Annotated in this window: 199 protein-coding genes, 1 tRNA gene and 3 pseudogenes (2 of these 203 cut by a window edge); 127 read left to right on the forward strand and 76 right to left on the reverse strand. The window is 71.0% G+C overall.

Features of this window, described 5'->3' with window-relative positions:
- The 6 genes from AB0E24_RS12935 to paaA all read right to left on the reverse strand — a co-directional run.
- A protein-coding gene (locus AB0E24_RS12935; RefSeq protein WP_359376613.1) for an acyl-CoA dehydrogenase family protein crosses the window boundary here: on the reverse strand, positions 1–347 show its start. Its footprint begins 802 nt before the window's first position; 347 of the gene's 1,149 nt are visible here — the first part of the coding sequence; the start codon lies at positions 345–347; its stop codon lies off the left edge, out of view.
- Positions 348–442: 95 nt separating this feature from the next.
- Positions 443–1,552, reverse strand: coding sequence for a 2Fe-2S iron-sulfur cluster-binding protein (locus AB0E24_RS12940; protein ID WP_359376616.1), 1,110 nt, complete (start codon positions 1,550–1,552; stop codon positions 443–445).
- Positions 1,552–2,094, reverse strand: coding sequence for a 1,2-phenylacetyl-CoA epoxidase subunit PaaD (gene paaD / locus AB0E24_RS12945; RefSeq protein ID WP_069861285.1), 543 nt, complete (start codon positions 2,092–2,094; stop codon positions 1,552–1,554). The genes AB0E24_RS12940 and paaD overlap by 1 nt, the downstream gene beginning before the upstream one ends.
- The gene (gene paaC, locus AB0E24_RS12950) at positions 2,088–2,789 is read right to left on the reverse strand and encodes a 1,2-phenylacetyl-CoA epoxidase subunit PaaC (protein WP_206332869.1); all 702 of its coding nucleotides are present in this window, start codon (positions 2,787–2,789) and stop codon (positions 2,088–2,090) included. Before paaC ends, paaD begins: the two co-directional genes overlap by 7 nt.
- Positions 2,786–3,082 (reverse strand): 1,2-phenylacetyl-CoA epoxidase subunit PaaB, encoded by a 297-nt coding sequence (paaB, locus tag AB0E24_RS12955; RefSeq protein WP_046088802.1) that lies wholly within the window; start codon positions 3,080–3,082, stop codon positions 2,786–2,788. The genes paaC and paaB overlap by 4 nt, the downstream gene beginning before the upstream one ends.
- A complete protein-coding gene (gene paaA / locus AB0E24_RS12960; RefSeq protein ID WP_359376619.1) occupies positions 3,079–4,029 on the reverse strand; it encodes a 1,2-phenylacetyl-CoA epoxidase subunit PaaA in 951 nt (316 codons plus the stop codon). The genes paaB and paaA overlap by 4 nt, the downstream gene beginning before the upstream one ends.
- 265 nt (positions 4,030–4,294) lie before the next feature.
- Here paaA and AB0E24_RS12965 point away from each other — a divergent pair, with 265 nt between their 5' ends.
- From AB0E24_RS12965 to AB0E24_RS12975, 3 genes are read left to right on the forward strand one after another with little or no spacing between them, the layout of a single operon-like run.
- Complete coding sequence (locus AB0E24_RS12965) at positions 4,295–4,978, forward strand: DUF5819 family protein (protein ID WP_250849632.1); 684 nt, start codon at positions 4,295–4,297, stop codon at positions 4,976–4,978.
- Positions 4,975–6,207, forward strand: a complete 1,233-nt coding sequence (locus AB0E24_RS12970) for an HTTM domain-containing protein (RefSeq protein WP_359376621.1) — start codon at positions 4,975–4,977, stop codon at positions 6,205–6,207. Before AB0E24_RS12965 ends, AB0E24_RS12970 begins: the two co-directional genes overlap by 4 nt.
- 4 nt (positions 6,208–6,211) lie before the next feature.
- Positions 6,212–6,973, forward strand: a complete 762-nt coding sequence (locus tag AB0E24_RS12975) for a TrmH family RNA methyltransferase (RefSeq protein ID WP_359376623.1) — start codon at positions 6,212–6,214, stop codon at positions 6,971–6,973.
- 80 nt (positions 6,974–7,053) lie between these two features.
- Here the strand turns inward: AB0E24_RS12975 and paaN are convergent, their stop codons facing one another.
- Positions 7,054–8,778 carry a phenylacetic acid degradation protein PaaN gene (gene paaN, locus AB0E24_RS12980; RefSeq protein WP_359376625.1) on the reverse strand — a complete coding sequence of 575 codons (1,725 nt, stop codon included), beginning with the start codon at positions 8,776–8,778 and terminating at the stop codon, positions 7,054–7,056.
- Between the two features lie 129 nt (positions 8,779–8,907).
- Between paaN and AB0E24_RS12985 the strand changes: the two genes are divergently transcribed.
- Both AB0E24_RS12985 and AB0E24_RS12990 read left to right on the forward strand, forming a co-directional pair.
- Positions 8,908–10,425 carry a 3-hydroxyacyl-CoA dehydrogenase gene (locus tag AB0E24_RS12985; RefSeq protein ID WP_100806744.1) on the forward strand — a complete coding sequence of 506 codons (1,518 nt, stop codon included), beginning with the start codon at positions 8,908–8,910 and terminating at the stop codon, positions 10,423–10,425.
- A gap of 2 nt (positions 10,426–10,427) precedes the next feature.
- On the forward strand, positions 10,428–11,021 hold the full coding sequence (locus AB0E24_RS12990; RefSeq protein ID WP_069861299.1) for a TetR/AcrR family transcriptional regulator: 594 nt from the start codon (positions 10,428–10,430) through the stop codon (positions 11,019–11,021).
- A 328-nt stretch (positions 11,022–11,349) separates the two neighbouring features.
- Here the strand turns inward: AB0E24_RS12990 and AB0E24_RS12995 are convergent, their stop codons facing one another.
- Positions 11,350–11,838 (reverse strand): Lrp/AsnC family transcriptional regulator, encoded by a 489-nt coding sequence (locus AB0E24_RS12995; protein ID WP_351373995.1) that lies wholly within the window; start codon positions 11,836–11,838, stop codon positions 11,350–11,352.
- Between the two features lie 182 nt (positions 11,839–12,020).
- Between AB0E24_RS12995 and pdhA (AB0E24_RS13000) the strand changes: the two genes are divergently transcribed.
- The 9 genes from pdhA (AB0E24_RS13000) to AB0E24_RS13040 all read left to right on the forward strand — a co-directional run bounded on the left by pdhA (AB0E24_RS13000) (position 12,021) and on the right by AB0E24_RS13040 (position 22,287).
- Entirely contained in the window at positions 12,021–13,184 is a 1,164-nt protein-coding gene (gene pdhA, locus AB0E24_RS13000; RefSeq protein ID WP_069861301.1) for a pyruvate dehydrogenase (acetyl-transferring) E1 component subunit alpha, read from the forward strand.
- Positions 13,181–14,230, forward strand: a complete 1,050-nt coding sequence (locus AB0E24_RS13005) for an alpha-ketoacid dehydrogenase subunit beta (protein ID WP_069861303.1) — start codon at positions 13,181–13,183, stop codon at positions 14,228–14,230. The genes pdhA (AB0E24_RS13000) and AB0E24_RS13005 overlap by 4 nt, the downstream gene beginning before the upstream one ends.
- Positions 14,230–15,657: a dihydrolipoamide acetyltransferase family protein gene (locus AB0E24_RS13010; RefSeq protein WP_359376628.1), complete on the forward strand. Its 1,428-nt coding sequence runs from the start codon at positions 14,230–14,232 to the stop codon at positions 15,655–15,657. The genes AB0E24_RS13005 and AB0E24_RS13010 overlap by 1 nt, the downstream gene beginning before the upstream one ends.
- A 29-nt stretch (positions 15,658–15,686) precedes the next feature.
- Positions 15,687–16,622 (forward strand): NTP transferase domain-containing protein, encoded by a 936-nt coding sequence (locus AB0E24_RS13015; protein WP_232564606.1) that lies wholly within the window; start codon positions 15,687–15,689, stop codon positions 16,620–16,622.
- A complete protein-coding gene (locus tag AB0E24_RS13020; RefSeq protein WP_359376631.1) occupies positions 16,619–18,793 on the forward strand; it encodes a molybdopterin molybdotransferase MoeA in 2,175 nt (724 codons plus the stop codon). The genes AB0E24_RS13015 and AB0E24_RS13020 overlap by 4 nt, the downstream gene beginning before the upstream one ends.
- Positions 18,790–19,845, forward strand: coding sequence for a potassium channel family protein (locus AB0E24_RS13025; protein ID WP_069861307.1), 1,056 nt, complete (start codon positions 18,790–18,792; stop codon positions 19,843–19,845). The genes AB0E24_RS13020 and AB0E24_RS13025 overlap by 4 nt, the downstream gene beginning before the upstream one ends.
- A 10-nt stretch (positions 19,846–19,855) precedes the next feature.
- Positions 19,856–20,833, forward strand: coding sequence for an NAD(P)H-quinone oxidoreductase (locus AB0E24_RS13030; RefSeq protein WP_069861309.1), 978 nt, complete (start codon positions 19,856–19,858; stop codon positions 20,831–20,833).
- A 229-nt stretch (positions 20,834–21,062) separates the two neighbouring features.
- Entirely contained in the window at positions 21,063–21,566 is a 504-nt protein-coding gene (locus tag AB0E24_RS13035; RefSeq protein ID WP_174883866.1) for a hypothetical protein, read from the forward strand.
- 151 nt (positions 21,567–21,717) lie between these two features.
- Positions 21,718–22,287 carry a bacterial proteasome activator family protein gene (locus tag AB0E24_RS13040; protein WP_069861313.1) on the forward strand — a complete coding sequence of 190 codons (570 nt, stop codon included), beginning with the start codon at positions 21,718–21,720 and terminating at the stop codon, positions 22,285–22,287.
- 134 nt (positions 22,288–22,421) lie between these two features.
- Here AB0E24_RS13040 and AB0E24_RS13045 read toward each other — a convergent pair whose 3' ends face one another.
- A complete protein-coding gene (locus tag AB0E24_RS13045) occupies positions 22,422–24,101 on the reverse strand; it encodes a protein kinase domain-containing protein (protein ID WP_206332877.1) in 1,680 nt (559 codons plus the stop codon).
- 311 nt (positions 24,102–24,412) lie between these two features.
- On the opposite strand from AB0E24_RS13045, the gene AB0E24_RS13050 reads away from it, so the two are divergent.
- A complete protein-coding gene (locus tag AB0E24_RS13050; protein ID WP_069861318.1) occupies positions 24,413–26,002 on the forward strand; it encodes a protein kinase domain-containing protein in 1,590 nt (529 codons plus the stop codon).
- Positions 26,003–26,164: 162 nt separating this feature from the next.
- Here the strand turns inward: AB0E24_RS13050 and AB0E24_RS13055 are convergent, their stop codons facing one another.
- A complete protein-coding gene (locus AB0E24_RS13055) occupies positions 26,165–27,202 on the reverse strand; it encodes a phosphotransferase (RefSeq protein ID WP_069861320.1) in 1,038 nt (345 codons plus the stop codon).
- 786 nt (positions 27,203–27,988) lie between these two features.
- On the reverse strand, positions 27,989–28,657 hold the full coding sequence (locus AB0E24_RS13060; protein WP_069861322.1) for a response regulator: 669 nt from the start codon (positions 28,655–28,657) through the stop codon (positions 27,989–27,991).
- 322 nt (positions 28,658–28,979) lie between these two features.
- Here AB0E24_RS13060 and pdhA (AB0E24_RS13065) point away from each other — a divergent pair, with 322 nt between their 5' ends.
- The 5 genes from pdhA (AB0E24_RS13065) to AB0E24_RS13085 all read left to right on the forward strand — a co-directional run bounded on the left by pdhA (AB0E24_RS13065) (position 28,980) and on the right by AB0E24_RS13085 (position 34,668).
- A complete protein-coding gene (pdhA, locus tag AB0E24_RS13065) occupies positions 28,980–30,146 on the forward strand; it encodes a pyruvate dehydrogenase (acetyl-transferring) E1 component subunit alpha (RefSeq protein WP_347237127.1) in 1,167 nt (388 codons plus the stop codon).
- A gap of 1 nt (position 30,147) precedes the next feature.
- Positions 30,148–31,128, forward strand: a complete 981-nt coding sequence (locus AB0E24_RS13070; protein ID WP_069861326.1) for an alpha-ketoacid dehydrogenase subunit beta — start codon at positions 30,148–30,150, stop codon at positions 31,126–31,128.
- A gap of 22 nt (positions 31,129–31,150) precedes the next feature.
- The gene (locus AB0E24_RS13075) at positions 31,151–32,578 is read left to right on the forward strand and encodes a dihydrolipoamide acetyltransferase family protein (RefSeq protein WP_099014350.1); all 1,428 of its coding nucleotides are present in this window, start codon (positions 31,151–31,153) and stop codon (positions 32,576–32,578) included.
- Positions 32,579–32,716: 138 nt separating this feature from the next.
- Positions 32,717–33,376 (forward strand): GntR family transcriptional regulator, encoded by a 660-nt coding sequence (locus AB0E24_RS13080; RefSeq protein ID WP_069861455.1) that lies wholly within the window; start codon positions 32,717–32,719, stop codon positions 33,374–33,376.
- On the forward strand, positions 33,373–34,668 hold the full coding sequence (locus AB0E24_RS13085) for an MFS transporter (protein WP_069861330.1): 1,296 nt from the start codon (positions 33,373–33,375) through the stop codon (positions 34,666–34,668). The genes AB0E24_RS13080 and AB0E24_RS13085 overlap by 4 nt, the downstream gene beginning before the upstream one ends.
- A gap of 59 nt (positions 34,669–34,727) precedes the next feature.
- On the opposite strand, the gene AB0E24_RS13090 is transcribed toward AB0E24_RS13085, so the two are convergent.
- Complete coding sequence (locus tag AB0E24_RS13090; RefSeq protein ID WP_069861332.1) at positions 34,728–35,552, reverse strand: maleylpyruvate isomerase family mycothiol-dependent enzyme; 825 nt, start codon at positions 35,550–35,552, stop codon at positions 34,728–34,730.
- 244 nt (positions 35,553–35,796) lie between these two features.
- Between AB0E24_RS13090 and AB0E24_RS13095 the strand changes: the two genes are divergently transcribed.
- Positions 35,797–37,623: an NHL domain-containing thioredoxin family protein gene (locus tag AB0E24_RS13095; protein ID WP_359376637.1), complete on the forward strand. Its 1,827-nt coding sequence runs from the start codon at positions 35,797–35,799 to the stop codon at positions 37,621–37,623.
- A 12-nt stretch (positions 37,624–37,635) separates the two neighbouring features.
- Here AB0E24_RS13095 and AB0E24_RS13100 read toward each other — a convergent pair whose 3' ends face one another.
- The 5 genes from AB0E24_RS13100 to AB0E24_RS13120 form a co-directional block, all read right to left on the reverse strand.
- Positions 37,636–38,376: a helix-turn-helix domain-containing protein gene (locus tag AB0E24_RS13100; protein WP_359376639.1), complete on the reverse strand. Its 741-nt coding sequence runs from the start codon at positions 38,374–38,376 to the stop codon at positions 37,636–37,638.
- A gap of 232 nt (positions 38,377–38,608) precedes the next feature.
- Positions 38,609–39,595: an NlpC/P60 family protein gene (locus AB0E24_RS13105; protein WP_359376642.1), complete on the reverse strand. Its 987-nt coding sequence runs from the start codon at positions 39,593–39,595 to the stop codon at positions 38,609–38,611.
- Positions 39,596–39,935: 340 nt separating this feature from the next.
- The gene (locus tag AB0E24_RS13110; protein ID WP_359376644.1) at positions 39,936–40,634 is read right to left on the reverse strand and encodes a DUF4232 domain-containing protein; all 699 of its coding nucleotides are present in this window, start codon (positions 40,632–40,634) and stop codon (positions 39,936–39,938) included.
- Positions 40,635–40,766: 132 nt separating this feature from the next.
- Positions 40,767–42,734 carry an AfsR/SARP family transcriptional regulator gene (locus tag AB0E24_RS13115; protein WP_100806733.1) on the reverse strand — a complete coding sequence of 656 codons (1,968 nt, stop codon included), beginning with the start codon at positions 42,732–42,734 and terminating at the stop codon, positions 40,767–40,769.
- Position 42,735: 1 nt separating this feature from the next.
- The gene (locus AB0E24_RS13120) at positions 42,736–44,028 is read right to left on the reverse strand and encodes a M18 family aminopeptidase (protein ID WP_359376648.1); all 1,293 of its coding nucleotides are present in this window, start codon (positions 44,026–44,028) and stop codon (positions 42,736–42,738) included.
- Between the two features lie 183 nt (positions 44,029–44,211).
- On the opposite strand from AB0E24_RS13120, the gene AB0E24_RS13125 reads away from it, so the two are divergent.
- Both AB0E24_RS13125 and AB0E24_RS13130 read left to right on the forward strand, forming a co-directional pair.
- A complete protein-coding gene (locus AB0E24_RS13125) occupies positions 44,212–44,970 on the forward strand; it encodes a TNT domain-containing protein (protein WP_232564610.1) in 759 nt (252 codons plus the stop codon).
- 12 nt (positions 44,971–44,982) lie between these two features.
- The gene (locus tag AB0E24_RS13130; RefSeq protein WP_079258315.1) at positions 44,983–45,351 is read left to right on the forward strand and encodes a hypothetical protein; all 369 of its coding nucleotides are present in this window, start codon (positions 44,983–44,985) and stop codon (positions 45,349–45,351) included.
- Positions 45,352–45,437: 86 nt separating this feature from the next.
- Here AB0E24_RS13130 and AB0E24_RS13135 read toward each other — a convergent pair whose 3' ends face one another.
- Positions 45,438–47,264, reverse strand: coding sequence for an acyl-CoA dehydrogenase (locus tag AB0E24_RS13135; protein WP_359376651.1), 1,827 nt, complete (start codon positions 47,262–47,264; stop codon positions 45,438–45,440).
- Between the two features lie 137 nt (positions 47,265–47,401).
- Between AB0E24_RS13135 and AB0E24_RS13140 the strand changes: the two genes are divergently transcribed.
- Positions 47,402–47,896: an SseB family protein gene (locus AB0E24_RS13140; protein WP_069860325.1), complete on the forward strand. Its 495-nt coding sequence runs from the start codon at positions 47,402–47,404 to the stop codon at positions 47,894–47,896.
- Positions 47,897–48,016: 120 nt separating this feature from the next.
- Positions 48,017–49,003: a pirin family protein gene (locus AB0E24_RS13145; protein WP_079258316.1), complete on the forward strand. Its 987-nt coding sequence runs from the start codon at positions 48,017–48,019 to the stop codon at positions 49,001–49,003.
- Positions 49,004–49,121: 118 nt separating this feature from the next.
- On the opposite strand, the gene AB0E24_RS13150 is transcribed toward AB0E24_RS13145, so the two are convergent.
- Positions 49,122–51,569, reverse strand: coding sequence for an SdrD B-like domain-containing protein (locus tag AB0E24_RS13150; protein ID WP_359377031.1), 2,448 nt, complete (start codon positions 51,567–51,569; stop codon positions 49,122–49,124).
- Between the two features lie 507 nt (positions 51,570–52,076).
- Between AB0E24_RS13150 and AB0E24_RS13155 the strand changes: the two genes are divergently transcribed.
- Positions 52,077–52,757 carry a hypothetical protein gene (locus tag AB0E24_RS13155; RefSeq protein WP_069860776.1) on the forward strand — a complete coding sequence of 227 codons (681 nt, stop codon included), beginning with the start codon at positions 52,077–52,079 and terminating at the stop codon, positions 52,755–52,757.
- Between the two features lie 7 nt (positions 52,758–52,764).
- On the opposite strand, the gene AB0E24_RS13160 is transcribed toward AB0E24_RS13155, so the two are convergent.
- Positions 52,765–54,108 carry a right-handed parallel beta-helix repeat-containing protein gene (locus AB0E24_RS13160; protein ID WP_102935214.1) on the reverse strand — a complete coding sequence of 448 codons (1,344 nt, stop codon included), beginning with the start codon at positions 54,106–54,108 and terminating at the stop codon, positions 52,765–52,767.
- 66 nt (positions 54,109–54,174) lie between these two features.
- On the opposite strand from AB0E24_RS13160, the gene AB0E24_RS13165 reads away from it, so the two are divergent.
- Entirely contained in the window at positions 54,175–55,326 is a 1,152-nt protein-coding gene (locus AB0E24_RS13165; protein WP_359376653.1) for a Dyp-type peroxidase, read from the forward strand.
- Between the two features lie 100 nt (positions 55,327–55,426).
- Here AB0E24_RS13165 and AB0E24_RS13170 read toward each other — a convergent pair whose 3' ends face one another.
- Positions 55,427–57,565: an ATP-binding SpoIIE family protein phosphatase gene (locus tag AB0E24_RS13170; RefSeq protein ID WP_232640103.1), complete on the reverse strand. Its 2,139-nt coding sequence runs from the start codon at positions 57,563–57,565 to the stop codon at positions 55,427–55,429.
- A 119-nt stretch (positions 57,566–57,684) separates the two neighbouring features.
- On the opposite strand from AB0E24_RS13170, the gene aspS reads away from it, so the two are divergent.
- A complete protein-coding gene (aspS, locus tag AB0E24_RS13175) occupies positions 57,685–59,505 on the forward strand; it encodes an aspartate--tRNA ligase (RefSeq protein ID WP_069860319.1) in 1,821 nt (606 codons plus the stop codon).
- 197 nt (positions 59,506–59,702) lie between these two features.
- Here aspS and AB0E24_RS13180 read toward each other — a convergent pair whose 3' ends face one another.
- From AB0E24_RS13180 to AB0E24_RS13190, 3 genes are all read right to left on the reverse strand, one after another.
- On the reverse strand, positions 59,703–60,098 hold the full coding sequence (locus AB0E24_RS13180; protein WP_069860318.1) for a response regulator: 396 nt from the start codon (positions 60,096–60,098) through the stop codon (positions 59,703–59,705).
- A 119-nt stretch (positions 60,099–60,217) separates the two neighbouring features.
- Entirely contained in the window at positions 60,218–61,975 is a 1,758-nt protein-coding gene (gene metG, locus AB0E24_RS13185) for a methionine--tRNA ligase (protein WP_232640102.1), read from the reverse strand.
- Positions 61,976–62,133: 158 nt separating this feature from the next.
- Positions 62,134–64,248, reverse strand: coding sequence for a VWA domain-containing protein (locus AB0E24_RS13190; protein ID WP_359376658.1), 2,115 nt, complete (start codon positions 64,246–64,248; stop codon positions 62,134–62,136).
- A gap of 269 nt (positions 64,249–64,517) precedes the next feature.
- Here AB0E24_RS13190 and AB0E24_RS13195 point away from each other — a divergent pair, with 269 nt between their 5' ends.
- Positions 64,518–66,593, forward strand: coding sequence for a PhoX family protein (locus AB0E24_RS13195; RefSeq protein WP_079258325.1), 2,076 nt, complete (start codon positions 64,518–64,520; stop codon positions 66,591–66,593).
- Positions 66,594–66,639: 46 nt separating this feature from the next.
- On the opposite strand, the gene ligD is transcribed toward AB0E24_RS13195, so the two are convergent.
- Entirely contained in the window at positions 66,640–67,584 is a 945-nt protein-coding gene (gene ligD / locus AB0E24_RS13200) for a non-homologous end-joining DNA ligase (RefSeq protein ID WP_359376661.1), read from the reverse strand.
- A 157-nt stretch (positions 67,585–67,741) separates the two neighbouring features.
- Between ligD and AB0E24_RS13205 the strand changes: the two genes are divergently transcribed.
- Positions 67,742–68,791, forward strand: coding sequence for a LysR family transcriptional regulator (locus AB0E24_RS13205; protein WP_231981373.1), 1,050 nt, complete (start codon positions 67,742–67,744; stop codon positions 68,789–68,791).
- A 42-nt stretch (positions 68,792–68,833) separates the two neighbouring features.
- Here the strand turns inward: AB0E24_RS13205 and AB0E24_RS13210 are convergent, their stop codons facing one another.
- The gene (locus AB0E24_RS13210; protein WP_237287775.1) at positions 68,834–69,901 is read right to left on the reverse strand and encodes an endonuclease/exonuclease/phosphatase family protein; all 1,068 of its coding nucleotides are present in this window, start codon (positions 69,899–69,901) and stop codon (positions 68,834–68,836) included.
- A 164-nt stretch (positions 69,902–70,065) separates the two neighbouring features.
- Here AB0E24_RS13210 and AB0E24_RS13215 point away from each other — a divergent pair, with 164 nt between their 5' ends.
- The gene (locus tag AB0E24_RS13215; RefSeq protein ID WP_099014366.1) at positions 70,066–71,280 is read left to right on the forward strand and encodes an alginate lyase family protein; all 1,215 of its coding nucleotides are present in this window, start codon (positions 70,066–70,068) and stop codon (positions 71,278–71,280) included.
- Positions 71,281–71,382: 102 nt separating this feature from the next.
- Here the strand turns inward: AB0E24_RS13215 and AB0E24_RS13220 are convergent, their stop codons facing one another.
- Positions 71,383–72,921 carry an ATP-dependent DNA ligase gene (locus AB0E24_RS13220; protein ID WP_359376665.1) on the reverse strand — a complete coding sequence of 513 codons (1,539 nt, stop codon included), beginning with the start codon at positions 72,919–72,921 and terminating at the stop codon, positions 71,383–71,385.
- Positions 72,922–72,969: 48 nt separating this feature from the next.
- Entirely contained in the window at positions 72,970–73,590 is a 621-nt protein-coding gene (locus AB0E24_RS13225) for a DUF7144 family membrane protein (RefSeq protein ID WP_435865274.1), read from the reverse strand.
- 275 nt (positions 73,591–73,865) lie between these two features.
- Between AB0E24_RS13225 and AB0E24_RS13230 the strand changes: the two genes are divergently transcribed.
- The 6 genes from AB0E24_RS13230 to AB0E24_RS13255 all read left to right on the forward strand — a co-directional run bounded on the left by AB0E24_RS13230 (position 73,866) and on the right by AB0E24_RS13255 (position 81,173).
- Positions 73,866–76,616: a SpoIIE family protein phosphatase gene (locus AB0E24_RS13230; protein ID WP_079152741.1), complete on the forward strand. Its 2,751-nt coding sequence runs from the start codon at positions 73,866–73,868 to the stop codon at positions 76,614–76,616.
- Between the two features lie 287 nt (positions 76,617–76,903).
- Positions 76,904–78,478: a sensor histidine kinase gene (locus AB0E24_RS13235; protein ID WP_359376668.1), complete on the forward strand. Its 1,575-nt coding sequence runs from the start codon at positions 76,904–76,906 to the stop codon at positions 78,476–78,478.
- Positions 78,479–78,492: 14 nt separating this feature from the next.
- A complete protein-coding gene (locus AB0E24_RS13240; RefSeq protein WP_069860310.1) occupies positions 78,493–78,921 on the forward strand; it encodes a roadblock/LC7 domain-containing protein in 429 nt (142 codons plus the stop codon).
- On the forward strand, positions 78,918–79,277 hold the full coding sequence (locus AB0E24_RS13245; protein ID WP_069860309.1) for a DUF742 domain-containing protein: 360 nt from the start codon (positions 78,918–78,920) through the stop codon (positions 79,275–79,277). Before AB0E24_RS13240 ends, AB0E24_RS13245 begins: the two co-directional genes overlap by 4 nt.
- Positions 79,258–79,902, forward strand: coding sequence for a GTP-binding protein (locus AB0E24_RS13250; RefSeq protein WP_370684983.1), 645 nt, complete (start codon positions 79,258–79,260; stop codon positions 79,900–79,902). Before AB0E24_RS13245 ends, AB0E24_RS13250 begins: the two co-directional genes overlap by 20 nt.
- Positions 79,899–81,173 (forward strand): cytochrome P450, encoded by a 1,275-nt coding sequence (locus tag AB0E24_RS13255; RefSeq protein ID WP_087684252.1) that lies wholly within the window; start codon positions 79,899–79,901, stop codon positions 81,171–81,173. Before AB0E24_RS13250 ends, AB0E24_RS13255 begins: the two co-directional genes overlap by 4 nt.
- A gap of 88 nt (positions 81,174–81,261) precedes the next feature.
- Here the strand turns inward: AB0E24_RS13255 and AB0E24_RS13260 are convergent, their stop codons facing one another.
- Positions 81,262–81,939 carry a response regulator transcription factor gene (locus AB0E24_RS13260; protein ID WP_099014372.1) on the reverse strand — a complete coding sequence of 226 codons (678 nt, stop codon included), beginning with the start codon at positions 81,937–81,939 and terminating at the stop codon, positions 81,262–81,264.
- Positions 81,940–83,121, reverse strand: coding sequence for a sensor histidine kinase (locus tag AB0E24_RS13265; RefSeq protein WP_100806719.1), 1,182 nt, complete (start codon positions 83,119–83,121; stop codon positions 81,940–81,942).
- A gap of 189 nt (positions 83,122–83,310) precedes the next feature.
- On the opposite strand from AB0E24_RS13265, the gene AB0E24_RS13270 reads away from it, so the two are divergent.
- The 3 genes from AB0E24_RS13270 (at position 83,311) to AB0E24_RS13280 (ending at position 86,125) form a co-directional block, all read left to right on the forward strand.
- The gene (locus tag AB0E24_RS13270) at positions 83,311–83,556 is read left to right on the forward strand and encodes a hypothetical protein (protein WP_359376672.1); all 246 of its coding nucleotides are present in this window, start codon (positions 83,311–83,313) and stop codon (positions 83,554–83,556) included.
- A gap of 262 nt (positions 83,557–83,818) precedes the next feature.
- Positions 83,819–85,294: an alpha/beta hydrolase gene (locus tag AB0E24_RS13275; RefSeq protein ID WP_359376674.1), complete on the forward strand. Its 1,476-nt coding sequence runs from the start codon at positions 83,819–83,821 to the stop codon at positions 85,292–85,294.
- A 219-nt stretch (positions 85,295–85,513) separates the two neighbouring features.
- On the forward strand, positions 85,514–86,125 hold the full coding sequence (locus tag AB0E24_RS13280) for a TetR-like C-terminal domain-containing protein (RefSeq protein ID WP_069860298.1): 612 nt from the start codon (positions 85,514–85,516) through the stop codon (positions 86,123–86,125).
- 97 nt (positions 86,126–86,222) lie between these two features.
- Here the strand turns inward: AB0E24_RS13280 and AB0E24_RS13285 are convergent, their stop codons facing one another.
- From AB0E24_RS13285 to AB0E24_RS13300, 4 genes are all read right to left on the reverse strand, one after another.
- Positions 86,223–86,951: a DUF305 domain-containing protein gene (locus AB0E24_RS13285; protein WP_351374097.1), complete on the reverse strand. Its 729-nt coding sequence runs from the start codon at positions 86,949–86,951 to the stop codon at positions 86,223–86,225.
- The gene (locus tag AB0E24_RS13290) at positions 86,948–87,616 is read right to left on the reverse strand and encodes a thioredoxin-like domain-containing protein (protein WP_359376678.1); all 669 of its coding nucleotides are present in this window, start codon (positions 87,614–87,616) and stop codon (positions 86,948–86,950) included. Before AB0E24_RS13290 ends, AB0E24_RS13285 begins: the two co-directional genes overlap by 4 nt.
- An 87-nt stretch (positions 87,617–87,703) precedes the next feature.
- Positions 87,704–88,180, reverse strand: a complete 477-nt coding sequence (locus AB0E24_RS13295; protein ID WP_359376680.1) for a hypothetical protein — start codon at positions 88,178–88,180, stop codon at positions 87,704–87,706.
- A gap of 250 nt (positions 88,181–88,430) precedes the next feature.
- Entirely contained in the window at positions 88,431–88,565 is a 135-nt protein-coding gene (locus AB0E24_RS13300) for a hypothetical protein (RefSeq protein ID WP_359376683.1), read from the reverse strand.
- Between the two features lie 240 nt (positions 88,566–88,805).
- On the opposite strand from AB0E24_RS13300, the pseudogene AB0E24_RS13305 reads away from it, so the two are divergent.
- The 4 genes and pseudogenes from AB0E24_RS13305 to AB0E24_RS13320 all read left to right on the forward strand — a co-directional run.
- Positions 88,806–89,495, forward strand: a pseudogene (locus tag AB0E24_RS13305) (response regulator transcription factor); the annotation flags it as partial.
- Between the two features lie 332 nt (positions 89,496–89,827).
- The gene (locus tag AB0E24_RS13310) at positions 89,828–91,522 is read left to right on the forward strand and encodes a sensor histidine kinase (protein WP_359376685.1); all 1,695 of its coding nucleotides are present in this window, start codon (positions 89,828–89,830) and stop codon (positions 91,520–91,522) included.
- A gap of 67 nt (positions 91,523–91,589) precedes the next feature.
- Positions 91,590–92,015: a hypothetical protein gene (locus AB0E24_RS13315; protein WP_359149910.1), complete on the forward strand. Its 426-nt coding sequence runs from the start codon at positions 91,590–91,592 to the stop codon at positions 92,013–92,015.
- Entirely contained in the window at positions 92,012–92,251 is a 240-nt protein-coding gene (locus AB0E24_RS13320) for a hypothetical protein (protein ID WP_359149907.1), read from the forward strand. Before AB0E24_RS13315 ends, AB0E24_RS13320 begins: the two co-directional genes overlap by 4 nt.
- A gap of 45 nt (positions 92,252–92,296) precedes the next feature.
- Here the strand turns inward: AB0E24_RS13320 and AB0E24_RS13325 are convergent, their stop codons facing one another.
- Both AB0E24_RS13325 and AB0E24_RS13330 read right to left on the reverse strand, forming a co-directional pair.
- Complete coding sequence (locus tag AB0E24_RS13325) at positions 92,297–92,641, reverse strand: hypothetical protein (RefSeq protein ID WP_069860291.1); 345 nt, start codon at positions 92,639–92,641, stop codon at positions 92,297–92,299.
- Between the two features lie 101 nt (positions 92,642–92,742).
- On the reverse strand, positions 92,743–94,605 hold the full coding sequence (locus tag AB0E24_RS13330; protein ID WP_359376688.1) for a cellulose binding domain-containing protein: 1,863 nt from the start codon (positions 94,603–94,605) through the stop codon (positions 92,743–92,745).
- A gap of 615 nt (positions 94,606–95,220) precedes the next feature.
- Between AB0E24_RS13330 and AB0E24_RS13335 the strand changes: the two genes are divergently transcribed.
- From AB0E24_RS13335 to AB0E24_RS13355, 5 genes are all read left to right on the forward strand, one after another.
- Positions 95,221–95,610, forward strand: a complete 390-nt coding sequence (locus AB0E24_RS13335) for a TOBE domain-containing protein (protein ID WP_173963255.1) — start codon at positions 95,221–95,223, stop codon at positions 95,608–95,610.
- A gap of 95 nt (positions 95,611–95,705) precedes the next feature.
- Positions 95,706–96,557, forward strand: a complete 852-nt coding sequence (gene modA / locus AB0E24_RS13340; protein ID WP_069860288.1) for a molybdate ABC transporter substrate-binding protein — start codon at positions 95,706–95,708, stop codon at positions 96,555–96,557.
- Between the two features lie 101 nt (positions 96,558–96,658).
- Complete coding sequence (locus tag AB0E24_RS13345; RefSeq protein ID WP_069860770.1) at positions 96,659–97,483, forward strand: ABC transporter permease; 825 nt, start codon at positions 96,659–96,661, stop codon at positions 97,481–97,483.
- Positions 97,480–98,577: an ABC transporter ATP-binding protein gene (locus AB0E24_RS13350; RefSeq protein WP_147968468.1), complete on the forward strand. Its 1,098-nt coding sequence runs from the start codon at positions 97,480–97,482 to the stop codon at positions 98,575–98,577. Before AB0E24_RS13345 ends, AB0E24_RS13350 begins: the two co-directional genes overlap by 4 nt.
- A gap of 32 nt (positions 98,578–98,609) precedes the next feature.
- On the forward strand, positions 98,610–99,281 hold the full coding sequence (locus AB0E24_RS13355) for an HAD family hydrolase (RefSeq protein WP_359376692.1): 672 nt from the start codon (positions 98,610–98,612) through the stop codon (positions 99,279–99,281).
- Positions 99,282–99,306: 25 nt separating this feature from the next.
- On the opposite strand, the gene AB0E24_RS13360 is transcribed toward AB0E24_RS13355, so the two are convergent.
- Positions 99,307–99,945, reverse strand: coding sequence for an HAD family hydrolase (locus AB0E24_RS13360; protein ID WP_359376695.1), 639 nt, complete (start codon positions 99,943–99,945; stop codon positions 99,307–99,309).
- A gap of 104 nt (positions 99,946–100,049) precedes the next feature.
- Between AB0E24_RS13360 and AB0E24_RS13365 the strand changes: the two genes are divergently transcribed.
- Positions 100,050–100,538, forward strand: a complete 489-nt coding sequence (locus tag AB0E24_RS13365; protein WP_069860768.1) for a hypothetical protein — start codon at positions 100,050–100,052, stop codon at positions 100,536–100,538.
- Positions 100,539–100,652: 114 nt separating this feature from the next.
- Complete coding sequence (locus tag AB0E24_RS13370) at positions 100,653–101,423, forward strand: hypothetical protein (protein ID WP_079258347.1); 771 nt, start codon at positions 100,653–100,655, stop codon at positions 101,421–101,423.
- Positions 101,424–101,809: 386 nt separating this feature from the next.
- On the opposite strand, the gene AB0E24_RS13375 is transcribed toward AB0E24_RS13370, so the two are convergent.
- Entirely contained in the window at positions 101,810–102,793 is a 984-nt protein-coding gene (locus AB0E24_RS13375) for a GlxA family transcriptional regulator (RefSeq protein WP_359376700.1), read from the reverse strand.
- Positions 102,794–102,982: 189 nt separating this feature from the next.
- On the opposite strand from AB0E24_RS13375, the gene AB0E24_RS13380 reads away from it, so the two are divergent.
- Positions 102,983–104,389 (forward strand): APC family permease, encoded by a 1,407-nt coding sequence (locus tag AB0E24_RS13380; RefSeq protein WP_420544217.1) that lies wholly within the window; start codon positions 102,983–102,985, stop codon positions 104,387–104,389.
- Between the two features lie 76 nt (positions 104,390–104,465).
- Here AB0E24_RS13380 and AB0E24_RS13385 read toward each other — a convergent pair whose 3' ends face one another.
- Both AB0E24_RS13385 and AB0E24_RS13390 read right to left on the reverse strand, forming a co-directional pair.
- Positions 104,466–105,479 carry a zinc-dependent alcohol dehydrogenase family protein gene (locus AB0E24_RS13385; protein WP_359376703.1) on the reverse strand — a complete coding sequence of 338 codons (1,014 nt, stop codon included), beginning with the start codon at positions 105,477–105,479 and terminating at the stop codon, positions 104,466–104,468.
- A gap of 11 nt (positions 105,480–105,490) precedes the next feature.
- Entirely contained in the window at positions 105,491–106,564 is a 1,074-nt protein-coding gene (locus tag AB0E24_RS13390) for a PhzF family phenazine biosynthesis isomerase (protein ID WP_359376706.1), read from the reverse strand.
- A gap of 112 nt (positions 106,565–106,676) precedes the next feature.
- Between AB0E24_RS13390 and AB0E24_RS13395 the strand changes: the two genes are divergently transcribed.
- Entirely contained in the window at positions 106,677–107,579 is a 903-nt protein-coding gene (locus AB0E24_RS13395; RefSeq protein ID WP_359376709.1) for a LysR family transcriptional regulator, read from the forward strand.
- A gap of 107 nt (positions 107,580–107,686) precedes the next feature.
- Here the strand turns inward: AB0E24_RS13395 and AB0E24_RS13400 are convergent, their stop codons facing one another.
- The gene (locus tag AB0E24_RS13400) at positions 107,687–108,118 is read right to left on the reverse strand and encodes an NUDIX hydrolase (protein ID WP_359376712.1); all 432 of its coding nucleotides are present in this window, start codon (positions 108,116–108,118) and stop codon (positions 107,687–107,689) included.
- Positions 108,108–108,995: a hypothetical protein gene (locus tag AB0E24_RS13405; protein WP_359376715.1), complete on the reverse strand. Its 888-nt coding sequence runs from the start codon at positions 108,993–108,995 to the stop codon at positions 108,108–108,110. Before AB0E24_RS13405 ends, AB0E24_RS13400 begins: the two co-directional genes overlap by 11 nt.
- A 349-nt stretch (positions 108,996–109,344) precedes the next feature.
- On the opposite strand from AB0E24_RS13405, the gene AB0E24_RS13410 reads away from it, so the two are divergent.
- A complete protein-coding gene (locus tag AB0E24_RS13410) occupies positions 109,345–110,709 on the forward strand; it encodes a hemolysin family protein (RefSeq protein ID WP_359376718.1) in 1,365 nt (454 codons plus the stop codon).
- A complete protein-coding gene (locus tag AB0E24_RS13415; RefSeq protein WP_359376720.1) occupies positions 110,706–111,722 on the forward strand; it encodes a hemolysin family protein in 1,017 nt (338 codons plus the stop codon). The genes AB0E24_RS13410 and AB0E24_RS13415 overlap by 4 nt, the downstream gene beginning before the upstream one ends.
- A gap of 118 nt (positions 111,723–111,840) precedes the next feature.
- On the opposite strand, the gene AB0E24_RS13420 is transcribed toward AB0E24_RS13415, so the two are convergent.
- Positions 111,841–114,246 (reverse strand): serine/threonine-protein kinase, encoded by a 2,406-nt coding sequence (locus tag AB0E24_RS13420; protein WP_359376723.1) that lies wholly within the window; start codon positions 114,244–114,246, stop codon positions 111,841–111,843.
- 342 nt (positions 114,247–114,588) lie between these two features.
- On the opposite strand from AB0E24_RS13420, the gene AB0E24_RS13425 reads away from it, so the two are divergent.
- Positions 114,589–115,323, forward strand: a complete 735-nt coding sequence (locus AB0E24_RS13425; protein WP_069860274.1) for a DUF4232 domain-containing protein — start codon at positions 114,589–114,591, stop codon at positions 115,321–115,323.
- A 178-nt stretch (positions 115,324–115,501) separates the two neighbouring features.
- On the forward strand, positions 115,502–116,263 hold the full coding sequence (locus AB0E24_RS13430) for a sulfite exporter TauE/SafE family protein (RefSeq protein WP_251773363.1): 762 nt from the start codon (positions 115,502–115,504) through the stop codon (positions 116,261–116,263).
- On the opposite strand, the gene AB0E24_RS13435 is transcribed toward AB0E24_RS13430, so the two are convergent.
- Positions 116,260–116,622, reverse strand: coding sequence for a DUF5335 family protein (locus AB0E24_RS13435; RefSeq protein WP_069860272.1), 363 nt, complete (start codon positions 116,620–116,622; stop codon positions 116,260–116,262). The two genes, AB0E24_RS13430 and AB0E24_RS13435, sit on opposite strands and share 4 nt — an antisense overlap.
- Before the next feature lie 278 nt (positions 116,623–116,900).
- On the opposite strand from AB0E24_RS13435, the gene AB0E24_RS13440 reads away from it, so the two are divergent.
- Positions 116,901–117,338 carry a nuclear transport factor 2 family protein gene (locus AB0E24_RS13440; protein ID WP_093702507.1) on the forward strand — a complete coding sequence of 146 codons (438 nt, stop codon included), beginning with the start codon at positions 116,901–116,903 and terminating at the stop codon, positions 117,336–117,338.
- Here AB0E24_RS13440 and AB0E24_RS13445 read toward each other — a convergent pair whose 3' ends face one another.
- Together AB0E24_RS13445 and AB0E24_RS13450 are read right to left on the reverse strand one after the other, a co-directional pair.
- Positions 117,339–117,893 (reverse strand): NUDIX hydrolase, encoded by a 555-nt coding sequence (locus AB0E24_RS13445; protein WP_174884874.1) that lies wholly within the window; start codon positions 117,891–117,893, stop codon positions 117,339–117,341. It abuts the gene before it with no gap.
- A gap of 453 nt (positions 117,894–118,346) precedes the next feature.
- Positions 118,347–121,550 (reverse strand): AfsR/SARP family transcriptional regulator, encoded by a 3,204-nt coding sequence (locus AB0E24_RS13450; protein ID WP_359376728.1) that lies wholly within the window; start codon positions 121,548–121,550, stop codon positions 118,347–118,349.
- A 192-nt stretch (positions 121,551–121,742) separates the two neighbouring features.
- Here AB0E24_RS13450 and AB0E24_RS13455 point away from each other — a divergent pair, with 192 nt between their 5' ends.
- Positions 121,743–123,866, forward strand: a complete 2,124-nt coding sequence (locus tag AB0E24_RS13455) for a tetratricopeptide repeat protein (protein ID WP_359376731.1) — start codon at positions 121,743–121,745, stop codon at positions 123,864–123,866.
- On the opposite strand, the gene AB0E24_RS13460 is transcribed toward AB0E24_RS13455, so the two are convergent.
- The 3 genes from AB0E24_RS13460 to xynA all read right to left on the reverse strand — a co-directional run bounded on the left by AB0E24_RS13460 (position 123,841) and on the right by xynA (position 126,518).
- A complete protein-coding gene (locus AB0E24_RS13460) occupies positions 123,841–124,356 on the reverse strand; it encodes a hypothetical protein (protein ID WP_359376733.1) in 516 nt (171 codons plus the stop codon). The genes AB0E24_RS13455 and AB0E24_RS13460 overlap by 26 nt on opposite strands.
- Complete coding sequence (locus tag AB0E24_RS13465) at positions 124,353–125,579, reverse strand: hypothetical protein (RefSeq protein WP_237288299.1); 1,227 nt, start codon at positions 125,577–125,579, stop codon at positions 124,353–124,355. Before AB0E24_RS13465 ends, AB0E24_RS13460 begins: the two co-directional genes overlap by 4 nt.
- Positions 125,580–125,822: 243 nt before the next feature.
- Entirely contained in the window at positions 125,823–126,518 is a 696-nt protein-coding gene (gene xynA / locus AB0E24_RS13470) for an endo-1,4-beta-xylanase XynA (protein WP_069860269.1), read from the reverse strand.
- Between the two features lie 399 nt (positions 126,519–126,917).
- Here xynA and AB0E24_RS13475 point away from each other — a divergent pair, with 399 nt between their 5' ends.
- From AB0E24_RS13475 to AB0E24_RS13485, 3 genes are all read left to right on the forward strand, one after another.
- Positions 126,918–127,643, forward strand: coding sequence for a DUF899 domain-containing protein (locus AB0E24_RS13475; protein WP_161370638.1), 726 nt, complete (start codon positions 126,918–126,920; stop codon positions 127,641–127,643).
- 116 nt (positions 127,644–127,759) lie between these two features.
- On the forward strand, positions 127,760–128,227 hold the full coding sequence (locus AB0E24_RS13480) for a GNAT family N-acetyltransferase (protein ID WP_147967789.1): 468 nt from the start codon (positions 127,760–127,762) through the stop codon (positions 128,225–128,227).
- Between the two features lie 105 nt (positions 128,228–128,332).
- Positions 128,333–129,334, forward strand: coding sequence for a MerR family transcriptional regulator (locus tag AB0E24_RS13485; RefSeq protein ID WP_359376736.1), 1,002 nt, complete (start codon positions 128,333–128,335; stop codon positions 129,332–129,334).
- 237 nt (positions 129,335–129,571) lie between these two features.
- Here AB0E24_RS13485 and AB0E24_RS13490 read toward each other — a convergent pair whose 3' ends face one another.
- Positions 129,572–130,384 (reverse strand): SDR family NAD(P)-dependent oxidoreductase, encoded by an 813-nt coding sequence (locus AB0E24_RS13490; protein ID WP_359376739.1) that lies wholly within the window; start codon positions 130,382–130,384, stop codon positions 129,572–129,574.
- A gap of 125 nt (positions 130,385–130,509) precedes the next feature.
- On the opposite strand from AB0E24_RS13490, the gene AB0E24_RS13495 reads away from it, so the two are divergent.
- From AB0E24_RS13495 to AB0E24_RS13550, 12 genes and pseudogenes are all read left to right on the forward strand, one after another.
- A complete protein-coding gene (locus tag AB0E24_RS13495; protein WP_359376742.1) occupies positions 130,510–130,929 on the forward strand; it encodes a winged helix-turn-helix transcriptional regulator in 420 nt (139 codons plus the stop codon).
- Positions 130,930–131,347: 418 nt separating this feature from the next.
- Entirely contained in the window at positions 131,348–131,509 is a 162-nt protein-coding gene (locus AB0E24_RS13500) for a hypothetical protein (protein WP_180990680.1), read from the forward strand.
- A 173-nt stretch (positions 131,510–131,682) separates the two neighbouring features.
- Positions 131,683–132,807 (forward strand): annotated as a pseudogene (locus tag AB0E24_RS13505) (PLP-dependent cysteine synthase family protein); the annotation flags it as partial.
- Positions 132,808–133,094: 287 nt separating this feature from the next.
- On the forward strand, positions 133,095–134,408 hold the full coding sequence (locus AB0E24_RS13510) for an MFS transporter (protein ID WP_359376746.1): 1,314 nt from the start codon (positions 133,095–133,097) through the stop codon (positions 134,406–134,408).
- A 111-nt stretch (positions 134,409–134,519) separates the two neighbouring features.
- Positions 134,520–134,855 (forward strand): ArsR/SmtB family transcription factor, encoded by a 336-nt coding sequence (locus tag AB0E24_RS13515; RefSeq protein ID WP_206332917.1) that lies wholly within the window; start codon positions 134,520–134,522, stop codon positions 134,853–134,855.
- The gene (locus AB0E24_RS13520; protein ID WP_359376749.1) at positions 134,855–135,745 is read left to right on the forward strand and encodes a cation diffusion facilitator family transporter; all 891 of its coding nucleotides are present in this window, start codon (positions 134,855–134,857) and stop codon (positions 135,743–135,745) included. The genes AB0E24_RS13515 and AB0E24_RS13520 overlap by 1 nt, the downstream gene beginning before the upstream one ends.
- 144 nt (positions 135,746–135,889) lie before the next feature.
- Positions 135,890–136,717 (forward strand): alpha/beta fold hydrolase, encoded by an 828-nt coding sequence (locus AB0E24_RS13525; protein ID WP_069860260.1) that lies wholly within the window; start codon positions 135,890–135,892, stop codon positions 136,715–136,717.
- Positions 136,718–137,221: 504 nt separating this feature from the next.
- Positions 137,222–137,917: a DUF4232 domain-containing protein gene (locus AB0E24_RS13530; RefSeq protein ID WP_359376752.1), complete on the forward strand. Its 696-nt coding sequence runs from the start codon at positions 137,222–137,224 to the stop codon at positions 137,915–137,917.
- A gap of 327 nt (positions 137,918–138,244) precedes the next feature.
- Positions 138,245–138,436, forward strand: a complete 192-nt coding sequence (locus AB0E24_RS13535) for a ferredoxin (RefSeq protein WP_079258369.1) — start codon at positions 138,245–138,247, stop codon at positions 138,434–138,436.
- A gap of 3 nt (positions 138,437–138,439) precedes the next feature.
- Positions 138,440–139,645: an NAD(P)/FAD-dependent oxidoreductase gene (locus tag AB0E24_RS13540; protein WP_359376755.1), complete on the forward strand. Its 1,206-nt coding sequence runs from the start codon at positions 138,440–138,442 to the stop codon at positions 139,643–139,645.
- 65 nt (positions 139,646–139,710) lie between these two features.
- A complete protein-coding gene (locus tag AB0E24_RS13545) occupies positions 139,711–140,241 on the forward strand; it encodes a VOC family protein (RefSeq protein WP_093702036.1) in 531 nt (176 codons plus the stop codon).
- Positions 140,242–140,277: 36 nt separating this feature from the next.
- Positions 140,278–141,210: a fumarylacetoacetate hydrolase family protein gene (locus AB0E24_RS13550; protein ID WP_359376758.1), complete on the forward strand. Its 933-nt coding sequence runs from the start codon at positions 140,278–140,280 to the stop codon at positions 141,208–141,210.
- Here AB0E24_RS13550 and AB0E24_RS13555 read toward each other — a convergent pair.
- Both AB0E24_RS13555 and AB0E24_RS13560 read right to left on the reverse strand, forming a co-directional pair.
- The gene (locus tag AB0E24_RS13555; RefSeq protein WP_232638590.1) at positions 141,197–142,204 is read right to left on the reverse strand and encodes a LysR family transcriptional regulator; all 1,008 of its coding nucleotides are present in this window, start codon (positions 142,202–142,204) and stop codon (positions 141,197–141,199) included. The two genes, AB0E24_RS13550 and AB0E24_RS13555, sit on opposite strands and share 14 nt — an antisense overlap.
- 60 nt (positions 142,205–142,264) lie before the next feature.
- On the reverse strand, positions 142,265–142,459 hold the full coding sequence (locus AB0E24_RS13560; RefSeq protein WP_187287066.1) for a hypothetical protein: 195 nt from the start codon (positions 142,457–142,459) through the stop codon (positions 142,265–142,267).
- Positions 142,460–142,652: 193 nt separating this feature from the next.
- Between AB0E24_RS13560 and AB0E24_RS13565 the strand changes: the two genes are divergently transcribed.
- From AB0E24_RS13565 to AB0E24_RS13590, 6 genes are all read left to right on the forward strand, one after another.
- Positions 142,653–143,588, forward strand: a complete 936-nt coding sequence (locus AB0E24_RS13565) for a helix-turn-helix transcriptional regulator (protein ID WP_359376762.1) — start codon at positions 142,653–142,655, stop codon at positions 143,586–143,588.
- Positions 143,589–143,603: 15 nt separating this feature from the next.
- A complete protein-coding gene (locus AB0E24_RS13570; RefSeq protein ID WP_359377036.1) occupies positions 143,604–144,176 on the forward strand; it encodes a TIGR03086 family metal-binding protein in 573 nt (190 codons plus the stop codon).
- 61 nt (positions 144,177–144,237) lie between these two features.
- Complete coding sequence (locus tag AB0E24_RS13575; protein ID WP_359376765.1) at positions 144,238–145,317, forward strand: hypothetical protein; 1,080 nt, start codon at positions 144,238–144,240, stop codon at positions 145,315–145,317.
- Positions 145,318–146,254: 937 nt separating this feature from the next.
- Positions 146,255–148,114 carry an alpha/beta hydrolase gene (locus AB0E24_RS13580; RefSeq protein ID WP_359376768.1) on the forward strand — a complete coding sequence of 620 codons (1,860 nt, stop codon included), beginning with the start codon at positions 146,255–146,257 and terminating at the stop codon, positions 148,112–148,114.
- A complete protein-coding gene (locus tag AB0E24_RS13585) occupies positions 148,107–148,661 on the forward strand; it encodes a hypothetical protein (protein WP_146055594.1) in 555 nt (184 codons plus the stop codon). Before AB0E24_RS13580 ends, AB0E24_RS13585 begins: the two co-directional genes overlap by 8 nt.
- A 35-nt stretch (positions 148,662–148,696) precedes the next feature.
- Positions 148,697–149,011: a replication initiator gene (locus tag AB0E24_RS13590; RefSeq protein WP_359376772.1), complete on the forward strand. Its 315-nt coding sequence runs from the start codon at positions 148,697–148,699 to the stop codon at positions 149,009–149,011.
- A gap of 47 nt (positions 149,012–149,058) precedes the next feature.
- Here AB0E24_RS13590 and AB0E24_RS13595 read toward each other — a convergent pair whose 3' ends face one another.
- The 4 genes from AB0E24_RS13595 to AB0E24_RS13610 all read right to left on the reverse strand — a co-directional run bounded on the left by AB0E24_RS13595 (position 149,059) and on the right by AB0E24_RS13610 (position 150,512).
- Positions 149,059–149,232: a hypothetical protein gene (locus AB0E24_RS13595; protein ID WP_331717395.1), complete on the reverse strand. Its 174-nt coding sequence runs from the start codon at positions 149,230–149,232 to the stop codon at positions 149,059–149,061.
- A gap of 86 nt (positions 149,233–149,318) precedes the next feature.
- Complete coding sequence (locus tag AB0E24_RS13600; protein WP_359376776.1) at positions 149,319–149,585, reverse strand: hypothetical protein; 267 nt, start codon at positions 149,583–149,585, stop codon at positions 149,319–149,321.
- A 308-nt stretch (positions 149,586–149,893) separates the two neighbouring features.
- Entirely contained in the window at positions 149,894–150,304 is a 411-nt protein-coding gene (locus tag AB0E24_RS13605; protein WP_359376779.1) for a type II toxin-antitoxin system VapC family toxin, read from the reverse strand.
- The gene (locus AB0E24_RS13610) at positions 150,291–150,512 is read right to left on the reverse strand and encodes a hypothetical protein (protein ID WP_359376782.1); all 222 of its coding nucleotides are present in this window, start codon (positions 150,510–150,512) and stop codon (positions 150,291–150,293) included. The genes AB0E24_RS13605 and AB0E24_RS13610 overlap by 14 nt, the downstream gene beginning before the upstream one ends.
- A 2,297-nt stretch (positions 150,513–152,809) precedes the next feature.
- Here AB0E24_RS13610 and AB0E24_RS13615 point away from each other — a divergent pair.
- Together AB0E24_RS13615 and AB0E24_RS13620 are read left to right on the forward strand one after the other, a co-directional pair.
- On the forward strand, positions 152,810–153,256 hold the full coding sequence (locus AB0E24_RS13615; protein WP_359376785.1) for a HEPN domain-containing protein: 447 nt from the start codon (positions 152,810–152,812) through the stop codon (positions 153,254–153,256).
- Entirely contained in the window at positions 153,253–154,914 is a 1,662-nt protein-coding gene (locus AB0E24_RS13620; protein WP_359376788.1) for a hypothetical protein, read from the forward strand. Before AB0E24_RS13615 ends, AB0E24_RS13620 begins: the two co-directional genes overlap by 4 nt.
- Positions 154,915–155,088: 174 nt before the next feature.
- Here AB0E24_RS13620 and AB0E24_RS13625 read toward each other — a convergent pair whose 3' ends face one another.
- The 4 genes from AB0E24_RS13625 to AB0E24_RS13640 form a co-directional block, all read right to left on the reverse strand.
- Positions 155,089–156,549, reverse strand: coding sequence for an IS4 family transposase (locus AB0E24_RS13625; protein WP_359376791.1), 1,461 nt, complete (start codon positions 156,547–156,549; stop codon positions 155,089–155,091).
- Between the two features lie 302 nt (positions 156,550–156,851).
- A complete protein-coding gene (locus AB0E24_RS13630; protein ID WP_359376794.1) occupies positions 156,852–157,127 on the reverse strand; it encodes a hypothetical protein in 276 nt (91 codons plus the stop codon).
- Positions 157,128–157,258: 131 nt separating this feature from the next.
- Complete coding sequence (locus AB0E24_RS13635) at positions 157,259–157,672, reverse strand: ATP-binding protein (protein WP_359376797.1); 414 nt, start codon at positions 157,670–157,672, stop codon at positions 157,259–157,261.
- Between the two features lie 57 nt (positions 157,673–157,729).
- Positions 157,730–158,137 carry an NUDIX hydrolase gene (locus AB0E24_RS13640; RefSeq protein ID WP_359377039.1) on the reverse strand — a complete coding sequence of 136 codons (408 nt, stop codon included), beginning with the start codon at positions 158,135–158,137 and terminating at the stop codon, positions 157,730–157,732.
- Between the two features lie 111 nt (positions 158,138–158,248).
- Here AB0E24_RS13640 and AB0E24_RS13645 point away from each other — a divergent pair, with 111 nt between their 5' ends.
- The 11 genes from AB0E24_RS13645 (at position 158,249) to AB0E24_RS13695 (ending at position 165,455) form a co-directional block, all read left to right on the forward strand.
- Positions 158,249–159,034, forward strand: a complete 786-nt coding sequence (locus AB0E24_RS13645) for a GntR family transcriptional regulator (protein WP_359376800.1) — start codon at positions 158,249–158,251, stop codon at positions 159,032–159,034.
- A gap of 184 nt (positions 159,035–159,218) precedes the next feature.
- Positions 159,219–159,569, forward strand: a complete 351-nt coding sequence (locus AB0E24_RS13650; protein ID WP_359376803.1) for an SCO3933 family regulatory protein — start codon at positions 159,219–159,221, stop codon at positions 159,567–159,569.
- 5 nt (positions 159,570–159,574) lie between these two features.
- On the forward strand, positions 159,575–160,951 hold the full coding sequence (locus tag AB0E24_RS13655; RefSeq protein ID WP_359376806.1) for an FtsK/SpoIIIE domain-containing protein: 1,377 nt from the start codon (positions 159,575–159,577) through the stop codon (positions 160,949–160,951).
- Positions 160,952–161,032: 81 nt separating this feature from the next.
- A complete protein-coding gene (locus AB0E24_RS13660) occupies positions 161,033–161,242 on the forward strand; it encodes a hypothetical protein (RefSeq protein WP_359376809.1) in 210 nt (69 codons plus the stop codon).
- Positions 161,243–161,266: 24 nt separating this feature from the next.
- Positions 161,267–161,893, forward strand: a complete 627-nt coding sequence (locus AB0E24_RS13665; protein WP_359376812.1) for a DUF2637 domain-containing protein — start codon at positions 161,267–161,269, stop codon at positions 161,891–161,893.
- An 11-nt stretch (positions 161,894–161,904) separates the two neighbouring features.
- Complete coding sequence (locus AB0E24_RS13670; RefSeq protein WP_359376815.1) at positions 161,905–162,090, forward strand: mobile element transfer protein; 186 nt, start codon at positions 161,905–161,907, stop codon at positions 162,088–162,090.
- 15 nt (positions 162,091–162,105) lie between these two features.
- Positions 162,106–162,300, forward strand: a complete 195-nt coding sequence (locus tag AB0E24_RS13675) for a hypothetical protein (protein WP_359376818.1) — start codon at positions 162,106–162,108, stop codon at positions 162,298–162,300.
- 24 nt (positions 162,301–162,324) lie between these two features.
- Positions 162,325–162,621 carry a hypothetical protein gene (locus AB0E24_RS13680; protein ID WP_359376821.1) on the forward strand — a complete coding sequence of 99 codons (297 nt, stop codon included), beginning with the start codon at positions 162,325–162,327 and terminating at the stop codon, positions 162,619–162,621.
- 164 nt (positions 162,622–162,785) lie between these two features.
- The gene (locus tag AB0E24_RS13685) at positions 162,786–164,081 is read left to right on the forward strand and encodes a replication initiator (protein WP_359376824.1); all 1,296 of its coding nucleotides are present in this window, start codon (positions 162,786–162,788) and stop codon (positions 164,079–164,081) included.
- Positions 164,074–164,286: an excisionase family DNA-binding protein gene (locus AB0E24_RS13690; RefSeq protein WP_359376827.1), complete on the forward strand. Its 213-nt coding sequence runs from the start codon at positions 164,074–164,076 to the stop codon at positions 164,284–164,286. Before AB0E24_RS13685 ends, AB0E24_RS13690 begins: the two co-directional genes overlap by 8 nt.
- Positions 164,286–165,455, forward strand: a complete 1,170-nt coding sequence (locus AB0E24_RS13695; RefSeq protein WP_359376830.1) for a tyrosine-type recombinase/integrase — start codon at positions 164,286–164,288, stop codon at positions 165,453–165,455. Before AB0E24_RS13690 ends, AB0E24_RS13695 begins: the two co-directional genes overlap by 1 nt.
- Before the next feature lie 61 nt (positions 165,456–165,516).
- On the opposite strand, the gene AB0E24_RS13700 is transcribed toward AB0E24_RS13695, so the two are convergent.
- Positions 165,517–165,590, reverse strand: a tRNA-Gly gene (locus tag AB0E24_RS13700).
- Positions 165,591–166,191: 601 nt separating this feature from the next.
- Here AB0E24_RS13700 and dcd point away from each other — a divergent pair.
- Together dcd and AB0E24_RS13710 are read left to right on the forward strand one after the other, a co-directional pair.
- Entirely contained in the window at positions 166,192–166,767 is a 576-nt protein-coding gene (gene dcd, locus AB0E24_RS13705; protein ID WP_020869751.1) for a dCTP deaminase, read from the forward strand.
- A 5-nt stretch (positions 166,768–166,772) separates the two neighbouring features.
- A complete protein-coding gene (locus tag AB0E24_RS13710; protein WP_069872678.1) occupies positions 166,773–167,270 on the forward strand; it encodes a phosphoribosyltransferase in 498 nt (165 codons plus the stop codon).
- 159 nt (positions 167,271–167,429) lie between these two features.
- Here the strand turns inward: AB0E24_RS13710 and AB0E24_RS13715 are convergent, their stop codons facing one another.
- Together AB0E24_RS13715 and AB0E24_RS13720 are read right to left on the reverse strand one after the other, a co-directional pair.
- Positions 167,430–168,383 carry a Yip1 family protein gene (locus AB0E24_RS13715; protein ID WP_069872680.1) on the reverse strand — a complete coding sequence of 318 codons (954 nt, stop codon included), beginning with the start codon at positions 168,381–168,383 and terminating at the stop codon, positions 167,430–167,432.
- A gap of 175 nt (positions 168,384–168,558) precedes the next feature.
- Positions 168,559–170,100 carry an FG-GAP repeat domain-containing protein gene (locus AB0E24_RS13720; RefSeq protein WP_359376837.1) on the reverse strand — a complete coding sequence of 514 codons (1,542 nt, stop codon included), beginning with the start codon at positions 170,098–170,100 and terminating at the stop codon, positions 168,559–168,561.
- A gap of 1,276 nt (positions 170,101–171,376) precedes the next feature.
- Between AB0E24_RS13720 and AB0E24_RS13725 the strand changes: the two genes are divergently transcribed.
- Positions 171,377–174,112 (forward strand): SpoIIE family protein phosphatase, encoded by a 2,736-nt coding sequence (locus AB0E24_RS13725; protein WP_435865275.1) that lies wholly within the window; start codon positions 171,377–171,379, stop codon positions 174,110–174,112.
- 162 nt (positions 174,113–174,274) lie between these two features.
- Here AB0E24_RS13725 and AB0E24_RS13730 read toward each other — a convergent pair whose 3' ends face one another.
- A complete protein-coding gene (locus tag AB0E24_RS13730; protein WP_147968528.1) occupies positions 174,275–176,590 on the reverse strand; it encodes a (Fe-S)-binding protein in 2,316 nt (771 codons plus the stop codon).
- A gap of 271 nt (positions 176,591–176,861) precedes the next feature.
- On the opposite strand from AB0E24_RS13730, the gene dnaK reads away from it, so the two are divergent.
- From dnaK to proP, 6 genes are all read left to right on the forward strand, one after another.
- Entirely contained in the window at positions 176,862–178,730 is a 1,869-nt protein-coding gene (gene dnaK / locus AB0E24_RS13735) for a molecular chaperone DnaK (RefSeq protein ID WP_069872690.1), read from the forward strand.
- Complete coding sequence (grpE, locus tag AB0E24_RS13740; protein ID WP_283885485.1) at positions 178,727–179,386, forward strand: nucleotide exchange factor GrpE; 660 nt, start codon at positions 178,727–178,729, stop codon at positions 179,384–179,386. Before dnaK ends, grpE begins: the two co-directional genes overlap by 4 nt.
- Positions 179,387–179,431: 45 nt before the next feature.
- The gene (gene dnaJ, locus AB0E24_RS13745) at positions 179,432–180,628 is read left to right on the forward strand and encodes a molecular chaperone DnaJ (protein ID WP_079258396.1); all 1,197 of its coding nucleotides are present in this window, start codon (positions 179,432–179,434) and stop codon (positions 180,626–180,628) included.
- Position 180,629: 1 nt separating this feature from the next.
- A complete protein-coding gene (locus AB0E24_RS13750) occupies positions 180,630–181,103 on the forward strand; it encodes a heat shock protein transcriptional repressor HspR (protein WP_069872697.1) in 474 nt (157 codons plus the stop codon).
- A gap of 237 nt (positions 181,104–181,340) precedes the next feature.
- On the forward strand, positions 181,341–181,712 hold the full coding sequence (locus tag AB0E24_RS13755; protein WP_079258397.1) for a cupin domain-containing protein: 372 nt from the start codon (positions 181,341–181,343) through the stop codon (positions 181,710–181,712).
- Between the two features lie 129 nt (positions 181,713–181,841).
- Positions 181,842–183,380 carry a glycine betaine/L-proline transporter ProP gene (proP, locus tag AB0E24_RS13760; RefSeq protein WP_206335000.1) on the forward strand — a complete coding sequence of 513 codons (1,539 nt, stop codon included), beginning with the start codon at positions 181,842–181,844 and terminating at the stop codon, positions 183,378–183,380.
- 121 nt (positions 183,381–183,501) lie between these two features.
- Here proP and AB0E24_RS13765 read toward each other — a convergent pair whose 3' ends face one another.
- On the reverse strand, positions 183,502–183,906 hold the full coding sequence (locus tag AB0E24_RS13765; protein WP_069872704.1) for a pyridoxamine 5'-phosphate oxidase family protein: 405 nt from the start codon (positions 183,904–183,906) through the stop codon (positions 183,502–183,504).
- Between the two features lie 117 nt (positions 183,907–184,023).
- Between AB0E24_RS13765 and clpB the strand changes: the two genes are divergently transcribed.
- Positions 184,024–186,615, forward strand: coding sequence for an ATP-dependent chaperone ClpB (gene clpB / locus AB0E24_RS13770; RefSeq protein WP_069872707.1), 2,592 nt, complete (start codon positions 184,024–184,026; stop codon positions 186,613–186,615).
- A 141-nt stretch (positions 186,616–186,756) separates the two neighbouring features.
- On the forward strand, positions 186,757–187,293 hold the full coding sequence (locus tag AB0E24_RS13775) for a YbjN domain-containing protein (protein ID WP_069872709.1): 537 nt from the start codon (positions 186,757–186,759) through the stop codon (positions 187,291–187,293).
- A 105-nt stretch (positions 187,294–187,398) separates the two neighbouring features.
- Here AB0E24_RS13775 and AB0E24_RS13780 read toward each other — a convergent pair whose 3' ends face one another.
- The 4 genes from AB0E24_RS13780 to AB0E24_RS13795 form a co-directional block, all read right to left on the reverse strand.
- Positions 187,399–188,598, reverse strand: coding sequence for a putative hexosyltransferase (locus AB0E24_RS13780; protein ID WP_359376847.1), 1,200 nt, complete (start codon positions 188,596–188,598; stop codon positions 187,399–187,401).
- Positions 188,599–188,758: 160 nt separating this feature from the next.
- Entirely contained in the window at positions 188,759–189,931 is a 1,173-nt protein-coding gene (locus AB0E24_RS13785; protein ID WP_162502111.1) for a pyridoxal phosphate-dependent aminotransferase, read from the reverse strand.
- A gap of 121 nt (positions 189,932–190,052) precedes the next feature.
- Entirely contained in the window at positions 190,053–190,454 is a 402-nt protein-coding gene (locus AB0E24_RS13790; protein ID WP_283885484.1) for a PIN domain-containing protein, read from the reverse strand.
- Positions 190,451–190,696 carry a type II toxin-antitoxin system CcdA family antitoxin gene (locus tag AB0E24_RS13795; RefSeq protein ID WP_069872716.1) on the reverse strand — a complete coding sequence of 82 codons (246 nt, stop codon included), beginning with the start codon at positions 190,694–190,696 and terminating at the stop codon, positions 190,451–190,453. Before AB0E24_RS13795 ends, AB0E24_RS13790 begins: the two co-directional genes overlap by 4 nt.
- Positions 190,697–190,881: 185 nt before the next feature.
- Here AB0E24_RS13795 and AB0E24_RS13800 point away from each other — a divergent pair, with 185 nt between their 5' ends.
- Positions 190,882–191,826: a DUF5996 family protein gene (locus AB0E24_RS13800; RefSeq protein ID WP_359376853.1), complete on the forward strand. Its 945-nt coding sequence runs from the start codon at positions 190,882–190,884 to the stop codon at positions 191,824–191,826.
- Between the two features lie 15 nt (positions 191,827–191,841).
- Here AB0E24_RS13800 and AB0E24_RS13805 read toward each other — a convergent pair whose 3' ends face one another.
- A complete protein-coding gene (locus tag AB0E24_RS13805) occupies positions 191,842–192,207 on the reverse strand; it encodes a VOC family protein (RefSeq protein ID WP_231981361.1) in 366 nt (121 codons plus the stop codon).
- Between the two features lie 160 nt (positions 192,208–192,367).
- Between AB0E24_RS13805 and AB0E24_RS13810 the strand changes: the two genes are divergently transcribed.
- The 15 genes and pseudogenes from AB0E24_RS13810 to AB0E24_RS13880 all read left to right on the forward strand — a co-directional run bounded on the left by AB0E24_RS13810 (position 192,368) and on the right by AB0E24_RS13880 (position 209,145).
- Positions 192,368–192,658 (forward strand): hypothetical protein, encoded by a 291-nt coding sequence (locus tag AB0E24_RS13810; protein ID WP_359376857.1) that lies wholly within the window; start codon positions 192,368–192,370, stop codon positions 192,656–192,658.
- A 322-nt stretch (positions 192,659–192,980) separates the two neighbouring features.
- Positions 192,981–193,496, forward strand: a pseudogene (locus AB0E24_RS13815) (DUF2617 family protein); the annotation flags it as partial.
- Between the two features lie 278 nt (positions 193,497–193,774).
- The gene (locus AB0E24_RS13820; RefSeq protein ID WP_359377045.1) at positions 193,775–195,349 is read left to right on the forward strand and encodes a polyamine aminopropyltransferase; all 1,575 of its coding nucleotides are present in this window, start codon (positions 193,775–193,777) and stop codon (positions 195,347–195,349) included.
- Between the two features lie 455 nt (positions 195,350–195,804).
- Positions 195,805–196,695, forward strand: coding sequence for an SRPBCC domain-containing protein (locus AB0E24_RS13825; RefSeq protein WP_359376860.1), 891 nt, complete (start codon positions 195,805–195,807; stop codon positions 196,693–196,695).
- A 25-nt stretch (positions 196,696–196,720) separates the two neighbouring features.
- Positions 196,721–197,536: an aldose epimerase family protein gene (locus AB0E24_RS13830; RefSeq protein WP_069872727.1), complete on the forward strand. Its 816-nt coding sequence runs from the start codon at positions 196,721–196,723 to the stop codon at positions 197,534–197,536.
- A gap of 66 nt (positions 197,537–197,602) precedes the next feature.
- Entirely contained in the window at positions 197,603–198,148 is a 546-nt protein-coding gene (gene pyrE, locus AB0E24_RS13835) for an orotate phosphoribosyltransferase (RefSeq protein ID WP_173963250.1), read from the forward strand.
- A 251-nt stretch (positions 198,149–198,399) separates the two neighbouring features.
- Entirely contained in the window at positions 198,400–199,422 is a 1,023-nt protein-coding gene (fbaA, locus tag AB0E24_RS13840) for a class II fructose-bisphosphate aldolase (protein ID WP_359376864.1), read from the forward strand.
- Between the two features lie 289 nt (positions 199,423–199,711).
- Positions 199,712–201,373 carry a DHA2 family efflux MFS transporter permease subunit gene (locus tag AB0E24_RS13845; protein ID WP_359376867.1) on the forward strand — a complete coding sequence of 554 codons (1,662 nt, stop codon included), beginning with the start codon at positions 199,712–199,714 and terminating at the stop codon, positions 201,371–201,373.
- A gap of 187 nt (positions 201,374–201,560) precedes the next feature.
- Positions 201,561–201,974 carry a DUF3151 domain-containing protein gene (locus tag AB0E24_RS13850; protein WP_069872736.1) on the forward strand — a complete coding sequence of 138 codons (414 nt, stop codon included), beginning with the start codon at positions 201,561–201,563 and terminating at the stop codon, positions 201,972–201,974.
- A gap of 298 nt (positions 201,975–202,272) precedes the next feature.
- Complete coding sequence (locus AB0E24_RS13855; RefSeq protein WP_069872738.1) at positions 202,273–203,130, forward strand: tryptophan 2,3-dioxygenase family protein; 858 nt, start codon at positions 202,273–202,275, stop codon at positions 203,128–203,130.
- Positions 203,123–204,571, forward strand: coding sequence for a kynureninase (gene kynU, locus AB0E24_RS13860; RefSeq protein ID WP_359376872.1), 1,449 nt, complete (start codon positions 203,123–203,125; stop codon positions 204,569–204,571). Before AB0E24_RS13855 ends, kynU begins: the two co-directional genes overlap by 8 nt.
- Positions 204,572–204,574: 3 nt before the next feature.
- The gene (locus AB0E24_RS13865) at positions 204,575–205,516 is read left to right on the forward strand and encodes an alpha/beta hydrolase (protein ID WP_359376875.1); all 942 of its coding nucleotides are present in this window, start codon (positions 204,575–204,577) and stop codon (positions 205,514–205,516) included.
- Positions 205,517–205,684: 168 nt separating this feature from the next.
- Positions 205,685–207,172: a sensor histidine kinase gene (locus tag AB0E24_RS13870; protein ID WP_435865276.1), complete on the forward strand. Its 1,488-nt coding sequence runs from the start codon at positions 205,685–205,687 to the stop codon at positions 207,170–207,172.
- Entirely contained in the window at positions 207,169–207,894 is a 726-nt protein-coding gene (locus tag AB0E24_RS13875) for a response regulator (RefSeq protein ID WP_102935293.1), read from the forward strand. Before AB0E24_RS13870 ends, AB0E24_RS13875 begins: the two co-directional genes overlap by 4 nt.
- 27 nt (positions 207,895–207,921) lie before the next feature.
- Positions 207,922–209,145: a cytochrome P450 gene (locus tag AB0E24_RS13880; RefSeq protein ID WP_359376881.1), complete on the forward strand. Its 1,224-nt coding sequence runs from the start codon at positions 207,922–207,924 to the stop codon at positions 209,143–209,145.
- 155 nt (positions 209,146–209,300) lie between these two features.
- Here AB0E24_RS13880 and AB0E24_RS13885 read toward each other — a convergent pair whose 3' ends face one another.
- Complete coding sequence (locus AB0E24_RS13885) at positions 209,301–210,953, reverse strand: ABC transporter permease (protein ID WP_359376884.1); 1,653 nt, start codon at positions 210,951–210,953, stop codon at positions 209,301–209,303.
- A complete protein-coding gene (locus AB0E24_RS13890) occupies positions 210,950–211,867 on the reverse strand; it encodes an ABC transporter ATP-binding protein (protein ID WP_079258411.1) in 918 nt (305 codons plus the stop codon). The genes AB0E24_RS13885 and AB0E24_RS13890 overlap by 4 nt, the downstream gene beginning before the upstream one ends.
- 92 nt (positions 211,868–211,959) lie before the next feature.
- On the opposite strand from AB0E24_RS13890, the gene AB0E24_RS13895 reads away from it, so the two are divergent.
- Positions 211,960–212,499, forward strand: a complete 540-nt coding sequence (locus AB0E24_RS13895) for a GbsR/MarR family transcriptional regulator (protein ID WP_371352219.1) — start codon at positions 211,960–211,962, stop codon at positions 212,497–212,499.
- 69 nt (positions 212,500–212,568) lie between these two features.
- Here the strand turns inward: AB0E24_RS13895 and AB0E24_RS13900 are convergent, their stop codons facing one another.
- A complete protein-coding gene (locus AB0E24_RS13900) occupies positions 212,569–213,579 on the reverse strand; it encodes a hypothetical protein (protein ID WP_359377048.1) in 1,011 nt (336 codons plus the stop codon).
- Between the two features lie 214 nt (positions 213,580–213,793).
- Between AB0E24_RS13900 and AB0E24_RS13905 the strand changes: the two genes are divergently transcribed.
- The gene (locus AB0E24_RS13905; protein ID WP_069872760.1) at positions 213,794–215,077 is read left to right on the forward strand and encodes an adenylosuccinate synthase; all 1,284 of its coding nucleotides are present in this window, start codon (positions 213,794–213,796) and stop codon (positions 215,075–215,077) included.
- Between the two features lie 77 nt (positions 215,078–215,154).
- Here the strand turns inward: AB0E24_RS13905 and AB0E24_RS13910 are convergent, their stop codons facing one another.
- Both AB0E24_RS13910 and AB0E24_RS13915 read right to left on the reverse strand, forming a co-directional pair.
- Positions 215,155–216,960: a protein kinase domain-containing protein gene (locus AB0E24_RS13910; RefSeq protein ID WP_069872762.1), complete on the reverse strand. Its 1,806-nt coding sequence runs from the start codon at positions 216,958–216,960 to the stop codon at positions 215,155–215,157.
- 51 nt (positions 216,961–217,011) lie between these two features.
- Entirely contained in the window at positions 217,012–220,314 is a 3,303-nt protein-coding gene (locus tag AB0E24_RS13915) for a serine/threonine-protein kinase (protein WP_359376889.1), read from the reverse strand.
- A gap of 306 nt (positions 220,315–220,620) precedes the next feature.
- On the opposite strand from AB0E24_RS13915, the gene AB0E24_RS13920 reads away from it, so the two are divergent.
- The 3 genes from AB0E24_RS13920 (at position 220,621) to AB0E24_RS13930 (ending at position 223,765) form a co-directional block, all read left to right on the forward strand.
- Positions 220,621–221,982 (forward strand): aspartate aminotransferase family protein, encoded by a 1,362-nt coding sequence (locus AB0E24_RS13920; protein WP_232640307.1) that lies wholly within the window; start codon positions 220,621–220,623, stop codon positions 221,980–221,982.
- Between the two features lie 195 nt (positions 221,983–222,177).
- Complete coding sequence (locus tag AB0E24_RS13925) at positions 222,178–222,903, forward strand: GntR family transcriptional regulator (protein WP_173963249.1); 726 nt, start codon at positions 222,178–222,180, stop codon at positions 222,901–222,903.
- 211 nt (positions 222,904–223,114) lie between these two features.
- Positions 223,115–223,765 (forward strand): putative DNA-mimic protein, encoded by a 651-nt coding sequence (locus AB0E24_RS13930; protein WP_069872768.1) that lies wholly within the window; start codon positions 223,115–223,117, stop codon positions 223,763–223,765.
- A gap of 194 nt (positions 223,766–223,959) precedes the next feature.
- Here AB0E24_RS13930 and AB0E24_RS13935 read toward each other — a convergent pair whose 3' ends face one another.
- Entirely contained in the window at positions 223,960–224,694 is a 735-nt protein-coding gene (locus AB0E24_RS13935; protein ID WP_069872770.1) for an SLATT domain-containing protein, read from the reverse strand.
- A gap of 965 nt (positions 224,695–225,659) precedes the next feature.
- Here AB0E24_RS13935 and purD point away from each other — a divergent pair.
- Entirely contained in the window at positions 225,660–226,925 is a 1,266-nt protein-coding gene (gene purD, locus AB0E24_RS13940; protein WP_359376895.1) for a phosphoribosylamine--glycine ligase, read from the forward strand.
- A gap of 376 nt (positions 226,926–227,301) precedes the next feature.
- Positions 227,302–229,070, forward strand: partial view of a hypothetical protein gene (locus AB0E24_RS13945; protein WP_359376898.1) — the 5' portion only. It continues 151 nt past the right edge of the window; only the first 1,769 of its 1,920 coding nucleotides appear in the window; the start codon lies at positions 227,302–227,304; its stop codon lies off the right edge, out of view.

A 229,070-nucleotide genomic window follows, 5' to 3' on the forward strand; every position in this document is an offset into this window, starting at 1 on the left:
GCCGGGGGCAGCACGGCGGCGCACAGCTCGGCCTCGCCGTAGCGCTGTACGGTCAACGCGGCGGCGCTTGACTCCAGCAGTGGCACCCGGGCCAGCACCCGGCCGCATTCCCGCAGCACCAGGCAGAGGGCGAGCGGGTCGAGGCCCGAGCCGCCGTACCGGGGGTCGAGGGTCAGGCCCAGCAGATCGCTCTCGGCCAGCTTCCGCCACAGCGCGCGGTCGAAGTCCTCGGCGACGGCGCCCGCGGTCAGCGCGGGGCTGGGCACGCTGTCCGGCGTGACGGAGGAGAAGACGGCCTTCGCCGCCTCGACGGCCGCCTGCTGCTCCTCGGTGAAGGTGAAGTCCACTGTCCGTACCTCCCGCGCCGCGGCTTTGTCTGACGGCCCGTCAAGATAGAACAGGTTCTACAAGAAGGGAACGCCGATGCCGCGCTCGGGGGCGGTCAGCGGTCGAAGTCCAGCTCCACCCGCTCGCTCACCGGACGGGACTGACAGGCCAGCACATAGCCCGCCTCGACCTCGTCCGGCTCCAGCGCGAAGTTTCGGTCCATCCGCACCTCGCCGGAGACCAGGAAGGCCCGGCAGGTGCCGCAGACCCCGCCCTTGCAGGCGTACGGCGCGTCGGCCCGATTGCGCAGCACGGTCTCCAGCAGGGGCTCCCCGTCCTGGACCGGCCAGGTGCCCGAGCGGCCGTCCAGGGTCGCCGTGACCGAGCTGTCCGAGGCGGTCCGGACCGGGCCCGGAGCGGGGGAGACGCCCTCGGCGGGGGCCGACTCCACATGGAAGATCTCCTGATGGACCCGGCCGCGGGAGACCCCGAGGCCGCGCAGCGCCCGCTCGGCCGCGCGCACCAGACCGTAGGGCCCGCACAGGAACCAGCCGTCCACCGAGCCCACCGGGAGCAGCGCGGGCAGCAGCGCGGACAGCCGCTCCTCGTCCAGCCGCCCGGACACCAGCCCGGCCTGCTGCTCCTCCCGGGAGAGCGCGCACACCAGCTGGAACCGGTCGGGCCAGCGGTCCTTGAGGTCGGCGACCTCCTCCAGGAACATCGTCGAGGCCGCAGTGCGGTCGCTGCGGATCAGGCAGAAGCGCGCCTCGGGCCGGCGGCTGAGCAGTGTGGCGGCGATGGACAGCACGGGGGTGACACCGCTGCCGCCGACGACCGCCGCGAAATGGCCGGGGCGGGGTTCCAGGACGAAGCGGCCGGCCGGGGCCATCACCTCCATGACCTCCCCGACCGCCAGCTCCTTGAGGGCATAGGTGGAGAACTCGCCGCCCTCGACCAGCCGCACCCCGATCCGCAGCAACTCCGGGCCCTCCGCGCCCGGGGCCGGGGCGCACAGCGAGTACGTCCGCCGGATCTCCGCGCCGTCCGCGAACCGGCGCACCGCGATGTGCTGACCCGCCGTGAAGCGGAACGTCTCCCGCAGCGCGGGCGGCACCAGGAGGGTGACCGCCACCGCGTCATCGGTGAGCCGGTCTACCGCGGCCACCCGCAGCGGGTGGAAGGCGCCATGGTGGGGCGTGGCCCGCTTCACCGCCTCCGCGGCCATCACAACTCCTTGAAGTGGTCGAATGGTTCACGGCATGCCGCGCAGCGGCGCAGCGCCTTGCAGGCGGTGGAGGAGAAGCGGCTGAGCAGCTCGGTCTCGGTCGAGCCGCAGTGCGGGCAGCGCACCGCCAGGGCCACCGGGACCGGGCCGTCCGCCGCGGTGGCACCGCGCGGCGCGGGTGGCGCTATCCCGGACTCCGCCAGCTTGCGGCGGCCCTCGGCGCTGATCGCGTCCGTCGTCCAGGGCGGGGAGAGGACCGTGTGCACGGCGACCTCGGGTATGCCGTGGTCATGGAGCACCCGCTCGATATCGGTGGCCATCGACTCCAGCGCCGGGCAGCCGGTGTAGGTGGGGGTGAGCTCGACCTCGACCCGGCCCGGCCCCAGCAGGCGCAGCCCGCGCATCACGCCCAGCTCGGCCAGGGACACCATCGGCAGCTCGGGGTCCGGTACGGATCCGGCCAGCCGGAGCAGCTCCTCCTCGAGCGGGGTGGTGCCGGACGCGGAGGGTGTGGGCGCCGCGGAGGGCGTGGGCGTCACCATGCCGCCCCCGGGTGGCTGCGGTGCAGATGCTGCATCTCGGCGAGCATCCGGCCGAACGGCTCGGTGTGGATGCCCTGGCGCCCCGCGCCGGCCGCCCAGCCGGTGCGCCGCGGCCCCTCGGGCACCGCCAGGGTGGCGCGCTCCAGGACCGAGGTGATCCGGGTCAGCCAGGCGTCGTGCAGGGTGTGCCACTCCACCTCGCACCCCTCGACCGGCTCGAAGAGCTCGCCGGTGAACCGCCAGAGCGCCTCCAGCCCCCGCCGCATCCGCTCATGGCTCTCGGCCGTGCCGTCGCCGAGCCGCAGGGTCCAGTGCTCGGCGTGGTCGCGGTGGTAGGCCACCTCCTTGACCGCCTTGGCGGCGAGCGGGGCGAAGGGGCCGGTGCCGCGCGCCAGCCGCTCGTACAACAGCTCCTGGTAGGTGGAGAAGTAGAGCTGGCGGGCGATGGTGTGGGCGAAGTCCCCGTTGGACTGCTCGACCAGCTGGACGTTGCGGAACGCCCGCTCCTCGCGCAGATACGCCAGCTCGTCCTCGTCGCCCAGCAGGGAGAGCAGCACCCTGGCCTGGCCGAGCAGGTCGAGGGCGATATTGGCGAGCGCGACCTCCTCCTCCAGCACGGGGGCGTGCCCGGCCCACTCCCCCAGCCGGTGGGAGAGCACCAGCGCGTCGTCGCCCAGGGCGAGGGCCGCGGTCATAGGTGCCGCACCCCTTCCGGGATCGCGTAGAAGGTGGGGTGGCGGTAGGGCTTGTCCGCGGACGGCTCGAAGAACGGATCCCGCTCGTCCGGAGAGGAGGCGGTGATCTCCGCGGACGGCACCACCCAGATCGAGACGCCCTCGGAGCGCCGGGTGTACAGATCCCGTGCGTTCCGCAGAGCCATCTCCGCGTCCGGGGCGTGGAGGGAGCCGGCGTGGGTGTGCGAGAGCCCGCGCCTGCTGCGGACGAACACCTCCCACAGCGGCCACTCGGCGCTCGGGCTGCCGCTCATGCCTGTGCCTTCCCGTGCTTGGCCGCGTAGGCGGCGGCTGCCTCGCGCACCCAGGCGCCTTCCTCATGGGCCCGGCGCCGCTGAGTGATCCGCTGGGTGTTGCACGGGCCGTTTCCCCGCAGGACCTCGCGGAACTCGTCCCAGTCGATCGGCCCGAAGTCGTAGTGCCCCCGCTCTTCGCTCCACCGCAGCTCGGCGTCGGGAAGGGTGAGGCCGAGGGATTCGGCCTGGGGGACACAGATGTCGACGAAGCGCTGGCGCAGCTCGTCGTTGGAGTGGCGCTTGATCTTCCAGGCCATCGACTGCGCGGAGTGGGCCGAGGAGTCGTCCGGCGGGCCGAACATCATCAGCGACGGCCACCACCAGCGGTCCACCGCGTCCTGCGCCATGGCGTGCTGGGCCTCGGTGCCCCGGCTCAGGGCCAGCAGCAGCTCATACCCCTGGCGCTGGTGGAAGGACTCCTCCTTGCAGATGCGGACCATCGCCCGTGCGTAGGGCCCGTAGGAGCAGCGGCACAGCGGGACCTGGTTGGTGATCGCGGCGCCGTCCACCAGCCAGCCGATGGCGCCGACGTCGGCCCAGGTCAGCGTGGGGTAGTTGAAGATCGAGGAGTACTTCTGGCGGCCGCTGTGGAGCTTGTCGAGCAGCTCGCCCCGGCTGGTGCCCAGGGTCTCCGCCGCGCTGTAGAGATACAGGCCGTGGCCCGCTTCGTCCTGGACCTTGGCCATCAGGATCGCCTTGCGCCGCAGCGAGGGGGCGCGGGTGATCCAGTTTGCCTCCGGCTGCATGCCGATGATCTCGGAGTGGGCGTGCTGGGCCATCTGCCGCACCAGCGTGGCCCGGTACTCATCGGGCATCCAGTCGCGCGGCTCGATGCGCTCGTCCGCGGCCAGGGCGGCGTCGAACACCGCCTCGTACGCCCCCGCGTCCGCCGCCATCGTCGTCATGCGAAGCCCCTCCGCCGTCTGTCTCCGCCGACCGGCCAACCGACCGACCGATCGTTCGGTTCAATGGTGTGCTGAGGAACGTAGGGTGTCAACCCTGTGGATAACGCTGAGGACGCTGTGCCGAGTGGTTCCGCATGGGTACGGTGCCGAGGGGCGTGGGGGCCACGGGGGCGCGCGGTCGACCGGCGTGCGCGAAGACCTGGACCATCGGGAGCGGGGGCGGGGTATGGCGGACGCGGGGCCGGAACCGACGGATCCGGGGCCGATGGAACCGGAACCGATGGAACCGGGGCCGGACGACGACGCGGCGGAGCCGATCACCGCGCTCTCCCTGCCCGGACAGCTGATCATCGCGGTGGCCGTCGCGGCCGTCGCCGTGGCCGCCGCGATCCATCTCTCGACGGCCTTTCTGAACGTCTCACCGCCCAACACCGTCACCAAGCGGCACGGCGCGGCGATAGACGACTACATCTATCCCGAGTTCGAACGGGTCTGGAAGCTCTTCGCCCCCAACCCGCTCCAGCAGAACATCGCCGTCCAGGCCCGCGCCGAGATCCGCACCCCCGACGGGGGCACCGCGACCACCGGCTGGCGCGACCTCTCGGCCCAGGACGGGGCGGCCATCCGCCACAACCCGCTGCCCAGCCACACCCAGCAGAACGAACTGCGCCGGGCCTGGGAGCTGTACGTCGGCTCGCACGATGCGCGGGAGCGACCGCAGGGGATGCGCGGCAGCCTCTCCGAGCAGTACATCCGCCGGATCGTGATGCTCCGCCTCGGCCGTGAGGAGGACGGTGGGACCGTGGAGCGAATACAGGTGCGCTCCGCGACCACCGCGGTGGCCCCGCCGGACTGGAGCGACGAGAAGACCGACGTCAGGACCGTCTACCGGACGCTGCCCTGGTGGACGGTGACCACCGATGACCTCCCGGAGGCGAAGCGCCGGTGACCCTCTCCGCCCGCCTCCAGACCGCCGTGGCGCGCGGCCAGGCCCGTGTCACCGGATCCGCGCTCGGCGCCCGGCAGAGCGCCGTCGTGCGCATCGGCTTCTCCTTCACCTGGCTGCTCTTCCTGGTGCGGGAATGGCCCCACCGCCGGGAGCTGTACGGGCCGGACGGCCCGTGGAACTGGGATATGGCCGCGCGGCTGATCGACGGCAACCGCGCCTTCAGCGCGCTCATGTGGACCGACAGCACGGTGTGGTTCGAGGTCGTCTACGCCCTCGCCATCGTCTCCAGCGCCCTGCTGCTGCTGGGCTGGCGCACCCGCACCATGTCCGTGCTGTTCATGATCGGTGTGCTGTCGCTCCAGAACCGCAGCATCTTCGTCGGGGACGGCGGCGACAATCTCATCCATCTGATGTCGATGTACCTGGTGCTGACCCGATGCGGTCAGGTGTGGTCCCTGGACGCGCGCCGGGCGGCCCGGCGGGTGGACCGCGAGTGGCCGCCGCGCGACACCATCGGAATCGTGCTGTGGGCCCTCAGCGGGACCGCCCTGCTCTGGGCGCGGCTGTTCACCGACGCCCGGCTCTCCCTGACCGCCGACGGCCCGCTGCCCGGGCTGGGCTGGGGCACCGTCCTGTGGGGGCTGTGGACCGTCCAGGCCGGCTGGTGGCTCGTCAAGCGCTACGCACCGGGGGAGCCGCGCACCGTCATGGACGCGCTGGCCAATGTGGCGCACAACGGCGCCCTGCTGGTGATCATGGCCGAGGTGTGTCTGCTGTACGCCACGGCCGGCTGGTACAAGATCCAGGGCTCGCGCTGGCAGGACGGCACCGCCCTCTACTACCCGCTGCATCTGGACTACTTCTCGCCCTGGCCGGGTCTGGCCGATGTCATGGCGGCCAGCGGCACCCTGGTCATGGTGCTGACCTACGGCACGGTCATCGTCCAGGTGGCCTTCCCGTTCACCCTGCTCAACCGGCGGGCCAAGAACGTGATGCTCGTCCTGCTGATGCTGGAGCACCTCGGCATCGCCGTGATGCTGGGGCTGCCCTTCTTCTCGCTCGCCGTGATCTCGGCGGACGCGATCTTCCTGCCGACGAACTTCCTGCGCTGGGCCGAGGCACGGCTGGGCCGGACCCGGGACCGGCTGGTGGAGCGCGCCGGGTGGCTGCCGGGGCAGCGGGCGCCGGAGAGCGCGGAGAAATCCCCGGCGGGCACCCTCGTACGCTGAGGGAATGATCGATGACGAGGTCGCCCGGACCGTACGGCACTGGCGCGCGACGGCCCCCGAGACCGTGCTGCTCGACGGCTTCCACGCGCTGAAGCACGCGCTGCGGTTCGGCGCGGACGTACGCGCCGCGGTCACCAGCGACAAGGCGGCGGCCGTGGAACTCGCCGGGGATCTGGCCGACGACCTCACCGAGGCGATCGCCGACCTGCTGGTGGAGGTGGAGCCCGGAACCCTGCGCGATCTGGTGCCCAGGGTGCACCCCACACGGGTCGCCGCCCTGGCGGTCCGGCGTGACCGCCAGGGGAATCTCGACGAGCTGTCCACGCTGCCCAGGACGGCCCCGATGGTCGTCCTGGACAACCCCCGCAACCTGGGGAACGTCGGGGCCGTGGTCCGGCTCGCCGCCGGGTTCGGGGCCACGGGCGTGGTCACCACCGGCGATATCGACCCCTGGCATCCGAACGCCGTGCGCTCGGGCGCGGGGCTGCACTTCGCCACCGCGGTGGAGCGGCTGCCGGGCGACGCCCTTCCGGAGGGGCCGCTCTATGCCCTGGACCCGGAGGGGGAGGACATCCGGTCCGTGACCATCCCCGATGACGCGCTGCTCGCCTTCGGCTCCGAGCGGCACGGGATCTCGCCCGAGCTGCGGAAGCGGGCCACCAGGCTGGTGGCCCTCCCCATGCGCCCGCAGGTGTCCAGCTACAACCTGGCCACCAGCGTGGCCATGGCTCTCTTCCACTGGGGCGGCCCCGACCGCCCCGCATAGGGTCCGACGGCGCGGAAGAAGCAGGCGGGGCGGAGTGCGGTGAGCACCCCGCACTTCACCCCGTCCGAACACCGGCCCCGTTACTCCGCCGGGCGGCGGACCTCGATCATCCGGAAACGGCCGGCCACGAACGCCCCGTCGCACAGGGTGGCGTTGGCCGACGGATTGCCGCCCGAGCCGTGGAAGTCGGAGAAGGCCGCGGTCTGGTTCACATACACCCCGCCGGTCAGATTGAGCGACAGCTGGGCGCACTCCTCCAGACACGCCTCCTCGATCAGCCGCTCCGCCCCCGGTGAGGTGGTGTACGCGCCGACCGTCATCGCGCCCTTGTCCCGGGTGGTCCGGCGCAGCAACGCGACCGCGTCCTCCGTGGAGTCGACGGCGACGGCGAAGGAGACCGGGCCGAAGCACTCGGACAGATACGGCGCGTCCGCGTCCGCCCCCTCCCAGAACTTCCGCGCGCCGTCCGCCTTGACCATCAGCGGCGTGCGGACCGTGGCATCCGGGAATTCGGGGTGGGCCACCGAACGGGAGGCCAGGGCGACCGCGCCCAGGCCGGGGGCGGCCTCCAGCCGCTCCTGGACCCGCGGGCCCACGATCGCTCCCAGGAGCGCGGCGGCCCGTGCGTCGTCGCCCAGCAGCCCGTCGACCGCCGCGGCCAGGTCGGCCACCACCTCGTCGTAGGTCTTGGGGCCCGCGTCGGTGGTGATGCCGTCGCGGGGGATGAGCAGATTCTGCGGGGTGGTGCACATCTGGCCGCTGTAGAGGGACAGGGAGAACGCCAGATTGGCCAGCATTCCCCGGTAGTCGTCGGTGGAGTCGATCACCACCGTGTTGACCCCCGCCTTCTCCGTGAAGACCTGGGCCTGTCGGGCATGGGTCTCCAGCCAGTCGCCGAAGGCGGTCGAGCCCGTGTAGTCGATGACACGGATCTCGGGGCGGACGGCGAGGACCTTGGCGATCCCCTCGTCCGGCCGCTCGGCGGCCAGCGCCACCAGATCGGGGCTGAACCCCGCCTCCTTCAGCACCTCGCGCGCCACCTGGACGGTCAGCGCCAGCGGCAGCACGGCCTGGGGATGCGGCTTGACCAGCACCGGATTGCCGGTGGCGAGCGAGGCGAAGAGCCCCGGATAGCCATTCCACGTCGGGAAGGTGTTGCAGCCGATCAGCAGGGCGATACCGCGCGGGACGGCCGTGAACGTCTTGCGCAGGCGCAGCGGGTCGCGCTTGCCCTGCGGCTTGGACCAGTCCGCGGCGCCCGGGGTGCGGGTCTGCTCGGCGAACGCGTACGCCACCGCCTCCAGGCCGCGGTCCTGGGCGTGGGGGCCGCCGGCCTGGAACGCCATCATGTACGCCTGTCCGCTGGTGTGCATGACGGCCTGGGCGAACTCATGGGACCGGGCGCCGATCCGGGCCAGGATCTCCAGGCACACCAGGGCCCGTGTCTCGGGGCCGGCGTCCCGCCAGGCGGGCATACCCGCCCGCATCGCCGGGAGGAGCACCTCGACGTCCGGATGCGGATACTCCATGCCCATCTCCGCTCCGAACGGCGAGACCTCGGAGCCCGCCCAGCCGTCGGTGCCCGGCTGGTCCAGCTCGAAGCGCTTGCCGCGCAGCGCCTCGAACGCCGCCTGGCCCTCGGCGACGCTCAGGCTCCGGCGCCCGCCTTCACTCTCGCCGCCATAAGCCTTGGGGTGCTCGGGGTGCGGCGACCAATAGGCGCGGGTACGGATCGCCTCCAGGGCCTGGTCGAGGGTGGGACGGTGCTCTTGCGTCAACTGCGCGGTGGTGAGTGCGGCGGTCACGACTGACCAACTCCTCGTCGAGCTGGGGCTGGGCTGGGATGGGCGACAGAGTTAGAGTAACCGAACGATCGGTCGGGACAAGAGGGCCTGGTGAACCTGTGGACAACTTCGTCGAAAAGGATCTGCGGCATGACTGCGATCGACCGTGGGATCGACCGCGCCGGCCTCGTCGCCGTCGTCGGCACCGGCACGATGGGCCAGGGGATCGCCCAGGTGGCGCTGGCCGCGGGCCATCCCGTACGGCTCTACGACGCCGCGCCCGGCCGAGCCGCCCAGGCCGTCGACGCCATCGCGGACCGGCTCGGCCGGCTGGTCGCCAAGGAGCGCCTCCCGGCCGCCGACCGTGACGCGGCCCTCGGCCGGCTCGCCCCCGTCGCCGACCTCGCGGACCTGGCCGAGGCGGATCTGGTGGTCGAGGCGATCCTCGAGGAACTCGGCGCCAAACAGCAGCTGTTCACCGCCCTGGAGTCGGTGGTCTCCGACGGCTGTCTGCTCGCCACCAACACCTCCTCCCTCTCCGTCACCGCCGTCGCGGGTGTCCTGCGCCGCCCCGGCCGCCTCGTCGGCCTGCACTTCTTCAATCCGGCCCCGCTGATGCCGCTGGTGGAGGTGGTGCGCGGCGCCGCCACGGACGAGGCCGCCGCCGACCGTGCCCACGCCACCGTCGCGGCCTGGGGAAAGACCCCGGTGCGCTGCGCCGACACCCCCGGATTCATCGTCAACCGGATCGCCCGCCCCTTCTACGCCGAGGCGTTCCGGGCGTACGAGGAGCGCGCCGCCGACCCCGCCACCCTCGACGCCGTGCTGCGCGAGTCCGGCGGCTTCCGGATGGGCCCCTTCGCGCTCACCGACCTGATCGGCCAGGACGTGAACGAGGCCGTCACCCGATCCGTGTGGGAAGCGCTGTTCCACGATCCGAAATTCACCCCGTCCCTCGCCCAGCGGCAGCTCGTGGCCTCCGGGCGGCTCGGACGCAAGACGGGCCATGGCTGGTTCGACCACTCCGAGGGCGCCGGGCGGCCCGCCCCGCACACCGCCGAGCCGTGTGAGCCGCCCGGCAAGGTCGTCGTCCATGGCGACCTCGGGCCCGCTCAAGGGCTGGTCGGCCTCATGGAGGAGGCGGGCATCGCGGTGACCCGCGAGCCCGTCGGGGCGCATCTCGCCCTGCCCGACGGCACCCGTCTGTCCCTGGCCGATGGCACGACGGCCACAGAGGACCCCTTCGCCGCGTCGGTCCGCTTCGACCTGGCGCTGGACTACCGCACCGCCACCCGCGTCGCCCTCGCGGCGTCCCCGGCCGCCCCCGAGGAGTCCCTGCGGTCCGCGATCGGCCTGTTCCAGGCGCTCGGTAAGGCGGTCAGCGTCGTCCAGGACGTCCCCGGCATGGTCGTGGCCCGTACCGTCGCGATGCTCGTGGACTTCGCCGAGGACGCCGCCGCACGCGGGGTGGCGAGCCCCGAGGACATCGACACCGCCATGCTGACCGGCGTCAACTACCCGCGCGGACCGCTGGCATGGGGGCGCGCGCTCGGTGCCCACTGGGTGCGCGACACCCTGCGCAACCTCCACCACGCCTGTCCGACCGGCCGCTACGCCCCCTCCCAGGCGCTGATCCGGCGTGCGGCCGCCGATGAGGGACTGCTCTAATCATGACCATGGCCAAGCGCGACACCTACACGCCCGAATCGCTGCTCGCGGTCGCCGTGGAGGTGTTCAACGAGCGTGGCTACGACGGCACCTCCATGGAGCACCTCTCCCGGGCCGCCGGGATCTCCAAGTCCTCCATCTACCACCATGTGAAGGGCAAGGAGGAGCTGCTCCGGCTCGCCATAAGCCGTGCCCTGGACGGGCTGTTCGGCATCCTCCAGGAGCCCGCCTCACTCGACGGACGGGCGATCGAACGGCTGGAGCATGTGGCCCGGCGCACCGCCGAGGTGCTGATGGAGGAGCTGCCCTACGTCACCCTGCTGCTGCGCGTCCGGGGCAACACGGATACCGAGCGGTGGGCCATGGAGCGGCGCCGGGAGTTCGACCACCAGGTCGCCGAGTTGCTCAAGCGGGCGGCGGCCGACGGCGATCTGCGGTCCGATGTGGACGCCCGGCTGGCGACCCGGCTGCTCTTCGGCATGATCAACTCCATTGTGGAGTGGTACCGGCCGGGGCGCGGTGGGGCCGCGACCTCGCAGGAGGTGGCCGAAGCCGTGGTCCGTACGGCCTTCGCGGGTCTGCGTACCCAGCGCTGAGCGCTCCGCTGGACGGGCGCGGCGATGCCCTCGATCGTCTGCGGCGCCGTCCTGCCGCCGCGCCCCGCTGCGGGCCGCCGATCGACGCGGCCCCGCGCCCCTTCAGGGCCCCTGCCGAACCGCGGCCGGCTTCCGCGGATCCGCTCGGCCCCGCCGCGGCGGCCCAGCACCAGGTCCTGCTGCCGCTGCCCGGCACCAGGGCCCCGTCGCGGCAACCCGGCGCCAGACCCGGCTGCGGCAGCCTGGCACTGAACCCTGCCGCGGCAACCCGGTACCAGGCCCCGCCGCGTCCGCACCCTGCCGCGGGCCCCGGCCCCGGCGGCCACCGCTACGGCTCCGAGTCCAGGTCCGTCTCCTCGAAGACCAGCAGCGTCCGGCTGCTCAGCACCTCGGGTATGGCCTGTATCCGGGTGAGGACCAGCTCGCGCAGCGAGCGGTTGTCCTCGGTGTGTACCAGCAGCAGCACATCGAAGTCCCCGCTGACCAGGGCCATGTGAGCGGCCCCGGGGAGCTGGCGGAGCTCCTCGCGCACGGTGCGCCAGGAGTTCTGGACGATCTTCAGCGTGATGTACGCGGACGCGCCCTGCCCGGCCCGCTCCTGGTCCACCCGGGCGCTGAAGCCGCGGATCACTCCGTCGTCGATCAGACGGTTGATCCGGGCGTAGGCGTTGGCGCGCGAGACGTGCACCTGCTCGGCCACGGAGCGTATGGAGGCGCGGCCGTCCATTTGGAGCAGACGCAGGATGTCGCGGTCGATGGCGTCCAGCGGGCGCACCGGGGGTCTGCCCTCCGAATTGGCCATCTGTTCGTCCCGCATATCGTCCTGCCTCACCTTCATGGACGTCCTGTCCTCATCACAGGTGGCGCAGAACCGTTTGTCCACAGGCTTGGGTCGCCTGTAGCCAAATTGCGTCAACGACCGAACAATCGGTAGGGGAGGGCGATGCCGCACGGCACGCCCCGCCCTCCCGCCGTACGCCACGCCCAGGAGGTCGCGTCATGACGGTCCTTGAGCAGCCCGGTGCCTACCGGCCCACTCCCCCGCCCGGCTGGCAGCCCCGCGTCGACGCCGCGCCGCTGCTGCCCGACGCGGAGCCGTACCGCCTGCTGGGCACCGCCGCTGCCGCCGACATCTCCCCCGATCTGCTGACCCGGCTCCACCGCGAGCTGGTGCGCGGCCGCCGCTACAACGCCCAGGCCACCGCCCTCACCCGGCAGGGCCGGCTGGCCGTCTATCCCTCCTCCACCGGGCAGGAAGCCTGCCAGGTCGCGGCCGGGCTGGTGCTGGAGGACCGCGACTGGCTCTTCCCCAGCTACCGCGACACCCTGGCCGCCGTGGCCCGCGGGCTCGACCCGGTCGACGCCCTGACCCTGCTGCGCGGCGACTGGCACTCCGGCTACGACCCGCACGCACACCGCGTCGCCCCGCTGTGCACCCCGCTGGCCACCCAGCTGCCGCACGCCGTCGGCCTCGCCCACGCCGCCCGCCTCAAGGGGGACGATGTCGTGGCCCTCGCCCTGGTCGGCGACGGCGGCACCAGCGAGGGCGACTTCCACGAGGCCCTCAACTTCGCGGCGGTCTGGCACGCCCCGGTCGTCTTCCTGGTCCAGAACAACGGCTTCGCCATCTCCGTCCCGCTGGCCAAGCAGACCGCCGCGCCCTCCCTGGCCCACAAGGCGGTCGGATACGGGATGCCCGGCCGTCTCGTGGACGGCAATGACGTGGCCGCCGTCCACCAGGTCCTGACGGAGGCGGTGCGCCGGGCCCGCGGCGGAGGCGGTCCCACCCTGGTCGAGGCGGTCACCTACCGCATCGACGCCCACACCAACGCCGACGACGCCACCCGCTACCGCCCCGACTCCGAGGTCGAGGCATGGCGCGCACATGACCCGATAGCGCTCCTGGAGGACGCCATGCGGGACCGCCATCTGCTGGACGACGAAGGGGTCAGGGCCGCGCGGGAGTCCGCGGAGCGGCTCGCCGCCGATCTGCGCGAGCGCATGCACCAGGACCCGGTCCTCGACCCCATGGCGCTCTTCGAGCATGTCTACGCCGACCGGACCGGCCAGCTGCGCGAGCAGGCCGCCCAGCTGCGCGCGGAGCTCGATGCCGAGGCCGCGGACTCCGGGACGGCCACGGACTCCGGGAAGGGGGAGCGATGACCACCGCCGTGGGGCCCGACACCGCCCGTAAGCCCGCCACCATGGCCCAGGCCCTCGGCCGCGCGCTGCGCGACGCCATGGCCGCCGATCCGTCCGTCCATGTCCTCGGTGAGGACGTCGGCGCGCTGGGCGGCGTCTTCCGGATCACCGACGGGCTCGTCAAGGAGTTCGGCGAGGACCGCTGCACCGATACGCCGCTGGCCGAGGCGGGCATCCTCGGCACCGCCGTGGGCATGGCCATGTACGGGCTGCGGCCGGTGGTCGAGATGCAGTTCGACGCCTTCGCCTACCCGTCCTTCGAGCAGCTCATCAGCCATGTCTCGCGGATGCGCAACCGCACCCGGGGCGCGATGCCGATGCCGATCACCGTGCGGGTGCCCTACGGCGGCGGCATCGGCGGCGTCGAGCACCACAGCGACTCCTCCGAGATCTACTACATGGCCACCCCCGGCCTCCATGTCGTCGCCCCCGCGACCGTCGCCGACGCCTATGGGCTGCTGCGCGCCGCCATCGCCTCCGACGACCCCGTGATCTTCCTCGAGCCCAAGCGGCTGTACTGGTCCAAGGCCGACTGGTCGGCCGACGCCCCCGAGCAGGTGCCGCCCATCGGGCGCGCGGTGGTGCGCAGGCCCGCCACCGGCGGTCGGCGCGGCGCCACCCTGATCTCCTACGGCCCCTCCGTGCCGGTGTGCCTCGAAGCCGCCGAGGCGGCCCGGGCCGAGGGCTGGGACCTCGAAGTCGTCGATCTGCGCTCGCTCGTCCCCTTCGACGACGACACGGTCTGCGCCTCCGTGCGCCGCACCGGCCGTGCGGTCGTCGTCCACGAGTCCACCGGCTTCGGCGGGCCCGGCGGGGAGATCGCCGCCCGGGTCACCGAGCGCTGCTTCCACCATCTGGAGGCGCCCGTGCTGCGCGTCGCCGGATTCGACATCCCCTATCCTCCGCCCATGCTGGAGCGGCACCATCTGCCCGGTGTGGACCGGGTGCTGGACGCCGTCGCCCGGCTCCAGTGGGAGTCGGAGTGGACCGAGGGGAGCGCCGTCTGATGGCTGTCGTACGGGAGTTCACCCTGCCGGATCTGGGCGAGGGGCTGACCGGCGCCGAGATCGTGCGCTGGCTGGTCCAGGTCGGCGATGTGGTCGCGGTCGACCAGCCGGTGGTCGAGGTCGAGACGGCCAAGGCGATGGTGGACGTGCCGTGCCCCTACGGCGGTGTGGTGACGGCCCGTTACGGCGAAGAGGGCGCGGAGGTGCCGGTCGGGGCGCCGCTGATCACGGTCGCGGTGCCGGGCGGCTCCGATGACGGATCCGGTCCGCCGGTCACCGGCAGCGCGGTCGACGGCGGATCGGGCAATGTGCTGGTCGGCTATGGCACGGCCGCTCCCACCGCCCGGCGCCGTCGCGTTCAGCCCTCCCCCGGGCCGTTGCGCGAGACCACGGCGGCGGCTCCGGGCGGGCCGTTGCGCGGAGCCCCGGCGGTGGCGCCCGGCGAGCCGTCGCATAAGACGGCGGCGGCCCCCGGCGGTCCGGTGCCCGAGACGGTGGTGTGTCCCACCGGCCCCCTTCCGGTGATCTCGCCCCTGGTACGGCGGCTGGCCCGGGAGCACGACGTCGATCTGCGGCGGCTCAAGGGCTCGGGCCCCGAGGGGCTGATCCTGCGGGCGGACGTCGAACGAGCGGTCGCGGCCACGGCTCCCGCCTCCGTCGCGCCCGCCCCTGGTACCCCCACCCCCGTCGCTCCCGCTCCCGCGGCGACGGCTACCGCCCCCACGGCCCCCGCCCCGGAGGGGGAGCGGGTTCCGCTGCGCGGGGTGCGGGGCGCCGTGGCCGACAAACTCGCGCGCAGCCGGCGCGAGATCCCCGACGCGAGCTGCTGGGTGGACGCCGACGCGACCGAACTGCTCGCGGCCCGTAAGGCGATGAACGCCGCGGGCGGGCCCAAGGTCTCCGTGCTCGCCCTCCTGGCCCGGATCTGCACGGCCGCCCTCGCACGCTTCCCCGAGCTCAACGCCACGGTGGACATGGGCAGCCGGGAGATCATCCGGCTCCCCGGCGTCCACCTCGGCTTCGCGGCGCAGACGGACCGGGGCCTGGTGGTCCCGGTGGTGCGCGACGCCCAGAAGCGCACCCTGGAGGGTCTCTCCGAGGAGATCGCCCGGCTGACCGAGGCCGCGCGGACCGGGACACTCGCCCCCGCGCAGCTGACCGGCGGCACCTTCACGCTCAACAACTACGGGGTCTTCGGGGTCGACGGCTCCACGCCGATCATCAACCACCCCGAGGCGGCGATGCTCGGGGTCGGGCGGATCTCCCCGAAGCCCTGGGTGCACCAGGGCGAGCTGGCGGTGCGCCAGGTGGTGCAGCTGTCGTTCACCTTCGACCACCGGGTGTGCGACGGGGGCACCGCCGGCGGATTCCTGCGGTATGTGGCCGACTGCGTGGAGCAGCCCATGGTGTTGTTGCGACGGCTGTAGCGGGTGCTTGACGGCGCCATACTCATGGGGTGACTCCAGGTGCGTATGACGCAGTGATCCTGGCCGGGGGCGCCGCTCGGCGGCTCGGTGGGGTGGACAAGCCCGCGCTGCGGGTGGGCGGTCGAGCCCTGCTCGACCGGGTGCTGGACGCCTGCCGCGGCGCCGGGCGGACCGTCGTCGTCGGCCCGCGCAGGCCCACGGTGCGGCCCGTGCGGTGGGCCCGGGAGGAGCCGCCCGGCGGCGGTCCGGTCGCGGCCGTCGACGCGGGCGTCCGGCAGACCACCGCGCCGCTGGTCCTCGTGCTCTCCGCCGATCTGCCGTTCCTCACACCCGAGACCGTGCGGGCCCTCCTCGACGGCATCGAGGGGGCCGGAGGCGGCCAGGGGACCGAGGGCGTCCGGGCGACCGGAGGCAGCCAGGCGACCGAAGGCACCGACGCGACCGTGGGCATCCAGGCGACCGGAGGCGTCCAGGGCATCGAAGGCACCGTGCTCATCGACTCCGACGGCCGTGAGCAGCCCCTTGTCGCCGCCTACCGCGCCGAGCCGCTGCGCCGCGAGATCGCCCTCCTCGCCACCGAACACGGCGGCCTCGGCGGGCTGCCCCTCCGCCTCCTCGTCTCCGAGCTGGCGCTGGCCCGCCTTCAGCACCCCACCGCGTCGTTCGACTGCGACACCTGGGAAGACATCACCACGGCTCGAGCACGCATCAGGGAGCATGGACACGTGTTGGACGAATGGATTGCCGCAGTCAAGGCCGAGCTCGGGATCGATCTGGATGTCGACACCGCGGCCCTACTCGATCTGGCCCGTGATGCCGCACATGGCGTCGCCCGGCCGGCCGCCCCACTGACCACCTTTCTCGTTGGCTATGCCGCGGCCCAGAAGGGCGGCGGCCCCGAGGAGCTGGCCGCCGCGACCGAGAAGGCCGCCGCCCTGGCGGCGCGTTGGGCCGAGGAGCAGTGACAGCTCGCCACCCCCGGGACGGGGACCCGCTCGACCGCGAGATGGACGAGGCGCTGGCGCTGGCCAATGAATCCCCGGGACAGGGCCCGGAGCCGCCCGGCACGGAAACGGAAGAGGACTGGGCCGACGCCGCCCTCAACCTGGCCAACGGCCGCCCGGCCCCATCCGCCCGCGAGTCAGGCCCCGACGGCCCCGACGGCCCCGACAGCCTCGACGGCCCCGGCGACACCGGCGACGCGGCCGGGGCCGGGGCCGGGGTGGACTGGGTCGAAACCGCGCTCGACCTGGCCCATGGATGGTCCGCCGATCAGCGACCGACCCGCGATGGGACGGGCGGGGACGGAGCCGGAAGGGCGGAGGCACCGGACGCTTGGAGTTCCCCAAGCCGAAGGCCGGGGGAGTATTCGCGGCGCCGATCTCCGGGCAAGCCAATGTCCGAGGGCACTGGCGCCACAGGCATGCGGTCCAGGGCCCCCGCGCCGCAGACCCCGCCCCCGCATCCGAAACGCGCCCCCGGACCCACCTCCCGCCCGCACCCGCCCCCGTCACACCAGCCCATGAATGAACCGCACCACAGCCCCACCTCCTGGCCCGACGCCCGCGCCATCGCCGCCCGCGCCGCCGTCAAGGAGGCCGCCCACGCCGCCCCGGTGATGCGGCCGCTGTCCGAGGCGCTCGGGCAGGTCCTGGCCGCGCCGCTCGAGGCCCTCACCGACCTGCCGCCCTTCGACACCTCCGCCATGGACGGCTGGGCGCTCGCGGGCCCCGGCCCCTGGCGGCTGCCGACCGATGAAGAGGACCAGGACCACCGCGGCATCCTCGCCGGACACGGCGAGACGGCCCCCCTGCCCGACGGCCACGCGGTCCGCATCGCCACCGGCGCCCGCGTACCGCCCGGCGCCACCGCCGTGCTGCGCAGCGAATACGGCACCGACGCGGGCGACGGCTGGCTCCACGCGTCCGCCGCCCACCCCGTCGTCCTCGGCCAGGACATCCGCAACCGCGGTCAGGAGTGCCGCAGCGGCGATCAGTTGCTGCCCGCCGGGACCCTGGTCACCCCCGCCGTGCTGGGCCTGGCCGCCGCGGCCGGGTACGACGAGCTGCCGACGGTGCGCAGACCGCGCGTCGAGGTGCTGATCCTCGGCGACGAACTGCTCACCGAGGGGCTGCCGCACGGCGGCCGGATCCGGGACGCGCTGGGGCCGATGGTCGGGCCGTGGCTGCGGGCGCTCGGTGCCGAGGTCATGGGCACCCGGCGGCTGACCGACGAGGCGGACGCGGTGTACGCGGCGGTGGCCGAGTCGTCCGCCGACGTCGTCGTGACGACCGGGGGCACGGCCGCGGGCCCCGTGGACCATGTCCACCCCACCCTGCGCCGCCTGGGCGCCGAACTGCTGGTGGACGGCGTGGCGGTACGCCCCGGCCACCCCATGCTGCTGGCGCGCCTCGCCGCCGGGAACCCCGAGCCCCCGACTCGCCCCGCCCGGCATCTGGTGGGGCTCCCGGGCAATCCGCTCGCGGCGGTGTCCGGTCTGCTGACCCTCGCGGAGCCGCTGTTGCGGACGCTGACGGGCCGCCCGGCCCCCGCCCCCGGCCCGGCCCCGCTGGCCGAGGCCGTACAGGGGCATCCGCGGGACACCCGGCTGGTCCCCGTGACCTTCCGGCAGGACGCGGCCGTGCCGCTGCGCTTCAACGGCCCGGCGATGCTGCGCGGAATCGCGGTGGCCGACGGCCTCGCGGTGATCCCGCCCGGCGGCGCGAAGCGGGGCACGGAGGTCGAGGTGCTGGACCTCCCGTGGTCGGCGACCGTGACGGAGCAACTGAGCCCTGCGGACCAGACGAGCCGAGGCACGGACCGAGCCCGCCACGGCACCGACCGAGCCCGCCACGGCGCGGACGGAACGGGCCACGGCGCGGACCGAACGGGCCGAGGCACAAACCGAACCAGCCGAGGCACCGGCCGAGCGAGCCAATGCACGGACCAAGTGAGCAAGGGCACGGACCGAGCCGGCAAGGGCACGGACCAAGCGAGCAAGGGCACGGACCGAGCGGCCAAGGGCACGGACCCAGCCGCTCAACGCACACCCCGGGCGAACCGAAACCAGCGCACCGACCGACCGGTGGCCCGTGGAGACGCCGAGGACATATCCCCCCAGGAGGGCCCGGCGTGAAGCTGCCCAGCCATGACGCGGCCGCCCGCAACCCCGGGGACGGCGGCCACCGCGTCCATCTGCCCCAGTTCTCCGCGGGCCCGCTGCGCCAGGTCGTCCGCCGGCTGCTGCTGGCGCTGCTGGTGCTGGTGCTGACGGTGCTCATCGTGTACGTCGACCGCACCGGCTACCACGACAACGCCGATGACAACGTCGACTTCCTCGACGCCGTCTACTACTCGACCGTCACGCTGTCGACGACCGGATACGGCGACATCGTGCCGTACAGCGACAGCGCGCGGCTCAGTAACATCCTGCTGGTCACGCCGTTGCGCGTGCTCTTTCTGATCATCCTGGTCGGCACCACCCTGGAAGTCCTGGCCGAACGCACCCGCGAGCAGTACCGCCTGAACCGCTGGAGGTCAGCGTTGCGTGATCACACCGTCGTCGTCGGCTTCGGCACCAAGGGGCGGTCCGCGGTGCAGACCCTCTGCGCGACCGGGCTGCCCAAGAACCGGGTGGTCGTGGTCGATCCCAACCAGAAGGTGATCGAGGCGGCGAACGCGGACGGGCTCGCCGGGGTGGTGGGCGACGCGACCCGCAGCGATGTGCTGTTGCGGGCGGAGGCGCAGCGCGCCCGCCAGTTCGTGATCGCCACCCAGCGCGATGACACCGCCGTCCTGGTCACGCTGACGGCCCGGCAGCTCAACCGGGGCGCCAACATCGTGGCGGCGGTGCGCGAGGAGGAGAACGCGCCGCTGCTGCGCCAGTCCGGGGCCGACGCGGTGATCACCAGCGCCAGCGCGGCCGGCCGGCTGCTGGGCATGAGCGTGCAGAGCCCGACCGCCGGGGCGGTGATCGAGGATCTGATCCAGCAGGGCACGGGCCTGGACCTGGTGGAGCGCACGGTGGTGAAGGCGGAGGTGGGCAAGTCGGTGCGGGACACGGACGATCTCGTGGTGTCCGTGCTGCGCGGCCATCGCCTCCTCGCCTATGACGACCCCGACGCCAGCCCGCTCCAGGCCGCCGACCGGCTGATCACGATCGTTCGCGCGCCGATGGTCCAGGAGTAGCCTCGCGGCCATGCATGCGATCACGATTCCCGAACCCGGTGGCCCCGAAGCGCTGGTATGGGCCGAGGTCTCCGATCCCGTGCCCGGTGAGGGCGAGGTCCTGGTCGACGTGGCGGCCGCCGGCGTCAACCGCGCCGATGTGCTCCAGCGCCAGGGCCACTATCCGTCGCCGCCCGGAATCCCGCCCTACCCCGGTCTCGAGTGCTCGGGCCGGATCTCGGCGCTGGGCCCCGGCGTCACCGGCTGGGCGGTGGGCGATGAGGTGTGCGCCCTGCTCGCGGGCGGTGGATACGCCGAGAAGGTGGTGGTCCCGTCCGGGCAGCTGCTGCCCGTTCCCGAGGGCGTGGACCTGGTCACGTCCGCCGCGCTGCCCGAAGTGACGGCGACCGTATGGTCCAACGTCTTCATGATCTCCCATCTCCGGCCGGGCGAGACGCTGTTGGCGCACGGCGGATCGAGCGGCATCGGCACCATGGCGATCCAGCTCGCGAAGGCCGTCGGGGCGCGGGTCGCGGTGACCGCGGGCGGCCCGGAGAAGCTGGCGGCCTGCCGGGAGCTGGGGGCCGACATCCTGATCGACTACCGCGAGCAGGACTTCGTCGAGGAGGTCCGCCGGGCCACCGACGGCGCGGGGGCGGACGTCATCCTGGACATCCTCGGCGCGAAGTACCTCGCCCGGAACGTGGAGACGCTCGCCCTCAACGGCCGTCTGGCGATCATCGGCCTTCAGGGCGGGGTGAAGGCCGAGCTGAACCTGGGCACCCTGCTGTCCAAGAGCGCCGCCGTGACGGCCACCGGGCTGCGGGGCCGCTCGCTGGCGCAGAAGTCGGCGATCATCGCGGCGGTACGGGAGCACGTCTGGCCGCTGATCGGCGGCGGCCGGGTCCGCCCGATCGTCTACCGCACCGTTCCGATGCGGGAGGCCCCGGCGGCCCATCGGCTGATGGAGTCCAGCGAACATGTGGGGAAGATCCTGCTGACGGTCTGAGCGACGCGGGTCGGGATCGCTCCGGACGGACTCCGTCCCGATCGATCCCGACCGCTCCGGGCGTGGACCGGCCCGCCCCCGGCCCGGCGCGCTCCTTACGGCCTTTGCGGTGACGTCGCGTCCTTACGGTGGCTCCGCGCCCGTACGGCGGCGTTCAGGATGCCCGGTCCGTACCCTCATGTGACGCTGATTCCGTTACGCAATGGTTCGGCACGGGAGGGTGACCACCGTGAACCCCGCGACGCTTCGCACGCTCCCCGCGGCGGCCCTGCTGGCGGGCACCGCCCTGACCGCCACCCCCACCGCGTCCGCCGCCTCCGCGACCCCCGCCGACGACGGCGGCGGGCTGGCGGGCACCCGCGCGGGCGAGGGCCGTACGCACCCCGGCCGCACCGAGACACCCACCCCCGTGCCGTCCGACGAGGACCCGTCGGACGAGGACCCCTCGGCCGGGACCGGAGACGGCGACCAGGGACACCGGAACGACGAGGAGGGGACCGGGCGCTTCTCGCTGGTGCCCGAGTGGACGGCGTCCTCCCTTCCCGTACCGCAGCGGACCGACCGGGACCAGGCGCGCGAGCCCTTCCCGTCCGGGCAGCCTTACGGTGCTCAGCGGACCGCCGCCGAGCCCAGTGGGCGGGCGATGCGGGTGCTGCCGCTGGGCACCGGTCTGGCGCTCACCGGCCTCGGCCTCGGCCTGGCGTTCTTCGGTCTCCGGCTGCGCCGCCGCTGACGGCCGCCACGGACATTCGCCGCCGATACCCGTCGTAGACCTCCGCCGCAGACCCCCGTCACCGACGGCCTCGCCGATACCCCACCGGTATCGGTGCCCATTCCTGGACCCTCGCCCGCCGTACCGGGTGCCGGTGCGGAACAATGGGGGTATGAACCAGCCGATGAACGAACGAGCGCAGGAGAGCCCGCACGTCCTGGTCGTCGGTCCGGACGGCATGGCACTCGGTGGCGTCGCTCCTGCTTCCGGAGAGGGAAGTGGTGACGACGAGTCGCGCGAGATTCCCGTGACCGACATGGTCGAACAGCCGGCGAAGGTCATGCGGATCGGCAGCATGATCAAGCAGCTTCTGGAGGAGGTCCGCGCCGCACCTCTCGACGAGGCCAGCCGGGTGAGGCTCAAGGAGATCCACTCCAGCTCGGTGAAGGAGCTGGAGGACGGGCTGGCCCCCGAGCTGATCGGGGAGCTGGAGCGGCTGTCGCTGCCCTTCACGGACGAGGCGGTGCCGACCGAGGCGGAACTGCGCATCGCCCAGGCCCAGTTGGTCGGCTGGCTGGAGGGGCTGTTCCACGGCATCCAGACCACCCTGTTCGCCCAGCAGATGGCGGCGCGCGCCCAGCTGGAGCAGATGCGCCGGGCGCTGCCGCCGGGGATCGGCGGGGGCGAGGAGGACGAGGGCGCGCCCAAGCAGAGCGGCGCCCGCTCGGGTCCTTATCTCTGAGCCTCGCGACATCTCGGAGCCTCGCGACCGGATCTCTGAGCCTCGCGACCGAATACGACGAAACGACGCGGCGGGCCCCATCGAAAGGTGGGGCCCGCCGCGTCGTCGCGCCGAAGGCGTGGTGCGAGCCGCGGTTACTCCGGGTTGCCGGTGGAGACGGTCAGCTCGATGGTGTCCGTCTTGGGGTTGTACGGCTCGTAGTTCCGGTACGTGTAATTGAGGACGGTGCCCTTGCCCCACAGATTCTCGTCCTGGGGCACCACGCGGTACTTCCAGCCCGCCGCCCGGATGCACTTCTTGACCGAGTCGATGTAGAGGTTCTGGAAGTCGGGCACCGAGTACGTGCCCTTCTCATCGGTGTTCTCGTACGCGTCGGTGCACTTCGACGCCTCGATGGTCTTGGTCTTGTCGCCCATGCGGAAGCCCGAGGCGGTGTCGGAGGCCGTCGGCGAGGCCGACTTGCCGCCGCCGTCGCCCCCCTTGCTCTCGTCCTTGGAACCGCCGTCGCTGCCGCTCAGCGCGATGACCAGGATCACGGCGATGACCGCGACCGCCGCGACGACGGCCGAGCCGATGATCACGCGCTTGTTGCCGCTGCCGCCGCCGCTTCCGGACGGCGTCGAGGGCGAGATGTTGTACGGCGGCGGGGTGCTGGGGCCGCCGGGCCCGCCCTGGTACGACGGCGTCGGGGTCTGGTAGCCCTGCTGCCCCAGCTGCGCGCCGGACGGCGGCGGCGTGGACGGGCCGAAGGCGCCGTACTGCCCGGGGACGGAGGGCTGCCCGGCGGAGTGCTGCGGCTGGTACGGCGTCTGGACGCCGCCGGGGCCGGGCATGGGCGTCTGCTGGTCGATCGGCGGGAAGACCGCCGAGCCGACACCGGAGCCGCTGCGGGCCGGCGGACCGCCGCTGATGATGATCGGGGAGGCGCCGGTCTGTCCGGTGCGGGTGACCCGGGCGCATTCGTCGCGCATGGCCTCGGCGGTCGGGAAGCGCTCGTTCGGGTTCTTCTTCAGGGCTCGGGCGACCAGCGCGTCCACCGCCGGGGGTATGGACTGGTTGATCGTGGAGGGCGCGACCGGCTCCTCCTGGACGTGTGCGTACGCGATGGCCAGTGGCGAGTCCGCGTCGAAGGGCAGCCGGCCGGTCAGCAGCTCGAAGAGCATGATGCCGACCGAGTACAGATCGCTGCGGGCGTCGACGCCGCGGCCCAGTGCCTGCTCGGGGGAGAGGTACTGCGGAGTGCCGACGACCATGCCGGTCTGGGTCATGGAGGTGACCCCGGACTGCATGGCGCGGGCGATGCCGAAGTCCATGACTTTGACCACATTACGCTTGGTCATCATCACGTTACCGGGCTTGATGTCGCGGTGGACCAGCCCCATCTCGTGGCTGATCTCCAGCGCCGCCAGCACATCGCTTGTGATCTTCAGCGCCTTTTCGGTCGGCATCGCGCCGTACTGCCGGACATCGGTGTCCAGAACCGAGCGCAGCGGCTGCCCCTCGACGTACTCCATGACGATGTACGGCATCAGCGAGCCGTCGATGGAGTCCTCGCCGGTGTCGAAGACCGAGACGATATTGGTGTGCGTGAGTTTCGCCACCGCCTGGGCCTCGCGGCGGAAGCGCTCGCGGAAGGACTGCTCGCGTCCCAGCTCGGTGTGGAGCGTCTTGATCGCGACCTGGCGGTCCAGTACGGAGTCATAGGCCAGGTGAACGGAGGCCATTCCGCCCTCGCCCAGCAGGTCACGGAGCTGATAGCGGCCGTTCGCCAGAGAGTGGCCTTGATACCTGCCCGATGCGCCGTACTGGCTCATTTCGTGCTTCCCCCCTGGCGCACTCACTACTCTGACGCGCACGTTTCGACGCATTGATCTTGATGTTCTGGATATCGTGGCCAAGTCTGCCCCAGGCCACGGACACGTCAAGCCGCGTGCCCGTTCCGTGACCGGATGCGCAAGAACCCGTCACGCGATTTGCATCGCTTCACCGTCAACAGGTTTGATGGCCGGTCCATCACCAACCGATGCGCGACGCGAAGGCTGTAGCGTGCCTAGCAGGAACCGTACCGCCCGTGGGCGGGGCGATCTCGACCAGACCCCCACCGAGAACGAGACGGCGAGGACCGATGGCACAGACCCAGGGCGCCCAGGGGCCCTCCGAACCTGACGCCAGCGGACCCGGAATGCCGGACACGCCCGAGACGTGGGGTAATGGAGGACTTGTCGGCGATGGCCGATATCGGCTGACGAGTCGGCTCGGCCGCGGCGGCATGGCGGAGGTCTTCGCCGCCGAGGACCTCCGGCTCGGCCGGACGGTCGCGGTGAAGCTGCTCCGCGCCGACCTGGCCGAGGACCCGGTCTCCAAGGCCCGCTTCACCCGTGAGGCACAGTCCGTCGCCGGGCTGAACCACCACGCCGTGGTGGCGGTCTACGACTCCGGTGAGGACGTCGTCGGTCCGAACACCGTGCCGTACATCGTCATGGAGCTGGTCGAGGGCCGGACCATCCGCGATCTGCTGCTGAACGCCGAGGCGCCGCCGCCGGACCAGGCGCTGATCATCGTCTCCGGGGTGCTGGAGGCGCTGGCCTACAGCCATCAGCACGGCATCGTGCACCGTGACATCAAGCCCGCCAACGTGATCATCACCCACAGCGGTGCGGTCAAGGTGATGGACTTCGGCATCGCCCGCGCCCTGCACGGCGCGCAGTCCACCATGACCCAGACCGGCATGGTCATGGGCACGCCGCAGTACCTCTCGCCGGAGCAGGCCCTCGGCAAGGCCGTGGACCACCGCTCCGACCTGTACGCCACCGGATGTCTGCTCTACGAGCTGCTTGCGCTGCGCCCGCCGTTCACCGGGGAGACCCCGCTGTCGGTGGTCTACCAGCACGTCCAGGACACCCCGGTGCCCCCGTCTGAGACCTCAGGCACCGTGCCGCCGGAGCTGGACGGCCTGGTCATGCGCTCCCTCGCCAAGGACCCGGACGACCGGTTCCAGAGCGCCGAGGAAATGCGCGGAATGGTCCAGTACGCGCTCCAGATGCTCCATGAGGCGGGCGGCCACACCGGTGTCTGGAACACCGGCCCGGTCACCCAGCACCTGGGCGCCGCCACCCCCGCCATGGGCATGCCGGGCCTGTCCGGGGCCACCACCGCGCTGCCGCACCCGGGCCACGGCGAGACCTCCCAGCAGCCGATCGTCACCGGCCCCGGCGGCGGTGACGGCGGCTACCACGGCCGCGGCGGCGGCCGCCGTAAGGGCCGCGGCAGGATGTGGCTGATCGCGGTGCTCGCGGTGATCGCGGTCGCGGCGGGGGTCGCCTTCGCCCTCCAGGCCGGCAAGAAGGACGACGGGAAGCAGCCGGGCAAGCACCAGACGTCGGTCACCCAGGACGAGAAGACCAAGGAGCCGACCGACCGGCCGACCGATGAGTCGACCGACGATTCGGCCCCGACCGACGAGACCACCTCCGGGGGCACGGGCAGCGACTACACCCCGACCGAGGAGCCGACGCCGACGTACTCCGACAGGCCCACGGACCTGCCGACGGACTCGGAGACGGACCCGGGCACGAACGAGCCGACCGACGAGCAGACCACCCCGGGCGGCGACGAGCAGACCACCCCGCCGACGGACCCGGAGACCGACCCGGGTACCAGCGAGCCCACCGGTGGCACGGCGGGCGCCACGGACGGCGGCGGCCAGGCCCCCTGACGGCCCCGGGGGCGCCCCACGGCGCCCCCTCGGCCTCAGGCGTGACCGCTCGGCCTCAGGTGTAGGAGAAGGGCCCCTTCCCCCGGGAAGGCGGCCCTTCGGTCGTAGGAACGCCCGCTCCGGCCGCCGCGGGAACGCCCTCCCACGGTCACGGAAGCACCCTCACCCGCAGAAGGCGTCGCAGACCGCGTCGTACTCCCGGGTCCACCACACCACCAGCGCGGCGGCCGCCGGGAACTGCGGGTCGGCGCGCCGGTCCCCGAGCTGGTAGCGCCAGCGCAGCATCCAGAAGTCGTTGAGCCGCTCCCACCACACCCGGTGCACGGCCGCGGCCATCTCGGAGGTCCCGGCCCCCGCCGCGCAGCGGTACGCCCGTGCGTAGGACCGCACCTTGGCGAGCTCCAGGGTGCCGCCGGGCCGTACGAAGAAGATCGCGGCGGCCCGGACCGCCTCCTCGGCGCGCGGCTGCACCCCGAGTCGGTCCCAGTCGACGATGGCGGCCGGTTCCGTGTCGCGGTAGAGCAGGTTCAGTGGGTGGAAGTCGCCGTGCACCCAGCCGGCCACCGGGACGGCGTGGGCCTCCGGGCGGCGGTGGGCGTGCCGCTCCAGCAGCGTCCGCCGCTCGACCAGGCGGTGCTCGGCGAGTTCGTCGAAGGTGTCGCGGTCGCGGCGCCCCCGGATCAGCGCGAGCAGCTCGTCGATGACAGCGAAGGTGTCCTCGGGGACGGCCGCGTCCCCGGGCGGTCTGCGGTCGCCCGTACGGGCCCGCATGACGCGCTCCAGACAGGTGTGGACGAGCCCGAGCAGCCCGCCCAGCCGCCAGCACTGCGGGGCGGTCAGCTCACCGCCGTCGCGGTGCCGCCCGTCGATCCAGGGGTGTAACGCGTAGCAGCGGCCGCCGATCACGGCGACCGTACGGCCGTCGGCGTCCGGGACCGGCGGGGCGACGGGCACTCCGAGCGCCTCCAGCCGCTGGGTGACCCGGTGCTGGCGGGTAATGGCGGTGCGGTCGCCGTCGAGGTGGTGTTTGAGGAAGAACCGGCCGCGGGTGGTGGCGAGGCGGTAGCCCCGGTTGAGCAGTCCCTGGGTGAGCGGTTCGCAGGAGACGGCCTCACCGGCGGTGTCGTAGCGGCGGAGCAGGGCGCTCAGGGTTTCCCCGTCGGGAGCGGCTTCGGCGCAGTGTACAAGTGAGCGCGGCACCTGCCAGATGTTAGATCACCGGGCGGCGTCGTCAGTGCGCGCCGGGATGGGGGACGGTGCCCTGGGGCGCGGCCTGTTGACCGGGGTGGGGTCGGCGCGTGGTGGCGCCTGCGGCGGGCTGTTCCCCTCCCCGCCCCTTCCCGAAACCGGGGCTCCGCCCCAGCCCCCGGCTCCGGGGCTCCGCCCCGAGCCCCGATCTCGGGGCTGCGCCCCACGCCTCAGGCGCCGGTGCCGGGGTTGTGCCTCAGGCTCCAGGCCCGGATCTCGGGGCTGCGCCCCAGCTGCGGGCTCCGGGGCTCCGCCCTGAGCCCCGTTTTCGGGGCTGTGCCCCACGCCTCGGGCGCTGGTCCCCGGGGCTGTGCCTCAGGCCCCAGCCCTGGATCCGGGGTTCTGCCCCAGCTGCTGGCTCTGGGGTTCCGCCCCGAGTCCCGTTTTCGGGGCTGCACCCCGCACCCCAGGCGCCGGTGCCCGGGGCTGCGCCTCAGGCCCCAGGCCCGGTCTCGGGGTTCCGCCCCAGCCCCCGGCTCCGGGGTTCCGCCCCAGCCCCCGGCTCCGGGGCTCCGCCCCAGCCCCCGGGGGCCGAGGCGCAGCCGCTGTCGTGAGGCGGGGCCGGATGTTGGTGGCGTGGGGTGGGGATGGCGTCGGTGTGTGGTTTCGCCGCGTGGTTCGGCGGATCCCCTTAGCGCTCCCGGGGTGCGCCGGGCCTCTGCCCGTGGGGCTGGCGCTTCCGGTCCCGTTCCGTTTCCGCCCGGGTCGGCGTCTCCGGGCCCGCGCCGCCCGCCAGGGCTACCGTTTCTGGGCCTGTGTCGCCTGCATGCGGGCGACGTACGCCGCCGCCTGCGATCGGCGCTCCATGCCCAGTTTGGAGAGCAGGCTGGAGACGTAGTTCTTGATCGTCTTCTCGGCGAGGTGGAGCCGCTCGCCGATCGCCCGATTGGTGAGCCCCTCACCGATCAGCAGCAGGATCCGGCGCTCCTGCTCGGTGAGGCCGGCGAGCCGCTCATCCGCTTTGGGGGTGGTCTGGCCGCGCAGCCGCTCCAGCACCCGGGCGGTGGCCACCTGGTCGAGCAGCGACCGGCCGGCGGCCACGTCCCGGACGGCGGAGAGCAGTTCATCGCCGCGGATGTCCTTCATGACGTAGCCGGAGGCGCCCGCGATGATGGCGTCGAAGAGCGCCTCGTCATCGGCGAAGGAGGTGAGCATCATGCAGCGGACGCTCTCGTCGCGCGCGCGGATCTCCCGGCAGACCTCCACCCCGCTGCGGTCGGGCAGCCGGATGTCCAGGACGGCGACGTCCGGACGGGCGGCCGGGATCCGGGCCAGCGCGTCGGCTGCGGTGCCCGCCTCGCCGACCACCTCCAAGTCCGGCTCGCTCGCGAGCAGGTCCCGTACGCCGCGTCGTACGACTTCATGGTCGTCGACCAGGAAAATCCTTATTTTTCCCTCTTCGCGCACGGATCCAGTCTCACACACGAAGTCTTCCCGTGCCGTTGCCCACCGGGATAACGTGCGCTTGTCCGGCGGCCTGCGGGGCTGTGACCAGTGGAAGTTTCCCCACTCGCGCGATTTACTTGGAAATCCAAGCAAAATTGCAGGTCAGGTGGGGTTTCGCAGACATGCGACGCACTGGGTAACGTGCCTTGTGCAGGGCCAGCCGCCGGGAACCTGTCACGCCCGGTCATGCCTCGGCGCACCCACCCCGTGTGCCGCGACGGAACGGGCGAGCCGCAACTGGCCGCCGGCGGATCCCGGGGGCCGGACAGACGGAGGAGCACACGTGACCGTGGAGAGCACTGCCGCGCGCAAGCCGCGCCGCAGCGGAGCCAAGCGCAGCACCACAGCGCGGGACGCCAAGAAGCAGCCTGCGGGCCAGACCGAACTCGTACAGCTGCTGACCCCCGAGGGCGAGCGAGTCGAGCACCCCGAGTACGCCATCGACCTCACCCCGGAGGAGCTGCGCGGTCTGTACCGGGACATGGTGCTGACACGGCGGTTCGACGCCGAGGCGACCACCCTCCAGCGCCAGGGCGAACTGGGCCTGTGGGCGTCGCTGCTCGGCCAGGAGGCGGCGCAGATCGGCTCCGGCCGGGCGCTGAACGACGCCGACTACGTCTTCCCCACCTACCGCGAGCACGGTGTGGCCTGGTGCCGGGGCGTCGACCCGACCAATCTGCTCGGGATGTTCCGCGGGGTGAACCATGGCGGCTGGGACCCGAACAGCAACAACTTCCACCTGTACACCATCGTGATCGGCTCGCAGACGCTGCACGCGACCGGCTACGCGATGGGCGTGGCCAAGGACGGCGCGGACGCCGCGGTCCTGGCCTACTTCGGCGACGGCGCCTCCAGCCAGGGCGATGTCGCCGAATCGTTCACCTTCTCCGCGGTCTACAACGCCCCGGTCGTCTTCTTCTGCCAGAACAACCAGTGGGCCATCTCCGAGCCCACCGAGAAGCAGACCCGGGTCCCGCTCTACCAGCGCGCCCAGGGCTTCGGCTTCCCCGGGGTGCGGGTGGACGGCAATGACGTGCTCGCGTGTCTGGCCGTCACCAAGGCCGCGCTGGAGCGGGCGCGCACCGGCCAGGGCCCGATGCTCATCGAGGCGTTCACCTACCGCATGGGCGCGCACACCACCTCCGACGACCCGACGCGCTACCGCTCCCCCGAGGAGCGGGAGCTGTGGGAGACGAAGGACCCGATCCTGCGGCTGCGCACCCTGCTGACCCGCGAGGGCCTGGCCGACGACGCGTACTTCGCCGGGCTCGAGGAGGAGAGCGACGCGCTGGCCAAGCGGGTCCGGGACGCGGTGCGGGCCATGCCGGACCCCGATGACATGGCGATGTTCGAGCACATCTACGCCGATGGGCACGCACTGGTCGACGAGGAGCGGGCGCAGTTCGCCGAGTACCAGGCTTCGTTCATCACCGCCGAGGAAGGCATCTGACATGGCCGCCGAGAAGATGTCGCTCTCCAAGGCGATCAACGCGTCCCTTCGCACCGCCCTCGAGTCCGACCCCAAGGTGCTGATCATGGGCGAGGACGTCGGCAAGCTGGGGGGCGTCTTCCGCGTCACCGACGGGCTCCAGAAGGACTTCGGCGAGGACCGGGTCATCGACACCCCGCTCGCCGAGTCCGGCATCGTGGGCACCGCGATCGGGCTCGCGCTGCGCGGCTACCGCCCGGTGGTGGAGATCCAGTTCGACGGTTTCGTCTTTCCCGCCTACGACCAGATCGTCACCCAGCTCGCCAAGATGCACGCACGCTCGCTCGGCAAGGTCAAGATGCCGGTCGTCGTCCGTATTCCGTACGGCGGCGGCATCGGCGCGGTGGAGCACCACAGCGAGTCGCCGGAGGCGCTGTTCGCGCATGTGGCGGGGTTGAAGGTGGTCTCGCCCGCCAACGCCTCCGACGCCTACTGGATGCTCCAGCAGGCCATCGGCAGCGATGACCCGGTGATCTACTTCGAGCCCAAGCGCCGCTACCACGACAAGTCCGAGGTCGACACCGCCGCGATCCCCGGGCCGCTGCACACCGCCCGGGTGGCGCGGCCGGGGACCGACCTGACGCTCGCGGCCTATGGCCCTATGGTGAAGGTCGCCCTGGACGCCGCCGCGGCCGCCGCCGAGGAGGGCAAGTCGATCGAGGTCGTGGACCTGCGGTCGATGTCGCCCATCGACTTCGACACCGTTCAGCGGTCCGTGGAGCGGACGGGACGGCTGGTCGTCGTCCACGAGGCGCCGGTGTTCCTGGGCACCGGTGCGGAGATCGCCGCACGCATCACCGAGAGGTGCTTCTATCACCTTCAGGCCCCGGTGCTGCGGGTCGGTGGTTTCCACTCGCCGTACCCGCCGTCACGGCTCGAGGACGAGTACCTTCCTGGGCTGGACCGGGTGCTCGACGCCGTAGACCGTGCGTTGGCGTACTGAAGGGCTTGAGGAGATCGTGACGATGACCGCAGTCGAACAGCGCTTCCGTGAGTTCAAGATGCCCGATGTGGGCGAGGGGCTGACCGAGGCCGAGATCCTCAAGTGGTTCGTGGCGCCGGGCGACACCGTGACCGACGGTCAGGTGGTGTGCGAGGTCGAGACCGCCAAGGCCGCCGTCGAGCTGCCCATTCCCTTCGACGGCGTGGTGCACGAGCTGCGCTTCGACGAGGGCACCACCGTGGATGTGGGCACACCGATCATCTCGGTGGACACCGACCCCGGAGCGGGGGAGGCGGCGCCCCAGGCCGCTCCTGCCGCCGGTGAGGCCGTTGCCGAGGCGCCCGCCGCCGCGCCCGAGTCCGAGGAGAAGGAGGGCCGCCAGGCCAATCTGGTCGGCTACGGGGCGGCGCCCGCCTCCACCAAGCGCCGTCCGCGCAAGCCGCTGCCCAGCGCGCAGCGGTCCGCGCCCACCCCCTCCGCCGCGGCGCCCGCGCCCCAGGCGCCCGCTCCCGCCCCCGCTCCCGCGCGCCCCGAGGCCGCGCCCGAGCTGAACGGCAGCGGACGGCCCGCGCGGCCGCTGGCCAAGCCCCCGGTCCGCAAGCTGGCCAAGGACCTGGGCATCGACCTGGAGACGGTCACCCCGAGCGGGGCGGACGGGATCATCACCCGCGAGGACGTCCACGCGGCCGCCGAGGCCGTCCAGGCGGCCCGGGAGACGCCCGTGGCGGCTCCGGCGACCGCCCCCCAGGGCCGGGAGCGCCGGGTGCCCGTGAAGGGCGTACGGAAGGCCACCGCGCAGGCGATGGTCAACAGTGCCTTCACCGCGCCGCACGTCACCGAGTTCGTGACGGTCGACGTGACCCGCACGATGAAGCTCGTCTCCGAGCTCAAGCAGGACCCGGAGCTGGCCGGGCTGCGGGTCAATCCGCTGCTGCTGGTCGCCAAGGCCCTGCTGGTGGCCATCCGGCGCAACCCGGACATCAACGCCACCTGGGACGAGGGCAACCAGGAGATCGTCTACAAGGACTACGTCAATCTGGGCATCGCGGCGGCCACACCGCGCGGGCTGATCGTCCCCAACATCAAGGACGCCGACGCCAAGACCCTGCCCGAACTGGCGTCCGCCCTGGGCGAACTGGTCGGCACCGCCCGTGAGGGCAGGACCAGCCCGGCCGAGATGTCCGGCGGCACGATCACCATCACCAACGTCGGTGTCTTCGGCATCGACGCGGGCACCCCGATCATCAACCCCGGTGAGTCGGCGATCCTCGCCTTCGGCGCGGTCAAGCTCCAGCCGTGGGTCCACAAGGGCGAGGTCAAGCCGCGCCAGGTGACCACGCTGGCGCTCTCCTTCGACCACCGGCTGGTCGACGGCGAGCTGGGCTCCAAGGTGCTCGCGGACGTCGCCGCCGTTCTGGAACGCCCCAAGCGGCTGATCACCTGGGCTTGATCGCCCGGACGCGGTCCCGTGAGCCGGATCACGTGGGCCTGATCCCGGGGGCCTGATCACCCTCTGACACTCATCCCCCGTCCGCATGGCGGACGGGGGATGAGTGCGCATGCATCTTGTATCTATGATGTGCGCATCATGAGTCCCGCCGATACGGCCACCAAGCCGCCCCCTGCCGCCGAACGCGTCTACCACCACGTCAAACAAGCCGTCCTCGGCCGCCGCTACGAGGGCGGCACACTGCTGAGCGAGGGCGAACTCGCGGACGCCGTCGGGGTCTCCCGCACGCCCGTCCGGGAGGCCCTGCTGCGCCTGGAGGCCGAGGGGCTGCTGAAGCTCTATCCGAAGAAGGGCGCCCTGGTGCTGCCCGTCTCCTCCCAGGAGATCGCGGACGTGGTCGAGACCCGGCTGCTGGTGGAGCAGCACGCGGTCGCCAAGGTCGTCCCGGCCGGGGGGCGGCTGCTGGCCCGGCTCGAGGAGCTGCTGGAGGAGCAGCGGATGCACGCCGCGGCCGGGGACCTGGCCGCCTTCGCGGCAGCCGACCGCTGCTTCCACGCGGAGATCGTCCGAGCGGCCGGAAACGCCATCCTGGCGCAGCTCTACGACCAGCTGAGGGACCGCCAGCTGCGGATGGGCGTGGCCACCATGCACGCCGAGCCCGACCGCATCGCCAAGAACATCACCGAGCACACCGAGATCCTCCAGGCCCTGCGCGCCGGCGACGCCGCCTTCGCGTCCGGGCTGGTGCAGCGCCACATCAGCTGGGTGAACAACCTCGCCCGGGGTGAGGTGCGATGACCTCGGCCCAGTTGCCCGGGGATCCGCCCGGCGGCCGTCGTGCCGTCGCCGTATGGGGCCTGGGCGTCGCCGTCTACTTCGTCGCCATCACCTATCGCACCAGCCTCGGTGTCGCCGGTATCGACGCCGCCGAGCGCTTCCACATCAACTCCTCGGCGCTGTCCACCTTCTCCATCCTCCAGGTGCTGGTCTACGCCGGGATGCAGATACCGGTCGGGCTCATGGTCGACCGTCTCGGCACCCGTAAGGTGCTCATGCTCGGCGTACTGCTCTTCACCCTGGGGCAGTTCGGCTTCGCGCTCTCCCACTCCTACGGCATGGCCCTGGCCTCCCGGGCGCTGCTCGGCTGCGGTGACGCGATGACCTTCATCAGCGTGCTGCGGCTCGGCTCGCGCTGGTTCCCGGCCCGCCGGGGGCCGCTCATCGCCCAGGTCGCCGCGCTCTTCGGCATGGCGGGCAACCTGATCTCCACGCTGGTGATCGCCCGCGCGCTGCACGACGCCGGCTGGACCACGACCTTCGCGGGCAGCGCGCTCGGCGGTGTGGTCGTCTTCGTCCTGGTGCTGCTCTTCCTCAAGGACCACCCGAAGGGCTTCGAGCCCGCGCCCGTCACCCATATGGGCGCCGACTACGTCCGCCGGCAGATCGCGGACGCCTGGCGCGAGCCCGGCACCCGGCTCGGCATGTGGGTGCACTTCACCACCCAGTTCCCGGCGATGGTCTTCCTGCTGCTGTGGGGGATGCCGTTCCTGGTCGAGGCGGAGGGGCTGTCCCGGGCGACCGCGGGTCAGCTGCTGACCCTCGTGGTGCTGTCCAACATGGCGGTCGGTCTGGTCTACGGGCAGGTCATCGCCCGGCACCACGCCGCCCGCGGCCCGCTGGCCCTCGGTACGGTCGGCGCCACCGCGCTGCTGTGGGGCACCGTGCTGCTCTGGCCGTCCGCCCACGCGCCGATGTGGCTGCTGGTGGTCCTGTGCGTGGTGCTCGGCGCCTGCGGGCCAGCGTCGATGATCGGCTTCGACTTCGCCCGGCCCGCCAACCCGCCCGAGCGGATCGGCACCGCCTCCGGGATCGTCAACATGGGCGGTTTCACGGCCTCGATGACCACACTGCTGGCCGTCGGCGTACTGCTGGACCTGACGGGTGAGAACTTCCGGATCGCGTTCGCCTCGGTGTTCGTGCTCCAGGCGCTCGGCGTCGTTCAGATCCTGCGGCTGCGCGGACGGGCGCACCGCCGCGAGCGCGAGCGCGTGGTGGCGAGCCGCGTCGAGGCGGTGCACGTACCGGCGTGACCCCCGGGGGCGTCACGGCATGGCCCTCCAGGGCCGTTACGCCGTGGCCCCCGAGGGGCTTACTGCGTGATCGCGAAATGTCCGAGAATCGCCTCGGCCAGCTGCTGGTCGCCCTCGATCTTCAGCCGCCCCGAGACCGCCTCGGGCCGCACCCGCCCACAGGCCAGCCGGACGTAGGTCTCCCAGTCCAGGGTGACGGTGACCGTCGGCCCGAGCGAGACGCTGCCGTCGATGGTGCCTCTGCCGTCGGGGCCGACCCGGACCGTCCGCATGAACTCCATCGGGCCGTGCACATCGAAGACGACGGCCGACTGGGGCGCCGCGCCCGCGTCCTTGGCGACCACCTTCGGCAGCGCGGACAGCAGCAGGTCACGGGTGATCGAGGCGCCCGGCGAGTCCAGGTTGCCGGGCTTGTTCAGGGCCCGGCGCAGATCCTGCTCATGCACCCAGGCGTCGAAGGCCCGCCGCGTCAGGGCCTCCCCCAGCGTCACCTCGGTGCCACCGGGCCATCGCACCATGGTCTCCGGGGAGCGCTTCTCGTTCCGCAGCTGACGGCCCCGCCGGATGATGGTGTACTCCAGCTCGGAGGTCATCTCGGGCGCGGTGTGGCAGCGCCGGACGTCGACCTGTACCTCCATGTAACGCGACAGCTCGTTGGTGACGTGGTAGAGGTCGCGCGGCAGGCTGTGGATGGGGCGGGGATCGCCGAGCATCTCGCATTCAAGTCCGATTACATGAGAAACGACGTCCCGCACCGACCATCCCGGGCACTCGGTGGGGCGGTTCCACTCGCTCTCCGCTAGCGGGTTGACCAACTCCGTTATCGCGTCGATGGAGTGGGTCCAGGCATCGATGGAGGTCTGAAGGCTGGGATGGACGGTCACGGGACCCCTCGGGCGGTTGGTGCGCGGGCTGGGTGCTGGTGTGTGCGTTCAAGTTACGCTGCCCACGAGCGCACGGGCAGTGCTTTCGGGTCTGATCGTAGGCCCGGTTAGGCGGCTGACGGCCTGCCCGCGATGGTAGTGTGCGCCCGCCCCGCCCTTATCTCCGGGCAGACCCGTGCACAACGGGCGAATGCCCTCGGGGGGTGGGGGAATGGCGCGACCGGGACTGCTGTTTCATGGTGATATGGCTTCACGTGCACGCGTCCGCGCCCCCGAGCTGATCGGCCGGGGCGGCTGGCTCAATACCGGCGGTAACGACCTCACCCTCGCCGATCTGCGAGGCCGCATCGTCATTCTCGACTTCTGGACGTTCTGCTGTGTGAACTGCCTGCATGTCCTGGACGAGCTGCGCGAGCTGGAGGAGAAGCACCGCGACACCGTGGTGATCGTCGGGGTGCACTCGCCCAAGTTCGTCCACGAGGCCGAGCACCAGGCGGTCGTGGACGCCGTCGAGCGCTACGAGGTGCACCACCCGGTCCTCGACGACCCCGAGCTGGCCACCTGGAAGCAGTACGCGGTACGGGCCTGGCCCACCCTCGTGGTCATCGACCCCGAGGGCTATGTGGTCGCCCAGCACGCGGGCGAGGGCCACGCCCACGCCCTGGAGACCCTCGTGGCGCGGCTGGAGGCCGACCACGCCGCCAAGGGCACCCTGCGGCGCGGCGACGGCCCGTACGTGCCACCGGAGCCGGTCCCCACCGAACTGCGCTTCCCCGGTAAGGCGCTGCGGCTGCCCGGCGGCACCTTCCTCGTCTCCGACACCACCCGCCATCAGCTGGTGGAGCTCGCGGCGGACGGCGAGAGCGTGGTGCGCCGGATCGGCGGGGGCGAGCGCGGCCTCCACGACGGCCCGAGCGAGCGGGCCCGCTTCAGCGAGCCCCAGGGACTCGCCCCGCTCCCCGACGGCACCGTGGCCGTCGCCGACACCGTGAACCACGCGCTGCGCCGCTTCGACCCCGCCACCGGCGAGGTCACCACGCTCGCCGGGACCGGCCGCCAGTGGTGGCAGGGGTCGCCCACCGAGGGGCCCGCCCGCGAGGTCGACCTGTCCTCCCCCTGGGACCTGGCCTGGTTCGCCGGCCGGCTGTGGATCGCCATGGCGGGCGTCCACCAGCTGTGGACCTACGACCCGGAGGCCGGGACCGTACGGGCCGCCGCCGGGACCACCAACGAGGGCCTGGTCGACGGCCCCGCCGAGCAGGCGTGGTTCGCCCAGCCCTCCGGGCTCGCCGCGGCCGGGGACCGGCTGTGGGTCGCGGACTCCGAGACCTCCGCGGTGCGCTATGTGGAGCGCGACCCTCAGGGGGCTGCCGACGGCTTCGTGGTCCGTACCGCCGTCGGCACCGGGCTCTTCGACTTCGGTCACCGGGACGGCGCGGCCGATCAGGCGCTGCTCCAGCATCCGCTGGGCGTCACCGCGCTACCGGACGGCTCGGTGGCCATCTCGGACACCTACAACCACGCGCTGCGCCGCTACGACCCGGCCACCGGCGAGGTCTCCACGCTCGCCACCGATCTGCGCGAGCCCTCCGGCGCGGTCCTGGCCGACGGGGACATCGTCGTGGTGGAGTCCGCCCGGCACCGGCTGACCCGGCTGCGGCTGCCGGAGGAGGCCGTAAGGGTCGAGTCGGTGGCCCACCGCACCCAGCGCGCCGCGACCGACATCGCCCCGGGGACGCTCCGGCTCGACGTGGTCTTCCAGGCGCCCGATGGCCAGAAGCTGGACACCCGCTACGGCCCCTCCACCCGGCTGCTGATCAGCTCCACCCCGCCCGAGCTGCTGGCCGGGGGCGACGGCGCGGGCACGGATCTGAGCCGTGAGCTCGTCCTTACGGCGGGCGTGACCGAGGGCGTGCTGCATGTCTCGGCCATGGCCGCCTCCTGTGACGGCGACCCTTCCAACGAGTACCCGGCCTGCCATATGCACCAGCAGGACTGGGGCGTCCCGGTGCGCGTCACCGAGGGCGGCGCGACCCGGCTGCCACTGGTGCTCGCCGGAATGGACGGCTGAGACGACCGGCGGTCAGTCGGGGCAGTTGGGCAGCGTGGAGTACTGCACCTGGTCCTGGCGGATGCGGATGCCCGGTACCCACATCCGCTTGCCGTCCTTGGAGACGCGGAACCACATGCTGCTGTGTCCGCCCGCCTCGTCGGTCACCGTGACGCCGTTGGCGATGCGGCAGTCGGCGTGCAGCACGTCGTCGTGCCAGGCCCGGCCCACGATGTTCGACGGGCGGTAGGCCACGTACGGATCCTCGGCCAGGCCCAGGGAGCATTCACGGACGCGTTTGTGCCGGCAGGACTGCTCGGCGTTGTAGACGGTGATCCGGGCGTCGCCCAGGGGCGAGGAGCCCGCCGCGCCGCCCGTGGACCCGTCGTCGCCGGAGGACTGTAAGGCGATGACACCGGCCGTGGCCCCGGCGATGACGACGACCGTGCCCGCGGCCGCGAGCGCCAGCCGCGTCCGGCGCCGGGACGGCCGGTCCCGCGGGGGCTCCCCCGGGGGCGGCGGGGCGGTCGCCCCGGGCCGCTCCGGCACCGTTCCGCCGGGGGCTGCCGCGGCGGCCTCGGCCTCGGTGGCCCGGTGCAGCAGGGTCACCAGTTCGGGCAGCCGGTCCTCGGCGGTGAAGGAGAGCTTGCCCCACTGGATCAGGAGCCGCTCGTCGGGGAGGCTCTGGCCGCGCAGATAGCGGGAGAGGGAGGAGCGGCTCGCCGGCAGCCGCCCCTCCAGTTCCTTCAGGCTGAGTCCCAGTTCGCCGTGCATCCGGCGCAGTGCGGTGACGAATTCCCGTACCGGGCCGGAGAGTTCCTCGGGAAGCGGGGCGAGTGGCTTTCGTCGTGGGTTCTCTGGGCGATTCGGTAGCGCTGGCACATACACCATTGCAGCACGAGGATCATGAACATGCCGAGCGACACGTCCACACCCCCGAGAGCGGCACGTCCACACCCCCGAGGTGGACGTGCCGCTCGTTATGGGAACCGGACCGCCGGACGCGTCAGTCCGTGAACTTCAGCGGCCGGTAGGGCTTGTACTCGCTGCCCGGCTCCAGTCCATAGCGGCGGGTCGTGTGATCCGTCCCGAAGTCGCCGCGCTGCTCGTAGGAGGTGTACGAGGTGTGGCCGGCGTCGTTCCACTTCTCGAACATCACGACATGCCGGGTGTTGTTGTCACCGGAGGCGTCGATCAGCAGATCCCCGGGCCGCAGGTCGCCCAGGGCGATCGGCTTGGTGATGCTGGAACTGGTGAGGCCCACGGTGTTGGTGCCGGGCGCCCGCAGGCCCAGCGCCATGGAGACATAGCCCGAGCAGTCCTGGCGGTAGCCGTCCTTCCAGACCTTGGCCTGGCTATAGGGCACCCGGCCGCCGTTGTCGGCGGTCAGCCAGGTGGCGGCCCGCTGGAGCGCCTCGGCGCGGGTGCCGCCGGTCTGCGGCGGCTTCGGCGGCTCACCGCCGCCGTTCTGCACCGGGACCCCGGGCAGGGAGTCCTCCGGGATGTCCACCGCGACCACGGACACGAAGCCGCCCACCGGCCCGGTGATATGGGCCATGTAGGTCGAGCAGGCGCCGTCCTCGCAGACCTTGTTGCCGGTGTTGACCTGGTAGTCGGCGGTGATGCGGTCCTGGCCAGGGGCGGTCTTGTTGAGCATGCCGACGGACGGGGAGTTGGTGTCGGCGCTCTGGTGGACCACCCAGCGGGTGCCCCAGGTGGGGAAGTCGGCGGTAGCCGTGGCCTTGGTGCCGAACTCCCCCGTGGTGGTCTTCAGCTCGAGCGCGGAGTCCCCGCCCTTGGCCTTGGTGTCGCGGCTCGTCACGCTCTTCTCGGCGACCTTCCCGCCCTTCCCCGCCTTGGCGTCGTGGCCCGCCGTGTCGTCCCCGCCGGAGCAGCCCACGAGCCCGGTGGCGCCGATGCCCGCCGCGGCGACCGCGGGGAGCACCTTGCGCAGGAGGGTCCGGCGTCGGCTCGCGCTGATGGAGTGCGTCATGTCTTCCCCCTTGTGAGGGCGCCGACGGGCGTCGGCGCCGCTCGGTCGAGGCCGCGGCGTCCGTCCGCCGCGGCGACGGAAACCACTGTGGGCCGCGGCGCGGGGGATTTCGGGCGCCGAGCCGTCCTCTGGGACGTCCCATCCGGGCACACCCCTGACGACCTGCCAAGACGCCTACGGAATGGGCCAGGAGCGGGACGGGAACGGCCGCGCCGTGAGACATGACGAGACGGCCCCCGCCGGAGCGGGGGCCGTCCGGGGCAGGTAACCGGGGGGAGTCGGCTACCTGTCCGGCTGAGGGGCTCGGGGCCGAGCGGTCACCGGAGCGGAGGGTGAGGGGTCACCAGAGCAGGGCGTCGGACGCGTCGCTCTGCCAGTAGCCGACCTCCGCCCCGTCGCCGATCTCCACCGAGTCGCCGGGGAGGTCCACTGCGCGGCGGCTGTCCTCGCCGGGGAGGGAGACAGTCAGCCCGGTGGCCTTGTGGGTGTCGGCTGCCGGGGCGCCCGCCGTGGAGGTGGTGAGGCCCGCGTAGCCGCTCTCGCCGGGCGCCAGCGTGACGACCGCCTGGGGCCGGGTGTCCGCGGCCTCCGGCACGGCCGACCGCGCGTCGTCGAACCGCGCCAGGGGGAAGCCGGTGAGACGGCAGGTCACCCCGGACTGGTTGGTGATCTCCAGCAGCAGATGGTTGGCCGGCCGGGGGACGGAGGTGACGCCCACCGACATCGTGTCGAGACGGCAGGCGCCGGCGTTCTCCTCGGTGCCGCTCTCGGCCCGCAGCCCGCCCTGGGCCCCGGCGTCGGCCCCGCCCGCCACCGTCCCCCGCGCGGCCTGCCGGGTGTCGTCGGGCTGCCCGCCGAGGTCGTCCTCGTGCACGGCGGGGAGGGCCACGCTGTCCGCCGCGCCGGCCGTCTTCACGCCCGACGCGTCGGCGGTGCCGCACGCCGCGAGGGTGATGCCCGCGGCGACGACCGTCAATCCGGCCGCCACCGAGCGCAGCGTGCCGGCGCGGTGGGCGAGGCGAGCGGTGGTGAGCGGCATGGCGGGTCTCCCCTCAGCGGGTGTGCTGGCGTCTTCCGGTACGGCTCAAGCCTGTCCGGACCCGCTGCCGTTCGGCTGGTGCACGGCTGCCGCCGGCTAACGCCTCGCTAACGCCCCGCTGTTCACCCCTGCTCAGCCCCCCTGTGACGGATCGCCTGAGGCACCGCCGGACGCCCCGCCGGGGGTGTTGCCGCGTCCGCTCTCGTCGCCCTGGGCGAAGAGCTTCACCAGGTCGCTCATGACGTAGCGGTTGGTGGCCTCCTCGTCCAGCAGGTGCATCTCCGCCAGCCGCTCCAGGGAGTCCTGGATCAGCTCGGGGTCCGCCCCCGACAGCGCGGCCGCCTCCGCGGTGTTGACCTCCCGCGCGAAACCGGCGCCCAGGGCCCGCAGCAGCTGTGCGTCGTCCGCCGAGAGCCGGGCCACCGAGTTGCGCAGCGCGGCGGCCACTCCGGTGTCCTCCGCCGACAGCAGCGCCAGCCGGCGCCGCTCGTCGCGCAGCGCGGTGGCCAGCCGGGCCAGCCGCCAGCGCGGCCGGGCCATCAGCTGGGCGGAGGCGGCGCGCAGCGCCAGCGGCAGCCCGTCGCACAGCGCCACCAGCTCCCGTGCGGCCTCCGGGTCCTCGGCGACCCGGGCGGGCCCCAGCAGCCCGCCCAGCAGGGCCACCCCGTCCTCGGGGCCGAGGGCGTGCAGCCGTACGGGGCGGGCGGCGTCGGTGGCGATCAGCCCGTCCAGCCTGCTGCGGCTGGTGACCAGCGTGGCGCAGTGGGGTCCGCCGGGCAGCAGCGGGCGCACCTGGGCGGAGCTGCCCGCGTTGTCCAGCACCACCAGCAGCCGGCGGCGGGCCGCCAGCGAGCGGTACAGCGCGGAGGCGGCCTCGGGGGAGGTGGGGATCTGCTCGGCGGGAGTGCCCAGGGCGAGCAGGAAGTCGCGCAGCACCTCGGCGGGCACCACCGCCTCGCCGCCGCTGAAGCCGCGCAGATCCGCGAAGAGCCGTCCGTCGGGGAAGGCGGCGGCGTGGACGTGGCCCCAGTGGACCGCCAGACCGGTCTTGCCGACCCCGGCGGGCCCGCTGAGCAGTGCGATACCGCCCTCCTGGGGGTAGCTGCCGGAGCCGCCCTGCGCCGGTTCCGCGGTGCCCAGGGCCAGCCGGGTCAGCTCGGCCAGCTCCGCGCCCCGGCCGTGGAAGCCCGCCGGGGGCCGGGGGAGCAGCTCGGGCACGGGCGCGGGCGCCGAGGCGGCCGCGGACAGCGGATGCGACGGGGCCGACGCCACCGGCTGGGCGCCCGGCTGCCCCGCGGGGCCCGGCGCTCCGGCGGCCTCGGCGCCGCCGCGCGGCCCGTCCGCCGCGGGGGCCGCCCGCAGGATCTCCTGATAGGCGGCGCTCAGCCGCTGGCCCGGGTCGACGCCCAGGTCGTCGTCGAGCAGCTGCCGGGTGCGGTGGAACCAGGCGATCGCGTCGGACTGCCGCCCGGAGCGGTACAGCGCCAGCATCAGGGCGGCGATCAGCCCCTCGCGCAGCGGGTTGGCGACGGCGGCGGGGTGCAGGGCGCGCACCGCCTGCTCATGTTCGCCCAGCGCCTCGTGCGCCCGCGCCAGGGCCTCCACGGCGCTCAGCCGCCGCTCCTCCAGGGCGTGCGCGGCGGCCGCGAACGGCGGGCTGGCCACGGTCCCGGTGAGCGCGGGGCCGCGCCACAGGCCGAGCGCCTGGCGGAGCAGCTGGACGGCCTCGCCGGGGGCGGACTCCGGGCTGGCCTGGGCGGTCAGCTGGTCGAAGCGCTGGGTGTCGATCAGGGCGTCGGGGATGCGCAGCAGATAGGCGGAGCTGTGGGTGGTCAGCTCGACGCCGTGGTCCTCGGCGCCGCCCTCGGCCAGGGCGGCACGGAGCCGGGAGACATGGCCCTGGATGACGGTGCGGGCGTGGGCGGGCGGCTCGTCCTCCCACAGGCTGGATATCAACTGCTCCACGGACACCGTCGCGTTGGGCCGCAGCAGCAGCATCGCCAGCACGCTGCGCCGTTTGGCGGGCCCCAGTGGAAGCTCGACGGATGCTGCCGGCGGCCCCGCGGTGACGGTCACCGGGCCCAGCAGGGAGAAGTCCAACTCAGCCCTCCAGAAAGGCGTGCAGCGCCTTGGCCAGCAGCCGGGGGTCCTGTGCTCCGCACAGTTCCCGCGCCGAGTGCATGGACAGGATCGCGATGCCGATGTCGACGGTGGCGATGCCGTGCCGGGCGGCCGTGATCGGGCCGATCGTGGTGCCGCACGGCATCGAGTTGTGGGAGACGAAGCTCTGCCAGGGGACCCCGGCACGCTCGCAGGCGGCGGCGAAGACGGCTCTCCCGGCGCCGTCGGTGGCATATCTCTGGTTGACGTTCACCTTCAGGATCGGGCCGCCGTTGGGCCGGGGGTGGTGGCCCGGCTCATGGCGCTCGGGGTAGTTGGGGTGCACGGCGTGGCCGGTGTCGGAGGAGAGGCAGACGGTGCCCGCGAAGGCGCGGGCCCGGTCCTCGTACGCGCCGCCGCGGGCGAAGACCGAACGCTCCAGTACGGTGCCGAGCAGCGGGCCGTCGGCGCCGGTGTCGGACTGGCTGCCGTTCTCCTCGTGGTCGAAGGCGGCCAGTACGGGGATGTAGGGCAGCTCCTGGCGCGCGGCGGCGGCGATGAGCGCGGCCGTACCGGCGTGTACGGACACCAGGTTGTCCATCCGGGGACCGGCGACCAGCTCGCGGTCCCGGCCGAGGTAGGCGGGCGGCTCGACGCTGTGGGTCATCAGGTCCCAGCCGGCGATCTCCTCGGCCGCGACCCCGGTCTCCTCGGCGACGAAGCGGAGCAGGCCACCCTCCTCGACGCCGCCGAGCCCCCAGATGGGCGTCATATGGCGCTGCTTGTCCAGCTTGAGGCCCTCGGTGTTCACCGATCTGTCCAGGTGGACGGCGAGCTGGGGCACTCTCAGCAGCGGCCGGTCGACGGTGACGAGGTGGTGTGAGCCGTCCCGGAGGGTGATCCGGCCGGAGAGCCCGAGGTCGCGGTCGAGCCACGTGTTGAGCAGCGCTCCGCCGTAGACCTCGACCGCGATCTGGCGCCAGCCGTGCGCACCGGTGTCGGGAATCGGCTTGACCCGCAAATTGGGAGAGTCGGTGTGAGCGCCCACAATTCGGTACGGAGTGGCGGGCTCCGCCCCCTCCGGTACGTACCAGGCGATGATCGCGCCGCCCCGCAGTACGAACCGTCCACCGGCCGTGCCGTCCCAGGGCGCGGTCTCCTCGATCCGCCGGAACCCGGCCTTCTCCAGTCGCTCGGCGGCGCTCGCCACGGCGTGGTACGGCGAAGGGCTGGCGCGGAGAAAGGACATCAGGTCATCGGTGTGGCCGCGGTCGATGCCGGGTTGTGCGCTCATGTGCTCAGCATAGATTCGCCGGGGGGCGGCTCGCCCTGGTACGGGTCGCGGCATCCATCCGTGGGGCCACGTTGATCCAATCTGATGAAAGCACGTCAGTTAAGGCGAGAAGTCGGGTGAATCGGTCGATATTCCCCGTGACCGAGCAACGTCGCACTGAGTCGTAACTCGAGGGGATACCGGATGCGCGTTCTTCGACACCTGCTTGTCGTCCTGGGGTCACTGCTGCTGCTGTGCGCCGGCGGACCGGCCATGGCCAAGCCCGTCACGGACTTCACCGCGGCACTGGCCCCCGTGGCCGCCCCGGAGCCGGCGGCCGCGCCCTCGCCCGGCCCGCGTCCGGGCGGCGGCGGGGACGGTGAGGGCAAGGGCCACCCTCCCTCCTGTCCCACGAAGGACCGCATCGGGGGGACCAACACCGCGCCCAATCCTCCGCTCGACCGCTACTACCAGGGTGACTGGCGGCTCGGACCCGCTCAGCTCCCCCGCTACGGCGCGATCGGGGAGATGCTCGAAGGCTACGAACGGCTCGACCACTTCTCCAGCTCCTACGCGTTCCTCGACTGCTACTGGAACGAGCGGACCAACGGCTGGTGGTACCCGTACCCCGACGGCTGGGTCCTCCTCAACGACTCACCCCTGCACACCACGGTCAGGCTGAAGGTCGGTCAGAAGGTCGACCTCTTCGGAAGCGGTTTCGGCCACTTCCTCGCCCCGGCGGGCACGCCCTACGCGGAGCGCGCGCTGCCGCCCAGCAACCTCAACACCCTCGACCCGGCGTATCCGAACGGTTATCACCTCTATGAGGTCACCCAGTCCTTCCTGGTCGAGGCCGGTCCCATCCGCTCCTGGTTCGGTCAACCCGGCTTCGGTCTCCAGTATCTGACCGGGCCTTCGATCCCCCAATTGGTCGCCGCCGGTAATCTCCGCCCGCTCAACTGAGACCCTGGAGCGGTGGACAGAACGGAACTCGTCCGGACCCTCCGCGACGAGCAGGTGCCGGACGCGCTGTACGACATCCCGGGAGTGCAGGACATCCCGGTGCAGCCGGACGCGTACTACTACCTCAGACCCGCCCCGGACGGCGGCTGGGAGACCGGGCTCAGGGAGCGCTCCCTGGACCGGGACACCAGCCGGTTCGCCACCGAGGACGAGGCGTGCCGGGACCTGCTGGAGAAGCTCAGGGCCCGCCCCCGCCCGCCGGAGGCCGGGGGCGAGACGCTCGAGGAGCTGCTCGCGCAGGGCGAGGAGCTCAGGCGGTGGGCCCGGGAAGAGGTGGAACGGGCCCTGCGGGAGCGGCCGCCCGGCGACCAGGAACGGTGACGACATGACACGCGCACGGGCCAGGGGGCCGGCCGCCCCGCTGTGGGATGGACCGGCCGGCCCCCTGGACGATGTGCGAGGAGCCCTCAGAACGCGGACTCGTCCAGGTCCATCAGCCCCTTGTCGACCGACTCGGCCAGCGAGCGCTGCATCGAGACGCCCGGCAGCACCTCATGGGCGAAGAACTTCGCGGCCGCGATCTTGCCCTCGTAGAAGGAGCGGTCCTTCGAGGAGGCGGTGCCCAGCTTCTCGGCGGCCACGGCCGCGCCCTTGAGGAGCAGATAGCCGATGATCACGTCGCCGGACGCCAGCAGCAGCCGGGTGGAGTTGAGCCCGACCCGGTAGATCGAGCTGACGTCCTGCTCGGTGGCGGCCAGGTCGGTGAGCATCGTGCCGACGATCGCCTCCAGGTCCACCGCGGCCTGGGCCAGCTGGTCGCGGGCGGCCTCCAGCTCCTCGCCCCCGGCGGCCTCGGCGAGGAACTTCTTGATCTCCTCCGAGACGACGGTCAGCGCCTGGCCCTGGTCCCGGACGATCTTGCGGAAGAAGTAGTCCTGGCCTTGGATGGCGGTGGTGCCCTCGTAGAGCGTGTCGATCTTGGCGTCCCGGATGTACTGCTCCAGCGGGTACTCCTGGAGGTAGCCGGAGCCGCCGATGGTCTGGAGGGACTGCGCCAGCTGCTCGTACGCCTTCTCCGAGCCGTAGCCCTTGACGATGGGCAGCAGCAGGTCGTTGAGGCGGTTCGCGGCGGAGGTGTCCTCGCCCGCGGCCTCCTTGACCAGGATCTCGTCCTGGACGGTGGCCGTGTACAGCACCAGCGCGCGCAGGCCCTCCGCGTACGCCTTCTGCGTCATCAGCGAGCGGCGCACATCCGGGTGGTGGGTGATGGTGACGCGCGGGGCGCTCTTGTCGGTGAAGGCCGCCAGGTCCGGGCCCTGGACGCGCTCCTTGGCGTACTCCAGCGCGTTGAGGTAGCCGGTGGAGAGGGTGGCCATGGCCTTGGTGCCGACCATCATCCGGGCGAACTCGATGATCTTGAACATCTGGCGGATGCCGTCGTGCTTCTCGCCCAGCAGCCAGCCCTTGGCCGGGCCGTCGGCGCCGAAGGTCAGCTCACAGGTGTTGGAGACCCGCAGACCCATCTTGTGCTCGACATTGGTGGCGTACACGCCGTTGCGCTCGCCGAGCTCACCGGTCTCCCAGTCGAAGTCGTACTTGGGGACGATGAACAGCGACAGGCCCTTGGTGCCGGGGCCGGCGCCCTCGGGCCGGGCCAGCACGAAGTGGATGATGTTGTCGGAGAGGTCGTGCTCACCGGAGGTGATGAACCGCTTCACACCCTCGATGTGCCAGCTGCCGTCCTCCTGCCGGGTCGCCTTGGTGCGGCCCGCGCCCACGTCGGAGCCCGCGTCCGGCTCGGTCAGCACCATGGTGGAGCCCCACTGCTCGTCCACCATCAGCTGGGCGATCTTCAGCTGCTCCTCGGTGCCCTCGTCGTACAGCACACCCGCGAAGGCGGGGCCCGAGGCATACATCCAGATCGGGGTGTTGGCGCCGAGGATGGACTCGGCCGAGGCCCACAGCAGCGAGCGGGGGCAGGCCGTGCCGCCGAGCGCCTCCGGGACGCCCAGCCGCCACCACTCGGCCTCCATATAGGCCCGGTAGCTCTTCTTGAACGACTCGGGGAGCGGTGCCGTGTGGGTCTTGGGGTCGTAGACGGGCGGGTTCCGGTCGGAGTCGGCGTAGCTCGCGGCCAGCTCGTGCTCGGACAGCCGGGATATCTCGGAGAGCACGCTCTTGGCGGTCTCGACGTCCATCTCCGCGAACGGGCCGGTGCCGTACACCGTGTCGCGCCCGAGCACCTCGAAGAGGTTGAACTCGATGTCGCGGAGATTCGACTTGTAGTGCCCCATGGCGACGGCTCCGTAAGGATCGGGAGGCCAGGACCTCTGCGTTGACGCGTATCGGATCAGCTGTCCACATGATGCTACCCGTGGGTAATAAAGGGCAACCCTCAACCGGGTAACTGTGACTCAGTACGCTTCTGCGCATGTACGGCTACGACCAGAACGCGAGCGCAGGGCAGGGCTATGCCGCCCCGCCGCCTCCGCCGCAACAGCAGCCGCATGCGTCACATCACACGGCGGGTGCGGGCTACGGCCAGCAGCCGCTCTACCCGGAGCCCTCGCCGCCGTCGCTCGCCGACGCGGTGCGTGCCTTCACCACCGGTTCGATGTCGGCCGAGGACTTCCAGCAGATCTTCGCGGGGTCGAAGGTCTACTGCCCGCGCGGTGACAACCCCGGCTTCCTGGCGCTGCACAACACCCAGCAGCCGGTGATCCCCATGTTCACCTCGCTCAAGGAGTTGCGGAGGTACGCGGGCAAGGAGTCCAAGTACTTCGTGATCACCGGCGCCGAGGTGATCGACCTGCTGCCCACCGGCTACGGCTTCGTCCTCGACATGGAGGGCGAGCACCGGATCGTCTTCGATGCGAAGGCGGTGGAACAGATGGTCGATTTCGCCATGCGGCGTATGTACGGATAGATCGGTATACGTCCGGAAAATACCGTTCGCCGCGTAAGGCGCCCGGGTGGAAATAAAGGCCCCCTTGCGAGTCGTTCACCGTTCAATTAAGTTGAATGGTGAACGACCGAGGAGGCCGTGATGCCCGCAGTGACCGTAGAGAACCCGCTGACCCTGCCGCCCGTCGCGGCACCCGCCGAGGCACGACAGCGCCAAGTGCTCGCCGTCACGACCGCCCCCAGCGGTTTCGAGGGCGAGGGCTTCCCGGTGCGCCGGGCCTTCGCCGGTATCGACTACAAGCACCTCGACCCGTTCATCATGATGGACCAGATGGGTGAGGTGGAGTACGCGCCGGGCGAGCCCAAGGGCACCCCCTGGCACCCCCACCGTGGCTTCGAGACCGTCACGTACATCATCGACGGGATCTTCGACCACCAGGACTCCAACGGCGGTGGCGGCACCATCACCAACGGTGACACCCAGTGGATGACGGCCGGGGCCGGTCTGCTCCACATCGAGGCGCCGCCGGAGCACCTGGTCGTGTCCGGCGGCCTCTTCCACGGCCTCCAGCTGTGGGTGAACCTGCCGAAGAAGGACAAGCTGATGCCGCCGCGCTACCAGGACATCCGCGGTGGCCAGGTCCGGCTGCTCACCTCCCCGGACGGCGGCGCGCTGCTGCGCGTCATCGCCGGTGAGCTGGACGGTCACGACGGGCCCGGCATCACGCACACCCCGATCACGATGGTGCACGCGACGCTGGCGCCGGGCGCCGAGATCAACCTGCCCTGGCGTGAGGACTTCAACGGCCTCGCGTATGTGCTCGCGGGCCGCGGCACCGTCGGCGCCGAGCACCGCCCGGTCCACCTCGGCCAGACCGCGGTCTTCGGCCCCGGCTCCGCGCTGACCGTGCGCGCGGACGAGAAGCAGGACTCCCATACGCCGGACCTGGAAGTCGTCCTCCTCGGCGGCCGGCCGATCCGTGAGCCCATGGCGCACTACGGGCCGTTCGTGATGAACACCCGCGCGGAGCTCCAGCAGGCGTTCGAGGACTTCCAGAAGGGCCGGCTCGGCACGATCCCCGCGGTGCACGGGATGTCCGAGGGCGAAAATCCCGAGGGCGGAATATAAGGCCCGCCGGGAGGAAAGGCCCGCCGGAAAGAAAAGCGAACGAGCCCCGTCCGGATATGGACGGGGCTCGTCGGCGCTTACGGGCGGATCACCCGCTTTTCAGCGTTGTGTTGCTGTCTCAGTGTTGCCTGGCACGACGCTTCCGGGTCATGAACGCGAATGCCGCGCCCGAACCGAGCAGCAGGGCACTGAGGGAAGCGATCTTCAGCAGGCCGGACGTACCCGTGTTGGCCAGTGAACCACCGCCTCCGCCTCCGCCACCCTGGGGGCCCGGATTGTTGGGCGGCTCGGACGCGGGCGGCTCATGGGTCGGCGGCTCATGGCTCGGCGGCTCGGAGTTCGGCGGCTCCGACGACGGCGGAGTGGGCGTCGGCGTGGGAGTCGGCGGTGCCTCCTTGGGGATGTATACGCCGGCGTCGATCGTGTGATCGACCTCTCCCGGCTTGTCCGGCGCCGTGACAGGTGCCTGTCCGCTGCACAGCCGCCCGGCCTTCGGCGGGGTCACGTTGGAGTCGTGTGCCCGGTTGTCACCGGCTCGCGCGAGCGTGAACCGCAGGTCGGTGGCCGCCGGCTGAGTCGGCACCTTGGCGGTGTCCGCGGTACACACGTCGAACTCCACCGTGTACTTCGCACCCGGCTTGAGCTCGTACTCGGCGCCGACTCCACCGAAGTAGTACTCGCCGGCGGCGTCGGTCTTGGTCGTGGCGACCTGCTTGCCATCGGCGTCCAGCAGGTTGACCGTGGCGTCCGGCAGTGGCACCTCGTTGGCTCCCTCGGGATCCTGGATCCCATTGTGGTCGCCGTCGAACCACACCCGGTTGCCGATCTGGATCGGCGCGTTCGCCGCCTCATAGGCGATATCGCCGAGCCCACCGGCCTTACCGAACCCGCCTTGTTCCCGGCTGACGAACTGGAACCCGTTGGCCTTCGGGTTGTTGCCCGGGCCCTCACCGGTCGTGATGTTGTGGTACCCGGTCCCTGAGGTCGCGACATCGGCGACCGGGTCGAACTCCGTGCTGACGACCCACTGCTGCTGCGGGATATAGGCCACCGACCCCAGCGCGGTCTCCTGGTGCGCGTTGGCGAAGGTGTCGCCCGGGAAGTACTCGACGACATTGGCGGGCTGGCCGCCACTGTTGGCGGGGGTGGCGTGGTTGGGGCAGCTCCCGGTGCCTTCCCACTGGTATTCACCGGTGGGAGTGGCGCAGACCATGGTGATGTCGCCACCGGACATGCCCTGTTCCGCCGTGTCGTTCCCCGGGCGGGGGTCCAGCCCTCCCCAACTGACCACGTCCATGAACCGGTCGCGGAAACCCAGGATCATCGAGCCGTCGCGGGCGAAGGCGAGAGAGGCCAGCTCCGGCTGCGGATCGATGAAGGCGTTGTTCGTCTTCCGGTCGTCCCACGTGGCCAGGCTGGTGTTCCACGGGTTCCAGTGGTTGGTCCTGCCGTCGCCGGCACCCCAGACGCTGCCGCGTTCGTACGTGAGCGGGTGGTCCAGCACCGTGGTGAACCGTTCGCCGTCGTAGGTGTAGACGACGGCTTTCAGGTCTTCGCGCTTCTGTGTGCTCTCTGCGCTGCACACGCCGCCGACGTAGAGCTTGTTGTCGTGGACCTGAAGACCGAACGGCCGCCAGTCGCCGGGGCTCGCGCAGCCCGGGTCCGGGATGCGCACCGTCGCTTCGGGTGCGGATGCCGTGGTACCGGTCGCGTCGTAGCTGACCAGCCTCCGGGTCAGCAGGTTCACCGCGTACAGCGTCGAGCCGTCCTCCGACAGGGCCAGGCCGCCGATGCTCTCCTTCCCCGGCGCATTGGTGAACCCGGCGTCCTTGATCATGTTGGTGGCGTCGTGCGGCGTCACCGCGGCGCCCGGCACCTGAGCGAACAGGGTCGGCGTCCCACCGTCGGTCGGCGTGGTGTAGATCGCGCCACCGCCGCCCGGCCCGTACGGGGTGTACCGCCGGGCGAACGCGCCCTGGAAGATCCGCTTCTGGTACTTGTCGTAGGCCAGCGCGAACGTCGTGCCCACCTGGTCCTGCGTGTTGAGGACGGTCGGGCACTCCGTGTCGCCAGGACACGTACCTCGTTTGTCCGTCCCGAACGCCACCAGTGCCCGGGTGTCCTGCCCGTTGGCACCATTCTGAACCGGTACGAAATACCGCGAGTCCGGCAGCGCGTAATCGGCCGGGTTCCAGACCCCGGTGATGACCGAGTCGTCCTTGCCGTCCGACACGTCCACGAACGTCGTGAAGCTGTCGAAGTGGTTCTCCGCCGTCGAGGCCGGTGCCGCTTGCAGATGCTTGTCGTACGGCGCCGGGATGGTGACGTCGACGCGGTACTGGCCGCCGGTCAGTTCGGTCGACTTCGAGACCACCACCTTTCCGGTGGCATCCGTGGTGCCGGAGACCCGATGGCCATCAGGGTCGGTCACCTCGACCTTCATACCCCGCTGTGGCACGTCCATGGTCGTGTTGATCACGCCGGTGCCGAAGAAATCCCGCAGTACCTCGACGGTCAGGGTGCCGTCGCCAGTGGAAGCGGTGGCCGTCCCGGCCGTCGCGCCCATGGCGCCACCCGACAGCAGGAGAACAGACAAGCCCACTCGAGCCAGTGGACCCGTACTCTTCCCGGCTGTTCGGCGTAATCTTCTACACACTTTTCGCACAGCCATCACACTCCCCTCGTGATGTGAGCCGAACGCACATCGGCCATGAAAAAGAGCCCACCACTGTTTCGGTGGACCCGGTCGTTCTCGGTCGTTCTGGCGGATGTGGCGAATTCAGGGACTCGGGAGTGCCTTCCCCAGGCCAGTCGCACTCGTCCTCGCTTCCCCACACGGAAACAGCACAAGAGTCTGAATAGTCATCCTGAACCGCCCTACCAGGGACGATACTGTACCGGGTGGCCGCCAAGATCGGGGGTAGAGCAGAGGGTGAATGAGCGGACGAAATTAGCAATGCGCCGGGTGTGGAGCACGAGAATCAAGAAAAGTCTCCCGCGGCGCCCGGCCGGCCGCCGTCAATGGCTACGGCCACGCTGGGTGGCGGTCGCCATCGGCGGTGTGGCGGTCGCGGTGGCCGCGTTCCTGGCCATCGGCGGCGGCTCCGCCCCCAGCGGTCCAAAGACGTTGACCTCGGATCAGGCGAACCTCTTGGCGGTCACGCGGTTCCGCAACTACCAGGCGGGCGGGCGCGCGGTGACGATCGATGTGCCGAACACCGCCGGCGGGCTGACCGTCACCGGATCCATCGACTACCGCGGCAAGATCGGTTACGGCGTGGTGCGCGGCACCGGGCGCGATACGTCCAGCGACGGGCTGATCCAGTGGACGGCCACCACCGTGTTCGTCCACCCGATGGCGAACACCCCGGCGAAGGCACCGGCACGGCCGCCGGAGTCGGGCTGGTACCGCCGTCCGCTCCAGAACTACGGCAGTTCGCTGGACAGTTCGCTGGCCATCGCGCTGAAGCTCGGCAGCGACCGGCCGGAGAACGCCGAACTGCTGCCGCAGAACGGTGCCGCCTGGGTCGGGCAGGACCGGCTGGACGGCCATCAGGTGGACATCATGACCGGGCCGAACGCCCGTACCAGGTCCGGTACGCCGGGTGCCGTGCGCTACTGGATCGGCTCGGACGGCACCATGTACCGGGTTCGCGTCGGCGTGGCTTCCGCATCGCGGCCGGTGGTCATCGATTTCGACACCCAGAAGTACGTTCCGGTCCGGCCGGTACCGGGAGCCACTCCGGCGCGGTAGCCGCCGCTCAGGACGTCCGCACCCGTGCGTCCGCGGCGAGCAGTGCCGCCGACGGCAGCCGGATGTCCGCCGTTTCCGGTAGCGCCGGAACGGCCGGAACAGCGGTGGCGCCCGTGGTGGTGGCCTTCGGGAACTGCGGCTGCGGTCCGGGCGCCGCCACCTCGGTGAACGGGATACCGCCGGGCGCCGTCGGCTTCGCCCAGGTACCGGCCGGCGAGGCCGACCGGGCGGGACGCGGGCAGGACGCGGTGGTCGCGAGCCGGGCGGGCACCGTCGTGCGCAGCTCGTTGCCGCGCAGGCAGTTGCCCCGTCCCTTGGTGGCGGTGGGGAACGTCCAGCCGACGTCAACGCTGTTGGCGGCGAAGGTGTTGTCCAGGATCCGGTTGCCGTCCGGCGAAATGTCGGCGGTCGCGGTGATCACCAGCCCGGCGTTGCTGTTGCCGGTGATCCGGTTGCGGATGAACTGGTTGTCGGTGCCGCCGTCGACGCCGATGCCGATGCCCCATCCGCCGTCGGCCTGTTCGGGGGTGGCCGACTGCTGGTTGGCCGCGATCAGGTTGCCCGCGATGACGGCATCCCGCTGCGGGAGCAATTTCTCCTGGTGGTCGGAGTTGGTGGTGAGTCCGACCCGGTTACCGGCGAGGCGGTTGCCGACCACGTACATGTCGCCACTGGCATTGGTGCCTTCGTAACCGACCGCGTTGAGTTCGGCGATGTTGTCCCGCACCACGATGCGACAGGGCTTGCACTGCCCGACATAGATCCCCGAGTCGGCCGAGCCCGAGGTGTACGAGTGCTCGATGACGCCGTTCTGCGCGGAGAACGCGTAGATGCCGTACAGCCCGTTGCGGGTCGCGGTCACATGGGAGACCAGGAACGACTTCAGGAAGGTGACGGGCTCATCGCCGGTGTCATAGCCGCCGGACTGCCCCGGCGCTCCGGCGGCCGCCTTCGCCGAGCCGGTGACCAGGACCCCGTTCTGCGTGTTGTTCTCCACGGTCAGGTTCTCCACGGCCACCCCGGGAGCGGCGACGACAATGCCGTTCGGCTGCCGTAACCGCCCGTCGATGACGACCTTGCCCCGGGACTCGCCGCGAAGAGTGATACGAGCCGTGGAGATCTTCACCGACTCGTGGTACTTGCCCGGCGCGACCAGCACGAGATCGCCGGGCCGGGCCAGGGACACCGCGGCCGAGATCGTCGGGGCGTCACCCGGCACCTTGATCGTCACGTGCTCACCGGAAGGTCGCCGGCCGTCGTCCGATCCGTCGTCGCCTCCGCCGCAACCGACCAGTACGGGTGCCAGGGTTCCGAGCACCGCGGCGATCAGGCGAAGACGGAGACGAGGCATGGCCCCATCCTGGCACGGCGCGGACCAAGTCGCAGACGCCGATGCGGATATGGCACAGTTCACACTGTGTGCCAAGCCGATTCCCGCCCGTCACGCCGCACGTTTCTCGGTGCCACCGGCACCGTGACCGCCGTCGGCCTCTCCGCCGGGTGCCAATCGCGTTCCGCCCCGCCGGACCGGGACGACGCCCCCGCGCCGACCCCGCCGGTGTCACCAACGGGCCGCTACCAGGCGGGCATCACGCTTCCCCAGCCGGCCCAGCGGAACCTGCTGGCCGTGGTGGCCGACCTCGTTGACGCCGCGTCCGTCCGTCCGCTGCTGGCCGAGCTCGGCGAGGCCGTCCGCACCCTCACCGCGGGGACCGACGCACGGCTGATGGGCCTGGAGCCGGGCGATCTGACCGTGACGATCGGGGTGGGCCCCCGGCTGGTGCGCGAGGTCGATCCCGCCCTGCCCGGCGCGAAGGACCTCCCACGGTTCTCCCGCGAACGGATCGCCTCCCGGGCACGCGGCGGCGATCTGCTGATACAGATCTGCGCCGACGACGCCTTGGTGATACCGGTCGTGGCCGCCGCGCTTGTCGAGCAGGCCGGTGACCGGATACGGGAACGCTGGCGGCAGTCCGGGGTCCGCGGTTCGAATGTGCGGGTGGATCGGGGCGTCACCGCGCCACGAAACCCCTTTGGTTTCATCGACGGCATCGTGGGCCCCCATACGAGGGCCGAACAACGACGCGACCTGTGGTTGGCCGGGCCGGCTCCGGTCGCCCACGGCACCCTCGCCGTACTACGGCGCATGGAAGTCGACCTGCCGCGGTTCGCCAAGCTGTCCGTCGCCGAACAGGAAGCGGTCTTCGGCCGCCGCCGGGCCACCGGCGTACCCCTCTCCGGCGGCACCATCGCCTCCGGCCCGGACCTCGGCGCCAAAACGCCGGACGGGCGCTACCTCGTCCCTGCGGACGCCCACGCCCGCAGGGCACACGCCACGGCGGTCGGCGTCGGCCTCATGCTCCGTCGCTCCTACAGCTTCGACGGACCCACTCCCGGCCTGCTCTTCATGAGCTTCCAGAACGACATACGGACGTTCACCAACACCCTCACCCGTATGGACAATTCCGACGCCCTGCTGGAATACACGACCACGACCGCCAGTGCGACCTTCCTGATCCTTCCTGGTTTCGACGAACAACACCCGCTCGGTTCTCAGCTCTTCCGCTGAACGCGCTCCGCGGGAAGTGCCCCGACGCGTCGTCGGTATCGACACAGCCCCGCGCCCCTTCGGGGCGCACCCGAACCGCACCGGACTTCAGCGAGACCGCTCAGGCCCCGTCCTCCGGCGTGGCCTCGTACAGCTCGTACCAGATGCACTTGCCGTCGCCGCGCGGATCCACTCCCCAGTTGTCGGCGAGCACCTCCATCAGCAGCAGCCCGCGCCCGGAGGAGGCCAGCTCGCCCGGACGGCGGCGGTGCGGCAGCTCATCGCTGCTGTCGGCGACGTCCAGCCGCAGTCGCCGGGCCCCGTGCCGCCCACGGATCTCGGCCACCAGCAGGGCGTCCCCGTCGGTGTGCACCAGGACGTTGGTGACCATCTCGGAGAGCATCAGCACCGCCGACTCCACCTGTTCCGGGTCGGCCCAGTCGTGCAGCATGTCGCGCAGCTGCTGCCGGGCGCCCGCTATCCGCTCGGGCTCGGCCTGCGCGACCGTGACCGCCGTACGCCGCACCGGCGCAGAACCGGGCCCGACCAGGCAGAGCTCCGCCTCCCGGCGGATCAGCAGCAGCGCTATGTCGTCCTCGCGCCGGTCCGCGAGCGGGCCGGTGGTGTGGTGGGAGGGCGGTCCGTGCACCGCCTGCACCAGGGAGTCGGCCAGGACCTCGAGGTCGTCGGAGTCCAGACCGCCGGAGTCGGCGGCCGGGACGACCGGCCGCTCGAAGACCTTCCGGATCCGGTCCCAGCCGGTCTCCAGATCGTGCCCGCCGGTCTCGATCAGCCCGTCGGTGCACATCAGCAGCGTCTCACCGGGCTCCAGCACCACCCGGGTGGTCGGATAGTCGGTGTCCGGGTCGATGCCCAGCGGCAGCCCGCCCGCCGTGGGCCTGATCATCATCGTGCCGTCGGCGAGCCGGACCGCCGGGTCGGGGTGGCCCGCGCGGGCGATGTCCAGGGTGCCGGCCACCGGGTCCACCTCCATGTAGAGGCAGGTCGCGAACCTCGGGTCGTACCGGCCGTCCGGGCCCTCGGGCTCGGCGAGACCGGCCAGGAAGCGGGAGGCGCGGGAGAGCACCGCGTCGGGGTGGTGGCCCTCGGAGGCGTACGCCCGGACCGCGATCCTCAGCTGGCCCATGATCCCCGCGGCGCGCACATCGTGGCCCTGCACATCGCCGATCACCAGCGCGGTACGGCCCGACGGCAGCCCGATCACGTCGTACCAGTCGCCGCCGACCTGGAGTCCGCCGCCGGTCGGCACATAGCGCGCGGCCACCGTCAGCCCCGGGATATCGGGCTTGTCGGCGGGCAGCATCGAGCGCTGGAGCCCGTCCGCCAGCTCCCGCTCGGTCTCCTGGAGCGCGGTGCGGGACAGCGCCTGGGCCAGCATCCGGGCGATCGTGGTCAGCACCGAGCGCTCATCGGGCGAGAACGACACCGGATAGGCGAATCCGGCCATCCACGCGCCGATGGTGCGGCCCGCGACGATCAGCGGCAGAAACGCCCAGGACCGGCGGATACGGGTCCGGCCCGGGGTCCACGCGGCCGGAAACCGGCCGCGGTACTCCTCCGGGGTGGGCAGATAGACCGCCCGGCCGGTGCGGACCACCTCGGCCGCCGGATGGTCGGTGCTCAGCGCGATGTCGTGCAGGGGGCGGTCGGTGCCCGCCCGGGGTCCGTGATGGCCGATCACCGAGATCCGCTCGCCCTGGACGCCGAAGACCGCGAGCCCGTCCGGGGAGAAGCCCGGCATGGACAGCCCCGCCGCGACCCGCAGCACCTCGGCGGTGGACATCGCCTCCGCCAGCGCCCGCCCCGCGTCCAGCAGGAACGCCTCGCGGTTGCGGCGCCAGTCGCCGGTGATCGGCGGGCCGAAGCCCGAGGTGCCCGGCAGCGGATCGGGCACCTCCTGGAGGGTGCCGAGCAGGTAGTAGCCGTCCTCGCTGCCGCCCCGCGCTATCGGCCGGGAACGGGTGCGCACGGTCCGCAGCACGGTGCCCTTCTCGTCCACGATGCGCAGCCGCGCCTCGGCCAGGGTGCCCTCGGCCACTGCGAGCTGGACTATGGCCTTGACCTCGAGCCAGTCCGCGGGGTGGAAACAGGCGCGGGCGGCGGCCTCGGGAACGGTGACGGGCTCGGCGGGAAGGCCCACCAGCCGGGCCGCCTCCGCGTCGTAGGTGACAGCGCCCGAGACACTGTCCCACCGCCATAGGCCGGTCGCTATGGCGGCCAGCAGGTCCTCGGTGCGCATTGCACTACCTTATGGGGGTTTGCCAACGGCTTACCAGTGAGGGGCACCGCGCCGGTAGGCTTGGCCGGAAGCTCCCCGAGGGTATGTACGCCTCCCGCTCGACACGACTTGGATGAATGATGCATCGGTACCGGTCCCACACGTGTGGTCAGCTCCGCGCCGCTGACGTCGGCACCGACGTCCGGCTCTCCGGATGGCTCCACAATCGACGGAACCTGGGCGGCATCCTCTTCATCGATCTCCGCGACCACTACGGCCTGGTCCAGCTGGTGGTGCGCCCCGACACCGCCGCCAACGAGGCGCTGAGCTCGATCACCAAGGAGACCGTCGTCCGCGTCGACGGCCGGGTCATCGCGCGCGGCGCGGAGAACGTCAACCCCGAACTGCCGACCGGCGAGATCGAGGTCGAGGTCACCGACGTCGAGGTGCTCGGCGCCGCCGACCCGCTGCCCTTCACCGTCTTCCCCGAGGACGGGGTCGGCGAGGAGCGGCGGCTGGAGTACCGCTTCCTGGACCTGCGCCGCGAGCGGATGCACCGCAACATCATGCTGCGCTCCGCCGTCATCTCCGCCATCCGGCAGAAGATGACCGCGCAGGGGTTCAACGAGCTGGCCACCCCGATCCTGTCCGCCACCTCGCCGGAGGGCGCCCGGGACTTCCTGGTTCCCTCCCGGCTGCACGCGGGCAAGTTCTACGCGCTGCCGCAGGCCCCGCAGCAGTTCAAGCAGCTGCTGATGATCGCGGGCTTCGACCGCTACTTCCAGATCGCGCCCTGCTTCCGCGACGAGGACGCCCGTGCCGACCGCTCGCCGGGCGAGTTCTACCAGCTCGACGTCGAGATGAGCTTCGTCGAGCAGGAGGACGTCTTCGGCGTCATCGAGAAGGTCATGACCGAGCTCTTCGAGGAGTTCGGCGGCGGCCGCCACGTCACCTCGCCCTTCCCGCGGATCCCGTTCCGCGAGGCCATGCTGAAGTACGGCTCCGACAAGCCGGACCTGCGGGCCCAGCTGGAGCTGCGGGACGTCAGCCATATCTTCGAGGGCTCCGGCTTCAAGGCGTTCGCCGACAAGCACGTACGCGCGCTGGCCGTGCCGGACACCGCCGAGCAGCCCCGGAAGTTCTTCGACCAGCTCGGTGAGTTCGCCGTGGAGCAGGGCGCCAAGGGGCTGGCCTGGGTCCGGATCGGCGAGGACTCCAAGCTGACCGGTCCGATCGCGAAGTTCCTCACCGACGAGGACGTCGAGAAGCTGATCACCGAGGTCGAGGGCAAGCCCGGCACGTCGATCTTCTTCGGCGCGGGTGACTTCGACGAGGTCTCCAAGATCATGGGCGCGGTGCGGGTCGAGGCCGCCAAGCGGGCCGGCCACTTCGAGGACGGCGTCTTCCGCTTCTGCTGGATCGTGGACTTCCCGATGTTCGAGCGGAACGAGGACACCGGGCAGATCGAGTTCTCGCACAACCCCTTCTCGATGCCGCAGGGCGGCCTGGAGGCCCTGCGCACACGGGACCCGCTGGATATCTTGGCGTGGCAGTACGACATCGTCTGCAACGGTGTGGAGCTGTCCTCCGGCGCCATCCGGAACCACGAGCCGGAGGTCATGTACGAGGCGTTCGAGATCGCGGGCTACTCCCGGGAAGAGGTCGAGCGCGAGTTCGGCGGAATGCTGCGCGCGTTCCACTTCGGCGCCCCGCCGCACGGCGGTATCGCCCCCGGCGTCGACCGCATCGTGATGCTGCTGGCCGATGAGCCCAACATCCGCGAGACCATCGCCTTCCCGCTCAATGGCAACGCCCAGGATCTGCTGATGGGCGCGCCCAGCGAGGTGGACGACACCCGGCTGCGCGAGCTGCACCTGTCGCTGCGCAAGCCGCCGCAGGTCAAGCAGGCCGAGAAGACGGGCCAGACGGCGGGCGAGGCGCCCGAGAAGCCCGCCGAGTAGACGGGGCGGAACGAGACCCACGGGGCGGGGGCGTGCCGAACGGCGCGCCCCCGCCCCGCGTATGAGTGGCCGTGGACGGCCGGTGGCCGAATGACGCGCTTCGCACAGCCATTCACAGCCGGCACCCATGGGGCTGCCAGGTTGCGCCCTGAAGCCGTGGAGCCCCATGGAAGCTGTGGAGCCCTGAAGTCGTGGGGTCACAGCCGCCGGTCCACGCCGCACGGTGTGCCCCGGTCCGCGCGGGCCGCCCGGTGCACGGCGCGCAACAGCCGCTTCGGCGTGGTCCGGTGCTGCCATAAGACGGCCTGGACGCCGTACTCCATCACCGCCATCAGCTCCGTCTCACGGAGCTCACCCGCGATCAGCACCACCCGCTGCCGGCCGCCCCGCACCAGGCGGCGCAGCTCCGCGCCCGCGCGGTCGTCGAGGCGCTCGGCGAGCATGACGGCGACCGCGCCGCGGGGCTCGCCACCGAGCGGACCTGGCCGGTCGACCAGCTCGACGCTGGGCTGATGCTTCAGATGACGCAAGACCCCGGCCCGGCTGAGCGGGTCGGGGCCGTGGACCGTCACCGTGACACGTACGTCCGGCACTGCGTTCCTCGACTTCCCGATGGAATTGGACTCCACAGGGTCATCGAGAGGACTAAACGAACGGTTGTCGCGCGATCAACACGCGCATGAGCGGCCGTGCGGCACCGCGTACAAACGCCTTACGCGGCGCCGTTCCCGTTCTGCTCCGCGCCGCCGAAGCGCTCCCGGTAGGACTCCAGGTCCTCCTCGGTGATCTTCGCGAAGAGCACCGGGGGAACGGTGAAGGCCGTGCCCGCCGGGACCGACGCCAGCGCCCGCGCCTCCTCCTGGCCGACCCAGGTCGCGGTGTCCTCGCCCAGCGCGAACGCCGACCGCATGGCCCGCGCCGAGGCCGGGATGAACGGCTCGGAGACGATCGCGTAGAGGTGGATGAGGTTCATCGCCGTACGGAGGGTGAGGGCCGCGGCCTCCTGGTCGGCCTTGATCTCCAGCCAGGGGGCCTTCTCCTCCAGGTAGGAGTTGCCCGCGCTCCACAGGGCGCGCAGCGCCGCCGCGGCCTTGCGGAACTGGAGCGTGTCCATGTGCTCCTCGTACTCCGCCAGCAGCCGCGCGATCTCCTCGCCCAGGCGCTCCTCCGCCTCACCGGCGGCCTTCCCGGCCGGGACCTCGTCGCCGAACCGCTTGCGGGAGAAGGACAGCACACGGTTGACGAAGTTGCCGAGGGTGTCGGCCAGGTCCTTGTTGACCGTGGCGGTGAAGTGCTCCCAGGTGAAGGAGGTGTCGTCGGACTCCGGGGCGTTCGCCATCAGGAAGTAGCGCCAGTAGTCGGCGGGCAGCACCTCGAGCGCGGCGTCCGTGAACACCCCGCGCTTCTGGGAGGTGGAGAACTTCCCGCCGTAGTACGTCAGCCAGTTGAACGCCTTGACGTAGTCGACCTTCTTCCAGGCGTCCCGGGTGCCGAGGAGGGTGGCCGGGAACATCACGGTGTGGAACGGGACGTTGTCCTTGGCCATGAACTCGGTGTAGCGGACGGACTCGTCCACGTCGTACCACCACGACTTCCAGTCGCGGAGCTCCGTGTCCGTGTCCGCGTCCGTGTCCTTCGCGGAGTCCGCCCACTCCTTCGTGGCTCCGATGTACTCGATCGGGGCGTCGAACCAGACGTAGAAGACCTTGCCCTCGGCCGCCAGGTCCGGCCAGGCGTCGGCCGGCACCGGTACGCCCCAGTCCAGGTCGCGGGTGATCGCCCGGTCCTGGAGCCCCTCGTTCAGCCACTTGCGGGCGATCGAGGAGGCCAGCGTCGGCCACTCCTTGCCGTGCTCGTCGACCCAGGCGGCGACCTCGTCCGCCAGCTTGGACTGGAGCAGGAAGAGGTGCTTGGTCTCCCGGACCTCAAGATCGCTGCTGCCGCTGATCGCGGAGCGGGCGTCGATCAGATCGGTCGGGTCGAGCACACGGGTGCAGTTCTCGCACTGGTCGCCGCGGGCCTTGTCGTAGCCGCAGTGCGGGCAGGTGCCCTCGATATAGCGGTCGGGGAGGAAGCGGCCGTCGGCGTTGGAGTACACCTGGCGGATCGAGCGCTCCTCGATGAAGCCGTTCGCCTTCAGCTCACGTGCGATCGTCTGGGTGATCTGCACATTCTGCGCGGAGGAGCTGCGGCCGAAGTAGTCGAAGGCGAGCCCGAAGCCGTCGTAGACCGCCCGCTGCGCGTCGTGCTGCTGGGCGCAGAACTCGTCGACCGGCAGCCCGGCCTCCTTGGCGGCCAGCTCGGCGGGGGTGCCGTGCTCATCGGTGGCGCAGATGTAGAGGACGTCATGGCCGCGCTGGCGCAAATAGCGGGAGTAGACGTCGGCCGGGAGCATGGACCCCACCATGTTGCCCAGGTGCTTGATCCCGTTGATGTAGGGAAGGGCGCTGGTGATGAGGTGTCGAGCCATTGCAGGCTGCTCCCGAGTCGATACGGTAGGTGACTTTTTGCTCTACTGAGCCGCCCATATCGTATCCGAGCGACGGGGGCCACCCGCGCGGCGTTTTTCCGCGGCGGATGGCCCCCGGGGTGGCGCCGGAGCGGCGCCTGCCTGGATGAGGTCGCTCGTCAGCCCTGCTCGCGGGCGGCCAGCCAGCCCGGGAACTTCTTCAGGATCTCCCGGTACAGCTCGGCGTCGGCGACCGTACGAGGGTCGAGCCCCGCGTGGAAGAAGCCGGTGTTGTCGACCGCCCGCTTCTCCGGGACGGCGAGGGCGGGCGAGGTGTCCAGCTTCCGCAGGAAGTCGAACCCCTTCGCCTCCGGGTCCCCGAACGCGAGGAACTGCCAGAACAGCGGCAGCCCCGCCGCCTCGCACAGCGCCTTCTCGGCGGCGGTCTTGGCGGTGGGCGCGCCGTCCGTCTGGAAGATCACGAACGCGGGGTCGGTGGTGCCGGACGCCTTGTAGTGCTCGATGACGGCGTTGACGGCGGTGTGGTAGTTCGTCCGCCCCATGTGCCCGAGCGAGCCGTGCAGCTCCTCGATACGGCCGGTGTGGTGATCCAGCTCGATTTCGGCGGTGCCGTCGATGTCGGTGGAGAAGAACACGACGGGCAGGGTGCCGCTGGTGTCGAGCCGCGCGGACAGGGCGAGCGCCTGGTCGGCGAGGTGCTGAACGGTGCCGTCCTTGAAGTACCCCCGCATCGACCCGGACCGGTCCAGCACGAGGTAGACAACCGCCCGCTGCCCGTCCAGCCCATGCGCCTTGACGGCTTCCCCGGCAGCGGTATACGCCCCGACCAGCCCGGACGCCCGCGACTCGAGATCGCCGAGGGGAATGCCGGGCGCGCCGGCCTCGGGGGCGGTCGCGGTGGCGGCCGCGTCGGCCTTGGGGGCGGCTGCGGTGGCGGTGGCGGTGGGTGCAGTGGCGGCTGCGGCTGCGGTGGCGGCTGCGACCGGCTCGGGGTCGGGCGTGGCCGCGGGCTTGGGCTCGGGGTCGGCTGCGGGCGTGGCCGCGGGCTCGGGGCCGTCCTCGGCTTCGACCTCAGATGCGGCCGCGGACGCGGGCTCGCCCTTGGCCTCGGCATCGGCTGCGGTCTCGACCTTCGGCCCGGCGTCGGTCTCGGGCTCGACGTCGGCTGCGGGCTCGGTCTCTGCCTTGGCTTCCGCCTCGGTGCGCTTGTCGTCGGCCTCGGGCTCGGGGTCGCTTGCGGCTGCGGGCTCGGCTTCCGGCTTGGCTTCCGCCTTCGCGGGCTCGTCGTTGGCTTCGGAGGCGGGGGCGCTTCCGGCCTCCGCTTCCGGCTTTGCCTCGGCGGGCTCATCGTCGGTCTTGGCTGCGGAGGTGCCGCCCTCCACCTTGGCGGGCTCGTTGTCAGCCTCTGTTGCTGCCTCAGCCTTGGGCGCTGCGGCTTCCGCTGCCGGTTCGGTTTCGGGCGTGGAGTCGGACGCTGTAGCGGTCTCCGTCTCCCTCTCGATGGGCTCGGCCTCGGTTGAGGGCTTGGCTGCCGCTTCCGCCTCGGCGGGCTCGTCGCCAGGCTCCGTCTCCGCCTCGGCGGCGGCACGTGCCTCCGCCGCCGGAGCCGCCGTGGCGTCCGCATCCGCATCCGCATCCGCGTCCGCGTCGGCCTCAGCCGTGGCGGTGGAGTTCGGTTCGGCCTCGGCTGTCTCCGCCTTGTCCTTCACGTCGGTCGCCGACGCGGTGGGGGACGTGGCGTCGTCATCGTCCGTAGGCGGCTCGGACGCGGCATTTGCCTCGGCCTCGGCGGCGGGCTCGTCCGCCCCCTGCTCCGGGGCGGCCGTTTCCTTCTCGTCGGCCGCTGCCGCGACCGCGGGCTCGCCGTCCGACGTTGACGTGTCCTCGCGCTCGGGGGACTTCAGGATCTCGTCGAGGGACTTCAGCGGGGTGGACAGGGCCGGGTCGTGCGCGGATTCGTCGTCCGGGGAGTCCGGGGAGTCCGGGGAGTCCGGGGAGTCCGAGGCCGGGGCCAGGGGGGCCGCAGTCGACTCAGGGTCAGGCTTCGGCTCAGCCTCAGCCTTAACCCCAACCGCGGACTCGGCCTCATCCGTGGGTCCGGCGTTCGACTCGGCCTTCTGCCCGGCCTTCTCGTCCACCGTCGGCTCCGCCGACTTCGGCTCCGCGGACTGGGGGTCCGGGACAACCGCCGCCTCCGGCGCAGCAGAAGCATCGTCCACCCCCGTGGTTCGGGAGCGGCCGAAAACTTTGCGCAGTAGGTCCCGTATGCCCATGGGAGATACCTCTCACGTGTCGAGTGCGGTGCATGGCGGTGCATGACCGTGGTGCCGAAAGGCTAGCGGGCCGTTCGGCGGCCCTCTTCCGCCGATTCCGCTCGCGCTTCGTTCACCTCTGGTTCAGGCGTTCGTCGCCACTGTGCGGTTCTACGCCCATAGCTTCGCCACCAAAGGATCCCGACGTCATGTCGGCCCGGACCGCGTCGGCTCACCGCCCACGCGGGCCGTGCGAAGCCCATACGTGACACCCTTACGGAGGGGAAGACGTGCGCAACCTCCTGCCGCTCATCAGCTCACACCCGGGCGGTCGTTCCGCGCTGACATGCCGGTACCGCTGTGGCGACGCCTGTTTTCACGAGACGCCGAACACCAGCGACAACGCCTACGTGGGCGATGTCATCGCCGGTGCCGCGTCGCGCCGTTCGCTGCTGCGGGCCGGTGCGGTGGTGACCGTGGCCGCCGCGACCGGTGTCGTGGCGGTGGAGCGGGCGCCGCAGGCGTCCGCCGCGGCGAACAGCGCCGCCGCCCCCGCCGCCGCGGCGGCGGGGGGCAAGGCCGCCCGCGGCCTCCGCTTCGCGCCGGTCGCCCCCAACACCGAGGACGTCGTGGTCACCGCCGAGGGCCACGACCAGAACGTGGTGATCCGCTGGGGCGACCCGATCCTGCGCGGTGCGCCCGCGTTCGACCCGGACAAGCAGAGCGCCAAGGCCCAGGAGGGCCAGTTCGGTTACAACAACGACTACATGGCGGTGCTGGACGTCCCCGGCGAGCGCGACCACCAGCTGCTCGTGGTCAACCACGAGTACACCGACGAGGTGCTGATGTTCGCCGGGTACGACCCGGAGAACCCCACCCGCGAGCAGGCCGAGATCGGCTGGGCCGCGCACGGGCTGTCCGTGGTCGTGACGGCCGAGGAGCGCAGGCTGGGCCGGCTCACCGCCGTGCCCCGGCACCGCCTCAACCGCCGTATCACCGCGACCACCGCGTTCGAGGTCACCGGCCCGGCGGCGGGCAGCGAGCTGCTGCGCACCTCCGCCGACCCGTCCGGCAAGCGCATCCTCGGCACGCTGAACAACTGCGGTGGCGGCATCACGCCGTGGGGCACGGTGCTCTCCGGCGAGGAGAACTTCAACCAGTACTTCGCCAACGCCGGTTCGGTCACCGACCCGACCACCGCGGCCCGCCTCAAGCGCTACGGCATCGCCGGTGCCGCCTCCGAGCGCAAGTGGGAACGGTTCGACGACCGTTTCGACGTGGTCAAGGAGCCGAACGAGACCAACCGCTTCGGCTGGGTGATCGAGATCGACCCGTTCGACCCCGACTCCACCCCGCGTAAGCTGACCGCGCTGGGCCGCTTCAAGCACGAGGCCGCCGAGCCCCGGCTGACCAGCGACGGCCGTCCGGTCCTCTACATGGGCGACGACGAGAAGTTCGACTACTTCTACAAGTTCGTCTCCGCCAAGCGGATGATGAAGGGCAACAGCCGCATCGCCCGCGAGCACAACCGCACGCTCCTGGACGAGGGCACGCTGTACGTCGCCAAGTTCACCGGTGACAGCCCGGCCGCCGAGATCGACGGCTCCGGAAAGCTGCCCAAGGACGGCGAGTTCGACGGCGCCGGTGAGTGGATCCCGCTGGCCTGCGGCGACCGCTCCTTCGTGGAGGGCATGACCGCCGAGGAGGTGTACGTCTTCACGCGCATCGCCGCCGACAAGGTGGGTGCGACGAAGATGGACCGCCCCGAGGACGTCGAGCCGAGCCCGCGCACCGGCCGCGTCTACATCGCGCTGACCAACAACACCGACCGCGGCAAGGCGGACAAGGCCCCGGCCGACGAGGCCAACCCGCGCAACGGCAACAAGCACGGCCAGATCCTGGAGCTGACCGAGCGCTGGAACAACGCCGGATCCACCCGCTTCAACTGGCGGCTGTTCCTGGTCTGCGGCGACCCCGAGGACCCGAGCACCTACTTCGGCGGCTTCCCCAAGGACCAGGTCAGCCCGATCTCCTGCCCGGACAACATCACCTTCGACGCGTACGGCAACCTGTGGATCTCCACCGACGGCAACGCGCTCGGCAACCACGACGGGCTGTTCGGCGTGGCGACGGCGGGCAGCCGGCGCGGTGAGGTCAAGCAGTTCCTGACCGTGCCCACCGGCGCCGAGACCTGCGGTCCGATCGTGCAGGACCGGCGGGTGCTGGTGGCCGTGCAGCACCCGGGCGAGCTCGACGGCGCGAGCGTCGAGAAGCCCGCGTCCACCTGGCCCGACGGTCCGGGCAAGCTGACCCGGCCGTCCGTGATCAGCGTCTGGCGGCGCGACGGCGGCGACATCGGCGCCTGAGGTACGCGAGGCACACGAGACGCGTGAGACGCGTGCCGCTCAAGCGTTAGCCCTCGCCCCCGCCCTCCGCGAGCCGCTTCAGCCGCTCGCGCGGGGCGCGCAGCGAACGGCCCCTGGTGTCCGTACGGGCCCAGGGGTCGTCCGCGAGCCGCTCGCGGAGGGTCCGCAGCGTCCAGCGGTCCGACCGCAGCTCCGGGTCGTCCAGCTCCCGCCCGTCGATGGGCGTGGCGACGGGGGCTCCGGGGCGGGCGCGCACCGCGTACGGGGTGACGGCGGTCTGCGCATAGGCGTTGCGCTGGATGTCCAGGTAGAGCCGGCCGCGCCGGTTGGCCTTGCGCGGCTCGGTGGTGAGCCGGTCGGGGTGGCGGGCGGCCAGCAGATCGGCGGCGTCACGGGCGAAGGACCGCACGGTGTCGAAGTCGGCGCGGCGGTCCAGCGGGACGATGATGTGCAGTCCGCGGGAGCCGGTGGTCATCAGCAGCCCCGGCAGCCCCAGCTCGCCGAGCAGCCCGCGGCAGCGGCGTGCGGTCCAGCGCACCTCCTCGAAGCCGGACTCCCCCGACGAGGGCGGATCGAGGTCGAAGACCAGCCGGTCGGGGTGGTCGGGCCGGTCGGCGCGGGAGAGCCAGCGGTGCGGGGTGACGCATGCCTGGTCGGCGAGGTAGAGGAGGGTCGCGGTGTCGTCGCAGACCACATGGACGACCTCGCCGCCCTCTTTGGGGAGTACGGCGCGGCGCACCCAGTCCGGAAAGTAGCCGGGTGCGTTCTTCTGCATGAGCGGCTTGCCGCCGATTCCGTCCGGATGGCGTTCCATCATCAAAGGGCGGCCGCGCAACTGCGGAATGATGCGCCGGGAGACCGAACGGTAGTACTCGACGAGATCCCACTTCGTGATCCCGTCGCCGGGGAAGAGCTCCTTTTCCGGCCGGCTGATCCGTACGGTGCGGCCCCCGCTCCTGACGTTCCGCGCATCGGTCCGCTTCTCGCTCATATCGGGCCCGGGTAGCCACATGGATCGCTGACTAAACTCTGAAGTCAGGAAAACCGTAGGACGTTGAAAAGCGGGGGAAATCATGGTGAGACCCGGATCGCCCGGCCCGCCGACGACGGATCGGCGCGGCCGCTGGGCGCAGAGCCCGCTCGCGCTCATGGATACCACGATGGACCAGTTGCGCACTCTGATCATGGTCCATGAGGCCGGTACCGCACTGGGCGCCGCACGGATTCTGGGCCGCGAACAGTCCAGTGTGCAAAAGCAGATCGACACCATGAACCGGAACTTTCGCGAGCTTTGCGGCGAACCTCTCATACTCAAGCAGGGGCGTGGCAAGGACGTGCTGTTCACCGGCACCGGAGAAGCCCTGGTCGAATTGGCGCGCGGAACTCTCGGCGACTGGCTTGACGGCATCCATGAGTCGCGGCGGCGCTTGGGAAAAACCCTCATGGTGGGCACCACCCGATTTACCCTCAGCTATCTGGCGGGCGCCGGGGAACGGGTGGCCGACGACTTCCGGCAGCGCGCCATCGAGCTCAAGGTCGGCCATGTGCGCACCCGGGATGTGCTGGCCAAGCTGCGGGCGAAGGATGTCGACCTGGTGTGCGGCTCGGTGGTGACCAGGCCCGAGGGGGACGATGAACTCGCCGCCTTCGACGTGATGGAGTGGCGCCGCAGCGGGGTCTCGCTGCTGACCAATCTGTCCGCGGCCGAACTGCCCGGCCCCACCGCCCCGACCAGCGCGCTGCGCACCCTGCCGCTGGTGGTCTCGGCCAGCGGGCTGATGGCGGGGGTGCTGCACACCTGGTTCGGCGGGGACTACCGCAACAAGCTGCGCATCGCCGCCGAGATCGACACCGTCAACTACGGTTTCGAGCTGCTGCGCTCGGGTCTGCTGCGCGGTTGCATGCTGGTCACCAAGGGCGTCGCGGACGCGGCGGGCGATCCGAGGGTGGCGTACGGACGCGGGCTGCGCGCCGTCGAGCTGGTCAATGACACCGGGCCCCGGCTGGAGGTGCTGCTGGGCGCCTTCGCCCGGCGCGGTGAGCGCGCGTCCTACGACGCCGCCCATCCGCTCAATCTGCTCTGGGACGCGCTCGCGCAGGAGAACGCGCGCTGGCAGCGGGAGCAGCGCTGGCCGACGGCGGGTCTGGAGCCCGATCCGTTCGAGCTGGCCAACTCGTACGACCCGAGCGAGAGCTGAGCGGGAGCCGAGCGATAGGCGAGCGGGAGCCGAGCCCCCGGATCAGCCCCGCGGTCCGTACAGGTCCAGCTCCACCAGCAGCGCCCGGTGGTCGGTGTGCGGCAGATCCAGGAAGCGGGCGGTGCGCGGCCGCAGCTCCTGGCTGACCAGCACATGGTCGATCTGCGCCCCCAGGACCGGGGTCGTGGCCCTCGGCCAGCTGGGCGTGCGGGGGACTCCGGCGGCCCGTGCGCCGTCCCGCAGCCCGGTGTCCAGGACGGCGCGGAACGCGGCGTGGTCCTGGGTGGCGTTGAAGTCGCCCGCGATCAGGGTGGGTTCCCCGCCCCGCCCGGCGGCGTAGGCCCGCAGCCGCCCCAGCTCGGTGCGCCAGAGGTCCACCCCGCCCGGTACCGGCGGCATGGGGTGGGCGACCTGCATCCGCAGCCGCTGCCCCGCGATCCGTACGACGGCCTCCGGCATCCGCAGCGTTCCGCGCACCCCCTCCGCCGGGGTCAGCGGATGGCGGCTGAGGATGGCCGAGCCCGCGGCGGGGCTGTCGCCGAGGGCGATGCTCCGGTACGGGTAGGCGGTGCGCACGTCGGCCGAGTCCAGTGCCTCGGCGCACTGCGTATCGCACTCCTGCACGGCGACCAGATCCGGCCGCTCCCGGCGCAGCGCGCTCAGCAGCCCCTCCCTGGCCTGGCCGAACTCGAGGTTCGCGGTCATCACCCGCAGCCGGGCGAGGACCGGTCCGCGCGGCTCGGGCAGTGGGCCGTTGTCGTACGGCTGGATGAACCACCCGGTGGCCGCCGCTGCCGCCAGCGCCCAGCCGCACCCCAGCGGCCAGCGGGCGGCCGTGCCGAGCAGCAGGCCGAGCGCCGCCGGGACCAGCAGCCAGGGCAGAAAGGCCAGCAGCTGAGGTATGGGGGTGATGCCGTCGGTGTCCGTGGCCCGGCAGAGCACCACCACGCTGACCAGGGCCAGCGGCGGCATCGCGCACCAGGCCGCCCAGCGCCGGCCCCGTCCGGCGGGGAGCCGTAGCAGCCGGCCGGCGGCGCGACGGGCGCCGCGCGGGGCGCCGGGCGGCCGGCCGGGGTCGGCGGCTTGGTCCTCCGCGACTGTCGTCTCCACGCTGGGCCTCTCGATCGGGGCGGGGGCGCACATTCTCTCGTACGCACAGAAGGTCTAGACCTTGACGTGTTCATGAGCTAACTTCCCGGGGCATCGCAGGAGTTCATGTCGGCATCCGTTGTTCACATACAGGAACCCATCGCATCGACAGGAGAGCCGCCCCCATGCGCACCAGAGCTCTGTATCTCGCCCTCGCCACAGCGCTGGCCGCGCTGTTGGCGGGCGTCCTCACCGGACCGGCCACGGCCGGGCAGACCCAGCCGTCCGCCGCGCCCGAGGCCACCCCCAAGGCCGCCTTCACCCACCCCGGCGTCCTCGTCAGCCGCGCCCAGCTCGACTTCGTCCGCTCCAAGGTGAACGCGGGCGCCCAGCCCTGGAAGGGCGCGTACGACGCGATGCTGGCGAGCCCGTACGCCTCGCTGTCGCGCACCCCCAAGCCCCGCGCGGTCGTCGAATGCGGTCCCTACTCCGACCCCAACATCGGCTGCACCGATGAGCGCCAGGACGCGCTCGCCGCCTACTCCCTCTCGCTGGCCTGGTACATCAGCCGCGACAGCCGCTACGCCGACAAGGCGATCCAGATCATGGACGCCTGGTCGGCCACCATCAAGGACCACACCAACAGCAACGCCCCGCTCCAGACCGGCTGGGCCGGGTCCTCGTGGCCCCGGGCCGCCGAGATCATCCGCTACACCTACGACGGCTGGTCCGCCGCCTCGATCGACCGCTTCAAGACCATGCTGCGCAACGTCTATCTGCCGAAGGTCATCGGCGGTTCGAACTCCAACGGCAACTGGGAGCTGACGATGATGGAGGCCGCCACCGGCATCTCCGTCTTCCTCGACGACCGGGCCGGCTACGACAAGGCCATCGCCAAGTTCCGCGGCCGCGTCCCCGCCTATGTCTACCTGGAGTCCGACGGCGCCCTGCCCAAGACCGCGCCCGGCAGCGGACTGGACACCCGCGACAAGATCATCAACTACTGGCAGGGCCAGTCGACCTTCGTCACCGGCCTCACCCAGGAGACCTGCCGCGACTTCACCCACACCGGATACGGCATCTCCTCCATCTCGCATGTCGCCGAGACCAGCCGCATCCAGGGCCAGGACCTCTACCCCGAGGTGGGCGAGCGGCTGCGGCAGGCGCTGGGCTTCCAGTCGAAGTACGAACTGGGCGAGGCCCCGCCGTCCTGGCTGTGCGGCGGCAGCGTCAAGCGCGGCCTCGGACCGGTCACCGAGGTCGGCTTCAACGCCCTGCACACCCGGCTCGGCACCGCCATGACCAACACCCAGAAGCTCACCGAGCAGCAGCGCCCGGCGGGTACGAACAGCCTCTTCCTGGGCTGGGAGACCCTGACCCACGCGGAGAACCCCGCCTGATTCCCCGGTTGACCAGGGGCCGACCCCGGGCCGCCGCGCGGCCCGGGGTTCCGGCGTCCCGGGCCTCCGGGGTCCCGGGCCTCGGGCCGCCGGGCCCCGTCGTCACCCGGCTCGCAGCGCCAGCACGGTCTCGACCGTGTCCGCCTGATCCGCGGGCTTGTCCTCCCGGTAGCGCAGCACCCGCGCGAACCGCAGTGTGACGCCCGCCGGATAGCGGGACGAGCGCTGGAGCCCGTCGAAGGCCACCTCCACCACCAGTTCCGGCCGCACCCGCACCACCCAGCCGTCGTCGCTGACCGCGATCCCCAGCAGCGCCTCCGTCTGCCACTCCAGCATCGCGTCGGTGAGCCCCTTGAAGGTCTTGCCCAGCATCAGATAGGTGCCGTCCGCCGCTCGCGCGCCCAGATGGAGGTTGGACAGCTTCCCGGTGCGGCGGCCGTGCCCCCACTCCGCCGCAAGCACCACCAGGTCGAGGGTGTGCACCGGTTTGACCTTCAGCCAGGACGCCCCGCGCCGGCCCGCGCCGTACGGCGCCTCCAGCGCCTTGACCAGCACCCCCTCATGGCCCCTGGCCAGCACGTCCGCGGCGAACTCCCGTGCCGCCCGCCGGATTTCCGGATCCGCCGGGTCGTCGGCCACCAGCCGTCGCACCCGCCGGGGCCCGGGGGTGATCCGGGCCAGTTCGGCATGGCGCTCATGGGCCGGGAGGTCGAGCAGATCGCGGTCGTCCACCACGAGCAGATCGAAGAAGACGGGGGACAGCGGCAGCGCGGCCGACGCCCCGGGCACATCGAGCCGGGAGCCGACCCGTCCCGAGGTCTCCTGGAACGGCCGGGGCCGCCCCTCGGCGTCCAGCAGGATCACCTCGCCGTCGAGGATCGCCCGGTCCACCGCCAGCTCCCGCGCGGCCGTGACGACCTCCGGCAGCCGGTCGGTGATCTCGTCGAGGGTGCGGGTGTAGATCCGTACGTCCGCGCCGTCCCGGTGCACCTGCACCCGGATCCCGTCCAGCTTCTCCTCGACCGCGCACGGCCCCAGCCGGTCCATGGCCTCGTCGAGGTCCTTGGCGCTCTGCGCGAGCATCGGCAGCACCGGCCGCCCCACCTCGAGCCGGAAGTCGGCCAGCGCCTCCGGGCCGCGCGCCAGCAGCGCTCCCGCGACCGCGCCCAGCGAACCGCCGAGCATCACCGCCCGCCGCACCTCGGCGGCCGGTGCGCCCACCGCCTCGGCGAGCCCCTCCACGGCCAGTCCCTCCAGCGCCCCCTGCCGCAGCTCGCCGCCGATCAGGCCGAGCAGAAAACCCTGCTCCTCCTTGGTCGCGGCGGACAACAGCTCGCCCACCAGCCGTTTGCGGGCCGCCGTCGCACCGCTGCCGGAGACCGCCGCTACCCGGCTCAGGGCCTCGTCCACATCGAGCACCGTCAGCGTGGGCTCGGCGGCGGGTTCCCGCCGGTGGCGCAGGGTGGACCAGCCCACTCCGGTGCGGCGCTGGGGCAGCTTGCCCGCGAGGTAGGTGATCACCACGGCCGCCTCGGCCGGTTCCGTACGCCGGAACATCCGGGCCAGCGCGGCGATCTTCTCCGAGCGGGCGGAGGTGGCCGCGACCTGGCGGGAGGTCCGCGCGACATCAGCCAGCAGCATGGCTCCAGCCTGCCCCGCACCCCGGGGGGAAACCAGGTGCGGCGCCCCTCAGGCGGGGTGTCCCGGCTCCGTGTGCCCCGTGTCGCCGCGTCCGGTGTCGCCACGTCCCATGTCGGTGCGGCCCGTGTCCGTGCGGCCCGTGTCCGTGCCTCCCATGTCCGCGCGGCCTGTGTCCGTGCGGCCCATGTCCGCGCGTCCCGTGTCGCCGCGTCCCATGTCGCCACGTCCCATGTCCATACGTCCCGCGCCGCCACGGCTCGGCCCGGCGCACAGCGCCCAGATGACGAGGGCGTCGACGATGAGCAGCACCGTGGCCCAGACCGGGTAGTACGGCAGCCATAGGAAGTTGGCGATCAGAGCCAGACCGGCCAGCACCACACCGGTGACGCGGGCCCACATCGCCCCGGTGAACACCGCGAATCCGGCGACCAGGAGGGCGATGCCCACGCCCAGGTGGACCCATCCCCATCCGGCGAGGTCGAACTGGAAGATATAGCTCTGCGTGACCAGGAACACCCGGTCGGTCTGGATGGCCGAGATGCCCTGGAGCAGGTTCATCAGACCACTGAAGATCATCATGACCGCCGCGAAGACGAGCCATCCGCTCACCGCCCGGTGCATGTGGCCCGGGGCGGCCCCTGTCTGAACTCCACCGGCGTGACTGGCCATGTCGGGCTCCTTCGTCAGGCGCAATCGGCGCCGCCATGACACCGATATGCGGCAATAAGGGTGAATTACCCTTTTTCTTAGATTTGCATAGAGCCTCGCCTTCGGCACCTCGCCCACCGAAGGCCCGCCCAAAGTCCTGTCGCGGGGCCCGCGATGGGAGCGTTCCGTAAGCGGCTCGATACGGAAAGTCGTGCGTCGCATGCGGAATGTAAGGGCGCCTGGCCAGCGGAAGCGGAGATTCGCCTTCCAGGAATTCCCGGTGTAGATGTATCTGTATGGCCCGGTTTATGGGTCGATCGTGGGCTGCCCGCATGTTCCCCGGTCGGCGCCCACGGAGTCGGCGCCGGGAGCGCCCGGAGGTGGCGGGCCGGCGCTTTCGATCGTGGCTGAGCGTCCGCAGCGTGGCCGGGCAGGTCTTCGTTCTCCAGCTGGTGATCGTGCTGCTGCTCGGCGCGGCGGCGACCTTCGCCCTCGTGCTCCAGGTGCGGCACGACGCCACCGACGAGGCCCGCGGCCGGTCCATCGCGGTCGCCGAGTCCTTCGCCAACTCCCCCGGTATCGTCCAGGCCCTGCACAGCACCAGTCCCACCAAGGTGCTCCAGCCGAGGGCCGAGGCCGCCCGCAAGGGGTCCGGGCTGGATTTTGTCGTGGTCATGGACACCAGGGGGATCCGGCTCACGCACCCCAATCCCAACCGGATCGGCCAACACTACGTCGGCGTCATCGAGCCGGCGCTGCACGGGCACACCATCACCCATACCGGTCCCGGCACACTGGGGGAGGCGATGGACGCGGTGGCGCCCATCTTCGACAGCCACCACAGGGTCGTCGGCGCGGTCGGCGCGGGGATCACCATCCAGAAGGTGAGCGGGCTCGCCAACCGCCAGCTGCCGCTCCTGGTCGGCGCCGTCTCCGCCTCGCTCGTCCTCGCCACCGGCGGCACCGCGCTGGTGACCAGGCGGCTGCGGCGGCAGACCCGCGGCCTGGACCCGGTCGAGATGACGCGGATGTACGAGCACCATGACGCGGTGCTGCACTCGGTGCGCGAGGGCGTGTTGATCGTCGGCGGCGACGGGCGCCTCGTACTGGCCAACGACGAGGCGTCCCGGCTGCTCGATCTGCCGCGGCGGCCGGAGGGGCGGCTGGTGGACGACCTGGGCCTGGAGCCCCATGTCGCCGACGTACTGGCCTCCGGACGCGATGTCACCGACGAGGTACTGGTGGCCGGCGACCGGCTGCTGGCCATCAACAACCGGCTGACCGACCGGGCCGGCGGACCGCCCGGCAGCGTCGCCACCCTGCGCGACTCCACCGAGCTGCGCGCCCTCTCCGGCCGTGCCGAAGTGGCGCAGAAGCGGCTCAAACTGCTCTACGACGCGAGCGTGGAGATCGGCACCACGCTCGATGTGGGCCGGACCGCCGAGGAGCTGGCGCAGGTGGCGGTCGACCGCTTCGCCGACTTCGTCACCGTCGACCTGGCGGAGCCCGTGGCGCGCGGCGATGAGCCGCTGGCGATCGGCGGCGTCGAGATGCGCCGGTCGGCCGTCCACGGCATCCGCTCCGATCCCCCCTTCTATCCGGCCGGCCGGATCTTCTCGTTCGTCCCGTCCTCACCCCAGGCGTTCGGGCTGAGCGGCGGTGAACCGGTCGTGGAGGCCGATCTCTCCGAGGCCACCGGCTGGCAGGCCCAGGACCCCGAGCGGACCGCCAAGATCATCGACTACGGCGTCCGATCGCTGGTCACCGTGCCGCTGCGGGCCCGGGGCGTGCTGCTGGGCGTGGTCAACTTCTGGCGCATGAAGCAGCGCGAGCCCTTCGAGGAGGAAGAGGTCTCCCTCGCCGAGGAGCTCGCCTCGCACGCCGCGGTCTGCATCGACAACGCCCGCCGCTACACCCGCGAGCACACCATGGCGGTGACCCTCCAGCACAGCCTGCTGCCGCGCGCCCTGCCCACCCAGAGCGCCCTGGACGTGGCCTTCCGCTATCTGCCGGCGGAGTCGGGGGTGGGCGGCGACTGGTTCGATGTCATTCCGCTGCCGGGGGCGCGGGTGGCGCTGGTGGTGGGTGATGTGGTGGGGCACGGTCTGCACGCGGCGGCGACGATGGGACGGCTGCGTACGGCGGTGCACAACTTCTCCACCCTCGACCTCCCGCCCGATGAGATCCTCTCCCACCTCGACGATCTGATCGCCCGGATCGACCAGGACGAGGGCCCCGGTGGGCCGAACGGCAGCGGCGGGGGCGGCGGCAGCGAGGGGATCACCGGGGCCACCTGTCTGTACGCGATCTACGATCCCGTCACCCGACACTGCATGATGGCGCGGGCCGGTCATCCACCGCCCGCGCTGGTGCGTCCGGACGGTTCGGTGGAGTTCCTGGACCTGCCCGCGGGGCCGCCGCTGGGCCTGGGCGGGCTGCCGTTCGAGACCGCCGAGGTGGAGCTGGCCGAGGGCAGCCATCTCGTCCTCTATACCGACGGGCTCATCGAGGACCGCCGCCGGGAGATCGACACCGGACTGGAGATGCTGCGCGCGGCCCTGTCCCACCCCGGCCGGACGCCCGACGAGATCTGCACCGAGGTGCTGGACGCGCTGCTGCCCAGCAACCCCAGCGATGACATCGCCCTGATCGCCGCCCGTACCCGGGTCGTGGGCGCCGACCGTGTGGCCTCCTGGGACGTGCCGTCCGACCCCGCCGCCGTGGCCGGGGTGCGCGCCGATGTCATGCGGCAGCTGGAGGAATGGGGGCTGGACGAGGTCGCGTTCACCGCCGAGTTGGTGCTCAGCGAGCTGATCACCAACGCCATCCGCCACGCCACCGGCCCGATCCGGGTGCAGGTGCTCCGCGACCGCGCCCTGATCTGCGAGGTCTCCGACTCCAGCAGCACCTCCCCGCATCTGCGGTACGCGGCGACGATGGACGAGGGCGGCCGGGGGTTGTTCCTGGTCGCCCAGTTCGCCGAGCGCTGGGGCACCCGCTACACCTCGGGCGGCAAGGTCATCTGGGCGGAGCTGGCGATTCCGTAACGGCGCGGCTCACGGCGATGCGGGGCGTGTCCCCCGCGCAACCCCTCCCCGTACGACCCGGCAGGGCGATTCCCCGTACGACCCGGCGGGGCGATGGCCGCCGATGGCGGCGGCATATGCGTCCGGAAGATGACGCTCCACGGCGCCCGGATTTGACGGATCGTCATGATCCATGTGCTGGGAGGGACCGGTCAAAGTGGCGTGACTCCACTAACATGTGGCGCCCACGGCTTGATGTCCGCGTGGTCCAGCCGAAAACCCTCAACGCGCCCATGAGGACCTGATAGATGTCAGCACACATATCCAGCCATCCGTACAAAGGGCCCTCGGTGACGCGGTCGGCCCTGGCCGTCCCGCTGCTGGCAGCCGTCGTCGCCGGTGCGGCGGGACTGTGGGTGACCACCGCGGTCCCATCCGACCAGCGCGCCCTCGTCGCCGTCTTCTGCGGAGCCGCCGCCGTGCTGCTGGGCGTGGCGCTCGCGGTCGCCACCCAGCGTTCGCTGACCATCGGCCGGCTCCGGGAGCGGGTCACGGCGCTGGAGAACGCGTCCGCCGCGCGGGAGATCGAGGCCACCCGGCTCGCCGAGGAAACGATTCCGTCCGCGGTGCGGCAACTGCGCGCGGGCGGCTCGGTGGAGACCGTGGTCACCCGCATGGAGCGCCCCACCAGCAGGGCCCATCAGCAGCTGCTGCGGACGCTGCTGCGCGAGATCGGTGACGGTGAGCGGATGCGCGCCTCCGCGATGGCCGCGTGCGCCAACGCCGCGGGCCGCGTCCAGGCGCTGGCCACCAGCATGCTGGCCGATCTGCGGGAGATGGAGAACCGCCACGACGAAACCGTCCTCGGCGATCTGCTGAAGCTGGACCACACCACCGCCCAGGCGGGCCGGATCGCCGACAGCATCGCGGTGCTGACCGGTGCGCGCTCCGGGCGCCGCTGGACCAAGCCGATCGTCATGGAGTCCGTGCTGCGCGGCGCGATCGGCCGGATCAGCGCCTTCCAGCGGGTACGCGTCCACTCGGCGAGCAACGCCGCGGTGGCCGGTTACGCGGCCGAGGGCGTCATGCACGCCCTCGCCGAGCTGATGGACAACGCCGCCAGCTTCTCGCCTCCCACCGAGGAGGTGCATGTGTACGTCGAGGAGACGCACGCGGGCGTCGTGGTCACCATCGAGGACGGCGGACTGGTGATGGGCCCGGCCGCCCTGGACCGCGCCCAGAAGGCCGTCTCCTCCGAGAGCCTGGACCTGATGAGCCTGTCCGGCACCCGGCTGGGCCTCGCGGTCGTCGGCTGTCTGGCCCGTAAGCACGGGCTCACCGTCTCCTTCCGGCCGTCCGCGCGGGGCGGCACCGGTGTGGTCGTCCTGATCCCGCAGCAGCTGGTCACGCACCTCAGCCAGGACGCCGTGGTCCTCGACACGCCGGGCTCGGTCCGCTCCGGGTTTCCCCGGCCGGCGTCCGCAGGGTCCACCGGATCTGCCGCGTCCACCGCCACCGCCACCCTGGCCCCCGCCACCTCGCCGTCCACGCCGCCGTCCACCTCGCCTTCGTCCGCGCCGGACCCCGCCGAGCAGCCCTCGCGGGTCAACGGACTGCCCAAGCGGCGCCGTGGCGAGACGCTCGCCGCCGCCACCCGGGCGGCTGCCCAGACGGCCGAGGAGGAACCCAAGGCCAGGACGAGCCGTCCACGACCCGAGGAAGCCGGAGCCCGCTTCGGCGCCTTCCGCCAGGCGGCCCGGGGTGGTTCCGCCGCCGGTGCCCCGTGTGACACCGAGCCTTCGGTATCCGCGGAGCACACCGAGTCCGCCGAGTCCGCCGAGTCCGCCCAGTCCGCCGAGCCTGCCGAGAACGACAAGCCGTGACAGAAGGAACGCCGATGAACACCACTGACCGCAGCTTGGACTGGTTGTTGGAGAACCTGCTGGAGAAGACCCCGGGCTCGCGCCACGCCCTGGTGCTCTCACGGGACGGGCTCAAGCTGTGCCTCTCCTCCGGGTTGTCCGTGGACCAGGCCGATCAGCTGGCGGCCATCGCGTCGGGCATCCAGAGCCTCGCCCATGGCGCGTCCATCGAGTTCGGCGACGGCAGCGGCGGCGTACGGCAGTCGATGACGGAGTTCCACGGGGGAATTCTGTTCATCGTCGAGGCCGGCGAAGGCGCCCACCTCGCCGTGGTGGCCCATGATGATGCCGATGTCGGCATCATCGGCCACAACATGAACGAACTGGTCGAGCAGATCGGGGACCATCTGCGCGCCGCTCCGCGGGTGGCCGCGGGCGGCAGCGGCGGCGGGACGAAAGCATGATCCGAGGCCCGCTGGACAAGGAGGGGCCGGACCGGCTGTACACCGTCACCGGCGGCCGCAGCCGGGCCGATGAGAGCCGGTTCGACATGGTCACGCTGATCGTGAGCGAAAGCGACCCCACCCCCGGGATGCAGTCCGAGCACGTCAGGATCCTGCGGATGTGCCGCCGCCCCCTGTCGGTCGTGGAGATCTCCTCGTATCTGGAACTGCCCGTCAGCGTGGTCAAGATCCTGCTGTGCGATCTGCTGGACACCGGCCGGATCACCGCGCGCCATCCGCAGGTGGCCCGCCCCGGCGGTCGGCTGCCCGGGCCCGAAACCCTGAAGAAGGTGCTCGTTGCACTCCAGAATCTCTGAACGCACCGTCAGCACCGCGCTCCCCGGCGGCTCCGGGCACGCCCCGCTGCGGGAGAGCGCGAGCAACGGTCTCAAGATCGTGATCGTCGGCGGGTTCGGCGTCGGCAAGACGACGATGGTGAAGTCCGTCAGCGAGATCCGCCCGCTCAGCACCGAGGAGACGATGACCCAGGCGGGCGTCGGCATCGACGACTCCTCGTTCGTCCGCGACAAGACCACCACCACGGTGGCCTTCGACTTCGGGCGGATCAGCCTGGACGAGCAGATGGTGCTCTATCTGTTCGGCGCCCCGGGCCAGGAGCGGTTCTGGTTCCTGTGGGACCGGCTCTTCTCCGGGACCCTGGGCGCGGTGGTCCTGGTGGACACCAACCGGCTGTCCGACTCCTGGTACGCGCTGGACCGGCTGGAGCACCACGGCACACCGTTCATCGTGGCCCGCAACAACTTCACCGAGCCGCGGCACACGCTGGAGGAGGTGCGGGAGGCGCTCGACCTCCCGCCCGATGTGCCGATGATCGACTGCGACGCCCGCAAGCGCGACTCCAGCAAGGCCGTACTGGTCGCGCTCGCCCGCTACCTCTACTCCCTGTCCACCAACGGCGCCGCCGGGGAGAGCACCGCGTGACCACCCCTGACCCCGCCTCCCCGCCGGAGCCCGTCTTTCCATCGGCCCCGGCGCCGCCCGACGGGGTGGTGCCCGCCGGGTCGGTGCCGCTGGACTATCAGCGGTTCCGGGACGAACCGGTGGAGCTCTACCGGGAGTTGCGCCGGGAGCACGGCCCGGTGGTGCCCATCCTGCTGGACGGGAAGATCCCCGTCTGGATGGTGCTCGGCTATCGCGAAGTGGTCCGGGTGACCACCGACCCCAACCGCTTCGCCCGCGACTCCCGCCGCTGGCACTCCTGGCATCTGGTGCCGCCCGACTGGGAGGTGACGACCTTCGTCGGCTACCGCCCGACCATGCTCTTCAGCGAGGGCGCCGACCACCAGCGGCGGTCCGAGGCCATCTGCGACGGTCTGGCCTCGGTGGACCAGTTCGAACTGCGCGCCCAGTGCGAGCGCGTCGCCGACCAGCTGATCGACACCTTCGCGGGCAGTGGCCGCGCCGATCTGGTGGCCGAGTACGCCAGCCAGATCCCGCTGCGGGTGGTGACCCGGCTGTACGGCCTGGACGACGCCGAATCCGCCGCCCTCCAGGACGATTCGTTCCACCTCACGGGGTCCGAGGCCCCCGTCGCCCTCCAGAAGATGCAGACCCGCATGGAGGCGCTGATCAAGCGCGTCCGGGAGAACCCCGACCAGGTCAACGTCGCCGCCCATCTGGTGTCCCACCCCGCCGGGCTCACCGACGACGAGATCATCAACGATCTGCTCGGCTCCATCTACGCCGTCCAGCAGCCCACCAGCGACCTGATCGGCAACGCCCTCCGGCTCATGCTGACGGACGAGCGGTTCGCCATCACCCTCTCCGGCGGCCGGCGCAGCGTCGGCCAGGCGCTCAACGAGGTGCTGTGGGAGAACACCCCGGTCCCGTTCTGGATCGGCCGCTGGGCCGCCGAGGACACCATGCTCGGCGGACAGCGCATCAGAAAGGGCGACTGCCTGATGCTGGGCCTCGCCGCGGCCAACGCCGACCCCGACGTCCGCCCGGACTTCCACTCCGGCGCGGGCGGCAACCAGGCCCATATGGCCTTCAGCCACGGCAAACACGGCTGCCCCCCGGCCGCCCGCGAAATCGCCGAGGTCATCGCCACCGCCGCCATCGAGGTCCTCCTCGACCGCCTCCCGGACGTCACCCTCTCCGTCCCCCCGGACGACCTCGACTGGCGAGTCACCCTGCTGATGCGCGGCACAGCCGCCCTCCCCGTCCAATTCACCCCGGCCCATCTGCACTGACGGCCCGGCCCCCGGTGGCTGCCGCACCACCGGGGGCAGCGGGGCGGTCGAACATGCCACCCTCGCCGTCCCCACCCCGGACGACCGGTCATTCCTCCGCGTCGCGGACCAGGAGTGCGATCTGTACCCGGTTTTCGACGGCCAGCTTGGCGAACAGGTTGCCGGTGTGTGCCTTGACGGTCGCGATGCTGATGTGCAGCCGCTGGGCGATCTCCGGGTTGCCCAGTCCGTCCGCGATGGCGCGGGCGGTCTGGAGTTCCCGTTCGGTCAGTGCGGACAGCTGTTTCCGCGCGGCCTCGCGGGATGAGCCGCGGGCGTGGGAGGACCGCGGGCTGGTGGCCGCGGCGATCACCCGGGCCGTGGCCGCCGGTGACAGCACGGGGTTGCCGTCCGCGACGGTCCGTACCGCGTCGAGGATGTGCGGCGGTGGGGTGTCCTTGAGTACGAACCCGAGTGCTCCGGCGTGCAGTGCGCCGAGCACCAGATCGTCGGAGTCGAACGTGGTCAGCATGAGCACCCGCGGCGGCGCCGGTCGGGCGAGGAGTTCCCGGGTCGTGCTGAGACCGTCGCGGCCGGGCATCCGCACGTCCATCAGCACGACGTCCGGCCGGTGCTCGTTCACCACGGTGATCGCGGCGTCCCCGTCGGCCGCCTCCGCGACGACGCTCAGGTCCGGTTCGCCGTCGATGACGAGCCGTAGCGCCATGCGCACCAGCTGTTCGTCGTCGACGATGACGATCCGCACCGGGTCCCGACGGGTGTCCACTCATGTTCTCTTTTCGTGCGTGGGGTTCGGCCAGGGTAGTCGTGCGGTGAGGAGGTATCCGCCGTCGGGTGTGGGGTGGTGGTCGAGTCTTCCGCCGGCGAGGTTGATGCGTTCGGTGAGGCCGAGCAGGCCGAATCCCGAGGCCGGTGGCTGTGCGGTTTGTGCCGTGGCCGCGGAGTTGCGGACGCTGACGCCGAGCGTGTCGCCTGCCGCGCCTTCGAGGGCGATGTGTACATGTGCGCCCGGGGCGTGTTTGACGGCGTTGGTCAGCCCTTCCTGGACGATCCGGTAGCAGGTTCGTCCGACGACGTCGGACGGTGTTCCCGTCACGGTGGTGGTGAGCGTGACGTCCAGTCCGGAGGTGCGGGCGTCGTCGACCAGTTCGGGGATGCGGTCGAGGGAGGGCTGTGGTGGTTCCGGGCGGCCCGGGTCGGCTCGGAGCACCCCGAGGACATCCCGTAGTTCCTCCAGGGCTTGGTGCGAGCCGTCGGCGATGCCGCGGACCAGCACGCGGTTCTCCTCGGCTGTGAGGTTGCCGCGGTGGTCCAGCACTCCGGCCTGCATGGCGACCAGGGAGATCCGGTGCGCGAGTACGTCGTGCATCTCGCGGGCGATCCGGTTGCGCTCCAGGGCCCGCGCCTGCGCCGCTCGTGCGGTCTGTTCCCGTTCCGCGCTCTCCGCCCGCTCCCGCAAGGAACGCACCTCGACCCGCCGCGCTCCGACGGCCATGCCCGCGGCCACCGCGATGCCCGCGATCAGCACCGGGAACGAGATCTGGAACCACAACGTGCCGGGCGGGCTCTGGACCGGGTAGAACGAGTCGGCGAACTGCGACGCGGTCACGAAGGCCAGCCCGACGACCCCGATCTCCACCGGACGGCGACGAGTGGAGATCGAGCCCAGCGCCAGGAGCGAGGCGCCGGCGGCGAGTGACGACGCGGTCGAGGCGATGGAGACCGTCATGGCGACGGCGAGCGGGAACCGCCGCCGCCACAGAAGCGCCGTCAGGCAGCCGAGAGCCACCAGCGGATCACCGATGAGGAACCACGAGCCGGTTTCGGCCGACTGCCCCCGCAGCACCACACCGGTGGAGAGCCAGACCGGTATGCCCGCCGCGGCGGCCGCCGTCAGCCGCCAGGTCTGCTGCCACCACCCGAGCCGTGGCGCGACGTCCGTGTTCACCTGGTCATTATCGCGAGACCGTGCGGCCGGCGAGTCGGACCGAGGGCTGATGCGCCCTAGACCAGAGTCGAAGCACCGCCTCGCCCGCGGTCGAGGTCGGTTCCGGCCGCCGGGCCGATGTGCCGGCCGCGCCGCCCCGACAGGCTCGTTCATGTGCCGAGACAACCGGATACGAGACGGAGAAGCGCGATGCGCGAGGGTGGCTTAGCGGCGCTCGAGGCGGTCGGGATGGTGATCACGGCCCTGGCCGGCCAAGCGGTGATCCACGGTCTGCTCGACCAGGACTCCGAGCCGCTGTGGGGCATCTTCAGCGGGGTTCCGGGCGGCCTGGCCGGCCAGCTGGTTCTCCTCGGATTCATCGGGCTCGTCGCCATGGTGTCCGGTGGCTGGGCACACACCCGCCGGGGACCGACCGGACACCGACCGGGTCGGTGATTCCGGGGGAAACCGCGGCCGGGAAACGGCCGGACGCGATCCGGGACGACGCGATCCGGGACGACGTGATCCTGGGCGCGATCCGGGACGACGCGATCCGAACGACGGACTCGCTCCCACCGCACCACCGGAGGAACGCCGGTGGCCTGTTCAACCACGGCACGCGGCAGGCGACCGGGCCCGCCGGGTCCGCCGGGCCCGCCGAACCCGCGCCGTTCCGGCGCCCCCGTGTGCCCCGTGCACCCCTTCAGGAGGACATCAGATGCGCAGAACCCTGTCCCTCGCCCTCACCGCCACCGTGGTCGCCGCGGCCGCGATTCCGGGAGTGTCGGTGGCGGCGACGCCGAAGGTTTCGGTGGCGACGACGCCGGACACCGTGCGGTGGGGCCCGTGCCCGGAGGACGTCACCTCACCCCGTCTCGAGTGCTCGACGCTCGAAGTCCCGCTGGACTACCGGCATCCGGACGGCCGGCAGATCGAGATCGCGATCTCCCGGCTGGCGAGCGAGGACCCGTCGCGGCGCCGCGGTGTGCTGCTGACCGACCCGGGCGGGCCCGGCGGCGCGGGGCTCGACTACCCGGCCGTTCTCGCCGGTTCGGGGCTGCCGCGGAAGGTGCTGGACTCCTACGACGTGATCGGCTTCGACCCGCGGGGCGTCGGTCACAGCACACCGGTGACCTGCGATCTGACGCAGGAGCAGCAGTACCGCGGCAACTTCGCGCCGTACGCGCACACCGCGGCCGACGTCGCGCGGGAGGCGGGGAACGCGCTGACCGTCGCCGAACAGTGCGCCACCTCGCGGACGGCATGGATGCTGCCGCACACCACCACCGCGAACACCGCGCGCGACATGGACCGGATCCGGGCGGCGCTGGGCGAGCCGAAACTCTCGTACCTCGGTCACTCCTACGGCAGCTACCTCGGCGCGGTGTACGCGACGATGTTCCCGGAGCGCGGCGACCGGGTCGTGCTCGACAGCAACTTGGGTCCCGGCGGTTACGACGCCACGGCCATGCGGTTGTTCGCCCGTGGACTGGAGGACCGGTTCCCGGACTTCGCGGCGTTCGCGGCCGCGCGTCCCGAGTACGGGCTGGGCACCACACCGCGGCAGGTGACCGCGAAGTTCTTCGAACTCGCGGAGAGGTTGGAGGCGAAGCCGGTCCAGGGCATCGACGGCAACGCGTTCCGCGGGTTCACGTTCGACCGTCTCTACGCCGATGGGCTCATGCCCCAGCTGGCCGAGTTCTGGCAGGCGCTCGACACGGACCGGCCGGTGCCGTCCATTCCGCCGTTGCCGAACCTCGAGAACCTCATGGCCGCGCGTTTCTATGTGATATGCGGCGATACGCGCTGGCCGGGAACGGTCCGGGAGTATCAGCGCAATGTGGCGGTCGACCGGCTGAAGTATCCGATGCTGGGCGGGTCCACGGCCGGCATCGGACCGTGCGCGTTCTGGCCGACCGAGCGGGTCGAGCCGCCGGTGCGCATCGGTGGCCGGGGCCCGTCGAACGTGCTCATGGTGCAGAACGAGCGCGACCCGGGGACGCCGCTGACCGGCGCCCGGAAGCTGCGGCGGGCGTTCGGAGAGCGGGCCACGATGGTGACGGCCGACCAAGGCGGCCACGGCGTCTATCCGTTCGGCCCCAATACGTGTGCCGAAGACGCGGTGACGACATTCCTGACCACCGGACAGCGCCCGGCACGGGACCTCGCCTGCGCGGCGGAGCCGAGCGAGTAGGAGAAAAGGCAGCGTGCCTGGACCTTCCTTCCCCTCGTGAGGAAGGTCCGGCAAACTCCGCGCCACGTTGCCTTAATGCGCTATCGCGCGCATTAAGTAACGGGTGTCACACTAGCGAGGGGTGTGTACGCCGTGCAATGGGTTACCCGGCGTATGGCGCCCTGATGTCGTGAAGATCTGGTGCTCACGAGGGTGGAGGGGCCGTAGAGTCGGCGCGTCATGACAGAGCGACCACCGCATGGGTCGGCTCGCCCAGGGGGGCGTACGGCCCGGACCCGTGCCGCCGTGTTGGCGGCCGCGTACGAGGAGCTCGACCGCGATTCGATCGCCGCGCTCACCCTTGACCGGCTCGCGCGGCGGTCGGGGGTGCATGTGTCGACCATCCGGCGGCGCTGGCGCACGGTGGAAGGGGTCGTCGTCGATCTGCTGGCCGAGCGGAGCTCGGTGCTGCCCACGCCGGACACCGGGGACTTCCGGCGGGATCTGACGCAACTCACCGAGGCCATCGCGGACTTCAACAACACGCTGCGCAACCGCAATGTGATACAGGGGCTGCTCGCGGCGGCCGCGCATGACGCACGGGTCGAGGAGATCGTCCGTAGCGCGTTCATGCGGCGGACCGAGGAGGTGACCTGGATCGTGCGGCATGCGATCGAACGGGGGGAGATTCCCGGGGACACCGACGCGTGGGAGGTCATCGCCTCGCTGGCGGCGCCGCTCTACTACCGGGTGCTGATTCTGCGCGGGGTCATCGACGAGCGGCTGGTGCACACCACCGTCGAGGCGACGTATCAGGCGGCTCGGTCGGGGGTGTTCGTGCGGAAGGGGTGATGGCGCCCCGCGGCCCACCGGGGGTGATGGCGCCCTGCGGCCCCGGGGGTGATGGCGCCCCGAGCCCGCGCGGGCTCGGGGCGCCATCGGCGTCGCGTCAGGCGGACGCGCCGCGTGCCTTGAGCATGTCGGCCATCAGCTGGATCTCCGACTGCTGGCCCTGGACCATCGTCCGGGCCAGATGCTTCTCGGTCGAGTCCTTGACCAGCTCGACCGCGCCCTTCGCCATGTCGACGCCGCCCTTGTGATGGGCGGTCATCAGCTTCAGGTAGAGCACCTCGGCCGCCTTGCCCTTGGCCTTGCGCAACTCGTCGAGCTGGGTGTTGGTGGCCATGCCCGGCATGAGCGAGCCGTCGTGCGGCTTGTACGCGCCGCCGCCGCCCATGCCCTTCATCGAGCCGTGGTCCATGCCCTCCATGCCGTCCATGCCGTTCGACGACGCGTTCTTCATCCACGTCATCGGCGGGTCCTCGGACGTCTTGTCCAGCCCCCACATGTCCAGCCAGCCCTGGAGCATCCCGGCCTGGGTGGCCTGCGTGCTGGCGATGTCGAACGCCAGCCGCCGCACCTCGTCGTCGGTGGTGCGGTCACGCACGATGAACGACATCTCCACCGCCTGCTGATGGTGGACGGACATGTCGCGGGCGAAACCGGCCTCGGCGGAGGTGTCCTTGGGCGTACCCGTGTCGGTCGTGCCCTCCGAGCGGTCGCTGGTCAGCCACAGCACCGCCACCGTCACCAGCGTCAGCAGGGCCAGGGCGGCGGCGATCCCCGCCACCAGCGGCTGGCGTGACGCGCGGCCGACGGCGGTCGTCCCGTCGCTCACGAAGTCTTCCCGTTGGTGCAGTAGGCGCCGGGCTCGGGGGTCTGCTTGCCCTGGACGAACTTCTTGAAGAAGTCGGCCACCCGCGGGTCGGACGCCTTCTGGACGTCCAGCTGGTTGCCCCACGCGTTGAGGACGATCGGCGAGTCCTGCTCCTGGTAGGGGCTCATCAACGAGTACGGGGTCTTCTTCACCCGCGCCGTGAGGGCGTCGACGTCCTCCTTCGACGCCTTGTCGGTGTACGTCACCCACACCGCGCCGTGCTCCAGCGAGTGCACCGCGTTCTCCTTCGTCAGCGGCTTGGTGTAGACGTCGCCGTTGCAGTTCTGCCAGACCTGGTTGTGGTTGCCGCCGACCGGCGGCGACATCGCGTACTCGACCGTGCCCTGGACATGGGTCCGGCCCAGGTTCTTCCAGGTCTTCATGCCCTTGAACTCGCCGGTCCGCACGACCGACGAGGTGACCTTGGCCTTCTTCTCGTCCTTCTTGTTGCTCGCGTCGACGAGGAAGTAGCCCCCGACGGCCAGTCCGGCGACGATCACCGTGACGGAGGTGATGGTGATGATCCGGTACCGGCGCTCGCGCGCCTTCTCCGCGCGGCGCAACTCCTCTATCTTCGCGCGGCGGTCGGCCGCGGTGCCCTTCGTCTTCGATCCCTTGGAGCCCATGGCTGTCCTCAACCTCGCAGTACTCGCAGTTCGCGCAGTTCGCACGCTGGATGGGTGGAGCGGTGAATCGCGGTTACCGGCGTCGGCCTAGGTCCGAATCACTTGGAGCTGATGGAGGCCGAGGGCGCGGACGGGGTGGTCGGGCGGCGCCCGGACGGAGTCCGGGCCCCGGGTGCCGTCGGGCGGTGGAACCTCGGCGAGGGAGGGCGGGGGTACGGGCGTGGGCACCAGGGCCTGGACCACTCCCCGGGGACCCGCGACACAGTTGTCGCTTCCGGGCCCGGGGCCGGAGGCGTCCGCCGGGCCGTGCCCCGGAGCCGGATGGCTGACCGGCCCCTCGGGCGGCTGCTGGTCCGGCGCGCGGTCCGCCAGCCGGTGCGGGCACCTCGTGGACAGGGTGTTGTGGTCGGCGGCGGGGTGGATGCACGAGGGCGCCACCCATATCGCCGCGGCGAGCAGCAGCACGGCACGCCAGACGGCGGCGGGCACGGTGCCGCGCACCGGGTCCCGCCGTATATGGCCCCTCCGTATGTGGGCCTCTCCTCCGCCCTGCCCTCTGCCCATCGGGCCAGATCGTAACCACTGCGACTGTCGCGATGAATGGGTCCATGGCGGAACGCGGCAAACGCCTGGTGGCGGCGCGGTGGCGCGGCACCGGGCGCACGGGCGTCAGCGGCGTCCGGCATCAGGGGCCCTGGGCGTCGGGGGCGTCCGGCATCAGGGGTCCCGGCGTCGGGGGCCTCCGGCATCAAGGGCCCCGCGCGTCAGGGGCGTCCGGCGTGCCACCCCGCTGCCCGCTCGCGCCCCGGGCGCGTCAGTTGACGGTGAGGCGGTTACGGGAACGGTAGGGCCCCTTGGGCCCCAGGGCGTCCAGGGGGTCGAGGGCGTCCGGGGGGTCCGCGGGGTCCGGGGTCTCCTGGGCGTCCGGGGCGGTGGCGGGCTGCGGCACGCTGGCTCCTCGGCGGGCGCGGCGGGATAAGCGGGATAAGGGCGTGGTGGGAAACGGGCGCGGCGGGACGGGCGCTGGGAAGCGGCGGCGGGAAATGGGCGGCGGGAAACGGATGAACCAGCTCTCATCCCACGATGCGGACGTGTCACTGTCAATTGGCCCAAAGGCTGTGCCGGGCCCCTGGACCGGGCCGGGCGCACCGCGGGGCACGTACCATGCCCGGCCGGAGGTGGTACGGACATGGGTGGCACAGGCGGCGGTCGCGTCCTGGTGACCGATGACGACGCGGCCATACGGCGGTCCCTGGAGCGCGGGCTGCGGCTCAACGGGTTCTCCGTGACCCTCGCGGACGGCGGCCACGCCGCGCTCGCCGCGATGCGCGACGCCGAGCCCGATGTGGTGGTCCTGGACATCTCCATGCCCGACCTGAGCGGTATCGAGGTGTGCCGCGCCCTGCGCGCGGACGGCGACGACGTGCCCGTCCTGATGCTCTCGGCGCTGGACGAGGTGTCCGACCGGGTGGCCGGGTTGCAGGCCGGGGGCGACGACTACCTCGTCAAGCCCTTCGCGCTCCAGGAGTTGGTGCTGCGGCTGCACGCCCTGCTGCGCCGCCGCCCGCCCGCCGCCACCGACCGGGTGCGGGCGGGTGCGCTGGAGATGGTGCCGGAGGCCCGGGAGGCATGGCTGGACGGGACGCCGCTGCGGCTCACCCGGCGCGAGTTCGAGCTGCTGGACGTGTTCGCCCGCAACGCCGGGATCGTGCTCACCCGCGATCAGCTGCTGGATCGCGTCTGGGGCTATGACTTCGACGTGCGGACGGACGCCGTGGACACCTTCGTCAGCTATCTGCGCCGCAAGCTGGAGGCGGGCGGCCGCCCCCGGATGCTGCACACGGTGCGCGGGGTGGGCTTCGTCCTGCGGCCGTCTGGGTCGGCGGGGTCGGCGGGACCGTCGGGGTCGGTGGCGCCGTCTGGGTCGGCGGGACCGTCCGGGGCGCCGGAGCCGTCTGGGTCGGGGGGCCCGTCCGGGTCCGCGGCATGGTCCGGGTCGGCGGGACCGTCCGGGTCGGCGGGACCGTCTGGGTCCGCGGCATGGTCCGGGCCAGCGGGGGCGTCCGGGGCGGCGGGGCCGTCTGGGTCGGTGGCGTCGTCCGGGGCGGCGGGACCGTCCGGGGCGGCGGAACCGTTCGGGTTGGTGGCGCCGCCCGGATCGTCCGGGCCGTCCGGGGCGGCGGGGCCGGCGGAGCCGGGTGGCGGCGCGCCATGAGGCTGGCCACCAGGATCGCGCTCGCCGTGGGCGTCGCGGTGCCCGTCATCGTCCTCGCCTCCGGCTGGCTGCTGCTGCGGCTGGTGGCGGGCGATGCGCACCACGAGCAGGACGCCCAGCTGCGCCGGGGCGCGACGGCCGTGCTCCCGGGCGCGCGGGCGCTGCTGAAGGCCGACGCGGCGGGTCGGGCCCCGGCCGTCGAACAGGCCCGTGAACGGCGGCTGTTCAGCTCCGCGCTGGACATGGGCATCCGGCTGACCGGCCCGGAGGGCACCGTCTCCGCCGGACCCCAGCCGGACCCCTCCGTGGCGCTGCCCAAGCCCGTGGCGAGGCGTCCGGTGACGGTGCGCGCGGACGGCAAGAGCTGGCGGGCGCTGCCGGTACGGGTGTCCGCGCCGGCGGTCGCGGGGCGGCGCCCCGCGGCGCGGGCCACGCTGTGGCTCTTCTCCCCGAACACCACGACCGAGGACCGGCTGGCGCTCGTACGCCGCCGGGTGGTGACCGTGGCGCTGCTCGCCGCCCCCATCGGCGCCGCCGTGGGCTGGGCCGCCGCCGCGCGCACCTCCCGGCCGCTGCGCCGGCTTCAGCGCCGTACGAGCGGGCTGGACCCCCGCACCAGCGCGGCCCGGCTGGACCACACCCGCACCGGCGTCGCCGAGGTCGACGACCTGGCCGGCACCCTGCGCACCGTCCTGGACCGCTACGACCAGCAGGCGGCCCGCACCGCCGAGGCGCTGGAGACCGCGCGCTCGTTCGCGGCGGCCGCCTCCCACGAGCTGCGCACCCCGCTGATGAGCATGCGGACCAACCTCGACATCCTCACCGACCACCCCGGCCTGGCCGCCGAGGACCGCGCCGAGGTGCTGGCCGACCTCGGCGGGGAGCACACGCGGCTGCTGCGGCTGCTGGTGATGCTCAGCGCGCTCGCGCGCGGCGATCTGGTGGAGGCGGACTCCTTCGGACCGGTGGACCTCGCGGAGGTCGTGGAGGCGTCCGCCGCCGGTCTGCGCCACCGCCACCCGGAGGTGGAGGTGCGGGTGAACGCCGCCCCCGGGCCATCGGGCACGCGGGTGCACGGCTGGGAGGAGGGGCTGCGCTCGGTCGTGGACAACCTGCTGACCAACGCCCGGGTGCACGGCACCCGCGACGGCGAACCGGCCCGTATCGAGGTGGCCCTTTGCCCGGGGCCCTCGCCGGACGGCGGCACGGGCGCGGTGCTCACCGTGGACGACCGGGGGCCGGGCATCCCGCCGGAGCGGCGCGACCAGGTCTTCCAGCGGTTCCACCGGCGGCCGGACAGCCCCGGCTCGGGCCTGGGCATGACCCTGATCGCCCAGCAGATCGCGCTGCACCGGGGGACGGTGACGGTACTTGACCGGCCGGACGGGCTGCCGGGCGCCCGTATCGAGATCCGGCTGCCGGCGCTGGTGGCGGGTGGCGCGGACACCGAGGCCACGCTGCCGCTGCTGCGCAGGGACTGGTTCTCGGGGCCGGGGAGGCCGTGGGACTCCGGGGGAGGCGCGGGCCGTTCGGGGCCGGGGGATTCCGATGGGCGTTCCGGCCGCCCCGACCACTCCGGCCGTTCGGACAGTCCGGACCACTCCGGCCGCCTCAGCCACTCCGACCGCCCTGGCCACTCCGACCGTTCCGGCCGCCCCGGCCCACAGAGTTTCCACAAAGAAGGCTCCTAGGCTTCCCCCAGCCCGGGATGGCCCGGCCCCTCCCGGGCCATCCCGCCCCGAGGGAAGGAACAGCACCATGCACCGTGGAAAGAGCGCCATCGTGGCCTGCGCGGCCGCCGCCGCCCTGCTCGGTCCGGTGGGTGTCGCGGCGGCGGATGGCAGCGCCCCGGCCTCGACACCGGCCGCCACCCCGAGCGCGAAGCCGGTCAAGGGAGCGGGGGACGGCTCCCGGGGCCTGTGCAAGCGCGCCAAGAAGATCGACAAGCGTCTGGACCGCGCGTTGAAGCGGCTGAAGGGCCCGGCGACCGTCAAGGGGTCCATGGCCCGGCTGGCGAAGCGGGTCGAGCGGGCGAAGAAGGCGGACCACAGCGAGGTCGAGACCTTCCTCAACCACAAGCTCACGTTCCGCAGGTCCCTGGTGCCGACGCTGGAGCAGCGGCAGAAGGACCTGTCGAAGGTCCAGAAGTGGTGCGCCTCGCGCGGGGAGGGATCCGGTAAGTGAGGCGCGGTCCGTGGGCCGTGGCGGCCATGGCGGTGCTCTGCGCCGAGCTGGCCACCGGCTGTGGCGGCGACAAGGGCGGTTCGGCCGACGCGGACGGCTCATCGGGTACGACGCCCACTCCGTCGGCCACCGCACCGGTCCCCTCCTCCTCCGAGCTGGACGAGCTGAACCGGCTGGTGGACGGCGCCGAGTCGGCGGCGGACAAGGCGGACTCGGACGCGGCGAACGACCATTGACCCGGAGGGTCCCCGGCGCCCGGCCTCGCGCCGGGGACCCCTCCGTCAGACGATCGTGACCGGGGCGATCAGACCGGCGGTGGATCCGGCCGGTACGGGGTTGGCCTCGGTGCTGACCAGATCGCCGCTCTCCATGACACCGGAGCCGCTGACGTCCACATGGACCCGCAGCCCGTAGTTGTCGCCCGGGACCAGCTCACCGGGGACGGTGACGCTGAACGGCACATGGCCTCCCGGGCTCAGCGGCACATCGGTGAGGACCTGCGCCGCCACGATCGACTCGGGGGTATCGGAGCGGGACACGTTGCGCACCTCCACCACCACCCGCGCCGCCCGCCCGGCGGGGGCGTCGGGGGGCAGGGTCACGATGCCGCTGAGGACACTGCTCATTCCGAGATGGTTTCCCCCCGGGCGGAGGTCTTGTTCCGCCATCCGGGTGGGAACGCCGTTCGGGCCGGGTGGAGCGGTGTCGGCCGGGTGGAGCGATGTGGTCAGTTCGCGCAGGGGCGGCCGTTCAGGGTGAAGGAGCCGGGCGGCCGGCTGCCGTCGTTCCAGGTGCCGAGGAAGCCCATGGAGAGGGTGCCGCCCGCCTTGACCCGCTTGTTGTAGTCGGCCGCGGTGGCGGTCACCTTCGCACCGCGCTGGGTGAACTCCCCGTCCCACATCTGCGTCACCCGCTGGGAGCCGCGGAAGCTCCAGGTGACCCGCCAGCCGTCGAGGGATTCGCGGGAGGTGAGGGTGACGGCGGCCTGGAAGCCGTCGGGCCATTGGTTCACGAGCCGGAAGCGGGCCGTGCAGTCGGCGTGTCCGCCGGGCATCCGGCCGGAGGGCGGCCTGCCGCCATGGCCGGAGGCGGAGCCGGAGCCGCCCTTGGAGGGCGAGGGGGACGGGTCGGAGGAGCGGCCGGGCTTCTTCGAGCCCTTGCCGGAATCCTGGCCGGAACCCTTGCCGGGGTCCTTCCCCTCGCTCCCACTCCCGCTCTTCGAGGGGCTCGGGGAGGCGGGGGCGCCGGGGTTGTACGGCGACGGCGATGAGGTGGCCGGGACAAGGCCGCTGGGGGTCGTCTCCGGACCTCTGGACCCGCCGCTGCGGTCGTCGGAGTCCGCGGCGGTTCTGGTCAGCGACGCGACCAGCGCGGCGAGGGCGATGACGGCGATCACCGCCAGAATGACGGCCGTACGGGCTCTTCGTAACCGGCGGCGGGCGGCGCGGCCCCGGACGACCCGGTGCCCTTCGGCGCGGCCCGCACTCGCACCGCCCGCACCCGTCGCACCGCTCGCGTCGGCTCTGCCACCGACACCGACTCTGCGACCCCCGCCGACTCTGCGACCCGCACCGACTCCGCCGCCCGCGCCCGATCTGCCGCCCGCGCCCGATCTGCCTCCCGCATCACCGGCCCGTCTGCTCCGGCGCGCCCCGATCGCGTCCAGGACCCGGTCGCGCAGCCGCTCCCACAGCGGTGCGCGGACCGCGTGCGCGGTGGGCGCGGCGGAACGGGCGCTCGGCACGGTGCCCGGAGCCCGCTCGGCGAGTGTGCGGCGCCGCTTGACGTAGAGGTTCCCGCCCCAGCCGATGACCCCGCCCGCCAGTGCGCCGGGCAGCCCGTCCCCGTCCACATACATGCAGGTGGCGGCGTCCCGGCAGGACCGGCAGCGGGCGAGGTGCTGCCACAGGTCGGCGGGTGAGGGGGAGTCGGGCGCCCGGGTGGCGGCGTCCAGCAGCTTGGCGTAGCTGCGGCACTCCTCGTCGGTGAGGGTCTCCACATGGGCGCGCTGACACCGTTCGCGGAAGGCCGCGCGGACCCGGGCGATCTCCTCGGTGGCGTACTCCGGGTCGTAGCCCAGCTGCCGGGCCACCGCTTCCGTGGACCGCGCCTCCACCTCGACCAGCCACAGCAGCTCCCCGTCCGCCTCCGGCAGATCCCGCAGCGCGCGCAGGGCGAGCGGCTGGTCGCGGGGCGGCGCGGCGAAACGGGCGGCCCGGTCGGAGGCCAGCCAGGTCCGCAGCTCCGGGTTGAGCCGGTCGCCATGGCGGTGGGCCTGCCAGTCGGCGGCGGTCTTCCGTACGGAGGTCAGAAAGAGCGGCAGCCACGGGAGACGCTTGCCGAAGCCCCGGGTACGGCGGTTGCGGGTCTCCCGGATACCCCGCCGGAAAGCCTCGGTGGCCAGCCGCATCCCGTCTTCCGGCGTGGTGGTGCACAGTTCGGCGTAATCGGCGACCGCGTCCCAATAGGCGCCCAGCAGCGCCGTCGCGGAAGCCGCGCCATCGACATCCTCGGCGGGCGCCCCGGCAGGACCGGAGCGCGTCGGGGAGCCGTTCCCAGGAGATTCCCTGGGAGATGAGTGGTCGGGCATGGAGGCATTTCCTCACTCACGAACAGCGGTGCCCCCGCCGGGGGCGACCCTCTCATAAACGGCTGCGGGGTGGTCAGCCAACAGCACAGCTCTGCCTCGGAGTTGGGGATTCCCCTTACGGGGCGCGCCGAGCCTTTCACGCCGGTGACCAGGCTGACAAGAGACGAAGGCCAGTCCCCGTTTGGGATTATGAACCACCTGACAAGCCTTGTGATCGGGCCGGATTGACGTGAATAGTAGTCACGTTCACGGCCCCATGCGACACAAAACCGGGGCCCGAAAAAGGTCCAGACCGCATCGTTCGCCGTGTGAACCCCTGTGCGTTTTCGGAGATTTACGGCGAGGTGATTTGCCGGTCCCTCGGATGTCGCGTCCGGTAGCGCGATCGCCATGGTCAGCCGCATGTCGGGGGGATGCGCGGTGTGATCCGTCACGGCCGTTCGCGGCCCCGATGAGGCGAAAGGGGACGAGGACGTGGACGGCGGTGAAGGGGCTCTTAGTCCTCGTCCTCCTCTGGTGATCGCTGGCAGATGCCAGCCTCCGTGCCCGAATCGTTGGACGGATACCACCTGATCGCGATGTACGCCCTCGCAGCTGCGGCGTTACCATCGGCGAATGCATACGTACCGGATCGGTGAGGCCGCGGCCCTGATGGGGGTCAGCGTCGACACCCTGCGGCGCTGGGTCGACGGCGGACGGCTGGCCGCCGAACGGGACGAGCAGGGGCGCCGGATCATTCCGGGCCCGGCGCTCGCCGCGTTCGCCCGCGAGGTCGCCACCAGCGCGGAGCGCGACCACCCCGGCTCCTCGGCCCGCAATCGCTTCTCGGGCATCGTCACCGAGGTGATCCTGGGCGATGTGTCCGCGCAGGTGGAGATCCAGGCGGGGCCGTTCCGCGTGGTGTCCATGATCAGCCGGGAGTCGGCGGAGGAGCTGAAGCTGGAGCCCGGAGTTCCGGCCGTCGCCGTGATCAAGTCGACCAACGTGGTCGTGGAAACCCCGTGAACACACGCGCCGAGGGCGGCAGTGGCGGCAGAAGCCGCGGAAGCGGCAGTGGCAGTGGCAGAGGCGGCAGAGGCAGAGAGGGAGAGACAGACCCTATGACGACCCGTTCCGTATCCGGACCCCGATCGCGACCCCGAGCCCGTTGGACCCTCCGCGCGGTGGGCGGCTTCGCGCTCGCCGCCGTGGCGCTGACCGCCTGCTCCTCCGGCGACTCGGACGGCGCCGACGACTCCTCCACCAAGTCCTCGTCCGGCTCCTCCTCCAAGAAGCTCTCCGGCACGGTGACCGTGTTCGCGGCGGCCTCGCTCAAGGAGAGCTTCACCTCGCTGGGCAAGTCCTTCGAGAAGGAGCACCCCGGTACCAAGGTCTCCTTCAACTTCGGCGGCAGCGACGCCCTCGCGGCCAGCATCACCTCCGGCGCGCCCGCCGACGTCTTCGCCGCCGCCAGCCCGAAGACCATGAAGACCGTCACCGACGCCAAGGACGCCAAGGGTGCCCCGGCCACCTTCGTCCGCAACCAGCTCGAGATCGCGACTCTCCCCGGCAACCCGAAGAAGATCGCCACGCTGAAGGACCTCACCCGCTCCGGGCTGAAGGTCGCGCTGTGCGCCAAGGAGGTGCCCTGCGGGGCGGCGGCCCAGAAGGCGCTGGACGGGGCCGGGCTGAAGCTCACCCCGGTCTCGTACGAGCAGGACGTCAAGGGCGCCCTGACGAAGGTGCAGTTGAAGGAGGTGGACGCCTCCGTCGTCTACAAGACGGATGTGAAGGCGGCGGGCGGAAAGGTCACGGGTGTGGAGTTCCCCGAGTCGAAGAAGGCGATCAACGACTATCCGATCGCCCTGCTGAAGAACGCCCCCAACGCCGAGGCGGCCACCGCCTTCATCGACCTGGTGAAGTCCGCGCAGGGCCAGAAGGTGCTCGGCCAGGCCGGTTTCCTCAAGCCGTGACGGAGCCGAAGGCGGGGGCGGAGCGGAAGGCCGGGGCGGAGCCGGGGGCGCAGCCGAGGGCGGGGGCGGGGCTGACGGCCGGGGCCGAGCCGACGGAGGTCCTGGGTGGCGGCGGCACCCGGCCACGGCTCGGCACCCCCCGCCTCCGGACGGCCACCCCGCTGCCGCTGCTGCTGCCCGCCCTCGTCGGCCTGGTCTTCCTGGTGCTCCCGCTCCTGGCGCTGCTGGTCCGGGCGCCCTGGCGGAGCCTGCCCGACCAGCTGACCAGTGTCGCGGTGTGGCAGGCGCTGCGGCTTTCGCTGATCACCGCGACCGCCGCCACCGCCGTGGCGCTGGTGCTGGGCGTGCCACTGGCCTGGCTGCTGGCCCGCGCCCGCTTCCCCGGCCGCCGGCTGGTGCGCGCCCTGGTGACCCTGCCGCTGGTGCTGCCGCCGGTGGTGGGCGGTGTGGCGCTGCTGCTCGCGCTGGGCCGTAACGGGATCGTCGGCCGCTGGCTCGACTCGGCGTTCGGCGTCACCCTGCCGTTCACCACGGCGGGGGTGGTGGTCGCGGAGGCGTTCGTGGCGATGCCGTTCCTCGTGATCAGCGTCGAGGGCACGCTGCGGGCGGCCGATCCCCGCTACGAGGAGGCCGCCACCACGCTCGGCGCCTCGCGCTTCACCGCCTTCCGGCGCGTCACCCTGCCGATGGTCGCGCCGGGCGTGGCGGCCGGGGCGGTGCTCGCCTGGGCGCGGGCGCTGGGCGAGTTCGGCGCCACGATCACCTTCGCGGGCAACTTCCCCGGCCGTACGCAGACGATGCCGCTGTCGGTCTATCTCGCGCTCCAGAGCGACCCGGCCGCCGCCATCGCGCTCAGCCTCGTCCTCCTCGCCGTCTCCATCGCGGTCCTGGCCGGACTGCGCGACCGCTGGATGGCCGCCTCATGACCACGGACACTTCCCCCACCGAGGAGGCCGTGCTGCGCACCGATGGCCTCGACGCCCGTCTCCTCGTGGACCGCGGCACCTTCCGCCTCGATCTGCGGCTGTCCGCGGCGCCCGGCGAGGTGCTCGCCCTGCTCGGGCCCAACGGCGCGGGCAAGACCACCGCGCTGCGCGCCCTGGCCGGGCTCACCCCGCTCACCGCCGGGTCGCTGCGGCTGGACGGCCGGACCCTGGAGGAGCCGGAGAGCCGGGTGCGGGTGCCGACCGAGGACCGCCCGGTCGGCGTCGTCTTCCAGGACTATCTGCTCTTCCCGCATCTCACCGCGCTCGACAACGTGGCCTTCGGCCCGCGCTGCCACGGAGCGCCCAAGGCGGAGGCCCGCGCCCAGGCCGCCGAGTGGCTGGAGCGGATGGGCCTGACCGACCGCGCGGGCGCCAAACCCCGCGCCCTGTCCGGCGGTCAGGCCCAGCGGGTCGCCCTGGCCCGCGCCCTGGCCACCCGCCCCCGGTTGCTCCTGCTGGACGAGCCGCTCGCAGCGCTGGACGCCCGCACCCGCCTCGACGTACGCGCCGGACTCCGCCGCCATCTGGCCGACTTCGAGGCGGTGGCCGTCCTGGTCACCCATGACCCGCTGGACGCGATGGTGCTGGCCGACCGGCTCGTCGTGGTCGAGGAGGGCCGTATCGTCCAGGAGGGCGCCCCGGCGGACATCTCCCGCCGCCCCCGCACCGACTACATCGCCAGCCTCGTCGGCCTCAACCTCTACCAGGGCCGCGCCGACGGCCACACGGTACGGCTCGACGGCGGCGCCGCCATCACCACCACCGAGGACCTCACCGGCCCGGTCTTCGTCGCCTTCCCACCCGCCGCGGTCACCCTCCACCGCGACCGCCCCGACTCCAGCGCACGCAACCTGTGGCGGCTGGAGGTCTCCGGCCTGGAGTCCCACGGCGACCAGATCCGCGTCGACCTCACCGGCGAACTCCCCCTCCTGGCCGACCTCACGACGGCGGCGGTGGCCGAACTGTCCCTCCACCCGGGCCGCCAAGTCTGGGCCACCCTCAAGGCCACCCAGACCCACGCCTACCCGGCCTGAGCCGGGCCCCGCTCCGGCCGGAAGGCAATACAGTGCCGCTGCTCGTGTTGTGGGACATCGACCACACGCTCGTGGATACCCGAGGAGTCGGACGGGAGCTCTGGGCCGAAGCGTTCGAGGAGGTCACCGGGCGGTCCATGCGGGAGCAGGCGAAGGTCGACGGGTCGACGGAGCCGGTCATCCTCCGGGAGACGCTGAGACTCCATGGCTTGCGGGACAGCCGTGATCTGTTCGAGCGGTTCGCCCAGGCGCTCGGAGCCGTCCACGTACGGCACGCGGCCGAGCTTCGGGAGCGTGGGCGTGCGCTCCCCGGAGCGCCGCCGTTGCTCGCGGCCCTGGCGGGGCGGGACGGGGTCGCGCAGACCGTGGTGACCGGCAACATCCGGGTCGCCGCAGAGGTGAAGCTGGCCGCGTTCGGCCTCGACCGGTACATCGACCTCTCGATCGGGGCCTTCGGCGAGGACGCGGACGAACGTCCGGAGTTGGTGCGCACCGCTCTGCGGCGTGCTCGGACGCCCTCACAGGACGCTGTCCTCTTCGGGGATACGCCATACGACATCGGGGGCGGCCTGAGCTGCGGCGTCCGCGTCATCGGCGTGGCCACCGGCCGTACCGGCGCGGACGGTCTACGGGCAGCCGGAGCAACGGACGTCGTCGCGGATCTCGCCGATACGGAGAAGGCGCTGAAGCTCCTGACGAAGTGAACGAACCCTCGCCCGGCCCGAAGAGCTATCTGGTGGCGAGCCGTACGAGATCGTGCAGCGAGTCGATCTGCCAGTCGGCGGCGGCCGCCTCAGCGGTCTCCGACCACAGGTGGCCCCAAGGCCCCCGGCGCAGATGCGCGACGCGCAGTCCCGCCGCTTGTGCCGGGCGGATGTCGTTGGCGGGGTGGTCCCCTACGTACACCGTCTTGTCGGGCGGGCTGTTGGCGAGGTCCAGGACGCGGGTGAAGAAGCGGGAGTCGGGCTTGGCCACGCCCCACTCTCCCGAGGTGGCGATCTCGTCAACCGGGAGGTCGAGTTCTCGGAGCAACTGGCCGACGTGCGCGGTCTGGTTGCCCGCGATGACGATGCGGAGGCCCTCTGCGCGCAGAGCCGCGAGGGCTGGACGCACATCCGGGTAGAGATCGGCTTCGCTCAGCCGTTCGCCCGCCCCGGCGGCCTCCATCGCGGCGCGCTCGGCCGCGATGTCGATGTCCGGCCGGATGAGCCGCAGGGCGTCGGCGTTGTCGCGGCCCTGAGCGACGACCGCGCCGACGAGTGCGGAGAGGGTGTGACGGGGGACGTTCAGCCAGTCTGCCCAAGCGGCCCACCCCCGGTCATCCCGGATCAAGGTCTCGCCGACGTCGAAGACCACTGCGCGGAGCATGCGGGCAGCGTAAGACAGGGTGAAACACGTGCCGCGGGCCGTCGGCGAAGTGCGTGTCGGTATCCGTACTCTGCTGACCACCTGACGAGGAGGCGATGGCCCTGATGACGACGATCGCTGTGACCGGGCATATGGATCTCACCGACGCGTCGGTGCCGCTGGTTCGAGGGGAGTTGGACAGGCTCCTGGGCGGCTATGAGCCGGTCGGTCTGGTCGGTGTGTCATGTATCGCGAAGGGCAGTGACAGCTTGTTCGCCGACGCGGTCCTGGCGGTCGGTGGGCGGCTGGTCGTGGTGATTCCCTCGCGGGACTACCGGCGGGCCAAGGTCAAGCCGGAACACGCCGAGACCTTCGACCGCCTGGTGGAGGCCGCGGACGAGGTGCTGGTGATGCCGCACGAGACGGCGAACCGGCAGGCGTACGAGGCGGCGAACGCCGTGCTGCTGGAGCGTGCCGACCGGCTGATGGCGGTGTGGGACGGGCGGCCGCCCTCCGGTAAGGGCGGTGGTACGGCGGATGTGGTGGAGCAGGCGCGTGGGGCGGGCGTGCCTGTGGATGTCGTCTGGCCGGACGGGGTTTCCCGGCGGGCGTGACGATCCACCCGGGCATCCACCCCGGCATCCACCCGGGCCTCGACGTGTGGGCTCCTGAGGCCGGACCTATGCGTATTCGCGCTGGACCGGACCCGGTTGGGGGATGCTGGGGGCATGAGGCAGGGGGAGCCCGGGGAGGGCGAGCGTTTTGCGCGGCGGGCCGCGTGGCGCCGGTACGTCGTCGCGTCCGTGGTGAGCACTGTGGCCGTCGCGGTGGCGGTCACCCATGTGCTGGCGCCGGATCTGAAGATTGACAACGTCACCGTGGCGCTCCTGGTGGTGGCCGTCGTGCCCTGGCTGCGCGATCTGCTCAACAGCATCGAACTGCCGGGCGGGGTCCGCCTGGAGTTCAAGGAGGCGGTCGAACGGCGCATCGAGGCCGCCGAGCGCATCGCCGACGCCGCCCTCGTCGGAAGCGGCGACGACGGGCCGGAGGCCGACGGCGCCACCGTGCTGCGGGACGTGCGCCGGCTGGCCGCCGAGTACCTCGAGGTGCGTGGGTCCATGAGCAGTGGATCCGCCCGTACGCAGCGGATGAACGGCATCTTCGCGCGGCTGGTGCGCGCCACTCAGCGGCTCGCGGACCCCGATCTGGACGGCTGGCTCACTTCCCCGGACGGCGGTCTGCGGCTGGCCGCGTACGCGCGGCTGTACGCGGTGCCGGACGCGGACGCGCTGGCCGCCCTCGCGGACGCCGTCGTCAAGGAGCCGCTCGCGTTCAGCCAGTACTGGGGCATCCACGCGCTCGACAAGGTCGTGGACGCGGTTGGGGCCGAGGACGTGCCGCCGGGGGTCGTCCGGCGCCTGGAGGACTGCCGACCGCGCGGCGGCGACCGGGTGGCCCTGCTGCGGCGCCTGATCGCCAAGCTGCACGGGCTTCGGTAGCGCCGGGCTGTACGGGCTTCGGTGCCGCTGGGTGCTGCGGGCTTCGGTAGCGCCGAGTTCTGCGGGTTTTGGTTGTGCCGGGCTCTGCGGGTTTCGGTGCCGCCGGGCTCTGCGGGCTTCGGTAGCGCCGGGTGCTACGGGCTTTGGTTGTGCCGGGTTCTGCGGGTTTTGGTTGTGCCGAGCTCTGCGGGCTTCGGTGCCGCCGAGCCCCACGGCCTTCGGCAGCGCCAGGCTCTACGGCCTTCCGTAGTGCCGGGCTCCGCGGCCTCCGGTGCCGCCGAACCCCACGGCTTTCGGTAGGCCGCCAGGCGACCCCCGCCGGGGCCGGGCACCTGGGCCTCAGCAGCGAGTCGGGGCCCGGCTTCCGCCCGCACCCCGCACCCCGCTCAGCGTCCTGCGCGGTGGCGGAAGACCTGGCGGTAGGACTGGGGAGAGACCCCGACCGCCCGTCCGAAGTGGTGGCGCAGATTGGCCGCCGAGCCGAAGCCGGTGCGGCGGGCCACGGTCTCCACCGGTTCGTCGGTGGTCTCCAGCAGCTCCTGGGCCAGCCGGATGCGCTCCTGGAGGATCCACTGGAGCGGGGAGACGCCGAGGGTGTCGCGGAAGCGGCGGGTGAAGGTGCGGACGCTCAGATGGGCCACCCGGGCGAGTCGGGGCACCGTCAGCGGTTCGTGGAGACGGTCCCTGGCCCAGCGCAGCACGGGCGCCAGGCCCTCGTCGGGCCCGCGCCGCGCGGCCGTGAGCGGTTTGGCGTACTGGGCCTGTCCGCCCTCCCGGTGGGGCGGGACGACCATCCGGCGGGCCACTTCGTTGGCGACCGCGGAGCCGTGGTCGCGGCGCACCAGCTGGAGGCACAGGTCGATGACGGCACCGGTGCCCGCCGAGGTCCAGATGGTGTCGTCCTCGGTGTAGAGGGCGTGCGGGGCGACCTCGACGTCCGGATGGCGGCGGGCGAAGTCGGCCGAGTGCATCCAGTGCGTGGTGGCCCGGCGATCGGTCAGCAGCCCCGCCGCGGCCAGGACGTACACCCCGCTGCACAGCGAGACGATCCGCCGCCCCGCCGCATGGGCCTTGCGGATGGCCGCCACCAGGGCGGGCGGGGGATCGAGCTGGACGGGGCGGGCGCATGCCGCGATCACCACCGTGTCCGCGTCCACCAGGTCGTCGGGGCCGTACGGCGTGTGGAGCACCATCCCGGCGGCGGTGCGCACCGGGCCGCCGTCCGGGCTGGCCGCGCACACCCGCAGCTCGTACCACGGATCGGCGATGTCGTCGCGGTCGAGGCCGAAGACCTCGAAGGGGACGGCGAGTTCGAAGACGGGGGCGCCGTCGGCCACCGCCATCGCCACGATGTGTCGTCGTCGGGCCATGGCCCGAATTTAGCGGACCCCGGCATTTCCGCCACTGGTCGGGTGTCGTACCGCTCCGGAAGGCTGCCGGTCATGACCGATACCGAAGCGAATCCCGGGGCCGCGGGTGTGTCTGCCGGTGGGTCCGGGCTGCCGGGTGTCTCTGCTGGTGGGTCCGGGCTGCCGGGTCCGTCTGCCGGTGGGTCCGGGCTGCCTGCTGGGCCTTCTGGCGGGCCTGACCTTCCGGTTGCGTCTGCCGGTGGGTCCGGCCCTCCGGTTGCGGCCGCCGACGGGTCCGGCCCTCCGGCCGCCGCTGCCGGTGGGTCCCGCCTGACGGCGGGCGGCCGGCTCACCGCGTCGCAGGGCACCGCGCTGTACGTGGGCGCGGTGCTGGGCACCGGGGTCATCGCCCTGCCCGCGCTCGCCGCCGATGCCGCGGGACCGGCGTCGCTGCTGGCCTGGCTCGCTCTCGTCGTGGTCTCCGTACCGCTCGCCGCCACCTTCGCCGCGCTCGGCGCCCGCCACCCGGACGCCGGGGGTGTGTCCACCTACGCCCGGCTGGCGTTTGGCGGGCGGACCGCCGCGGTGGTCGGCTGGTGCTTCTATCTCGCGGTGCCGCCCGGCGCGGCGGCCGCGGCCCTGTTCGGCGGCGCGTACGTGGCCGCCGCGGTGGGCGGCGGGACCACGACCGCCACGGTCACGGCCGCCGCCCTGATGGCCACCGTCACGGCGGTCAACGCGGTGGGGCTGCGGATGACCGGCCGACTCCAACTCGCCCTCGCCGGGCTGCTCGTCGTCCTGCTGCTGCTCGCCGTCGGGCTGTCCCTGCCGCATGCGCGGATGGACAATCTCCGGCCGTTCGCCCCGCACGGCTGGCCCGCGATCGGCTCGGCCGCGGCCCTGTTGGTGTGGAGCTTCGCGGGCTGGGAGGCGATCACCCACCTGGCGGGCGAATTCCGCCGCCCGGCGCGAGACCTGCCGCGGGCGACCGGCGCCGCCGTGGTCGTCGTGGGACTGCTCTACCTGTCGGTCGCCTTCGCCGTCACCACCGTGCTGGGGAAGGGCGCGGCGGGCGCGGACGCGCCGCTCGGCGAGCTGATGGCCCGGGGGATGGGCGGCAACGCCCGGGTCCTGGCCGCCGTCGCCGCGCTACTGCTCACGCTCGGCACCATGAACGCCTACTACGCGGGCGCCGCCAAGCTGGGCGCCGCGCTCGGCAGGGACGGTGCGCTGCCCGGCTGGCTCGCCCGCGGTGAGGTGGCGGGCGAGGTCCCCCGGCGCAGCCTGGGCGTGGTCTCCGGGCTGGGGTTCGCCGGATTGCTCACGGTGACCGTGGCGGGGGTGGGCCCGCAGCCGCTGGTGCTGCTGACCACCGGGTCGTTCGTCACGGTGTACGCGATCGGCGTGGCGGCGGCGATCCGGCTCCTGCCACGCGGCAGCAAGGGCCGGGCGGCGGCCCTCGCCGCGATCGTCGCGGTGCTGGCCCTGCTGGTCATGTCGGGCCGGTATCTGCTGTGGCCACTGGCGGTGACGGGCGCGGCCCTGCTTTACGTACGCGGTGCGGAACGGCGGCGGGCGGGGCGCCTTGGGGCGGGACGCCGTAACTCCGTTCCGTAGTGAAGACGCCGTAACTCCGTTCCGTAGTGAGGAGTGCCACCGCTACCGGCAGGGGCGACCGGCCCGCGCGTCGCGCTCACTCAGCCGTGATGACCACCTTCCCGAAGTGCCCGCGCCCCGCGAAGTACCGGTACGCGGCGGGCGCCTCCGTGAAGGGGAAGGCGCGGTCGATGGTGGGGCGCAGACGGTGGTGCTCGATGGCGCGGTTCATCTGCTCGAACATCTCGCGGCTGCCCACGAACATCCCCTGGAGCGTGATGCCCTTGCGCAGCACCGCGGACGGGTCGGCCACGCCGTCCTGGGCCAGGACGCCGATGAGGCTGATCCGGCCCCCTACGCGTACGGCGTCCAGCGACTGCGGCAGGGTGCCCGGACCGCCCACCTCCACGACGTGGTCGACGCCGCCGCCGGTCGCCTCGGCCACCAGTCGGCCCCAGTCGGGGGTACGGGCGTAGTTCACGCCGTCCGCGGCGCCCAGGGTGCGCAGTCGTTCCAGTTTGGCGTCGTCGCTGGAGGTGGCGAACACACGGGCCCCGCCGAGCGCGGCGAACCGCAGGGCGAACAGCGACACCCCACCGCTGCCCATGGTCAGCACCGTCTGGCCGGGGGTGAGCCCGCCGCTGACCGCCACCGCGTGCCAGGCGGTCACGGCGGCGCACGGCAACGTCGCGGTTTCGGCGAAGTCCAGGTGGGCGGGGGCGGCGACCAGGGCGTCCTGGTCGAAGAGGACGTACTCGGCGAGCACCCCGTCGGCCGGGCCGCCCAGCGCGCCCGCCGTCTTCCGCGCGGTGGGCGGGCCGGAGATCCAGCCGGGCATGAAGACACCGGCGACCCGGTCCCCCTCCCGCCACCGGGTGACGTCGGAACCGGCGTCCACCACCTCGCCCGCCCCATCGGACACCGGCACCGCGTCCGGCTTCAGGGCGCGCCCGTAGGTGCCCGAGGCGATCATCAGGTCCCGGTAGTTGAGCGACCAGGCCCGCATCCGGACCAGCACCTCGCGCGGGCCGGGGGCGGTCACCTCGCGCTCGTCGAGGCGGAGTGCGTCCACGCCGGTGAGGCGCGGCAGGTGGTAGTAGCGCGTCTTCATCACACCGTTCCTCACACGGTCGACGGGATCGGGACGGCCTGTCCGCTGACCCGCACCCGGGGGTCGCCGGGCGTGACGTCGAGCAGGAGGTCGCTGGGACGGCCCATGTCCTCGCCCTGGCGGATACGGACCCGGGTCGGGCCGTCGACCAGGCCGAGTACCCGCAGATAGCCGCCGAAGGCGGCCGCCGCGGCACCGGTGGCCGGGTCCTCGACGACCCCGCCGACGGGGAACGGGTCGCGGGCGTGGAAGACGAAGCCCTGCGCGGGGCTGTCCGCGAGGCCGTCCCCGGAGTCCTTCGCGGGTCCGCCCGCGGAGGACTCCGGGGTCTCGCGCCACACCAGATGCACCGTGGTCCAGCCGCGCCGCCGCATCACCGCCTCCAGCGCGTCGTAGTCGTAGTCGAGGTCCGCCAGCCGCTCGCGCGTGGCGGCGGCGAGGACGAGGTGGTCGTTGCCCGCGTAGGCGACATGCGGGGGCAGGGCCGGGTCCAGGTCGTCCACGGACCAGCGCAGCGCCGCGAGCGTCGGCCCGATCTCCGTGCCCGGGTCGGCGGGGCGGGACCGCGTGGGCACGCTGGTGAGCGTGGCGCGGGGCGGGCCGTCGCCGTCGGCCGTGGTCTCGACGCGGATCTCGCCCGAGGCGGTGTCGAAGACCAGCTCACCAGGGCCGTCGCGCTCGGCCAGGGCCACGGCTGTGGCGATGGTGGCGTGCCCACAGAAGGCGACTTCGGCGAGTGGGCTGAAGTACCGCAGCCGGTAGCGGCGCGCGGCCTCGTCCCGCTCGGTGATGAACGCGGTCTCCGAGTAGCCGACCCGTGCGGCGACGGCGGTCATGGCGGCGTCGGCCGCGTCGGTCCCCTTGCCGTCCACGAGGGCCGCGGCGTCGAGGACCACACCGGCGGGATTGCCGCCGTCGGGGCGAGAGGTGAAGGCGGAGTAGTGCAGCACTTCGATGCCGGTGGTGCCGGTCGTGCCGGTGGTGCCGGTGGTGCCGGTCGTGCTGGTGGTGCTCGTGGTGCCGGTGGTGTCCGTGGTGGGCGCGGTGGCTGCGGCGTCCGTGGTGGCTGCGGTGGGTGCGGTCATGCCGTCCACGGTTCCACCGGATCGATATCGCGTCCAACGATTCCTTTCGCTGGAGGCGATCGAGAAACCCGATGGACCCTGGTGGCGGGCGGGTCTGCCTATCCTGACCGTCGTGGACACACGACTCCTGAAGACGTTCGCGGCGCTGGCGAGAGCCGGCAGCTTCACCGCGACCGCCGCCGAGCTCCATCTCGCCCAGTCCACCGTCACCGTCCAGATCCGCACCCTGGAGCGAGAACTGGGCACGCGCCTCTTCGACCGGCTGCCCTCAGGCGCCCTGCCGACCAGCGCGGGCCGCCGGCTGCTGACGGAGGCCGAGGAGGTCCTGGACGCCGAGGCCCGGCTGCGGGCGGTCGCGGCGGCCGGAAACGGCGACGGCGCGGACGGCGCGGTGGAGGGCCCCGTAGCCCTCGGCGCGGGTGAATCCCTGTGCGCCTCCCACCTCCCCCGAGTGATCGCTTCCCTGCGCCGCACCCACCCCGGGATAGACGTCCACCTCCACCCCGCGGGCAGCGCGGCGGCCGTCGAGGGGCTGCGTACGGGACGGCTCGACCTCGTACTCCTCCTCGAACAGGACGTGACCGACGCCGATCTCGTCGCCCGCCCCATCGCCCGGGAACCCCTCGTCTACCTCGCCGCCCCCGGCCACCCGATGGCCGGACACGAGGTGGGCTGGGACGAACTGGCCGGGCAGAGCTTCTTCGTCCACGAACAGGGCTGCTCCTACAGCGATCACCTCGTCCGCACCCTGCTCACCCTCCCGGGCCCGCCGCCCCGCCTCACCCGGTTCGGCAGCATCGAGGCCGCCCGCTCCTGTGTCGCGGCGGGCCTCGGCCTGACGCTGCTCCCCCGCGCCACGGTGGAGCGCCAGCTCGCCGACGGCCAGCTCGCGGAGGTACACGGCCCGCCCATCCCGCCGGTTCCCGTCCAGCTCACCCGCCACCGGCGCCGCTGGACCAGTCCGGCGGCACGGGCGGTGGCGGACGAGCTGACGCGGCTGCTCTCGGCGGGCTGACCCGGCTGTTGACGGCGTGCTGACGTGGCGGCTCGCGGCGTGAGCTGTGCGTCAGGCGAACGCCGGAGAACGCCGGACGAACGCCTGACGCGAGCGTCGGACCGGCGTCAGACCAGCGTGACGCCGTCGTGGGCGCGGATCGCCGGTGGGGTGGTGGCGTCGAGGGCGTCCAGGACGCGTATGGCGTACGCCTCGTCGGCGAGGTCGGGGACCTCGGCGCGGGTGGCCCAGCGCCAAGCGCGGGTGCGGGGGCCGGTGACGGGGGTGCCGTCGAGGGCCGTACAGCGGAAGACGAGGGAGACGGTGAGGTCGTTCATGTCCTTGTAGACCCCCGTGAGCGCGGCCGGGAGCGCGATCTTGACGCCCGTCTCCTCGAGGATTTCGCCCTGGAGGGCGTCGAGGGCGGTGCTCTCGGGGTCGAGCGCACCGCCCGGCGGCTCCCAGGTGCTGCCGTCGCGCCGTTTGATCAGCAGCGCTCGGCCGCGTTCGTCCACGATGACTCCGGCGACGCTGACGCGGTGCGGGCGGTCAGTTGTCACGTTTCTCGGCCTTCTCGGCCGGCTCGCTGTCGGCCGAGTCCTTCGAGTCCGCCGAGTCCTTCGACTCTTCCGAGCTCTTGGAGTCCGCCGAGCCCTTGGGGTCTTCGGAGCCCTTGGAGTCCGCCGAGTCCTTCGGGTCTTCTGAGTCCGCCGAGCCCTTGGAGTCTTCCGAGCTCTTCGGCTCGTCCAGCTCCTTCGACTCCTTCGGCTCCTTCGGCTGCTCCGGTTCTTCCGGCTCCTTCGAGTCTTCCGAGTCCGCCGAGTCCTCGAAATACTCGTCGAGCACTACGTCGAGCTCCGCCGTCCACTCCTTGAGGAGCTTTCGGGCCGGTGCCTCGACATCGGCCGTGTACCAACGCCGGTTGGTCGTATAGACCGTGATGCCGAACCGCTTCCCGAACCGCGGGGTGTCGACCTCCACCGCACCGATCTCGTCCCATCCGAACTCGGCCTTCTCGCCGTCGAGTTCGAACGTGACGCCACTGCGCGCAGCGCGGATCACACCGCGCCGGTCGGACACCTCGAAGACGGCCCCACCGTCCTCGTCCGCGCCGTCCTCGCGGTCCTTGTCCTCGCCGTCGGCGTCCGCTTCCCCGTCGGACGCGACGTCACTCGTCGTATCGGCTTCGCTGTCGGCATCGGCATCGGCATCGGCATCGGCTTCGGCGTCGGCGTCGGACTCCGCCTTGGCGTCGACGCCCTCGTCCTCGTCGGGCTCGTCCTCGGCCGTGACTTTCTCCGGCGGCCGCTCTGCTGCCTTGTCCGGGGTGTCCTCCTCCACATCGGCAGGGCGCGGGGACGTCAGGCCGGGGACATACCCCGGATCCGTCCCGGCTGTGTGAATGGGCGGGATGATCGGTCCAGTGCTCTGCTCCACGGCGGGAAGTATTGCGGATAAACCTGTGCCGCCGACAGGCAACCCCGCTCCCAATCGAGCGGACACGGAAAAGCCGCAGGTTACGCGGAGCCGATTTCGGCGCGGGCCGTAGCGGCGGCCCGGCGCCGCGCACCTTTACCGTCCCTTTACTATGGGTGTGGGGACACTTGACCTACTGACGTCTTCCCGGCGCCCTCCCAGCACCGTCCGAGCGATGAAGGAGCACCAGACCCGCAATGGGTGAACCTCCCAGTACCACCCGTGCCACCCCCCACCCGCCCCTCACCGGGGCGCCCCTGACCGGCTCGATCAGCTCGATCAGCTCGATCAGGGAAACGGGCGTGGCACGGTGACCGCGACCCTGCTGCTGCTTCTCGCGCTGGCCCTCACACTCGCCTGCGCGGTCTTCGTGGCCGCCGAGTTCTCCCTCACCACCGTCGAACGCGGCGACCTGGAGCGCGCCGCCGAAGCCGGTGAGCGCGGGGCCGACAGCGCGCTCACGGCGGTGCGCCGGCTGACGTTCCAGCTCTCCGGGGCCCAATTGGGCATCACCGTCACCTCCCTGGTGATCGGCATGCTCGCCGAGCCCTCGCTTGCCGTTCTCCTGGAGAGCCCGCTCACCGCGGCCGGCCTGCCCGAGGGCGCGGCGTCGACGGCCGCGGTGGTGCTGGGCGTGGCCGTGTCCACGGTGGTGCTGATGGTCGCCGGAGAACTGGTGCCCAAGAACTGGGCCATCTCCCGCCCCCTGCACGTGGCCAAGGCGGTCGCCGCCCCGCAGCGCGCCTTCACCGCCGCCTTCGCCCCGCTGATCCACCACCTCAACAACACGGCCAACCGTCTGGTGCGCCGCCTGGGCCTGGAGCCCGCCGAGGAGCTGGCCTCCGCCCGTACCCCGGACGAACTGGTCGCGCTGGCCCGCCACTCGGCCGCCGAGGGCGCGCTGGAGCAGGACGCGGCCGAGCTGTTCGTCCGTACGCTCCACCTGAGCGAGCTGACCGCCGAGAACGTGATGACCCCACGCGTGGACGTCCAGGCGCTGGAGGCCCACGCCACCGCCGCAGACGCCGCCAACCTCACCCTGGCCACCGGGCGTTCCCGCCTCCCCGTCTACCGCGACAGCCTGGACGAGGTGGTCGGCACCGTGCACATCCGCGACGTCCTCGCCCTCGACGCCGCCCGCCGCGCCACCACCCCCGTCACCGACCTGGCCACGCCCCCGCTCCTGGTCCCCGACAGCCTCCCGGTGGACCGGCTGCTGGACCGGCTGCGCGGCGCGCGCACCATGGCCGTCGTCATCGACGAGTACGGGGGCACGGCGGGGGTCGCCACCCTGGAGGACATCGTCGAGGAGGTCGTCGGCGACGTCCGCGACGAACACGACAGCGACGAGGCCCCCGGCCTGGTGCCCCTCGGCCCCGGCGCCTGGGAGGCGGACGGCGGCGTACGGCTGGACGAGCTCACCGGCATCGGCCTGACCGCGCCCGAGGGCCCGTACGAAACCGTCGCGGGCCTGCTGGCCACGGCCCTGAGGCGCATCCCGGCGGCCGGGGACACCTTCGTGACCGATGGCTGGCAGCTCACGGTCCTGAAGGTGGACCACCACCGGGCCGACCGCGTACGGATCACCGAGGTCACCGAGAGCGCGCGGCGTGCCGAGACCCCCGAGACCTCCGAGACCCCGAAGAACTCCGCAACCCCCGAGGCCCCCCGATGACCGTCCTCCAACTCGCCATCGGCGCCCTCACCCTCCTCACCAACGCCTTCTTCGTCGGTGCCGAATTCGCCCTGATCTCCGTGCGCCGCAGCCAGATCGAGCCGCGCGCACAGGCGGGGGAGAAGCGGGCACGCGGTGTGCTGTGGGCGCTGGAGCACCTGTCCGCGCTGATGGCCACGGCCCAGCTCGGCATCACCATCTCCTCCCTCGTCCTGGGCGCGGTCGCCGAACCGGCCATCGCCCATCTGCTGGAGCCGGTCTTCGACGCCGTCCATGTCCCGCACGCCCTGGTGCATCCGATCGCGTTCGTCCTCGCGCTCACGGCGGCCACGTATCTCCACATGCTCATCGGCGAGATGGTCCCCAAGAACATCGCCCTCGCCGCCCCCGAGCGCACCGCGCTCCTCCTCGGCCCGCCGCTGGTGGCACTCACCCGCCTCCTGCGCCCCGTCGTCTTCGGCGTCAACGCCTTCGCCAACGGCGTGCTGCGGCTGCTGAAGGTCGAGCCCAAGGACGAGATCGAGTCGGTCTTCACGGACGCCGAACTGATCCGGCTGGTACGGGACTCCAGCGACGCCGGGCTGCTCGGCACGTCCGGCGGCGACCGGCTGCGCGACGCCCTGGAACTGGGCACGCGGCGAGTCGGCGACATCCTCGTCCCGCTCGACGCGATGGTCACCGTCGACCACCGCGTCACCCCCGCCCGACTGGAGCGCGCGGCGGCCGCATCCGGCTACTCACGCCTCCCGGTCACCGGCCCCGGCGGCGCCATCCTGGGCTACCTCCACATCAAGGACACCCTCGGCATCACCGACCGGGACCGCTCCTTCCCCCGCACCGCCGTGCACACCGTCCCCCGCGTCCACGCCGAAACCCCGCTGGACGACACCCTCGCCACCCTGCGCGCCACCGGCGCCCACCTGGCCGCGGTGACGTCCGACACCGGCACGGTCCTGGGCTTCGTCACGATGACGGACGTCCTGGGAGAACTCGTGGGCGCGGCTCGGACGTAGCGACGTCGAACGAGCAACGCAGCGGGACCTGCGGACAAAACGGACGGACGAGATAGGCGATAGGCGAGACGGGCAAGACGGAAAAGATGGGCAAGACAGAAGAGACGGGGAAGACAGATCAGGCCGATGGCCGGGCCGAGGGCCGGTCCGGACGCATGGAGAACACCGTGTCCCCGGCCATCGCCACGATCGCGTCCTTGACGAGCAGCACCGTCGGCTCCGTGTCCTGCGCCGCGGTCCCGGGGTCCTCCAGTGCGGATGTGCGCCACGCCTCCTTGCCGTCGTCCACGTTCAGCGCCAGCAGACGGCCGAAGCGGTTGGCGAAGTACAGCTTCCCGTACCGCCTGGACAGCACGGGCGCGGACAGGCTCTCCGTCTCCGTCGCACGCTGCCACAGCTCCCGGCCGCTGTCCGCCGCCACCGCGGTGACCATCCCGTTGGGACGGACGAAGTAGACGGTGCCGTGCAGCAGGGTCGGCTTGCCGAGCACCGGGCGCCGCAGCGGGATCCGCTTGAGCTCGCCGGTGCGCGGATCGACCCGCACCATGGCCTTGTACGGGCGCTCGTACCCCGAGTCGTACACCTCCTTCGTGGTCTGCGCCACCACGAACAGCGGCTTGCCCTGGAGCGCGCCGACGGTCAGCGTCTTCTCCGGAAGGGTGGTGAGCGTGCGCCGTGTGCCATCGGAGGGGTCGAGCCGCAGCAGGTCGTACGGGCCCTCGGCGGCCAGGCCATGGGAGTCGGTGGGCGCGCACATGCCGTACGGCGCGCCGCCCAGCACCGTCGGCTCGCAGAACTTCCCCTCCGGCGTGGGCGACTGCCACAGCGGCTCGCCCGACGCCCCGTAGGCGATGAGCTGTCGGCTGTCCGACGACAGCGTCAGCACCCCGCCGCGGAACGGTCGCACCGTCGCGGATTCGCTGATCCGCCTCTCCCACCGCTGCTTCTCGGTGGCGGCGTCCAGGGCCACCACCGACCGCCGTCCGTCCTGCGACTCCCGGTAGCCGTAGACGATTCCGTCCCGTACGCCGATCGGCGGCGCCGCTTGGGGGCGGGAGCCCCAGCGCCACTTGACGCGGCCGCTGGCGGCGTCGACCTTGGCGATCGTGAAGCCGTTTCCACCGCAGTACAGGGTCCGGCCGCTCTCCGAGACACATCCGGGCTCGTTGTAGACGAGGGGCGGTCCCTCGGTCTCGACCCGCAGATCCGTCCGCCACGGCCGCCAGCCCGCGGGGAGCGACGCGGGCGGCTGGGAGTGCGCGGTGGTGGTGGACGGGTCGCCCGACGACTCCCCCCTGTCCGGGGCGAAGACCGCCGCCGCGACGCTCAGCCCGGTGACGCCCAGGGCCACCCCGACGGTGGTGACGACGAGCCGCCGCCGGGCTCCCTGCGCCGGTCGGGTGTCCTCTGTCTCGGGCGGCGGGGAGACGGGAGGACGCCCGGCGCCGGCCGTTGCGGGGCCGTCGACAGTCGTCTCAGGGCCGTGAGCCGTGGTCGCGGGGCCGTGGGCCGCCCCAGGGCCGTGAGCCGTAGCCCCGGGGCCGTGGGCCGTACGTGCGGGGTGCGGCGTGACCGGGCCATGGGCCGTCCCGGGCCCCGGCCCCCCGGCAGACGCCCCCTCAACCCCCGCCGCGTCCCCGCCTTCCCTGACTTCCCCACTTTCGCCGCCTTCGCCGTCCTCCCCGCCTTGGGCGCTCACCCGCTCCGCCGCCGGGAAGTCCGGCAGCGCGCGCAGCACGCGGTGGAGCTCCTCCAACTCCGGCCGGGCCTCCGGCGCCTTGGCCAGACAGCGCTCGGCGATGACCCGCAGCGGTTCAGGCACCCCCTCCAGCGTCGGATGTTCGTACATCACCTGGTAGCCCGACAGGTAAGGGCTGTCGGACTCGAAGGGACTGCTGCCCCGCGCAGCGAACACCAGTAGCGACCCCAGCGAGAACACATCCGACGCGGCCGTCACCCCCCGCGGGCTGCGCAGTTGCTCCGGTGACATGAACGGCGGGGTGCCGAGCACCCGCCCGATGGTGACGGTGAGCGTCTGGCTGTCGACGGCGCGGGAGATGCCGAAGTCGATGACGCGCGGCCCGTCCTCGGCCATCAGGATGTTGGCGGGCTTGAGGTCCCGGTGCACCACCCCGGCCCGGTGGATGTCGCGCAGCGCCTCGACCAGTCCGAGGCCGAGCGTCCGCAACTCCCGCCCGCTCAAGGGGCCGTTCTTCCGTACGACCTCGGAGAGGGTGCTCCCCGGTACGTACAGCGTGGCCATCCACGGCCGGTCGGCCTCCGGATCCGCGTCCACCACGGGGGCGGTGAACGCACCGCTCACCCGCCGCGCCGCCGCGACCTCCTGCCGGAAGCGGGTCCGGAACTCCTCGTCCCGCGCGTACTGCTCATGGACCAGTTTGATCGCGACCTGCCGCCCCGAGGCCGCACGCGCGAGATAAACGACGCCCATGCCGCCCTGCCCGAGCCGGTCGACCAGGGCATAGCCGCCTATGGATTCCGGATCCCCGGTGGCCAGCGGCATCGCCGATCCCCTCTCCCGCGCCTCTCCCGCGCCGTCTCCGCGTCTTGAACGGCCCTACCGGAGACCACATTAGGTCGGTCGCGGGCATCGGTGGACCAAGTGGCCGATGACGTGGCGGAACGGTGACCTCCGGTACGCCCGGCGATGCGTTAGCGCGGCGTTAGCGGAACGGCGTCGGGGCGGCAGCGTTGCGTCAGCGGACCAAGGAAAACTCATAGTCACACCGAGCCGGTGAGCACACCGGCCGGACCGCAGACCCGCAGACCGCGGGCCCGCGGACCGCAGCTCCACACCCCGCGGCCACGCAGACCGCGGACCGCAGACCCACAGGAGGAACCCGCCATGTACGCCACCGCCTTCCGCCGCGGCCGCACCGTCCGTACCATCGCCGCCTCGATCGTGGCCGTCGCCGCCCTGAGCCTGACCGCGGCGTGCGGCGGGGACGGCGACGGGGGTTCCGACAACGCGGGCAAGGCGAACTCGTCGGCCCCGGCGTCTTCGGGCGGACAGGATGCGGGCACCGAGAAGGGCACGGACGCGGCGAACGGTGCGGGCGAGTCGGGTACCGCGGACAAGGGCGACAAGGGCGGCAAGAGCGGCGCCGCGGACGTCAAGGACGCGAAGGCGCAGGCCCAGAAGCCCGGCGCGGCGTCCGACGACGAGCCGATCGGCGACTGCGACATCAACAAGACGGTCCTCTCCGTCCAGAACGTCAAGAACCCCATCAACCACATGCTGCTGAAGGCGACCAACGGGGCCGGTGTGGACTGCAAGCTGGTCGGCTACCCGAGCCTGAAGTTCGGCGCCGACGCGCAGGCCGCCACTCCGGTGAACGAGGACAGCAAGCCGCAGTCCGTCGTCGTGCTCGCCCCGGGCGAGAGCGCCTACGCGGGCATCACCACCTCCGCGGCGGACGGCTCGGGCGACGAGGGCAGCAAGATCGACTCGCTTGAGGTGTTCATCGACGGGAACGAGGACTCCGCCAAGGTCGAACTGCCCGGTGGCTCGGTCTTCGTCGACAGCGCCGCCCGGGTCACGTACTGGCAGACGGACCTCCAGGACGCTCTGTCCTGGTAAGACGCCCTGCTCTGGTAACGCGACGACGCAACGCGACACCGCTGCCACATGCAGATCGCATACACATACATGAACTCTGTCTTGCATACGGGACGCCACCCCTGTGAGGATGAGGCGCGGCGCCGCCCACGCGGCGCACGCTGACGCACACATGGACCGGCACAGGGGTGGGGGACGGATGGACATCGGTTCCGTCGCCCTGCTGGTGTCGGCCGGGGTGGCATCCGGACTCGCCGGTTCGATCGCGGGACTGGCCTCGCTGTTCAGCTATCCGGCGCTGCTCGCGGTGGGGCTGCCGCCGGTGGCCGCCAATGTGACCAACACGGTGGCCCTGTTCTCCAACACCGTCGGCACCGCGGCGGGCTCCCGCACCGAACTCCGCGGCCAGCGCGACCGCCTCCTGCGGCTGTGCGCCATCGCGGCCCTGGGCGGCGCGGTCGGAGCCGCCCTCCTGCTGGGAACGCCGTCCTCCGCCTTCGAGGCCGTCGTACCGTGGCTGATCGCCCTCAGCTCGGTACTGATCCTGGTCCGTGATCCGCTCCGCCGGCTCATGGCCTCCCGCGCACGCTCCGTCGTGCACCACACCGCCCGCCCCAGCCTCCCGCTGGCGTCCGCGGTCCTGCTGGTCGGCCTGTACGGCGGCTACTTCGGCGCGGCCTCGGGCGTGCTGATGCTGGCGGTGCTCTCGCTGTCGGCGACGGAACCCCTCCCGGTCACCAATGCCGTGAAGAACGTCGCCACGGGTGCCGCCAACATCGTGGCCGCCATCGCCTACGTCGCCGTCGCACCCGTGAACTGGGCCGCCGCCGTATCCCTCGGCCTCGGCGCCCTCCTGGGCAGCTCACTCGGCCCTCTGGTCGTCCGCCGTCTGCCGGAAACCCCGCTCCGGATCGCCATCGCGCTCGGCGGCCTCGGCCTGGCGATCTCCCTGTGGCGCTAACCCGCCGTCCCCGACTCCTCCGGGTAGAAGGTGATCAAGGTGGCGGTGCCATCCGGCGCGACGACGCGTACGGCCGCCTCCGGGATGTCCTCCGTGGCCACATCGACCTCGGTGGGATGCGACACCATGTGCCGCAGCACCACCGGATACCGCGGCGACTTCCCGCCCACGGCACCGATCACCGTGTCGTCCTTCGGGTCGTAGGCGAGGGAGGAGAAGGGCAGCCGCTCGGCCTCGTACTGGTGCCCGACCGAGGGCTCCAGCACCTCGATGGTGGCGAGTTCGCCCTGGTGCTCGGCCGTGATCTGATCGAGTGTGGTCCGCCACTCCCCGCGATCGAACGCTGTGGAACCGGCCATCGCCGATCCTCCCTCCGCACTCGTGCCGCTACTGCGCCCCCTCCCACCCACGCTCGCCACCACCACCCCCGCCCGCCACGTCCACCCAGGTCGAACCGCCCCACCCCCGCTTGACCTCCCCGCACAAGCGCGACCGCACAACCGGGCCCCACAACCAGGCCACCCGCGACGGCATTACCCGGGACGGTCGGCATTACCCGGGACGTAATCGCCCCGGACCGCCGCCCCCGGCAGCATGGTGATCGCTCCCCGCAAGGTTTCCGATCGAAGGGATCCCCATGTCCTTGGCCGCACCCTTGACCACCCGCGCGCTGGTGGAGGAACTGCTGCGCCGCATCGGCGAGGGCGACCCCGAGCGCATCGCCGAGCTGTACGCCGAGCGCAGCGACTGGAAACTGGACTGGCCGGAGGCCGAACACGGCCGCCCGGCCACCCCTTGGATTCGCCACCGGTCCACCCGCGAGGACGTAGCCGCCCACTTCCGCGACCTGGCCCATCACCATGTGCCCGAGCAGGCGGCCACCGAGATCGAGCGCATCCTCGTCGACGGCGACGACGCGGTCGTCCTGGGCGAGATCCGCCAGACCGCCCGGGCCACCGGACGCGCCTATCGCGCGCGGTTCGCCCTGCACCTCACGCTCGAAGGCGGCCTGGTCACCCGGCACCACGTCTACGAGGACAGCCTCGCCGTGGCCCAGGCGTTCAGTAAGGACTGATCAGCGCACGAGCAGGGGCTCAACCCGGGATAGAGTGTCCAGGACGTTCGCCTCGGTAATGGCCATCCGCGCCTCGTCCGGCGTCAGCCAGCGCAGCGGCGCGTCCGGATTCTCCGGCCGTACGGCCTCGGGGACATTGGTGGCCAGCACAAAACGCACATCCGCATGCTCATGCGCCGGCTCCCGGCTGTTCTCGGGAACCGGAACGATCACCAGATGCCGCACCTCCGCATCCGGCCACGGAGCCAGATCCGGCAACCCCGTCTCCTCCCGCCCCTCCCGCAAGGCGATGGCAAGCGGGTCGTACTCCCCCGGATCGGCATGCCCGCCCACGAGCAACCACGACTGAAGATGCTGGTGCCATCGAAGCAGAACCCGCCCACTGTCGGGGTGCACAATCAGGGCAGAGCCGGTGATATGAAGCGGACTCTCCCGCTCCCAAGGAGCCCCCGCCTCAACGGCACCACGGACCCGCTCAAGGTCGGAGTGTTCCATGGTGGTCTTCGGCCGGTAGCCCGTAAGGACATGAAGGACTGCGTGCTCGGCTGTGGCCATGCGCGGATCCTAACGACGCGAGGTGCCCGAGGGCGCGAGATTTTCGGGGCGGGGCGGTCACACACAGACAAGCCCCGGGCCGGTGGTGCGGCCCGGGGCTTGGCATCCGCTCACTGTGCAGAGCTGCCTTGCTTATCGCTTACCTTCGTGGGCATGCACACGCCCTCACCGCTTGCTTTCGTGTGCATGGCCACGACCTCGTCGCTTGCCTTCGCGGGCGTGGACACGGCAGATGCCGACGCTGCTCCCAGAAACGTTACTCCTACAGTGATAGCCGCCACAGCGGTTGCGGCCAGAAAAGCACCCTGGATGCGTGACAACGCCAACCTCATTCGCCATTCGGTGTTGCTGTTCAGGCGGTGAGGCTAGCTGATCAGTGCCTTGTTTGTCGAAACTGAGTTCGCCGGGTACACGTTCGATTTAATTGTTCGATCAAGAGGCAAGGAAAACGAACTATCCTTCGGTAGTCAAGTTCGCCGTGCCGCCGCCGAACCCAGCCAAGCGACTGCTAATTCGCTCCGCTTCAGATGCGTCCAACGGGCGCAGTACTGAGAGCGCTCTCTGTAGCAGCTCTCGTGCTTGCGTCACATCGCCCGTCGCCAGCCGGACCTCGGCGAGGAGTGCCTGGGCCCGGGCCTCGTCATCGCGCGCGTTGGCCTTGTGCGCGGTGGCTATGGATGCCTCCAAGTGCCGCCTCGCGGAGTCCAGTCGGCCACCGTTGAGTTCGATCCGTCCCAGGCCACGCAGCGCGCGCGTGATCTCCGGAGTTGCTCCGATATCGCGGGCGATGTCCAGGGCCTTCTGATGGTGGTCGGCGGACGCGTCGGCGGAGCCCTCCTCGAGGTGCGCTTCCCCTAGTCCGTTGTGCGCTGTCGCCTGACTCTTCCTATCGCCCAATAGGCGAAATTCTGTCAATGCCTGCTGGTGCAGGGCGAGTGCGCGGCCGGCTTCTCCGGTTTTGGCAAGGCTCGCGGCCAGGTTGGTGCGCACCGTTGCCTGTGTGTAGGGATTTCCCGCGGACTCCGTCAGGGGGAGTAATTCCTCGAAAGCCTTCCGGGCCTGTATGTGGTCGCCTCTGCGCGAGTACAGGTCGCCTAGGTTATTCAATGTTCTAATGACACCCGACTGGTCACCTGCGGACCGAAAACCGAATAGCGCCGTGCGGAAGTGATCGAGTGCGCGTTCTGGTTCGCCGAGATCGAGCAGGGAGATCGCAATGTTGTTGCGAGATCGGGCTTCATTCCAGACGTTTCCTGTCATCACCCCGATCGCGAGTGCCTTCTGGTGCAGCGTGACCGATGCCTCGTACCCACCCTGATGCCAATGAATGATCCCAAGGCTCCGGTACGCCTCCCATTCCGCCTCCCGGTCCCCCGTCGCCCGTGCGATCTCCAGTGCCCGCTCGCCCGCCTCCACGGCCTGCGCGTAGCGGCCCGTGTTGGCGTGGTTGGAGCTGAGGCAGAGCAGGGCGTGGCACAGGGCCGGTTGGTCGGCGGTGCGGGACCAGTGGTCGGCGGCGTGCTGGAGGATGTCGGCGGCCTCCGGCCAATGGCATTCGGCCTCCAGGAAACCGGCCAGGGCATGGGCGAGCCGGGCCGCGGACTCCGGTGAGCCGTGGGTGCGGGCGTGGCGCTCGGCGGCCAGGAGGTTGCCGCGTTCGGCGGTGAACCAGGCGCGTGCCTCATCGGCGTTCCGCATGCGGGGGAGGGCCGGAAGCTGATCCGTACCGTCCGTGGCGAGCCGGATCCGCCGTGGGTACGCCATGCGGTCGGCGTGTTCCGCGGCCCGCAGAGAGAAGGTGATCAGCCGGGCCAGAGCCTCTTCGCGCTCCCGCTCCTCGTCTTCCGAAAAGGCGAGCATGCGGGCGTAATCGCCCAGGAGGTCGTGATATCGATACCGGTCCGGGACCGGTTCCCGGAGGAGATGGCACTCCAGCAGGGATTCAATCAGCCGTTCCGTTTCCTCGGCCGGAAGATCGAGTAGTACGGCGGCCGATTCGGCCGTGAAGTCAGGCCCCGGATGCAGTCCCAGGCGCCGGAACGTGGTGCGCTGTGCCGTGTCGAGGGCCCGGTAGGAAAGGGAGAAAGCGCGCAAAATCTCCTGGTCGGCATTGCGGATCTCGCCGAGGGGCCCGGGGCTGCGGGCCAGGCGTTCGCCCAGGGTGGTCAGGGTCCAGGAGGGCCGGGAACGGAATCGGTTGGCCACCAATTCGATGGCGAGCGGCAGATGGCCGCATAGGCGCACAATGCGGGTGGTCTCCGTGATGTCCTGGGTCCTTGCCGCACCCGCGAAACTCCGGAAGAGCGTGATCGCGTCATCGGTCGGCAGCACGTCCAGGGCAAGCGGCACCGCATGCGGAAGCCCGGTCAGATGCCGGCGGCTGGTGACGATGGTCAGGGTCGGCGAATTGCCGGGCAGCAGGGGCGCCACCTGGTCGGGGCCCGCCGCGTCGTCCAGCACGATGACGGCTCGGCGGTCGGCGATGGTGGTCCGCCACAGGGCGATCAACTCGTCCAGCCGGACGGGGATCGTATCGGCGGGCGCTCCGAACAGCCGCAGCAACCTGGCGAGGGCCGCGTCCGGGCTCAGCGGTTCCTGGGAGGGCGAGTGGCCGTGCAGGTCCAGGAAGACCTGGCCGGCAGGGAAGCGAGGAGCCAGTGTCCGAGCCGTGTCCACCGCGACCGCGGTCTTCCCGACCCCGGCCATCCCGCTCACCGTTTCCACCGTCAGCACCGCCCCTCCCCCCGGCTCCGCGCCGATGGAGGCCATCAGGGCGTCGAGTTCGGAGCGCCTGCCGATGAGCGGAGGCTGGTACGGGAGGTTCCGGGGCGGAGGCTGGTCGGCGGAACTCCCTCCGGGAGAAGGTTCGGAGGACGCCCCGGCCGCGGCGGTCCGGACGAGCCCGTCCACTGGTTTCCGGTCGAGAACACCCCGGTGGATGCGGTCCAGTTCGGCACCCGGGCGCGAGCCGAATTCCGACATCAGCAGCTGACGGGCCTGCTGATGCACCCGTAAGGCGTCCGTGTATCGGCCGCTGCCGTAGTACGCCAGCATCAACTGGCCTGCCACCGTCTCGTCCTCCGGGCGCTGGCGCACCATGGCCGACAGCTCCCCGATCGAGTCCGCGAAACGGCCGAGCCGGTGGAGAGCCGCGATACGGGAAATGGTCGCGTGGAGACGGCGTTCGGCGAGCGTCGCGCGTACGGTTTCGGCCCAGGTGCCGGGGAGCCCGGCGAGGGCCTCGCCCTGCCAGAGGTCTTCGGCGCGGGCGAGGAGGTCCACGACGCGTTCGTCGTCCCCGCTGGTCGCCGCCGCTCCGGCCAGATCGGTGAGGCGCTGGAAGCGATTCAGGTCGACCGAGTCGGGGTCGGTGTCCAGCACATAGGTGTGGGCCCGGCTGGTGATGCGCGGGGCGCTCGGCCCCGTACCCGCGAGGCGTAGATGCTTACGTACCCGAGAGATGTATGTGTGTGCGTTCTCGCGGGCGCGCGGTAGAGCCTTGCCGTCCCAGAGCCGGTCCATGAGCGCGTTCATGGAGACGGGGCGGCCCACTTCCAGTGCCAGAGCGGCCAGCAGGGTTCGTTCCTTGTCCGAACCGAGCTTCAGTTGCCGACCCTCCAGCCGAAGCTCCACCGGCCCGAGTAAGTGGATGTCCACCAGCGTCCTCCCGCTGGTCTGTCCGTTTTTCAGCGAGCATGGCACGGGGTGGGTGAGGCCGCCATACGTCGTTCGCCGGGCACTGGCCGATTCACGTCATCGGACGTTCCCGGGCGCATCGCCGAAGCCCCGTTGGGGGTAGGACCGGACTGATCAACACAAACGGTGACCGACTGACCGGGGGGCGGATGGATGGGCCAGGCACCCGGGGACGCCCATGAGAACCTGATCGGTGGCCGGGCCCGGATTCACGGTCCCGCGGTACAGGCACGCGATGTGCACGGCGGCATCCATGTGCACACCGGGGCGCCCACCACGGTGCCGCCACCACGGCAGCTCCTGCCGGTCCCCGTCCACTTCACCGGCCGTGGCGCCGATCTGGCGGCGCTGGACGGCCTGTTGACCGGCGGTGGGCGGGACACCACGTCACGCTCGCTGATCGTGGTCAGCGGCCCGGCCGGAATCGGCAAGACGACATTGGTGTGCAGTTGGCTTCAGCCGCTCGCCCCCGAGTTCCCCGACGGACAGCTTTACGCCGACCTGCGGGGGCACTCGGCCGAGGGCCCCGCGAGCCCCGGCGAGATTCTGAGCCAGTTCCTGCGGGCGCTGGGCGCCGGCTCGGTGCCCGCCGATATGGCCGAAAAGGCGTCGCTGTGGCGGTCATGGACCGCTGATGCCCGGATCGCGGTGGTGCTGGACAACGCGTTCACCGCCGCCCAGGTGCGCCCGCTGCTGCACGCGGGTCCCGGCGGCCTCACCGTGGTCACCAGCCGCCGCAGGCTGACCGGTCTCCGCATGGACGGAGCGGCGATGCACCAGTTGGAGGCGCTGGAACCGGCCGCCGGAGCCGAGCTGCTCAGCCGTGCGATCGGCGACGACCGCGTTGCGAACGAGCCGCAGGCGGCTCGCCAGGTCGTCGCGCTGTGCGCCGGACTGCCCCTTGCCGTCTGCCTCGCCTCCGCGCGCCTGGCATCGAGACCACGACAGTCCCTGAAGACTCTGGCCGACGCCCTGACCCGGGACACGGAGCGTCTGGCCGCGCTGCATGTGGAAGGGGAAACCACGGTGAGCAACGCGCTGGACGCCTCCTATGCCGTACTGACCGAGGAGGCCGCCCTCCTGTACCGCAGGCTCGGCCCACTGCCCATGCGGACCTTCGACGCGCGAAGCGCCGCCGCGGCCTGCGCCGCCTCCCTGGAGTGGGCGGAATCCCGGCTGGACGAGCTCGTCGAGGCCAATCTGATGGAGGACATCGGCCCGGGCATCTGCCGCTTCCACGACCTGGTGCGGGTCCACGCCCACGGCCGAGCGGCCGAGGAGGAGAGCGCCACGGCCCGTGCGGAGGCACTGCGGCGGGTCTGCGACTGGTATCTGGAGACGGCCACCGAGGCGGAGAAGCTGATCACACCCGCGCAGCTCACCCTCGACAGGGACGTGGTCCACTCCGCCGGGCCACCCACCCCCTTCACCGACGACCCGGGCGCGCTCGCCTGGCTCGACGCCCACCGGATGAACCTCATGGCGGTGATCCGGGCCGCCGCGGCATCCGAATGGCATGCCATGACCTGGCAGCTCGTGGACGCCATGTGGCCGCTCTTCCTTCGGCTGCGCTACTACGACCTGTGGATCGAGGCCCACGAGATCGGCCTGGCGGCGGCCCGAAGAGACGGCAACGCCGAGGCCGAGCGCCAGATGCTCAACTCCGGTGCCATCGGCCTGAGCGCCGCCGGCCGCGTCGACGACGCGGCCGAGTGGTACGAGCAGTCCCGCCGGGCGGCGCGCGAGGGGGGCGATGTACGGGACGAGGGGCAGGCGCTGCTGGGCCTCGGCGGCTGCCACCGCGAGGCCGGGCGGACGGCGCGTGCCGTGGACTACCTCCACCAGGCCATCGCCTTATGGGAAGCCTGCGGCTACCCACGCGGTGTGGCCCTGGCCAGGATCGTCCTCGGTGAGATCGCACTCGCCGAGGACGACACCGGCCGGGCCGTCGAGTACTTCACGCGGGCGCGCGCCGGTCTGCTGGCCGTCAACGACCCCCATGACGCGGCGCGGGCCCTGGTCTTCCTGGGGCGTGCCCGTGCGCGTGCCGGTGAGCACCAGGTGGGGGTGGCGGCGATGGACGAGGCGCTCTCGGTGTTCACCTCGTCCGGGGCCGCCCACTGGCAGGCCCGTGCCCTCGAAATGCTCGGAGACAGCGCCCGGGAACGCGGAGAAGAAGCGGCGGCACGGACCTTCCGCGCCCGGGCGCTCGCGCTGTTCGAGGTCACCAGCCCCTCCGACGCGCGTCGGCTCAGGGAAGCGCCGGGCGGTACGTGACCCGCGGGTGTGCCTCCAGCATTCCGCTCAGCGGGAGCCCGGCCACCAGCCATGCGTGCAAGCAGGACACGAAGAGCCATTGCTCCGGTGGCACCCGGCACGGCAGGGCCACCACGCCCGGGTCCGTACCGCCGCGCGCCACCCAGCCGCCACCGATCAGCGGTACGGCGGCCAAGCGGCACCCCGGCCCGGCGGGGCCGATCTCCGCCAGCCACCGCACCGCCTCGGCGGCCGGCCGCGGGCGGCTTCCACGCAGGACGTCGGCGCAGTCCAGCCCGCGCGCGTCGGCGCAGGCGTCGGCGTCCACCGTCAGGTGCTCGTCGAGGACGACGGGCGCCCGGCGGGTGCCCGCGAGACCGGTACGGGCCAGCAGCACGCCTCCGCCCGCCACCCGGCCCGTCCAGAGGCACAGGGACGGGGACGGCACCGGCTCCGGCGGAGCCCCCTCCCACCACTCCACGGTGACGAAACATCCGGCCGGGGCCCTCATGCCGATGCCTCCCCACGATCGGACAACCACGTGCGCAGCGTCGGCGGTTCGGGCAGCGGTAGCGCCCGCGGCTCGTGGGCGGGCTGGCCCAACCCCATCAGCCGGTACATCAGCCGCCGCATATTGCGGTGGAAGCGGCCGGGCTCGGAGGTGATGCGCGCGGCGATCGCGGCGTACTCCTCCGGGCGGTATTCGGCCGCGGCGTAGTCGAGTTGCTCGGGGAGGGGATGGGCCGGGGACAGCGCCGGCGCGGTGACGGCGAGCGTGGCGGCCGGAGAGCTCGGATTGATTTCCGGCTCCGGGGACCCGGTCAAGAGGATCGGCACTCCGGTGAGCGTGCCGTAGAGGGTGACCGAGCCATGGTCGCCGACGATGTAGTCGGCGGCGACCAGGACGCTGCGCCAGTCCGCCTCCGGCGGCACCACACTGACCCCCAGCCGGTCGCACCACGCCAGCCACGCCTTGACCTGCCACGGGCCATGGCCCGACCACACGTTGGGGTGGACGAGGACGGCCGTACGGTACCGCCCGGAGGGCAGCTCCCCGACCATGCGCGGCAGCAACATCTCGAAACGGCCGAAGAACGAGTGAGGACCCCACGTGGAGACGGCGAGAACCAGACGCTCCCCCTCGGCGAGCCCCAGGGCACGGCGGTACGCGGCGCGCCGCGGCAGGCTCGCGGTGATCCGGTCGTGCGCGGGATCCCCGACCACATGCGCCAGTTGAAGCGCCTCAGGGCAATGACGGGCCAGCTCCCGCAGATCGGCGTGGTGCGGTACGACCACGGCGGCCGGCGGCTTGCCGCCGGGTAAGAGGTCCCGCCTGCGCAGCCCGGCCACACCCGGGTCCGACGCTCCGGGCAGCCGTTTGAGGTAGTTGGCGCCGTGCGGCAACGTGATCAGGGGCGCTTGCACCTGCTCCACCCCACGCGGCCCCGCCGCCACGGCGAGGTCGAACGTCATACGGGTGGCCTCTGCCCAGGACAGTATGGGGCTTCCCAACCGCTGGAGGAATCGCGGAACTTCGTCCCCGAAGACGTGGGGCGGCGTGGTGAACACCACCTGGAGCCGGAAGTCCGCCTCCAGGAGCGACAGGACATCGAGCAGTCGTTTGGCGTAGGCGGTGGTGTGGACAATGGCCAGTACCTTCTTGCGTTCCACCAGTGTGAGCCACTGGCGGTGCTCGTCCGACGAAGACTCTGCGGTCGTGCTCAACGCCGACATGGCGTCCCCCCGTTGATCTCTCATGCGGATTTCGGACGTGGACCCTCGTGGGTCTCGCGTCGGTCCTCTGCCCGGCCCGGCGGACAGAAGGCTTGCCGACCCCTTGCGGAAAACATGCGGGGCCCGCGCGGCGACGGGCACGGGAGGCGTGGGGGTCGGGCAAGAGAGAAGCCCCAGGCGGTCGGCCTGGGGCTCTGTGGTGGTGACAGGGGTGGGACGCGACGGACGGGGTGAGCGAATGGCTCATCCGCTCACGGTGAGATTCGAATTCCCGCTGCTCTGATATCCCTCGGTCGCGAGGATCATGTAGTACTTGAAGGTGCCCAGGCCCATTCCCGAACGGCCCCATGCGTCGAAGTGATTGCCCGTGGTGATGGTTCCGCCCGTTTTCTTCGACTGCCGGACGCTCCAGTACTGGTTGAACGTCTTGACCCCTTCGACCGAGGGGGCGTTGTACCGCGTGGTCTGGTAGATGTCGTACGTGCCGCCGTCGCTGGTGACCGCGCCCTTGTAGGTCCCCGTGGGCCGGTAGTTGCCCCAGTTGTCGACGATGTAGTACTCGACGAGCGGGTTCGAGGTCCACCCGTAGAGGGCGAGATATCCGTTGCCGGACGGATTGAAGCTGCCCGAGTACTGCACGTTCCTGCGGCCGCCGTTGCTCCAGCCCTTACCGCACACGAAATTCCCGCAGTTGGTCCACGACGTCCGGTAACTGCCGCCTGAGGACAGGGTCATGGAGACCGACCCACCGCCGTCGGTCCAGAACGAATAGTAGAAGCCGTTATCGGTGCCGGTTTGATTCGTGGTGATGGTCGTGTCGGCGCTGGCGGTTCCGATGCCGGGCAGCGTCAGTCCGGATGTGACCAGCGTCAGGGCGCCGGCACGGCCGAGTAAGTTCCTGCGGCTGATCGGGCGTGCGGGGGTTTCGTCCCGATGCATACTTCCTCCTCCTTGGCTGTGGCTGAGGGTCTGTCGGTGCGGACAGTGTTGGACCGGCCTCGTCGGGTGTCAACAGTTTCCGCAAGGATTACGGAAACTTCGCTGTGGTTGGAGAGGTATTGGGGGTGCATAGTTGCTGTTCATGGGCTCTTCTTGTTGATCGAATCCGGAATTGATCGATGGGTTCCCGGGATTGGAGATCCTTTTCGGGGCGCTGTCTTCGGAAGTTTTCGGATCTCTTCCGGATCAATGCGGGCCGCGGCCGGCCATCGACGGCTCCGGCTCCGCCGGGATCGCGCATTCGATTCCTGGCGTACCGGCGTGCGCCCCCGCCGGTGACGGCCGACCCTGGATGGCGGGGGTGGTGAACGTGGCCCGGACTGGAAGGTGAACGTCACGATGAAGACACCTCCGATCGTTTCGCCGCAGGAGTGGGAGACCGCGCGCCAGCAGCTGCTCGAGGAAGAGAAGCGGCTGACCCGCGCCCGTGACGCCCTGGCCGCCAAGCGCAGGCGGATGCCGTGGCTCGCGGTGGAGAAGGAGTACGGGTTCGAGGGGCCCGAGGGGAGGGTGAGTCTGCTCGACCTCTTCGAGGGGCGTCGTCAGCTGATCGTCTACCGCGCCTTCTTCGAGCCCGTCGTCTACGGCTGGCCCGACCACGCCTGCCGCGGCTGCTCCATGGTCGCCGACCACGTGGGCGACCTCGCGCATCTCAACGTCCGCGACACCACCCTCGTCTTCGCCTCCCGCGCACCGCAGCCGGAGATCGAGCGGGTGAAGGCGCGGATGGGCTGGACGATGCCCTGGTACACGATCACCGACGACTTCGACGCCGACTTCGGCGTGGACGAGTGGCACGGCACGAACGCGTTCATCCGCGAAGGCGACCGCGTGTTCCGCACCTACTTCATCAACGCCCGCGGCGACGAGGCGCTGGGCAGCACCTGGAGCTACCTCGACATGACCGCGCTCGGCCGGCAGGAGACATGGGAGGACTCGCCCGAGGGCTACCCGCAGACCCCGCCGTACGAATGGTGGAACTGGCACGACGCGTACGGCGCCACCGAGCCGGCCCCGGAGTGGCTGGCCCAAACCCGCCGCGGCCCCCGCGGCCAGCCCGCCTGACGACTGCGGCCGACCCGCTGGTCGCGCCGCTGACCAGCGCAAACAAGCACTGCCAGGCGACCGGCGCCATATCTGGCTGATCGCAGCCGACGCCCGTATGCGCCAAACTATGGGCCATGGACCACCCCATCCGCCCCGCGACCGCAGCCGACATCGACGCCATAGAGGCCGTCACCGACGCGGCATACCGCCCCTACGTCGCCCGGATCGGTATCCGCCCGGCACCCATGGACGCGGACCACACGACCGACATCGCGGCGGGCCGCGTCTTCGTCACCGGCGACCCGGTCATGGGCGTGCTGGTCCTGGTGCCCGAGCCCGACCACCTCGTCCTGGAGAGCATCGCCGTACACCCGGACGCCCACCGCCAGGGCATGGGCAAACGCCTGCTCGCCTTCGCCGACACCCACGCACGCGCCCTCGGCCTGCCGGAGATCCGGCTCTACACCAACGCCCTGATGTGGGAGAACCAGGAGATCTACCCGCGGTACGGCTACGAGGTGACCGAGCGCCGCCGGGACGGCCAGTACGACCGCGTCCACTACCGGAAGCGCATTCCCGAGGCGACGCCCGACGAGCGGTGAGGGGGCCCGCGCCCGTGCCTCGATCTGCGGCGCCGAGCCTGCGGTGGAGGATCGCCTTGACCTTACCCTCAAGGGCAAGGTTTAGCGTTCTCCGAGGTGAGAGACATGCGGATCGGTGAGCTGGCCCGCCGGGCGGGCGTGACGACCAAAGCGGTGCGCTACTACGAATCGCTGGGGCTGCTGACGCCCGAGCGGCTGGCCAACAGCTATCGGGACTACGACGAGCACGACGTACGGCTCGTACGGGAGATCCGGGCGCTGGCCAGGCTCGGGCTCCCCGTGGAGCGCACCCGGCCGTTCCTCGACTGCCTCGCGGTCGGTCATGAGCACGCCGATGACTGCCCGGCCTCACTGGCCGAGTACCGGGCGGCGATCGACGAGCTCTCCCGGCGCATCGCGGGACTCACCGCGCGCCGGGCGGCACTGATCACGCATCTGCGGCAGGCCGCCCACCGCAACAGCCGTGTCCCAGAGACCGACGAAGGAGAGGCCCCGATGACCGATTTCGTGAACCTTCCGGCCGATCTGCCCGTGCCCGAGGACGACGGTGCGGCCGCCCATCTGCCCGGGACCCCGGCGCCGCCCCTGGCGCTGCACAGCACCGGCGATACGACGGTCCGCCTCGACGCACTTGACGCCCCAGACGCACTCGGCGCACCCGACGGCCCCGCCGCACTCGGCTCGGGCCGGACGGTGATCTACATCTACCCGCTCACCGGCCGCCCGGGCACCGACCTGCCGGAAGGCTGGGACGCGATCCCCGGGGCGCGCGGCTGTACCCCCGAGGCGTGCGGCTTCCGTGACCACTATCAGGAGCTGCTCGCGGCCGGCGCGGTCCGGGTGTTCGGCCTGTCCAGCCAGGAAACCGACTATCAGCGCGAAGTCGTCGAGCGGCTCCGCCTGCCGTTCGAGATGCTCTCCGACCCCACGCGGAGCCTGGCGCGGGCGCTCGGTCTGCCCACGTTCGAGGCGGGCGGGGCGACGCTCTACAAACGGCTGACGTTGATCATCCGCGATGGCGTGATCGAGCACGTCTTCTATCCGATCTTCCCGCCGAGCGAACACGCGGAACAGGTACTGACCTGGCTGCGGGAGAACCCTCTCTAGAGGCCCTGTACCGCGCCTGTACCGCCTGTACCGCCATCCGGCAGATGCCCATGTTCACCGGGCCTGAGCGCCTTTCCGCTCACCCCGCTCACCGAAACCGGCATCGACGAGACGGCTTTCGCCGCTCTGGTCGACCGACTCGCCGCCGCCGGAGTCGACTCGATCGGGGCGTGACCCCGCACCGTGGGGGGCGTCGGGGGCGGTGCGCCTTCCGGGCGTATCGGCCTCGTCGTCCGCTCAGCTCGCGAAGATCGAACGGGCGGTGCTTCCCCAGCCGCCGTCGACGCCGATGACCTGGCCGGTGACATAGCCGCCGGCCGGGGACACGAGGAAGTGGACCAGGCTCGCGACCTCCTCCGCCTCGCCGATCCGGCCCAGCGGAACGGAGGTCAGATACGTCCTGACGATGTCGTCGTTGTCGGTGATGACCGTCGACATATCGGAGCGGGTGACGGCCGGCCGTACCGCGTTCACCCGTACCGCGCGAGGGCCCCACTCCGCGGCCAGGGCCCGGGTGGCGGCTTCGAGCGCACCCTTGGACGCGGCGTAGACCATGTTCTGCGGCGTGCCCCGCTCGGCCAGCGCCGAGGAGACGTTGACGATCGCTCCGCCGCCCCGCTCGGCGATCACCCGTGCGAAACGTCCGGCCAGCAGCAGCGGGGCCCGGACGTTCAGCGCGTGCACGCTGTCGAGGTCCTCGGCGCTCACCGCGTCGCTGGGTCCGCCGGCCGCCGCACCGGCGTTGTTGACCAGGATGTCTGCGCCGCCGAGTCGGTCGACGACCTGGGCGACCAGCCGCTCGGCGGCATCCGGCGCGGCGAGGTCGGCGGGGAGGACCGTCGCCGGGCCTGACAGCTCGGCGGCGTGCCGTTCGAGGACGGCCTTGTCGCGTCCGACCAGAACGACATGGGCGCCGCTCGCGGACAGGGCATGGCTGATGGCCGCCCCGATGCCGCGGCCGCCACCGGTCACGACGGCGATGGCGTCCTTCAGCGGGGCCGTGATCGGCGGGGTTGCGGTCCGCGGGGTGGTGGCCTGCGTGTTGCTCATGACATCTCCGAAGTGGGTTCGATTTTTAGACTTACTACTTTCGTCAGTGTTACATAGTGGGTCTAAAAATCAAACCGACTACACTTGGAGGGGGAAACGGCCAGAAGGAGGGGCAAGGAGCGGCGATGACAGACCTCGACCTCGATACGTTCGCGGCTGACGGGACCCGGATCTGCTCGATCGCCGACGCCCTTGAGCTGATCGGCGACCGCTGGTCACTGCTGGTGGTGCGGGAAATCGGCTTCGAGGTGCATCGCTTCGACCAGATCCGCACCCGGACCGGGGCGCCACGCCAGATGCTGGCCGCACGGCTGCGCAAGCTGGAGGAGGTCGGCGTCGTGGAACGCCGCAAGTACCAGGACCGTCCGGAGCGCTACGAGTACGTGCTGACCGAGGCGGGCCGCGCCCTGTTCCCGGTCCTTGTCGACCTGCGTAAGTGGGGGGAGCGGTTTGCGCCGTCGCACCCGGTCCGCAGGCCGGATGGTGACCTGGCGGGCGGCGCGACGGGTGGTGTCACGGGTGGTGTCACGGACACCCTCGGCTGATCCATCCGCCCTGGTCCACACGTTTCGCGGTGGCTGCGCCGACCGGCTCCCTGACGAGAACTTTACGTAGTGCTTCGGTTACGTTGAGCCAGTGCTGATCGCTGCGGTACCTCGACGACGGGCGCCGGCCTGGCCCTGGTCGATGGTGCTTGCGGTCTTGGTGCACCTGGTGGGCTGCGCCCATGGCCCGTTGCCGTCAGGTGCGGGACGGGTGGATGCCCTGCCGGTGCGGGCGGTGCAGCTGGCGCAGGCGATGCAGACGATGCACGTGGTCCTGCCAGTCCAGACAGTGCGGGCAGTCCAGGCGGTCAGCGGCTCGCGTCCGTCGCCCGGTGCCCCTCAACTGGCCGCCGGCCACGGGGCCTGCGAGCGGCATCACGGTGGGGCGCGGGCGTGTGTGGGGGTGGATGAGCCGGCGGTGGGTCAGATGACGTCGGGCCAGGTCCCGCTGGCGCAGTCCGCCGCGCTGGTGAGTGCGGTGGGTGAGCGGGTGGCGCCGGTGCGCGGTCCGCCGTACGGGGTTGCCGTGGGATCCGGTGCGGGTCGGGCGCGGGCGGTGTTGCAGGTGTGGCGGACCTGACGGGGCCTGCCGCCCGGTTCCTTGGCGGAGGGCACTGCGCGAGGGTTTCTCGTGGAGTGCGCCGCGCGGGGGCCGGTGCGGTCTTCGGCCATGTTCCGTCCGTCACCCGACCCGTACACCGCTCCGGGGCATCGGCTGCTGCCGTGTCCGAGGGCGGTGGGAGAGCCGCCATGATGAACCATCAGGCTTCTGTCATCGATTCCGTTGATTCTGTTCCTTCCTCCCCGGCTCAGTTGCTGGCCGCCGGTGCGCGATCGGCGCCCACCCCCGCGGGGCTGGTGGGCGATACCCCGGTGCTGTGGGTGGGGCAGCCGTTCACCGTTGCCGACCGGGGTTTCTGGGCCAAGCTGGAGGGCCACAACCCCGGTGGGATCAAGGACCGTACCGCGCTGTACATGGTGCGCGCGGCCCGTGCGCGCGGTCAGTTGCTGCCCGGGGCGCGGATCGTGGAGTCCACCTCCGGCACCCTGGGCCTGGGCCTTGCGCTGGCGGGCGTGGCCTTCGGGCATCCGGTGTCGGTGGTCACCGACCCGGGGATGGAGCCCCAGGTCGCCGGGCTGCTGCGGGCCTACGGCGCCGAGGTGCACACCGTGACCGCGCCGCATCCGGTGGGCGGCTGGCAGCAGGCCCGGCGCGAGCGCGTGGCGGAGCTGCTGGCCGCGCATCCGGACGCCTGGTGCCCGGACCAGTACCACAACCCCGACAACGTGGCCGCCTACCGGCCGCTGGCCTACGAACTGGTCGCCCAGTTGGGCCGCGTCGACACCCTGGTCGTCTCGGTGGGCACCGGCGGGCACTCCGCGGGCATCGGCCGGGTGCTGCGCTCCTTCTTCCCGGCCCTGCGGGTGGTGGGGGTGGACACCTGCGCATCGACGATCTTCGGACAGCCGGCCGGCACCCGCCTGATGCGGGGGCTGGGGTCGAGCATCTACCCGGGCAATGTCGCCTACGAACTGTTCGACGAGGTCCACTGGGTTGCCGCCCCCGAGGCGGTGTGGGCCGCGCGCGCCCTGGCGCGCACCCGCTACGCCACCGGCGGGTGGAGCGTGGGCGCGGTCGCCCTCGTCGCCCGGTGGGTCGCGCGGACGTCCCCGGCCGAGCAGCGGATCGTGGCCGTGTTCCCCGACGGCCCCCACCGTTATGTCGGGACCGTGTTCGACGACGACTGGTGCCGAAAGCACCGGCTGCTGGGACATGTACCGGCGGAGGACCCGCAGGAGATCACCCGTTGCACCGAAACGGTTGTCACGCGCTGGACGCGCTGCGAAAGGGTGGAGCGTCCCGCGCCGGGGGCGGGGGACGGTGGCGGTGGCGGGGGCGGTGGCCTGGCGGCGGAGGGCGATGGCCGCGGCTCGGCGGCGGGGGACGGCAACTGTGGCACAGCGTCAGGAGACCGCGACGGTGGCTCGGCGTCGGCAGACGGCAGCCGTGGCACAGCGACGGCGGACGGCAGCCGTGGTACCGCGTCAGGAGACGGCAACTGTGTCTCGGCGTCAGGAGACGGGAGCCGCGGCACAGGGCCGGGAGACGGCAGCCGCGGTACCGCGTCAGGAGACGGCAGCCGCGGCATGGCGGGGGTGGCCCGGTGAAGACCCTGCTCGCGCAGACCCGGTCGTTTCCCGCACCCGTACGGCTGCTGATGGTCAACCAGTTCGCCATCAACCTGGCCTTCTACATGCTCATGCCCTACCTGGCCGCCCACCTGTCGGGTGAGCTGGGCCTGGCCGCATGGACGGTCGGGTTGGTGCTGGGCGTGCGCAACCTCTCCCAGCAGGGCATGTTCCTCATCGGCGGCACGATCGCCGACCGGCTGGGCTACAAGGCACCGATCATGGCCGGGTGCGTACTGCGCACCCTGGGGTTCGCCCTGCTGGGCTGGGTCGACTCGCTGCCCGCGCTGCTCGTGGCGTCCGCGGCGACCGGGTTCGCCGGTGCCCTGTTCAACCCGGCCGTACGCGCCTATCTCGCCGTCGAGGCCGGTGAGCGCCGGGTGGACGCGTTCGCGACGTTCAACGTGTACTACCAGGCAGGGATGCTGCTCGGCCCGCTGGTGGGGCTGGCGCTGCTGGCGGCCGACTTCCGGCTGGTGTGCACGGTGTCGGCGGCGATCTTCGCCGCCCTGAGCGTGATGCAGGCCCGCGCCCTGCCCCGGCGGTACGGCGCGGACGCCGAAGACCGTGCGGAAACCACCGAAGACGGTGCGGGCGCCGACGAAGGCCATAAGGATGGGCGCGCCGCTGCCGGGGTGTGGGCGCAGTGGCGCCAGGTGGCGGCGAACCGCCCGTTCCTGCTGTTCTCGGCGGCGATGATCGGCTCGTACGTGCTGACCTTCCAGGTCTACCTCGCCCTGCCCCTCGCCGCCGACGCGGCGCTGGGCGCGGACGGTACGAAGGCCACCAGCGGCCTGTTCGTCATCTCCGCCGGTGTCGCGGTGGCCGGGCAACTGCGGCTGACCGGCTGGGCCAAGCGCCGCTTCACCTCCCAGCAGGCTCTTGTTGTCGGGCTCTGCGCGATGGGCGCCGCCTTCCTTCCCCTCGCCCTGGCCCCCTCGTCGTCCGCCCCGGCGGTCCTGGGAGCGCTGGTCGCCGCGGTCACGCTGCTGGCCGCCGCCGGGGCGGTGGTCTACCCCTTCGAGATGGACACCGTCGTCGCCCTGTCCGGACAGAAGCTGATCGCGACCCACTACGGCCTCTACAACACCGTCTCCGGCCTGGGCATCACGCTGGGGAACCTGGCGTGCGGGGCGCTGTGGGACTACGCCCACGCCCACGGCGCGGCCTGGCTGGTGTGGCTCACCCTGGCGGCGACCGGCGTCGGCTGCGCCGCGGCCGTCGCCGTACTCGCCCGCGCCGGACGGCTCACCGCACCCGGGCAGACGCCCCAGCCGTCTACGGCCTGAGCCTGCGGTGCCTGCTGTTGCTCTCGGGCCGGGATCGGGATCCCGTCCCGAGAGCAACGTCCACAACAATTCAGGGCTTCCTGAATTCAGGAATCCATGTACTCTCAGAGCGTGCTGACTGTTGCATCCGACATCGAGGTGCTGGCCCGATTCGGCCGCGCGCTCGCCGACCCGATCCGCTGCCGCATCCTGCTCGCCCTGCGCGACGCCCCCGCCTACCCCGCCGACCTCGCCGACGCGCTGGGCATCTCCCGCACCCGGCTGTCGAACCACCTGGCGTGTCTGCGCGACTGCGGCCTCGTCGTCGCGATCCCCGACGGCCGCCGCACCCGCTACGAACTGGCCGACGAACGCCTCGGCCACGCGCTGGACGACCTGCGTACCGCCGTGGTGGCCGTCGAGACCGACCGCACCTGCCCGGCCGCCGAGGAAAAGGGCTGCTGCTGATGGCCGCCGAGACACCGATGGCCGACGGAACTCGCGGAGGCCACGCACCCTGCGGAGACCACACGACTCGCGGAGGCCACGCAACCCCTGGAGGGCACGCAGCCTGCGGAGGCCACACGACCCATGGAGACCACACGACCCGCGGAGACCACTCAGCCCACGGAGGTCACGGAGGCCACGCAACCCACAGACCCTTCGGGCTCTCCCCGGCCCGGCGGGACGCGCTCACTCGCCGGGTAAGGCTCCTGGTCGCCGCGACCATCACGTACAACGTCATCGAGGCGGTCGTCGCCCTCACCGCCGGCACCCTCGCCTCCTCCACCGCCCTGATCGGCTTCGGCCTGGACTCGGTCATCGAGGTCTCCTCGGCCGCCGCGGTCGCCTGGCAGTTCTCGGCGGCCGACCACGCCGTACGCGAGGCCCGGGAGAAGACCACCCTGCGGATCATCGCGGTGTCTTTCTTCGCCCTCGCCGCGTACGTCACCATCGACGCCATCCGCGCGCTGACCGGCACCGGCGAGCCCGAACGTTCCATCCCGGGCATCGTCCTCGCCGCCCTCTCCCTCGCGGTGATGCCGTTCCTGTCCGCCGCCCAGCGCCGTGCCGGACGGGAACTCGGCTCCGCCTCCGCGGTCGCCGACTCCAAGCAGACGCTCCTGTGCACCTACCTGTCCGCCGTGCTCCTGGCCGGGCTGGTCCTCAACGCCACCCTCGGCTGGTCCTGGGCCGACCCCGTGGCCGCCCTGGTCATCGCCACGATCGCCGTGAAAGAGGGCCGCGACGCCTGGCAGGGCAAGGGCTGCTGCGCGGCCCCGGCCACCGCGATTCCCGCCGACCGGCAGGAAAGCGACGCTTGCGGCTGCCGCCCCGGCCGCGACTGCCGCGCCTGACGCGACGGCCGCGCCTGACGCCGTCGAACCGTGCCGCGCCGAGGTCAGGTGTTTCAGTCCCGTGGAAAAAGGGACACGAGGAATGCCGTATACGGGTGAGGTGCCCCATAAAGGCGCACGCACAAGCCCGAAAGGAATCGCATCATGCCTTTCGTCATCGCCAAGGACGGTACCCAGATCTTCTACAAGGACTGGGGCTCGGGCCGGCCGGTCGTCTTCAGCCACGGCTGGCCGCTCACCGCCGACGCCTGGGACCCGCAACTCCAGCTCGTCGCGGACAACGGATACCGCGCGATCGCCCACGACCGTCGCGGCGGCGGCCGCTCGAGCCAGCCGTGGGAGGGCAACGACCTGGACACCTACGCCGACGACCTGGCGCAGCTCATCGAAACGCTCGACCTGCGCGACGTCATCCTGGTCGGGCACTCCACCGGCGGTGGCGAGGTGGCGCGCTACATCGGGCGGTACGGCACCGATCGGGTCGCCAAGGCCGTTCTCCTCAGCGCCATCGCCCCGCTGATGGTGAAGACGGACGCGAATCCGGAAGGACTGCCGATCGAGGTTTTCGACGACATCCGCAAAGGCATCCTGACCGACCGCTCCCAGTTCTACGAGGACCTCAGCGCCAGCTTCTACGGCGCCAACCGCCCCGCGTCGCAGGTCTCCAAGGGCATCCGCGACGCATTCTGGATGTGGTCGATGCAGGTGGGAATCAAGGGCGCGTACGACTGCGTCAAGGCATTCTCGGAAACCGACCTCACGGAAGACCTGCGAGGTTTCGACGTACCCACTCTGATCGTGCACGGCGACGACGACCAGATCGTCCCGATCGTGGCCGCGGGCAACAAGTCATCGGCCATCGTCAAGGACGTCGACTACAAGGTCTACCCGGGCGCCCCCCACGGCCTCGCGATGGTCGCCCCATTCGCGGACAAGTTCAACGCCGACCTGCTGGCATTCGTCCGAGCCTGACCACACGGCGCCCACCCCACGGACGTCCCGCCCCGCGTCCTACGACCGCCCCACCCGAACCTCCCCGTACCTCCCCGTGAGAGGCGGCTGCTGCGTCAGGCTGGTGCGTCCGTGCGCTACACTCGATCTTGTCGAAAGCGCCCGAACTCCGGGCAGTCGGCCGCGCGTTGGTGGTCCAAGGAAAGACGCCCCGCTTCCTGCGGGGAGATGCAGGTGCAAGGCTTGCCCAGCGCTCAAGAGACGAGCCCACTCCGCTTGCGGGGTGGGCTCGCTGAGTTTCCAGGGCCTTGGCGTCTGGGCCATCACAAGGCGTTCCGCGTCCTGCCGGACGATCCACCCCTCTGAAGTCCCACCGCTTACGGCCCGGCCTCAGTTCGCACGCGGTTCGCTCGCGGGACGTTAGCGCGGCGTTTTCGGAACGTCAGTGGCCCCGGGAAAAGTGGTGTCCACACCGCGGGAACGACCAAGGAAAACTCCCGCACTAAACGCAGGGGGAACCCGAGCATGCGTACTTCCCGGATTCGTACCGTCGCCCTGGCCGCCGTCACCGCCGCGCTGGCGCTGGGCCTGACCGCCTGCGGCGGCGCCGACGGCGACTCGAAGGCGGCGGGCGGCGACAACGCCGCCGGTTCCGCGCAGAGCCGGTCCGCTTCCGACGGGGACGGCAAGGGCGGCGCGCAGCAGGCCAACAGCGGCGGTGACACCAAGGAGGGCGCGCGCTCGGCGACCGCCTCGGGCGGGACGGACGAGGTCGCGAACAAGTCCACAGCGGCCGGTGCCCAGCAGTGCCGCGGCGACGAGATGCTGGTCACCGCGGTGCACCGGTTCGCCGGGCAGCAGGGCGACCACCTGCTGGTCACCGCGTCGAACGAGGGCACCAAGCCATGCTGGGTCACCTCCTACCCGGCCGTGAAGCTCGGTGACGCCGACGGCGCCGCACTGCCGCACTCGAAGAAGGACAACCCGGGCGGCGACAAGCACATCACCCTCCAGCCGGGCGGCAAGGTATACAGCGCGGTAAACCTCTTCGACTACGGGTCGGACAACCAGAAGGCGGAGGGGCTCGCCCTCGCGCTGCGCGGCGCGGACGGCCACGAGGGCCCCTACTACTCGGTCGTCATGAAGGGCGAGAAGCCGCAGTTCAGCTGGAACGAGGCCGACGTGCTGAACTGGAGCACCACGAAGCCGTACGACTTCTGACGGGTACGGGCACACCGTAAGGCGGCCCGGAACCCATCGGGCACGGGAGCATGGGGAGAGCCGGACAACAGATAAGGCCCAGGTCGCTGACCTGGGCCTTATGCGTGGGGCGGGTGAGGCTGCTGGAACCCCCGCGGCAGTACGGCCTGCCATGCCACCGCGTCCATCGGCCCCCGCGGACCCCGCTGTAACAGAGCGGGCCTGTCAAACCCCCGGTGGGAACTGTTGGACCGGGACGAGGTGCGGAGCGTGGAATGGTCACCGTCCTCGGCGGTCGACGGACCGCCCCGAGAGGGCTCCCCCTCCCGCATTCTGGAGAGTTCTGCCATGAAGATCACCGTCAACACCGATGTCTGTATCGGTGCGGCCATGTGCACCGGGTTGTCGCCGCAGGTCTTCACGCTCGACGAGGAAGGGATCGTCTCCCTCCTGGAGGCCAACCCCCCGGAGGAGCTGCGTGCCCGGATCGAGCAGGCGGTCGGCTTCTGCCCGGTGGCAGCGATCAAGATCCAGGACTGAGCCGTGGCGCACCGAACTCCGCGGCGCATCACCATCGTCGGGGCCTCGATCGCCGGCCTCCGCGCCGCCGAGTCCCTGCGCCGACGCGGCTATGACGGCGCGCTCACGCTGGTCGGGGAGGAGGCCGTCACGGCCTACCAGCGCCCCGCGTTGTCCAAGAGCTACCTCACCGGCGACCGGCAGGCGTCCGACCTGGTGTTGCCGCGGCAGGACCTCGACGCGGACCTCCGCCTGTCCACCCGTGCCGTTCAACTCGACACCGCCGCACGGCAGGTGTGGCTGCGGGAGGACGACGGCCCCCCGTACCCGCAGCCGTACGACGGCCTGCTGATCGCCTGCGGCACCAGGGCCCGCCGGCTGCCGGGATGCGACCTGGCAGGGGTGCACACCCTGCGCACCGTCGCCGACGCCGACGCGCTCCGCGCCGACCTCCGTACGGGCGCTCCGCGGGTCGCGATCATCGGCGGCGGCTTCATCGGGCAGGAGGTGGCGGCCACGGCCCGCGGTCTCGGCCTGGACACCACCCTTATCGACCCCCTGCCGGTGCCCGGAGCGCGGGCGCTGGGGCTGCGGACCGGGCAGGTCCTGGCCGGCCTGCACACCGACCACGGCACCCGGTTGCGCATGGGGTGCGGCGTCACGGGTGTGGAGGGAGACGGCCGTGTCACCGGGGTGCGGCTGTCGGATGGCGGCCTGGTCCCGGCCGACGTCGTGGTGGTGGGCATCGGCGTCGAGCCCGCGGCCGACTGGCTCACCGGCTCCGGGGTGCTCCTCGACAACGGCGTCCGCTGCCGGGGCAATCTCGCCGCGTACGGCGCTCCCGGGATCGTCGCGGCCGGCGACATCGCCTGCTGGGACCATCCGCGTCTCGGCCGCCCGGTCCGCATCGAGCACTGGGAGAACGCCCTGCGCCAGGCGGACACCGCCGCCGGCACGCTGCTCGACGGCGTATCGGCTCCCGCGTACGACACGACGACGATGTTCTGGTCCAACCTCTACGACTCACGCGTCCAGGTGGTCGGTCACCCCGGCCCGGACGACACCCTGGAGATCGTCGAAGGCGATCCAAAGACCCGGCGGTTCGTCGGGATCTACCGGAACGACACCGGCGGCCCGACCGGAGTGCTGCTGTTCAACATGGCGCACCGGCTGGCCGACTACCGCGGCACGGGCCTCGACGAGGGCCTTCCGTCCTCCCTCGCGTCCTGACCCCGCCCCACACCCCCCACACCCCGCGCACACCCCCCGATCCGACACCACCCGGAGGCTTCGCCATGCCCGGCATCACCCAACGCTCCACCCGCGAGCCCCTGATCAAGTCCCGTTTCCTGTCCCACGGCACCCTCGAAGTGGACAACATCCAGGAATCACGCCGCTTCTACGAGGAAGTCCTCGGCCTCGAGGTCGTCCAGCAGACGCTGATCGGGCTCTTCATCAGGCTCGGCGGGAACCATGTCTACGTCTGCCTCGAGAGCAACCCCGACCGCCCGTCGATGCCGCTGCTGCACCACAACGGCATCGACGTGGCCAGCAAGCGGGAAGTGGACGAGGCGCACCGCGAGATCCTCGAGATCCGCGAGGAGTACAACATCCTGGATGTGACCGAGCCGGTGGACCAGCACGGCGTCTACTCCTTCTACATCCAGGACCGGGACCGGAACTGGTGGGAGATCTGCTACCTGCCGGAGGACGGCTACGCCTACCGGTTCAAGGACGAGCGCCTCGACCTGACCGGGCAGACCGATCTGAGCCGGGCGGAGATCCTGAAGATCGCCCAGCGCCCGATGGAAATCCTCCAGGGCTGACCCGGCCGACCTGAACGACTCACGAGGAGGCTTTCGGTGACCACCTTCGGTTTCGCCACCGTCCTGGACGAGGACGGCGGCGATGGCACGGTCCTCTCCGTCATGGCCGGCGACCGCGTACTGCCGCTGCATGATCTGGTGTCCGAAGAGGAGCGGCCCGCCCCCGTCCCGGACACCTTCGACGCCCTGCTGGACCAGTGGGACGCATGGGTCGACACCGTGCTCCGGGCGCTGCGGACGTACCCTCCGGACGATGCGGGCCGCCCATGGCGGGCCGCATCGGAGGTGACGTTCCTTCCCCCGACCGCATACCGGCCCACCGTCTACTGCGCGGGCGCCAACTACCGCGACCATGTGGCGGAGATGGGGGCGGTTCCGCCCGACCCGGCAACCGCTCGCCCCTTCCACTTCCTGGTGCCGGGGGCGGCGCTGAGCGGGCACCGTGGCGAGAGCCCCCGCCCGCCGGGCATGCGGCGCCTGGACTGGGAGGCGGAGCTGGCCGCTGTGATCGGCAGGCGGGCCGATTCGGTCAGCGTGGAGGAGGCCCTGGACTACGTCGCGGGGTACACCGTCGCCAACGACCTGTCCTGCCGCGACGACGAGGCGTTGAGCGCGCCGCCGTTCGGGATCCACTGGCTCTTGCAGAAAGGCTGGCGAGGTCTGAAGCCGCTGGGCCCGGCGGTGGTCCCGGCGTCGTTGGTGCCGACGCCCCACGACCTCCCCATCCGCCTCTCGGTCAACGGGGAGGTGCGGCAGAACAGCAACACCAACCAGATGATCTTCTCCCTCGCGGAGCAGATCTCGGCGCTGAGCAAGCTCGCCCCGCTCCACCCGGGGGACTTGCTACTGAGCGGTACTCCCGCCGGAACCGCCGCCGCCCACCAGGGCCGCTATCTCGAACCCGGCGACGAGGTCGTCGTCGAGGTCGTCGGGGTGGGCCGCCTGGAGACCCGCGTCACCGGGGGCTGAGGAGGTCTCCGAGCTCGGCACGGTCCGTCTCGGGAAGCCACCAGGGCTGGCTCGGGAGGTCGCGCCAGCCCTGGTCCCGTGCGAGACGGTCGACCTCCTCGATGACCGCGTCGATGTCAGCGGCACGCTTCGGCGCCCTGACCGAACGGTCCGTGTCCCGCCACACCAGCCACATGGGACACAGCGGTATGGGATCGTGCAGCTCGCGTACGAGGAGACCCTCGGGCAGCGGGGCACGCACGGGCGCGAGCGTCGGCATGCCATAGGCGAGCGCCGCCGCATTCGCCGCCGCGCGCCCATGGCCGTGCAGGCGCCGCCCCACGGTGAGACCGAAGTGCTCGACCAGAGCGGTGTTCCAGCCCTCCCAGTCCCTGGCCTCGACGGCGGTGTGCAGAAGGACCGGGAAGTCCCGCAACTGGCCGAGCCGCACGACATCCCCCGCGGCGAGGACATGGTGCTCGGGGAGGACGACCCCCATCGGTTCGAGCCTGACCAGCAGACAGCGGAAGGTCCCCTTCCAGATGGGAGGCACCCCGGTCACCCGGCCGAAGGCAAGATCGATCTCCCCCCGGCTCACATGCTCCAACGAGCCGACCAGCCCCTGCCGCTGGACGACCTCCAGAGTGATCTCCGGAAGACGGGTGCGCACATGCTGCGCGATCAGGCCGGTCGTCAGCCCCTCGGTGATGACGTCCAGCCGGATGGGGCGGCCCGACGCACACACCTCCATGAGCAATGTCGCGGAGGAGTCCAGCAACCTCCGCCCTCCGGCCACGAACACCGCACCGGCGTCGGTCAGTGCCACATGCCGGCGATCACGCACGAAGAGCGCCGTGCCCAGCCGCTGTTCCAGTCGGCTGATCTGCGCGGACAGGGTCTGCTGGGCGATGTGCAGACGGTCCGCGGCATGCCCGAAGTGCAGCTCTTCCGCGAGCACGGTCACATAGCGGACCAGACGGAGATCGATATCCTCGGGTTTGAGGCCGGGGCTCACAAGGGGCCTCCTCGATTGCTATGGGTTGATCGGTCGGGGGAGGCACCTTCGGACCTGCTCTCAAGGGATGCCGGTGCGATATCCCGACATCTCCATCCGTCCAACATACGTTGGCCTCGATCCGATCCTCCAGCCGTCGTCGGGCGGCGCATGAAGTGGCGGATCGATCGGATCGATCGGATCGACGGCGAGACCGTCCTGGGCGGGCACGACGGCGGCTATGCGTTCCAGCTCCCCCGTGACCTGCGACTTCACGATGCACAGTGCTCACCGCACCGTGCCGACGGCGGGCACGGTCCCGCCGTGGGCGAGGGCCGGCGCCGTCTCGCTCCGGCGGCACGCGCCACGGCGATTCCCGTGAGGTCCCGGGCGCCACGTGCTCGGCGGCTTCGCGCCTGCTACTCGCAGGGGCAGGCTGGATGGAGAGAGCCTGTCCATACTCGGTCGCATGGACGAGACAGCGCACGGCAAATCCCTCCTCGGTGAGTTCCTGTCCCGGCGCCGGGCTCAGCTGAAACCGGCGGACGTGGGGTTGCCGGACTACGGCGACCGGCGGCGGGTGCCGGGGCTGCGGCGTGAGGAACTGGCCCAGTTGGCCGGTGTCAGCGTGGCCTACTACATCCGGCTGGAACAGGGGCTGTCGCTCAACGCCTCGCCGCAGGTCCTCGACGCGCTGGCCACGGCTCTGCGGCTGGATGACGCGGAGCGGCGCCACCTGCACACCTTGTCCGGCGATGCCAGGCAGAGCCGCCGCCGGCTCCCCGCCGAGCGTGTCACCGCGGCGGTGCGCCAGCTGATGGATGCCTTCGGGGACTCACCCGTGGTCGTCCTCGGGCGGCGTTCGGACATCCTGGCGTGGAACCGCACCGGGCATGCGTTGTTCGCCGGGCATCTGGCCCCGGACAGCCCGGATCAAGCGGCCACGCGACCCAACACCGCCCGGATGGTATTCCTGGACGCCCACACGCGGGACCTGTACGTGGACTGGCCCAGGAAGGCACGGGACGTGGTGGGCAAGCTGCGGCAGGCGGTCGGCAAGTATCCGGACGACCCGCATCTGGCCTCCCTCGTCGGCGAGCTGACCATGCGCAGCCCGCAGTTCGCCACGCTGTGGGCTCAGCACCGGGTGCGCGCCTGGGGCATGAACGAGTACCGGATGCGCCATCCGACGGTCGGGGAGCTGGACGTGTTGCAGCACTCGCTCCCGGTGCCCCGGGGGGAGGGGATCCGGCTGATGGTGACGACGGCGGCGCCCGGCTCCGCCGCCCAGGCGGCACTGCGATTGCTCACCCAGACCCTCCAGCCCGCCGCGGACATGTCGGCCCCCGCCCGGCCCGCCGCCACCGGTACCCCCGCACAGGTCCTTCCTTCCGTACACCCCTGATCCGGCCGTGTGGCCGTGTGGCCGTGTGGCCGCCTGACCGTCCGGTCGTCCGGTCGTCCGGCCTTGTGGCCGCCTGGCCGTCCGGTCGACGGCCGCCGTAAAGCCACAGTCCGATCGCCCTGCACCGACTGGAACGTCCGGCAGATGGTCGACCATCTGCTGGCGGGACAGCACACGTCCGCCGTCGTGATGGGGGCGCGGCGCCCCCTCCCGGCGCTCGGCCCCGCTCCGGGAGCGCTCAAGAAGGCGTTCCGGACATCGGCCGCCGCCCTGGTGGCCGCCTTCGATGAGCCGGGAGCGCTGGAGCGCACGGTGCGGGCCCCGATCGGTGAGGTGCCCGGCGCCGTGGCGCTGCGTCTACAGACCATCGAGCACCTGGTGCACGGCTGGGATCTGGCCCGGGCCATCGGCCAGAAGGCCCTGTTCGACGAGGCCACGGTCGAGCGGGAGACCGAGTTCGCCCGCGGCCTCACGGTACGGATGCCGTCCGGACCGGGCACTCCGTTCGCGCCGTCCAGGGCCGCTCCGGACGACGCCCCCGCGCTCGACCGGCTGGCCGCGCTGCTCGGACGCGACATCACCGAGTGACCCCCACACAGTTCACCGCGGTACACCCCGGCCCCAACCCTCCCGAGGAACGAGGACAACAATGAAGAAGACGAAGCTGAAGATCGCCATCGCGGGCGCGGCACTCGTCGCCGTCGTGGCCACCGGCACGGCGTTGGCCGCGAACGGTTCCGCTGCCGGATCCGGCTCCACATCCGGCTCCGAGCGGACCCCGACCGAGCATGCCGAGCAGAAGGCGCCCAGCGTCATCAAGGCCGACGGCCCGAACGTGTTCCCGCACTCGCTGGACTTCGACGCGCGGTCGAACACGTTCTTCGCCGGCTCGCTGAAGCACGGCACGGTCTCCGCCGTCCGCCCCGACGGAAAGGTGCGCACCTTCATCGACGACCCGGAACTGGTGTCCGCGCAGGCCGTCCTCGTCGACCGTGAACGGGACCGCATCCTGGTCAGCAATGTGGACTACGGCACTGCCGACCGTTCCAGGAAGGACGCCCCCTTCCGCGTCGCCGGGGTGGGCAGCTACGACCTGAAGAGCGGGAAGCAGGACTGGTGCGTCGATCTGACCGCGCTCACCCTGGACGGCAAGCAGCACCTGATCTCCGATGTGACGGTGGCGCCCGACGGCACCGCGTACGCCGTCGACGAGTTGACCCCCACGGTGTTCCGCATCGACCGCACGGGCCACGCCTCGGTATTCCTGCGGAACAACCTGCTCAAGGGCACGCTCGACATCCCCGACCTCCTGAACGGTGTGGGGATGTCAGCGGTGGAGTGGGTGGAGGGCAACCAGCTGATCATCGCCATGGCCGACGGCTCCCTGGTACGGGTGCCCGTCAAACACCCCGAAAAGGCGCAGGAGGTGAAGCTCTCCGCGCCGCTCGGCTCCCCCACGGCCGGCATGCGGCTCCTGAAGGACGGCTCGATAGCGGCGGTCAGCAGCGGTCTGCTGACCGGCAAGCCGGCCCCGATCCAGCGTGTGGAGCCCCGTGACGGCTGGAAGAAGGCCACGGTGAAGGTCACGGACACCGTCGAGGATCCCGTCACCAGCGACGTGACCGCGGGACCGGACGGGACGACATACGCGCTCAGCGGCGGGCTGGCCGACCTCTTCGCGGGCAAGCCCCACGACGGATTCAGCCTGACCCCGGTCAAGACCGACTGAGCCGACACCCATACCCACCGAACCGGATACCCGCACTGGCCCCGGTGCAAGTCACGACTCGGCGGACGCGGCCGTCGCGATGGCACACCGCGATGGCACACCGCGATCCAGAGCAGTCGCTGCCGCCAGTCGACGAAGGTGCCGCGCATCGCCGCGGCTTCCTCAGGAGCGAGGCCGTAGGCGGCGAACTGCCCGCCGGTGTACCGCTGGACACGGCCGGGCGAGTCGGCGACCATGCGGCGGTCGAACCCTGCGTCGTCCTGCGCGGCGAGATCCATGAGCGGTTCGTGGGGTGCCGACCTTCAACAGCCCCGCGACGCCGATGGCGTCGCGGACCTCGGCCCGGGTGAACAGCCCGCTGGTCCTGCCCGCGGCGACCTCGTCGCGGGCGGTGCAGCACCGGACCGAGACGGGACGGCGAGCGCGTCCAGGCCGACGCGGCACGGCACTATGACGCCACCGACCGCGGCCCGCCGCCCAGCTCGGCGAGCGTCCCCAGCAGTACGTACGGCTTCGCCGCCGCTGCGTACCTTGCTCATGGCGCCAACATGCCTGACGGGGACTGCCGAGAACATCGACAGTACGGATCAGAGCACGGGGAAATGAACGCGACCGCCGGACGCGCGTAACAGCTTTCTGACACGGAACGGGCACGAGGTAAACGCTCACGAAGGCGCCCGTGTCTTCCCTCATTTTGTAGTGTGGCGTCAGCACAGTGCGGATACGAATGTGCACGGGGGGAAGGCATGGTTGGCATCACAGGTAGCCAACTCGGCGGCGTGATCGGGAAGCCGAGGGGCGCGGGTGAATCCGGCGGAGTGAAGTCGGGCCAGAGGACGCGGCACACCGAGAGCGGACTGCTCGCCTTGCTGAGCAACGTGGAGAATGTAACAACCACCAGGGCCAGCGGCCAGGACAAGGGCCGGTGACCTGAACGGTGGACTACGCGACGCTGAAGGGCCTCAAGCCCAGCGAGTTCGAGGGCACGGCTGACGGCTACCAAACGACCAGCGACATGGCTGGCCGGGCAAGGCAGGCGCTGGAGCGCCGGATCGCCGCCCAGATGCGTGAGTCCCTGGAGGGTGAGGCCGCGACGGCGGCGTACAACCAGTTACGGAACCTCTCGGAGAACTTCCACTACGTGGAGGTCGAGTGCGGCCTGGTCAGCACCGCTCTGAACGCTCTGGCTTTCGATCTGCGAGCGGCGAAGAAGAAGCTGGACGCGGCAATCGAGGACGCCCAGGCGGAAAAGCTGACGGTGAACGCGGACGGCTCGGTGAGCTATCCGCCTGGTGGCGACAAGGTCGACGGCAAGACCCCCAAGGGCGGCAAGGTCACCGGCAGCGCCAGGGCACACGAGTCCGGTGCCCCCATAGACCCGGGCAACGACGCCAATGACATCGCTGACGCCCTGGACCGGCAAGCCGGGAACCAGCACCCGAACCCGTACTTCAGCCGGGCGATCGAATACGCCGACCGGATCGCCCAGGCTGTCCAGGAAGCGACCGAGGCCGACGAGCGCTGGGCGCCGAAGCTGCGTAACTTGAAGGCCGACGATGATCTGAACGTCTCTGACAAGGACTGGATCGACACGGACAAGGACACCGTCGGGGTCAGGTCGGGTGCCAAGGACTACCTGGATCACATCAAGCGCCCGCCGGGGGATGGCAGCCCGAAGGAAAACGCCGAATGGTGGAAAGGCCTGTCCCAGGACGAGAAGGACGCCTATATCGCACTTCACTCGAAGGCTGTGGGCGGCATGAACGGGTTGCCCGCCGCCGCCCGCGACGAGGCCAACCGCACTCACCTGGACGTGATGCATGCCAAATACCAGGAGGAGCTGAAGGCTATCCCCGAGGAACCTCTGGTCAAATACAAGACGATTCCCGGCAGCGGAGGTTATCCGGTCCAGGTCTTCACCGACGAATACGCGAAATGGTACTACAAGTACAACGACCGCAGGGACCATCTGAACGCTGCTCTGGATGGCATGGAGGCCATCCAGAAACGTTTTGATGAGACTGGCGGAAAGAAGCACATACCGGAGGCGTATCTACTCGGATTCGACCCGGAGAAGAACGACGGCCGCGTCATCATGGCCACCGGAAACCCGGACACCGCCGATCACACGGCGGTGTATGTGCCGGGCACCAAGACGCACATCGGCAGTATCGGTGGCGATCTCGACCGTGGGGAAAGACTCTGGATGGAGAGCAATAAACTGGATCCCAACTCCAAGGTCTCCACAATCACCTGGTTGGGGTACGATGCCCCGGACGCCATTTCGGACGCACGGCACGACAAATACGCGGCTGCTGCGGCGCCCCATCTCCGTCAGTTCCTCGACGGCAACCGGGCGGCGCATGAGGCGGCGACCGGCGACCATGGCCATACGACCCTCATCGGTCACAGTTACGGCAGCACAGTCATCGGTGATGCCACCAAGTCCCATACCTCCTACGACCCTCATGGCGGTGCCTTGCCCGTTGGCGACATCTTCGCGGCGGGCAGCCCGGGCATGCAGGTGGGGCACGCGTCCGACCTCGGCATCGGGAGCGAACACGTCTGGGCCATGAAGGCCGGCGGTGTTGGGGGAGACGACTGGTGGGTCCGGGAAGGGGGGCGGAAGGTCGGGCTCGGCGGTGACGGGAACATTCCCACCGACCCCGAGTTCGGCGCCCATCTAGTGAAATCAGGTGTCGAGGGTCACGGTGACTACTGGGACGATGAAACCATTGCGCTGCGGAATCAGGCTGCGGTGATCACTGGCAGCTACGACAGGGTTCAATATGATTAAATTGACTTCTGGGAAAGTTTGGTCGGCGCTCTTCGTGATTCCGATCCTCACGTTTATTGCGGGGTGTTCCCAGGTGGGCGATAAAAAGGCTGCGGATAAAGTGGATGTTCGTGATGTCGGCAGTATGGAGAAGAAGACGGAGAAAATGTCCAGCACTATTCTGGACATCATTGGCTTGAGGAAGGCGAAGGTCACCGAGCCGGGTCCGGGCACGCTACCGTGCTCTAAATACGCTGATGACGCGGGAGTGCAGCGCATGCACCATCCCTGGAGCGTCTATGATGTACCTTTCGATGATTTGTCCCGTGGTTTTGAGCGGCTTCGTACGGAGCTTCCCAAACACGACTGGAAGATCATCAAGGACGGGCCCGATGGAAGTCCCGCGAAGACGCCGCAGATCGTCGCGAACTTCTCTCGGGACCACTTCTCCGCAGACATCCGACTGCTCGATCAGCGCAAGCATCCTGACAAAACGTCATTGATCGAGGTGACAGTCGTCTCCGACTGCTTCCGCGACACAGCGCATGAGTCCAGGGAGTCCAGCTGAGGGTGGGCCTTCGGACTGACAGGCGGGACGCTGGCATGAACTGTACGGCGGCCCCGACTGTCAGAACTCGCCTTCCACGATCAGTCCGGCTGTCCTTCTTCAAGATCGCCGAGCAGCAAGAGCGCGGCGCCGTCCACTTCCACATCGTGATCCGCATCGGTGGGACCGGCGGCGACTCCCTGCCTTCCAGCCTGGGCCACGGTCGAGCTGCTGATCGATCACCATGCGTGCCGTTACGTCCAGGGTGTTGCCGAGCCGGTCGTCGGCAGTCGGGCGTACACCTTCACCTTCGGTGGCCAACTCGGGCACGGCCACCCGGAGCGCCGCTTCAACGGCTGGCCACGAGCTGACCGTGAGGTCGCGCTGATCGCATGCAGCCTGGTGCCGTAGTCGCTGATCAGCCGAGCCATGTGACGCGGGTGATTACAACAAGTTCGAGTCGCTCCAGGGCCATGAACATGAAGAAGCCCCGTCCTCCGAAGATGTCCTGTGTCCGCAGACCTCCGCCGTGCGGGTTTCCGCGCCCGACGTCGACCGCGTCGCGGCCCAGAACCATCAGTTGCTCGGCCAAGCGCTCAACCTCAGCCACGACTTCATGTGGCAGGCCGCCTACGACGTGCTCGGCATCGGGGTCGTAGTCCCAGGTCTAGTTGTCGCTCACGCGTAGATCTCGTGGTGTGCCAGCTCTGTGATCTGTCGCATCTCGGCAAGCGCGGAGCGCACGGCCTGGCGGTCGGTGGCCTGTTCCGCTTCGCCTTCCAGTTCGCGCAGGCGTGCGGCGCGGCCCGGGTAGCGCTGGATGGCGACGAACTCGCCCCACCACTGCAAGAAGGTACGCAGCGGAGAGATGGTGCTCTGGGCAGCGGCTTGTTCGACCGCGCGGCCGAGGTGCTCGACGAAAGACGGCAGCTGGGCGGAGAACACCCGACCCGTCTCGATCGCTTTGGCCCGAGTGTGATCGCGTTGCGTCGGATCTCGGCCCGCCGTCGCAGGCTGACGGAGACGCCAGCGGTCCCAGGCAACGAAGAAGCCCCGGGCCGCTGGCCTGGGGCTTTGTGCTGGAGCGGGTGACGGGAATCGAACCCGCGCCCTGAGCTTGGGAATCACCGTTCCGTTAGGACGGTCCTACGGCCGGGACCTGCGGAAATTCTTCTGCGACCGACATTGCGCTGGCATCTGAGTGGCCGCTGTTGACTGCGGCTCTCCGCCCGTTCTGGCATGCACGGCGCGCCTCATGGCAGGAGTGTCAGCGCCGGCACGTGGAGGGGCTTGATGGCATGGAAGTGGCGATGATCCAGGGTGGCGACCCTGGGCGCCTTGAGGCGCTCCGCAAGGGCGACCACCGAGGCATCGGCAACACCAAGAGGGAACCCGCGGTACTGCTGCATGAGTTCGGCCATGCGGGAGAGATCTTCCCGGGCGGTGGGTACTTGGACGAGGTCCTCTGCGGCAACGGCCTCGATGAGGTTGATCTCTGCGTCGGGGCTGACGTACTTGGCGAGCAGGTAGCAGGCTTCGGTGAGCACATGCGGCGTGATCAGTAGCTCACCGTCGTGGGACTCCAGCAGCTCGGCACAGCTCTCGTGGTCGGGGTCGTTCCGGTTCAGCAGGGCGACGATCGGGCCTGTGTCAACGATCAGCATCGGCCTCGCCGAGTTCCTCGCGAGCGATGTCCTTGGCGCGGGCGCCGAGGTCGTCCGACGGTCCGTCGAAGCTTCGCAGGACCCGGAAACGGCTCGGTGGTGGCGTCTTCACCAAGCGCAGGGCGTGCCGACGCAGCTCTTCGACCTGTTCGGGCTCAAGTCGCTCGATGATGTCGTACAGATCGCTGTAGTCACGGGCAGCGCTCATCGCGGCTCTCCTTCTCGGCCGACTCTGCTGCCACGATAGCCCTCGACCACGCAGTCCGCTGAAGGCTTCGCATAGGGCACACAACGGGCACCGGAGGTGTGGAGAGAGTCAGACAACGAAGAAGCCCCGGGCCGCTGGCCTGGGGCTTTGTGCTGGAGCGGGTGACGGGAATCGAACCCGCGCTCTGAGCTTGGGAATCACCGTGCAGATAGAGCCAGTGGACCGCTGGCCTGCATGAAGCCGCTATGCCCTCGCTCGCCACAGTGTCGTCGTGACCCGTGTTGACCATGGCTAACCGCTGCATCTGGTGCGCATCTGGTGCGTTCTCGCGCGGGCCGCTGCTTTGTTGCCTGTACTGCTCCCCGCGAACCTCTGCAACACGATCTTCCAGAGTCCCGTTTCTCAAGATGCCAAGTGCCCCTGCGCAACTGACTTCGGAGCTGGCACAGATAGGCTGCCCGTGGGTCTACGGGACTCTGGGTCAAAAGGACTACGTATCCAGAGGCTTAGACCATTTGCCGAGGGCTGCAGCCTTGCGAAGTGCCTTTTCGACGGCCATATCTGCGCGCCTCCAGAGCCCTTGGGGCAAGACATGGACTCTGTGCGAATAAAGTTGACTGGCGTTCGAATATCCTCGCCAAGTGCCGTCATCGCGACGTTCTCTTGGCTTAACCACCCTAATAAGTCCAAAGGCTTCAAGCGCTTGGTGGGTGTCATAGACCTCACGTGAAAAACCAAAGAGTCCTGCGCGCTCCTGCCAACTAGCCATTACGTACGAAGAGGCCGCACCAAGCTGTCGCCACATCAGATAAGCTGCGATTTCACTCTTTGTAAGTACGTGAGTCCAGCCTTGCAGGAAGAATTCGATAGGGAGCCCAAGAGGAACTTCCCCTTCTTGGGGAACTCGGTACTCTACGCCCCCTGCACCCGAGCTACTTGCGTCTTCCGAGAGGAGGCTGAAATCCGCATAACTGCGCCCCCTCCCCGATTTTCGCATATCCATCAAATCTTCGTCTGCTAGCAGCTTTAGGGCGGACCGGAATTGGCGCAACTTATTTCTTGTGTAGGTAGTTGAGGATTGGGTCGCTATTGCTTTTGGCGTAGTGGGGACCGACATAAGGTCGAGCCAGCTTAGTTCGGATGAACCATCCCTGTTTAGGGGGATAGTATTGTTCCACGTGCGACCCGGCTTCGCTTGGCAATGTGCGACAAATAGTGCAGTCAAATGGAACTGCATCGCTACACCTTGGGATTTCAGAAGTCGAGCCAGTGGTGGCAGCACCTCTCTTACTGGACGCCTGCGCTCATCAACCGGCGTACTGAACCGCACCATCGGAACCCCCCAAGGGTCCGCGTCGAAGGGGTTCTCCGCCATTTCCCTATTGCGAACATAAGTCTCGCGAATGCGGATAGTGCGGGGGCTAAGTCCGGTTGACCACAACTGCTCTGTAGCAGACAGGACATCTAACAGTCCTCTCTCGCGAACGAGAGCTCTGAGCCCGTCAGCCCTCTTACTAGCTTTTTCCTGATTCTGCGTGGTACCGCCCACAGGTCCCGTCCCCCAATCACGCATGACGCCTTGGTCCGACTGCACGTAGATGCGCACGTACGCGCGTTGACAGTCGGATTGAGACGTCATCAGCACCTCCGTGTCAGCCCGCAGATCGTGCCGAGAATGGTTCCGCGTCGAGTCACCGACTCGACGGGAGGGCGGCTACGCCGGCAAGCACCTGCCGCCCTCCACCACATCACCAGCTCCTAGGAGGAACTCTGTCCAACCAGCCTACGCAACGAGGTAATGACCTGGCAGCCTTCGTTGCAACCTTGGTCCTTGGCGTGATGCTCATCTTGAGTGGAGCTGCCACGGCCGAGGACGTGGTCGTCCTCAGCTCGGCACTCGGGGGGCTTTACGCGGTCTGGCGCAGGCCACTGCCACGTCGCCACTGACGCAGCGTGTGCCTGGCTGCCAAGTCCTGGACCGGGCGCCACGGTTGTGTACGGACCGTGAGCTGGGGCCACGAAGAACAGTACGTCGAGACTAGCTAGGTCAGGGGCGCGGGCGGGCCCAGTACCCGCCCGCGCCTGCACGCCCGTGTCACAGCGAGTTGAGGCACTGTGGCGCGCACCTTGGGCAGCATAAGGGGGAGCCACGAGCTGGGAGAAGCGCTACGGTAGTGGCTGTGGGTAAGAGCAGCAGAGGTAACCGGACGCCTAAGTGTCACACGCAGACACGTGAATTAGCTCTGTTACGAGTAAGCAAAGCGGACAAGAACACTCTCACCCTCTATGCAGAGGGAGTGCATCTCACGCATTCAACTGCTCGCTCGATTACCGACCTCCAGCAACAGGCATGTCTTGATCGTATAGAACTTGCCAAGAATTTTCTGATTGCTGGTGATAAATTGATGAAGGCGCGACCTGCTCTCTATCGAAGCGCGGTTAGTCGCTATTACTACGCCATGTATCACGCTGCCCGTGCAGTCGCGTATTTCTATCATGGAGGGGACGATCACGAGTCTCACTCCAAGCTGCCCAAGGCGATACCCGGAGACTTCGCCGATAGCGCCGTATGGCAGAACCAGTTGAAAGATGCACGATCACGTAGAAACGAAGCTGACTACGATCCATATCCCACGGATACGCACAGCTGGCGGCGAGTGGCAAAGGACTTGCAAGTCAAGGCGCCTAGCCTCTTGAGCTTAGCGGATACCTATTTGAAGCAGAAAGGGTGTGGCACGCCGTGACCGGCTCTGGGGCGGATGTCTCGAACTTCATTCGGGAAGAATTCCAGCGACGTGGTGTTCGTGTTCTTGATGTCTCGGTTCGCGCTTACCCTGAAGAGACAAACTATATCGTTCAGGTAGACGAAGCGGAATTTGTGAATGCTGCGGAAATTGGGAATGACCTTGACGATGAGGTTTCCTCTCCCGGTAATCGCGCATTCATCATTGTGAGGAAAGCGCCTAGGGAGCTTGTGGATGCCTCCTCGGTCCCCCTAACAGGTGGTGTCCATGATTCCCGCGCTACGGATCTCCAGCGCCTAATCAGTGCGCGCTCACGAGTCTCGGAAGCTCAGCCAAGCCTGTCATATGTGCGGGATGCGGAGTTCAATCTTGCTTCCGTTACAGCTCCTCGTCATCACCTTATCTTTGGTCGACGCGGAGCGGGAAAATCAGCGCTTCTCGTTGAGGCTAAGCGAAAGCTGACGGACGGCGGTGCAATTTCTTGCTGGGTCAACATGCAGACGTTGCGGAGCGAGAACCCGGATCGTGTATTCCTTTACGTCCTTGAAGAAATTTCAGGGGCAATTGTGACGAAACAGCAGCAGATCAAGCCAGAATCTACTGTTTCTGTGATGGCGGTGGAACTCTACGAAGAGGTCCGTAGGCAGCTGGCCTCAAAGGGGACAGCTGAGGGTGACTCCGTACACAGGCTCGTTCCGATGGCGCAGCGAGCCATGAAGAGGTTTCTCGAAACAAGCGGCGTGGAGATGTTCATCTTTATTGATGACTTTTACTATCTCCCGAGAAATGATCAACCGAGGATCCTTGACATGCTTCATGGTGCTGTGAGGGATTGTAATGCGTGGCTGAAGATCGCGTCTATTCGCCACCTGACGCGCTGGTTTCAGTCCTCCCCACCCCTCGGTCTGCAGACAATGCATGACGCAGATTTGTTGGACCTCGATGTCACGCTACAAGACCCCCAACGGGCAAAGAAGTTCTTGGAGAGTATTCTTGTTCAGTACGGGAAGCATGTCGGTGTAAATTCGCTGACTCGTCTATTCCACTCATCTGCTCTTGACCGCTTGGTCTTGGCTTCTGGTGCTGTGCCGCGAGACTTTCTGATTCTGGCTGGGAGCTCGATCATGAAGGCACAGCGACGTCAGAACGCAAGGCTTGTGGGGGTGCAGGACGTAACCCAAGCTGCGGGAGATGCAGCACAAGTAAAACTGCAAGAGCTCGAAGAGGATATGGCGTCCAACGTCGATACTGCTACGCGAACAATCGCTGGTCTAAATATCCTCCGAAACTTCTGCCTGGAAGAAACGGGATTCACTTATTTCCTGATCGGGTATAGAGATAAGGAAGATAATCCGAATCACTATAACGTGATCACGGAGCTACTGGACGTCCGCATGATCCACTTGATCGACGCGGGAGTCTCGGATGCCCATGCGGCAGGTCAGAGGTCAGAGGTCTATATGCTCGACCTAAGCCAGTTCTCTGGGTCCAGACTTAAACAGGGGATCCAAGTACTGGAATTTTCTGGCGGTAAGATCGTTTCCCGTAAGACAAGGCAACCTGAGACCGCCAAGACGGGTAGTAGTCCTCGACAAGTAATTGCAATTCTGCGCGCAGCTCCCACCTTCGAGCTTGAGCAGATGGAGAACTTGGTTTGACGCTCCGGAAGGTGGAGCGGCTTTGGGCTGGAGCTGGCTTGGGGCGAGAGATCAGGGGCTCGTAAGCATTGCGCGACTCGGGCAGTCTCCTGACCTGCCCGCGATAGCCCGAAGTGAGCCCCTGATCTTGGAGGCTCGCCCCAAGTTGGCTGCCTAAAGACCAAGACCGGGAAGTTAGGGGCTGGCCATGTCTGTTGGGTCGGGCTGTGGTGTGAGAGTGATGGTGGTTGTGGCGGGTGCCTTGCGACCAACGCTGCCTGCTGTCTTGTTGTAGGCGTAGGGCGAGAGGGTGCGTTTCACGCAGCGGGGGCTGACCCGGGAGCGTCTGCGCCGGTCGGTGAGGTTGCGGGGATGCAGCAGGATGGCCAGGGCCGTGGTGACTGAAGTGGTGGGGGCGGGGACGGCGGCGGTGATCACCGTGTGGCGTGCGGTGCGCACGGCGATGGCGAAGGAGAGGCGGTCGGGGTCGAGACCGGCGATGTGGGCAGTGTCGTGGATCGCGGTGCGGGTGAGCTGGAAGACGGTCAGCAGGGCATAGATCTCCTGCTCAACACCTTGGACGGTGTGTGAGCGCAGGACGCGGTCGGGTCCGCGGAGGGTGACTTTCAGTCCGTAGTAGGCGGTCTCGATCTCCCACCGCTGGTGGTAGAGCTCGGCCAGTTCGGCCGCGGGGTGGCGGCCGGGGTCGAGGAGGGTGGTGATGAGCCGGACTGTGCTCGTGTGCTGTCGGCCGTCGGCGGTGGTGACGGTGACCTGGTAGCGGATGACACGCACGGCCATGGCGGTGAGTTCAGGCGGCGGTGTCGGGCGCTTGCGGCGCTGCCAGGCGGCCAGGCGGTCGCCGGAACGACGGTCGAGGATCTGGGAGAGGTGGCTGCCGTCCGATAAGGGCTGGATCACCGGCAGCAGGCGTCCGGACTGGACCCGCCACAGCAGGTCAGCTCCTGTGGAGGCCGCGTCCCGGATGGCTTGGTAGCCGTCGTATCCGCGATCGGCCAGGAGCAGTATCCCCGGACGGAGAGCGGGCAGCAGACGGCGGGCCTGCGGTACTTCCTTGTCGTGCATGGGCCCGAAGACGGCCCCGATCAGCGCGCGTGTGCCGCATTCGACCAGGGCTGTCAGCCGCACCTGGGGATAGCCGGCCGGGTGGCTGGTCGCCTTCGCATGGCGTCCGTAGTGCGCCACGTTCGCCGAACTGTCGGCCACCTCCACACTCGTGCCGTCCCAGGCCACCACCCGCAGTCCATGCCAGAAGACTCCCGGCGTCTCTTTGGTGCCTACCGGTCCGCACACTCGGTTGAACAACAACGCCAACGGCGCGGTTCCCAGACGACGGCGGGCCTGCCGCAGTGCCGCCGCCGACGGGTCAGGCGCCAGATGGCCGGGCATCCCGGCGGTCAGCGCCGCCCACACCCCCCGATAGCCACAGTCACCGAACAAGGTCATGGCCAGTACGAAGTACACGACCACCCGGGCTGGCAGCATCCGCACCCGCTTCTCGAACCGTCCGGTGGCGGCCAGCACCTCATCGACCAGAGCCGGCGGCACCCACCGGGTCAGCACCCCCAACTGACCGGGCTTCCATACCCCGGACCAGCCACGCGACCGCGGCGCGGTGGCACACTGAACAGACAACGGAGCCCCCTCCGACTGCGACTTCGACACTCACAGTCCGACAGGGGCTCCGTTGCCACGTCAACCAAACCCAACGCGCCCTTGACACACCACGCCACCAGCTAACTTCCCGGTCTTGGCCTAAAGCCGTGGAGCCGACCCCCAGCCACGACGTACCTCTTCTCCTCAGCCAAGGTGCCTGCTGCTGGCGCGCGGCTCGGCGGTCGGGCCGGAGCGGGGCGGAGACAGGAGCGGCGGCCCGCGCCGCCGGGCCGCCGCTCCGCGCTTGCGCGGCGCCTTGAACCCGTAGAGAAGGTTATAACTCAGTGGCTGTCGGCCTGGTGTCGGGCGATCTTGTGTGTGGTGGGGCAGGTGAACTGTTCGGCGCATGCCGGGAGGCGTTGGGCTTCGCGGTGGGCGAGGGGTAGGAAGGTGACCGGCCGGAGGATCCATTCGATGTGGGTGTCTTGCTGGGTGAGGGCGAACGTGGCTGCTTTTCCGTTGGTGAGGGTGTCTTCGGCTTCTTTGTAGCCGTAGGTAATCCAGTCCCATGCCTTGTGGGCTGTTTCGCGGTCGAGTGCTGAGGCGATGGTGCGCACGGTGACGCGGATCCATCGGGTGGCCTCGCTGGGGCTGTCGGTTTCGATGGAGGCGAGTAGGACCGAGCGGGGTCCTGTGGCTGGTGAACGGCTCCAGCACTCGCACCAGTAGCCGGGGCGTAGTAGGGGCCTCAGCATGTGGTGGCTCCTGTCTCGGGTGCTACGAGCTGGGCGGTGACGGTGCGGCCGTGCTGGCTGCCGGTGATGTCCAGGCGGCGGGCGAGTGCCATGACGATGGTTAATCCGCGGCCGTGGATCTCGTCTGCGTCGGCCTCCGTAGGGCCGACTTCTTCTGGGTGGCCTCCCTCGTCGGTCACGGAGATCGCGACGGTGCGCGGGGAGAGGGACAGCGTGAGCTGGAAGGTGCCGTAAGCGGTGCCGCTGGCGGTGTGGGTGAGGGCGTTGCTGCCGAGTTCGCTGACGATCAATTCGGCGTCGTCTGCGCAGGGGTGGTTGCTGAGGATGTCGCGGGTCCAGCGGCGGGCGCGGGTGACTTCTTCTCGGGATCCTGGGCACATCAGGCCCCAAACTCGCGGAGTACTCATATACTCGTCCATACAAGTTCCTTCGTGCTGGTAGGGGCTATGGGTCGTGGGTGCGTGCTAGATGAGTCGTACGCCGTCGTGGGCGCGGATGGCCGGCGGGCTGGTGTTGTCGAGCGCGTCCAGAACGCGGATCGCGTATGCCTCGTCGGCGAGCTCGGTGATCTCCTCGCGGGTGGCCCAGCGCAGGGCTCGGGTCTCGGCTCCGGTGGTCGGGGTGCCGTCGATGGCCTCGCAGCGGAAGACCAGGGAGACGATCAGGCCGGTCATGTTCTTGTAGACGCCGGTGAGGGTCGCGGGAAGCGCGATCTTGATGCCGGTCTCTTCGAGGACTTCGCGCTGAAGCGCGTCGGGGATGGTTTCCCCGCGTTCGAGCACGCCGCCGGGTGGTTCCCACTTACCGTTATCGCGTCGCTTGATCAGCAGCGCACGGCCCGCGTCGTCGACGATGACTCCGGCGACGCTCACGGAGTGCGGGCGCTCAGTGCTCACGTTCCTCGGCCCTCTCGGCTGGCTAGGCTCTCCACCGTAGCAATTCCAGTCAGCCGCTCGTCTAGATACCTAAAGGAGTATGTGTACATGCCTTCCCTGACTTCCGTTCTGGGTGTATTGGACCCGACGAGTGACCGGGCGGTGTTCCGGCAGATCGCCGACGCGCTACGCGAGGCGATCGACAAGGGCCGCTTCCGGGAGGGCGACAAGCTGCCCTCGGAGACTGAGCTGGTCGATCACTTCGGTGTCTCACGGATGACCGTCCGCAACTCTCTGTCGCTGCTCCAGCAAGAGGGGCTGGTGCTCTCCGAGCACGGCAAGGGCGTGTTTGTGCGGCCTCGACCGCCTGTGCGGCGGCTGGCGTCGGACCGGTTCGCGCGGCGCCATCGGGATCAGGGGAAGGCGGCCTTCACGGTAGAGGCGGAGGCTGCGGGGAGCCGTCCCGAGGTGGACAACCTGGAGGTGAAGGAGGAACGGCCTTCGGCGGACATCTCGGCCCGGCTCGGGTCGCCTCGTAAGGTGCTGGCCCGGCGGCGCCGGTATCTGCTGGATGGGCGGCCGGTGGAGTTCGCCACCTCGTATCTGCCGCTCGACCTGGCGCGGAACACGCCGATCGCGCAGCCCAACCCCGGCCCCGGTGGCATCTATGCTCGGCTGGAGGAGATGGGGCACCGCCTGGACCACTTCGATGAGGAGATCCGGGCCCGGATGCCCTCGCCCACTGAGGTGCGCACGCTCCAGCTCGCCTCCGGTGTGCCGGTGATCCATCTGGTCCGGACCGCCTACGACAGCGAGGGGCGCGCGGTGGAGGTCTGCGACACCGTGATGGCCGCCGACGCGTACGTCCTTGCCTACCAGCTTCCTGCCAACTGACGCATGGCCGGGGCGTGGTGGCCCCGGGCTGCTTCTTCTGACTCGTACACACGAAGACACGTACTCGTATAGACGAGTGGGCAAGCTGTGTGGCATGGTGGTCCCCGTTCCCGCCCGTTCGGGTTCGAAGACCGCAACTCATCTACACAAGTAGGTGGGTTGGATGCGAGATGAGGAGAAGTAGTTGCGTTCCATTCGAGTTGAGACCTCTGGCGCCACGGTTCTGCTGACTGAGGCGCCGGAGCCGAAGGTGAAGGACCGGCAGTCTGGCGAGATCGCCAAGGATGCGCAGAGCGGCGAGACGCTGATGCGACTCGGCGTCGTTTACATCGACGGCGGGGAGTCCTCGCTGCTTCAGGTCACCGTGCCCGAGAGCGGAGTCACGGAGGGGCTGGCGCTCGGGGCGCCGGTCACGCTGATCGGGCTGATCGCCCGGCCCTGGGAGTCGGTGTTCAACGGGCAGCAGCGGCACGGCATTGCCTTCCGCGCCGAGGCCATCGCCCCGGCCGCCATATCGGTCGGTGCGGGGGTCTGAGCCTGATGGCTGAGGTGATGACGCTGATGGAGGTGGGTGGTCCGGTCGCCGCGACGGTCGGCGGGGCCGCCTACCTCCGGGCCCGGCACCCGGCCGCCTACTGGTCCACCGTCGGGATGCCCATCTCGACGGCACGGCTGTTGGGGTCGTACGGGTCGGTGATGGATGCGTGCGGGCTGACCGTTCCGCCGTCGCGGCTGCGGGCCTGGGCAGTGCAGGCGCTCACGCATCGGGAGGTTCGGCCGGTGCCTCCGCGTCGGGGGCTGATCCGGCCTACGCCGACCGGGCTGCGGGTGCGGCTGCGGCTGGCGCCGGGGCAGGAACCGGCCGATGTGGCTGCCTCGTGTGAGCGGCTGCGGCATGCCTGGGGCGTTCACGGCGCGTATGTGGAGGAGATCAAGCCGGGTGTGGTTGAGCTGCGGCTGATCGGCTTCGATGTGCTCCGGAAGGTGCGGATGCCTCGCAAGACCGGCGGCGGGTTCCTGAAGGTGCCGGTGGCGCTGCGGGAGGACGCGACGCCGTTCGTGCGGGACTACCGGGCGATCCCGCACCAACTGACGCTGGGCGCCACGTTGTCGGGGAAGTCGATGTTCCTACGGCATCTGATAGCCGGGCTCGCCCGGCAACGGGTCGCGCTGGTGGGGATCGACTGCAAGCGGGGTGTCGAGCTGGCGCCGTTCGCTCCACGGCTCTCGGCTCTGGCGATGGATCCTGTGCAGGCGGCGGAGCTGCTGCCTGTGCTTGTTGGGCTGATGGAGGACCGGTACGACCTGATCAAGGCCCGGCAGGGCATCGCCCCCAGCACTCCGGATGAGGAGATCACCTCTGACATCTGGGGGCTGCCGGAGGAGGAGCGGCCGGTGCCGGTGGTGCTGGTGGTGGACGAGGTGGCCGAACTGTTCCTCGTCGCTACGCGGAAGGATGAGGAGCGGCGGGATGAGATGGTCACCCAGCTCATCCGGCTCGCCCAACTGGGCCGCGCGGCAGGCATCTATCTGGAGGTGTGCGGACAGCGGTTCGGCGCCGAGTTGGGCAAGGGGGCGACGATGCTGCGGGCGCAGTTGACCGGGCGGGTCTGCCACCGTGTGAACGATGAAGCCTCCGCCAAGATGGCGCTCGGCGACATCGCCCCCGAAGCGGTCGGCGCGGCCTGCGCCATCGCCCCCGAACGGCCCGGCCTCGCGGTCGCCGGGGACACCTCCGGCGGCTGGTCCCGCATCCGCACCCCCTATCTCTCGCTCGCTGACGCTGCGGCCGTCTGCCGCGACCATGCCCAGCTCGTCCCGGACATGCCCGCGCTGGAGCCATTCCGGCCGGACGTGCCGGCCGTTCCGGTGAGCGCTCCAACCTCGCTGATCAAGCCGCTCCCGGCCGCCGAGTAATCCACCCCGCCTGACGGCTGGCGCGACCGCATCGCGCCGTGTCCCTACCCCCGCCATGCCTGAAACCGAAAGGGAGTCCCTGTGTCCCGTCCCACCATCTCCGAGATCTCCGCGCTCCTGGCCGACCTGGCCAACTTCCGCACACGTGGGAGCGGGAGCCGCGCCGAGCTGATGAACCGCAAAGCAGACCTGTTGGAGCGCATTGCCGCCGCCCGGCCCGATGACGCCGAGGCCGCTGAGGTCGCCGCCGCCGCTCGCGCCCGTGCCGACGAACTCACCGCACAGGACTGACTGGACCGGAAGGAGCTTCTCCCCATGCGCGCTCACCTCGCGCGGGTTGACGCGGTGCTCGTGCAAGCGGTCATCGCTGCCGCGCTGTCTTTCGCCCACCTCCATGACCTGGCCTCGGCGGCCGGACAGGACGGGTGGAAGGCGTGGGCCTATCCGGTTTCTGTTGACCTGCTGCTCGTGGCGGCCTGGCGTCGGCTGCGGTCGGGGGCGTCCAGGGCAGCGGGCTGGTGCTGGTTCGTGATCGCCCTGGCTGCCTCACTCGGGGCGAACGTCGCCACTGCCGGACTGCTCGACCTCGCCGACGTACCGGACTGGCTGCGCATCCTCGTCGCCGGATGGCCCGCTGTCGCCTTCCTCGGCGGCACGCTCCTCGCCCACACCGCACCAACGCCCGAAACTGCGTCGGCTCCGGCCGAACCCGCCGAAGCCGTATCGGTCTCGGCCGAGCCGGAAACCCCGGGACCACCCGCCACCCCGGAGCCTGAGCCGAATCGGACGGCGCCGCATGTTCCTGCCGCGCTCGTCACCCACGCGCGCAAGCTCGCCGACGACCACCGTGCCCGTACTGGATCGCCCATCGACACCGACACCTTGCGCGCCCGCCTCGGCGTCCCGGCGCCGCTGGCCGACGCCATCGCTTCCCATCTGTGAAGGGGTCCTTCATGCTCCGCCGCTTCCGCAACATCATCCGCATCGGCCCGGTGCGCGTCGGCACCGCCAACGACCACCGGGGTCGGGTGAAGCACACCGCCGTATGCACCGCGCCGCGCTGTGACTTCTCCGCCGACTACGACACCCGTGCCGCTGCCGAGCTGGCCGCTCGTACGCACCGCTGCCCTGCCTACTGAGAGGAGAGATCGCCCGTGACCGTCAGCCTGCCCCTGATCCTCGTCCTCGGCGCCGTTGCCTGGATCGCGATCAAGTTCATGGGTGTCCGCCTGTGGGTCGCCGTCGTGATTGCGCTGTTCGGCTTCTGGCTCGCCCATACCGGCATCGCGCCGTCCGTGGAGTCCGGTACGCGCTCCGGTGTCGACTCCGTCAACGGCAAACACGACTAGACGAGTAGCTGAGAGGAGATCGCCGTGTTCCGACCGAAGTACCCCGAAGCCCCCACGCCGCCGATCGTCCACGTGCCCACTGCCGTCCCGGCGGCCCAGCACCCTCACGCCCCGGCCTGCTCCTGCCAGCACACCACCGCGCCCGCTCCGGTCCGCCCGGCCGGGGCCTTGAGCGGGATCAATGCCGGAACGGTCGGTGCCGTGGTCACGGTCGGCATCGTCCTGACGGCCCTGCTCGCCGCCGTAGCTGTCACGGCCGTCTCCGTCGCCGTGGCCGCCGTCGTCATGCGCTCGCTCCTGGCCAGCCAGCGGCGCAGCTGACCCCACGCGAACACGACTGCCGGGGCGGCCTCGATACCGCCAAGCATCCGCCGCCCCGGCAGCCCAACCCCTCCCGACCCAAGAGCCGAAAGAGGAGCCCCATCATCACCCGCACCACCCCGCCACCGCTGCCCGAACTGGGCAGCCTGGCAGCACTGGGCACCATGCCCGCACTGCTCCGCCAACTCTCCGGCCTCGGCGGCTGCACCAACCCCATCCGCCTCGACGGCCACCGCACCGAACACCACCTCGACCGCGACACCGGCGAGATCGGCCGCATTCTTCATCACCTGGACTCCGCCGAGCTGCCCGCCGGGCATCTGCTGGTCCGCTGCAACAACCGTCGCGTGACCCGCTGTGCGGCCTGTGCCGAGACCTACCGCCGCGACACCTTCCACCTGATCACTGCCGGACTACGCGGCGGCAAAGGCACTCCCGAGGAGGTCGCCACGCACCCGCGCGTCTTCGCCACCTTCACCGCGCCCAGCTTCGGGCCCGTCCACAGCCGGCCCACGGGTCCGGCCGGTGTTCGCCGTCCGTGCCGGTGCGGTGTCCACCACGATCAGGAGGACGACGCGCTTGGTACTCCGCTCGATCCGGACCGGTACGACTACGAATCCGCGGTGCTCTGGAACGCTCACGCGGGCCTGCTGTGGCGGCGGTTCTCGATCTACCTGCGGCGGGAGGTCGCCAAGCGGGCCGGGCTCTCACAACGGGCCTTCCGCGCGCACGCCCGGCTGTCCTTCGCCAAGGTCGCTGAGTACCAGAAACGCGGCGCTGTCCACTTCCACGCCGTCATCCGGCTCGACGGCCCGGAAGGCGGTGACACTCCGCCCCCGGCCTGGGCCACCGCCGAGCTGCTGACCGACGCCATCCGCGCTGCCGCAGTCAAGGCGGAGGTGAAAGGGCCGGTGATCGACGGCCGGGCCCACCGCTTCGCCTTCGGCAGGCAACTCGACGTACGGCCCCTCCGGGGCGCGGAATTCAACGGCGGCCAGGAGCTGACCGACCGGGCTGTAGCCGCGTACATCGCCAAGTACGCCACCAAAGGCGCCGAGACCGCGACCGGCGCCCTCGACCGGCCGATACGCCTCATCGCCGAACTCGCCCAACTCGACGTCCCCGAACACACCCGCCGCCTGATCCGCACCGCCTGGGCTCTCGGGGTGCGGAAGGACCTGGAACACCTCCGGCTTCGTGCCTGGGCTCACATGCTCGGCTTCCGGGGCCACTTCTCGACCAAGTCGCGTCGCTACTCCACCACTCTCGGCGCACTCCGCGACGCCCGCGCCGCCTGGCGACGTGCTCAGGCTGCGGCCGCCGACTCCGGCTCGGACGGGACCACGCTGGTCCTCGCCCACTGGGTCTACGCCGGTACCGGCCTCACCCCCGCCGAGGAATGGCTGACCGCCACCATCACCCCTGCTCCCGGAACGGAAGGAGAACCGACCCATGCGTGACCGGTACCTCAGCGTTGCCCAGGTGGCTGAGCTGCTGGGCACCACAGACCGCTTCCCTCGGCGGCTGATCGCCGAGCGGCGCATCAAGTACGTCAAGGTGGGCCGTCACGTACGGATCCCGGAGAGCGTCATTCAGGAGTACATCGACGCGAACACCGTGCGGCCGGTGCAACCTCGGCGGCGTCACCTCCGGAGGGCTGCCTGATGGGGAACAAGAAGGGCAACCGCCGCCGCTTCGGCTCGGTCCGTCAGTACCGGTCGGGACGTTGGACTGCGGGCTACCTGGGACCGGATGGGCAGGAGCACCGTGCGCCCGAGACGTTCGACACCAAGAAGGACGCTGAGGTGTGGCTGTCCCAGGTCGAGGCGGACCTGACGCGCGGTGATTGGCAGGACCCGGACGCGGGTGCCGTCAACTTCGAGGAGTACGCCTTGCGGTGGGTCAAGGAGCGCGGGCTTTCTCCGACCACCGATGAGTTATATCGGCGGCTTCTGCGGCTGCATCTCCTGCCCTCCTTCCGGGCCTGGGACCTGGACGAGATCACCCCGCCTCGCATACGCACCTGGCGTGCCGAGCGCCTGGAGACGGTTGGGGAGACGACCGTGGCCAAGTCGTACCGGCTGCTGAAAGCCATCCTGGAGACGGCCGTTGAGGACGAGCTGATCCGCCGGAATCCCTGCCGGATACGCGGGGCGGGGAAGGAGTCGGCAGGCGAACGTCCCATCGCCACCGTGGAGCAGGTGGATGCGCTCGCCGACGCCATGGGGCCTCGGTGGCGGCTGATGGTCTACATCGCCGCGTACGGCCCTGCTCGTCCTGAAGAGCAGGCGGAGATGCGGCGGCCTGACGTGGATCTCGAAACGGTCGGTGTGTGGGTGCGCCGGGCCGCGCCTGAGCTGACATCCGGCCGGCGGGTCGTGGGCGATACGAAATCCGAGGCAGGGAAGCGGTTCATCGTGCTGCCCGGCTTCATGCGGAAGGATCTGGAGCGGCACGTGAAGTGGTTCGCCGAGAAGGGGCCCAACGGGCTTCTCTTCGTCGGTGAGAAGGGCGCTCCGTTCCGGCGGTCGACGTTCGGGCGGAAGTGGCGGAAGGCTCGGGCCAAGGTTGGTCTCCCGGAGAATTTCCGTTTCTACGATCTTCGTCACACCGGGCACACCCTCTCGACCCAATCCGGCGCGACCCTCAAGGACACGATGGTGCGCGCCGGGCAGTCGTCCACACGGGCCGCGCTCATCTACCAGCACTCGCCCCTGGAGCGACAGAAGAAGGTCGCCGCCGGGATCGATGCCCTGGTGCGTGCCGACCGGCAGAAGGGCGTTGAGCAGGGCGGCGCGAAGCCTTCTGGTGCGGATCTGGTGCAAGACGCTTAGCGCGGTCTAGACAACAGCAGGCAACGAACAAGGCCCAGGTCGCTGACCTGGGCCTTCGCTATGGAGCGGGTGACGGGAATCGAACCCGCGCTCTGAGCTTGGGAAGCTCATGTTCTACCATTAAACTACACCCGCGAGAGGGGCCTGATCTTCGGCCGCCGCTTCGTCGGACGACACTTTACCCCATGGCTGACCCCCGGCGCATTCGTCGTGGGGTCTTCGTGCTGTTCGGGGCGGGATCCAGGTCAAGGCGGGGCCAAGGTGGTGTCGGATCGGGGTGGATTCGCGGGGGACTCGAGGGGGATTCGCGGGGGATTTGGGGTGGATTTTTGGGGTGTGGGTGGGGTGGAAGCGGCTGTTGGGGTGCGGGAGTTGGGCGTACGGTGGGGGTGCGGAGTGCCGCGTGGAGTGGTGTGTGGTTGATCCCCTAATGTGGCTTTTGTCGTCCACGCCGTCCACGTTCTTTGGGGAAGGACTCAATGGAGCGCACCGTCGTCCGTTGTGCTGAAGGGCACGTGTTCAGCACCGCCTCGTTCCCGATGCAGCACCTCACCGTCGACCGCATCGGCCCCGGCCGATTGTTGCGGTGTCCGCGTTGCGCCCGGCTCCGGCACGCCGTGCCGGTGGGCGCCGAGAAGCGGTGAGCGGTAGCCGATGAAGTCGCAGGGTGCGGGCCCGGTCCGGTGGGACCGGGCCTGTGCCGTGGGGGTGGGTCCGATGTGCGTATCCTCTTCGAGTGCTTCTCTCAGACAAGGACATCCGGGCCGAGATCGACGCCGGGCGGGTGCGGATTGATCCGTACGATCCGGCGATGGTGCAGCCGTCGAGTATCGATGTACGGCTGGACCGGTTCTTCCGGGTGTTCGAGAACCACCGCTATCCGCATATCGACCCGGCGGTGGAGCAGCCCGATCTGACGCGGCTCGTGGAGCCCGAGGGCGAGGACGCGTTCATCCTGCACCCCGGGGAGTTCGTGCTGGCCTCGACGTACGAGGTCGTATCGCTGCCGGACGACATCGCCTCGCGGCTCGAGGGGAAGTCGAGTCTGGGGCGGCTGGGGCTGCTGACGCACTCCACGGCGGGGTTCATCGACCCGGGGTTCTCCGGACATGTCACGCTTGAGTTGTCGAACGTCGCGACGTTGCCGATCAAGCTATGGCCTGGGATGAAGATCGGGCAGCTGTGCATGTTCCGGCTGACCTCGCCCGCCGAGCATCCTTACGGTTCCGCCCGTTACGGCTCCCGCTATCAGGGGCAGCGCGGGCCGACGCCCTCGCGGTCGTTCCAGAGCTTCCACCGGACGAAGGTGTGAGCGGTATGGGTGAGCAGCGGGAGAACCTCACGTACGAGCGGTTCGGGATCGCGGTCCGCGAACTGGCGCAGCAGGTTGCCGACGATGGCTACGAGCCCGACATCGTGCTCTCCATAGCCCGCGGCGGGGTCTTCGTGGCCGGCGGGCTGGCGTACGCGCTCGACTGCAAGAACATCCACCTGGTGAACGTGGAGTTCTACACGGGCGTGGGGACCACCCTCGACATGCCCGTGATGCTCGCGCCCGTCCCCAACGTGATCGACTTCTCCGACAAGAAGGTGCTGATCGCCGATGATGTGGCGGACACCGGCAAGACGCTGAAGCTGGTCCGTGACTTCTGCCTCGGCACGGTCGCCGAGGTGCGCAGCGCGGTGATCTACGAGAAGCCGCAGTCGCTGGTCGAGTGCGAGTACGTCTGGCAGCGCACCGATCGGTGGATCAACTTCCCGTGGAGCGTCGAACCGCCCGTCGTGCGGCGGGAGGGGCAGGTGCGGGACGCCTGACGGGCGGTGGCCAGGCACCAGCCTGACGGGCGTGGCCCGGCACCCATGAGGTGTGTGTGAGATGAGGGGCCCGCTGGTGCGGGCCCCTTGGTCATGCGGCCATACGGGCTGCGGTCGTTCGGCCAGGTGGCCTGCGGTTTCCGCTCCGTGGCGCCGTCCTTACAGCGTTCCCAGCTTCACCAGGCTCAGCAGCGCGATCAGCTGGAGCGCCGACGCGCCCAGCGCCTTCTGCCACGGCAGGTCGTGCGACTTGCTCACCATCGTGGTGAAGAGCGCGCCCGCCGCCAGCCAGGTCACCCAGCCCACCACCTTCACCAGCGAGCTGTCACCGCCCAGGAACAGCGCGAACACCAGCCGCGGCGCGTCCGTGATCGACATGATCAGCATCGACAGACCGACGGTCGGCGCCCAGGTGCCGTCGCCGCCCAGCTGGCGGGCGAGGGTGTGGGTGACGGCGCCCAGGATCAGTCCGCTGATCACCATGGCGACGCCCGCGGTGAGCACCCAGGGGATGCTGTTCGACATCGGGGCGTTGAGGACGTCCTTACGGGCGTCATCGAAGCCGAAGACCGCCAGCAGACCGTAGATGAAGGTCACGATCAGCGCCGTGCCCCAGACCGCGTAGTCCCGCATCTGCCAGAAGGTGGCCGACGGGCGCAGCACGATGCCGCTCAGCAGCTGCTTCCAGTGCAGCCGGGGGCCGGCGGGCGGGGCGGTGGAGGAGCCGGCGCGGTATGTGTGCCCGGCGTAGCCGTCGTCGTACGAGCCGGGGGCCTGGCCGTACGGGTCGTACGCGTCGGGCGCCTCGCCGACGCTGAACTGCTGTGTATGGCCCGCGTTGTTGTCCGCGTACCCGCCGCCCTGTCCGTACGGTCTCTGCCCCTGGCCGTAGCCTCCGGGGCCGGGGCCCTGCCCGGGCCCGGGGCCGTAGTGCGGGTCCTGGCCGCCGAAGTACTCCGGCTCTCCCTGTGAGGAGGGCTGCTGCCACTGCGGCTGCTGCTGACCGCCGTACGGGTCGTGCTGTCCGTACGGCTGCTGCTGCGGCCGCTGCTGCTGCCCCTGTTGCGCGGAGTGGGAGTCCCGTCCGCGTCCGATCCTGAATCCAGCCACCATTTGAACGTACCCGGTCGTAGCGGGCCGGGTGTGGGAGCTGTGTGACGTACCAGCCATTGCGGCCGAGCTGTGACATCCCCTAGGGGGTCCCTGATGGGTTTTCCCCCGGTGGTGGCTGGGGGTGGCTGGTGTTCTCGGGTTCCTGGTGCTGGCCGGGTCCCTCAGCCTCTGTGCTTCACTCCTTGTCCGCCGCGAACGGCTTGCTGCTGAAGGCCGTCTTGTCCGCCTTACCGTCCGTGATCCACCACCACTCGGGACGTTCGCCGTACCGCGAGAAGGCCAGACCACGGCCCCACGCCAGCACGACCTCGTCCTTACCGTCATGATCGAAGTCCGCGACGCCGTAGAGCCGGGCCGCGCGCTCGCCCTTACGGACGGCCTTGCCGTCCACGCTGGCGGGTGCCGCGCGGGTCAGCAGGCGGCGGTCGGCGACGCGGGGCGCGGTGGCGTGGGAGCCGCGCCGCAGGGTGAGCAGTTCGACGCCGCCCCGTCCGAGGGAGACGGCCAGCTCGTCGGTGCCGTCGCCGTTGGTGTCGGCGGCGGCCAGCGTGCCCGACATCCCGGGCACCTTGAGGGGGCGCGGAGCGGAACCCGCCGTCCGTGCCGCCCCCTTGAGGTAGACGCTCACCGTCTTGCCGATGTCGGCGCGCTCCGTCTCTCCGCCCGGTTCGTCGTTACGGGTGCCGCTGTCGCCGACCGCGACATCTCGGCGGCCGTCGCCGTCGAAGTCGCCGAAGGCGATCGAGTTGCCCTCGCGCAGCGGGTGGCCCTCGTGGCTGAGGCCGTGGGGGCCGGCGGGGAGGAGGACGGAGCCGGACTGGTCGTTGTCGTTGACCGTGTGCACCACCAGATCGGTGGCGCGGGGGCCGTCAGCGCCGTCAGCGCCTTTGTCGCCGCCATGGTCGTCATCGCCCGCGGTGTCCGCGATGGTGTCCGCGATGAGATCGCCGATCTCGCCGTGGCCGTCCAGCGGACTCGTGTACGGAACGGTCCTGGTGGCCTTGCCCGCCCGGTTGAACGGCCCGTACAGCACCAGCAGCGAGCGGCGGTCCTCGCGGATCAGGGCCAGGTCGTGGTGGCCGTCGCCGTTGAAGTCGCCGACGGTCGGGCGCTGGGCGTCCACACCGTCGTCCGGGCCGGTCAGCTGGACGCGGGCGGCGGAGCGGGTCCGGCCGGGGCCGCCGGGGCCGCCCCAGGAGATGTAGGGGACGGTCCGCACAGTGGCCTGGGTGCGCTCGGTCTCGCTCTCGTCGAGCGCCGCGCCCGCCGTGGTGGTGACGTCGGCGTAGCCGTCGCCGTCGAGGTCGGCCGTGGCCACCTCGGTCGCGCCCGCGACGGTGACGTCCTCGGACGGCAGGCCGAGGTCGCGATGGCGGAGCACGGTGCGGGTGGCGGGATTCAGACCGTGGGACGAGCCGTGGACGAAGGCGATCCGGCTGGGCAGCCCGCCTTTGCGGGACGGGACGGGGATACGCAGATCGGGGTAGCCGTCGCCGTTGACGTCGTCCGGCAGCCGGCTGCCCTTGCCGCGGGGGACGGGGGCGGTCGCGGTGGGGGTGATGACGGATCCGGTGGCGGAGGAGGCGCCGTCGCGCTCGCCTGGTGAGCCGTTGTCGTCGGGGCCGCAGCCGGTGAGCAGCAGGGCCAGGCAGGCCGTACCGGCGGCGACGTAGGTGGCCATGGAGGTGGCCGCTGAGGTCGCCCTGGAGGTCGCCATGGAGCCGGCGGGGGAGGTTGCTACAGATGTGGCGGAGGAGGCGGCAGAGGCGGTGACGGGGGCCGCGGGGGCGGCGGTGGTGGTGGAGCCGGTGGAAGTGCGGGGGAGGGAGCGGCGCCGGGAGCCCGGGACGCGGCCGGGTGGTGCTGTGGGGGGAGGTGCGGGCGTCATCGGCCCACCTCAACCCATCAGGGCGGCTCAGGCCATGGGGCACGGCACTTCGTTACGAGGGTGATGCCTGGTTTCCACCCTTCGCCACTCGATGGTCGTTCCGGATGATGCGGGATGGATCAGTCCGCTTGGCTGTAAAGATGACCTTTGGAGCACAAGGGCCGTCCAGGACATTTACGAATGCCGCGGTGGGCATGATCCTGTAGGGAATTCGCAACGTCGTTGTGAGAAGGGATACTTCACGGCCAGTATCGGTAGTCGTCCGACGCGCAACTTCGACGCGCAACTTCGACGCGGAAAAGCGGGGGCAAGCCATGTGCTTAAGGCACGATGTGCGAGTGATGGGTGAAGCGGCGAGTCCGGTGGAAGAGGGCGCGGGCGGGGTGTAGGCGCGATGTCGGACGGGAGTGCTCGGCCGGCGGCGGGGGATGCCGCTCGCCCGCCGCTGAGCGAGGGTGCTAGAAATAGCGACATGGCCGGACTTTTCGGTCGACCACGGGTTCCGCTGGCTCGCACGATGACCGACTGGCGCCCGCGTGGTCGGCGTGAGGGGCCCCGCTCGGCGTGGGAACGACGCGGGCGGCGCGATCAGCAGGACACGCAGGACCAGCGGAACCAGCAGGACCAGCGGGATCAGCGCGATGACCGTGATCATCGGGATCAACGCGATGAAGGTGGTCAGCCCGATCAGCGCGACCAGCGCGGTCAACCCGATGCGCAGGGCTCGCCGGGCCCCTATGACCACTGGGGTGCCCAGGGCCGGCCGGACACATACGCCCAGCGGGGCCCGCTCCGGCCGCCGCGGCGCACCGGCGGCCGGAGCGGCCATGATTCAGGCCGTGACGGCCGTGACGGTCGTGACGGCCGCGACCCCGGCCGCGGCCGTGACGGCCGTGACGGTCGTGACGGCCGCGACCCCGGCCGCGGTTCCGGTCACGCATCAGGTCCAGGCTTCGGCCGCGGATCGGGTCCTGGCTTCGGCCGCGGATCAGGCCCCGGTTTCGGCCCCGGATCGGGTCCCGGCTTCGGTCCGGGCTCCGGCAATGGCTCCGCCCACGGCCGGAGCCATAGGCTGCGCTCCCGCCTGGGCCGCCCGGTACGCGGCGTGCGCACCGTGGCCGGTCAGGTCTTCGTCCTCCAGGTGGGGGTCGTGCTGCTGCTGGTCGTCGCGGCCGTGGCGGCGCTCGTCCTACAGTCCCGCTACGACAGCGAGCGGGAGGCCAGTAACCGCTCCATGGCGGTCGCCGAGAGCTTCGCGAACGCACCGGGCATGGTGAGCGCGTTGCGCGGCCGCGATCCGAGCGCCGTGCTCCAGCCGCTCGCCGAGCGGGCCCGTAAGGGCTCCGGGGTCGACTTCGTCGTGGCCATGACGCCGCAGGGGATCCGCTACACCCACCCCAACCCCGCCCGCATCGGCAAGCACTTCATGGGCAGCATCCGCGCGGCGGCGGAGGGCCGGACGGTCCAGGAGACCTTCACCGGCACGCTCGGCCTGTCCGTGCGGTCCGTGGTGCCCGTCAAGGACAGCCACGGGAAGGTCGTCGGCCTGGTCGCGGCCGGTATCACGATCAAGAAGGTGAGCGGTGCGGCCGACCAGCAGCTGCCGTTGCTGTTCGGCGCGGCCGCGGCCGCGATGGCGCTCGCCACGGCGGGTACGGCCCTGGTGAGCAGGCGGCTGCGGCGCCAGACGCATGGGCTGGACCCGGCCGAGATGACGCGGATGTACGAGCATCACGACGCGGTGCTGCACTCGGTGCGCGAAGGCGTGCTGATCGTCGGCGGCGACGGCCGGCTGGTGCTCGCCAACGACGAGGCGCGCCGGCTCTTCGAGCTCCCGCCGGACGCCGAGGGCAGGCTGGTGTCCGAGCTCGGCTTCGATCCGCACACCGCCGCGCTGCTGTCGTCCGGGCGCCCCGCCACCGACGAGGTCCATACGGCCGGTGAGCGGCTGCTGTCCGTCAGCCACCGCCCCACCGACCGCGACGGCGGCCCGCCCGGCAGTGTCGCCACCCTGCGCGACACCACGGAGCTGCGCGCGCTGTCCGGCAAGGTCGACCTCGCGCGCAACCGGCTCAAGCTGCTCTACGACGCGGGCGTCTCCATCGGCACCACGCTGGACGTGGTGCGCACCGCCCAGGAGCTGGCGGAGTACGCGGTGGCCCGGTTCGCCGACTACGTCTCGGTGGACCTCGCGGACTCGGTGCTGCGCGGTGAGGAGCCCCCGGACGGGGTGCCGGGCGTCGGCAGCCCGGACACGGTCGGCAGCCCGGAGACGGGCTCGTGGGGCGCCGTGGCCGCCGCCGACGGCGCCCGCACCGTCCTGCGCCGTACGGCACTCAGCGGCATCCGTGACGACGGCCCGCTCTACCCCCTCGGCATGCTGATCGAGTTCGGCCCGGGCGCGCCCCAGGCCCGGGGCTTCCGCACCGGAGCGGTCACGGTCGAGCCGTTCCTCGCGGACTTCGGCGGCTGGCAGGAGCAGGACCCCGAGCTCGCCCGGCGGATCGTCGACTACGGAATCCACTCGATGATCACGATCCCGCTGCGGGCCCGGGGCGTCGTCCTGGGCGTGGCCAGCTTCATGCGCGCGCAGAAGCCGGAGCCCTTCGAGGAGGACGACATCTCCCTCGCCGAGGAGCTGGTCACCCGGGCCGCCGTCAGCATCGACAACGCCCGTCGCTACACCCGCGAGCACACCATGGCGGTGACCCTCCAGCGCAGCCTGCTGCCCCGGATGCTCCCCGAGCAGAACGCGCTGGACGTGGCGTACCGCTATCTGCCGGCGGAGTCGGGGGTGGGCGGCGACTGGTTCGATGTCATTCCGCTGCCGGGGGCGCGGGTGGCGCTGGTGGTGGGCGATGTGGTGGGGCACGGTCTGCACGCGGCGGCGACGATGGGGCGCTTGCGTACGGCGGTGCACAACTTCTCCACGCTCGACCTCCCGCCCGATGAGATCCTCTCCCATCTCGACGATCTGATCGCCCGGATCGACCAGGACGAGGGCCCTGGCGGTCTGGACGGCGACGGCGGTGGCGGCAGTGAGGGGATCACGGGGGCCACCTGCCTGTACGCGATCTACGACCCGGTGACGCGGCGCTGCACGATGGCGCGGGCCGGTCATCCACCGCCCGCGCTGGTCCGTTCGGACGGTTCGGTGGAGTTCCTCGATCTGCCCTCGGGGCCGCCGCTGGGCCTGGGCGGGCTGCCGTTCGAGACGGCGGAGCTCGAGCTCCCCGAGGGCAGCCATCTGGTGCTCTACACGGACGGGCTGATCGAGAAGCGCGACCGGGACATCGACACGGGTCTGGAGATGCTGCGCGCGGCCCTGGCCCACCCCGGCCGGACGCCCGAGGACGCCTGTACGGCGGTGCTGGACGCGCTGCTGCCCGACCGTCCGAGCGATGACATCGCGCTGATCGTGGCCCGTACGAGGGTGCTGGAGCCCGGTCTTATCGCCGACTGGGAGGTGCCCTCCGATCCGGCGCACGTGGCCGAGGTGCGCGCCGCGGTGGCCCGGAAGCTGGCGGAGTGGGATCTGGGCGATGTCGCGTTCACGACCGAGCTCATCCTCAGCGAGCTGATCACCAACGCGATCCGCTACGCGACCGGTCCGATCCGGGTGCGGCTGCTCTGCGACCGCAGCCTGATCTGCGAGGTCTTCGACACCAGCAGTACCTCGCCGCATCTGCGGTACGCGGGGACGACGGACGAGGGCGGCCGGGGGCTCTTCCTGGTCTCGCAGTTCGCCGACCGCTGGGGCACCCGCTACACCTCGGACGGCAAGGTCATCTGGACCGAGCAGGCGCTGCCGCTGTCGAAGAGCGGCAAGCCGCGGACGTAGGGCTCTCATGAGAGCCGTAGGGCCCTCATGAGAGCCGTAAGGGCGCCGCGGCGGCCGTAAGGACGTCAGGAAAGCCAGGAAAGCCAGGGAGCCAGGAAAGCGTGAAGCCCGCCCACGGACCCCGTGGGCGGGCTTCAGCGCATCGGCGAGACGCCTCCGGCGCTATTTGGCCGGGGCCGGTTCCGGCGCCTCCGCGTTCTTGCCGCCGTCCTCCGGTTCGGCCGGGGTCTTCACCGAGTCGAGGAGCAGCTGCGCCACATCCACGACCTGGAGCCCTTCCTTCACCACGCCATCGCCCGCGGCGGAGCCGCTATTGGACGCCTTCTTGCCGTTGACGGAGTCGGTCAGCATCACCAGGCAGAACGGGCAGGCGGTGGAGATGATGTCCGGGTTGAGGGACAGCGCCTCGTCCACGCGCTCGTTGTTGATGCGCTTGCCGATCCGCTCCTCCATCCACATCCGGGCGCCGCCCGCGCCGCAGCAGAAGCCGCGCTCCTTGTGGCGGTGCATCTCCTCGTTCCGCAGCCCCGGCACCTTGGCGATGATCTCGCGCGGCGGGGTGTAGACCTTGTTGTGGCGGCCCAGGTAGCAGGGGTCGTGGTAGGTGATCAGACCCTCGACCGGGGTGACCGGGACCAGCTTGCCCTCGTCGATGAGGTGCTGGAGCAGCTGGGTGTGGTGGATGACCTCGAAGTCGCCGCCCAGCTGCGGGTATTCATTCGCGATGGTGTTGAAGCAGTGCGGGCAGGTGGCGACGATCTTCTTCTTGGACTTCTCGACCACGACGCCCTCGGCACCGTCCTCACCTTCGGCGGACTCACCGAACGCCATGTTCAGCATCTCGACGTTCTGCTGGCCGAGCTGCTGGAAGAGGAACTCATTGCCCAGACGGCGGGCGGAGTCACCGGTGCACGCCTCGTCGCCGCCCATGATCGCGAACTTGACGCCCGCGATGTGCAGCAGCTCGGCGAACGCCTTGGTGGTCTTCTTGGCCCGGTCCTCCAGGGCGCCCGCGCAGCCGACCCAGTACAGGTAGTCGACCTCGGTGAGGTCCTCGATGTCCTTGCCGACGACCGGCACCTCGAAGCCTGTGTCCGCTGCGAGCTCCTTGGTCCATGCCAGCCGCTGCTTCTTGGCCAGACCCCAGGGGTTGCCCTTCTTCTCCAGGTTCTTGAGCATCGTGCCCGCCTCAGACGGGAACGAGGACTCGATCATCACCTGGTAGCGGCGCATGTCCACGATGTGGTCGACGTGCTCGATGTCCACCGGGCACTGCTCGACGCACGCACCGCAGGTGGTGCAGGACCACAGCACATCCGGGTCGATGACGCCATTCTCCTCGAGCGTGCCGATCAGCGGCCGCTCGGCCTCCGCCAGCGCGGCGGCGGGCACCTCGGCGAGCTGCTCCTCGCTCGCCTTCTCCTCGCCCTCCACCGTCTTGCCGCCACCGGCGAGCAGATACGGGGCCTTGGCGTGCGAGTGGTCGCGCAGCGACATGATCAGCAGCTTGGGCGAGAGCGGCTTGCCGGTGTTCCAGGCCGGGCACTGCGACTGGCAGCGGCCGCACTCGGTGCAGGTGGAGAAGTCGAGGATGCCCTTCCAGGAGAAGTGCTCGATCTGCGAGACGCCGAACTGGGCGTCCTCGTCCGGGTCCTCGAAGTCGATCGGCTTGCCCTCGCTGGTCATCGGCTGGAGCGCGCCGAGCGCCACCTCGCCGTCCGCGTTCCGCTTGAACCAGATGTTGGGGAAGGCGAGGAAGCGGTGCCAGGCGATGCTCATGTCGAGGTTGGTGCTGACCGTGATCATCCAGATCATGGTCGTGCCCAGCTTGATCATCGCGAAGAAGTAGGTCAGGTTCTGCACCGTGTCCACGCCGAGCCCGTCGAAGAGCTGGACCAGCGGATACGAGGCGAAGTACGCGGGCTCGTAGTGGTCGACGTGGTGCAGCGCGCCCTCGGTGCCGCGCAGCGCCATGATCGCGAGGCCGATGATGAGGATGACGTACTCGACGAAGTACGCCTGCCAGGCGGTGGAGCCCGCGAACCGGGACTTGCGCCCGGCCCGGCTGGGCAGGTTCAGCAGCCGGATCACCATCAGCGTCAGGATGCCGAGCGTGGTCATCGTGCCGATGAACTCGATGTACAGCTCGTAGGGGAGGAAGCCGCCGAGGATCGGCAGCGTCCAGTCCGCCTGGAAGAGCTGGCCGTAGGCGTTGATGATGGTCGGCGGCAGGGTGAGGAAGCCGATCGCCACGAACCAGTGGGCGACGCCGATGACGCCCCACTTGTTCATGCGCGTATGTGCGAGGAACTCGCGGACCAGGGTCACGCTGCGCTGCCAGGGGTTGTCGGTCCTGGCCCCTGCCGGGACCGGGGCGCCGAGCTTGAAGAAGCGCACGAACTGTGTGACGGCCCGGCCGAGCAGGGCAACGCCGACCGCGGTGAGGACCAGCGACACGATGATCGCGGCGAGTTGCATAAGGGGCTCCTCGAACCTGCGAGAGCTGGATTACTAAGCAGTAACTTAATGTGGCTTGACCGAGATTACCCGCCCGGACGGGCACCCATGTAGTCGACCAGCCGGTGATCTGTGTCGCTCACTTGGCCCCTCCTCCATCTCTTCCTCGCCCCCTTGGGTATAAGCCTCATATAAAAGTTGAGCGGCGTCGACTCAGGTCTGTTGACAGCGGCAAACCGTTGGTGCACGCTTGAGCCTGTTCCACTCAATGCTGTAGCTGGAGGATCCCGAAATGGCACGTGCGGTCGGCATCGACCTGGGTACGACGAACTCCGTCGTCAGTGTTCTCGAAGGCGGTGAGCCCACCGTCATCACCAACGCCGAGGGCGCCAGGACCACGCCGTCCGTTGTGGCGTTCGCCAAGAACGGCGAGGTGCTGGTGGGCGAAGTCGCCAAGCGCCAGGCGGTCACGAACGTGGACCGGACCATCCGGTCGGTCAAGCGCCACATGGGCACCGACTGGAAGATCAACCTCGACGGCAAGGACTTCAACCCCCAGCAGATCAGCGCCTTCATCCTCCAGAAGCTGAAGCGCGACGCCGAGTCGTACCTGGGCGAGAAGGTCGCGGACGCGGTCATCACCGTCCCGGCGTACTTCAACGACGCCGAGCGCCAGGCGACCAAGGAAGCCGGTGAGATCGCGGGCCTCAACGTTCTGCGTATCGTCAACGAGCCTACTGCCGCCGCGCTCGCCTACGGGCTGGAGAAGGACGACCAGACCATTCTGGTCTTCGACCTCGGTGGCGGCACCTTCGACGTCTCGCTGCTGGAGATCGGCGACGGCGTGGTGGAGGTCAAGGCCACCAACGGTGACAACCACCTCGGTGGTGACGACTGGGACCAGCGCGTCGTCGACCACCTGGTCAAGCAGTTCAACAACGGCCACGGCGTCGACCTGTCCAAGGACAAGATGGCTCTTCAGCGCCTCCGTGAGGCGGCTGAGAAGGCGAAGATCGAGCTCTCCAGCTCGTCCGAGACCACCATCAACCTGCCCTACATCACGGCGTCCGCCGAGGGCCCGCTGCACCTGGACGAGAAGCTCACCCGCGCCCAGTTCCAGCAGCTCACCTCCGACCTGCTGGAGCGCTGCAAGACCCCGTTCCACAACGTCATCAAGGACGCGGGCATCTCGCTGTCCGAGATCGACCACGTGGTCCTGGTCGGTGGCTCCACCCGTATGCCCGCCGTCGCCGAGCTCGTCAAGGAGCTGACCGGCGGCAAGGAGGCCAACAAGGGCGTCAACCCGGACGAGGTCGTCGCCATCGGCGCCTCGCTCCAGGCCGGTGTCCTCAAGGGTGAGGTCAAGGACGTCCTGCTGCTCGACGTCACCCCGCTGTCCCTCGGTATCGAGACCAAGGGCGGCATCATGACCAAGCTGATCGAGCGCAACACGACCATTCCGACCAAGCGCTCGGAGATCTTCACCACGGCCGAGGACAACCAGCCGTCCGTGCAGATCCAGGTCTACCAGGGCGAGCGCGAGATCGCGGCGTACAACAAGAAGCTCGGGATGTTCGAGCTGACCGGTCTGCCCCCGGCCCCGCGCGGCGTGCCGCAGATCGAGGTCACCTTCGACATCGACGCCAACGGCATCATGCACGTCGGCGCGAAGGACCTCGGCACCGGCAAGGAGCAGAAGATGACCGTCACCGGCGGCTCCGCGCTGCCGAAGGACGACATCGACCGCATGATGCGCGAGGCCGAGCAGTACGCGGAGGAGGACCACAAGCGCCGCGAGGCCGCCGAGACCCGCAACCAGGCCGAGCAGCTGGTCTACCAGACGGACAAGTTCCTCAAGGACAACGAGGACAAGGTCCCGGGCGAGGTGAAGACCGAGGTCGAGGAGGCCCTCACCGAGCTGAAGGACAAGCTCAAGGGCGAGGACACCGCCGAGATCCGCACCGCGACCGAGAAGGTCGCCGCGGTCAGCCAGAAGCTGGGCCAGGCCATGTACGCCAACACGGCGGACGGCGCGGGCGCGGCCGGTGCCGCCGCCGGTGACGCCGGTGCGGCCGGCCAGGCCAAGGCCGATGACGATGTGGTGGACGCCGAGATCGTCGACGACGACAAGGCCGACAAGGGCCAGGGTGGTGCGGCGTGACGGAGGAGACCCCGGGCTTCGAGGAGCAGCCCGACGTCCCCCCCGAAGCCGCGCAGACCCCCGACGACGCGGCGAAGGGCGCCGGGTCCGCCGACAAGGCGGGCCCGTCGGCCCCGGCCGGGGACATCGAGCAAGTAGCCCTTCAGGCACAGCTGGACCAGGTGCGCACCGCGCTGAATGAGCGGACGGCCGACCTCCAGCGGCTCCAGGCGGAGTACCAGAACTATCGGCGCCGGGTCGAGCGGGACCGGGTGACGGTCAAGGAGATCGCCGTGGCGAGCCTCCTGTCCGAGCTGCTGCCCGTGCTCGACGACATCGGGCGCGCCCGTGACCACGGCGAGCTCGTCGGCGGGTTCAAGTCCGTGGCCGAATCGGTGGAGACGGTGGTGGCCAAGCTGGGCCTCCAGCAGTTCGGCAAGGAGGGCGAGCCCTTCGACCCGCTGGTGCACGAGGCGCTGATGCACTCGTACGCGCCGGACGTCACCGAGACCACGTGCGTGCAGATTCTTCAGCCGGGGTATCGAATCGGCGAGCGAACGATCCGCCCGGCGCGGGTCGCCGTCGCCGAGCCCCAGCCCGGAGCCACCCCCGCCAAGGGTGGCGAAGGCGAGGCCGCCGCCCAGGACGAGGAGAGCGGTGGCCCGGAAGAGGGCTGACGCGACGGTGACCGCGAGAGCAGTGAGAGAGGAGGGACGTCGGGGATGAGCACCAAGGACTTCGTGGAGAAGGACTACTACAAGGTCCTCGGCGTCCCCAAGGACGCCACCGAGGCGGAGATCAAGAAGGCGTACCGGAAGCTCGCCCGCGAGTACCACCCGGACGCCAACAAGGGCGACGCCAAGGCGGAGGAGCGGTTCAAGGAGATCTCCGAGGCCAATGACATCCTCGGGGACCCCAAGCGGCGCAAGGAGTACGACGAGGCCCGCGCCCTCTTCGGCAACGGGGGATTCCGCCCCGGGCCGGGTGGCGCGGGCGGCACCGGCAGCTTCAACTTCGACCTGGGCGACCTCTTCGGTGGCGCGCAGGGCGGCGGTGGGGGTGGCGGTGGCGCCGGCGCCGGCGGTTTCGGCGGCGGGCTCGGGGATGTCTTCGGCGGGCTGTTCGGCGGCCGTGGCGGCGCCACCCGCGCCCAGCCGCGCCGGGGCCAGGACATCGAGTCCGAGGTGACGCTCAGCTTCACCGAGGCCGTCGAGGGGGCCACGGTCCCGCTGCGGATGTCCAGTCAGGCCCCGTGCAAGGCGTGCTCGGGCACCGGCGACCGGGACGGCACCCCGCGGGTCTGCCCGACCTGCGTCGGCACCGGCCAGGTCAGCCGGGGCGGCGGGGGCGGCTTCTCGCTCACCGACCCGTGCGTGGAGTGCCGCGGCCGCGGGCTGATCGCGCAGAACCCGTGCGAGACCTGCAAGGGCAGCGGACGGGCCCGTTCCGCCCGCACCATGCAGGTCCGTATCCCCGCGGGCGTCAGCGATGGCCAGCGGATCCGGCTGCGCGGCAAGGGCGCCCCGGGCGAGACCGGCGGCCCGGCCGGCGATCTGTATGTGGTCGTGCATGTGGACGCGCATCCGGTCTTCGGCCGCAAGGGCGACAACCTGACCGTCACCGTGCCCGTCACCCTTCCCGAGGCGGCGCTCGGCGGCGAGGTCAAGGTCCCGACCCTGGGCGGCCCGCCGGTCACCCTGAAGCTGCCGCCCGGCACGCCCAATGGACGGACCATGCGCGCCCGTGGCAAGGGCGCGGTGCGCAAGGACGGCACCCACGGAGACCTGCTGGTCACCGTCGAGATCACGGTGCCGAAGGACCTGAGCGACTCGGCGCGGGACGCGCTGGAGTCGTATCGCGAGGCGACCGTGGGAGAGGACCCGCGGGCGGAGCTGTTCAAGGCCGCGAAGGGAGCTTGAGATGGACGGCCGCGGTGGAATCGGAGGCAGGGGCGCTGGCCGACCCCGCAACCCGTATGAGCTGACCGAGGATTCGCCGGTGTACGTCATCTCGGTGGCCGCTCAGCTCTCCGGGCTGCACCCACAGACCCTGCGTCAGTACGACCGCCTCGGCCTGGTCTCCCCCGACCGTACCGCCGGCCGCGGCCGGCGGTACTCCGCGCGCGATATCCAGCTGCTCCGCCAGGTCCAGCAGCTGTCCCAGGACGAGGGCATCAACCTCGCCGGGATCAAGCGCATCATCGAACTGGAGAACCAGGTCGCGGCCCTCCAGGCCCGTGTCGCCGAGCTCCAGGCCGCGGTCGAGGGCGCCGCGACGGCCATGCAGCAGCGCGAGGCCCAGGTCCATGCCTCCTACCGTCGCGATCTGGTCCGCTACCAGGACATCCAGCAGAGCAGCGCCCTGGTGGTCTGGCGCCCCAGGCGCCCGGAGTAGCGCCCCCGCGCGCCCCTCCTCGTGGGCCCGGTGACCGTCTTACGGCCGCCGGGCCTTTCGCATGCCCTGAGCCCGCTGAGCCTTGAGCTCGCTGAGCCTTGAGCCCGCTGAGCCCTGAGCCCGCGGAGCCCGCCCTGAGCATTCCTGGGGCACTCCCGTGGCACTCCCGGGCTCTTGAGCGGGCGCGCCGTCGGGGCGGCCCGGGCGCACCATGGAGGTATGGGAGGAGGCATCGCCATGGTGGAAGTCAAGACGATCGAGAAGCCGGATGAGCGGCGTGACTTTCCCGGGGGCCATATCGAGGTCCTGCATCTGACCGGGCTGGATTTCGCCGTGGGCACCTTCGACCCCGGATGGCGCTGGCGCGAGTCGGTGCGGCCGATCGTGGGGACCGATCTGTGCGAGGTCCACCACAGCGGGATCGTGATCCAGGGGCGGATGCGGCTGCGCACGGCCGATGGCGCGGAGGCCGAGGTCGGGCCGGGGGACGTGTTCGTGGTGGCGCCTGGCCATGACGCATGGGTCGTCGGCGATGAGCAGGTCGTGGTGTACGACATGGCCGGGCAGATGGCGAAGACATACGCGAAGTCGAGCGAGGCCGGGGCCTGAGCCGGGGGGCGGGAGCGGCGTCATAGAGCGGTCCAGCCGTCGGCAGGGGACGAGATGACTTCCGGTCGGAGACCACCGCGCGGCCCCCGCCGCGGAGCGTGGCCGCACGGCAGCGCCCGTACCGACCAGCTGCTCCGTACGCTGCTGCGCCGCCGCAAGGAACCGCTGGCCATCGAGGACGTCACCGTAGTCGACAAGCCGGGGATGCGTCGTGCCGTCGCGGCGACGGCGATCGGCAACACCATGGAGTGGTTCGACTTCGGTGTCTACGCCTATGTCGCGGTCACCCTCGGCAGGGTCTTCTTCCCCGCCGACAACCCCGCCACCCAGGTGGTCTCCACGTTCGCGACCTTCGCCGTGGCCTTTCTGGTGCGGCCGCTGGGCGGGCTGGTGTTCGGGCCGCTGGGCGACCGGATCGGGCGGCGGCGGGTGCTGTCCACCACCATGATCCTGATGGCCACCGGCACCTTCGGGGTGGGTCTGCTGCCCGGCTATTCCTCGATCGGCTTCGCCGCCCCGCTGCTGCTCCTGGCCTGCCGGGTGGTGCAGGGCTTCTCGACCGGCGGGGAGTACGCGGGGGCGACCACGTACATCGCCGAGTTCGCGCCCGATCAGCGCCGTGGCTTTCTCGGCAGCTGGCTCGACTTCGGCACCTTCATCGGCTATTCGCTGGGCTCCGGCCTGGTCACCGTGCTCACCGCCGCCATCGGCGAGAACGGGATGGTGGACTGGGGCTGGCGGGTGCCGTTCCTGGTGGCGGGGCCGTTGGGGCTGATCGGTCTGTATATGCGGCTGCGGCTGGAGGAGACCCCGGCGTTCCAGCAGGTGGCCGAGCGGGCGGCCCAGGAGGCCGAGGCGGCGCGGGCCCACGGTGACACCGTGCCGATCGAGGAGGCCCGCCAGTCCGGACGGGGGCGGCTGAAGGAGATCTTCACCCGGCACTGGCAGGCGGTGCTGATCTGCATGGGTCTGGTGCTGATGTACAACGTCACCAACTACATGGTGACGTCGTACCTGCCGACGTTCATGACCTCCACGCTCGGCAAGAACGCCACCACGGCCCAGGTGCTGGTGCTGGGCACCATGCTGTTCGTGGTGCTGGCGATCACGGTGGTGGGGCGCACGTCCGACCGCTGGGGGCGGCGGCCGCTGTTCCTCTTCGGCAGCCTCGGCATGGTGGTGGTGGCCGTTCCGGCGGTGCTGCTGATCCGGGCGGGCGGTGTGCTGATGCCCGCGATCGGCTGTCTGATCCTGGGCGCGATGCTGGTCACCTTCGCGGGGACGAGCGCCGCCACGCTTCCGGCGCTGTTCCCGACCCGGCTGCGCTACGGCGCGCTGTCGATCTCGTACAACCTCTCCGTGTCGCTGTTCGGCGGGACCACGCCGCTGCTGGCCTCCTGGCTGGTGGCCACCACGCACAACACGCTGGTGCCCGCCTACTACCTGATGGTGGCGGGTGTGATCGGGCTGGTCTCCACGCTGTTCCTGCACGAGACGGCGGGGAAGCCGCTGCGCGGTTCCGGGCCCATGGTGGAGACCGAGGAGGAGGCGCGTACGGCGGTGGCCGAGAGCCGTACGGAGGCCGGGCGGCGCGCCCGCGATGTGTGGATCCGGCTGCGCCACCCGTGGGCGGGCGCGGGGCAACGCCGGGAGGAGGACGAGGAGTGACGGGGTCCGCGGCTCGCGCCTTGCTCGGGGCTCTTGCCTTGCCCGCGCTTCATGCCTTGCTCAGGGCTCAAGCCCTGCCCACGCCTCAAGTCTTGCCCCTGGCTCAGCCCTTCCCCCTGGCTCAAGCCTTGCCCATCGCGCGGGTGAGGGCGATCTCGATGAGGACGCGGTCGGGGTTGGGGCGCGGGGTGCGCTCGTAGCGCTCGGCGTAGCGGCGCACCGCGTCCGCGATCAGCTCGGGCTCCTCGCGCACCACCGCGAGCCCCTCCAGCGTGGCCCACCGCCTGCCCGCCAGCTGGCAGACCGCGACCCGCGCACCGGCCTCGCCCGCCGCCCGGACATGGGCGACCTTACGGCTGTGGCGGTTGGCGATGACGCGGGCGAGCCCGGCCTCGGGGTCGTAGGTGACGCCGACCGGGACCACATGCGGGGTGCCGTCCGGGCGCGGGGTGGTCAGGGTGCACACATGGCGTTCGCGCCAGAAATCGAGGTACTCGGGATCGGGGTTGCGGGGATCGCGGGACATGGCACAGAACCTAAGGCCAAGGGAGTGGCGCCAGCGAGGTTGAGTGGAATAGACTCAACTTTACGGAGGTTGGGTAGGGCAGGATGGGAAGATCGGAGCGAGGAGGAGCACAGGGACGTGGATGCCGAGCTGACCAACAAGAGCCGGGCGGCGCTCAGCGCCGCCAATGACCGGGCGGTGTCCTCCGGGCATGCGGACATGACGCCCGCGCATCTGCTGCTCGCCCTCCTGGAGGGCCAGGACAACGAGAACGTGATGGATCTGCTGGCCGCCGTCGAGGCCGACGCGGCCCTCGTGCGCGATGGCGCGGAGCGGCTGCTCGCCGCCCTGCCCAGCGTCCAGGGCTCCACCGTGGCCCCGCCGCAGGCCAGCCGTGAGCTGCTGGCCGTCATCGCGGACGCCACCCAGCGGGCCAGGGAGCTGGGGGACGATTATGTCTCCACCGAGCATCTCCTCATCGGCATCGCCGCCAAGGGCGGCCAGACCGCGGAGCTGCTCGACCGGCAGGGGGCGAGCGCCAAGAAGCTGGCCGCCGCGTTCGAGAAGGTCAGGGGTGGACAGCGGGTGACGACGCCCGATCCGGAAGGCACGTACAAGGCCCTGGAGAAGTTCGGCACGGACTTCACCGCCGCCGCGCGCGAGGGCAAGCTGGACCCGGTCATCGGCCGGGACCAGGAGATCCGCCGGGTGGTGCAGGTGCTCTCCCGGCGTACGAAGAACAACCCGGTGCTGATCGGCGACCCGGGCGTCGGCAAGACCGCCGTCGTCGAAGGGCTCGCCCAGCGGATCGTCAAGGGCGATGTGCCCGAGAGCCTGCGCGACAAGCGGCTGGTCGCCCTCGACCTCGGCGCGATGGTCGCGGGCGCGAAGTACCGCGGTGAGTTCGAGGAGCGGCTGAAGACCGTCCTGGCCGAGATCAAGTCCAGCGACGGCCAGATCATCACCTTCATCGACGAGCTGCACACCGTGGTCGGCGCGGGCGCCGGCGGCGACTCCGCGATGGACGCGGGCAATATGCTCAAGCCGATGCTGGCCCGCGGTGAGCTGCGCATGGTCGGCGCCACCACCCTCGACGAATACCGCGAGCGGATCGAGAAGGACGCCGCGCTCGAGCGCCGCTTCCAGCAGGTGCTGGTCGCCGAGCCGACCGTCGAGGACACCGTCGCCATCCTGCGCGGGCTCAAGGGCCGCTACGAGGCCCATCACAAGGTGCAGATCGCCGATGGCGCGCTGGTGGCCGCCGCCGCACTCTCCGACCGGTACATCACCTCCCGCTTCCTCCCCGACAAGGCCATCGACCTGGTCGACGAGGCGGCCTCCCGGCTCCGGATGGAGATCGACTCCTCGCCCGTCGAGATCGACGAGCTCCAGCGGTCGGTGGACCGGATGCGGATGGAGGAGATGGCCCTCGCCCGGGAGACCGACGTGGCCAGCAAGCAGCGGCTGGAGAAGCTGCGCCGCGACCTCGCCGACAAGGAGGAGGAGCTGCGCGGGCTGACCGCCCGCTGGGAGAAGGAGAAGCAGGGCCTCAACCGCGTCGGTGAGCTCAAGGAGAAGCTGGACGAGCTGCGCGGCCAGGCCGAGCGCGCCCAGCGCGACGGCGACTTCGACACCGCCTCCAAGCTGCTGTACGGGGAGATCCCGGCCGTCGAGCGGGAGCTCGCCGAGGCGTCGGAGGCCGAGGCCGAGGTCCAGCAGGACCGTCCCACGATGGTCAAGGAGGAGGTCGGCCCGGACGACGTGGCCGATGTCGTCGCCTCCTGGACCGGCATCCCCGCGGGCCGGCTGCTGGAGGGCGAGACCCAGAAGCTGCTGCGCATGGAGGACGAGCTGGGCAAGCGGCTGATCGGCCAGACCGAGGCGGTACGGGCCGTCTCGGACGCCGTGCGCAGGACCCGGGCGGGCATCGCCGACCCGGACCGGCCCACCGGTTCGTTCCTCTTCCTCGGCCCTACCGGTGTCGGCAAGACCGAGCTGGCCAAGGCGCTCGCCGACTTCCTCTTCGATGACGAGCGGGCCATGGTCCGCATCGACATGAGCGAGTACGGCGAGAAGCACAGCGTGGCCCGGCTGGTCGGCGCCCCGCCCGGCTATGTCGGCTACGAGGAGGGCGGCCAGCTGACGGAGGCGGTCCGCCGCCGCCCGTACAGCGTGGTGCTGCTGGACGAGGTGGAGAAGGCCCACCCCGAGGTCTTCGACATCCTGCTCCAGGTCCTGGACGACGGGCGGCTCACCGACGGCCAGGGGCGGACGGTGGACTTCCGCAACACCATCCTGGTGCTCACCTCCAATCTGGGCAGCCAGTACCTGATGGACCCGCTGCTCGGCGAGGAGGAGAAGAAGCAAAGCGTCCTGGAGACCGTGCGGGCCTCCTTCAAGCCGGAGTTCCTCAACCGCCTGGACGACCTCGTGGTCTTCTCCGCGCTCAGCGGGCCCGAACTGGCCCGGATCGCCGAGCTCCAGATCGCCCGGCTGGCCCGCCGCCTCGCCGACCGCAGGCTGACCCTCGACGTCACCCCGGCCGCGCTGGAATGGCTCGCCGAGGAGGGCAACGACCCGGCGTACGGGGCGCGCCCGCTGCGCCGGCTGATCCAGACCGCGATCGGCGACCGGCTGGCCAAGGAGATCCTGGCCGGGGAGGTCCGGGACGGCGACAAGGTCCGGGTGGACCGGGTCGGCGACGGCCTGCTGGTGGGTCCCGCGCAGTAGATCCACCTCCTCCTCACCCGGTCCCGTTTCGGCTCCTCACCCCGTCCCGTTCGACCGGATCGGGCAATGTACGGCCGGGGTTGCACGGCGGGGGCGGGTGTGAGGGAGGATGGCGGTATTCCATACGAAGGGAAATCCACGGTGAGCATCGACCCGTCCTCGATTCCGAATTTCGGGGGTCAGCCCGAGCCCGAACCGACGGGTCCGAGCGGCCCCGTGCTGCCCGACCAGGACCTGGTCAAGCAGCTGCTGGAGCAGATGGAGCTGAAGTACGTCGTCGACGAGGAGGGGGACCTCGCCGCGCCGTGGGAGCAGTTCCGCACCTACTTCATGTTCCGCGGGGAGGAGGAGCAGCAGGTCTTCTCCGTCCGCACCTTCTACGACCGGCCGCACGGCATCGATGAGAAGCCGCGGCTGCTCGAGGCGATCGACGACTGGAACCGCCGCACCCTGTGGCCGAAGGTCTATACCCACACCAATGACGACGGCACGGTCCGGTTGATCGGCGAGGCGCAGATGCTGATCGGCACCGGCGTCAGCCTGGAGCATTTCGTGTCCAGCACGGTCAGCTGGGTGCGGGCTTCGATCGAGTTCGACCGGTGGCTGGTCGAGCAGCTCGGTCTGGAAGCCGACATCGAGTCCGACGGCGACGACAAGCCGGACGACGGCGAGGTCTGAGCCACACGGTCGTACCCGCCCGGTCCGCCCGGTCCGCCCGGTCTGCCCGGACGGGTGGTCCTGCCCGGACGGATGGTTCTGGTCGGACCGGGCCAGGGGCCTTCGTCAGACCGGACTGGGGGCGTTGGTCAGCAGATACGCCCCGTAGAGACAGGAGAGCCCGGCCAGGGCGCCGCCCGCCAGGATGGCGGCGCCCGGCCGGGCTTTCGCCATCGCCAGGGCCGCCGGGATCAGCAGCGGAAAGGCCGGCAGCAGAAAGCGCGGCTTGGACGCGAAGTAGTTCGAGCTGGCGAGCGCGACGAACACCAGGGCGAGGGTGTAGACGACCAGCGGCAGCGGCGGCGGGCGCAGCGCGAGGCAGCCGAGGGAGATCAGCGAGGCGCTGATGACGACCAGGGCGATGTAGTGCGGCAGCGGGCCGTTGCCCATGATCAGCGCGCGGGCGGTGTGGAAACCGCTCACCCCGAAGTCGAGATACGTGCCCCAGTTGTCCTGGACGTCCAGATAGCCGCGCCAGGTGCCGCGCCGCACCCCCACCCAGCCCGCGTAGCCGAGCCAGCCGAGCGGTGCCAGCGCCGCGCCCGCCCACACCCGCCAGGACGTATGTCCGCGGTGCCGCCAGATCTCCGCTGCCGCGCATACGCACACCGCCGCCGCGACCGCGAGCCCGTTGGGCCGGGTGGCCCCCGCGCACAGCGCGAGCGCCCCGGCCCACACCCAGCGCCGGGTCAGCAGCGCGTACAGCGACCAGGCCGCCAGCGCCGTCAGCAGCGACTCCGTGTACCCCATGGACTCGATGACCGCATGCGGCAGCAACCCCCACAGCACGACCAGCATCAGGGCCACCCGCCGCCCGTACAGCCGCTCCCCGACCGCGTGGATGCCCCAGGCCGCGAGCCCCGCCGTGGTCCAGGCGATCAGCAGCCCGGCCGTCACCGGGGAGAGCGGGACGACGCCGGTGACGGCCCGGATCAGCCCCGGGTAGAGCGGGAAGAACGCCAGATCGCTGAAGGTCAGGCCGGGGTGGGTGACGGAGGGACGGTCGGTGCCGTAGCCGTGCTGGGCGATGCCCACGTACCAGAGGCCGTCCCAGTAGTGCCCGAGCTGGTTCCGCGGATGCTTCCCGATCCGCCAGGCCCCCACCGCCACGCAGACCACCCCGGCGGCCCGCACCGTCGCGTACACCGCCAGCGCGAGCCACGCCCGCCCCAGCGACGCCCCCAACCGCCCCAGCACCCGCCGCCGCGCGCCCGGCCGCCGGGGCGGCTCCGGGGCCCGTGTGGACGCGGCGGTGTCGGCGGACACGGAAACCTCCGGTGCGGGCACACGATGGACATGCGCCGAGCCCCCGGGAGGGGACGGACCAGGGGGCTCGGCGGACACACCGACCATCCGTCAGCGCGCGGCCGCCCGCGACCTGGGAAGTCCGACCGGGGGATACGGAGGAGGAACCGGAGGCGCCGCGTCAGCCCACGGCGAGGGTCTTCAGACGGGCCACGGCGTCCGTAAGGACCTCCTCGCGCTTGCAGAAGGCGAAGCGCACGAAGGGGGAGCCCTGGTCCTGGTGGTCGTAGAAGACCGCATTCGGGACGGCGACCACTCCGCAGCGCTCGGGGAGGGAGCGGCAGAAGGCGAAGCCGTCGGTTTCGCCGAGGGGCCGGATGTCGGTGGTGATGAAGTACGTGCCCGAGGGGCGGAAGACCTGGAAGCCCGCGCCGGTCAGCCCGTCGGCCAGCAGATCGCGCTTGGCGCGCAGATCCTCGCGAATGCCGTGGAAATAGGCGTCGGGGAGGCGCAGCGCCTCGGCTACCGCGTACTGGAAGGGGCCCGCCGAGACATAGGTGAGGTACTGCTTGGCCGAGCGCACCGCCGTGACCAGCTCGGGAGTGCCGGTCACCCATCCGACCTTCCACCCGGTGAAGGAAAACGTCTTGCCGCCGCTGCTGATGGTGACGGTCCGCTCGCGCATCCCGGGGAAGGAGACGAGCGGGGTGTGCCCGGTGCCGAAGACGAGGTGCTCGTAGACCTCGTCGGTGACCACCAGCAGATCGCGCTCGACGGCGAGCTCGGCGACCGCGGCCAGCTCATCGTGGGTGAGCACGGTGCCGGTGGGGTTGTGCGGGGTGTTGAGCAGGATGAGCCGGGTGCGGTCGGTGACGGCGGCGCGCAGCTCGTCCAGGTCGAGGCGGAAGGTGTCGCCGTCGGGGCGGAGGGTGACGGGAACGCGCACGCCGCCGGCCATCGCGACACAGGCCGCGTACGAGTCGTAGTACGGCTCCAGCGCGATCACCTCGTCGCCCGGCTCCACCAGCGCCAGCAGCGACGCCGCGATGGCCTCGGTGGCGCCCGCGGTGATCAGCACCTCGGTGTCGGGGTCGAAGCCAAGGCCGTACCAGCGCCGCTGGTGCTCGGCGACCGCGGTGCGCAGCTCGGGCACGCCGGGGCCGGGCGGATACTGATTCCCCCGGCCGTCCCGCAGCGCCCGCACGGCCGCCTCACGCACCTCCTCGGGGCCGTCGGTGTCCGGAAAGCCCTGCCCCAGATTGATCGCGCCGGTGCGCACGGCGAGGGCGGACATCTCGGCGAAGATCGTGGTCCCGAAGGCAGCCAGTCGGCGATTGAGCGGCGGTCGTCCCATGCCGCCCATACTCCGCCGAACATCCGGCCTTCCTCAACCCACCCCTGGGTGGGGCGTGCAATGGTCCGGGGTTTTCATCCCCGCGACATGGATCGCGGCGTGCTGATGGCACTCCCGCACCTCATAGGCCGATCAGTCGCACGCGGCCATCGCAGAGCTTGGCCATGTCGTCGGTATCGGAGGTGAGTACGGCGACGGGTGGCGGCTGGCGTAGTGCCGCCTCGGCGACGGTGGCGTCGATCGCGTATTTGTGCCCGTGCAGTCCCGCTGACTTGAGCAGTTCGGCGGCTGCCTTGGCCGCCTGTTCGGTGACGGGTTCGACCTTGACCCGTGAGAGGGCCCAGTGCAGGCGTGGGAGGTTCACTCGCGAATGGCTGACCTCGACGATGGTGTTGGCGCTGACGACGAGATCAGCTCCCGTTTCATGGAACACCTGGAACATCGCGAGGACCTTCCGGTCCTGGGCAACCCAGGCGGACAGCCCCTGGGAGTCCAGGACGACGGTCTCGAGATGTGTGCTCATGCGGCCGTATGGTCGGCGCGGTCGGTGGTGCCGAAGATCTTGGCGCGGGCTTCGGCCAGCTCTTCGTCCGTGAAGGCACCTTGCTCTTCCTGATGGCGCCGTAGATCGTCGCCGAGGAGTTGGTGCCGGATCTGGCGGGCCACCGCTTCAGCCACATAGCCGGACACGTTGTCCGTGAGCTTGCGCAACTCGGCGACCTGCTCGGTGGGCAGGGTGACGGTGATGCGTGTCGTGGCGGACATGAGTCGAGCATACTCCAGTATGCGTCCGGTCGATGTCCGATCGCGGTGACCGGTGCGGGGCACACGCTCGCTGGTTTTCTGCGGGCGTTTTTGGCTGCGGGATACGTGGGTACTCGGCCGGGCCAGAATCCATCGGCTGTGATCGATCGCCGTTGTCGGAGTGGTGAGGCCCCGCGGGAGGCGCGATGGCCAAGCAGAGGACACAGTCGGCCGGGGCCTGGCCGCGGCTTCGGCTGGTGGACTGGGCGGAGGCCCGGGACACGCTGCATATGTGGACCCAGATCGTCGGGAAGATCCGGCTGGACCACGCGCCGCCGATCAATCAGTGGTGGCAGGTGACCTTGTATGTCACCCCGCGAGGGTTGAGTACGTCCACGATCCCGTATCGGACCGGAGCGTTCGATATCGAGTTCGATTTTGTTGACCATCGGCTGGGGATCCGGGTCAGCGATGGAAGCCGGCGGGAGCTGGCGCTGGAGTCGAAATCGGTGGCGCAGTTCTATGCCGAGGTCATGGGGGCGCTGGGGGACCTGGGGATCCAGACGCGGATGTATCCCCGGCCGAACGAGGTGGCACTGGCGATCCCGTTCCCGGAGGACCATCGGCATGCGGCGTATGACCCGTACGCCATACGGCTCTTCTGGGGGCAGTTGCTGAGCGCGCACCGGGTGTTCGGGGATTTCCGTTCCCATTTCGCCGGTAAGGCCAGCCCCGTGCATTTCTTCTGGGGTGCGATGGATCTGGCGGTCACCCGCTTCTCCGGCCGTCCCGCGCCGCCGCATCCCCCTGGCGGTGTGCCCAACCTGCCGGACCGTGTGACGCGGGAGGCGTATTCCGTCGAGCTGTCCAGCTGCGGGTTCTGGCCCGGCGGGGGCGAGGAGGGCGGCTTCTACGCGTACGCCTACCCCGAACCCCCCGGTTTCGCCGACCATCCGGTCCACCCCGCGACGGCCTCGTACCAGCGGGGCGCCGGTGAGTTCGTCCTCCCCTATGAGGCGGTCGCCACCGCACCCGACCCGGACCGGACGCTGACCGAATTCCTGCACAGCACCTATGCGGCGGCCGCCGAACTGGGCGACTGGAACCGCTCGGTGCTGGAAACCGACCCGCATCATTGGGAACACCGTTAGCGGGGAAAGGGCGCGTCAGGGCCAGACGTTGGCCTGTGCCCGGAACGTCTCCGGGTCGGTCTCCACGGGCAGTACGCACACCACATGGCCGCCGGGCACTCGTAGCACCTGGCACTCCTGCCACTGGGATATCCGCTCGGCGCCCAGGGCGAGCAGGCGCGCGGTTTCCGCCTCGACGTCGTCGGTCTCGAAGTCCAGGTGGATACGGGGTGCGTCGTCGACCGCTTGGACGGCGGTGACCAGCCCCGGCAGGGCCTCGTGGAGCGTGGTGAATTGCGGCTGTGGCGCGAACGGCTCGGCGGTGACGCCGAGCGCCGCCGACCAGAAGGCGGTCGCCCGGGCCGCCTCGGCTTCGGGCGCGTCGATCAGAACGGCGTACACACGGCTCCTGTGCATGCACGGCAACTACCCCCATGAGCCGGCGGTCAGTCGAACCTCTGGACTTCCTCAACTTCGCTTTCGACCCGTGTGAGGTCGGGCATGGGACCCGGCAGGTACGAAGCGGTACCTCGCTACGGGGGTTGGAAGGAGAGTGAGGACCATGGGTCCTGTTGTCATCTTGGTCGTGCTGGCGTTCACGTTCGCGGCGCTCGCCGCGCTCGGTGCCGGTCGGTCGAAGGGGTACAGCGGGCGGCGCAAGCGGTCCTGGGGTGCCGGGTCCAGCGGAGCCGCCGGCGGCGGCTGGTGGGCCGGTGGCGACGGCGGTGGTGGCCATCACGGGGGTGGTCACCACGGCGGCGGTGGCTGCGGCGGCGGAAGCGGCTGCGGTGGCGGGGGTGGCTGTGGTGGTGGCGGCGGCGGTGGTGGCGGTGGCTGCGGAGGGGGTGCCTGACCCGCCGCGGTTCCCGCGGCCCTTACGGTCGTCACGCCGTTCTTACGGCTGTTAATCGATGAGCCCGCGCCCGGCGCGCCAACGTGCGCCGGGCGCGGGCTTGTTGAACACTTGACCTAAAGGGCGCCCTAGGGGGTGGAAACCCGGCGAAGATGGGTAAAAACGATGTGGCGCCCAGCATTTCATGATTCCGTATACCACCATCGACCTTACGGCCCCACGTGGGCACGAGCCGGCGTAAGCGCAGGCCCCTGGTCCACTTGGACCACCGCGGGGCGAGCTGGCCCATCTCTTTTCCATTGCGTGCTTGCGGAGCCGATCCATGCTCACGATCCTCAAGACTGCTTACACCGATACCCGCGCCGCTGACCTCGCCTGGGGCCTGGGACGGGAGCCGCTTCCCGCCCTCGCTGTGCTCGATCTTCAACTCCATGACTTCGCCGTTCAGCTGAGGCTGCTGGGAGCCTCGCACCAGGTCCTCCTGGAAGGGGAGGGCAGCCGTTGCTCGGAGACCGTGGCCTGTATGTCCGGCAACAGCACCCCGCTTCCGCTGGGGGTTTCCACGCTTGTCGACGGCCGCGAGTACGAATTCGCGGCGCGCGTCGAGGAGCTGTCGCAAGGGGCCTTCGCCGGGCGGGCGCAGGAGCTGCTCGCGCTGGTGGCCGACCATCCGCACGGGCTGGCCGGTACGTTCCCCGGCAGCCCCAACGCATTCACGGCGCTGCTCGCGCAGTGGCACGAGGGCACGGTGGGGTGGCGGACCTGGCATGCCTACCCCCAGGAGGGGCGGTTGGTCACCACCCGCACCTGTATAGGGGCCCGGGTGCCGGCCGCGCTCCGGCCGCCGGGTGCGGGCGGGCTCGACATGGGCGGACTGCCGAACGGGCTGCCGAACGGACTGCCGAGCGGACCGTCGGGCGGGATGGCGGACGGACCGTCGGGCGGGATGGCGGACGGGACGTCGGGTGGGGTGTCGTCCCAAATGCCGTGCGTCTGACGGGGATCGGAAGTAGCCGGGCGGCATCGATACCGGATGTGTGAACGGCGAAGCGCTCGTGTGGGGGACGAGACGTAAGCGATATGTGACGTAACGTTCCCTTTGTGATCGATTCGCCGATGTCCGCCGTCTCGGATGCGCCGTCGTCGCCGGAGTCCGGCCCTCCGGCTCGGCTGCCCGTGCGGGCGGGGCTCGGCCGCTTTCTCGTTCTCGGCACGGTCTTCGTCTGCGCTGCCTGCGGGCTCGTCTATGAGCTCGAACTCGTCGCGCTGGCCTCGTATTTGGCGGGTGACTCGGTCACCCAGGCGTCCGTGGTGCTCTCCGTGATGGTCTTCGCCATGGGCGTCGGCTCGCTGCTGGCCAAGCGGCTGCGCTGTCGGGCCGCCGTGGGGTTCGGCGCGATCGAGGCCGTCCTCGCGCTCGTCGGCGGCTGCTCGGCGATGGCGCTGTACGCGTGCTTCGCATGGGGCGGTCACTCGCGCCCCGCGCTCGTCGGCTTCTCCTTCGCCATCGGTGTGCTCATCGGGGCCGAGGTGCCGCTGCTGATGACGCTCATCCAGCGGGTGCGCCGGCAGGACGCGGGCGGCGCGGTGGCCGATCTGTTCGCGGCGGACTATGTGGGCGCGCTCGTCGGCGGGCTCGCCTTTCCGTTTCTGCTGCTGCCCGCGTTCGGGCAGCTGACCGGCGCGCTGGTCACCGGCGCGGTCAACGCGGTGGCGGGCGGGGCGCTGGTGCTCTGGCTGTTCCGGCGCGATCTGACCGTACGGGCGCGGTGGACGCTGATCGTCGCCAATGGGCTGGTGCTCGCCGCGCTGGCCGCCGGTGCCCTGCTGACCCCCTCCTTCGAGCGGGCCGCCCGGCAAGCCGTCTACGGACCGGGGGTGCGGGTCGCGCTGCGCACCGGCGAGCAGGAGATCGTGCTCGTGGGCGGTGGGACGAGCGGGCGGCCGCTGTCGCTCTTCCTCAACGGGCGGCTGCGGGTCAGCGGGCGTGACGAGGTCCGCTACCACGAGGGTCTGATCCATCCGGCGATGGCCGCCGGACCGCACCGCCGGGTCCTGGTGCTGGGCGGGGGCGACGGGCTCGCGGCGCGCGAGATCCTGCGGTACGCGGGGGTCCGGTCGGTGACCGTCGTGGAGCGCGACGCGGAGGTGGTGCGGCTGGCCCGGCTGGATCCGGGTCTGTCCGCGCTCAACGGCGGCGCCTACCGCGATCCGCGGGTGCGGGCGGTGACGGCGGACGCCTTCGACTGGCTGCGCCGGCCCATGGCGTACGACGTGGTGGTCTGCGATCTGCCCGCTCCCGAGCTCACCCCGAGCACCAAGTACTACTCCCAGGAGTTCTACGGTCTGGCCGAGCGGGCGCTGGCCCCCGGCGGCCGGCTGGTGGTCCACGCCGGGCCGCTGGAGCCCGATCCGCGGGCGTTCTGGACGGTGGACGCGACGATGCGATCGGTCGGGCTGCGGACCGCGCCCTACGTGATCGATGCGCCCGGCCCCGGCCGTGGCCGCCCGCACGACTGGGGTTTTGTGCTGGCGGCGCGCTCTCCGGTGGGGCTGCGGCTGGCCGCGCACGGCCCGCGGCCCCGCTCGCTGACGGAGGAGGGGCTGCGGGCGGCCCACCGCACGGCCGAGCGGGGCCGGGAGTCGGGGCTGTCCCCTTCGACGTTGATGCATCCGCGCTATGGGGAGTGAGGAGCCCGCGCGGGGCACCTTGAGTTTGTGGCCGGTTGTGGTTTGCGGTCTGTCGTGGTCTGTGGTCGGTTGCGGTTTGTGGTGGGTCATGGTCTGTGGTCGGTCACGTCTGTGGCTCGTCGCGGTTTGTGGGCCGCCTCTCTCCGAGCGGGGAGCCTGGTGGGGGTGAGGGCGCCCTGTGGGGCACCCGCCGCACGGACCCTCCGGGACGCGGGCACGAGCGTGGGCCCGCGTCCGGGCAGGCGCGCGGGTCGGCGCTCGGGCGCCGGTGTCCGCCCGCACGCCGGGGGCGCGCCCTTGGCCCATGCCTGATGGGGGTGCGCGCCGCGGGCCGCGCGGGCCCCGCGGGGGCAAGGCCGCGATGGCCAGGCTGTGGCGGTCGGGCTGTGGCGGCGCGCCGGAAAGTTGACCGGGAACGGGTCTCAGGGAACGTGCGATGGGTACTGTCTTGACCTATGGAGCATGAGGTGTTCGTTCCGTTTCCTGTCGACACCGTCCGGCTGGCGCTCGCGGAGCCCGCCCGCGTCGCTCGTTGCGTTCCCGGGCTCCAGCAGGACGCCGATGAGGCCGCCGGGCCGCTCGCCGGTCGGCTGCGGCTGCGCATCGGCGGGTCCACCATCACCTACCGCGGCTCGCTGCGCATCGTCCCGCGCGCCGACGCGTTCGAGGTCGAGGGCGAAGGCACCGAGGCGCGTGGCAGCGGCTCGGTGAAGCTGGCGCTGACCGTGACGCCGAAGCCCGTCGCGGGCGGTACGGAGCTGATCTGCGCCGGGACGGTCCACAGCGAGGGGCGGCTGGCCGAGTTCGACGAGGAGGCGGCCGCGACGGTGGCCCGCCGCCTGCTGGACCGGTTCGCCTCGGCGCTCGCGGCCGGGCTGGAGGCGTCCCCGATCCCCGCGCCCACCGAGGACGAGGTCCCCAGCGCGCCCACCGACGAGGCCACCGATGCGGACGCGGCCCCGGGCGCCGCCGCGGAGGAGCCCGGACTGCCGACCGAGGCCGAGCTTCCGCTGTCGGCCGACGACATGGACCTCGACGACGTCGGCGACCTCGAGGATCTCGACGAGGCGGACGCCGTCGAGGAGCCCGTCGGCTTCGGCGACCTCGGCGATCTCGATGACCTGGACGAGGAGCCCCCGGCCGAGGCCGCCCACGCCCGCCGCACGATGATCGGCCGGTCCACCGAGGAGGTCGACCACGCCCCGCCGCGCGGCCGCTACGCCCCGGTCCCCGCGCCCGAGACCGTCTCCACCAGCGTCGCACTGCGCTGGGCCGCGCCCGCCGCGGCCGTCGTGCTCGCCTCGGTCGTCGTCGTGGGCCGTCGCGTACTTCGCCGCCGCCGATGAGCGTGTGCGCATAGGGTCGGTAGTTGTGACGACCGAAGAGACAACGGAGACCAGGGGCGTCCGGCTGACCGCCGGGGACGCCGAGCTGACCGTCTCACCCGAGAACGGCTGCCGTATCGGTTCACTGCGCATCGGCGGTACGGAGCTGCTGCGGCAGGGCCCGCGGTTCGGGTCGTTCCCGATGGTGCCGTGGTGCGGCCGTACCGCGCTGGGCCGGTTCCGCAACGGCGGGCGGACCCACCAGCTGCCCGTCAACTCCCCGCCGCACGCGATCCACGGCACCGGCCGGAACGTCGCATGGAGCCCGGCCGGCACCGGGCAGTCCAGCGCGGCGTTCACCTACGACCTCGCCGACCCCTGGCCGTACGAGGGCCGGGTCACCCAGACCTTCGAGCTCTCCCCGGACAGCCTGACCGTCACCATGAGCGTGGAGACCGAGGGCGATTCCTTCCCGGCGCAGGCGGGCTGGCACCCGTGGTTCCTGCGGAACCTGGGCGAGGGCGGCGCCGATGCCGAGATCGCCTTCGACGCCGCATGGCAGGAGGAGCGCGGGGAGGACCATCTCCCCACCGGCCGCCGGATCGCGCCCAGGCCGGGCCCCTGGGACGACTGCTTCGGCATGCCGCAGGGGGTGGACGTGACGCTCACCTGGCCCGGCCGGCTCGAGCTGAAGGTCACCAGCCGGACGGAGTGGGTGGTCGTCTACGACGAGCAGGCGGAGGCGGTGTGCGTCGAACCGCAGTCCGGCCCGCCCAACGGGCTCAACCTCATGCCGCGCCTGGTCACCCCCATCGATCCGCTGGAGATCTCCATGACCTGGAGCTGGCGCGCACTGGCCTGACGAAGGCGGAGCGGCTTGGGGGAGGCGGAGCGGCTTGAGGGGTTACCGGGGCCACCGCATAAGCTCATGCGCATGAGCGATGCGCGTGACGCCCTGCGGCAGCAGATCAAGGACAAGGCCGTGGTCCACGGCAAGGTGACCCTCTCCTCCGGGCGTGAGGCCGACTACTACATCGACCTGCGCCGGATCACCCTGGACGCCGAGGCCGCGCCGCTGGTCGGCCAGGTCATGCTCGACACCACGGCCGATCTGGAGTACGACGCGGTGGGCGGGCTGACGCTGGGCGCCGACCCGGTGGCCACGTCCATGCTGCACGTGGCCGCCGCGCGCGGGCGCCGGCTCGACGCCTTCGTGGTCCGCAAGGCCCAGAAGACGCACGGGATGCAGCGGCGGATCGAGGGCCCGGATATCGCGGGCCGCCGGGTGCTGGTGGTCGAGGACACCTCCACCACCGGCGGTTCGCCGCTGACCGCGGTGGAGGCGGCGCGGGAGGCGGGCGCGGAGGTCGTCGCGGTCGCGACGATCGTCGAGCGCGGCGCCGCGTCGGCGATCGCGGACGCCGGGCTGGCCTATCTCCCGGCGTACTCGCTTGCCGACCTCGGACTGAGCTGAACCTGCCGAGTCGAATCCTGCCGAGCTGATTTCCGCTGAGCTGACTCCCGCTGAGCGGATTCCTGCTGAGCGGATTCCTGCGAGGGTGGGAGAGGCGGGAGGTTTCACGTGAAACCTCCACCCCCGTCCGTGTGGTCTCGGCGTGCGCCGTGTGGAGCAATCGACGGAGTCTGGAATTATGGCCCCGACGATGATGTCGCCCCTAGGTCAGGGCCAAGTACGACTAACCCGCACATACAAGGAGCGGTCAGATGCCCATCGCATCCCCTGAGATCTACAACGAGATGCTCGACCGGGCGAAGGCGGGCAAGTTCGCCTACCCGGCGATCAACGTGACCTCGACGCAGACTCTGCACGCCGCCCTGCGCGGCTTCGCCGAGGCGGAGAGCGACGGCATCGTCCAGATCTCCACCGGTGGTGCCGAGTTCCTGGGTGGCCAGTACAAGAAGGACATGGTCAGCGGTGCCGTCGGTCTCGCCGAGTTCGCGCATGTCGTCGCCGCGAAGTACCCGGTCAACATCGCCCTGCACACCGACCACTGCCCCAAGGACAAGCTGGACGGCTATGTCCGTCCGCTGATCAAGATCTCGCGGGAGCGTGTCGAGAAGGGCCAGAACCCGCTGTTCCAGTCCCATATGTGGGACGGCTCCGCCGAGACGCTCGCCGACAACCTCGACATCGCGCAGGAGCTGCTCGCCGAGGCGGGCAAGGCGAAGATCATCCTCGAGGTCGAGATCACCCCGACCGGTGGCGAGGAGGACGGCGTCACACACGAGATCAACGACAAGCTCTACACGACGGTCGACGACGCCCTGCGCACCGCCGAGGCCCTCGGCCTGGGCGACAAGGGCCGCTACCTGCTGGCCGCCTCCTTCGGCAATGTCCACGGCGTCTACAAGCCGGGCAATGTGGTCCTCCGCCCGGAGCTGCTGCGTGAGCTCCAGGACGGTGTCGCCGCGAAGTACGGCAAGCAGGACCCGTTCTTCTTCGTCTTCCACGGCGGCTCCGGCTCCACGGAGGAGGAGATCCGCATCGCGCTGGAGAACGGCGTGGTGAAGATGAACCTCGACACGGACACCCAGTACGCCTTCACCCGCCCGGTCGCGGACCACATGTTCCGCAACTACGACGGGGTGCTGAAGGTCGACGGCGAGGTCGGCAACAAGAAGACCTACGACCCGCGGAGCTGGGGCAAGCTGGCCGAGACGGGGATGGCCGAGCGGGTCACCGAGGCTTGTTCGCACCTTCGGTCCACGGGGACGAAGCTGAAGTAGTTCTTCCCGGCTCCACCCCTTCCGGTCCCGGCGCTCGCCTTCACGGCGAGTCGCCGGGCCCGTTCGCGGTCACGGAAGCCGGTCACGGAAGCCGGTTGTGGGCGACCGTTCCGCGGAGGGGCCACCTCTCAGCGGTGGCCGCGGGGGCACCTCCCCGGTGGTGGCCGGGGGAGGAACGGTGGGCACAACCGGCCACCGGGCCGCATCCGGCGACGGTCCCGCACAGGGAACGGCGGGCGCCGCACCCATGGGCTGGCCTCACAGGGGCAACGCAGGGGATGATCCAGGTATGGGCGGCTCCACGCCCGGAGCGGGGGACGCTCCGGGAACCGGTCGGCCGGTACCACTGTCCGTGCCGGCCGGGCGGTGGCTTGTGTTCACCACCGTGCTGGGCTCCGCCATGGCCCTCCTCGACAGCACCGTCGTCAATGTCGCCCTGCCGCGCATCGGGCTCGACCTGGGCGCCGATCTCGCCGTCTTGCAGTGGACCGTCAACGCCTACATGCTCACCCTCGCCGGGCTGATCCTGCTCGGCGGGTCGCTCGGGGACCGGTTCGGGCGGCGGCGGGTGTTCGTCACCGGGGTGGTGTGGTTCGCGCTGGCCTCGCTGGCGTGCGGGCTGGCGCCGAACGCCGGGGTGCTGATCGCCGCGCGTGCGTTCCAGGGCATCGGCGGGGCGCTGCTCACCCCCGGGTCGCTGGCGCTGATCCAGTCGGTGATCCACCCCGATGACCGGGCGCGGGCGATCGGGCTGTGGTCCGGCTTCGGCGGGATCGGGGCGGCGATCGGGCCGTTCCTCGGCGGCTGGCTGGTGGACGGGCCCGGCTGGCGCTGGGTGTTCTTCATCAATGTGCCGCTGGCGGCGGTGTGTGTGCCGGTCGCTTTGCGCCACGTACCGGAGACCAGCAATCCGCGGGCGCACGGCCAGTTCGACGTGCTCGGCGCCGTGCTGGGGGCGGCGGCCCTCGGCCTGGTGACCTATGCGCTGATCGCCGCGCCGCAGAAGGGCGCCTCGCCCGCCGTGGTGGTTCCGGCCGTCGCCGGGCTGGTGCTGGGAGCGGTCTTCGTCGCCGTGGAGCGGAGGCTGCGCGAGCCGATGCTGCCGCTCTCCATCTTCTCCTCGCACCAGTTCACCGCCGTCAACGCGGTGACCCTGTGCGTCTACGCGGCCTTCGGCGGCTTCTTCTTCCTCTCGGTGCTCGACCTCCAGGTGGTCGTGGGCTACTCCGCGCTCGTCGCCGGTACCGCGCTGTTGCCCACGACCATGCTGATGCTGCTGCTGTCGGCCCGTTCGGGCGAGCTGGGCAAGCGCATCGGCCCACGGATCCCGCTGACCGTCGGCCCGCTGCTGTGCGCGGCGGGGATGCTGCTGATGACCCGGGCCGGGGTGGGGGCGGTGTACTGGCGGGACATCCTGCCCGCGCTGGTGGTGCTGGGCATGGGCATGGTGGTCGTGGTCGCCCCGCTCACCGCGACCGTCCTGGCCTCGGTGGACGTCGCCCGCGCGGGTCTGGCCAGCGGGGTCAACAACGCGGCGGCCCGCGCGGCGGGCCTGGTCGCGGTGGCGGCGCTGCCGCTGCTCGCGGGGATGGGCCCGGAGGCGTACCGATCGGCGGACGCGTTCGCGGACACCTTCCGGCGGGCGATGCCGATCTGTGCCGGGGTGCTGGTGCTGGGCGCGGTCATCGCGTGGCGCACGGTGAGTTCGAGCGCCCTGGAGCAGGCGGGCCCGGAGCCGGGCGCCGAGGCGGTCGCGGGGCCGGGGGTGGAAGCGGGTGTGCCGGAGGCGGAAGCGGGTGCGGAGCCTCGCGCGGAGCCGGTCGTGGCGCCGGAGGGGGCCGAGGTTGCCGCGCGGCGGGCGGAGCGGCCGCCGTGCCGCCCCGAGTGCACATACCACTGCGGTGTGGGCGCGCCGCCCCTGGACCCGGGCGAGGAACGCCCCCGCACGTGACCCGAGCCGTCTCCGTACGTGACTCGCGCCGTCTCCGCACTTGACCCGCGCCGTCTCCGCACCTGACCCGCGTCCTCTTCGCACCTGGCCCCCGGGCACCCACTTCGTGCCGTACGCGCCTCTCGGATCGACGGCCACATGGCTTGAGCGTGTCGGATGGGGCCCCGGACCAGGCAGACTGGAACCCATGGCCATTCACGAGAACCTGCTCGGGGGACCGCCCCCGACCCATCTGCCCGACGATCCCGAGCCCCGGGAGCTGCTCGCCTCCGGCGCGGCCCCGTCCGAGGTCGCCGCGAAGTACCCGGCCTCCTCGCTCGCCTGGGCGCAGCTCGCCGACGAGGCATTCGAGGCCGGCCGGGTGGTCGAGTCCTACGCGTACGCCCGCACGGGCTACCACCGCGGACTCGATGCCCTGCGCCGCAGCGGCTGGAAGGGCCACGGCCCGGTGCCCTTCGAGCATGAGCCCAACCGTGGCTTCCTGCGCGCCCTGCACGCGCTCGCGCGCGCCGCGCAGGCCATCGGCGAGCAGGAGGAGTACGAGCGCTGCTCGACCTTCCTGCGCGAGAGCTCCCCGACCGCGGCGGACACGCTCTCCTGATCCGCCGCTGGTGATCCGCCTGCTTCTGATCTGCCGCCTCTGAACTGCTCGGCTCCGTTGATTCGGCTCCGTGATTCGGCTCCGCTGGATCGGCTCCGCCGAGGCGTGATGAGGCGCACCGGGCCTGTGGGGCGTCGTATGCCCCACGGGCCCCTTCCGTACTTGCCGATCGCCCGTGCGGCGCGGATGATGCGGTGCGGGGCCCCTTTGGCTGTGGGCCCCGAGGGGACCGGAGCTCCGAGACCGAGAGGAAGGGGCGGACCGCTACCCGGTAGCGAGCAGTACCTCAGGAGATGCGATGTCGCAGCAACCTGTCCCTGAACACGCCGCGCCGAGCGGGGCCGAGGCCGAAGCGCCCCATCTGGATTTCAACGGCACCACCCCGTACGAGGACTACGTCCAGGCGTCCGTGCTCACCCACCTCCAGCACCCACTCTCCGACGACCCCGGCGAGATGGTGTTCCTGGTCACCACCCAGGTCATGGAGCTGTGGTTCACCGTCCTCGTCCATGAGTGGCACACCGCCGCGCAGGCACTGCGCGAGGACGATCTGCCCACCGCGATGGCCGCGCTCCAGCGCTCGGCCTACGAGCTGGAGTCGCTCAACGCCTCCTGGACGCCACTGGCCCATCTCACCCCCGGCCAGTTCAACGCGTACCGCTCCGCGCTGGGCGAGGGCTCCGGCTTCCAGTCGGCGATGTACCGGCGGCTGGAGTTCCTGCTCGGCGAGAAGTCCCCGTCCATGCTCGTCCCGCACCGGGGCGCGCCGCGGGTCCACGCCGAACTGGAGAAGGCGCTGACCGAGCCCAGCCTCTACGACGAGGTGCTGCGCTATCTCGCCCGCCGCGGCCTCGCCGTACCGGCGTCCGTGCTGGACCGCGATCCCGCCCTGCGCTACGAACCGGATCCGGGCGTGGAGCGGGTCTGGGAGGAGATCTACTCCGGTCCGCGCGACGGTGAGCTGATCCGGCTCGGCGAGGCGCTCACCGAGGTCGCCGAGCTGGTGTGGCGCTGGCGCAACGACCATCTGGTGGCGACCCGGCGGGCGATGGGCGCCAAGACGGGGACGGGCGGCTCGGCCGGGGTCGCCTGGCTGGAGAAGCGCGCGGCCAAGACCGTCTTCCCCGAGCTGTGGACGGCGCGCAGCCATGTCTGACGCGACGATCCCCACGGAGTCGGCCGGGGCCGAGCCGACCGGTACCGAAGCCGAGGTGGACGGTGCTCAAGCCGAGTCGGCCGGTGCTGGAGCCGAGGTGACCGGTGCTGGAACCGAGTCGGCCGGTGTTGAGCCGACCGGCACGCGGCCCGCTCCGGCTGAGTCCGCTCCGGCTGAGTCCGCTCCCGCCGGGACGGGTGCGGCCGAGCCCGGTCTGACCGAGGACGAGACCGGTCTGCCCCCGGCCGCCCTCACCGACGAGGCCGCCAGGCTCGACGCGGCCGACCGGCTGCGCGCCAAGCGCGACGCCTTCACCCTCGACGACGTCATCTACCTCGACGGCAACTCACTGGGCGCCCTGCCGCGCGCCGTCCCGCCCCGGCTGGCCGAGGTGGTCGCCCGCGAGTGGGGGCAGCTGCGCATCCGCTCCTGGGAGGAGAGCGGCTGGTGGACCGCGCCCGAGCGGATCGGTGACCGCGTCGGCCGGCTCGTCGGCGCCGCCCCCGGGCAGGTGGTCGTCGGCGACTCGACGAGCGTGAACGTCTTCAAGGCGGTCGTCGCGGCCGTACGGATGGCTCAGGAGCGCGGCGCTCACCGCGATCAGATCCTGGTCGACGAGGCCACCTTCCCCACCGACGGGTATATCGCCGAGTCCGCCGCCCGGATGACCGGCTGCACCCTGCGGCCGGTGGCCGCGGGCGACATCCCCTCCGCTGTCGGCTCCCGGACCGCCGTCGCGCTCGTCAACCACGTGGACTACCGCACCGGCCGCCTCCACGACCTGCCCGGGACCACGGCCGCCGTGCACGCGGCGGGCGCGCTCGTGGTGTGGGACCTGTGCCACAGCGCGGGCGCCCTGCCGGTCGGGCTGGACGCCCACGGCGTGGACCTCGCGGTCGGCTGCACGTACAAGTACCTCAACGGCGGGCCCGGCGCGCCCGCGTATCTGTACGTCGCGCGTGCGCATCAGCCCGGCTTCGACTCCCCGCTGCCCGGCTGGAACTCGCATGCCGACCCCTTCGGCATGGCCTCCGCCTACACCCCGGCCGACGGGGCGGTCCGCGGCCGCGTCGGCACCCCGGACATCCTCTCGATGCTGGCGCTGGAGGCCGCGCTCGAGGTGTGGGACGACGTGACGATCGAGGACGTCAGGGCCAAGAGCCTGGCCCTGACGGACTTCTTCCTCCGCTGCGTCGAGGACTACGCCCCGGCGGGCCGCGTCCGGTCCCTCACGCCCGCCGCACACACCGAGCGCGGCAGCCAGGTGGCGCTGCGGTGCGCGGACGCGGGGGAGGTGATGGCGGAGCTGGTGCGGCGCGGTGTGGTGGGCGACTTCCGCCGCCCCGATGTGCTGCGCTTCGGCTTCACCCCGCTGTACACCGGCTTCGCCGAGGTGGAGCGGGCGGCGCGGGTGCTGGCCGCCGTGCTGAAGGAGGGCTGACCGGTGGGCGGGGCGGCGGCCGAGGAGACGTCGGTCTTCGGGCTCGCCCCCGTGACCCCGGACCGGACCATCGCGTACGGCGAACACCCGGACCAGGTGGTGGACTTCTACTTTCCGCCCCGGGGAATGCCTGGCGACCCGCCCGGGGCGCGGTGGGCCCCCCGTCCCGCTCCGCTGGTCCTCCTCTTCCACGGCGGCGCCTGGCGCGCCCCTTACGACCGCCGCCATGTCTCGCCCTTCGCCGCGTTCCTGGCGGGGCGGGGCCTGATGGTTGCGTCGGTCGAGTACCGCCGGGGTGCGGTGGGCGCGGACGGTGAGGGCTCCCTGGAGCCGTCGCGCCCCGCGCGGGCGGGGCGGTGGCCGGAGACGCTGGACGACATCGCGGCCGCCGTCGACACCGTGCCGGGCCTCGCCCGGGAGCTTGGGCTGCCCGGAGGTCCCGGGGGCCCAGGGGCGGTCGACCCGGACCGCGTGGTGCTCACCGGGCACTCCGCGGGCGGGCACGCCGCGCTGTGGGCCGCGGCCCGGCATCGGCTGCCGTCCGGCACTCCCTGGCATCTGCCCTCCCCCTCCCCGCTCCGCGGTGTCGTCGCCCTCGCCCCCATCGCGGACTTCGCCACGGCCCGTGCGCTGGACGTCTGCTCCGGCGCCGTCGGCGAACTCCTCGGCGACGGCGCCGAACTGACGGCCCGGCTGGCCCTCGCCGACCCCGCCGCGCTGCTGCCCACCGCGATCCCCACCACCATCGTGCAGGGCGGCACCGACATCGACGTACCACCGGCGGTCGCGGACGCCTTCGCGGCGGCCGCGGCCCAGGCCGGGCAGGACGTACGGCTGGTCAGGGCCGAGGGCGGACACTTCCCGCCGATCGACCCCACCACGCCCGTCGCCCACACGGTCGCCGACGAAATCGCCCGCCTGGCCGGGGCGCCCCGGACTGCGTAGTACCGGGCGCCCCCGGCCCCGTAGCATCGACCCACACCCACACCCACACCCACACCCACACCCACAGCCCCGGACCGCCGCCCCCCCCACGTAGTACTTGAGGTGGACTCCGCACAATCCACATTCCCGGGGACGACGGCGCGGGGCGCGCTCTCTACCGTGGTCGGCGTGACTCAGACGATTCCGCGGACCGAACTCCGCACCATCCGCCGGGCGTTGTCCGATCTGCGGAAGGACCTGATCACCGGCGCCTTCGCGCTCCGCCCGCTGCCGCCGCTCGGCGCCACGCATCCGCTGGTGCGCAAGGTGCCCCGGTCGGCCCGGCCGTACGCGCCGTGGCTGCCACAGGCCGCGATCGCGGCCTTCGCCTTCTACCTCATGGCCGTGGCGAACGAAACCGAGGGCGTGGGGACGGCTCTGCTCAGCGGCGCGCCCCTGCTGCTGGCGCTCTACCGGCCGATCGGCGCCTGGTGGCTGTCCTTCGCGGCGAGCGTCTTGTGGGGCATGGTCGCCCCCGAACCGGTCGGAAGCAGCATGTGGCCCTGGCCGGCGACCCTCTTCGCCTCGCATGTCGCGGTGATGGTGATCGTCGCGAGCCAGAACCGCCCGCGGGTGGCCGGGCAGATGCTGCTGCTCACGGCAGCGTTCGGGATCGCCTGCGATTTCAGCGCCGTTGGGGGGCACACGAACGCCTTCCCCATGGTGGTCACCTCCGGCGTCCTCGTGGGCGCCGTCGTCTCCCGGCGCAGTCTGCGCGAGACCAAGCAGCAGGTGGCCGTGCAGCAGTCGGCCACCTACGAGGAGCGCTCGCGCCGCACGCTGCTGGAGGAGCGCGCGACCATCGCCCGTGAGCTGCACGATGTCGTCGCGCACCATATGTCCGTGATCGCCATCCAGGCGGAGGCGGCGCCCTACCGGGTGGCGAACCCGCCCGAGGAGCTGGCCACCAGCTTCGCGACCATCCGCGAGAACGCGGTCGCCGCACTCACCGAACTCCGCCGCGTCCTCGGCGTCGTACGCGCCGACGACCCCGATGCCTACGCCGACGCCGACCCCGAGGCGCCCCAGCCGACCCTCGCCACGCTCGACACGCTCTTCGCGGGGGTCCGGGCGGCGGGGCTGACCGTCGAGCACATCATCACCGGCGCCGTACGCCCGCTGCCCTCCGGTGTGGAGCTGTCCGCCTACCGAATCGCCCAGGAGGCGCTCTCCAACGCGCTGCGCCACGCCCCCGGGAGCACCGCCCGCGTCGAGGTCGCCTATGTCCTCGGCGGTCTGGGCCTGCGGATCGTCAACGGCCCGCCCACCCAGGCCGTACGGCCCTCCCCGGGCATGGGCCACGGGCTGCTCGGGATGCGGGAGCGCGTGGCGATGCTGAACGGGGAGATGACGGCGGGAGCGGTGGAGGAGGACGGCGGCTACGAGGTCGCGGTCTTCATCCCGGTCGCCGCGGCCGCGGAAGAAGCGGAGGCGTCCGGACCGGAGCCATCGGCACCGAAGCGCGGGCCCGCCTCCGAGGCATCCGCACCGAAGCGCGGGCCCGCCTCCGAGCCATCGACCCCGAAGCCGGGGCCCGGACTCAAGAAGGGCCCCGCCCCGGAGGCATCGGGACCGAGGAAGGGCCCCGCCCCGGCGGGGGAGACGATGAAGCCATGACCACCGACGCCCCCACCCCGGCCACACCTCCCGCCCTCCCCACCTCTCCCATCCGCGTGCTGATCGCCGACGATCAGGTGATGGTCCGCGAGGGTTTCTCCGTGCTGCTGAACGCCCAGCCCGATATCGAGGTCGTCGGCGAGGCGGTCGACGGGCGCCAGGCCATCGCCCAGGTCGCCGCCCTGCGCCCCGATGTGGTCCTGATGGACATCCGGATGCCGGAGGTCAACGGCCTCGAGGCCACCCGTGAGATCGTCGCGGCGGACGCGGACGCCAAGGTGCTCGTCCTGACCACCTTCGATCTGGACGAGTACGTCTACCAGGCGCTGCGCTCCGGAGCGAGCGGCTTTCTGCTCAAGGACGCCTCCGCCCGTCAGCTCGGCGATGCGGTACGGATTGTGGCGGCGGGCGAGGCGCTGCTCGCGCCGACCGTCACCAAGCGTCTGATCACCACGTTCTCGCGGATCGGCGAGGCCGCCGGGTTCGGCGTCCCGCTGCCCTCCCCGCAGGGTCGGCTGGCCGAGTTGACCGAGCGGGAGAACGAGGTCCTGGTGCTGGTCGCCCAGGGCTGCTCCAACGCCGAGATCGCCGAGCGGCTGATCGTGGCCGAGTCGACGGTGAAGACGCATGTCAGCCGGATCCTGGTGAAACTGGGGCTGCGCGACCGCACCCAGGCGGCGGTGTTCGCCTACGAGGTGCGTCTGGTGACCCCCGGGGGCTGACCGGGCCGGGCGCGGTACCGTCCGGGGATGAGCAGCAGCGCCGAAGCCCCCGTCTTCGACCCCTGGCGGCCGTCGTTCGTCGCGGACCCGTATCCGGCCTACGCCGAGCTGCGCGAGGGCGGCCGGGCCCACTGGTTCGAGCCCTCCCGCCAGTGGCTGATCCCGCGCCACGCGGATGTCAGCGCCCTGTTGCGGGACCGCCGGCTCGGCCGCACCTATCTCCACCGCTTCAGCCATGAGGAGTTCGGCCGCACCGCGCCGCCGCCCGAGCACGAGCCGTTCCACACCCTCAACGACCACGGCATGCTCGATCTCGAACCGCCGGACCACACCCGGCTGCGCCGCCTCGTCTCCAAGGCGTTCACCCCGAGGACGGTCGAGGCGCTGGTGCCGACGATCCAGCGGCTCGCGGGGGAACTCGTCGACTCCTTCGTGGCCTCGGGCGGCGGCGATCTCATCGCGGCGGTCGCCGAACCGCTGCCGGTCGCCGTCATCGCCGAGATGCTGGGCATTCCGCCGGCCGACCGCCCCGCGCTGCGGCCCTGGTCAGCGGAGATCTGCGGAATGTACGAGCTGAGCCCGAGCGAGGAGACGGCGCGCCGGGCCGTGCGCGCGTCTGTGGAGTTCTCCGCCTATCTGCGCGGGCTGATCGACGAGCGCCGCAAGTCCCCGGGGGACGATCTGATCAGCGGACTCATCGCCGCGTACGACGAGGGCGACCGGCTCACCGAGCAGGAGATGATCTCCACCTGTGTGCTGCTGCTCAACGCGGGCCACGAGGCCACGGTGAACAGCACCGGAAACGGCTGGTGGGCGCTCTTCCGCCACCCCGAGCAGCTCGCCGCGCTCCGCGCCGACCCCGATGCGCTGCTGCCCACCGCCGTGGACGAACTCCTGCGCTTCGACACCCCGCTCCAGCTCTTCGAACGCTGGGTGCTGGAGGACATCGAGGTCGGCGGCACGGTCATTCCGCGCGGCGGCGAGGTCGCGCTGCTCTTCGGCTCGGCCAATCGCGATCCGGCCCGCTTCGACCGCCCCGACGACCTCGATCTCTTCCGGGCCGACAATCCCCATGTCAGCTTCGGCGCCGGGATCCACTACTGCCTGGGCGCCCCGCTGGCCCGTCTGGAGCTCATGGCCTCCTTCGGGGCCCTGCTCCGCAAGGCGCCCGGGATGCGGTTGGTCGGGGAGCCGGAGCGGGGAACGAACTTCGTCATCCGCGGGCTGCGGGAGCTGCTGGTCGAAATCTGAGCGGAGTCGGCGGCGACGGCGACGGCGGAGCCGACGCGGCCAGGACGGCCGGGACGGCCAGGACAGCCGGGACAGCCGGGACAGACGAGCCCCCCGTTGTCCACAGCCTGTGGACAACGGGGGGCGGTTGCCGGGATGTGGTGGGCCGACGGGGGTCAGCCGCCGATGTCGCGGCGGCGCAGACCCACCAGTCCTCCGGCGGCGAGAACGACCGAGAGCAGCAGCAGCCACAGGAACGGCGCGGCCGTGACCTCGTCGCCCGGCAGCTTCGGCAGATGGCTGAAGGGCGAGGTGTCCATGACGGAGTCGGACAGCTCCATCGCCGGGCCCATCCAGCCGATGGCCACCACCCAGCCGACGAAGGCCCAGGCCGCCGCCGAGTACTTCGGCACCACGCCCACGAGGAAGAGCGTCACGCTGGTGAGCACCCACAGCGCCGGGAGCTGGGAGAGGGCGGCGCCCAGGCAGCGGGGGAGCTGCTCGGCCAGATCGCCCGCCGCGATGCCGTAGCCCAGGCCCAGCGCCAGACCGCCGATGGCGAGGATGACCACCGGGCCGAGATAGGCGATGATCAGATGGCTCCCGGCCCAGCGCAGCCGGCTCACCGCGTTGGACAGCAGGGGCTCGGCGCGCTGGTCGGTCTCCTCACCGCGCAGCCGCAGCACGGAGCTTGCGGTGTAGACGGTGAGGATGGTGCCGAGGACGCCGACCATGGCGGCCAGGAACGCGTCGTTCAGCCCCTGGGCGCCGCCCATCCGCTGGATGATGTCGCGGGTCTGTTCGCTGTCGCCGAGGAAGTCATTGGCACCGTCGGAGATGCCGCCGAAGATGGCGCCCGCGAAGACGAAGCCCGCGGCCCAGCCGAGCAGGGCGCCGCGCTGAAGCCGCCAGCCCAGGCCGTAGACCCCGCTCAGGAGCGGGCCTGCGGTCGGTGGGCCGGGGCGGCTGGCGTAGAAGCTGGCGCCCACGTCGCGACGGCCCACGAGGGAGTACGCGAGGGTGATCGAGGCCGCGGCGAGCACGGCGATGAGCAGCAGCGGCCACCAGCGCTCGTCCGCGTACGGCCGGGCGTACTCGGCCCAGCCGAGGGGCGAGAGCCAGACCAGGACATGGCCGGAGCCCTTGCTGCCGTCCTCCGCGGCGTCACCCGCCATGCGCAGCACGAAGGCGACGCCGACCAGGGCGGAGCTCAGGCCCCGGGCCAGCCGTGCGTTCTCCGTGAGCTGGGCGGCGACGGCGGCCAGACCGCCGAAGGCCATACCGGACAGACCGACGGCGAGGCCGAGCGCGAGCGCGCCGGTGCCGCCCTGGCCCGCGAGGCTGCCCGCGATGAGCAGGGTCACCGCGCCGTTGGCGATGCCCACGGCGAGCAGGGCCGAGGTGAGACCGGCGCGGCGGCCGACCATGCCGGAGGAGAGCGCCTCCTGGCGGCCGGTCTCCTCCTCCTCACGGGTGTGCCGGACCACGATGAGCAGGCTCATGATCGCGGCGAACACCGTCAGGAAGGCGCCCACGCGCCAGACGGTGAGCGCGCCGAGCGAGTCGTCGAAGGCGGCGCCGAACAGGGCGCGTGTCGAGCCGTTCCCGTTCATGTCATGGACGAGGTCGGCGCGGCGTTGGGGAGTGTCGTACGCGCTCTTCAGACGGCCGACGGTGCTGCTGGCCGTGAGCCCCAGGCACAGCACCCACACCGGCATCATGATCCGGTCGCGCCGCAGGGCGAGCCGCAGCAGCGTGCCCGTGCCGGCCAGATCGTGGGCCGATCCGCGGGAGCGGGGGGAGACCCGGGCGTCGGCTACGGCGCTCATCGGGCGATCGCCTCGGCTTCCGTGCGCGAGATGTCGTCCTGGTAGTGGCGGAGGAAGAGCTCTTCCAGGGTGGGCGGGGTGGAGATGAGGCTGCGCACGCCCACCTGGGTGAGCTGGCGCAGTACGGCGTCCATCTTGTCGGAGTCGACCTGGAGCTTGACCTGGCGGCCCTGGATGTCCACGTTGTGCACACCGGGGAGGCCGGACAGGCCGTTCGGCTCGCCGGCGAGCTCGGCGGTCACCGACGTACGGGTCAGATGGCGCAGCTCGGTGAGTGTGCCGGACTCCACCCTCCTGCCCTTGCGGATGATGCTCACCCTCCGGCAGAGCGCCTCGACCTCGCTGAGGATGTGGCTGGAGAGCAGCACCGTGCGACCGCGGTCGCGCTCCTCGGCGACGCACTCGCGGAAGACCTCCTCCATGAGCGGATCGAGCCCGGAGGTCGGCTCGTCGAAGATCAGCAGCTCCACTTCGGATGCGAACGCGGCGACCAGGGCGACCTTCTGGCGATTGCCCTTGGAGTAGGTACGGCCCTTCTTGGTGGGGTCGAGCTCGAAACGATCGAGGAGCTCGGCGCGGCGTGCGGTGTCCAGACCGCCACGCAGCCGCCCGTACAGATCGATGACCTCTCCACCGCTCAGGTTGCGCCACAGGGTGACGTCTCCGGGGACGTACGCGATGTGGCGGTGGAGGTCGACGGCGTCGTGCCAGGGGTCCTTGCCCAGCATCTGCACCGCGCCGGAGTCGGCACGGAGCAGCCCGAGGAGGACCCGGATGGTCGTGGACTTCCCGGCGCCGTTGGGCCCGAGGAAGCCATGGACCTCACCTGCCTCGACTTCGAGGTCGAGGCCGTCCAACGCGTGGGTCCGGCCGAAGGACTTGTGCAGGCCGGACACGGAGATTGCCGTTTTCATGATTCCGAAGCTACGCTAGTTTCACAAATTTGTGAAGTTAAGGAACCGTATAAACTTATGATGATGTGACGAAGAGAGGAGATGATGAAGCGGTGAGGGAGACGATCGAACCAGAGGACGCGCCCGGTCACGCGCGGGATGAAATGGCGGTGTCCAGGTTCGTCGAGCGGTTCGCGGCCGATCTGACCGAGGCTGGGATGCAGCGGATGGCCGCGCGGGTCTTCGCGGCGCTTCTCGTCTCCGACGCCGGGGCGCTCACCTCGGCCGAGCTCGCCGAGCGGCTGCGGATCAGCCCGGCCGCGGTGTCTGGCGCGATCCGCTATCTGTCCCAGGTGGACATGGTGGTGCGGGAGCGCGAGCCGGGCTCCCGCCGCGATCGCTACCGGCTCTACAACAACGAGGTCTGGTACGAGACCCTGACCCGCCGCGACCAGATCGTCGCCCGCTGGGAGAGCACCATGCGGGACGGTGCGAAGGTGCTCGGCCCCGCCACCCCGGCGGGGCAGCGGATCACCGAGACCGCCGACTTCTTCGAGTTCGTCCAGCGGGAGCTGCCCAAGATGCTGGAGCGCTGGCGCACCCAGAAGGCGGAGCACCGAGCCGCGGAGGCCCGGGAGGCCGAAGCGGGCTGAGGGCACCCGCCCGGTGCCGCCCGCCTGGGCGCCGTGGCGGCTTCCGCCCGGCGCCCGCGCGAGTGGGGCTCAAGGGCGGTGCGGCAGCATCAGACTCCACGCCTCCGCCAGGACCGTCCAGGTGCGGCTGCGCACCGGGCCCCGGATCAGCGCGTCCGCGTGATAGCGGAAGTCCGGGCCGGAGACGGTGACGGCCCGCGCCCGAGTGCGCAGCGGGCCGTCCGCCGCGTGGGGATGGACCACGACCTCGGCCAGTCCGCCGCCCGGTGCGGCCGTCGATACCGATACCCGCTCCACCGGCCGGTCCAGATCGGTCAGCAGCACCCCGTCCGCCTCGATCCGCAGCCGCTGCGGCGGCGGATGCGGCGGTTTCCGGGCGCCGCCGCCGGACAGCCCGATCACGGGGAGCGAGAGCAGCGTCAGCGCGGTGCGGGCGGTGCGGGCCGCCGGGATCCACCACGGCTGGTGGTCATCGCCCTGTGGACCGTGGCCGGGCGGGCCGCCGTCCTCGTCGCTCTCGCCGTCCTCGGCCCGGTGGTCATGGGCGCGGGGATCGCAGTGGCAGTCCCGGCCTCCCGCCCCGTCGCCGTGCGGCCCGGGGCCGTGCCCATCCGGTCCTGGCGCTCCGCCGCATCCGCCGCCCGGCGTCCCGTGCGCACCGTAGGGAGCGCGTCCGGAGGGGATCCGCAGACCGCCGAGGACCACTCCGCCGCTCTCGTCCACCAGCAGGTCACGTGGGTGCGCGGTGCCGTCGAGGACCGTACGGGCCGCGGCGACCGCGTCCGTCGGCACCCCGAGCGAATGGGCCAGGGCGACCGTGGCGGAGCCGCCGACCGGGACCACCGACAGCGTGGCGTCCGCGAGCTCCCGCCGCCGGTGCAGCAGCTCCACCATGCGCAGCAGGGCGCGGTCGTCGCCCACCAGCACCGGCCGGCGGGCGCCTCGGCGGGCCAGCGCCCGCTCGACCTCCTCCGGGGTGTCCGGCAGGCAGATTTTCGTCTGTGCGCCCGCGCAGAGCACATCCTTCGCGATCCGCACCGACTCCCCGTCCGTGCGGCGGGCGTTGGGGTCGATGACCATGAGCAGCGGGCGCCCCCGGGCGGTGTCCGGCGCAGGGGGCCGGGGATCTGGAGCCGACACCTCGGTCCTTCCTCAGGTAATCTCTCGGTGCAAGAGCCCCTGTCGCTGTTGCGCCAGGGGCTTCGTCTATCCGGGGCACCGGTTCGACGGCTCTTGTGGTGGCGCGCGTCACCATGCACGTTGGACATGCCCCGCCCGGAAGGGGTGTACGCCTGTGCCCGCACTTGTGCTGCTCGGTGCTCAGTGGGGTGACGAGGGCAAGGGAAAGGCCACCGATCTGCTCGGTGGTTCCGTGGATTATGTAGTGCGCTACCAGGGCGGTAACAACGCGGGCCACACCGTGGTGGTCGGCGACCAGAAGTACGCGCTGCACCTCCTCCCGTCCGGAATCCTCTCGCCCGGCTGTACCCCGGTCATCGGCAACGGTGTCGTCGTGGACCCCGCGGTCCTGCTCTCCGAGCTGAGCGGTCTTGCCGAGCGCGGCGTCGACACGTCCAAGTTGCTGATCAGCGGTAACGCCCATCTGATCACGCCGTATCACACGACCCTCGACAAGGTGTCGGAACGATTCCTCGGCAAGCGGAAGATCGGCACCACCGGCCGCGGTATCGGCCCGGCCTACGCGGACAAGATCAATCGCGTGGGCATCCGGGTCCAGGACCTCTTCGACGAGTCGATCCTGCGGCAGAAGGTCGAGGCGGCCCTGGACTCCAAGAACCAGGTGCTGGCCAAGCTCTACAACCGCCGTGCCATCGCCGTCGACCAGGTCGTCGAGGAGCTGCTGGGCTACGCCGACCAGCTGAGCGGCTATGTCGCCGACACCACCCTGGTGCTCAACAACGCCATCGACCAGGGCCAGGTCGTGCTCTTCGAGGGCGGACAGGGCACCCTGCTCGACGTCGACCACGGCACGTACCCCTTCGTCACCTCCTCCAACCCGACCGCGGGCGGCGCCTGCACCGGCACCGGAGTGGGCCCGACGAAGATCAGCCGCGTGATCGGCATCCTGAAGGCGTACACCACCCGCGTCGGCGCGGGCCCGTTCCCCACCGAGCTCCTCGACGAGGACGGCGAGAAGCTGCGCACGATCGGCGGCGAGCGCGGTGTGACCACCGGGCGCGACCGGCGCTGCGGCTGGTTCGACGCGGTCATCGCGCGCTATGCGACCCGGGTCAACGGCCTGACCGACTTCTTCCTCACCAAGCTGGACGTGCTCACCGGCTGGGAGCGGATTCCGGTGTGCGTCGCCTACGAGATCGACGGCAAGCGGGTCGAGGAGCTGCCGTACAGCCAGACCGACTTCCACCACGCCACACCGATCTACGAGACGCTGCCGGGCTGGTCGGAGGACATCACCCAGGCCAAGACCTTCGACGACCTCCCGAAGAACGCGCAGAAGTACGTCCAGGCGCTGGAGGAGATGTCGGGCGCCCCGATCTCGGCGATCGGCGTCGGACCGGGCCGCGACGAGACCATCCAGATCAACTCGTTCCTCTGAACCCTCCACGGGAGCGCGGCCGCCCGCGCCACGGCGGCTGATCCCGCCACGGGAGCGCGGCCCGCGCGCCGGCGTCACTACGCCGCGGGCGGGCCGAACACCCCGGCGGGCTGCTGCGCCTGACCGACGGGCCGCGCGGCCCGCTGCTCCTGCATCTTGGTGATCCGCCGCACCACGGCGATGGCCAGCAGCGCCGTCAGGATGCCGATGGAGTCGTCGACGATGCTGACGATGACGCCGGGCCGCTGTTCGCGGATGTTGTCGCTGATGATCTCGCTGGTCCCGTTCACCGGGAACATCAGGAACATGATCACGAAGAACGTCCACCACCAGTGCAGCACCGCGCGTCCGCGCCGTCCGGGCCCCGGGGGAGTGCTGGAGGTCCAGACGTCGTTGGCGATCTGCTTGGGGAGCCATAGCTGGGCGACCGGGATGAACCAGGCGCCCACGGCGTAGCCGCTGCCGAACCGCTGCCGGCCGGGGTTGAGCACCGTCGAGTTGATGTAGGCGGTGCGGAACCAGACCAGCCACAGCACGACGAGCACGAGCGCGGCGACACCGGTGCCGCTGCCCATCGCCTGGACATCGCTCCGCTTGCTGTAGAGCACATCCTTGCTGACGTCGCCGGCGTCGATGGCGAAGTACGTGTCGAGCAGCGAGATGTTCAGCGCCATGTCGAGGAGGGTCAGCACCAGCCAGATGCCGAACATGCTCATCAGCGCGGTGGCCAGACCCCGGATCGGCCTCAGCCGGGTGCCCGGTGTGGGAAAGCCCAACGGCGCCTGATAGCCGCCCTGCCAGGGCTGCGTGGGCACCTGGTACGCGGGACCCGCGGCGGCGTGCGCATGGGGGGTCGCGTACGCCGATGGCGTGCCGTACGCGGAGGGGCCGGGCGGGGTGTGCGCGGCGGCCTGCGGATGGCCGTACGCCGACGGGCCCTGCTGTGGCGCCACGGCGTCCGGCTGAGCGTTCTCGGCCTCCACCTCCAGCAGTTGGAGGGCGTCCCGCCCCAGCCGGGCGAGCAGCCCGCCCGGCAGCCAGGGCTCGCCGTCATCGGCCACCGGCTGGGTGGCGGCGACCAGGTCGTCCACCGAGGGCCGCTTGGCCGGGTCCTTGTTCAGACACGCGGTGACCAGCCCGCGCGCCCCCTCGGGGAGCCCCACCAGATCGGGCTCCTCCTGGGCTATTCGGTACATCAGGGCGTGGATACCGCTGTCCAGGTTGCCGAAGGGCTGACGTCCGGTGGCGGCGAAGGCGAGCACCGAGCCGAGGCAGAAGACATCGCTCGCGGCCGTGACCGGCTCACCGCGCACCTGCTCGGGCGACATGAAACCGGGCGAGCCGACCACCGCGCCGGTCATCGTCAGATTGCCGCCCGTGGTGGTGCCCACGGGGTCCAGGGCGCGCGCGATGCCGAAGTCGATGACGCGCGGACCGTCGATCGTGACGAGGATGTTGGACGGCTTGAGGTCGCGGTGGATCAGCCCGGCGCCGTGGATGTCGCGCAGCGCGAGGGCCAGTCCGTTCGCCAGGATCCGCAGCGAGCGCTCGGGCAGCGCCCCGAAGTCCTCGGCGACCACGCTGTGCAGGGACGGACCGCCGATATAGCCCGTGGCCACCCACGGCACCTCGGCGTCGGTGTCGGCGTCCAGCACGGGCGCGGTCCACTGCCCGCCGACCCGTCTCGCCGCCTCCACCTCCCGCTTGAAGCGGCCGCGGAAGTCGGCTTGTCGTGCGAGTTCGGCCTGTACGAGCTTCACCGCGACGGTGCGGCCGCGGGCGGAGCGGGCGAGGTAGACCCGGCCCATTCCGCCCTCGCCCAGCTTGCCGAGCAGCCGGTACTCGCCGATCCACCGCGGGTCCTGGGCCCCGAGGTTCTCCATCGCGGTGTGGCTCCTGTCCCTGTGCCGATAGTCCCTCTGCCGATCGGCCGATCAGTCGAGGCGGGTGAACGTCTGTGTCATCGTCTCATCGCTGTAATCGTCCGGGTCGTCATATTCGACACGCAGCTTGTCATGTCCGGATGAGGTGAACGTCAGTGACGTGCCGGGTCCACAGAGATTCTTGGGGGTGCCCCCGGTGAACTTCGAGGGGCTGAGCACGAGCCCCTTCTCCACCGAGGCCAGCACCCGGTCGCCCTCGCAGTGGTACTTCTTGCTGTCCGCGACCTGCTGGGCCACGACGGTGCCGATCGCGCCCTGTTCGATGGTGAGCTTCAACGTGGCGTCGGGCTTCCCGAACGCGTCCTTGGCCAGCCAAGTGCCCACGTACGGAGAGGGGATGGGCTTGCCGCCGGTCTTCGAGGGGCGCAGCGTCGCCTCGTAGGAGCCGTCCGTGGTGCTCCAGGCGAGGGTGCCGTCGTTGCCTATCCGCAGGGTCTGCTCGCCGACCGTGCTGCAACTGTCCTCGGGGATGCTGGTGGCGACCTCCTCGTCCTCGATGAGGAGCAGGCTGTCCGCCGACTTGAGCTTGGCCGAGTCCTGGCAGAACGAGTCCGAGTCGGAGGTCAGCGTCTCGGCGACGAACGCGCCGACCGGCCCCTGGGAGAGGACGACCCGCCGGATCTTGCCGGTGGACGAGCCGCTCTCCTTGATCTCCCCTTCCCAGGCGCCCAGATACTCGGTGGGCACATCGCCCGTCGTCTCCAGCTTGGTCGCGGACGGATCGGGCCCGGCCGAACCACCCCCGGGCGCCTTGGAGTCGGCGGTGCTCGGGCCATTGGGCGGGGTGTGGGTCATCTTGTCGTAGTCGGTCTTGGCCCGGTCGCCCTTGTCGTCGTTCCCGTTGATCACGGCGAGTGCGGTGACCCCCGCGATGAGCAGGGTGGCGACGGCGGCCGAGACGACGATGAGCGTCTTACGGCGCCTCTTGGGCACGGGCGCCCCGCCGGGTCCGCCCGGCGTACCGGGTCCGCTCGGCGCACCGGGTCCGCTCGGACCGGTTGGCCCGCCGAACCCGGCGGAGGGCGAACCGGCGGCGGGACCCGCCCCGAACGAGGTGACGTCGGGCGGCCCGAAGGCGTTCGGCGGCGTCCGCGGCTCGCGGTCGGCGCCGGTGGCCTGCGGCGGCGTGGCTTGTGCCGGGTAGCCGTACGCCCCGGCGGCGTAGGGCCCGGCCGGACCGGGTGAGTTGGGAGCCGCGGCGGCAGCACCGGCCTGCGGCGGGGTGGCGTTGCCGGGCGCGCCGTGGCCGGGCGCGGCGGGCGGTCCGCCGGGTGTCGCGGGTGCCGCGGGTGCCGCGGGTGGGGCCGCGTGCGGTACGCCGTGCCCCGGCGCGGCGCTACCGGGCGCGTGGGGCGCCGCGGCGGATTCACCCATCGCGTCGGCCCGCGCCGCGCCCGCCGGAGGTGTGGCGGCCTGCCCTGCCGCGCCCTGTCCGGGTCCGGGCAACGGCCCTCCGGCCTGCGACCCGCCGGGAGTTCCGGGTGCGGCGGCGTACGGGTTGCCGGAGCCGGGCCGGTCGGCGGCCGCGGCGGGTGCCCCGGCCTGCGGCTGGCCCGGCACTGCGGGCGAGGCGGCGGCCTGCCCGCCGGGCGTTCCGTGCGCGGGGGCGGCCGAAGGCCCGGCAGCTTGCGGCCCACCGGCCTGGCCCGAGGCGCCCTGGCCCGCGCCTGCCTGCGGCCCGGCGGCCTGTCGTGGGTCGTGCGAAGGCGTACCGTCCCATGGCCCGGGGGCCGACCCGCTGGGCCCTGAGGGGGCTTGGCCTTGGGCGCCCTGGTGCGTGCCGACTTGCGGGGCGCCTGGCTCGGGCGCAGTGCTGTGAGGCGTGGCCGCTTGCGGGGGCGGTCCGGCGGTCTGTCGTGGGTCGGCCGACGGTGCGGCTGCCTGTGGTGCGGCGGACGACGGCGCACCGGCCTGGCCCGAGGCGCCCTGGCCCGCGCCTGCCTGCGGCCCGGCGGCCGGGTCCGGGGTGCTCTGGTCTCCGCCCGGCTGCGGTGTGGCGCTGGGCGTCGCGGGTCCGGCAGTCTGTCCTGCGTCGGCGTATGGTCCGGCGGCGTGGCCGCCGCCCTCAGCCTGGCCCGCCGCACCCGCCGCACCCGCCGCACCCGCCGCACCCGCCGCACCCGCCGCACCCGCCGGGCCTGCCGCACCCGCCGCGGGCGGAGTGGACGGTGCCGGGGGCAGTGGCGCGCCCGCCTGGGGCGCCCCCGTGGGGCGCGGCGGGGTGGTCGGTGGCGGGGGCGTCGGGGGCTCCGCCGGAGCCAGGGGGTACGACGTGGCCGACGGCGGCGCGGCGGGCGGCGGCGGTACGGCTGGGCCCGCCGCGGGCGGTACGGCTGGGCCCGCCGCCCCGGCCGCGGGCGGTACGGCGGGGCGCGCGGGCACCCCCGGCCCCGCGGGCGTCTCCACCTCGAGCAGCTGCATCGCATGCCGTCCGAGCTGGGCGACGAGCCCGCCCGGCAGCCACGGCTCGCCGTCGTCATCGGCGCCCGCCGTACGTTCCAGCAGCGCGTCCAGCGAGGGCCGGTCGTCCGGGGCCTTCTTCAGGCAGTCGGTGACCAGCTCGTGCAGCCCTTCCGGCAGCCCCTCCAGGTCCGGTTCCTCCTGGGCGATGCGGTACATCACCGCGTGCACCCCGCTGTCGGCCGTGCCGAAGGGCTGACGGCCGGTGGCCGCGTAGGCGAGCACCGAGCCGAGGCAGAAGACATCGCTGGCCGGGGTGACCCGCTCGCCGCGCACCTGCTCGGGCGACATGAAGCCGGGCGACCCGACGACGGCGCCGCTGCGCGTGAGGATGCCGTCGGTGACGGTCTCCAGCGCCCGCGCGATCCCGAAGTCGATGACCCGCGGACCGTCGATGGTGATCAGGACGTTGGAGGGTTTGAGGTCCCGGTGGACCAGCTCGGCGCCGTGGATGTCGCGGAGCGCCTGCGTGAGCCCGTGGGCCAGGATCCGTACGGTCCGCTCGGGCAGCCGGCCCGATTCGGAGACGATCGCGTGCAGGGAGGGACCGGCGATATAGCCGGTGGCGACCCATGGGGTGGCGGCCTCGGTGTCGGCGTCCAGCACCGGTGCGGTCCACGCGCCCCCGACCCGCTGCGCGGCCCGCACCTCCTGTTTGAACCGCCGCCGGAATTCGGCCTGCTGGGCCAGCTCGGTCTGGACGAGCTTCACCGCCACCGTGCGGCCGCGGGACGAATGGGCCAGGAACACCCGGCCCATGCCACCCGCGCCAAGGCGCCGAACCAGCCGGTAGTCACCGATCCAGCGAGGGTCCTCGGCCCCCAGGTCTTCCATGCGTCGATCGTCCCTTCCCCTGAATCCCCCTGATCAGCCCCCCGGAGAGAATAAGGGCGGCTGAGAGCGAAGTGGACGACGCGGACGATCCGTTATCGGTTCCGTATCCGTCCTGTGTCACTCCCGGGCCGGGGAGCGAAATCCGGACAGCCCGCCTCGGCCACCGGCCACGGTCACGGGGCACCGGACGCCCGGCAGGGTGTCGGCGGGGCGGCGTAAACCCTGACAGCCTGTCGGTGCCGGGCCCGGGGGCGCTGTCCGTACGCTGGTTCCGCCCCGACCCGCGAGCGATCCGAGGTACCGAACGTGTCCGTGCAGCCCAGCTCCGACCCCGCGGCCGGCGCCGCCGTCAAGGCCGCCGACCGTGCGCATGTCTTCCACTCCTGGTCCGCGCAGGGCCTGATCGACCCCCTCGCCATCGCGGGCGCCGAAGGCTCGTACTTCTGGGACTACGACGGCAAGCGCTACCTCGACTTCTCCTGCCAGCTGGTGAACACCAACATCGGCCATCAGCACCCCAAGGTCGTGGCCGCGATCCAGGAGCAGGCCGCGAAGCTGTGCACCATCGCACCGGGCTTCGCCGTGGACGTGCGGTCCGAGGCGGCGCGGCTGGTCGCCGAGCGCACCCCCGGCGACCTCGACAAGATCTTCTTCACCAATGGCGGCGCCGAGGCCGTGGAGAACGCGGTCCGCATGGCGCGGCTGCACACCGGCCGGTCCAAGGTGCTCTCCGCCTACCGCTCGTACCACGGGGCCACCGCCGCCGCGATCAACCTCACCGGCGACCCCCGCCGCTGGCCCTCCGACACCGCCTCGGCGGGTGTGGTGCACTTCTGGGCGCCGTTCCTCTACCGCTCGCCCTTCCACTCCGACAGCGAGGCGCAGGAGTGCGAGCGCGCGCTGCGCCACCTCGAGGACACCATCGCCTTCGAGGGCCCGCGGACCATCGCCGCGATCATCCTGGAGACCATCCCCGGCACCGCCGGGATCATGGTCCCGCCGCCCGGCTATCTGGCCGGGGTCCGGGAGATCTGCGACCGCTACGGCATCGTCTTCATCCTCGACGAGGTCATGGCGGGGTTCGGCCGCACTGGCCACTGGTTCGCGGCCGACCACTTCGGCGTCACCCCGGACCTGCTGACCTTCGCCAAGGGCGTCAACTCCGGCTATGTGCCGCTCGGCGGCGTCGCGATCTCCGCCGAGATCGCCGCGACCTTCGACCAGCGCCCCTACCCGGGCGGTCTCACCTACTCCGGCCACCCGCTGGCCTGCGCCTCGGCCATCGCGACGATCAACGCGATGGCGGAGGAGGGGATCGTGGAGAACGCCGCCGCGATCGGGGAGAACGTGATCGGCCCGGGGCTGCGGGAGATCGCCGAGCGCCACCCCTCGGTCGGTGAGGTGCGCGGCCTCGGCGTCTTCTGGGCGCTCGACCTCGTCAGGGACGAGGAGACCCGCGAACCGCTCGTCCCGTACAACGCGAGCGGAGCGGACAACCAGCCGATGGCCGACTTCGCCGCGGCCTGCAAGCGCGGCGGTCTGTGGCCCTTCGTGAACATGAACCGCACCCATGTCGTGCCGCCGTGCACGGTCACCGAGGCCGAGGCCAAGGAGGGGCTCGCGATCCTGGACGAGGCGCTGGGCGCGGCCGACGCGCATACGGTGTAGCCGCCTCCGCGGCCCGGGGCCCCCGGAAGCCCCGGTCTCACGGGCGCTGCCCGTTTGCCCCTGGCCGCCGCCCGACCACTGCCCGGTGTAGACCACCGACGCACTCTGCGTATTCCGCGCAACGGCCCTCGCATATCGTGATGCGAGGGCCGTCCGCTTTCTTACATCGACGGCCGTGGAAGGAGACGGTCCTCGATGCCCGTGCCAGGCGCCAGCCCGGTCAAGCGGAACACTCTGCGGCAGCAGATCGCCGACGCGCTCTGCGACGAGGTGCTCGCGGGCCGGCTCCCTGCGGGGCGCCAGTTCACCGTCAAGGAGATCGCCCAGCAGTACGGCGTCTCCGCGACCCCCGTACGGGAGGCGCTGCTGGACCTGTGCTCCCAGGGGCTGCTCGATGTCGAGGAGCACCGGGGCTTCAGGGTCCACGAGTTCACCATCGAGGACTTCCGGCATATGGTCGACGCCCGCACGATGGTGGTCGAGGGCGTCTTCCGGCACTACGTCGAGCAGACGCTGAAGGCCATGACCCCGCAGGCGCTGGCCTCGGTGCGGCGGCGGGCCGAGGAGGCCGAACGGGCCGCCCGCTCCGGTGACCTGGACATCCTCATCGGCTACGACCTGCGCTTCTGGCGGGAGATCTGCGGGCTGGTCGGCAATCCGTACGTCCTGGACTTCCTTCAGCGGCTGCGGGTGCAGACCTGGGTCTTCACGGTGCCGTATCTGCGCCGCGTACCCGATCTGCGGGGTCAGCTGTGGACGGGGCACTGCGAACTCACGGCGGCGGTCACCCGCGGGGATCCGCATGACTCGGAGCGGCTCATAGGGGCGTACAACACGCATTTCCGTGCGCTGATCGAGCGGTTGGTGGCAGGGGAGGAGATGCGCGCGCAGGGCCGGGCGCCGGAGGTCAACTCCTCCTGAGCTCCTTCTGATCTCCTCCTGAACTCTTTTCGAACTCCCCCTGGCCCAGGGGCGGTTGCCCCGGGCGGCGAGCGAGCCGGAGCCCGGGGAAGCCGGGGCGCCCACGGGCGAATCGACCCCCCAGGGTTGGCGCCCCGCACTCTTCGCGCGGCGTACGCGGGGCATTACGCTGGGCCGACCATCGACCGTACGGATACGAGAGTGAGATCGCGTGGCATGTGACCTCTGGTTGGTCCCCCTCGTCGATGTGCTGTGCCACAGCCCCGACAACCCCTTCGCCGAAGAGATCGCCGCGTACGACAAGGCACTCAGTGAGGCCGGTCTGCCGCCCGTGCCCGTCTTCAGCTATATGCCGGGACTGTCCGGGGATGTCGCCCCGGTGGCCGGTTTCGACTACGACGCGCTGCACTTTCTCCGCCGTGCCTATCTGCTTCAGCTGTGCGGACTCGCGGTGACGCCGGTGGACGAACTCGGCGGGGACTACGAGCAGTTGCTGGAGATGTTCGAGCCCACGGCCCAGCAGTCGCATCTGGTGTGGCACTACGACCACGCGGGCGCGTATGTCCCCGTCGACTTCCAGGGCCCGCTGTCCAACGATGAACTCCTCGAGGGCGGCGGTCCGTTGGGGTCCAGCCATGGACTGCTGCGCGAGCTGGAGGCGGTCGCGCCGGCGCTCGGCATCGACCCGTCCAACCCCCCGGCCGCCCCCGCGCCCCCGGCCCGCCCCACGAGCCTGGAGGAGCCGGCGGCGTCCGTCCCGTACGAGGACAGCCCCTTCGCGAGAGAGCGCCATGTGTGGCTGGGGCTGCATGCGGCGGCGACGCGAAGCCTGGGGCAGGGCTCGATGATCGTCTTCAGCTGACGGCTGGGCCGGGCCTGTTCCGCAAGGCTGAGGGCTGGGCCGCGGCTGCTCCGCGAGGCTGTCCGGCCGTTGCGGTCGGCGTTTCCGGCGAGCGTTTCCGGTGACCGCGTCCGGTGACGGCGTCCGGCGAGTGGTCCCGGCGAGCGGTCCCCGGGGCTGTCTCCGAGGAGCGCTTCCGACCGGCGTCGTGGCTGTCAGCGAGGCGGCTCCGGCGGACGCTGCCGCGGCATATTGGGCCGGGCCGGGCTCGGCGGCAGCGGAAAGCGGCTCGCGGGGCTCCCGCTGTCCGGGCGGGGGCCCTGGGCCATCAGCGACTGTGTGACCAGCGGCGCCGAACCGGACCCGAAGTCCACCATCCAGCCCGCCGTCTCTGCCCGCACTAGGTCCGAGACGTCTTCGCAGAACCGCCGCAGCACGGCCAGACACCGCTCCACGGCCTCGCTCGCGGTGCCCTCGGTGGGGCCCAGCACCTCCCGTACGCTCTCCGACGCCCAGTCGAACTGCAACGTTTCCAGCCGCCGGTGCACCGCCTGTGCGGTGGCCACGTCCCGCATCCAGCCGGACGTCAGCCCGAAGAACCGGTCGGCGCCGAGGCAGGCGACCGCCAGCAGCAGCGCCAGGGCGCCCCAGCCGGCGCCGCCGTCCAGCGCGCCGTTCAGATCCAGCAGCGGCAGTACGGCCCCCACGACGCCCGCCACGGCGGCCCCCATCCGCAGCACCCGGGCGGCTCGCCGCTTCCACACCCGGTCGGCGAGGTACCAGGCGGCGACCTCCAGCGCGCCCTCCTCGACCCACTGGTACAACTCGTCGAGCCGCTCGGCGGGCTCCCCCCAGTCGCCGTGCGGGAAGGGTCGGCCGAGCAGGTCACCCTGCTTCCTCGCACCCTCCTGCCGAGGGAGCCCCTCGGGCTGCATCTCCGGCTGACTCACCGTGCAACTCCCTCTGCGGCGGCGTTTCTCTGGCGCGCGGCTGATGCGCGACCACCATTCCTACCGCCGAACGGCTGGCCACGAGGACCCGATCACGGGATTTCAGTCCGTAAGGGCTGTCCCATCGGGTATAGAACCACCCACTCCTCACCCAAAAGAGTGCCCCTGGCTCGCGGTGTAGGGGCGCGGAGGGTGGGGGTGGTGGGTGGCTGTGTTGGGGTGTTCGGCTCGGTTGGGTGCGGCTTTCGTCTCGCGCCTTCGGCGCAATTGAGCAGCGGGGCAGGGGGTGGGGGGCGTGGCGCCGTCGCCGGGCGCCGGGTCGGCGGGGGTGGGTGCCGGTGGCGGCTCAGCGGTGTGTGGGGGCGCGGTCCGATCCGGAGTGCGGGCTTCCTGGGTCCCGGGCGGCCTCTCCGGGTACCCCTTCAAAAAACGCTTGATCTGGAGCAACTAATTTGTCAAACGTTTTCGCAGGGGTACCCCCCAACCCCCGCGGTCGGCCCATCCTGCGGTCGGCACCCTGGCGACTTCGGCCCCCGGCACCCGGCCCCCCCCGGCGGCCCTACGCCCTACGCTCCGGCACCCTGGCGGCCCTAGCAGCCCAACACCCAGTCGGCCCCGACGGCCATGCGCCCCGACAGTTCCGGGGGCCTGCCGCCCGGGGCCCGACGGTCCGGCAACGGCCTCAGCCCCCAACCACCGAAGCCGCCACGCCCCCACTCCCACCGGCTCGGCACTCGGCGACGAGGCCCGCGCCCCCCACCCCCGCCCCCATGCTCAAATGCGCCGAAGGCGCGAGACGAAACCCGCACCCGAACACCTCACCTACGGCCCAACGGCGCCGCCTCACCGCTACCTCACCCATCACCCCACGCCGCCGCCCCACGCAAGCACGCGGCGACCGCAACCGCACACAGCGGCAACCCCACCGCACAGCACCCCCCACCCAAGGCAATAGGCTGCACACCGTGAAGGTCCTCGTCATCGGCAGCGGCGCCCGCGAACACGCCCTGTGCCGCGCTCTCTCCCTCGACCCCGACGTCACCGCACTGCACTGTGCCCCCGGCAACGCCGGCATCGCCGACGTGGCCGAGTTGCACGCGGTCGACGCGCTCGACGGCGCCGCCGTCGCCGACCTCGCCGCCTCCCTGGAGGTGGGTCTCGTGGTCGTGGGGCCGGAGGCCCCCCTCGTCGCGGGGGTGGCCGACGCCGTGCGCGAGCGCGGGATCCCGGCCTTCGGGCCGTCCGCCGAGGCGGCGCGGCTCGAGGGCTCCAAGGCGTTCGCCAAGGACGTGATGGCGGCGGCCGGCGTACCCACCGGCCGCGCCTACGTGTGCACCAGCCCCGCCGAGGTGGACGAGGCGCTCGACGCCTTCGGCCCCCCGTACGTCGTCAAGGACGACGGCCTCGCCGCCGGCAAGGGCGTCGTGGTGACCGAGGACCTCGAGGCCGCCCGTGCGCACGCGCTGGCCTGCGGCCGGGTGGTGATCGAGGAGTTCCTGGACGGCCCGGAGGTCTCCCTCTTCGCGATCACCGACGGCGAGACCGTCGTCCCGCTCCAGCCCGCCCAGGACTTCAAGCGCGCCCAGGACGGCGACGAGGGCCCGAACACGGGCGGCATGGGCGCGTACTCCCCGCTGCCCTGGGCCGATCCCGCGCTGGTGGACGAGGTCGTGGCCACGATCTGCCAGCCCACCGTCGACGAGTTGCGCCGCCGTGGCACGCCCTTCTCCGGGCTGCTGTACGCGGGCCTGGCGATCACCTCGCGCGGGGTGCGCGTGATCGAGTTCAACGCCCGCTTCGGCGACCCGGAGACCCAGGTGGTCCTGGCCCGGCTGAAGACCCCGCTGGCCGCCGTGCTGCTCGCCGCCGCCGTCGGCCGCCTCGACGCCGAGCCGCCGCTGCGCTGGAGCGACGGCGCCGCCGTGACCGTGGTCGTCGCCTCGCACAACTACCCGGGCACCCCCCGCACCGGCGACCCGATCACCGGGCTGGACAAGGTGGCCGAGGAGGACGGCCCCAAGGCGTACGTCCTGCACGCGGGCACCAAGCGGGACGAGGCGTCCGGCGAGGTGGTGAGCGCGGGCGGCCGGGTGCTCTCCGTCACCGCGACCGGCTCCGACCTGGAGAAGGCGCGCGACCGGGCCTACCGCGCGGTGGGCCGGATCGGTCTGGAGGGCTCCCACCACCGCTCCGACATCGCCGCGAAGGCGGCGGCGGACACCACCTCGTAAGCGGGAATCCGTGCAGAGGGGGCCGAAGGGGCGAGGACAGACGCTGTAAGAAGTGTCTCAACCGCCCCGAACGGACCCTCACACGCGCCCGCGAACGCCCCCGAAGCCCGCTTCCGCCTGTTCACACGGGGCCGAGCGTCACCATCGCGAAGTTCCCGGTTTTACCCAAGGCCATTCCATTGGGTGAGCGCTTCCGCATCCTGCTGACGCACGCCCGGCCCCCAACTAGTGTGCCGCTCAGGCAAGGTGCGGCAACTGGCCCACCGGCATTGCGGAGTGGGCGCCCGATGCGACAGTGGGTGGGGAGAAAACAACGCCGCCGTCGTCCGCTCTTCAAGCGCCGGTCTTCACAACACCGGCCGGACAGTAGGGGGTGATGAGAACCGTGGCAGGTCCCGAAGCAGGTGCCCTGGAGGCGCGCGCCCGTGCCCTCGCGGTACTGCGCATCCGGAGCACCGCGCTCGCGGTCGCACTGCTCCCGGCCGCCGCCGCCGTCGTGCTGCTGGCCGGAAGCGCCACCGGCAGCATCGGTGGCTCCCAGGACCAGGGCTGGACGGCCCTGCGGTGGGTGGTGACCGGGGGCGCCCTGCTGGTCCTGCTGCTGGCGGCGGCCGTGGCCGCCGTCGTCGTCCGGGCCAGGCCCGCGCTCACCCCGACTGTGCCCATCGCCGAGGAGACGGCGCCCGACCTCTACCGGCTGGTCCGCGATCTGGCCGAGCGCCTGGAGGTGCCCGCGCCATCGGCCATAGCGCTCACCCCCGACTGCGACAGCTGGCTGGAGGACCGTACGCATCCGGCGCACGCCCACCGCCGGGAGCACCGGGACCGCGGCGCCCTCGCGGTCGAGGAGACCCGCCCCGCCCGCTCCGTACGGGGCACCGGAGGAGGGCCCGGCCCCGCCACCGGCGCGGACCGGGACCGGATCCTGGACCGCGCCGAGCGGCGCCCCCCGCAGGCGCCGGTGCTGGTGATCGGCTCGCCGTTCCTGTGGTGGATGCGGGTCGCCGAGCTGCGCGCGCTGCTCGCCCCGGTGGTGGCGGGCACCGGCCCGTCCGTCCATCCCGACATAGCCGCCGCCCGCCGCTTCGTGCGCGGGCTAGACGCCGCCGTGGCCGTCGCGGCCCGCGGCCGCGGGTGCGAGCCGCCGTCCGGCCCCGCGTCCGCGCTCGTGGCGGCGGTGCGCCGCCCCGCGTTCGCCTTCGTCGGCTGGGTCGCCCGGCTGCTGCTGCGCGGCTGCCGGGACCACGCGGCCGCGATGGAGCGCGCGGTCGCCGCGGCCGCCTCCGAGCGGGCCCAGTCGGTCGACTACGGGCTGCGGATCGTCGCCCAGGAGCAGGTGGGCCTCGCCTACGCGGGCTGGGACCGGCTGCTGACCCGGGTCGCGCTGCCCGCCTGGCGGATGGGCCGCTGGCCCTCCCGGCTGGACGCGGGCGTGGTCGCGGCGCTCACCGAGCTCTCCCGCCGCGACCGGCTCGCCGAGGGGTTCACCTCCCGGCTGAGCGAGCGCCCGGCCTGCGACCTCCTGGAGGAGCCAGGGGCGATGGACGAGGCCACCTCGCTGCTCGCCGCCCGGCTCTTCCACGGCGGCCCGCCGGAGCCGGGCCCCGACTGGTCCCCGGTCGACTGGGGCGCGTATCCGGAGGAGGTCGTGGACCGCAAGTGGCGGCAGGAGGCCGCCCGGCTGAACCGGCTCCTGGACGAGCGGGAGGACACCCACGACCGCGTGGGCGCCACCTCCGCACCGTCCTCCGCGAGCGCGCCCGTGCCCCCCACCCTGGCCCGGGTCATCGACCGGCTCACCGCCGACGCGGCCGACTTCCCGGCCGACCCCGCCGACGGCCCCGACGGCTCCGACGGCTCCGACGGCGGCCTTGACGGCGGTGCCCCCCGCCTCGCCGCCCGGCTCAGCGTGGAGGTGGCTCGCGAGGAGGCCGCCGCCACCCGGGCGCACGGCCAGGGGCCCGCCGCGGGGGCGGAGGGGCCCGCGGGCGGCTGCGGCGGCGACCCGTGGATCGACGGCTTCGCGCCCGCGTTCCCGCTCCAGCCGCCCCGCACCGGCCGGGAGCTGCTCGCCGACCATGTCACCGCCATGGTCTGCTGCGCCGCCGTGGACACCGCGGGCGCGACCCCGGGGCTCGACTGGCT

This window comes from Streptomyces malaysiensis subsp. malaysiensis (assembly GCF_040653035.1).
In the GTDB taxonomy this organism is placed as follows: Bacteria; Actinomycetota; Actinomycetes; order Streptomycetales; family Streptomycetaceae; genus Streptomyces; species Streptomyces malaysiensis.

Bases quoted from the DNA above. Each gene is read 5' to 3' on its own strand.
- pdhA (WP_069861301.1), top strand. From the start codon at position 12,021: ATGACGGTCCTTGAGCAGCCCGGTGCCTACCGGCCCACTCCCCCGCCC.
- AB0E24_RS13330 (WP_359376688.1), bottom strand. From the start codon at position 94,605: ATGCCCGACCACTCATCTCCCAGGGAATCTCCTGGGAACGGCTCCCCG.
- AB0E24_RS13855 (WP_069872738.1), top strand. From the start codon at position 202,273: ATGTCGCAGCAACCTGTCCCTGAACACGCCGCGCCGAGCGGGGCCGAG.
- AB0E24_RS13755 (WP_079258397.1), top strand. From the start codon at position 181,341: ATGGTGGAAGTCAAGACGATCGAGAAGCCGGATGAGCGGCGTGACTTT.
- AB0E24_RS13310 (WP_359376685.1), top strand. From the start codon at position 89,828: ATGAGGCTGGCCACCAGGATCGCGCTCGCCGTGGGCGTCGCGGTGCCC.
- paaA (WP_359376619.1), bottom strand. From the start codon at position 4,029: ATGACGACGATGGCGGCGGACGCGGGGGCGTACGAGGCGGTGTTCGAC.
- AB0E24_RS13910 (WP_069872762.1), bottom strand. From the start codon at position 216,960: ATGGAGAACCTCGGGGCCCAGGACCCGCGGTGGATCGGCGAGTACCGG.
- AB0E24_RS13465 (WP_237288299.1), bottom strand. From the start codon at position 125,579: ATGTCGGCGTTGAGCACGACCGCAGAGTCTTCGTCGGACGAGCACCGC.
- metG (WP_232640102.1), bottom strand. From the start codon at position 61,975: ATGGCTCGACACCTCATCACCAGCGCCCTTCCCTACATCAACGGGATC.
- dnaJ (WP_079258396.1), top strand. From the start codon at position 179,432: ATGAGCACCAAGGACTTCGTGGAGAAGGACTACTACAAGGTCCTCGGC.
- fbaA (WP_359376864.1), top strand. From the start codon at position 198,400: ATGCCCATCGCATCCCCTGAGATCTACAACGAGATGCTCGACCGGGCG.
- AB0E24_RS13230 (WP_079152741.1), top strand. From the start codon at position 73,866: ATGGCCCGGTTTATGGGTCGATCGTGGGCTGCCCGCATGTTCCCCGGT.
- AB0E24_RS13655 (WP_359376806.1), top strand. From the start codon at position 159,575: ATGGCTGAGGTGATGACGCTGATGGAGGTGGGTGGTCCGGTCGCCGCG.
- AB0E24_RS13275 (WP_359376674.1), top strand. From the start codon at position 83,819: ATGCGCAGAACCCTGTCCCTCGCCCTCACCGCCACCGTGGTCGCCGCG.
- AB0E24_RS12940 (WP_359376616.1), bottom strand. From the start codon at position 1,552: ATGGCCGCGGAGGCGGTGAAGCGGGCCACGCCCCACCATGGCGCCTTC.
- AB0E24_RS13800 (WP_359376853.1), top strand. From the start codon at position 190,882: ATGGCCAAGCAGAGGACACAGTCGGCCGGGGCCTGGCCGCGGCTTCGG.
- AB0E24_RS13915 (WP_359376889.1), bottom strand. From the start codon at position 220,314: ATGGAAGACCTGGGGGCCGAGGACCCTCGCTGGATCGGTGACTACCGG.
- AB0E24_RS13440 (WP_093702507.1), top strand. From the start codon at position 116,901: ATGTCCTTGGCCGCACCCTTGACCACCCGCGCGCTGGTGGAGGAACTG.
- AB0E24_RS13900 (WP_359377048.1), bottom strand. From the start codon at position 213,579: ATGGTCATCGACCCCAACGCCCGCCGCACGGACGGGGAGTCGGTGCGG.
- AB0E24_RS13120 (WP_359376648.1), bottom strand. From the start codon at position 44,028: ATGAGCGCACAACCCGGCATCGACCGCGGCCACACCGATGACCTGATG.
- AB0E24_RS13850 (WP_069872736.1), top strand. From the start codon at position 201,561: ATGGCCATTCACGAGAACCTGCTCGGGGGACCGCCCCCGACCCATCTG.
- AB0E24_RS13375 (WP_359376700.1), bottom strand. From the start codon at position 102,793: ATGGCCCGACGACGACACATCGTGGCGATGGCGGTGGCCGACGGCGCC.
- AB0E24_RS13050 (WP_069861318.1), top strand. From the start codon at position 24,413: ATGGCACAGACCCAGGGCGCCCAGGGGCCCTCCGAACCTGACGCCAGC.
- AB0E24_RS12990 (WP_069861299.1), top strand. From the start codon at position 10,428: ATGACCATGGCCAAGCGCGACACCTACACGCCCGAATCGCTGCTCGCG.
- AB0E24_RS13150 (WP_359377031.1), bottom strand. From the start codon at position 51,569: ATGGGCGCGACGGCCGGGACGGCCACCGCTTCCACTGGCGACGGCACC.
- AB0E24_RS13075 (WP_099014350.1), top strand. From the start codon at position 31,151: ATGACCGCAGTCGAACAGCGCTTCCGTGAGTTCAAGATGCCCGATGTG.
- AB0E24_RS13190 (WP_359376658.1), bottom strand. From the start codon at position 64,248: ATGGGCATACGGGACCTACTGCGCAAAGTTTTCGGCCGCTCCCGAACC.
- AB0E24_RS13810 (WP_359376857.1), top strand. From the start codon at position 192,368: ATGGGTCCTGTTGTCATCTTGGTCGTGCTGGCGTTCACGTTCGCGGCG.
- AB0E24_RS13315 (WP_359149910.1), top strand. From the start codon at position 91,590: ATGCACCGTGGAAAGAGCGCCATCGTGGCCTGCGCGGCCGCCGCCGCC.
- AB0E24_RS13070 (WP_069861326.1), top strand. From the start codon at position 30,148: ATGGCCGCCGAGAAGATGTCGCTCTCCAAGGCGATCAACGCGTCCCTT.
- AB0E24_RS13095 (WP_359376637.1), top strand. From the start codon at position 35,797: ATGGCTTCACGTGCACGCGTCCGCGCCCCCGAGCTGATCGGCCGGGGC.
- AB0E24_RS13890 (WP_079258411.1), bottom strand. From the start codon at position 211,867: ATGAAAACGGCAATCTCCGTGTCCGGCCTGCACAAGTCCTTCGGCCGG.
- modA (WP_069860288.1), top strand. From the start codon at position 95,706: ATGACGACCCGTTCCGTATCCGGACCCCGATCGCGACCCCGAGCCCGT.
- AB0E24_RS13245 (WP_069860309.1), top strand. From the start codon at position 78,918: ATGATCCGAGGCCCGCTGGACAAGGAGGGGCCGGACCGGCTGTACACC.
- AB0E24_RS13240 (WP_069860310.1), top strand. From the start codon at position 78,493: ATGAACACCACTGACCGCAGCTTGGACTGGTTGTTGGAGAACCTGCTG.
- AB0E24_RS13825 (WP_359376860.1), top strand. From the start codon at position 195,805: ATGGAGCATGAGGTGTTCGTTCCGTTTCCTGTCGACACCGTCCGGCTG.
- AB0E24_RS13785 (WP_162502111.1), bottom strand. From the start codon at position 189,931: ATGGGACGACCGCCGCTCAATCGCCGACTGGCTGCCTTCGGGACCACG.
- AB0E24_RS13235 (WP_359376668.1), top strand. From the start codon at position 76,904: ATGTCAGCACACATATCCAGCCATCCGTACAAAGGGCCCTCGGTGACG.
- AB0E24_RS13795 (WP_069872716.1), bottom strand. From the start codon at position 190,696: ATGTCCGCCACGACACGCATCACCGTCACCCTGCCCACCGAGCAGGTC.
- AB0E24_RS13575 (WP_359376765.1), top strand. From the start codon at position 144,238: ATGAAGAAGACGAAGCTGAAGATCGCCATCGCGGGCGCGGCACTCGTC.
- AB0E24_RS13545 (WP_093702036.1), top strand. From the start codon at position 139,711: ATGCCCGGCATCACCCAACGCTCCACCCGCGAGCCCCTGATCAAGTCC.
- AB0E24_RS13005 (WP_069861303.1), top strand. From the start codon at position 13,181: ATGACCACCGCCGTGGGGCCCGACACCGCCCGTAAGCCCGCCACCATG.
- AB0E24_RS13325 (WP_069860291.1), bottom strand. From the start codon at position 92,641: ATGAGCAGTGTCCTCAGCGGCATCGTGACCCTGCCCCCCGACGCCCCC.
- AB0E24_RS13365 (WP_069860768.1), top strand. From the start codon at position 100,050: ATGACGACGATCGCTGTGACCGGGCATATGGATCTCACCGACGCGTCG.
- AB0E24_RS13525 (WP_069860260.1), top strand. From the start codon at position 135,890: ATGCCTTTCGTCATCGCCAAGGACGGTACCCAGATCTTCTACAAGGAC.
- AB0E24_RS13290 (WP_359376678.1), bottom strand. From the start codon at position 87,616: ATGGGCTCCAAGGGATCGAAGACGAAGGGCACCGCGGCCGACCGCCGC.
- AB0E24_RS13010 (WP_359376628.1), top strand. From the start codon at position 14,230: ATGGCTGTCGTACGGGAGTTCACCCTGCCGGATCTGGGCGAGGGGCTG.
- aspS (WP_069860319.1), top strand. From the start codon at position 57,685: ATGCATCGGTACCGGTCCCACACGTGTGGTCAGCTCCGCGCCGCTGAC.
- AB0E24_RS13645 (WP_359376800.1), top strand. From the start codon at position 158,249: ATGCCTTCCCTGACTTCCGTTCTGGGTGTATTGGACCCGACGAGTGAC.
- AB0E24_RS13765 (WP_069872704.1), bottom strand. From the start codon at position 183,906: ATGTCCCGCGATCCCCGCAACCCCGATCCCGAGTACCTCGATTTCTGG.
- AB0E24_RS13880 (WP_359376881.1), top strand. From the start codon at position 207,922: ATGAGCAGCAGCGCCGAAGCCCCCGTCTTCGACCCCTGGCGGCCGTCG.
- AB0E24_RS13135 (WP_359376651.1), bottom strand. From the start codon at position 47,264: ATGGGGCACTACAAGTCGAATCTCCGCGACATCGAGTTCAACCTCTTC.
- AB0E24_RS13635 (WP_359376797.1), bottom strand. From the start codon at position 157,672: ATGAGTACTCCGCGAGTTTGGGGCCTGATGTGCCCAGGATCCCGAGAA.
- AB0E24_RS13585 (WP_146055594.1), top strand. From the start codon at position 148,107: ATGATTAAATTGACTTCTGGGAAAGTTTGGTCGGCGCTCTTCGTGATT.
- AB0E24_RS13590 (WP_359376772.1), top strand. From the start codon at position 148,697: ATGAACTGTACGGCGGCCCCGACTGTCAGAACTCGCCTTCCACGATCA.
- AB0E24_RS13425 (WP_069860274.1), top strand. From the start codon at position 114,589: ATGTACGCCACCGCCTTCCGCCGCGGCCGCACCGTCCGTACCATCGCC.
- AB0E24_RS13105 (WP_359376642.1), bottom strand. From the start codon at position 39,595: ATGACGCACTCCATCAGCGCGAGCCGACGCCGGACCCTCCTGCGCAAG.
- AB0E24_RS13925 (WP_173963249.1), top strand. From the start codon at position 222,178: ATGCCCGTGCCAGGCGCCAGCCCGGTCAAGCGGAACACTCTGCGGCAG.
- AB0E24_RS13750 (WP_069872697.1), top strand. From the start codon at position 180,630: ATGGACGGCCGCGGTGGAATCGGAGGCAGGGGCGCTGGCCGACCCCGC.
- AB0E24_RS13205 (WP_231981373.1), top strand. From the start codon at position 67,742: ATGGATACCACGATGGACCAGTTGCGCACTCTGATCATGGTCCATGAG.
- AB0E24_RS13145 (WP_079258316.1), top strand. From the start codon at position 48,017: ATGCCCGCAGTGACCGTAGAGAACCCGCTGACCCTGCCGCCCGTCGCG.
- AB0E24_RS13360 (WP_359376695.1), bottom strand. From the start codon at position 99,945: ATGCTCCGCGCAGTGGTCTTCGACGTCGGCGAGACCTTGATCCGGGAT.
- AB0E24_RS13605 (WP_359376779.1), bottom strand. From the start codon at position 150,304: ATGCTGATCGTTGACACAGGCCCGATCGTCGCCCTGCTGAACCGGAAC.
- dnaK (WP_069872690.1), top strand. From the start codon at position 176,862: ATGGCACGTGCGGTCGGCATCGACCTGGGTACGACGAACTCCGTCGTC.
- AB0E24_RS13390 (WP_359376706.1), bottom strand. From the start codon at position 106,564: ATGACCGCACCCACCGCAGCCACCACGGACGCCGCAGCCACCGCGCCC.
- AB0E24_RS13790 (WP_283885484.1), bottom strand. From the start codon at position 190,454: ATGAGCACACATCTCGAGACCGTCGTCCTGGACTCCCAGGGGCTGTCC.
- AB0E24_RS12965 (WP_250849632.1), top strand. From the start codon at position 4,295: ATGGAACCGGAACCGATGGAACCGGGGCCGGACGACGACGCGGCGGAG.
- AB0E24_RS13495 (WP_359376742.1), top strand. From the start codon at position 130,510: ATGACAGACCTCGACCTCGATACGTTCGCGGCTGACGGGACCCGGATC.
- AB0E24_RS13695 (WP_359376830.1), top strand. From the start codon at position 164,286: ATGGGGAACAAGAAGGGCAACCGCCGCCGCTTCGGCTCGGTCCGTCAG.
- AB0E24_RS13845 (WP_359376867.1), top strand. From the start codon at position 199,712: ATGGGCGGCTCCACGCCCGGAGCGGGGGACGCTCCGGGAACCGGTCGG.
- AB0E24_RS13490 (WP_359376739.1), bottom strand. From the start codon at position 130,384: ATGAGCAACACGCAGGCCACCACCCCGCGGACCGCAACCCCGCCGATC.
- AB0E24_RS13415 (WP_359376720.1), top strand. From the start codon at position 110,706: ATGACCGTCCTCCAACTCGCCATCGGCGCCCTCACCCTCCTCACCAAC.
- AB0E24_RS13170 (WP_232640103.1), bottom strand. From the start codon at position 57,565: ATGCGCACCGAGGACCTGCTGGCCGCCATAGCGACCGGCCTATGGCGG.
- AB0E24_RS13885 (WP_359376884.1), bottom strand. From the start codon at position 210,953: ATGAGCGCCGTAGCCGACGCCCGGGTCTCCCCCCGCTCCCGCGGATCG.
- AB0E24_RS13160 (WP_102935214.1), bottom strand. From the start codon at position 54,108: ATGCCTCGTCTCCGTCTTCGCCTGATCGCCGCGGTGCTCGGAACCCTG.
- AB0E24_RS13820 (WP_359377045.1), top strand. From the start codon at position 193,775: ATGTCCGCCGTCTCGGATGCGCCGTCGTCGCCGGAGTCCGGCCCTCCG.
- pyrE (WP_173963250.1), top strand. From the start codon at position 197,603: ATGCGCATGAGCGATGCGCGTGACGCCCTGCGGCAGCAGATCAAGGAC.
- AB0E24_RS13720 (WP_359376837.1), bottom strand. From the start codon at position 170,100: ATGGCGACCTCCAGGGCGACCTCAGCGGCCACCTCCATGGCCACCTAC.
- AB0E24_RS13710 (WP_069872678.1), top strand. From the start codon at position 166,773: ATGGGTGAGCAGCGGGAGAACCTCACGTACGAGCGGTTCGGGATCGCG.
- kynU (WP_359376872.1), top strand. From the start codon at position 203,123: ATGTCTGACGCGACGATCCCCACGGAGTCGGCCGGGGCCGAGCCGACC.
- ligD (WP_359376661.1), bottom strand. From the start codon at position 67,584: ATGAGCGAGAAGCGGACCGATGCGCGGAACGTCAGGAGCGGGGGCCGC.
- AB0E24_RS13040 (WP_069861313.1), top strand. From the start codon at position 21,718: ATGAACCAGCCGATGAACGAACGAGCGCAGGAGAGCCCGCACGTCCTG.
- AB0E24_RS13220 (WP_359376665.1), bottom strand. From the start codon at position 72,921: ATGCTGCTGGCTGATGTCGCGCGGACCTCCCGCCAGGTCGCGGCCACC.
- AB0E24_RS13100 (WP_359376639.1), bottom strand. From the start codon at position 38,376: ATGCACGGCGAACTGGGACTCAGCCTGAAGGAACTGGAGGGGCGGCTG.
- AB0E24_RS13520 (WP_359376749.1), top strand. From the start codon at position 134,855: ATGGCCGCCGAGACACCGATGGCCGACGGAACTCGCGGAGGCCACGCA.
- xynA (WP_069860269.1), bottom strand. From the start codon at position 126,518: ATGCATCGGGACGAAACCCCCGCACGCCCGATCAGCCGCAGGAACTTA.
- AB0E24_RS13125 (WP_232564610.1), top strand. From the start codon at position 44,212: ATGCGCGTTCTTCGACACCTGCTTGTCGTCCTGGGGTCACTGCTGCTG.
- AB0E24_RS13085 (WP_069861330.1), top strand. From the start codon at position 33,373: ATGACCTCGGCCCAGTTGCCCGGGGATCCGCCCGGCGGCCGTCGTGCC.
- paaD (WP_069861285.1), bottom strand. From the start codon at position 2,094: ATGGTGACGCCCACGCCCTCCGCGGCGCCCACACCCTCCGCGTCCGGC.
- AB0E24_RS13455 (WP_359376731.1), top strand. From the start codon at position 121,743: ATGGGCCAGGCACCCGGGGACGCCCATGAGAACCTGATCGGTGGCCGG.
- AB0E24_RS13140 (WP_069860325.1), top strand. From the start codon at position 47,402: ATGTACGGCTACGACCAGAACGCGAGCGCAGGGCAGGGCTATGCCGCC.
- AB0E24_RS13665 (WP_359376812.1), top strand. From the start codon at position 161,267: ATGCGCGCTCACCTCGCGCGGGTTGACGCGGTGCTCGTGCAAGCGGTC.
- AB0E24_RS13475 (WP_161370638.1), top strand. From the start codon at position 126,918: ATGAAGACACCTCCGATCGTTTCGCCGCAGGAGTGGGAGACCGCGCGC.
- AB0E24_RS13530 (WP_359376752.1), top strand. From the start codon at position 137,222: ATGCGTACTTCCCGGATTCGTACCGTCGCCCTGGCCGCCGTCACCGCC.
- AB0E24_RS13350 (WP_147968468.1), top strand. From the start codon at position 97,480: ATGACCACGGACACTTCCCCCACCGAGGAGGCCGTGCTGCGCACCGAT.
- AB0E24_RS12975 (WP_359376623.1), top strand. From the start codon at position 6,212: ATGATCGATGACGAGGTCGCCCGGACCGTACGGCACTGGCGCGCGACG.
- AB0E24_RS13370 (WP_079258347.1), top strand. From the start codon at position 100,653: ATGAGGCAGGGGGAGCCCGGGGAGGGCGAGCGTTTTGCGCGGCGGGCC.
- AB0E24_RS13030 (WP_069861309.1), top strand. From the start codon at position 19,856: ATGCATGCGATCACGATTCCCGAACCCGGTGGCCCCGAAGCGCTGGTA.
- AB0E24_RS13535 (WP_079258369.1), top strand. From the start codon at position 138,245: ATGAAGATCACCGTCAACACCGATGTCTGTATCGGTGCGGCCATGTGC.
- AB0E24_RS13460 (WP_359376733.1), bottom strand. From the start codon at position 124,356: ATGAGGGCCCCGGCCGGATGTTTCGTCACCGTGGAGTGGTGGGAGGGG.
- AB0E24_RS13430 (WP_251773363.1), top strand. From the start codon at position 115,502: ATGGACATCGGTTCCGTCGCCCTGCTGGTGTCGGCCGGGGTGGCATCC.
- AB0E24_RS13080 (WP_069861455.1), top strand. From the start codon at position 32,717: ATGAGTCCCGCCGATACGGCCACCAAGCCGCCCCCTGCCGCCGAACGC.
- AB0E24_RS13270 (WP_359376672.1), top strand. From the start codon at position 83,311: ATGCGCGAGGGTGGCTTAGCGGCGCTCGAGGCGGTCGGGATGGTGATC.
- AB0E24_RS13730 (WP_147968528.1), bottom strand. From the start codon at position 176,590: ATGCAACTCGCCGCGATCATCGTGTCGCTGGTCCTCACCGCGGTCGGC.
- AB0E24_RS13685 (WP_359376824.1), top strand. From the start codon at position 162,786: ATGCCCGCACTGCTCCGCCAACTCTCCGGCCTCGGCGGCTGCACCAAC.
- AB0E24_RS13715 (WP_069872680.1), bottom strand. From the start codon at position 168,383: ATGGTGGCTGGATTCAGGATCGGACGCGGACGGGACTCCCACTCCGCG.
- AB0E24_RS13295 (WP_359376680.1), bottom strand. From the start codon at position 88,180: ATGGGCAGAGGGCAGGGCGGAGGAGAGGCCCACATACGGAGGGGCCAT.
- AB0E24_RS13670 (WP_359376815.1), top strand. From the start codon at position 161,905: ATGCTCCGCCGCTTCCGCAACATCATCCGCATCGGCCCGGTGCGCGTC.
- AB0E24_RS13385 (WP_359376703.1), bottom strand. From the start codon at position 105,479: ATGAAGACGCGCTACTACCACCTGCCGCGCCTCACCGGCGTGGACGCA.
- AB0E24_RS13110 (WP_359376644.1), bottom strand. From the start codon at position 40,634: ATGCCGCTCACCACCGCTCGCCTCGCCCACCGCGCCGGCACGCTGCGC.
- AB0E24_RS13690 (WP_359376827.1), top strand. From the start codon at position 164,074: ATGCGTGACCGGTACCTCAGCGTTGCCCAGGTGGCTGAGCTGCTGGGC.
- AB0E24_RS13485 (WP_359376736.1), top strand. From the start codon at position 128,333: ATGCGGATCGGTGAGCTGGCCCGCCGGGCGGGCGTGACGACCAAAGCG.
- AB0E24_RS13480 (WP_147967789.1), top strand. From the start codon at position 127,760: ATGGACCACCCCATCCGCCCCGCGACCGCAGCCGACATCGACGCCATA.
- AB0E24_RS12985 (WP_100806744.1), top strand. From the start codon at position 8,908: ATGACTGCGATCGACCGTGGGATCGACCGCGCCGGCCTCGTCGCCGTC.
- paaC (WP_206332869.1), bottom strand. From the start codon at position 2,789: ATGACCGCGGCCCTCGCCCTGGGCGACGACGCGCTGGTGCTCTCCCAC.
- AB0E24_RS13280 (WP_069860298.1), top strand. From the start codon at position 85,514: ATGACAGAGCGACCACCGCATGGGTCGGCTCGCCCAGGGGGGCGTACG.
- AB0E24_RS13445 (WP_174884874.1), bottom strand. From the start codon at position 117,893: ATGGCCACAGCCGAGCACGCAGTCCTTCATGTCCTTACGGGCTACCGG.
- AB0E24_RS12995 (WP_351373995.1), bottom strand. From the start codon at position 11,838: ATGCGGGACGAACAGATGGCCAATTCGGAGGGCAGACCCCCGGTGCGC.
- AB0E24_RS13610 (WP_359376782.1), bottom strand. From the start codon at position 150,512: ATGAGCGCTGCCCGTGACTACAGCGATCTGTACGACATCATCGAGCGA.
- AB0E24_RS13215 (WP_099014366.1), top strand. From the start codon at position 70,066: ATGCGCACCAGAGCTCTGTATCTCGCCCTCGCCACAGCGCTGGCCGCG.
- AB0E24_RS13045 (WP_206332877.1), bottom strand. From the start codon at position 24,101: ATGAGCCAGTACGGCGCATCGGGCAGGTATCAAGGCCACTCTCTGGCG.
- AB0E24_RS13875 (WP_102935293.1), top strand. From the start codon at position 207,169: ATGACCACCGACGCCCCCACCCCGGCCACACCTCCCGCCCTCCCCACC.
- AB0E24_RS13225 (WP_435865274.1), bottom strand. From the start codon at position 73,590: ATGGCCAGTCACGCCGGTGGAGTTCAGACAGGGGCCGCCCCGGGCCAC.
- paaB (WP_046088802.1), bottom strand. From the start codon at position 3,082: ATGAGCGGCAGCCCGAGCGCCGAGTGGCCGCTGTGGGAGGTGTTCGTC.
- AB0E24_RS13435 (WP_069860272.1), bottom strand. From the start codon at position 116,622: ATGGCCGGTTCCACAGCGTTCGATCGCGGGGAGTGGCGGACCACACTC.
- AB0E24_RS13335 (WP_173963255.1), top strand. From the start codon at position 95,221: ATGCATACGTACCGGATCGGTGAGGCCGCGGCCCTGATGGGGGTCAGC.
- AB0E24_RS13420 (WP_359376723.1), bottom strand. From the start codon at position 114,246: ATGCCGCTGGCCACCGGGGATCCGGAATCCATAGGCGGCTATGCCCTG.
- AB0E24_RS13565 (WP_359376762.1), top strand. From the start codon at position 142,653: ATGGACGAGACAGCGCACGGCAAATCCCTCCTCGGTGAGTTCCTGTCC.